This window comes from Phytomonospora sp. NPDC050363, from assembly GCF_040655735.1.
In the GTDB taxonomy this organism is placed as follows: Bacteria; Actinomycetota; Actinomycetes; order Mycobacteriales; family Micromonosporaceae; genus Phytomonospora.
This window is the reverse complement of sequence record NZ_JBFAKK010000009.1, coordinates 1-230,686: the sequence shown is the minus strand read 5'-3', so window position 1 is coordinate 230,686 and position 230,686 is coordinate 1. Positions and strand designations below refer to the sequence as shown.

Sequence of the window (230,686 nt, the reverse complement as noted above, 5' to 3'; positions counted from 1 at the left end):
ACCCAGATCGAGCCGTCGGGCGCGACGGCCGCCGCCCGCAACCGCCCGAACTGCCCCTCCAGCGCCGACTGCGGGTCACCCGACACGCCGCCCTTGCCGTCGAGGCCCACCAGCCACAGGCGCTCGCCGCGCAGGCAGGAGGTGATCAGCAGGCTCTCGCTGATCGCCGCGCCCGAGCAGGAGGCCTCGTCGGTGCTCCAGGTGACCAGCGGGTCGACGTACTTGGAGTCGCCGCCGGTGCCCTCGACCTCGGGCCAACCGTAGTTGCCGCCGGCCTCGATGAGGTTCAGTTCGTCCCAGGTGTCCTGGCCGAACTCGATGGCGAACATGCGCTCGTCGGCGTCCCAGGCGAAGCCCTGTACGTTGCGGTGGCCGTAGGAGTAGACGAGGTTGTCGAAGGGGTTGCCCGGCGCTGCCTTGCCGTCGGGCTTCATCCGCAGGATCTTGCCGCCGAGGCTCTTCTTGTCCTGCGACAGCTCGGTCTGGTAGGTCTCGCCGGTGGAGGCGTAGAGGAATCCGTCCGGCCCGAAGCCCAGGCCGCCGCCGTTGTGGTTGGCGCCCTTGGGGATCCCGGTGACGATCGGCTCGGGCGTCTCGCCGAGCTTCATCCGCGCGATCCGGTTGTCGGAGGCGGCGGTGTAGTAGACGTAGACCAGCTCGTCGGTCTCGTAGTCGGGGGAGACGGCGATGCCGAGCAGCCCGCCCTCGCCGGAGGGGTCGGCCTCCTCGACGGTCTGCACGTCCCCGACCGTCCCGTCGGCGGCGATCGAGCGGATCTTGGCGGTGTCGCGCTCGGTGAACAGCGCCGACCCGTCGGGCAGGAACGCGATCGCCCACGGGACTTCGAGGTTGTCGGCGACGATCTCGGCGACGGCGCTCTCGCCCTCGGAACTCGTCGACGGCTTGGGGAGGTTCGGCGGCTCGCCGGGATCGCTGGGCGGCGGATCACCGAAAGCGCAGGCGGACAGCAGCGACACCGCGGCGAGCGCGGCGGCGGCGCCGAGGATGCGGGAGCGGGCAGGCCGTGAGGTCACGGGCACCAGCGTAGTCACGCGAGCCCCGTCCCGCCCGTCTCGCCCGCCGGGTGCGCGGACGCAGCCCGCGCACCCAGGGTGCTTTCAGTACCCGTCGGTGACGACGTTCTCCAGGGGTTCGCCCGCCGCGAGGCGACGGACCTGGGCGCCGATCAACTCATAGGCGCGGCCGGTGATGCCCGGCACGTTCCCGCCGACGTGCGGGGTGATCAGCACATTGTCGAGCTCCCACAGGCCGTGGTCGGAGGGCAGGGGCTCGGGGTCGGTGACGTCGAGAGCGGCCCCGATGCGGCCCGCGGCCGTCTCGGCCAGCAGCGCGTCGGTGTCGGCGACCTTGCCGCGGGCGACGTTGACCAGCAGCGAGCCCGTCCGCATCGCGGCCAGGAACTTCGCGTCGACCAGGCCCGTCGTCGCCTCGGTGAGGGGGACGACGATCACCACGATGTCGGCCTCGGGAAGCAGTTCGGGCAACTCCTCGACGGAGTGCACGCCCTCGCGGGCGGTCCGCGCGACCCGCACGACCTCGGCGTCGAAGGACTCCACCCGGCGGGCCACCGACTCGCCGATGTCACCGGCGCCGACGATGAGCACCTTCTTGCCCCACAGGAACTCACCCTCCACGCGGTCCCACTCCCGGGCGGCCTGGGCGCGCGCGAAGTGGGGGAAGCGGCGCAGGTGGGACAGGATCGCCGTCAGGACCCATTCGGCGGTGGCGACGGTGTGGACGCCCTTGGCGTCGCAGAGGGCGACGCCCTCGGGCATCACCGGTTCCCACACCTCGGCGCCGGCCGACATCAGCTGTACGACCTTGAGCGAGGTCATCCGCTTGAGCATGTCGGTCGCGCCGTGCTCGGCCATGTAGGGCGGCACCCAGAACGCGACGTCGGCGGGGTCGGAGGGCGGTTCGGCGTCACCGCCGGGGTAGACCTCGATGGTGACGCCGTCGGGAACGGCCCCCATGCGGCCGAGGCCCTCTTCGTGAGCGATCCAGATCTTCATGCCGCCCATACTGCCTCGCGCCGGGCGGGAGGGCGGAGAGGGTCTAGTCCTCGGTGTCGTCTTCCTCGACGTCCTCGGCGACCAGCTCGCTGCCCGAGGCGGCGATCAGGCGGGGGAGGTCCTCGCGGCGGACGGCCGGCAGCGGAACCCGCACGCCCTGGTGCAGGATCGCGAAGGCCTGGCGGCGGGCGACGCCGAAGGCCTCGATCTCCGACCAGGCGAACCTGCGGCTGCCGACGAGGCCGCGCACGCGCAGGCCGTCGCCGGTGGCGTCGACTCCCGAGCGCCACGCCCACACGGCGATGCCGACGGGGATCAGCAGGATCGGCGTGAGCCACCACTCCGACAGCGCCAGGGGCGTGCCGCCCACGAAGGTGAGCATCGCGGCGACCCAGAGCGCGCCGGTGTGGCGGAAGCGGACCCGCGTCCCAGGGGAGGCGGCGGAGATGTTCACGGTGGTCACGTTCCCGATGGTCCCACAGTGCCGTACCGGCCCGTACGGCCACGTCGGGCGCTTGTTTTGTCATACCGTCGTGCTTGCGTCATGGCGGACTTCTGCCGAAAGGAGTGATCATGACCTATTTGCTGGCCATCGGAACGGGCAAGGGCCTGTTCCTGGCCACCTCGCAGGACCGTCGCAACTGGGAGGTGTCGACACCGTACTTCGCCGTCAGCGGCGTGTACGCCGTCGGCATCGACACCCGGCGGTCGACACCTCGCCTTCTGGTGAGCGCCGACAGCGCCCACTACGGCCCGAGCGTCTACCTCAGCGACGACCTGGGCAAGAACTGGGACGAGTCGCACGACACCGCACCGATCGCCTTCCCTCCGGACACCGACGCGACCTTCAAGAGGGCCTGGCAGTTCGCCTTCGGCCCGGAGGAGGACGTCGTCTACGCCGGTTCGGAGCCGTGGGCGCTGTGGCGGTCGGAGGACCGAGGCCGCACATACGAACTCAACCGCCCGCTGTGGGACCACCCGCACAGGGCCGAATGGAACGAGGGCGCCGGCGGGCCGGCGATCCACACGATCGTCCCGCACCCGACCGACCCGGCGAACATGCTCATCGCCATGTCCACCGGCGGCGTCTACACCACCACCGACGGCGGCCGGAACTGGACGGCGTCGAACACCGGCGTCAAGGCCGAGTTCTTCCCCGGCGACCGCCAGTACCCCGAGTTCGGGCAGTGCGTGCACAAGGTCTCGCGCGACTCGCAGGTAGCCGAGCGCCTCTTCCTGCAAAACCACGGCGGCGTCTACCGCAGCGACGACAACGGCGCGACCTGGAACGACATCGCCCCGGGACTGCCGACCGACTTCGGCTTCTCGATCCTTGCCCACCCCAAGCGCGGCAACGTCGCCTACAACGCGCCGGTCGCCTTCTCCGACAACCGCTTCCCGGTCGACGGGACCCTGCGGGTGCACCGCACGGAGGACGGCGGGGCGAACTGGACGGCCCACGACGTGCTCGACGAGCCCTACTACGGGATCGTCCTGCGCGACGCGCTCTCCACCGACTCCGCCGAACAGCCGGGCATCTACGTCGGCACCCGTGTCGGCGACGTGTTCGTCTCGACCGACGACGGCGACAGCTACGAGAAGGTCGTCGGCCACCTGCCGGACGTGCTGTGCGTCCGCGCCGCGGAGGTCTGAGGATGGCCGTCTCGGTGCTGATCCCGGGCGCGCTGCGCGTCGACGCGGCGGGGGAGTCGAAGGTCAGCCTCGACCTGCCCGACGGGGGAGTCCTGCGCGACGTCCTCGACGGCCTCGCCGCGAACCATCCCCGCATCGATCGCCGTCTGCGCGATGAGAAGGGCGGGCTGCGCCGCTACGTCAACATCTACGTCGACGGTGAGGAGTGCCGCCGCGCAGGCGGGCTCGACACTCCGGTCATGGAGGGTTCCGAGGTGCAGATCCTGCCCTCGGTGGCCGGCGGCTGAGCCGGAGGCGTTCACGGCGGCCGGGGTGACAGCGGCCGCCGTGGACGTTGCGCATCACCGACCGCATGCCAATGCGCATATCGGCACAAGATCACCATTGACGCCATGTCGGACGCTCGCGACGCTCATTCCTGGTAGCCGCCTCACGTCCCACCGTGAGCGAGGCGGCGGCCACGGCAACCGCGGCTTCGAGGTCGCGGACCCCCAGGGAGAGAGAAGAGCCATGAAGACTTTCGGAAAGCTCGGCGACAAGCTGTTATCCGCTCTGGTTCCGGCGAGTACGGCCGCGGCGGTCTGCCCGCCCGACTGCATCCAGGAACGCCAGAAGTCCGACGGCAGGTGTCGCTACCGCACCTGCTGCTATCGCGGTGTGCCCTGCACGTGGACCTGCGGTACCTGGAGCGGCTGGGGAGCCTGCACCTCCTAGGTCCAGCTCGGCCGCACGAACGGCAACGGACCCCATCGCCTCGGCGGTGGGGTCTTTCGTGCGTCGCCGTTCACTGTCCGCGCCTTCCCGTGGCCGTGCATGAATCCGGACGATCCGGGTAACCCGCCTCGACACCCCGCAGCGTTCACTCACCTTTTGAGTGATATGTGGTGGAATCACCCCAGCATCCCCACGGACGGGCAGGTGACCATGACGAACCAGCTCTGGCGCACGAAGAACATCGAGCAGTCCATCGCCGACTCCGAGGAGCCGAGCCACCGCCTCAAGCGCGAGTTGACCGTGTGGGACGTGATCGTCTTCGGCATCGCCGTGGTGATCGGTGCCGGCATCTTCACCATCACCGCCAGTACCGCCGGTGACATCACCGGCCCGGCGGTCTCGCTGTCCTTCGTCATCGCCGCGGTGGCCTGCGGCCTGGCCGCGCTCTGCTACGCCGAGTTCGCCTCGACCGTCCCGGTGGCCGGCAGCGCCTACACCTATTCCTATGCGACCTTCGGTGAGTTCGTCGCGTGGATCCTCGGCTGGGACCTGATCCTGGAGTTCGCGCTGGCGGCGGCGGTGGTCGCCAAGGGCTGGTCGTCCTATCTCGCCGAGACCTTCGAGCTGCTCGGCTTCGGCGTCTCCACGACCTCCATCGCGGGCTTCGAGTTCGACTGGGGCGCCGCGCTGGTCGTGGCGGTGCTGACGACCCTGCTGGCGCTCGGCACGCGCCTGTCGTCGCGGGTCAGCCAGGTCATCACGGCGATCAAGGTCGCCGTGGTGCTCTTCGTGATCGTCCTGGGCATCGGCTACGTCAGCACCACGAACTACTCGCCGTTCATCCCGCCGGCGCAGCAGCCGGGAGACGGGCACGGCGGCGTCAACCAGTCGCTGCTGTCGTCGGTCTTCGGCGACGTCGGCAGCACCTACGGCATCTTCGGCATGCTCGCCGGCGCCTCGATCGTGTTCTTCGCCTTCATCGGCTTCGACGTCGTGGCGACCACCGCCGAGGAGACCAAGAACCCGCAGCGCAACCTGCCGCGCGGGATCATCGGCTCCCTGGTGATCGTGACCGTCCTCTACGTCGCCACCGCCCTGGTCGTCACGGGCATGGTCCCCTACACCGATCTCCAGACCGGCGCCGACGGCAGCAAGGCGACGCTGGCGACGGCCTTCGCCATCAACGGCGCCGACTGGGCCGCCACGATCATCTCCGTCGGCGCGCTGGCCGGCCTGACGACCGTGGTGATGGTGATGATGCTCGGGCAGAGCCGGGTCGCCTTCGCCATGGCCCGCGACGGTCTGCTGCCGCGCAAGTGGTCGGTGACCGGAAAGCACGGAACCCCGATGCGCATCACGATCGGCGTCGGCGTGGTCGTCGCGGTCGCCGCGGGCTTCTTCCCGGCCGGCCGGCTTGAGGAGATGGTCAACGTCGGGACGCTGTTCGCCTTCGTGCTCGTCTCGGCCGGTGTGCTGATCCTGCGCCGGACCCGGCCCGATCTCCCGCGCGGCTTCCGTACTCCGTGGGTGCCGGTGGTCCCGGTCCTGGCGGTGCTGGCCTGCGTGTGGCTGATGGTGAACCTGACCGTGCTGACCTGGATCCGCTTCCTGATCTGGATGGCCGCCGGGGTGGTCATCTACTTCATCTACGGCAAGCGTCACTCAGTCCTTGGGCGTCGAATCCCATGATGTGAGAAGTGGGAGACTGGATCGCATGCCGCAACTCCGCTCCCGCACCTCAACGCACGGCCGCAACCAGGCCGGGGCGCGCGCCCTGTGGCGCGCGACCGGGCTGACCGACGGCGACTTCGGCAAGCCCATCGTGGCGATCGCCAACAGCTATACGCAGTTCGTACCCGGCCACGTCCACCTCAAGGACCTCGGCGACATCGTCGCCGAGGCCATCCGGGAGGCCGGGGGAGTATCGCGTGAGTTCCACACGATCGCCGTCGACGACGGCATCGCCATGGGCCACGGCGGCATGCTCTACTCCCTGCCCAGCCGCGAGCTCATCGCCGACAGCGTCGAGTACATGGTCAACGCGCACTGCGCCGACGCCCTGGTGTGCATCTCGAACTGCGACAAGATCACCCCGGGCATGCTGCTGGCCGCGATGCGCCTCAACATCCCCACGGTCTTCGTCTCCGGCGGGCCCATGGAGGCCGGGCGCACCTTCGCCGTCAGCGGCGTCGTCAAGCCCCGCCTCGACCTCGTCGACGCGATGGTCGCCTCGGCCGATCCGGCCGTCGACGACGACCAGCTCGCCGAGATCGAGCGCTCCGCCTGCCCGACCTGCGGATCATGTTCGGGCATGTTCACCGCCAACTCGATGAACTGCCTGACCGAGGCCCTCGGCCTTTCGCTGCCCGGCAACGGCTCGACGCTGGCCACCCACGCGGCCCGCCGCGACCTGTTCTCCCGCGCCGGGACGACCGTCATGGACATGTGCCGCGACTACTACGACAACGACGACGCGTCGGTCCTGCCGCTCAACATCGTCACCCGCGACGCCTACGAGAACGCCATGTCGCTCGACGTGGCCATGGGCGGCTCCACCAACACCGTCCTCCACCTCCTCGCCGCCGCCCGCGAGGCCGGCGTCGACTTCGGCGTCGCCGACATCGACGCGATCTCCCGCCGGGTCCCGTGCCTGTCGAAGGTCGCGCCCAACTCGCCGAAGTACTTCATGGAGGATGTCCACCGCGCCGGCGGCGTCCCCGCGATCCTCGGTGAACTCAACCGGGCCGGGCTGCTCAAGACCGGTGTGCGCAGTGTCCACTCGCCCGACCTCGGCAGCTGGCTCGACGACTGGGACGTGCGCGGCGGCAAGGCCACCGACACCGCCGTCGAGCTCTTCCACGCCGCGCCCGGCGGCATCCGCACCATCGAGCCCTTCTCCACGAAGAACCGCTGGGAGAGCCTCGACGTGTCGGCCGAGCACGGCTGCATCCGCTCGGCCGAGCACGCCTACACCGCCGACGGAGGGCTGGCCGTGCTCTTCGGCGACATCGCCCCCGAGGGCTGCGTCGTCAAGACCGCCGGCGTCCCCGAGGAGTGCCTGACCTTCAGCGGACCGGCCAAGGTCTACGAGTCCCAGGACGACGCCGTCGCGGCGATCATGAACGACGAGGTCGTCGCCGGCGACGTCGTGGTCATCCGCTACGAGGGACCGCGCGGCGGGCCGGGCATGCAGGAGATGCTGTACCCGACCTCCTTCCTCAAGGGCAAGGGCCTGGGCCGCGCGTGCGCGCTCATCACCGACGGCCGCTTCTCCGGCGGCACGTCCGGCCTGTCCATCGGGCACATCTCCCCGGAGGCGGCCTCGGGCGGGCCCATCGCCCTGGTCCACCCCGGTGACATCGTGACCATCGACATCGCCGCCCGCTCCATCGCACTGGAGGTCGGCGCCGAGGAGCTCGCCGACCGCCGGGCGAAGGAGGAGGCGCGCGAGCAGCCCTACACGCCGGTGAACCGGGAGCGTCCGGTGACCGCGGCGCTGCGGGCCTACGCGGCGCTGGCGACCTCCGCCTCCGACGGGGCGTTCCGGCTGGTCCCCTAGGCCGTGTCCGGGTGATCACTGCGGGGCTGCGGCGGACTCGTTCTCCCCCTGGCGGCACCGTTATTTCGCCCAGGTACAACACCGGTACCAGGGCGAAAGAACGGCTTGCCAGAAGAAAAACGAGCCTCGCCTCGCACCCACAAGATCACCAGGACACACCCTAGGCCGTGTCCTGGGCGATCCACGCATAAGGGACCGCATAGCCGAGCGCATCGCAAAAGGTCTTCACCGTCCACAAAGGCCCCGAGAGCATTGCCTTCGGGGCCTTCGTGCTGCCACGATCATGGCTGCCGGAGGAAAGCGACGGTCTTGCCTTACAAGATCGTCGCCCGGCGACTTCGCGCGAAGTGAGGGGAACCGTCATGAAACTCGTGAAGCTGGCGACCGAGAAGGTCCTCGACAAGCTCGTCGGCAAGGTCGACGCTTATGCGGCCTGTCCGCCCGACACCTACTACCGCTGTGTCGTCAACGGCATCTGCGGTTCGCCGGGGCATGAGCGGCAGCGCTGCTGGACCAAGCCGGACTGCAGCGGCATCACCTGCGCCTCGTCCGGCTGCTGCTAGGCGCCGCGGTCACCGCCCGGCTCCGGCTCTCCGGCACACGGAGGACCGGAGCCGTTTCAGCGTCCCGGTGGTTGCGACCGCACACCCGACCGCATACGACGTCCCCGCTCGACGGCGAGCGTTCGCGGTGCCCGTTGACCTCGGTCGCGCGGGGTGCCACGATCGACGACGAGCGCAGGAAAGCGACGATCTCGCCCTACAAGATCGTCGACCGGCTACATCGTGCGAATGGGAGGAAACAACCATGAAGCTCATCGATAAAGTCCTCGACCGGCTCGTCGGCAAGGCCAAGGCGAGCGCCGGCGTCGGCGTCAACGCCTGCCGTTGCGTGTACAACCCCGCGATCTGCGAAGGCGGGCACGAGCGCCTGTGCATGGTCAACGGCGTCGAGGAGTACGCCGGCTGCTGCTGAGCGAACACCCCGGCACGTGGGCCCCCGGCGCCGACTCCGTGACGTCCGGGGGCCACCCCTTACCACTTCCTGCTAATTTCTAAGGTGGCCGTACACACCGGCGGCTGGTTTCGTCCACAAGCGACGGTCTGCGGACCGGCCAACCCATCGTCGAGATCAGATCGGGCACAGTAGAAGCCGTGTGGCGCACCTGGGGAGAGTGGCGGGCCGAGACCTTAATGGGTCCCGTGCGGCACGTCATCCTTGCCGTGACCTTGCTCAGCGCCGTCGCCCTCGCCTTCTTCGACGACACCGACCGCATGCCCAGCCTGGGCGCGGCCTCCGTGGCGGTCGTGGTCGCCGTCGCCGGAGTGCTCACCGGCATGGCCGGTGCGGACACAGCCGGCCGCGCCGCCTACCGCCGCATCGCCATCGGCCTGGAGGTCGTCGCCTTCTCCGTGGGCCTGGCCGTTCTGGCCCAAGGGCACGGGACCTGGCTGATCGCGCTCGGCTCGGTCGGCGGCGCCGTTCTCTTCGTCTCCGGTCTGCTGCGCCTCCCCGGCGGCGTGACCGGCATGGCCCCGCGACTCGGTCTCGCCCTCGACGGCCTGATCGTCGCGGCCTGCCTGGCGTTCACCGTGTGGATGCTCTACTTCGCCGACTACGGCCCCGATCCGCTCAACCCGCGCCCCACCTGGGAGTACGCGGCGATCCTCGCCTCGGCGCTGTCGGCGGCGATCGTGGTCGGCATCGGATTCGTCGCCGCCGTGCGCGCCACCGGGCACCGCCGCGCCCACGGGCTGCTCATGCTCGGCCTGTCCGCCTTCGTGGTCACCGGGACCGCGATGAGCGTCGCCGTGCAGCTCGACAACTGGGGGATGTGCCGCACCTACGCCCTGACATGGGGGTTCTCCTCCCTCCTCGTCACCGTCTCGGTCTGGCTGGCCGTGCGCAATCCCGGCAAGCCCAAGGCCCAGCCGATCCCCCACATAGGACTCGTCGTCACCCTCCTGCCGACCGCGATGGCCGGGGGAGCGGCGATCTACCACGCCAGCGACATGAGCCCGCTCAAGCTCGACACGGTCATCGCCGCCGTCTTCGTCGTGGCAGCCCTGACCTGCCGCCAGGTGCTCACCAGGTTCGACGTGCGGCGCGCCGCCGAGCAGCTGGCCGACCGCGAGGCCTACTTCCGGTCCATAGTGGCCGGTTCCTCGGAGGTCATCACCGTCCTCGACAGCGACTTCGTCGTGCGCTGGCAGTCGCCGTCGTCGAACTGGCAGCTCGACTGGTCGGGCAACCAGGTCATCGGCCGCCCCTTCGAGGACCTCGTGCACGCCGACGACGCCGCGCCCGTCCGCAAGCAGCTCACCCGCGCCTTCAACGGCGAGCGGGTCCTGCTCGACGGGCGCATCAAGGACCGCGAGGGCGAATGGCGCGACACCGAGTCGACGGTCGCCGACCACCGCGACGTCCCGCAGGTGCGCGGCCTGGTCGTGCACACCCGCGACGTGGGCGACCGCAAGCAGCTCGAGCGCGAACTGGCCCGCATGGCCTACGCCGATCCGCTGACGGGACTGGCCAACCGGCGCCAGCTGCTGCGCAAACTCGACAGCGACGTCGCCGGGTCGGGGATCCCGTGCACGATGCTGGCCATCGACCTCGACGAGTTCAAGAACGTCAACGACCTGCACGGCCACGATGTCGGCGACGAGGTCCTGGTCGAGGTCGCCGAGCGGCTGCGCGCCAACCTGCGCCCCACCGACCTCGGCGCCCGCCTCGGCGGCGACGAGTTCGCCGTCCTGTTGTGGTGCAACGCCAAGGACGCCGGCGACATCGCCGAACGCCTCCTGGCCGCCCTCTCGGAACCCTACGAGTGCGGGCGCTCGCGGGTCTTCCTGTCGATCAGCATCGGTGTGGCCGGCTGCGGCACCGCCGACGACGTCGAGACGCTGCTTCGCAACGCCGACCTCGCCCTGCGCTTCGCCAAGGAGAAGGGCAAGAACCGCATCGAGCGCTACGACGCCGACTTCGAGCAGATGGTGCGCCGCCGGACCCTCCTCGAACAGGAGCTGCGCGGCGCGATGCAGCGCGACGAGCTGCACCTGGTCTACCAGCCGGTGGTCTCGCTGCCCGAGCGTGAGATCGTCGGCGCCGAGGCCCTCCTGCGCTGGACGCACCCCGTGCTCGGCGTGGTCCCGCCGACCGAGTTCATCCCCGCCGCCGAGACCGCCGGCATCGTCGACGAGCTCACCGCCTGGTCGCTGCGGCAGACCGCCGGGCGGCTCAGCGACTGGCGCACGGCGGGGCACCGCCTGTGGGTGTCCCTCAACGTGTCGGTGCGCCAGCTCCACTCGCCGAACTTCGCCGTCGAGGTCGCCCAGGCCCTCGTCGAGCGCGGTGTGCCGCCCCGCCAGCTCGTCGTCGAGATCACCGAGCACGACGTCGCCTACGACATCAACCGCCTCGTCGCCCAGCTCACCGGACTGCGGGCCACCGGCGTGCGCATCGCCCTCGACGACTTCGGCGCCGGCTACTCGTCACTGGGCCAGTTGCACCGCCTCCCCGTCGACATCCTCAAGATCGACCGCGCGCTCGTCGTCGGCGCCGAGGACGGTTCGGCCCCGCTGTCCGACGTGGTCGTCAAACTGGGCCAGCGCCTCGGCCTCGACGTCATCGCCGAAGGCGTGGAGACCGAGAGCCAGCTCGCCTTCGTCGAGGAGGCCGGCTGCCCCCTCGGGCAGGGCTACCTCTTCGACCGCCCGCTGCTCGCCGAGGACCTGGAGTCCCGGCTCGCCGGCCAGGCCGCGGCGGCCAAGGCACGGGCCGCCCGCATCGCCGCGAGCGGCGAGGACGCCCCCGCCGCCGAGGCGGCAGCGGTCGAAGCCGCGCCGGAAGGCTAGGGCGAGATCGCAGAACCCTTGCGCGGCAAGGGAAATCTGCGTTAGATCACGCCATGCCGTCCGCACCACCCGCTCCACTGTTCAGGCTCCTCGGTCCCCCCGACCTGTGCACACCCGAAGGGATCATCGCGCTCGGCCCCAAGCAGGGCCTCGTCTTGGCCGGACTCCTGCTCCACGCCGGACAGGTCGTCGCGGCCGGAACCCTCACCAGCTACGTCTGGGGCAGCGACCTCCCGGCGAATCCCGCCTCACGGCTGCGCACGCTCGTCGCCGAACTGCGCCGCACCCTCGCCCCCATCGCGCCCGGCGTGATCGTCACCCGCGCCCCGGGCTACCTCCTCGACGTCCACCCGGGACAGTCCGATGTGGGCACCTTCCACGCCGAACTGTCGGCCGCCCGAGCGGCGAGCCCGCAGACGGCGCTGGCCCACTACGACACCGCGCTGGCACTGTGGCGCGGACCGGCCCTCGACGGCCTCCACGGCTCACCCGCCCGCGCCGAGGCCGCCCGGCTCGACGAACTGCGCGTGTGCGCCCAGGAGGAACGCGCCGAGGTCATGCTGTCCCTCGGGCGCCACCACGCCCTCCTGCCGGAACTGAGCGCGCTCACCGCCACCCACCCCGACCGCGAGCGCCCCCACGCGCAGCTCATGCTCGCCTTCTTCCGCTGCGGCCGCACCGAGGACGCGCTGCGCGTCTACCGCGAACTGCGCGGCCGCCTCGCCGCCGACTCCGGCCTCGAACCCTCACCCGAGGTCCAGCGCCTGCACAAGAACATCCTCACCGCCGACCCGGCGCTGACCCTGTGCTCCCCTTCGGCCCCGCCGAGCCTGTCGCAACTGCCGCCCAGCACCGGCGTCTTCGCCGGCCGCGACACCGAGATGCGCGCCCTCGGCCAGATCACCTCCGGCCTGGTCGCCGTCACCGGCCCCGCGGGCACCGGCAAGACCGCGCTCGCCGTGCGGTGGGCGCACTCCATGGCCGAGCACTTCCCCGACGGCCGCCTCTTCGTCAACCTCCGCGGCTTCGACCCCGAGCCCTCCTCGGCCGACGACCACGTCCCCGCGCTCCTGGCCGACCTCGGGGTGCCGCCGGCGGAGGTGCCCAGCGACCCGGCGGCACGGCGGACGCTGCTGCGCTCGACCATGCACGACCGCCGGCTGCTCATCGTCCTCGACAACGCCGCCGACGCCGAGCAGGTGCGCCCGCTGCTGCCCGGCGACCCCGGCTGCCTGGTCGTGGTCACCAGCCGCGACCGGCTCAGCGGCCTGGTCGCCATCGACGGCGCCCGGAGGATCGCGCTCGACGTCCTCGACGGCGAGGCCGCCCACGCGGTCCTCGAACACGTCCTCGGCGCCGACCGGATCGGCGCCGAGCCGCAGGCCGCCGCCGAACTCACCGAACTCTGCGGCCGGCTGCCACTGGCCCTGCGCATCGCGGCGGCACAACTCGCCGACCGCCCCCGCCACACCATCGCCGAGTACGTCGCCGAACTGGCCCGCGACCGCATCGGCCGCCTGCGCATCCGCGGCGACCGCCGCGCCGACCTGCGCGACGCGCTCGACCTGTCCTACGCGACCGTGTCCGAGCCCGCGCAACGCCTGTTCCGGCTGTCCACGGTGGTCAAGGCACCGGCCGGCGTGTCGGTGACGGCCGCCGCCGCGCTCACCGGAGTCGGACACGAGGAGGCCGAGGGTTTACTCGAAGCCCTGGCCGCGCGCCACCTCGTGGAGACCGCCGCCGGAGGCCGCTTCGGCTTCCACGACCTGCTGCGCGAGTACGGCAACCGCCTCGCCGAGGCCGACCCCGCACGCGACGCGGCCGTCGCCGCACTGCTCGGCCACTACCTCGACCGCACCCTCGCCGCCGTCGGCGGATCCTCCCGCGTCCCGCCCGTCGAACGGCCCCCGGTCGAGTTCACATCCCCCGCCGACGCGGAGGACTGGCTCACCGCCGAACTGCCCAACCTCGTCGCCGCCGTCCGCCACGCCGAGGCAGGCGGCTACGACGAGGCCGCCTGGCGCCTGGCCGACGCCCTCCTCATCCCGCTCATCGGACGCGTGTCGGGCGCGACCTGGCTCACCGTGGCCGGCGCCGGCTTCAGCGCCGCCCGCCGCCAGGGCCACGCCCTCGGCGAGGCCGCCATGCGCCACTCCCTGGGCACCCTCAAATGCCGCACCGCCGACCTCGCCGGCGCCCGCACCGAACACGAGCTTGCCCTGGCCGCCTACCGCGCCGCCGGACTCCGCGGAGGCGAGTCGCTGTCGCTGCGCGGACTCGGCAGCATCCACCACATCGAAGGCGACTGGCCGGGAGCGATCCGCCTCGCGAAGGAGGCGCTGGTCATCGACCGCGAACTCGGCGACACCGAGGCTGAGGTCGAGGGCCTGAGCAACCTCGCGATGACCAGGGCCCAGATCGGCGAACTCGACGAGGCCCTCGACGACCTCGCCGACGCGCTCGCGCTGGCCAGAGAGCGCGGCGACCGGCACGCCGAGGCGCAGGTGCTCACCAACCTCGCCTACGCCCACAGCATGCGCGCCGACCTGACCGAGGCCGCCCGGATCCTCACCCAGGCCGCCGAACTCCACCACGCGCTCGGCCGCCTCGACGAGGAGATCAACGTGTGGTGCGGACTCGGCTCGGTGCACTCCGAAGCCGGGGCCTACGACAAGGCCGAGGCCTACTTCACCGCTGTCCTCGACGAGGCCGCCCGGCTCGACGACCTGCGCCTGACCGTCCTGGCCGGCTGCGGCCTCGCCAAGATCGCCTGCGCCACCGGCGATCCCGAACGCGCCGGGAAACTCCTCGACACCGCCGTCACCCGCCTCGGCGACACCCGCTTCGGATACGGCCGCTACCTCATCGCCTCCGTCAGCACCCGCATCGCCTTGAGTCTCGGCGACCTCGAAGGCGCGCGCAAGGGAGCCGAGGTCGCCGTGCGGCTCAGCGAGGGCGGGCCCCACGAGGCGGTCACCCGAGGCCTGGTGGCGCTCGTACGCCTCCGAGAGGGCGACGTCGAGGGCTGCGTCGAGGAGGCGCGAGCCGCGCTCGCGGGGCACCGCAGATCCGGGCGGCGCCTCGAACAGGCCCGCACGCTGATCACGCTCGGTCGCGCGCACCGGGCCGGTGCCGATCTCGCCGCCGCGCGGGAGTGCTGGGCGGAGGCGGCGAACCTCCTGTCGGGCGTCACCGTGCCGGAACTGGCCGAGGCGCGTGGCCTGCTCGAAACGGCCGACGGGCGCTTAACGGGCGAAGAACGGGCGGCACCGGCCTCATGATCTAGAACGGCCGTCCCGCGCACGACGGGACCACCGACTTGGAGACAACATGAAGGTCCTCAGCAAGCTCAGCGACAAGATGCTCTCCGCCTTCCTCCCGCGCACCGAGGCCGGCGCCTGCGTGCCCGAGCACGGCAGCAAGTCGTACCCGAGCTGCTACTGCAGCAGCGACAACCGCCTGTACCGCCGGACCTGCACCATCGGCTGCACCGGCCACCCCACGTGTGGCTCCTGCTACCGCACCCAGAACATCTGCTAGCCGGCGGAAAGTCGCCGCATCGGCGCGCCCCGGACGGGGGGCGCGCCGTTCCCATGTCCGGTGACCCCTGTCACTACGGACGGTCACCCTCGGTGGCCCCCGGGGCCCTGAACGCCCCTTCAGTCTCCCAGGTCCCGCCCCAAGAACGCCCCGCGCGCGGCCGTCGTCGCAGGTGGCCGACCCTCTTCCCGCCCACCGCGACGACATCCCAGCATCCGGAACAAGTTGACTCGGGCGTTGAGATGCGGCAGTCTTACCGCGTGCATTCGAGCAAACCGCGCAGCGCCAACGCGCAGCGCCTCGTACTTATCTAGCGCGCCGCCGCAGTATCCACTGCGACGGTGCGCCCGCCCCCGTGCGTCTTGCACGCGGGCGTTTTTTGTTGCCAAAAGAGCCCAAAACCGCACCAGACTGACAGACCAGACCAACCACCAAGGTAAGACCGAGCGAACCGGATGAAGGTCATGACAGATCCCGTCAAGCATCCAGTCCCCCAACCGCCGCCGGCCTCCCCGCTCGCCCTCGCGGGCCGGGCCGTCCCCGCGCAGCGGCAGGCGGGCGTCCAGGTAACCGGCGCGCAGTCGCTCATCAAGTCCCTTGAGGCCCTCGACGTCGAGGTGGTCTTCGGCATTCCCGGCGGTACGATCCTCCCCGCCTACGACCCGCTGCTCGACTCCACCCAGGTCCGGCACATCCTCGTCCGCCACGAGCAGGGCGGCGGGCACGCCGCGACGGGCTACGCGCAGGCCACCGGCAAGGTCGGCGTCTGCATGGCGACCTCCGGTCCCGGCGCCACGAACCTGGTCACGCCCATCGCCGACGCCTACATGGACTCCGTGCCGATCGTGGCCATCACCGGTCAGGTCGTCCGCAACCTCATCGGCACCGACGGCTTCCAGGAGGCCGACATCGTCGGCATCACCATGCCGATCACCAAGCACAGCTACCTGGTCACCGACCCCGAGGACATCCCTCGCGTGCTCGCCGAGGCCTTCCACCTGGCGTCGACCGGCCGGCCCGGTCCGGTGCTGGTCGACATCCCCAAGGACGTCCTCCAGGCCGACACGCTGTTCAACTGGCCGCCGCGCAAGGAGCTGCCCGGCTACAAGCCGACCCTCCACCCGCACGGCAAGCAGGTCCGTCAGGCCGCCGAACTGCTGGCCGCCGCGGCCCGGCCCGTCCTCTACGTCGGCGGCGGCGTCCTCAAGGCCGGCGCCACCGACGAGCTCTACGAGCTGGCCGAGAAGTCCGGCGCGCCGGTCGTGACGACCCTCATGGCGCGCGGGGCCTTCCCCGACTCCCACCCGCAGCACGTCGGCATGCCCGGCATGCACGGGACGGTCTCGGCGGTCTACGCGCTACAGCGCTCCGACCTGATCGTCGCCCTGGGCGCCCGCTTCGACGACCGCGTCACCGGCAAGCTCGACTCCTTCGCGCCCGACGCCAAGATCGTGCACGTCGACATCGACCCCGCCGAGATCGGCAAGAACCGCCACGCCGACGTCCCCATCGTCGGCGACGCCAAGGCGGCCATCGCGCAGCTCGTCGGCTACCTCGGCGAAGACCCCGCCGTCGAAGGTCGCGGCACCCCGCGTCTGGCGCAGTGGTGGGCGCAGCTGGACGACCTGCGGCGCCGCTACCCGCTCGGCTACGACAAGCCCGCCGACGGCGCGCTGGCCCCCCAGTACGTCATCCAGCGCATCGGCGAGATCGCCGGACCCGACGCCCTCTACACCACCGGGGTCGGACAGCACCAGATGTGGGCCGCCCAGTTCATCTCCTACGAGAACCCCGGCACCTTCCTCAACTCCGGGGGCGCCGGCACCATGGGCTACGCCGTCCCGGCGGCGATGGGGGCGAAGTTCGGGCAGCCCGACAAGACCGTGTGGGCCATCGACGGCGACGGCTGCTTCCAGATGACCAACCAGGAACTGGCCACCTGCGCCATCGAGGGCATCCCGGTCAAGATCGCCGTCATCAACAACGGCAACCTTGGCATGGTCCGCCAGTGGCAGACCCTTTTCTACGACAAGCGCTACTCCAACACCAACCTGGGCACCCACGGCACCGGAACCGGGCGCATCCCGGACTTCGTGAAACTCGCCGAGGCGCTGGGCTGCGTCGGACTGCGCTGCGAGACCTACGAGGACGTCGACGACGTCATCAACAAGGCCATGGAGATCAACGACCGCCCCGTGGTCATCGACTTCATCGTCGGCGCCGACGCGCAGGTCTGGCCCATGGTGGCCGCCGGCACCGGCAACGACGAGATCATGTTCGCCCGGGACGTGCGCCCGATCTTCGACGAGGACGCGTGCTGAAATGACTACACACACCCTGTCGGTTCTGGTGGAGAACAAGCCCGGCGTGCTGGCGCGCGTTGCGGCCCTGTTCTCCCGGCGCGGCTTCAACATCGACTCCCTCGCCGTCGGTGAGACCGAGCAGCCGGGCGTCTCCCGCATCACCATCGTGGTCAACGTGGACGAGCGCCCGCTCGAACAGGTCACCAAGCAGCTCAACAAGCTCGTGAACGTCTTGAAGATCGTGGAGCTGGAGCAGTCCTCGTCGGTGCAGCGCGAACTGCTGCTCGTCAAAGTCCGCACCGACGCCACGACGAGGTCGCAGGTGGTCGAGGCCGCCGATCTCTTCCGCGCCCGGATCGTCGACGTCGCGCCGGACAGCGTGATCGTCGAGGCCACCGGCACCGCCGACAAACTCGGCGCGCTGCTGCGACTACTCGAACCCCACGGGATCAAGGAAATGGTCCAATCAGGGCTCGTCGCCGTCGGGCGCGGCAGCAAGGCCATCACCACCCCGGCTCTGCGCAGTGCGGCGTAGCCGAGCCGAACGCACCACACGTCAATGGAAAGTCCTTAAGGAAGGCAACACACATGTCCGCTGAAGTGTTCTACGACGACGACGCCGACCTCGGCCTGATCTCGGGCAAGAAGGTCGCCGTGCTCGGGTACGGGAGCCAGGGGCACGCCCACGCGCTGTCCCTGCGCGACTCCGGGGTGGACGTGCGGATCGGCCTCCAGCCCGGCTCGAAGTCGGCGGCCAAGGCCGAGGACGAGGGCCTGAAGGTCACCACGCCCGCCGAGGCCGCCGCCGAGGCCGACGTGATCATGATCCTGGTGCCCGACACCGCGCAGGCCAAGCTCTACGCCGAGGAGATCGCCCCGCACCTCACCGAGGGCAAGGCGCTGCTGTTCGGGCACGGCTTCAACATCCGCTACGGCCTCATCACGCCGCCCGCCGGCGTCGACGTGGCCATGGTCGCCCCCAAGGGCCCCGGTCACCTCGTGCGCCGCCAGTACGTCGACGGCAAGGGCGTGCCCTGTCTCGTCGCCGTCGAGCAGGACGCCTCCGGGCAGGCCCAGGCGCTGGCGCTGTCCTACGCCAAGGCCATCGGCGGCACCCGCGCCGGCGTGCTGAAGACGACCTTCAAGGAGGAGACCGAGACCGACCTGTTCGGTGAGCAGGTCGTGCTCTGCGGCGGTGTCGCCGAGCTCGTCCGCGCCGGGTTCGACACCCTCGTCGACGCCGGGTACGCGCCCGAGGCGGCCTACTTCGAGTGCCTGCACGAGCTGAAGCTGATCGTGGACATGATCTACGAGGGCGGGTTGTCGAACATGTGGTACTCGGTGTCCGACACGGCCGAGTACGGCGGCGTGTCGCGCGGGCCGCGCATCATCAACGACAGCGTGCGCGAGGAGATGCGCCGCGCCCTCGGCGAGATCCAGGACGGCTCCTTCGCCAAGGAGTGGGTCGCCGAGGACCAGTCGGGCCGGGAGAACTTCGCCAAGCTCCGCGAGGAGCAGAAGAACCACCGGATCGAAGAGGTCGGCGCGCAGCTGCGGGACATGATGCCGTGGGTGAAGCGCCGGATCACCGAGACGGCCTGACGTAACAGGTCGTCCGCCGGTTTTTCAAGGGCCGCCGCGTCTTCGGGCGCGGCGGCCCTCGGCACGTCAGTCCGTCGGCGGTGCGGGTGAGTCGAGGGATCCGAGGACCTCCCGGACGCCGTCCTTGATCGCGGCGGTGAGGACCTCGCTGGTGACGCCGCCCTTGACGGCCTCGCCGACTGCCTCGACGAGCTGCGGGGCCAGCGCCTTCGGCAGGCCGTCGACGCGTTTGCGCAGCTCATCGACGGCGGCGCTGAGCTTGGCGACGTCGGCGCGGGCGGCGGCCGCCTCCAGCTTCGCGGCGTGCGCCTCCTCCGGTCCGAGCCACCACGCGAAGCGCGCCTGGACGGTCTTGTTGGTCTTGAAGTCGCCGCGCCAGGACCAGTTGCCGACGCCGGTCTCGTCGCCCGGGTCCCACTGCATGATGATCTTCATGTCGTCTTTGGTGAGGGCCACGATGGAGTCTCCTGTCAGGACGGACAGCACGCCGACGAGCGCGTCCCACTGCTCGACGTAGGCGCGGGTGACGCTGAGATGGATGTGCCACATGTGCGTGTCGTCGCGGTCGTTGTCGGCGCGGCGGGTCTGGAGGTCGTAGGCGTAGGTCTGTCGCCCGTCCTTCGTGCCGATGAACTCGCGCAGCACGGGCGTCCCGCCGTCGCGGTACAGGCGCGGATCCTTCGCGCGGGCGGCGGCGTCGAGACGCGTGGTGTAGCGCTTGATCGTCTCGAAGTCCCCGCCCTGGGCGTCGGGGAAGGTCAGGTCGATGGCGGCGGACTTGTCGCCCGGTCCGCGCCGGTCGGCGGCGAACGCGCGGCTGTAGTCGCCGGACGCGTTGCCGTTGCGGGTGTTGTGGTATCCCGGTTTCGCCGTGAAGATGCCGCCGAGGCGGGTGGCGGGCGCGTGGGCGTCGAACTCGCTCCACAGCCGCCACATCGCGGCGGTGATCCTCGACGGATCGGGATTGGCTTTCGCGGCCATGGCGGTTCCTCGGCTCGGACGCGCGCGGAATGCGGTCTGGCCGGGGGCCGCGGACTCGACGATGACGGTGAGTCGAGGGCGGGCCGCTGTCACCCGGGGCCAGGGGTCGGTCGCTCAAAGTACGGGCGGGCTTTCAATCTACGTCGGGGTCTATTCAGTGTTCTGCCCTTTTGTGCTGCTCAACGGGTTGCGCGGCCGGGAGCCCGCGGGCACGACGACGGCCCGCCGGGGCATACCCGGCGGGCCGTCGTCGTGGAGTTCTCAGCCGGTCACGTGCATCCGCACGTCAGTGCGCAGGACGAGCCGACATAGCAGCAGAGGCGCTGGCCGCCGCCGGCACAGGTGCCCCGCACGTAGCAGGGGGCGCAGGCGCCCGCCGTCGAGCGCGGGACGAGCAGGTCGGTGAGCCGGTCGGCGATGCGGCGAAACGGTCGTGTCATGTCTGCCTCCTTGCCGGGATGTTGGCCGGAGGCTATGCCACCAGGGGAGATCCACTCCGGTGGCGGGGCGAGCACGGGGTGTTCAGATGCGCGGTGCTGTGCGTTGGATGTGCGCTCGGGGTGGTGGAAGCGGTTTCACCTGGCGCGACGGGCGTGCTCGGTGCGCGCCCTGAAGGTCGTCGGCTCGCCCGGTTTCGAGCCCGCCGCCGTCTTCGCCGCCACCACCACCGACGGCCGCACCTATCGTGTGCTCGCCGAGCACCTCACACCGTCGGCCTGACCAGCCCCGACTCGTAGGCCAGTACGACGATCTGCACCCGGTCGCGCAGCCCGAGCTTGGTCAGGATCCGCCGCACGTGGCTCTTGACGGTCGCCTCGGCGACGCCCAGGCTCGCGCCGATCTCCAGGTTCGACAGCCCGCGCGCGATGAGCAGCACGACCTCGTGCTCGCGGATGCTCAGCTCCGCCAGTCGCAGGTCGGGGATGCCCTGCGGGATGAACTGCGGCGCGAAGCGGTCGAGGAGGCGCCGGGTGATGCTCGGGGCGACGATCGCGTCGCCGCTGGCGATGACCCGCACGGCGCTGAGCAGGTCCTCCGGTGTGCCGTTCTTGAGCAGGAACCCCGCCGCCCCGGCACGCAGCGCCGCGAAGGCCTCCTCCTCTTCCTCGTAGGTCGTGAGCACCAGGACCTTGGGCGTGTACCCGTTGAGGGCGCCGCTGGTCAGGTGCGCGGTCGCCTCGATGCCGTCCATGATCGGCATCCGCACGTCCATCACGACGACGTCGGCGTGCACGCCGGCGAGCAGTTGGAGGGCCGCGGCGCCGTCGCCGGCCTCGCCGACGACCGTCATGTCGGTCTGCGCCTCGACGACGAGACGAAGCCCGGTGCGGACCAGTTCCTGGTCGTCGACGAGGACTACCCGGACGGCGGCTGCTGTTTCGGTGATCATCACGGCCCCTTCTGTTCGGTTGTCGGTTGTCTCGGGGTGGGGATCAGCGCGGTGACGCGCCATCCTCCGGCGGGGCGGGGTCCGGCGCTGAACTCGCCGCCGTAGACGGCGACGCGTTCGCGCATGCCGGCCAGGCCGTGTCCGCCCACGGCGGAAACGGCGGCCAGAGGGCTTCCGTCTCCGTCGTCGGCGACTTCCACGCGGGTCAGCCGCGCGTCGGCGTGGACGGACACGGCGACGCGGGTACCCCGGCCGGCGTGCTTCAGCGTGTTGGTGAGCGCCTCCTGGACTATGCGGTGAACGGCGAGGGTGACCCCGATGGGGAGCGCGGTGGTGTCGCCGGTGGTCTGCACGGCGGTGTCGAGGCCGACCGAGTTCGCCCAGGCGGAGAGCTCGTCGAGGCGGTCGGTGGCGAGCGGGCGGCGGCGCGGGCCGGGTTCGGCGGGCTCGCGAAGGACGGCGAGGAGCTGCTGGAGCTCGGCGAGCGCGGCGCGGCCGGAGTCGCCGGCGGCGGTGAGGACCCGCCGGGCCTGGTCGGGGGAGGCCGCCACGGCGTATGCGGCCCCGTCGACCTGGGCGATCATGCCGGCCAGGGCGTGGGCGATCACGTCGTGCATCTCGCGGGCGATGCGCTCGCGCTCGCTCGCGGCGGCCGCCTCGGCGAGGTGCAGCCGCTCGCGCTGGAGGGCGGTGTTGCGCTCTTCGAGGCCGCGGATGTAGAGGCGGTGGGTGCGCGCGGAGTAGCCGACGGTCCAGGCGGTCGTCGCGATCGCGCCGAGCAGGAGGGCCTGGCGCCACCATTCCGGTCCGGAGAAGGTCGAGGCGAGCAGGGCCGCGACGATGCCGCCGGCCCCCGCGAGCAGCGCCTGCCACCGGTGCGGGGCGTACTTGGCCACGGCGTGCACGGCGACCAGAACGGCGACGTCGAAGAGGGCGGGCATGACATAGCGCAGGTCCGACTCGTGCGTGGGAAGGGCGTGCGCGAGGACGACCTGCGTGAGGCCGAGGGCGGCGACGGCGCCTGCGGTCCAGAGCGGATGCCGGCGGCGGACCGCGAGGGCCAGCGCCATGCCGAAACCGATGGCGGCGACGACCGGGGAGCGGCCGAAGGACGACTCGAAGGCGGCCAGAGCCGCGACGACCGCGCACAAGGCGAGGTCGAAAGCACGGCTGCGCAGCGAGATCGACACGGATCGAGGGTATCCGCGCGGAGAGGGGGTTCAGGGCCGGTTGAGCCAGCTCGGCCTCGGGAGGGGCTCGTCGTCGAGGACGCCGCCGATCGTTTCGGCGACCATGAACAGCGCCACGAGCACGGTGATCGCGGCGGCGATCGCGATCCAGGCGCAGCCCTTCATCGGGCGCGGAGGCCGGTCCTCGGCGGGTGGTCCGGCGGGATCTTCGGGGGGCCAGTTCACCGGCCATGTATAGCGCGGCGCCGATCGGCTTACGCCCTAGGGCGCAAGATCGCCCGCAAAGCTCACTCCACGACCCGAGGCGCGCGCCCGGCCCGGCCCATAGCGTCGACCACGTGCCGAAACTCCCCACCGCATTCCGCCTGGCCTGGGCCCACGCCCTGCGCCAGACCCTGTCCGCGCTCGCCGTGATCATCGGTGTCGCCTTCATCGCGGGGACCTTCATCGTCACCGACGGCGCCCGCGACGGGATGAACACCCAGACGGCGGGCCTCTACCGGGGCACCACCGCCGTGGTCTTCCCCGAAGGCTCCGAGGGCTTCGGCCCGGCCGCGCTCGACCGCGTCCGCGCCATGCCCGGCGTCGCCGCCGCCGAGGGTTCGGTCTTCGGCCCCGGCGCGATCCGCTCGACGGCCTCGCAGGAGGTCGCGCTGCCCGAGATCGGGTGGCTCTCGGCGGTCCAGTCGCTGCCCTTCCAGCCTTTCGACCTCGTCGCCGGGCGCCTCCCCGGCCCCGGTGAGGCCGTGATCGACGCGCGGACCGCCGAGCGGTACGGCTACCGTCTCGGCACCGAGCTGGCGGCCTCGGCAGGCGACAACCGGCCCACCGTGTCGTACTCCCTCGTCGGCACCATCGACACCGAGGGCACCCGCTTCGCCGACCGGCCGATGGTCGGCCTGGCCCCCGACGACGCCCGCGAGGCCTTCGGCGACGAGGACTTCGGCCGGATCATGGTCGCCGCGACCCCGGGCACCGACACCGCCGCGCTGGTCACGGCCCTGAGGGCGGGCCTCGGCGCCGAGGTCCTCACCCACGACGAGGTCGTCGCGCTCGAACTCGCCGACGCCTACCGCAACCTCGACCTGATCCGGGCCGGGCTGTTCCTGTTCGTGCTGATCGCGGTGCTGACCGCCGGGTTCGTCATCGCCAACACCTTCACCATCGTGCTCGCGCAGCGCAGCCGCCAGATCGCGCTGCTGCGTCTGGTGGGCTCGTCGCGGGCGCAGATCTTTTGGGGCGTGCTGCTGGAGGCCGGGCTGGTCGGCGGGGCGGCGTCGCTGGCCGGCCTGCTCGCCGGGGTCGCAGTGGCGGCGGGTCTGCGAGCGGTCCTCGACGGCCTGGGCTCGGGCTTCGGCGGTGGCTTCGTCGTCGAGCCGCGCACCCTCGCCGTCGCCTTCGCCACCGGGGTCCTGGTCACCGTGGCGGCCGCCGCCCTCCCCGCCTGGCGTGGCACCCGCGTCCCGCCGGTCACGGCGCTGGCAGAGACGGCCACGGAGGTCGCGCGGCCGATCGGGTGGGTGCGGGTCGCCGTCGGCGCCGTGCTGCTGGGCGGAGCGCTGGCGAGCCTGCTGCTGCCGGCTTCGATCCCGCAGGTGGCGCTGATCGGGATCCTCGGCTTCTTCGGCCTCGTCGCGCTCGGCCCCGCCTACATCCCCTTCCTGGCGAGGGCGGTCGGGTGGCCGCTCGCCCGTCTGGGGGGCTGGGCGAAGCTGGCCGTCGCCTACTCGGCGCGCAACCGGCGGCGGGTCGCGGCGACGACCACCACCCTGGTGCTGTGCGTGAGCCTGGTGTCGGCGGTGATGATCGGCGCCGAGAGCATCGAGGGCGGCGTCGACGCCGAGATGGCCACGAGTTTCCCGGCCGACTTCACCGTCACCGGCGAGGTCCCCGCGGAGCTGATCGCCGTCCTCGACGCCGACCCGCGCCTGGACACCGTGCTGGCACAGCGGACCGGTGAGCTCGACGGGACGGTCGTTCTGGCCGCCGACCCGGCGATCCTCGCCAGGGCCAATCCCGACCCGAAGGAGGGCGACCCCGGCTCGCTGCGCGCCGGCACGGCCGTGGTCACCGGCGACTTCGGCGCATCCGTCGGTGAGCGCCTCACGCTCGGCGGGGAGGACTTCGAGATCGTCGCGGTGATCGGTGAGCCGGGGCCCTTCGCGATGGTGACCGCGGCCGACGCGGAGCGGTTGTTCCCCGAGGTCGCGGTGAGCGGGCTGATGATCACCGCGGCCGGGTCGGTCGAGGACGCCGCCGGGGCGGTGCGCCCGGCGGTGGCGGCCTACCCGTCGCTGAGCCTGACGGACGTCGACGCCTTCCGTGACGCCCGGACGCAGGGGATCGACCGGCTGCTCGCGGCGGTGATCGCGCTGCTCGCCCTGGCGGCGCTGATCGCGCTGGTCGGGATCGCCAACACGCTGAGCCTGTCGGTCGTCGAGCGCACTCGCGAGCACGGCGTCCTGCGGGCGCTGGGGGTCGGGCGGCGCGGGCTGCGGGGGATGCTCGCGCTGGAGGCGGTACTCGTCGCCGTCGTCGGCGGTGCGCTCGGGCTGGGGCTCGGGACGTGGGTGGCGTGGGCGGCGGTGGAGGCACTGAAGGCCGAGGGACCGATCACGCTCACTGTGCCCGTCGGCAGGGTTCTGGCGCTGCTGGGGGTGGTGGCGCTGGCGGCGCTCGCGGCCTCGGTCCTGCCTGCTCGGAGGGCGGTGCGGCAGTCGGTCACGGCGTCGCTGGCGGGGGAGTGATCAGCTGTCGTTGGTCAGGCTGACCACGGCCGACCACTCGTCGGTGAGCAGCAGGACGTCGGCCCAGATCGCGGCGTACCAGGAGACCGGTTCGTGCTCGACCCTCCAGGCGGCGCGGACCGGTCCCAGGGCCTCCTCGACGAGCAGGACGGTCCAGTCCAGCAGGAACTCGGGCTCGGCGCGCAGTGTGCCGGGGAAGAGCCCGTCGAAGTGGCCCATGGATCTGGCCCTCGCGGTGAACGTCCGCGACCACGGCCTGGCCAGGGGTTCCGCCGAGACCACGCGGGTCTGGTCGCCGTAGATCGTCTTGGCGGCGCGCACAGGGTGGGCCACTGCGGGGACAGGGCCGTGCAGGTCGATCCAGAAGACGGCCGCGGACCGGCGCAGCGCGTCGAGGCGGGTCGAGACGAGCTCGATCTCGTCGGCGAGGTCCAGCGGTGTGAGGTCGGGCAAGGCTGCTCCCGGAGGCGGCGGGATCGTCAAGCTCAAAGGTAGCGGCGGCCCACGGTGTATTTGATCACCATCCGCTGGCCCGAGGTGAGACTTTGTCGTATCGTTTGAGACAGTCTTGTTTCAAAACGAACGGAGGGGTCTCATGGTGGCCAATCGTGAGCAGATCGCGCGCGCCGCGATTCGGCGACTCAACGCCGACCCCGTCGCCTCCATGGCCGAGATCGCCGAGTCCGCCGGTGTGAGCCGCGCGACGCTGCACCGGCACTTCGCCAGCCGCGAGGAACTCATGACCGAACTCGGCCGCGAGTCGGTCGGCAGCTGGCGGCGAGTCCTCGACGACGCCGGCATCGACGAGGCGGCCGCACTGGGCACCCCCGAGGCGCTCAACGCCGCCCTCGACTCGCTGTGCCACCACTGGATCCGCGACGTCGAGGAGTACGGCTTCGCGCTCACCGAGACCGCCGCCTACGGCCAAGACGACCTCCTTGTCGCCGTCGAGGAGCAGCACGCCCGCGAGAACGCCTTCTACGCCGCCGCGCAGAAGGCCGGCGTCCTGCGCGCCGACATGCCCGAGGTGTGGATAGGCCACCTCGCCTTCGGCCTCCTGGTCGGCCTGCGCGAAGCGCTGCGGCGCGGGGACATCGCCGTCCGCGACGCCGAGCGGCTCCTGCGCGAATCATTCCTGCGCGGCTGCGCCGCCTAAAAGCCTGCACTCACCCACTCGCACCACAGACCAAGGACGTTTCACCATGACCGCGACCCTCGATTCACCGCGCCGACATAACGGCGGCGTGCCCGGCCTCGACCCCAAGCGGTGGGCCGGACTGGCCGTGCTGTGCGCCAGCCTCCTGATCGTCGCCATGGACATGACGATCCTCAACGTCGCGCTCCCGGCCATCTCCGAGCAGCTCAAGCCCGGCTCGGTGCAGCTCCTGTGGATCGTCGACATCTACCCGCTGGTCGTCGCCGGCCTGCTCGTGACCGCCAGCGGCCTGGCCGACAAGTTCGGCCGCAAGCGGATGCTGATGGTGGGTTTCGCGACCTTCGCCCTGGCCTCCATGCTCGTCCTGGTGATCGACTCGGCCCCCGGCCTGATCGTCGTGCGCTCGCTGCTCGGCGTCGGCGGCGCGCTGATCATGCCCTCGACCCTGTCGATGATCCGCAACCTGTTCTCCGACGCCAAGGAGCGCGCCGTCGCGCTCGGCATCTGGGGCTCCATGGCGGCGGTCGGCACGGGTCTCGGCCCCATCGCCGGTGGCGCCCTGCTGGAGCACTTCAGCTGGCACTCGGCCTTCCTGGTCAACGTCCCGGTCATGGCCGTCGCCCTGGTCGCCGCGTGGTTCGTGCTGCCCGAGTCCTTCAGCCCTCGCTCGGGGCGCTGGGACGTGCTCGGCACGCTCCTGTCGGTCGTCGGCATGGTCTCGCTGATGCTGGCCATCAAGAACTTCGGCAAGCACGGCGTCACCGACCCCGTCGCGCTGATCGCGATCGTCGTGGCCGTCGCGGCCCTCGGGTGGTTCGTCCACCGCAGCCTCCACCGGCGCGACCCGCTGCTCGACATCCGCCTGCTGAAGCGGCGCGCGCTGTCGGCGGGCCTGATCGCCGCGCTGACCACCAGCATCGCCCTGGCGGCCATGCTCCTGCTGCTCGCGCAGTGGATGCAGCTCGTGGCCGGCATGAGCCCGCTGGAGGCCGGTGTGCACCTGCTTCCGGCGGCGATCGCGGCGGGCATCCTGTCGCCGCTGGCGCCGCGCATCGCCGCGGTCATCGGCGCGCGCACGGTCATGGCCGGCGGTCTGGCGATGGGCGGGCTGGGCTTCCTGGCCCTGTTCGTGCTGCCCGCGCCGCTGTCCTACGCGACGGTCGCGCTGTCGTTGACCTTCGTCGGCGTCGGCATGGCCTCCCTGGCCATCGGCTCGGCGGCGGTCATGTCGAGCAGCCCGGCGGAGAAGTCGGGCAGCGCGGCGGCGCTGGAGGAGACCGCCTTCGAACTGGGCGGCGCCCTCGGCGTGGCGATCCTCGGCAGTGTGGCCGCGATCGTCTACCGCGCGGGGCTGTCCCTCGACGACCTTGCCGCGATGGGCGTGACCGGCCCCGAGGCCGAGGCCGCGCGCGAGTCGCTCGGCGGGGCCGTCGCGGTCGCCGACCAGGCCGGCGCCGCCGGGCTCACCGCGCAGGCGCAGGAATCCTTCACCAACGCGCTGGAGATCTTCGGCGTGGCCGGCGGGGCGCTCATGCTGATCGGCGCGCTGGCGGTCTGGCTGCTCACGCCCAAGGGCATGTCGGTGACCGGCGCGCACTGAAGGGCGGCCCGCACGTCAGACCCCTAAGCGTCCAGCACGGCCTCCACGAGGGGGCGGACGAGTCCGGCCGCACCAAGGCCGGGCCGGACCGCCTCCTCGACCAATACCGCGTCGACGAGGAACTGCAGCCGGATCGCGGCGGCCTCGGCCTCGGGGTGGCCCATCGCGTCCAGCTCCGCGCGCAGCATCGCCAGTACCCGGTCCTTGTGCTCGATGATCACGGCGTAGGCGGGATGCTCGGGCGAGGTGAGGCTGGAGTGCGCGGCGATGTAGCGGCAGCCGCGGAAGCCCTCGCGGCCGGTGAACTCGGCGAGCCGGTCGAAGAGTGCGAGCAGCCGGGCGCGCGGCTCGTCACCGCCGGAGTCGAGACCGTCGGCGTAGCGGCGCTCGTCGACGGCGGCGGTGGCGCGCAGGACCTCGGCGACGAGCTCGTCCTTGCCGCCGAAGTGCTGGTACAGCGAGCGGCGCGCGACCTGCGCCTCCTTGAGGATCGCGTCGACTCCCACTGACACGCCGTGTCGGTAGGTCAGGTCGCGGGCGGCGGCCAGCAGGCGGTCGCGGGGGCCGGGGCGGGCGGGGGCGGTCATGGCTTCAGTCTCCCACGAACTTGACAGTAGACCGATCGTTCGGTTTACTTCAGTCCAGTGATAGACCGACCGGTCTATCTACTTCTGGAGAGGCAACACCCGATGAGTCATCACGACGACTTCCTCGCCGACTGGCGCACCTTCTGGGCCGACCCCAGTCCCGAGCGGGCCGGCGCTCTCGCCCACCCCGATCTCGTCATGAGCTTCCCCGGCCAGACCGAGCAGATCGTCGGCGTCGACGGCTGGCGCGAACGTGTCGCCGGACTGCTCGCCCGCTTCCCCGACCTGCGCCTGGAACCCACCCGAGCCGCCTCGAACGATGAGGGCTACATGTTCATCAGCTGGCGCGCCGCGGTGACCCTGGGCGGCGAGCTTCGCACCTTCGAGGGCGTCGACCGGATGCTCCTCGTCGACGGCCTCGTGAAGGAGACCCTGGTCGCCTTCGACACGTCCATCTTCGCCGGCGCCACCGCCTGAGCTCGCGGGGCGGCGGGCGCCCGCCGCCCCGCAAGATCCTGGTTAATCCATAATGGACACCATTCGTTCGCTCACCTAGTGTGGAGGTATCATCACTCGTCGAAAAGGTCTTCACCATGAGCGAAACGGAACGGACCCCACGCGACTACCCCTTCCCGGTGCCCGAGGGCATCGCGCCGCCGGGTGAGTGGGCCGAACTGCGCCAGGGCTGCCCCGTCGCGCACGTCCGCCTCCCCAGCGGCGACCAGGCCACCCTCCTCACCCGCTACGACGACGTACGTCGCGTCCTGTCCGACCCGCGCTTTCCCCGCGACCTCACCGCGCCCGACGCCGCCCGCCTGACCACCAGCAGGGTCGTCGTCTTCGAGGAGGCCAGCCCCATCCCGATGAGCGGTGAGGGCCACCAGCGCTGGCGCCGCCTCATCGGCCGCTGGTTCACCGTCCGCCGCATGCTCCGGCTCAAGCCCCGCATCGAGGCCATGGCCGAGCACCTCGTCGACGAGATGACCGAGCACGGGCCGCCCGCCGACATGGTCGCCGCCCTCAACTTCCCCCTCCCCGTGTGGGTGATCTGCGAGATCCTCGGCGTTCCCGACAGCGACCGCGACAAGTTCTCCCACTGGTCGAGCACCCGCCTGAGCTTCGGCAGGTACAGCGCCGAGGAGATCGAGACCGCCACCGGCGAGTACGCCGAGTACTTCACCGCGCACATCGCCAAGAAGCGCGCCGACCCCGGCGACGACCTGCTCAGCGAGCTCGCCAACGTCGTCGACGCCGAGGACGGCCGCCTCTCCGAGGTCGAACTGCTCGCCACCGGCCAGGGCCTGCTCATGGCCGGCCACGAGACCACCTCCAACCAGCTCGGCAAGATGTTCGCCCAGCTGCTGGCCGACCGCACCCGCTGGGAGGCGCTGCTCGCCGACACCGGCCTGGTGCGCACCGCCGTCGAGGAGACGCTGCGGATGGACGCGATGTCGCCGTTCGGGCTGCCGCGCTACCTCACCGAACCGTTCGAGGTCGGCGGGGAGACACTGCCCGCGGGCACGACGGTGATCACCAGCCTCGCGGCGGCCAACCGCGACGCGGACGCCTTCGCCGACGCCGAGCAGATCCGGCTGGACCGCTCCCCGAACACGCACATCGCCTTCGGCGTCGGCCCGCACTCGTGCATCGGCCAGGCCCTGGCGCGCACCGAGTTGCAGGCCGTCCTCGACGTCGTGCTGCGCAGACTGCCGACCCTCGACCTGGCCGTGCCGGTCGAGAAGCTGCCGAGGCGCGAGGGGATGCTGGTCGGCGGCCTCGAAGCGCTGCCGGTGAAGTGGTGAGCTAAGACCTCCCGGGCGGTGGCGGGGGACCGCCACCGCTCCTTTGTCACGGCGAGCCACAGGCGCGCCGAGGGCAGCCACAACACGATCAGCGCGAACAGCGACAAGGGCGCGAACAGCAGCCAGATCTGGAAGATCCGCGGCGAGAGCACCGAGTCGGGGACCGTGCCCGGCACCGTCCCGAGCGAGCCGATCAGCTGGGCGACGCACACGGCGACGACCCCGCCCGGCTGCCCGGTGCGCAGCATCAGCCACGGCCCGGCGAAGCTCAGCACGACCAGGATCAGCGCGGCCGCGCTGAATGCCAGCGCGATGCGCCCGGCACCGACCCGCGTCAGGGCCAGCCCTACTGCGCCGACCATCGGCACCACCAGGAGGCGGCAGGCCAGGGCCGCGGAAGTGACCGTCCACGGAGCCCCGGCGGCGGCCGGTAGATTCACCACGAACCACCTATACCACTCCCACCCACGTTGAAAGGCCCCCGACGCGTGCCGACACGAGACCCGCACGAGACCGAAGCCCCCGTCGCCGTCGTCACGGGAGGAAACCGCGGCATCGGCCGCGAGATCTGCCGGCAGCTCGCCGCCGAGGGGTACCGGGTCGTGCTGACCGCGCGCGACAAGGCCAAGGCCGAAGCGGCCGCGGCCGAGCTGGGCGTGGCCTCGTTCCCCTTCGACGTCACCGGCGACCCGGCCCCGCTCGCCGAGTACCTCACCGATGCCTATGGGCACGTCGACGCCCTGGTCAACAACGCCGCGATCCTCTACGACACCTGGCAGCGCGCGATCACCGCCGACCTCGACGTCGTCCGCGAGGCCGCCGAGACCAACCTCTACGGGCCCTGGCGCCTCACGCAGGCCCTCCTGCCGCTGCTGCGCCGAAGCGCCCACCCCCGCGTGGTCAATGTCTCCAGCGAGTCGGGATCACTCGCCGGCATGGGCGGCGGGACGCCCGCCTACTCGGCCAGCAAGGCCGGGCTCAACGCCCTGACGCGCATGCTCGCCGCCGAGCTTCGCGGCGAGGGCGTGCTGGTCAACGCGGTCTGCCCCGGCTGGGTCGCCACCGACATGGGCGGCGCGGGCGGACGGCCGGTCGCGCAGGGAGCGGCGAGCGTCACGTGGGCCGTGCGGCTTCCCGACGGCGGGCCGAGCGGCGGCTTCTTCCGCGACGGGAAGCCCGTGCCCTGGTGATCTTCCACCTGCTGGGACCCGCCGCGATGAGCGGTCCTCACGCACGGACAAAACGGCCTATACCACCCGTGACCACCTCCACTGTGGAGATGTCCGGCCGGTTAACCCGTTCAGAGGCCTGTTACCAATGACCGTACGATGGGTTCGCGCAGCGTCGCGCCCCGTCTCTATTGCAGCGTCTATGGCCGCGAGGTACGCCGTGTCTAATGCTTCCCTGACCCCTGATGCCACCCGTGACGGCCGTCGCGTCGTCGTGATCGCCGACCCGCTCGCGCACTCCGCGGTCGCGACCCTCACCGCCGAATTCGACGTCCGCGACGTGGACGGCACCGACGTCCCCGCCCTGCACGCCGCCCTCGCCGACGCCGACGCGGTGATCGTGCGCAGCGCCACCCGCATCGACGCCGCCGCGCTCGCCGCCGCACCGAAGCTCACCGTCGTCGCCCGGGCCGGCGTCGGCCTCGACAACGTCGACGTCCCCGCCTCCACCGAGCGCGGCGTCATGGTCGTCAACGCGCCCACCTCGAACATCGTCTCCGCCGCCGAGCAGGCCGTTACGCTGCTGCTGGCCTCCGCGCGCCACACCGCCAACGCCAACGCCTCGCTGAAGTCGGGCGAGTGGAAGCGCTCGCGCTTCACCGGCGTCGAGCTGGCCGGAAAGACCGTCGGCGTCGTCGGCCTCGGCCGCATCGGGCAGCTGTTCGCCTCGCGCATCGCCGCATTCGACACCAAGGTCGTCGCCTACGACCCCTACGTGCAGCCCGCACGCGCCGCCCAGATGGGCGTCACGCTGCTCAGCCTCGACGAACTGCTGGCCGTCTCCGACTTCATCTCGATCCACCTGCCCAAGACGCCCGAGACCGTCGGACTGATCGGCAAGGAGGCCCTGGCCAAGGTCAAGCCCGGCGTGCGGATCATCAACGCCGCCCGCGGCGGGCTCCTCGACGAGCAGGCCCTCGCCGACGCCATCATCGAAGGCCGCGTGGCCGGCGCCGGCATCGACGTCTTCCAGACCGAGCCGTGCACCGACTCGCCCCTGTTCCCGCTGGAGCAGGTCGTCGTCACCCCGCACCTGGGCGCCTCCACCGTCGAGGCCCAGGACAACGCCGGCCTCGCCGTCGCCAAGAGCGTCCGGCTCGCCCTCAACGGCGAGTTCGTGCCCGACGCGGTCAACGTCCAGACCGGCGGCGTGGTCGCCGAGGAGGTCCGGCCGCTGCTCCCGCTCGCCGAGCGCCTGGGCAAGGTCTTCACCGCCGTGTCCGGCGGCGCCGCCCAGTCGGTGACCGTCGAAGTCCGCGGCGAGGTCGTCGCCGCCGACGTCAGCGTCCTCCAGCTCGCCGCCACCAAGGGCCTGTTCGCGGGTGTCGCCGACCAGGTCACCTACGTCAACGCGCCGCTGCTGGCCAAGGAGCGCGGGGTCGACGTCGGACTGTTCACCAGCCCGGAGAGCGCCGAGTTCCACAACCAGGTCACCGTCCGCGGCGCCCTGACCGACGGCCGCGCCACGAGCGTCTCCGGCACCGTCACCGCAGGCCCGCGCGGAGTGCTCAAGCTCACCGAGATCGACGGCTTCGACCTCGACCTCGAAGCCGACGGCCCACTGCTGATCCTGCGCTACACCGACCGCCCCGGCGTCGTCGGCGTGCTCGGCGGCGCCCTCGGCGACGTCGGCATCAACATCGCCGCGATGCAGGTCGCGCGCCGCGAGGTCGGGGGAGAGGCCCTGATGATCGTGGCCGTCGACGCCGACCTGCCCGCCGACCTCCTCGACCGCGTCGCCGCGGCCGTGGGCACCGCCCGCGCCACCGCCGTGACGCTGTCGGACGACTTAGGACGCAAATGAGGACGGCCCCGGGCGAAAGACTCCGGGGCCGTTTTCGTCGGTGGCGCGACCTAGCCTTGAGGGCATGGGAGTCTTCACCGAGTACTTCATCGCCGAACGGGACGACATCACCGCCGAGATAATCGAAAGCGGCCCCGAACGCAACCTCCCCGCCGAGGACATGCTCCTGGCCAAAGGCGTCGACCCGGTCGTCATGCTCGGGCAGCTCGGCGAGCAGCTCACCGGCGCCGACTTCCTCGACATCGGCGACGACGAGAAGTCCTGGCTCTGGTCGCCCGGCGGCGAAGTCCCCGAAGACCCCGAGCTGCGCAGGGCCTTCCTCGCCGAACACGGCGTCGAGGCCTCCGTCCACGAGTCGAAGGACCGGCTGCGCGACGCGCTCGCCGACATTGCCGACGAGGAGGTCGCCGCGGTGGCGGCGAGATGGGCGACGATCGAGGAGTGGGGCGAGGGCGTCACCGGCCCCGACGTGGAGTGGTTCATCGAGGGCCTGATCGCCCTGACCCGCAGGGCGCGCACCGAGGGCAAGCACCTCTACTGCTGGTGGTCGCTGTAGCGGTGTCATGCTGGACCGAGCCGCATCCGCCGTCACGCAGAGCGAAAATGTCGTAGCCCACTGCTATCAAGGATCACATGACTGACATCGCGCCCCAGATCGATCTCCGCGCCCGCGCCGAAGCCCACCTCCGGGACCTCGCCGGTCCCGAGGCCACGCTGCGGGCCGACCAGTGGACGGCCATCGAGGCCCTGGTCGTGAAGCGAAAACGGGCGCTGGTGGTGCAGCGCACCGGCTGGGGCAAGTCGGCGGTCTACTTCGTGGCCACGGCGCTGCTTCGCGCCGCCGGCGCCGGGCCCACCGTGATCATCTCGCCGCTGCTGGCCCTGATGCGCAACCAGATCGACGCCGCGGCCAAGGCCGGTGTGCACGCCGCCACCATCAACTCGTCGAACATGGACGACTGGGACCGCGTGCGCGATGACGTGGCCGCCGGCTCGGTGGACCTGCTGCTGGTGAGCCCCGAGCGGCTCAACAACCTGGAGTTCCGCGAGGCGATCCTGCCCGGTCTGGCCAAGGACGCCGGGCTCATCGTCGTCGACGAGGCCCACTGCGTCTCGGACTGGGGCCACGACTTCCGCCCGGACTACCGCCGCATCCGCGACCTTCTCGACGGCCTGCCCGAGGGCATCCCCGTGCTGGCCACCACGGCCACGGCGAACGCGCGCGTCTCCCACGACGTCGCCGAGCAGCTGGGGGAGGACACCCTCGTCCTGCGCGGCACCCTGGAACGAGAGAGCCTGAGCCTGTCGGTGGTGCGCACCCCGGACGCGCCGACCCGCCTGGCGTGGCTCGCCGAGCGGCTGCGGCGCCTGCCCGGGTCGGGCATCGTCTACTCCCTCACGGTGGCCGGGGCCGAGCAGACGGCCGAATACCTGCGCGAGCAGGGCCACGAGGTGCGCGCCTACACCGGCAAGACCGACGCCGACGAGCGGCTGCTCGCCGAACGTGACCTCCTCGACAACAAGGTCAAGGCGCTGGTGGCGACCTCCGCCCTCGGCATGGGCTTCGACAAGCCGGACCTCGGCTTCGTCGTCCACCTCGGCGCGCCCTCCTCGCCGGTCGCGTACTACCAGCAGGTCGGCCGCGCCGGCCGTGGCGTGGACCGCGCCGAGGTGATCCTCCTGCCGGGCAAGGAGGACACCGACATCTGGGCGTACTTCGCGTCGATGGCCTTCCCACCGGAGCGGATCGTCACCGCCGCGCTGTCGCTGCTGGCCGAGCCGATGTCGGTGCCGCAGTTGGAGACCCACCTCGACCTGAGCCGCTCCCGCCTGGACATGATGCTCAAGGTGCTCGACGTCGACGGCGCCGTCCGCCGACTCCCCCGCAGCAAGTGGGAGGCCACCGGGCAGCCCTGGACCTACGACTCGGAGCGCTACACCCGCATCGCCGGGGAGCGCCGCGCCGAGCAGGACGCGATGCTGGCCTACCTCGACACGAGCGAGTGCCGCATGGCCTATCTGCGCGGGCAGCTCGACGACCCGCAGGCCGCGCCATGCGGTCGCTGCGACAACTGCACCGGCGAGCGCGTCGACGCCGAAGTCAGCGAGACCGCCGCCGAGAGCGCCCGCGGGCGCCTCTACCGGCCGGGCGCCGAGATCGCGCCCCGCCGCATGTGGCCGTCCGGGCTGGGCGAGCTGGGGCTCAGCGGGAAGATCAAGCCGGAGCTCCAGGCCGAGGAGGGCCGTGCGCTCGCGCCGAACCTCTACGTCGGCTGGGGGCAGCGCGTCCGCTCGCTGCTGGATCCGCAGACGCCCGACGGCGAACTGCCCGACGACGTCCTCGCCGCCCTCCTCGACCTGATCAAGGGATGGGGGATCGGCAGACCGGGCGCGGTGGTGTCGATGGCGTCGAGCGGCAGACCCGTCCTGCTGGGTTCGGCCGGGCGACGCATCGCCGAGGTCGGCCGCATTCCCTACCTCGGTGCCCTTGAGTACCGGGCGGGGTCGCCCGGCAGCCAGTTCAACAGCGCCCGCCGCGTGTCCGCGGTCTGGGGCACTCTCACCGTCCCCGACGAGGTCGCCGCCGGCCTCCCGGAGGTCACCGGGAAGGTGCTCCTCGTCGACGATGTCGTCGACACCCGCTGGACCGTCACCGTCGCCGGCCGCCTCCTGCGCGAGGCCGGCGCCGAAGGCGTCGTGCCACTGGTCATGGCCCTGACGGGATAAGGGGAGGTCGGGGGTTCAGTCCTCCAGGGCGCTGCTCGCCACCAGTTCGGCCTCGAAGCCGTGCCGGTCGGAGAGGTAGGCGGCGTAGTGCTCCGGCCCGCCGGCGTACGGGTGCCGTTCGGGGTAGAGCAGTTCCCAGCCCCGCGCGGGCGCCTCCGCGACCAGCCGGTCGACCGTCGCCACGTCCTCGGCGTGGAAGGCCAGGTGGTTCAGGCCCGGGCGGAGCCGGTTGTGGCCGCAGTCGGTCATCGCCACCGAGCACTCCATCACGAGATAGGCGTCGCCGAGCCGCCAGGAGCAGCCGCCCTTCCAGTCCTGATACGGCGTCCAGCCCAGTTCGCCGAGAAGCCAGCCCCAGCTCTCCCGGGACGCCTCCAGGTCGGGTACCCAGAGTTCGACGTGATGGAAACCGCCCATGTGGACTCCTACTCAAGGCGAGGGATCGGCCGAAACGACCGAACCCTACACCCGGCGATCATGGCCGGCGGGGCTGTGGGGCTGTGGGGCTGCGGGGCTGCGGGGCTGCGGGGCTGCGGGGGCGGCGGGGGCGGCGGGGGCGGCGGGGGATCACTGAGTCGTGGGGCGAGGGCGTATGGGCGTGGGGCCGAGGAGCCGAGGAGCCGAGGAGCCATGACGCTGAGACGCCGTGAAGCCCGACGCCGAGGGGCCGTGGAGCCCGACGCCGTGGAGCGGCGAGGTCGCGAGCTGCGTAGCCGTGGGCCGCGGGCTCTGGCGGCAGGCGGCCGGTCGGTCCATTTCCAGGGGGCCCCGCCGCTGTCTGCTCGCATCGCCGGGGCCCGCTCGGCTCGTGCTTACGGTCTTCGCCACGCTAAAGCCACACTGTCCGTCCCTGCTTCCTCGTGGCCGATGCACATCACGGCGGGGCGATCCCCGAGGCCACGCCTTCCGCGGCCGCCGCCTTATCCAGCCGTGAACGGACCCCGGGCCCTGACATCGCCCGCACCCGACAGGCCGTGATCTCCGCCCATCGTTCCTCCGGCAAGGCGCTGACCCGCGTTCCCTCGGCCGGCCACCGCAGCCACGCCAGGTCGCGCCGCCCGCTTGGAAGCGGGTCGGCGAACCCGCCGTCACGCTGCGCCCGGGACCCGTCTCGCTCGCCACCGAGCCGGCTCCGCCGCCCACGCCGCCCCGCCGCTGCGACGAGCGCCGGATCGCTCCCCGCGCCGCCCCGCAGTCCGGCAACGGCGAACTCCCCGCTCCACCGCTGGCCGCTTCGCAGCCTTCGCCCGCTACACCTGGACTGGATCGCGGACGTGCGCGCAGGGGGGTGAGTGGGTGAACCGCCCCCCGTCGGTGGCCGTTCTGCGGCCTTCGCCGACTCCACCACCCCTCCGCACTGGACCGCGCCCGTGCCCGTGCCGCGCGCAGGTGGGCGAATCGGTGGCCCCGCTGCCGCCGGACCGCTCCGCAGCCTTCGCCAGCTCCCCCCCCGGGCCGGGGCGCGGACATGCCCCCAGGTGCGCGAGACAGCGAACTCCCCACCGGCGGCCGTTCCGCAGCCTTCGCCGAGTTTCGCTCCCACCCCGGGACGGAACCTGGATGCGCCTGGACGCGCCTGTGCCGCCTCCCGGGTATGCCAGTCGCCGCACTCCCTGCCGCACCGGCGGGCTGTCGACTGTCTTCGCCGGCTCCCCCCGGCGCCGGATCGCTCGTGTGCCGCTCAGGAACGCCTGTCGCCGCGCCCACCGGACTGGCCGCTCCGCCAGCGGACGCCGTTGCCGTCGCCGGCTCCACCTGGGCCGGATCGCCGGTCCGCCCGCGCCGCCCGCAAGTGCGCGAGGGGGCGAACTCCCTGCTCCGCCGACGGCCGCGTCGTGGCCTTCGCGGGCTCCACTCCGCGCCGGTTCGGGCCGGTGCTTGGGTGCGCGAGGGGCGAACTCCCTGCTCCGCCGACGGCCGCATCGCCCTTCGCCGGCTCCACCCGCGCCGGATCGCGCTGATGCCTCGCGGGTCGCCACTCGCTACTCGCCGCTCCGCCGGCAGACGCCGCTGCCGTCGCCGGCTCCATCCCGGGCCGGGGTGCGGACGAGCCCGTGGCGCTCGGCGGGTACGCGAGTCGGCGAACTCCCACTGTCGGCCGCTTCGCGGCTTTCGCCAGCTCCACCTTGGGTCGGATCGCGGGTGCGCCTGTACCGACCATCAGGCACGCCGGCCGGCGAAAGCCTTGCGTGTTCCAGCCGAACGCCGGTGGGGTCGCGTCACCTCGCTTTCCAGCGGGTCGGGGAACCAGCCGCCATGCGGCGCTCAGGGCTTCTCTCCCGTCACTGACGACTCCGCCGCCCACGCCACAGGACGAGCGCCGGAGCGCGGGCGCGACCCTGCCGCCTCGCAGGTTCGCAGGTCGGCGATCCTCCTGCTTCACCAACGGCCGTTCGCGGCCTCCGTCGGCCCATCCCGGACTTGATCGTGGACGCGCTCGCGCAAGCCCGCAGGTTCGCGGGTCGGCGAACTCCCCGCCCCGCCGTCGGCCGTTCCGCCGCCCTCGCGGATCCCCTCCCGGCCCCGCCCCGCTCCGGGCCGGTCGCGGACGCGCCGCTCGCCGGTACGCCAGTGTGGCGAACTCCCCGCCCCGCCGTCGGCCGCTTCGCAGTCGTTGCCAGCCCTCTGCGCTCGCCCCGGCAGGAACCAGGCCGCATCCACGGACGCCTCGGTAAGCCAGCCGCTTCCAGGCACAGAGTGAGAAGACGCGGTGGTGGAGGCGCGGCCGTGACCCCACATCCGCCCGCCGCCCCACCCCCTGCCCCCGTCCTCACACTCCGAAGCGACGCCGTTCGACCAGCGGCCGGCCCCGCGTGATCCGAGTGAAGCTCGCCGAGACGGCCACACCATTCGCCTGGCACGCTTGCGGCATGACCGCCACGACCAACACCCCCGGGTTGGGCGGCCAACCCGAGAATCCCGAACTCTGGACCTTCCTCACCCACCTTGCCCCGGGCCAGCGCCTCCCCGGCACGATCGCGGCGATCGAACGCTTCGGCGTCTTCGTCCGCGTCGCCGAGGGCGTCGAGGGCCTGATCCGCCGACGAGACCTGGCCGACGAGGCCGGGCATCCCCGTGACCTTCAAGTCGGCGACCAGCTCACCGTCACCGTCGCCGAACTCGACCTGCCTCGCCGCAGGATCGCGTTCTCCGCCCCGCGAGACTGACCCCGGCCGCCTACCGCGAGAACAGCCACACCACCCGGTCCCACGCCAGCACGTAGTACACCAGCAGCACCGCCGCCGACACCAGCGCGAGCTTCCCCAGCCCGCCGGCCCACAGCGCGGCCGCCCCGCCCCACAGCACCAGGAACTCCACGCCGAAGCGCACCCAGCCCGCCACCGGCACGGTGGCCTTCCCGTTGCGGCTGGGGTCGTCGGGCACCGCGAAGGTCCCCCACGCCGCACCCGCGATCACCGGGAGCAGGACCACCAGCACCCACTTCCACGGCGACGAGAACTCGCGCCACCCGTAGGCGGCGAAGGAGGCGAGGGCGCACAGCTCCAGAACGAAACGCACGCCGAGCATGACGGGGTTCAACGACATGCCGAGAAGCTACCGGCCGAAGATCGCGAGCCGTGCGTCCCATTGGGCGTAGGCGTTCTCGACGGTGAACACCGCCAGGAACCACGCGGGGACCTCGCAGTCGGCGTCGTCGTCCCCGGTCAGTTCGGCGCTGATCACCCGCGGCCCCAGCAGCAACTTCGCGCCGTCCTCGGCGCATCCGTCCAGCACGAACGCCAGACCGCCGTAGTCGGCCGGTGGGTCAGCGAGGGCCTCGCGCAAGGGCTCGTCGGCAGCGCCGGCGGTGAGCAGCGCCTCGCGCAGTTCGCCGCCGGTGTCGCCGCCGAGGCGGATCGGCTCGATGCCGGCGGCGGAGGCGTCGAGGACGCCGAGGGGCACGAAGTGGCTCAGTACGCCGGGTCCTTCGGGGGCGACGGGTTTCGCGCCTTCGACGTACAGGGCCCCGGCGACCTGTTCGGCGGGCACGGCGAACTGCGCGTAGGCGTCGTGGGCGCGGACGCACTCCTGGTGGTCCTCCCCGCCCTCGAACCGCGCCACCAGCTCGTTGCCGCCGCGCAGATACAGCTCGACCGACTCCGTCAGCCGGCACCCGGTGCTCGCCGACAGCGCCACGTACTTCATCCCGGGCTCGGCGGCGGCGTCGAGTGCGGTGGCGGGGTCGCGGGGCTCGGCGTCGCCGCCCTCGGTGCCGGTGTTCCATCCGTGCAGGAGGGCCACGTCGATGGGGGCGTCGGCGATCGAACCGGGGAAGCGGCCGGCCCGGTGGTCGGGGACGAACTCCACGACCTCGGCGTCGAGCCTGTACTGCTCGGGCGGCACCGGTTTGCAGGTCCCGGCCTGCGCGACGGCCCCCGCCCCGCAGGCCATGCCCTCGTTCTCGCACGCGGTGAGGAGGGCGGCGGCGAACAGGAGGGGAACGATGAGGGCCACACGGTTCATGCGGCTGAGACGAGCGGCGGCCGGACACGGTTCCGCCGTCCATAATATGGGACATCGTGGCCGCCATTCGGGACGACTCGATATGGTGCAGTAGATTCAGCCGCCTGAATCCGCGTTAAGCGGCCCACCGGCCGCAAGGCGCCCCCAAGACTCTGCACCACCCGACGAGGAGGTCATTCGGTGACAGCGATCGCGGTCATCCCCGGCGACGGCATCGGTACCGAGGTCACCGCGCAGGCGCGCAAGGTCCTCGACATCGCGCTGCCCGGCTACACCGCCACCGAATACGACCTCGGCGCCCGCAGGTACCACGCCACCGGCGAGATCCTGCCCGAGTCGGTCGTGACCGAACTCGACGGCCACGACGCGATCCTGCTCGGCGCCATCGGCGACCCCAGCGTCCCGCCGGGCGTCCTGGAGCGAGGGCTGCTGCTCAAACTGCGCTTCGACTTCGACCAGTACGTCAACCTGCGCCCGTCGCGACTGTGGCCCGGCACGACCAGCCCGCTCGCCGACATCAAGCCCGGCGAGATCGACCTGGTCGTCGTCCGCGAGGGCACCGAGGGCCTCTACGCAGGCGCCGGCGGGACCCTCCACGAGGGCTCCTCCGCCGAGATCGCCACCGAGGAGAGCCTCAACACCCGCTACGGCACCGAGCGCGTCATCCGCGACGCCTTCGAGCGCGCCCGCCGCCGTGACCGCAAGCACGTGACCTGCGTCCACAAGACCAACGTGCTCACCCATGCCGGCGGCCTGTGGCGCCGCACCTTCGCCGACGTCTCGGCCGACTACCCCGACGTCGCCACCGACTACCAGCACGTCGACGCCGCCGCCATGTTCCTGGTGACCCGCCCCCAGGCCTATGACGTCATCGTCACCGACAACCTCTTCGGCGACATCCTCACCGACATCGCCGCCGCCGTCACCGGGGGCATCGGCCTCGCCGCCTCCGGCAACGTCAACCCCGACCGCACGCACCCCTCGATGTTCGAGCCGGTGCACGGGTCGGCCCCCGACATCGCCGGCAAGGGGGTCGCCGACCCCGTCGCGGCGATCATGTCGGCGGGACTCCTGCTCGAACACCTCGGCCATGGAGACGCCGCGACCGCGGTGACCCGGGCCGTCGCCGCCGAACTCGCCGAGCGAACCTCCGGCGAGCGGATCGGCACCGACGCGGTCGGCGACCGAGTAGCCACGCGGGTAGCCGAGATCCTCGGCTGACCCGCCCGCGTCTCGCACGTGTAACCACACTTGACGGGCGCCCGGCGGATCCCTCCGCCGGGCGCCTCTTGCGTGCGCCTTCGGTGGCGGGGTTCCAGCGCTCCTGAACGAACGGTAAGTTGACATGGAGAGCACCATGACGGTCCCGGCCCGCACCGGGACCCACCCCATCCCGAAGCTTGAGAACATCGCCACCGGAGGTCCACGCATGATCGGCGCCGAGCTGCCCACGTTCGAAATCCGGCCGAACCCCAGCCCGGCCTCCGACGCCGACCGCGCCGCCGTGCTGGCGAACCCGGGTTTCGGGAAGACCTTCACCGACCACATGGTCACCATCAAGTGGACCGAGGGCATCGGCTGGCACAGCGCTCAGGTCGAGCCCTACGGCCCGCTCTCGCTGTCGCCGGCCACGGCCGTCCTGCACTACGCGCAGGAGATCTTCGAGGGCATGAAGGCCTACCACTGCCCCGACGGCGGCGTGACCTTGTTCCGTGCCCGCGAGAACGCCCGGCGCTTCGTCACCTCGGCGGCGCGCATGGCGATGCCGGCGATGCCGGAGGAGTTGTTCCTGGAGTCGCTCCAGCGCCTGATCGACATCGACCGCGCGTGGATCCCGGCCGACGCCGAGTCGAGCCTGTACCTGCGGCCGTTCATGTTCGCCTCGGAGGCCTTCCTGGGTGTGCGCCCGGCGAAGGAGTACCTGTACTGCGTGATCGCCTCCCCGGCCGCGGCCTACTTCAAGGAGGGCCCCAAGCCGATCTCGGTGTGGGTCTCGGAGGACTACACCCGCGCGGCCCCCGGCGGCACGGGCGCGGCCAAGTGCGGCGGCAACTACGCGACCTCGCTGCTGCCGCAGGCCGAGGCGATCGAGCGGGGCTGCGAGCAGGTCGTCTTCCTCGACGCCGTGCACCGCAAGTACGTCGACGAGCTCGGCGGCATGAACGTCTTCTACGTCTACGACGCCGAGCGCACGATCGTCACGCCGGAACTCGGCACGATCCTGCCGGGCATCACCCGTGACGCCATCGCGACCCTCGCCCGCGATCTCGGCTACACCTTCGTCGAGCGCGCGTACTCGATCGACGAGTGGCGCGCCGACGCCGCCGACGGCAGCCTCACCGAGGTCTTCGCCTGCGGCACCGCCGCGGTGATCACGCCGATCGGTGTCGCCAAAGGCCACTCCGGCGACATCGAGGTCGGCGGCGGCAAGGCCGGTGAGCTGACCATGAAGCTGCGCCAGGCGCTGCTCGACATCCAGCACGGGATCGCCCCCGACAAGCACGGCTGGATCACCCGCGTCGCCTGACCGGAAACCGGTCTCAGGAGCCCCCGGCACATGACGTGCCGGGGGCCGCGTTCTTTATGCGGTGCCCGGCGAATCGGCTGCCCAGAGCACATAAGCTGCTAAGTGGACAGGCGGCACCGAACGTCACGGAGGGGCGGACGTGATCGAAGGCGCGGTACGTCTCAACAGGTTCGGGCTGGAGCGGGGGAGGCTCTGGTCGGCGGTTCTGCTAGCGCTGGCCGTCTTCGCCCCCGCCGTGCTGTGGACCCAGTTGGACTCCGCGGTGGACGGCGACGAAGGGGTCGCCGCCGGGACCGTCATCACGCTCCAGGCCAGCTCCAACCCGGGAGCGGCCGGCAAGGGCAGCGCGTGGTTCACCGTCCCCGGCGACGGCTGGATCACCGAGACCGGTTCGAACCGCCCGAGCGCCGTGACCCTCGTGCACAGTCCCGTCGTGGTGCGCACCAGCGCCATCGGCGGTGTCGACGACATCCTCGTCCTCTTCGAGCGGCAGGCCCGCGATCTGCGGATGGGCGACCGCGTCCTGTTCGAGACCGGTTCGCGCGCCTACACCACCCCCACCGGTCTGAGCGGCTACTGGGGCGACCTGACCGGCGAGCGCTACAGCGGCGCGCTGATCGTGGTCGGCAAGGGCCCGGTGGCCGCCGTGATCGTGGCCGTCGCACCGCTCGGGCGGCTGGAGGACCAGCTCAACGACATCACCGCCATCCTGGCGACCCTTGAGGTGAGCGATGTCGCCTGATGTGATGACGCGCGTGGTCATGGAGGGCCAGGGCACTTTCGTGCGGGTCCGCAGGCCGGCGTTCTGGCTGTACGTGGGGCTGCTGGCGTTCGGGCTGCTCTACGTCGGCGACAAGTTCAGCGGCGCCTTCGACCACCTGGCGGGCGCGCTGTTCGTGCCGATCGGGCTCAACGCGGTGCTGGCGGCGGTGTTCATCTGGATCCTGGGCCGGATGGACCTCTTCGAGCGCGAGCCGGCGGCGGTCCGCGCGGCGGCGCTGCTGTGGGGCGCGCTGGTGGCCACGTCGATCGCGATCATCGCCAACAACGCGATGGTCTCGCTGATCACGAAGGCCTACGGGGTCGACTTCGCCACCAAGTGGGGCGCGGCGCTGGCCGGACCGATCAACGAGGAGTGGATCAAGACCCTGGGCGTGGTCTGCCTGGTGCTGATCGTGCGCGAGCACTTCCAGCGCTCGATGGACGGACTGATCTACGGCGCCTTCGTGGGGCTGGGCTTCCAGGTCGTGGAGAACCTGTCCTACGCCATCAACAACGCCGTGAGCAATCCCAACAGCGACCTGTCCGGCTCGGTGTCGGTGACGCTGCTGCGGATCTTCATCGCCGGCCCGTGGAGCCACCCCGTCTACAGCGGGGTTGCCGGGCTCGGCATCGCCTTCGCGGTCACGCAGACCGGCCGCAAGCGGTGGGTGCGCTACGGCGTTGCCGCCCTGTGCTTCTTCGCCGCCTGGGCGCTGCACTTCCTGTGGAACTCGCCGCTGCCGGCGTGGCTGCCCAAGGGGCTGGCCTTCTTCGCCGTCTACGGCAAGGGCGCGCTGATCCTGATCTTCTTCTTCGTCCTGTACCGCATCTCGGCCCGGCGCGAGTGGCACTGGTTCATCGAGATCATGCGCGACGAGCCCGAGGCGGTGGTCAGGCCCGAGGAGCTGGAGTCGATGCGGACGCTGCGCACGCGTCGGCTGGCGCGCAAGAAGGCCGCGAAGGACTACGGCCTCTACGGCAAGCGGATCGTGCGCAGGCTCCAGCGCGCGCAGGTCGTCCTGGGCGAGGCCAAGGCGAGGTGCGAGCGGGCCGACGGGGACCTGGCGACCGCGCCGGACGTGCTCGTCGGGCGGGCGAACATCCTGTCCATCCGCGAGGAGCTGAGTTCACCGGCCAAGCGCCGGATCGGCCGCAAGACCCGCAAGCAGGATGGCGAGGATGTCGGGGCCGAACCCCGTTAGGAGCAGCAGCCTCCACCGCAGCAGCCCCCGCCGCCACCGCCTCCGACGGGCGCGGCCGCCCCTCCGGTCAGGCCGACCGTCGACAGCAGTTTGACCGAGTCCTCGTGTCCCTGCGGGCAGGTCGCGGGGTCGCTCGACTCGCTCATCGGGCGGGTGAGCTCGAAGGTGGCTCCGCAGGCGCGGCAGCGGTAGTCGTAGCGTGGCATGCCGCGATCGTAGCGTCAGAAGGGCCCGGGCGCACCCGCCAGGAGCGCGTCGACCGTCGAGGAGATCAGCGCGAGCCGTTCGGCGTCGGTGGCGGGCAGGACCGAGGGCGCGGTGCTGGCCAGCTGCGTGTTGCCGAGATAGACGCTGACACCGATCAGTGCCCGGCGGTGTGCCTCGGCCGCCTCGAAGCCCACCTCCCCGAAGAGCTGCGCGACATAGGCGACGCGGCGCTCGCCGATGCGTCGCAGGACCGGTCCGACGGCCGGATGGTCCGCCGAGGCGAGCAGGGACAGCTCGATGCGGTGGGTGAGGCCGTGGCCGATGACGGTGGCGAAGAGCCGGCGGAGTTTTGCGACCGGGTCGGGGTCGGTCTCGATGTCGGCGATGACCTGTGTCGTTCCGCGTTCCTCCCAGCGCAGGAGAGCCGCCTCGATGAGGGCGTCGCGGTTGCGGAAGTGCCAGTAGAAGCTGCCCTTGGTGGTGTCGAGCCTCGTGGCGAGCGGTTCGACCGCCACGGCGGCGAGTCCGCCGCGCCCGAGGGCCTCCAAGGCGGCGTCGGCCCAGTCCTCGGCGCTGAGGCGCGTACCACGTTGCGTCATGACCATACGCTAGCGTACGGTCGGACCATACGGTCGCGTATGGAACCTCGGAGGTCACCGTGCGAAACGTCCACACCCGCGTCGTCGACGCCCCCGCCCCGCTCGTCTCGGATCTGCTCGGCACGCTCGCCGCCGTCGGCGACCGCGTCTGGCCCACCCCGACCTGGTGGCCCCTGCGCCTCGACCGGCCCCTGTCGGTCGGCGCCTCGGGAGGGCACGGGCCGGTCCGCTATGAGGTCGCCGAGTGCGAACCCGGCCGAGTCCGCTTCGCCTTCCACCCCGGGATCGGCGTCGAGGGCTTCCACGAGTTCGAGGTGACCGCCGCCGGCCCCGGCCGCAGCGTCGTCACCCATGTCCTCGAAGGCCGGGCCACCGGCGCCGGCCGTCTGACCTGGCCGCTCATGATCCGCTGGTGCCACGACGCCCTGATCGAGGAGTCGCTGGACAACATCGAACGCGCCGCCACCGGGCGCCTCGCCCGCCCCCACCGCATGAGCGCGTGGGTCCGGGTGTGCCGCCGCCTCGTCTTGCGCGACAAGCCCCGCGGCGACGACATTCCCGCCGAGGCGGCCCTCGCCCATGGGGCCTTCGAACATGTCGACTACCGCGACTCCTTCACGATCCGCCTGCGCCCGGGAATGTCGGCCGACCCGGCCGCCTGGGCCTCGGCGATCTTCCTCCACCGGCCCTTCCCCACCCACGCCGCCGCCGGACGCGAGATCCTCATCGGCGACACGTCCCCGGTGGACTTCCGCGTCTCGGTCCTCCTCACCGGCGACCGCCTGCACATGTCGACCCTCGTGCGGCTGCGCAGCCGCCGCGAGCGCCTCTACTTCGGCCTCGTGACGCCCTTCCACCGTGTCTTCGTCAAGGCGATGCTCAAGCGCGCGGTGGCCCGGGCCTGCCACCCGGGGCGCGGGGAAACCGTCGGCGGCATGATGGTGCGGTGATCGACGAACTCCCCGAATACGCCGAGCGGGTCCTGGCCGCCGCCGAGCTGATCCCGCCGGGAAAGGTCATGACCTATGGCGACCTCGCCGAATGGCTTGAGGAGGGCGGACCGCGGCAGGTCGGGCGTGTCATGACCCTCTACGGATCGGCCGTCGCCTGGTGGCGGGTGGTGCGCGCCGACGGGAAGTTCCTGCCCGGCCACGAGCAGCGCGCCCTCGCCCACTACCGCGAGGAGGGCACGCCGCTCAAGGACGCCGGGCGCGCCGCCACCGGGCACATGCCGAGGCTCGACCTCCGCAAGGCCCGGTGGCACACCGAGGACGTCAGCCCAGAGTGATCACCCGCCCCGCGCGGGACAGCGCGTAGGGATTGTGGGTGACCGCCAAGACCGTGTAGCCGCCGTCGCCGAGCAGCCGGTCCCACAGCTCGCGTGCGGTGACCGCGTCGAGGGCGCTGTCGACGTCGTCGAGGACCAGCAGCCTCGGGCGTCGCTGGATCGCCCGGGCCAGCGCGACCCGCTGCGCCTGCCCGCCCGACAGCCTGCGCCCGCCGACGCCGATGAGCGTGTCGGCGCGCTCCGGGAGCGCGTCGAGGTCGGCCGACAGGACCGAGACCCCCACCGCGTGCCCGATGTCGCCGCCGGCTCCGAGCCGGATGTTCTCGGCGACGGTGCCGGTGAACAGGTGCGGGACCTGCGGCACGTAGCCGATCCGTGGCGCGACCAGGAAACTCGCCGGGTCGACCTCGGCGCCGTTCCAGAGCACCGCCCCCGACTGCCGGGGAAGCAGGCCCAGGATCCCGCGCAGGGCCGTCGTCTTGCCCGTGCCGACGGCGCCGGTGAGCACCGTCAGCGCACCCGGCTCAAGCTCCAGGTCCAGGCCGTCGACGCCACCTCCGGAGGCGTACCGGCAGCTGAGTCCCTTGACCCGCAAGGATTCCAGCGGCTCGGCCCGGCCGGGAACCGGCGCCGGCTCCGGTGGGGGAGTGCGCAGCCAGGTGCGCGCCGGGGCGGTCACCGAGTGATCGGGCACCAGCGCCGACAGCCGGTCGAGCGACACCCGCGCCTGCCGCCACTTGCGCATCGAGATGCCCACGAAGAACACCAGGTCGCCCAAGGTCGACGACAAGGCCACCATCAGCGTCATGTCGCCGACGGTGAGCTCGCCCGCCGCCATCGACCGGGCGGCCAGGACCATGATCAGCCCGGCCGACAGGTTCGTCGCCAGGAGGTACACCGAGGACTGGACCGCGCCGAAGACCTGCTCGCGCACGGAGACCCGTTCGCGGTGCCTCCCGAGCGAGCGCAACCGCGATACGGCGTGCTCCTGGTGCCCCAGCGCGCGCAGTGTCCCCGCCGCGCGCATCGACTCACCGATCACGGCGCCGACCTCGGCGGCGGCCGACCTGCTCTCCGCCCGCTGGGCGGCGACGCGACCGGCCATCATCCTGGCGACGCCCAAGACGACCACGAAGGGCAGCACCACGCCGACCGTGACCGGCGCGCTCACCGACAGCATGATGCCGAGCAGCGGGACCATGTTCAGCACGCGTGAGGCGACACTGGCCGTCCACAGTGGAACGATCCGCAGCTCGGCGGCGTCCCGGTCGAAGCGGTCGACCACGTCGCCGACAGGCCGATCCGCCGTCGTCGCCGCCGGCCGCCGAAACAGCCCCGCCAGCACGTTGAGGCGCAACTGCACCATGATCCGCTCGGAGTACCAGACCTCCAGGCGCCCCATGATCACGTCGAACCACAGGAAGGTGCGCGCGAGGTGGGTGCCGGCCAGCACCGCCAGCAGCAGCCACAGTGACAGGCCCGTCCGGCCGCCGGTCAGCTCGTCGAACACCTCCTTGAGCAGCAGCGCCGAGGCCACGAAGCCGAGCCGGAGCAGCACCCAGCACGCGAGGATCAGGGCCAGGCGCGGCCAGTGTTGGACGAAGAGGTCGCGCATTCGCGATCGGGTCATTCAGGCCTCCACGGAAGACAGGGCGCGGGCGAGCCGCGAGCCGCGGTCGGCCGACAGCTCGGTGTAGGTGCCGTACTCGGCGATCCGGCCGTCCTCGACGACCGCCACCGCGTCGGCGGAGGCGACCGTGTCGAGCCGGTGGGCGATCAGCACCGACGTGCGTCCCGACAGAAGCGTCCGGACCGCAGCCGACACCGCCTCCCGGTCGGCCGGCGGGATCCGCGAGGACGCCTCGTCGAGGATCACCAGACCCGGATCCCGCAGCAGGACCCGCGCGATCGCCAGCAGCTGTTCCTGCCCGGCCGACAGGCCGTGCTCGCCGCCCAGCACCGTCCGCAGGCCCTCGGGCAGACCCGCCAGCCAGGTGCCGAGGCCGACGGTCCGCAGTACCTCGGTGATCCGCGCGTCGGTGATCCCGTCGTCGTACACGGCCACGTTGTCGCGCACCGAGGCCGCCAGTACGCGCACCTCCTGCGTCACGTAGGTGATCGAGCCGCGTGCCGAGGCGGCGCTGACCTCCCGGAGGTCGACTCCACCGACCCGGACCGCACCGGCGTATGGGTCGAGCATCCGGGTGAGCAGACGCGCGATCGTCGTCTTACCGCCACCGGAGACGCCGACCAGCGCCAGCTGCTTCCCGGCCGGCACCGTCAGCGATACCCCGCGAAGGACCGCGCGGTCGGCATAGGCGAACTCGACGGCGTCCACCTCGACCGACAGCGCGCCGGCCGGGAGATCGGTGTCGCCGGGCACGATCGTCGGGGCCTCGGCGAGCAGTTCGCGGCTGCGGCGCAGCGCGGCCAGTGCCTCGTCGATCTGCGACATGTGGTTGGAGATCGTCAGCAGCGGCACGCGCAGCAGCGTCAGGTACGCCACCACCGCGTACACGTCGCCGAGGCTGAGCGCTCCGGACTGGTGGAGCACGATCGCGCCGGCCAGTCCGGCCACGACCGCGATCCAGTTGAGGTGCTGCGCCGTCCGGGGCCATCGGACCTGGAGGCGCACCGAGTGTTTCCGGGCCCGGTAGAGGATCCCGCTGCGGACCGTCAGGCCGTGCAGGGTGTGGGCGGTGGCGCCGTTGGGCGCCAGGTCCTCGATCCCGCGGACGTGTTCCTCGACGTAGCCGCAGACGTCGGCCGCGGCTGCGCTGGTGGCGGTCGTGGCCGACACCGCCGTGCCGACCATCCGGCGGACCAGGGACATCCCGAACATGATGAGGAGGGCGCAGCCGAGGCCGATGCGCCAGTCGACGGTGAACAGGACGGCGCTGATGCCCAGCATCAGCAGGACGTTGACGGCCAGCATGATCAGCAGGCGGGAGGCGAAGTCGGCGAGTTTGGCGGTGTCGCCGTCGACGCGTGAGATGAGTTCGCCGGGGGAGTGGCGGGAGTGGAAGTCCAGGTCGGCGTTGAGGCAGTGGCGCAGCAGGTCCTCGCGCAGGGCGTTGGTGCTGCGCCAGGCGAGGCGGCCGCCCACGGCTTCGGCGAGGACGTCGAAGACACCTCCGCAGAGCACGGAGGCGAGGTAGATCAGGCCGAGAGTGAGCAGTGCGCCGGTCGCGGCCCGGGAGGTGGCGCCGTCGACGAACGCGCCGAGGAGCCCGGGGCCGAGCAGCTGGAGCGCGGTCGTGGCGAGCAGGCAGAAGACGAGCGAAACGGCCAATGGCCAATGTGGACGGACGTGGCGGAGCAGCATGGTCCTCCTGGTGATCGCGCGAAAATGGGCGTGCGAGGGCACCCGCCGTTTGCGGCGGTGAGGTCGACGAAGATGGCCGATTCCGACTCTAGGCCGCTGACCTGCGAAAATATAGCCTGTCATTTCGCTTTTTCGGCTGCTAACTTTAAATAGTGGGGGCGATCGAACGCGCCCGGATTTCCGCCCGGAATCGACCCGGCGATCCACCTTGGACGCGACGGATATGGCGGCATCGGTCCGCATTGCTCCCGCATCGCGCATAACCTCATCGGCATGGCGATGTGGCGGCGGCCCCGCTCCCCGATCCGCGAGCACCTGCGCGACACCCTCTGGTTCGCGCCGCTGGTGGCGATGGTCTTGGCCTGGGGACTGGTCTGGCTGGCGACCTCGGCCGACGAGGTCATCGTCGGCGGCGCCAGGTCGGCCGGTGGAGTCGACGCCGTCGCGAGTCTTCAGTCCTTCTCGGACGCCGCGCGCGGAATCATCTCCGGGGTCGCCGCGGCGATGCTGACCTTTGTCGGTGTCGTCTTCTCCATTTCACTGGTGGCGTTGCAAATGGCGTCGAGCCAGTTCTCGCCACGCGTATTGCGCCTGTACGTGCGCAGCCGGATAACGAAGGCGACGCTTTCGGTGACGCTGGCGACCTTCGTGTTCGCGCTGTGCGTCCAGCTCGGCTACGACGACGAGAAGGATCCCGAGCTGCTGGTGTCGGTGCCGATCGTTTCGGCCCTCATCGCGCTGGTCCTCGTGCAGATCTGTCTCGTGCTGTTCGTGCTGTACGTGAACTCGACGCTGCGGCTGATGCGGGTCACCTTCGTGATGGAGCGGATCGTCGCCGAGACCATGCGCGCGCTGCGCTACTGGCACCTCGACACCGACTTCGCCCCGCTGCCGGCCGAGCCCGACGCCGTCGTCCGCCACTCGGGGCGCTCCGGCGTGCTCCGCGACGTGCACTTGTCGAGGCTGATCCGGATCGCGCGCCGCGCCGGAGCGGTCGTCGAGGTGGTGCCCGAGGTCGGGGACTTCCTGACCACGGGGACGCCGGTCTTCCGCGTGCACGGCGGGACGCCGGTCCGGGCCCGCGGTCTCGTGCGGTGCCTGAGCGTGGGGACCGAGCGGAGCATGTACCAGGACGTCGGCTTCGGGCTGCGGCAGCTGACCGACATCTGCATCCGGGCGCTGTCGGCGGCCATCAACGACCCGACGACCGCCGTGGCCGCCATCGACCGCCTGCATCAGGTGCTGGCGCGGGTCATCACCGAGCCCGACAGCGCCACCGCCTGGCGCGACCGGCGCGGCCGGCTGCGCGTCGTGCTGGCCGAACCGAGCTTCGCGGGCATGATCGCCCAGGCGTTCACCGAGGTGCGGCTCTGCGGGGTCGGCACGCCCCAGGTCACGCGCCGGCTCATGGCGGCGCTGGACGACCTGGAGGCGATCGCCCTGCCGGTGCACGCCGACGCGGTACGGCTGGAGCGGCGGCTGCTGGTCGCGGCGGTCGAGGCGTCGGGCGGCGGGGTCGCCGACCGGGGCTTCGCGCTGGTGCCCGACCGGCAGGGGATCAGCTAGCCTCGCGGGTTTCGCGCCGCTTCCCGACCGGCAGGAAGCGGACGGCGAGGTAGAGCAGGAAACCGAGCGGGCCGAGCAGGATCGTCAGGAGCAGGATCGGGGCCATCAGTACCGGGTGGATCCCGCGCTCGCGGGCGTCGAGGTACATCCAGCGGCCGACGAAGAGGTCGAAGGCGATGAAGTGCGCCCAGCCCAGGGCGGTGCCGTCGGGGGTGGCGAGGAGTTCGGTGACGGAGTCGATCGTCGGCCGGGCGACGGCGGGGAGCAGGTCGCCGAGCCGCGGGATGGCCAGGACGGCGTAGATCGCGGCCGCGGGGGCGGCGATGAGCGGCGAGGAGACGATGCGATGCGTCCACGACCAGGCGGGCAGGACGATCATGAGGAACCAGAACGGCGCGGCGGTGACGAAGACGAGGCTGAACAGGGTCTCGGGCATGGGGTGCGCTCCGGGGTGGTGAGGCTATGGATAACGATACTAGCCGCTATCCATAGCCTTACCCGCCCGGAACGGCGACCGGTTCAACCGCCGAGGCCGGCGGAGCGAACGTCCAGCGTCGACATCACCTGGTCGATGATCGCCGGGTCGTACCCGGGACGCGTCCGGGCTGCCAGCAGTGCTGCTCTCGCCGCCGACATCATCTCCCGCTCGGTCTCGCGCAGCTTGTCACGGAAGGCCAGCATGCGCTCCCTTTCGTTGCGCTGGCCGGGTTCGGGCAGATCCTCGGTATCGGTGAACATCAGCTCGTAGCGGGCCCGCATCCGCTCGGCGGCGTCGGTGGGCAGGCCGTCCTCGCCCAGGAGTTCGTCGAGCCGCTGGAAGGCGGCCTCGCGCGCGACCTCGTGAACCTTGCGGGTCGCGGCGGCCTCGCGTTCGGCGTCGACGCGAAGCCCGATGCGCGCGATCAGCCAGGGCAGGGTCAGCCCCTGCAACAACAGCGTCAGGACCACCACGATCATCGCCACGAACAGGATCTGGTCGCGGCCCGGCAGCGGCTCGCCCGAGTCGGTGGTGAAGGGCAGCGCCAGCGCCGTCACGATCGTGACGACACCGCGCATCCCCGACCACGCGATGACCAGCGCCCCCTGCCATCCCAGCGCACGGCCGCTCCAGAGCCGCCCGCTGCGGCTGAAGAAGTAGGCCGCCATCATCCACAGCGCGCGGACGGCGATGACCACGCCGCCGATCAGGACCGCCGTCCAGATCAGGCGCCCGGCCGCCGGCCCGACCGAGTGCCACACGTTCACCAGCTCCAGCCCGATCAGGCCGAAGGTGATCGCGGTGACCATGAGCTCGGTGACGTCCCAGAAGGACCCGGCGACCAGCCGCCCCTCGATGTCGTCGGGGTCGCCGCTGATCCCGCCGAGGAAGAACGCCGCCGTCAGCACGGCCAGCACGCCCGACGCGCCGGCCTCGTCGGCGGGAATGTAGGCGAGATAGGGGACCAGCAGGCTCAGCGCGGTCGTCAGCCGCGAGTCGGAGAGCTGGTCGAACAGGACCTTGGCGAACAGCCCGACCAGCAGTCCGATGAGGACGGCCGCGGCGCCCGAGTAGACGAACTCGCCCATCGCCCGCCACGGCGAGAAGGATCCGGCGACGACTCCGGCGACGGCGACCTGGTAGAGCGTCAGCGCGGTCACGTCGTTGAACAGGCCCTCGCCCTCCAGCACGGTCACCAGCCGGCGGGGGAGTCCCAGGCGACCGGCGATCGTGGTGACGGCGGCGGCGTCGGGCGGCGAGACGATCGCGCCGAGGATGATCGCCCCGCCGATCGGCAGGGCCGGGTGCACGCTGGCGGCCACCAGCGACACCACGGCCGCCGTCACGAACACCAGCGCGACCGCCATCACCAGGATCGGCTTGACGTTGGCGGCGAACTCCCGCCACGACGAGCGCCGCGCCGCCGCGTACAGCAACGGCGGCAGCAGCAGCGGCAGCATCGCCTCGGGCGGGATGCTGAGGTCCGGCAGGCTCGGGACCAGCCCGAGCATCAACCCGAAGATCGTGGTCAGCACCGGCGCGGGTACCCGCATCCGCTCGGCGAGCGGCGTGAGCAGGATCCCGCCGAGGACGAGGATGAAACCGACGGCCAGTTCGCTCATCGGGTCGCGCCGGACTCGCCGTTGGCGTGCATGCCTGCTCCCCAGATCTCGGTTGCCGTTCCGCGTTGAGGGGCGCGAGGGGTGTGGCTAGTGGAAGACCTTCAGGCCGACGACGCCGGCCACGATCAGGACCAGGCAGACGATGCGGGCGATGTTGGTCGGCTCGCCGAGCCAGATCATGCCGACCAGGGCCGTGCCGACCGCGCCGATCCCGACCCACACGGCGTAACCCGTGCCGACCGGGATCTCGCGCAGGGCCAATCCCAGCCCGACCATGCTCGCCACCAGGGCGACGCCGAAGATGACGCTGGGCACGGGTCTGGTGAAGCCCTGTGAACGTTCCAGGGCGATCGCCCAGGCCGTCTCCAGGAAACCGGACACGACCAGCAGGATCCACGACATCTGGTCACTTTAGGCCAGCCGATCCGGCCGCGGCCGGTCAGTCGAGCAAGGCGGCGCGCAGCGCGTCGAGCGTGTCGTCGTCGAGGTCGAGTCCCTTGTGGAGGAAACCGTCGAAGGACCCGAAGCGTTCGTCGGCCTCGGCGAAGGCGGCCTCCAGGTAGGCCGGGCGCTGCTCGATGAGCGGACGGAAGAGATCGGCGTCGATATCGAGTCCGGAGCCGGCGAGCTTGGCCAGCAGTTCCTCGCCGCCGGGCAGGAAGTACTCGTTGGACAGCATGTAGTCGGCGGTGACGGTCTCGCGGTCGACGCCCAGAGCGGTCAGCAGGATCGCCGACAGCCATCCGGTGCGGTCCTTGCCGGCCGTGCAGTGGAACAGCATCGGCAGCGACTCCGCATCGGCGATCAGCCGCAGGGCCTCGGCGAACTGCTCGCGCTCGGTGGCGCTGGAGACGAAGCCGCGGTTGATGCCGACCAGCGCCTCGGCGTTGCGTCCGCCTTCGAGCAGGCGCGCCCTCTCCTCGGGATCGAAGGCGGCGTTGTAGTACTGGTCGAGATCGCCGCCGCCGATCGGCAGGAGCGTCGCGGTCAGGCCGTCGGGGAGGCGGTCGGCGCCGGCGCCCTGGATCTCGCCGGGGGTGCGGAAGTCGACGACGGTGGCCAGCTTCAGCGCGGTGACGGCGGCGAGGTCGTCGTCGGTGAGCGCGTTGAGGGAACCGGCCCGGTAGAGCCGCCCCTCGACCAAGGTCCGGCCGTCGGCGGTGGCGTAGCCGCCCAGGTCGCGGACGTTCGGGGAGCCTTCGAGCGGGATGTGGCGGGCCATGGGTCCTCCTCGGAAGTTCGGTCGCCGTAGCCTAACCAGCCACGCCCGGCATGATGGGGCCATGCGGATGATCAGTCGCGACGCAGTCACCGAGATCGAGATCCGGCGCTCGCGCTTCATCTGCGCCGTCGGCCGGGTCTCCACCGAGGACGCCGCCGCGGCCTTCATCGCCGAGCGGCGGCGGGAGCACCGCGCGGCGACGCACAACTGCACCGCCTACGTCCTCGGCGAGCACGCCGAACTCGGTAAGAGCAGCGACGACGGGGAGCCCGCGGGCACGGCGGGCGTGCCGATGATGGAGGTCCTGCACCGGCGCGGGCTGACCGACACCGTCGCGGTCGTCACCCGCTATTTCGGGGGCGTGAAACTCGGTGCGGGCGGGCTCGTTCGCGCCTACGGGCAGGCTGTCGCGGTCGCGCTCGACGCGGTCGGCGCCGTCGAGCGGCTGCCGGTGACGGTGGTGACCGTGGAGGTCGACCACGTCGCGGCCGGGCGCTTCGTCGGGGACCTGCACGGTCGCGGGTACCGGCTGGGCGAGGTCCGCTACGGCGCCGGCGTCGCGCAGGACGTCCTCGTGCCCGACACCGAGCTCGCGGCCTTCGCCGCGTGGGCGGCCGAGGCGACCGCCGGCCGGGCGGTGCTGACCGAGGGCGCCTCCACCTACGTTGAAGTGCCGGTTGACGAGGGCGGCTAGGGTGCGGCCTCATGGCCGACCGTGAGAGCGACCGCCCCGAGCTGGCGCTGCCGCCGGATTCCCCGCTGATCGCGCACGTCGGGCCGGCGTGGGGAATCATCCCGCTGCGGGTTCCGGGCGGCTGGACGGTGCATCACAACGCCCTCGATGCCCGCCTCCTCGACTCCGGTCTGGTCGAGGTGAACGACTCCGAGGACCTGGTCTGGATGCAGCGCGCGCGTCCGCCGTGGCTGGACGCCGCCAAGACCTGGCGCGACGTGGCCCTCGACGTCGGCTGGTACCGGAGGCTGTTTCGGGTCGTGCTGCTCGATCCCGACTGGGACAACGTGGCCGCCGCGCACGAGACCACCGACCTCGACGAGCTCGTCGAGGTCATCGAGCGCTGGCTGCTGAAGCCGCCGATCGTGGAGTGAACTACCGGCGCGTCCGGCGACGGGTGCGGGTGAGGCTCTCGGCGTCCATCTCGCTCCAGTTCGCCGCGGCGGCCAGCGAGTGCTCCCGGCCGCTGGTCACGTGGCGCGCGGCGTGCTCGGCGGCCGATACGGCGTCGTGGGCGGCGATGGCGTCATAGAGCTGTTCGTGCTCGGCGCACTGGACGGACTGGTCGCGGTCGGCGGTCAGGTGGAACAGGCGGCGCGTGCGGCCCGACAGCGGGCGGGCCATCGAGGCGAGCAGCGCGTTGCCGGCGAGGGTGACCAGTTCGTCGTGGAAGTCGGCGTTGGCGTCGATGACGGCGGCGTGGTCGCCTTCGGCCATGGCGGCGCGGGCCCGGTCGAGATGGCCGCGGAGGCGGGCGAGGCCGTCGGCGTCGGCGCGCTCGGCGGCCAGGCGGGCGGTGAGGACTTCGAGGCTCTCGCGGACGTCGAAGAGGTCGCGGACGTCGTCGGGGGTGAAAGGGCTGACGATGGTGCCCCGGCCGGGGACCGTCACGACGAGGCCGTCGGCGGCCAGGAGGCGAAGGGCCTCGCGCAGCGGGATGCGGGAGACCTCCAGTTCGGCGGCGAGGTCGCGCTCGACGAGCCGCTGGCCGGGAGGCGCGGTCGCCTCGACGATCCGGCGGCGCAGCGTCTCGTACACGCGGTCGCGCAGCGCACCTGGGCGTCCGGTCTCTGTCACGTCGGTCCTCGCTGCCGGGCGGTCGGGTGCTCGACGGTACTAGTCCGCGACCCCCGGATAGTGGTATACCGTTAACTCTAGCCCTGCGAGAGGACCCCCATGACCGAGCTGCTCCTGCGCGACGCCACCGTGGACGGCGTCCGCACCGACATCCATGTCCGCGACGGCCGCATCGCGCGGATCGCGCCGGGCATCGAAGCTCCCGGCGCCACCGTCGAGGACCTGGGCGGACGACTCGTCCTGCCCGGCTTCGTCGACGGCCACGCCCACCTCGACAAGACGCTGTGGGGCGGCCCGTGGGTGCCGCACTCGGCGCCGCCGGGGTTGATGAACAAGATCCGCAACGGCGTGGTCCGCCGGCCCGAGCTGGGCATCCCCAGTGCCGACTATGTCACCGCCCTGCTCGAACACATGGTCACCCTCGGCACCACACACGTGCGAACCCATGTCGATGTCGACCCCGAGGTCGGCCTCGCCTCGGTCACCGCCGTCCGTGCCGCGCTCGAACGCCTCGACGGCCGCATCACCGCCGAACTGGTCGCCTTTCCGCAGACCGGCATGCTCATCAGTCCAGGCACCGTCGAGCTTCTGGAGAAGGCGCTCGAAGCCGGCGTCGAGCACATCGGCGGCATCGACCCTGCCGGCGTCGACCGCGATCCCGTCAAGCACCTCGACGTCGTCTTCGCCCTCGCCGACAAGCACGGCGTCGGCGTCGACATCCACCTCCACGACCGGGGCACCCTCGGCGTCTTCCAGTTCGAGCTGATCGCCGAGCGCACTCGCGCCCTCGGTCTGGCGGGCAAGGTCACCATCAGCCACGGCTTCGCCCTCACCGGCGCCGACCCGCAGACCCGCGACAAGCTCATCGCCCTCGTCGCCGAGGCCGGGATCAGCCTCGCCTCCACCGCGCCCTCGCCCGCCCTCCCGCTGCGCGAGCTCAACGAGGCCGGCGTCGCGGTGACCCTGGGCAACGACGGCGTGCGCGACCTCTGGAGCCCCTACGGCACCGGCGACATGCTCGAACGCGCCTTCTTCCAGGCCAAGCACGCGGGCTTCTCCACCGACGAGGACATCGCCCTCGCCGTCGACGCCGCCTCCCTCGGCGGCGCCCGCGTCACCGGACTCGGCGCCTACGGCGTGACCGTGGGGGCGCCGGGCGACCTCGTTGTCGTCGACGTGCGCAACTCGGCGGAGGCCGTCGTGCTGCGCCCGGTGCGGTCGCTGGTCGTCAAGGACGGACGGATCGTCGCGCGCGACGGCGAGCTGGTCTAGGGGAGTAGACGCGCGAGCTGCGCGTCGATGATCCGGACGGCCGTCGCCGGCTCGCGGTGGCCGACCAGGATGTGCGAGGAGAGGCCCTCGGCGAGGGCGAAGAGCGCGTCGGCCTCGTCGGCGGCGTCCACGCCGGGGGCCGGCTTCGACTGTCCGAGGAGCAGCGCGATGAGGTCACGCAGGGCGCCGTAGCCCTCTCGCAGATGCTCGGCCAGTCGCGGGCTGGTGGCCGCCTTCGCCCAGAACGCCAGGCCGACGGCGACGGCCTCGCGGCTCTCCTCGTCGACGGGCAGCATCTGGAGCAGGACGCCTCGCAGGGTGTCGCGAGGGCCGGCGTCGGGGATGGCGGCCAGGTATTCGCCGACCCGCGCCGCGCCGCGCTCGTTGACGTCTTCGAGCGCGAAGACCAGCATGTCCTCCTTGGTCTTGAAGTAGTGCTGGACCGCGCCCATCGACACGCCCGCCTCGGCGGCGACGTCGCGCAGACTCACCGCGTCGAGGCCCCGGGTCGCGATGATCCGGCAGACGGCACGGGCGAGGTGGCGCCGCCGCTCGGCGTGGTCTACCTGCTTGGGCATCCGCCCCTCCGTTTTTCCCGTGCGAGCGCATGGCGATTCTAGGTCGCCTGGTTTTACAATGCAGTCGCATGGTAAAAAATCGGGAGGATCACTTGAAACCTGTGCGACGCATGACCTCGCTGCTCGCGGCGGTGCTGGTACTGGCCGCGACGCTCGTGGCGGGCGCGGCCGCCGAGGCCGCCGGCCCGTCCCTCGTGCGGACTTCGGCCGGGATCCTGCGCGGTGAGGCCGGCCGGGACCACCGCTGGTTCCGTCAGATCCCCTTCGCCGCACCACCCGTCGGCGAGCTGCGATGGGAGGCCCCGCAGCCTCCCGGGCACTGGCGGGGGGTGCGCGACGCGACCGGCGAGACCAGGCGCTGCGTGCAGGAACCGGCTCTCGACGGCCAGGCCAGCCGAGACGAGGACTGCCTCTACCTGGAGGTGGCCACACCGCGCTCGGTCCGCACACCGAAGGCGGTGCTCGTGTGGTTCCACGGCGGCGGCTTCGTCGAGGAGGCCGGCGGCGACTACGACCCGCGCCGCCTGGCCGTCGGCGGCGACGTCGTGGTCGTGACGGTGAACTACCGGCTCGGGATGCTCGGCTTCTTCGCCCATCCCGGCCTGCCCGAGGCCGGCGCGCTCGGGCTCGCCGACCAGCAGGCCGCGCTGCGCTGGGTTCAGCGTGAGATCGGCGCCTTCGGCGGGAACCCGCGCGAGGTCACCATCATGGGCGAGTCCGCCGGCGGGCAGAGCGTCTGCGGACATCTCGCCTCGCCCGCCGCGTCGGGCCTGTACCGGCGCGCCATCGTCCAGAGCGGTCTGTGCACCCGCGACCTGCCCGGCGGCGGGCTGATTCCCGGGCTGCCGACGGTTCCGCCGTGGTCGCCGCGCGAGGTCGTCGCCGAACGCGGGATCGCGACGGGGGAGCGGCTGTGCCCCGGCCGCGAGGACGTCCTGGCCTGCCTGCGGGAGAGGACGCCCGACGAGCTGGTCGACAGCGGCGAGTTCTTCGCCTACAGCAGCCCCGCCTACGGAACCCCGGCCATCCCGGAGGATCCGCGGGTGGTCTTCGCCGAGGGCCGGCGCGAGCCTGTCCCGGTCCTGTCGGGCACCACCCGCGACGAGAGCCGCTATGTCGCCGCCGCCTTCTACGAGCACGCGGGACAGCCGGTCACGGAGGGCAACTACGCCGAGCTGATCGCCTTCGCCTTCGGCGAGGACGCCACGCAGGTCTTGGCGCGTTACCCCCTCGCCGACTACGAGAGCCCCCCGCTGGCCTGGTCGGCGGCGATGACCGCGGCCATGTGGGCCTGCCCGGCCGTCGAGCGCAACGAGCTTTTCGCGACGACCGCGCCGGTCTTCGCCTTCGAGTTCGCCGACCGCGGCGCTCCCTCCACGCTGCCCTTCGCGCCGAGTTTCCCGCTCGGCGCCGCCCACGCCTCCGACGTGGCCTACCTGTGGGCGCCACCGGGGCCGATACCAGGCACGACGCCCGCGCAGGAGGAGCTGTCGGCGCGCATGGTCGCCTACTGGACCAACTTCGCGCGGACCGGCGACCCCAACGGCGCGGGCCTCCCATCGTGGCCCGCCTTCGCCGACGCCGGAACGCTCGCGCTCGCGCCCGGCCGGATCGAGCCGGTCGACCAGGACACCCGGCACGGCTGCGGCTTCTGGCGGGGCCTGTGGGATGAGGTGAGCGGTTAGATTGTCCGGATGCCCGCCGAACCCACTGTCCGCCTCGCCCGTGCCACCGCCGGCTACACGGTCCCGAACGGGCGCGACGCCGAGCTCGTCGACGTGCCGCTCAGCGAGGCCCTGCACGCCGACATCCGGCCGCTCGGGGCAGCCGAAAGGCTACTGCGCGAAGCCCTCGGCGGTCCCTTCACCGACGGGATCCCTGACGAGCCCGACCTGCTCCAGCCCACGCGGGTCCGCGTCGGCGCGGTCATCATCCGCGACGGCATGATGCTGCTGATCGCCCTCGCCGGCGCCCGGACGGTCTACGAGATCCCCGGCGGCGGTGTCGAGGCGGGCGAGACGCTCACCGAGACGCTGTGCCGCGAGATCGTCGAGGAGACCGGCCTGACGGCCACCGCGGGTCGGCGGATCGCTCGGATCTGGCGCACCAGCCGGCGCCTGCCCGGGCTCTTCCTGGACCATTACTTCCTCGCCGAGGCGAGCGGCGAGATCGGCGAACTCGCCGACCTCGACCTCGACGGCGGACGGCCGGTGTGGGTGCCGGTCGGTGACGTGCCGGGGCTGGCGGTGTGGCCGAGGCGCTTGCGCTGGCGCATCGCGCACTGGTGGGAGCGCGGCTGGCCGGAGAACGTGGTCGAGCTGGCCGACCGCAACACCGACCTGTCGGCGGACTGCCGATGGTGACGGTCTGGCTGATCCCGGTCGCCGGCGGCTACGCGGTTCCCGACGGCCGGGCCGCGGGGCTCGTCGAGGTCTCGCTGAGCGAGGCCCTGCACGCCGACATCCGGCCGCTCGGTGCGGCCGAGAGGCTGCTGCGGGCGGCGGTGACCGGCGTGGAACCCGAGGCCGAGGGCCTGCCCGACGATCCCGTCGGTGAGCGCGTGCATCGGACCCGGGCCGGTGCGATCGTCGTCCGCGACGGCCGGATCCTGCTCGTCCAGGCGCGACCGGACGGCTCCGGCCGGGGCTGCTTCGAGATCCCCGGCGGCGGTCTGGAGAACGGTGAACGGCCCGAGGAGGCAGCGGTCCGCGAACTGGCCGAGGAGAGCGGCCTCGCGGGCGTGGTCGTGCGCGAGATCGCCACCGTCTACCACCAGTGGCGGGGGGAGCCGAGGCTCTGGCTCGGGCACTACTTCCTGATGGAGGCCGCCGGGGAGATCAGCGACCGCTTCGACCTGCCCTCCGGCGAACGGCCGGTGTGGGTCGAGGTCGGCGCGCTGGCGAGCCTGCCCGTGTGGCCGCGGCGTCTCGCCTGGCGGCTCGGGCACTGGATCGAGCACGGCTGGCCGAAGGCGCCCCTGGCGCTCTTCGACCGCAACCACGACCTCGTCGAACGCTGCGACTGGTGACACGCCGACGGCCCGCGCCTCCAGGGCACGGGCCGTCAGGTGATCGGCGCGGTTAAGCTCGCGAGCGCCGCTTCGGCGTCGAGCGTGACCGCTGCGGCGTGCACGACAGCCGCGACGCGCAGCGCGTCGTGCACGTGGTCGCGGGAGGCGCCGGACTTGATCAGCGTCTTCTCATGCGACTCCAGGCAGACTCCGCAGCCGGTGACGGCCGAGACGGCCAGGCACCACAGCTCGAAGTCGACCTTGTCGACGCCCGGGTTCCCGATCACCTGCATGCGCAGGCGCGCGGGCAGGGACTGGTAGGCCTCATCGCCGATGAGGTGCTTGCCCCGGTAGTAGACGTTGTTCATGGCCATGATCGAGGCCGCGGCCTTGGCCGCTTCGAGAGCCTCGGGGGAGATGTTCTTGGCGGCCTCCTCGGCGACCTCGCGCAGGACCGTGCCGTTGCGGGAGGCGACGGCCGTCGCGACGAGCGCGCCCCACAGCTGCTGAGCCGTCAGCGACGACGTGGTCGTCACCGAGCCCAGGTTCAGCCGGGTGTCCTTGGCGTACGCCGGGAGGGCTTCCTTGATCGCGTCGATGCCCATGGACTACCCGGCCATCAGCTTCTGGGCGTCGAGCGTGTCGGAGCCCTTGTTCCAGTTGCACGGGCACAGCTCGTCGGTCTGCAGGGCGTCGAGGACGCGCAGGACCTCGGCCACGTTGCGGCCGACCGAGCCGGCGGTCACCATGGCGAACTGGATCTCGTTGTTCGGGTCGACGATGAAGGTGGCGCGCTGGGCGACGCCGTCCTCGCCGAGGACGCCCGCGGCCTCGGTCAGCTCGCGCTTGACGTCCGAGAGCATCGGGAAGGGCAGCTCGCGCAGGTCGGGGTGGTCCTTGCGCCACGCGAAGTGCACGAACTCGTTGTCGACCGACCAGCCGAGGACCTGCGCGTCGCGGTCGGCGAACTCGCCGTTGAGGCGGCCGAACTCGGCGATCTCGGTCGGACAGATGAAGGTGAAGTCCTTCGGCCACGCGAACAGCACGCGCCACTTGCCCTCGTGGGTCTTGTTGTCGATGGTCGCGAAGGCGTTGTCCGGGTCGAGGGAGACACAGGCGGTCAGCTCGTAGGCCGGGAAGTGGTCGCCGACGGTAAGCACGTTGAGGCTCTCCTTGATGTGTGACGTTGGGTAATGACTCGCTGAGCGGATCGTCGCTTTCTGGAGTCGTTCAAAAGTATGCCCGACGTGGGCTCGCCCGTCCCCACCGAGGTGGGCCTTAGTGAACATGATCACCGGCCGGCGACGCGTCACACGCGCCCGCGGGCCCGCACGCTGGGCTGCGGTCGAGGCGGGGCGCTGCTCTCGCGTTGCCGAGGCGGGATCCCAGGCTCGCCCGATGCCCAGCCCGCCGACGATCCTGCGTGGCGACGCCTCGACGCCCGCCCGATCGCCGTCAGTGCCGGACGGGACGGCGCCGTCCGCGTCGGGGCCCTCGCCGGCCTGTTGCCCTGGCCGGCAACCGGCATACGAAAGGCGCGGCCCGTGCCGGCGCCGCGCCCCTTTATCTCGGCCTCTACTGGTCGAACAGCACGCTCAGGCTCTCCTTGCGGTGGATCCGCGAGATCGCCTCGGCGAACAGCGGCGCCACCGACGCGACCCGCACCTTCGGTGAGAAGTCCACCGGCTGGTTCTCCACCGTGTCGGTGATCCACAGCGTCTCGATGGGGCTCATGTCCAACCGATGCATCGCCTTGCCGGTGAACACGCCGTGCGAGACGGCCGCGCGCACCGACTTGGCGCCCTTGCCGATGAGGCACTCGGCGACCTCGGCGAGCGTCCCGGCGGTGATGGTGAAGTCGTCGACGATCAGCGCGTGCCGGTCCTTCACGTCGCCGATGAGGTCGATCACGCGCGCGGCCTCGCTGTGGTCGACTCGCTCCTTGTCGGCGATCGCGAGGGGCGCGTCGAGCCGGCGGGCGAACATCCGCGCCTTCTTGGCGAACCCGGCGTCGGGGGAGACCACCACCATGTCGGTGAGGCCCTCGGCGGCGACGGCCTCGGTCAGGGTCGGCAGTGCGTACAGGTCATCGACCGGAATGCCGAAAAAACCCTGGATCTGCGGTGCGTGCAGGTCCAGGGTCACCACTCGGTCGGCTCCGGCCGCCTCGATCGATTGGGCGCAGACTCTGGCCCGGATCGAGACTCTCGGCTCGTCCTTCTTGTCGCCCTTGGCATAGCTGAAGTACGGCATCACCACCGTCACCGAGGCGGCTGAGGCGCGCTTGAGCGCGTCCACCCAGAACAGCAGCTCCATGAAGTGGTCGTTGGCGGGGAAGACCGTCGACTGCACCAGGTAGGCGTGCCGTCCGCGGACGTTCTCGCCGACCTTGACGAAGAGGTTGCCGTCGGAGAACTGCAGGACCTCCCCGAGACCGGCCTCGATGCCCATGTGTCGGCAGATCGACTCGGTGAGAACCGGGCTCGCCGAGCCGCCGAAAACCAGAAGATCGTCATCGCGTGTCATCGCGCACCGCCTTCCTGCGACTTCGAGTCGCACGGCGTAATTCTTCGTGGGGGTCTGGCTTCGTCTTTCATCCTCGCGGCCACGGAGAGGATCATCGCATGCCGGGAAAGATCTGAGCGTTGGGTTCCCGACACGCCTCGTATACCGCGATGTGGGATTACTGGTCAAGATCTGGACGGTACTGGCATACTCGGCGCCGTGAGACTCCACCTCATTATCGGCCCTTAGCGCGCTGTCGAACAGACCCACAGCGCGCAGACCTCCCGTGACCACGGGGGGTCTTCTTGTTTTCCAGGTTCTCCCCAGTTCCGACTCATCGCAGCAAGGCCGGCAGCACACCGGAAGGACGGCCACAAGATGAACCAGCCCGCCGCCGAGTTCCATCTCTACGACACGACCCTGCGCGACGGCGCCCAGCGCGAGGGCATCGGCTACTCCGTCGCCGACAAACTCGCCGTCGCCAGACTGCTCGACGACCTCGGGGTGGACTACATCGAAGGCGGCTGGCCGGGAGCACTGCCCAGCGACACCGAGTTCTTCCGCCGGGCCCGCCACGAACTCGACCTCAAGAACGCCACCCTCGTCGCCTTCGGCGCCACCCGGAAGGCCGGCCGCGCCGTCGAGGACGACCCCCAGGTCAAGGCCCTCCTCGACGCCGAGACCCCCGCGCTGTGCCTGGTCGCCAAGTCCGACCTGCGGCACGTCCGCCGGGCGCTGCGCACCACGGCCGAGGAGAACCTGGCCATGATCGCCGACACCGTCTCCTACGCCGTCGCCAAGGGCCGCAAGGTCTTCCTCGACTGCGAGCACTTCTTCGACGGCTACCGCCACGACGCCGACTACGGCACCGAAGTGGTCCGCACCGCCCTTGTCGCCGGCGCCGACGTCGTCGTCCTGTGCGACACCAACGGCGGCATGCTCCCGCACGACATGACCGAGGTCGTCACCGAACTGCGCTCCCGCCTCGAAGCGGCCCTGCCCGCGGGCAGGAGCGTGCGGCTGGGCATCCACTGCCAGAACGACACCGCATGCGCCGTCGCCAACACGATCACCGCCGTCCAGGCCGGCGTGATGCACGCGCAGTGCACCGCCAACGGCTATGGCGAACGACCCGGCAACGCCGACCTGTTCGCCGTCGCCGCCAACCTCTCGCTGAAACTCGGGCTGCCCGTCCTACCGGGCGGCGGCCTGGCCAAGATGACGCGCGTCGCGCACGCCGTCGCCGAGATCGCCAACCTCGCCCCCGACACCCACCAGGCGTACGTGGGACACGCCGCCTTCGCCCACAAGGCGGGGCTGCACGCGAGTGCGATCAAAGTGGACCCCGAGCTCTACAACCATGTCGATCCGGCGGTCGTCGGCAACGACATGAGGGTCCTGGTCACCGAGATGGCCGGTCGGGCCAGTATCGAGCTCAAGAGCGCCGAGCTCGGCATCGACCTGACCGGCCGTCCCGAGGTCACCGCGCGCGTGACCGACAAGGTCAAGCAGCTGGAGGCCGCCGGCTGGTCCTTCGAGGCCGCCGACGCCTCCTTCGAACTCCTCGTCCGCGACGAACTCGACGACAGCGTCCCCGCGCCCTTCGGCCTGGAGTCCTACCGCGTCATCGTCGAACACCGCGAGGACGGCGCCGTCGTCAGCGAGGCCACCGTCAAAGTCCGCGTCCGAGGCGAGCGCGTCATCGCCACCGCCGAGGGCAACGGTCCCGTCAACGCCCTCGACTCGGCACTGCGCCAGGCGCTCCAGCGCCACCACCCGGCGCTGGCCGAGGTCGAGCTCGCCGACTACAAGGTCCGCATCCTGGCCGGTTCGCACGGGACGGCCGCGGTCACCCGCGTCCTGATCGACTCCTCGGCCGAGGACCGCGACTGGACCACCGTCGGGGTGCACGAGAACGTCGTCGAGGCCAGCTGGCACGCCCTCGTCGACGCGCTCACCTACGCCCTGGCGCCGGAGCGGGCCGCCCGTTGAGCCGAGGGCGGGGTTGGCGGCGCTGAGTACCTTAGGCGTGTGAGCCTCAACGACAGCCGGTACGGCTACGCCCGCCCCGACCCGACTCTCGCGCGTCGACGGATCGTCGCGGGGGCCATCCTGGGCCTGATCGTCCAGGTGATCCTCGCGACGGTCCTCGGGCTCATCGCCGTCCAGGGCGGCACGATCGGCGACATGTTCGCGATGGGCTCCTTCTCCAGCCTGGTGGCCACGCCGGCCTGCTTCGTCGCGGCCTTCGCGCTCATGTTCAGCCCCAGGACCCGCCAGCTGGGCGTCGGGGTCCTCGTCGGCGCCATCTGCGGAACACTGCTGCTCATGGGCGGTTGCGCGGCTTTCGGCTGAACCGCGCCTTTCGGGGCGCTCGCGACATATAACGTCACCCTAGGGCTTGTCCTGTGATCCACCGGACACGCCCGAAGCCGACCGACGGCGATCCGGGGGGACAGCGATGCCAGCCGATCCGAGACGTGTGCTCACCATGTCCGAACTCGTTCGGGGTGAGGCCGAACGCATGCGCAGGCAGGGCCAGGCCCTCACCGAGATGCCCGCCGCCGCGCCCGACGAGGTCCTCAGCGGCGAACTCGACGCGCACAGCGCGCGCTGCCAGTCCGTCGCCCGCCAGCTCGACGAGCTCGCCTCGACGCTGGAGGTCCACTCCCGCGCTGTCGAGGCCCCGGCCGTCCGGCGGCACCTGCCCGAACTGGCCGCCATCGCCGGGGCCGGGGCCCTCGTCGTCGCCGGCGTCTTCGTCTTTCGCCGCGTTCGCAGCCGGAGGAGCCGATGAGCAAGGGCAAGCACGCTCGCGTGCACGCGCGCCACCAGCTCGACCACGAGCAGACCGACTCCGCGCCCAAGGACAGCGAGGAGCTGATGCTCCTGGCCCGCGACCTCGGCGTGTGCGCCGAGCAGATCGCCACGACCGCCGGCCGGCTCACCGCCCTGTTCAGCGACCCGGTCCTGCTGCGCTCGCTGGCCGCCAGCCCGCGCACCGGCACCAAGGTCACCGCCCAGCTCACGCGCGTCATCGCCGGCGACGCCGGTCTCGGCTGCGGCACGGAGACGACGCGGCTGGGCAAGGTCGTGGCGAAACTGACCGGCACCGACGGCACCGGGAGCCTGCCCTCCCTGGTCGCCGCGACCGCGCTGAAGGCCCGCATCCGGGGCCTCGCGCGTCTGCACCCCGAGCTGTTCGAGGACGCCGACATGGCCGCGCTCATCGCCGCCGTCGAGGAGGACCGGCAGGCCGAGGCGCTCCTGCGCTTCCGCCGGATGATCGCCGACCGGGGCACCGGCGAGGCCCTCGGCGCCATCGCGCCGGTGTTCATCGAGCTGTCCGGGCTCATCGCCCTGCTCGACGACAACCCCTTCAACGACGCCGTGGGCTGGAACCTCGCCACCGGCAGGCCCGTCACCTCCGAGCCGATCCTGGGCGTCTCGATGTCCTGGACCTCGGCCTTCGAGCACGGCGAGGGCCGCGCGGAGGAGGTCGAGCTGCCCGAGGCGGTCGCCTCGCTCGTCGAGGACGAGGGGACGGTCGTCGCGCACGTCCGCAACATCCGCCTCATGCGGCCCTTCGGCTACGTGCTCCTCCAGCGGATCCGCTCCCGCGACGGCGCCGAGCGCCACGTGCTCCTGCTGCCCGGGATGACCGCCGACACCGTCCACGGCGACGCCGGCGAGGACCACGCCCAGCTCACCGAGGCCGCCTATACGCGCGCTCTGCGCGGTGTCCTTGCCGCGGCGGGCGTTCCCGACGGTGCCGAGATCGCGCTCGTCGGGCACAGCCAGGGCGGTGTCGTGGCGATGAACTTCGTGTCGGACCCCGAACTGGTCCGCCGCTACCGCTTCACGCACCTCGTCGCCGTCGGCGCGCCCGTCGACTACCGCGAACCGCTCGCCGAGGGGCTGTGGATCGCCAGCGTCACCAACCAGCACGACATCGTCCCCGCCCTCGACGGACGTGGATTCGGTGCCGTCTTCGACCCGCACCCCGACTGGTACGAAGTCGACTTCGCCGACGGCCGCCACGGCTTCCCCGCCTGCCACGGCGCGGGCCGCTACGCCGACAACCTCGCCGAGGACATCCCCGAGGCCGCCGCGCACATCGACCGGCAGATGTCGCGCTACCGCGGCGAAGTGCTCGCCACCCGGGCATTCCGGCTCAGCTGACGGGCGTGGGCGCCGCCATCGCGCCCGGTTACCGTTCTGCGGGTGGCCACAGTCGCAGAACTCTTCACCTACCCCGTCAAAGGGTGCGCCGGCGTCCGACTCACCGAGTCGACCCTTCACGAGACCGGCCTGCCCTTCGACCGCGCCTACCTCGTCGTCGGGCCCGGCGGGGTTTTCCGCAGCCAGCGCTCCGACCGCTCCCTCGCGGTGATCCGGCCCGCCGCCGACGCCGAGGGCGTCACGCTCTCGGCGCCCGGCATCGGCGACCTGCGCGCCGAGATCCCCGAAGGAGTCCCCGCGAGCGACGTCACCATGTTCGGCAGCCCTTACCGGGGCGTCGACCAGGGCGACGACGCCGCCGCCTGGCTCACCGAGGTCCTCGGAGTGCCCAGCCGCCTCGTGCGGGTCCCGCCCGACCACGGCCGCGTCACCGACGGCCGCGTCGCCGGCACCTCCGCCTACGCCGACAGCTGCGCCGTCCACGCCTTCTCCACCGCCTCGATGGCCGAACTCAACCGCCGGGTCGGCGAACGGGGTCTCGGGCCGCTGCCGCCCGCGCGCTTTCGGCCCAACATCCTCCTCGAAGGCATCGACGAACCCCACCGCGAGGACCTCGCGCACACCGTCCGGATCGGTGGCGCCGAACTCGCCTACGCCAAACTCGCCGTGCGCTGCGCGGTCACCATGGTCGACCAGGTCAGCGGCGGCAAGGCGGGACCCGAGCCGCTGCGGACACTGGCCGGCTACCGCCGGCACCCCGAGGGCGGTGTCGTGTTCGGCGCGAAGTTCGCCGTCACCAAGCCGGGGAAGGTCGCCGTCGGCGACGCCTTCGACGTGACCGCCTGGGGTGAGGCCGAGCTGTGAGCGTTGCTCGGACAACCCGGTCCCCGGCGGGCCACAACGATCGGTTGTCCACGTAACTTGCGGTGATGGACACCGAGGCACTGCGGTCTTTCGTTCGCGCGGCCGAGCTCGGACAGCTCCGGCGCGCGGCCGAGGAGCTCGGCGTCACGCAGCAGGCGGTGTCGAAACGGATCGCCGTGCTGGAGCGCGAACTGGGCGTCCGCTTGTTCACCCGCACTCCTCGTGGCGTCGAGCCGACCCTCGACGGCCAGGCGTTCCTGCCGCACGCGCGAGGCATCGTCGCACGGGCCGAGCGCGCCGTCACCGCCGTCCGGCCGGGCTCGCGCGCCCTGCGGATCGACGTCCTCGGCCTGCGAAGCGCGCAGGCCGTGGCGCTGCACGACTACTGGCGGGCGCAGCCGGAGACCGACCTCGACGTCGTGACCCTCCGGGTCGCCGACCCTCGCGAGGCGGTCGCCGCCGTGGAGGCCGGCGACATCGACGCCACCTTCCGCACTCTGACCGAGCCCGCCGCACTGCCGCCCGACCTGGAGATGATCCGCGCCTTCGACTCGCCGCTGGAACTCCTCACCGGCCCGGGGCACCCGCTCGCCGCCGCGCGGAGCCTGAGCCCGTCGCGGCTGGCCGGCCACCGGATCTGGGTGCCGGGCATCGCGCCCCGAAGCGAGTGGGCGGTGTTCTACGCCCAGCTCGCCGCCGACTTCGGCCTGCGCGTCGACGCGGCGGGCCCGCACTTCGGCGACGAGGTCCTCATGGACGTCCTCGCCGAATCCACCGACGTCGCCACCCTCGTGGGGGCCCGCGACCGCTACGCCTGGCCGGCGGGACACGACCTGCGCCGCATCCCCCTGGTCGATCCGGTGGTGGCCTACCCGCTCTCGCTGATCCTTCCCGCCGCGGACCCGCATCCGGGACTCCGCGGCGTCCTGACCCATCTCGGCAGCCTGCCGAAACTCCCCGGATCGGCCTGGCTGCCGTCCTGGGCGAGGACACGAAGGAGTACCGATGACCGCTGACCGTTTCATGCGCATCCGCAGCGCCGAGTTCCAGACCATGGCCGCGCGGGTCCTGCGGGTCACCGAACTCACCTCCCGCCTGAACCTCCTGCCCTTCGCCGACGAGGCGGGCAAGGCGGACCTGTTCGAACAGATCCTCGGCAGGCCGCTGCCGGCGGGCGTGACGATCCATCCGCCGTTCTTCACCGACCACGGCCTCAACCTCGACCTCGGGGAGCGCGTGTTCGTCAACCAGAACTGCACCTTCCTCGACCACGCCGGCATTCGCCTCGGCGAGCGCGTGATGGTGGGACCGAAGGCCACGTTCATCACCGTCGGCCACCCGGTCGACCCCGAGGAGCGGCGTGGGTGGCTGACCGGCGCGCCCATCGACGTCGCGGAGAACGTGTGGATCGGTGCGGGCGCCACGATCCTGCCGGGCGTCAGCATCGGCCGCGACGCGGTGGTCGCGGCCGGTGCCGTGGTCGCCGAGGACGTTCCGGCGGCGAGTCTGGTCGCCGGCGCCAAGGCCGCCGTGATCCGGCGGTGGTGACGGATCCGCCGGGCAGCCGCCCGGGTCAGTCCTCCACGTCGTCGAAGCCGAAGTCGCCCGGCCCCATCGGGACCATCACCGTCGGCGGGCTGTCGGGCCGGTCGGCGACGGCGAACTTCACCCGGAAGGGATCGAAGCTGTAGGGGAGCGGCTGGTCGGGGCGCAGCTCCTGGGTGAGCAGCCGGAACCGGGACTGGCGCAGGCAGGCCGCCAGAGCCGTGGTGGCGATGAAGACACCGAGGTCCCCGCCCGGGCAGGCGGTCGGGCCGCGGCCGGTGGGCGACAGGCCCCAGTCGCCGTCCGAGCCGCCGTCGAGCCACTGCTGCGGGGTGAAGCGGTTGGCGGAGCGGCCCCGGTAGCCGGCCCGGCCGTGGTAGACCAGCGAGATCGAGACCTCGGCCTCGGCGGGGACGCGCACGCCGTCCCACTCGACGTCGCGGGTGACCACGCGGTTGAGGTCGCGCACGATCGGCCACAGCCGCGCGGCCTCCATGACGGTCGCCTTGAGGTGCGGCATGGCCAGCACCGAGGCGGCCGTCCCGGCGTCGTGGAAGCGGTCGGCGTCGGCGAGTTCCTCCTCGATGGCGGTGAGGAACCACGGGTGGGTCGACAGCAGCGCGAGGGTCCGCGCGATCAGCTGGGAGATGGTGTCGAAGGCCGCCATCCACTGCGCGACCTGCCCGGACGGGTGCACGCGGGCCTCGATGGGCAGGTCGGCGAAGCGCCCGACGAGGCTGCCGCCCTGGCCGACGTCGATGTAGCGGTGGACGCGGTCGTCGAAGCGGGCGCGCAGCGCGTGCATCCGGGAGCGCCGCCACACGCGCAGCCCGAGCCAGTTGCCTTCGCGGCGGAGCGTCTCCAGTAGTTCGGTGACCTCGACGTCCTCGGCGGCGACGTCGCCGAGGACGCAGCGGCGTCCGACGCGCTGGACACAGCGGCGCAGCGCACGCCAGCTCAGCGGCCGGCCGGTGGCGATCGGACCGGTGAGCAGCGCCTCGATCTCCTCGTTGACGACCATGGCGAAGCGCGCGGCCTCGCGATGGGCGTCGCGGCCCCAGTCGAGGACGACCTCGTTGAACTGGCGGCGGCTCTCGCGCAGCTCGCCGCCGGTGATGATGACCCCGTCGGGCTGGAAGTGGCCCATCATCCGCCGCTTGAGCGGGGTGGCCGGGGCGTAGAGCCGGTCGGAGCCCGACAGCACCCGCCGCATGTCCGAGCGGGACAGGACGAGCAGGGTCTCCCCGGTCGGGCCGGTCGTCCACACGGGCCGCCCGCCGTACTCGTCGTGGAGGCGGTCGAGCATGCGCACCAGGCGCCGGTCGGCCTGCAACTTCGTGAACAGGGCGTTCACGCGGGGCCGGGCGATCACCAGGCCTCGGCCGAGCGAGTTGGCGTTGTGCAGGAGCAGCAGCCGCACCTGGTCGAGTGTGGACACCTGCGGGAAGGTCGGGCCGGTCATCGCTTGCCTCCTGCGGGTCGGTTGCCTGAGTGGACGGACTGGACGGGGATGTCGATGAGCGTTGGCCCGTCCCTGCGCGCGGTGCACTCGCCGACCGTGGTCATCTTCCACACGCGCAACTGGTCGAGGACCAGATCGCGGATCGTGGACATGGCCTTCCTCCCTGGAATTTGCGCAGACCCTCCCATAATGGTCAACACCGGCCCCTGCCGCAGCCGTTTGGCGCGTCAGGGCCGGGGCATCGCGTGCCCCGGCCGAAAGTGGCGTCCGGCCCCTACTTGAGGTCGCCGGCGATCGCCGCGAGACCCGCGTTGGCGATGGCCTCGTCGATGTCACCGCTGGGCGCCCCGCCGACACCGATCCCCGCGATCGCCAGGTCGTCGACGGCCACCGGCACGCCGCCGGCGAGGAACAGGGTCCCGGGGATGTCGGAGATGTTGGGGGCGTCACCGGTCGCGCCCTCCGCGAGCCCGCTGGTCGCGCGCCCGAAGGAGACGGCGGTGAACGCCTTGCGCACGGCCGAGTCCTCCGTCTGCGGACCGGCCTCGTCGCCCGCGACGATCAGCCGCGTCGCACCGGAGCGGTCCACGATCGCGATCGTCACCCGCTGGCCCTGCTTCTCGGCCTCCTTCAAGGCGGCCTGCGCGGCCTTCATCGCCGTCTCGGCCGACAGCACGTCGGTCTCGGTGACCGCGTCGGCCTTCGGCTTCTTCGAGCTCGCCTCGACAGCGGTGGCGGTGGTGGCCGCCGGGCCGTCGACATTGGCGGTGGCCGTCGCGGCAAGGCCGCCGATGACGCTCAGGCCGAGAGCGGTCGCGGCGACGGTCTTGATGAGCAGGGGCTTCTTCACGAGGTTCTCCATCCGATCGGTTCCGGGTGTCTTGCCTCCCCAACACTGCGGACGCGGGCCGCCCGCGACGTCGGGCGCGGGCGTGAACCAGGCGCGTCGACAAGACGCACCCGCCTGTCATCCGATTGACCGACACGGACCCCGTGACGTGCGGATATGGTGCGGACATGCCCCGGGAGAAGCCGAAACTGCTCGACGTGGCCATGCACGCCGGGTTCTTCCTGCTGATGGCCGCCGGGGCCTCGCGCCTGCTCATCCGCCACTCCTTCGACCGCGCGATGGTCGTCGACCTGACGCTGGCCGCGATCACCGCCGTCGTCTACGCCACCGGGGTGTGGGGCTGGTCGCGCCTCGGCCGCGCCTGGTCGCTCGGGTGGCTCGCCGCCGTGCTGGTCTGCTGGCTCGCGCTGACCTGGCGCGCGCCCTCCTTCGCCGTCGTCGCCGTCCCGCTGCTGTTCCTCTGCCTGCGCCTGCTCTCCCCGCGCGCGACCGTCATCGTCGGCGCACTGCTGACCGTCGCGGTGATCGTCGCCCTGCTCGCCCTCAACGAGGTCGTCGACCCCAGCCTCGTGCTCGTGCCGATCGCGATCGCGGGCATGACTGTGGCGACCGTCCTCGACCTCAAGCGCACCCGCGGCGAACTGGCCGCCTCCCAGCACCGCACCGGCGTACTAGAAGAGCGCACCCGCCTGTCCCGCGAGATCCACGACACCCTCGCGCAGGGCCTGTCGGGGATCGTCCTGCTGCTCCAGAACGCCGAGCGGTCCTGGGGCACCGAGAAGGCGCGCGAGCACGTGCGCCTCGCCGAGGAGATGGCCGCCCGCAACCTCACCGAGGCGCGCGCCTTCGTCCGCGACCTCGGCGTGCCGGTTCCGCTGCTCGACGCGTTGCACTCGCTTGCCGCCGAGACCGGCGCGGTCGGCGGCCTTGAGGTGCGGGTGCACGCCGAAGGCGAGCTCGGCGACCTGCCCCCGGCGACCTCGGCGGTGCTGCTGCGGGTCGCGCAGGGGGCGCTGGCCAACGTCCGCGAGCACGCCGGGGCCCGCAACGCCGTGGTCACCGTCTCCCGCATCGGCGACCACGTCAACCTCGACGTCCGCGACGACGGCGCCGGCTTCGACCCCGACGCACCGGTCGGTGAACCCGGCCGCGGCTACGGCATCGCCGCGATGCGCGAACGCGCCGCGGCCCTCGACGGCTACCTCGCCGTGGAGACCGCGCCGGGCGACGGCACGGCCGTGTCGGTGTCGCTCCCGGTCCGTGGCAGGCAAGGAGCGGACGCGTGAAGGTCTACCTGGTCGACGACCACGCCGTCGTGCGGGCGGGGGTGAAGGCGCTGCTCGCCGGTGAGGACGGCATCGAGGTCGTCGGCGAGGCCGGTGACGCCGAGACCGCCTTGCGCGAGGCCGCCGTCGCCGCGCCCGACGTGGTGCTGATGGACTTGCAGCTCGGCGACGGCGTCGACGGCGTCGAGGCGACCCGGCGGCTGCGGGCGCTCGACCCGGCGCCGCAGGTACTGGTCTTGACCACCTACGACAGCGACGCCGACATCGCCCGCGCCATCGACGCCGGAGCGACCGGCTACCTGCTCAAGGCGGGGCCGCCCGAGGAGCTGTTCCGGGGTGTGCGCGCCGCCGCGCGAGGCGAGAGCGTGCTGTCACCGCAGGTCGCCTCCCGGATGATGCGGCGGATGCGCGACCCGCTGCCCTCACTGTCGCCGCGCGAGGTCGAGATCCTCGGCCTGCTGGCCGAGGGCGCCGGCAACCGCGAGATCGGCCGGCGGCTGTTCATCACCGAGGCGACGGTCAAGACGCACCTCCAGCGGATCTACACCAAGCTCGGCGTGGAGACCCGCACGGCGGCGGTGACCACGGCCGTCGAGCGCAAGTTCATCCGGATCCGGTGAGCGCCACCGGCCGGCGGTGAGGGACCCTACTGGGTCGCCAGGTGTGGCGGACCGGCCGCGAGTCCACGACTAGGCTCTCGGTGCGAAAAGAAGTTGGCAGGCCGCCGGCCGGTGCGTGACCGTGAACGCCACGGGAACCGCCGGAGTCCGGCGGCCCGGAAGGTCAGAAGGGGAGCACTCTTGCGTATCGCGCGTGTCGCCCATCCCAGGGGCATGTCGTTCGGGGTCGTCGAGGGCGAGAAGGCCGCCGACGGTGAGAAGAGCGGCCTGACCGTCGCCGAGATCGAAGGCCACCCCTTCGGGGACATCACCTTCACCGGCCAGCGCTGGGCACTGGCCGACGTGCGCCTGATGTCGCCGATCCTGCCGAGCAAGATCGTCTGCGTCGGACGCAACTACGCCGCCCACGCCGCCGAGCACGGCGCCGAGGTCCCGACCGAGCCGCTGCTGTTCCTCAAGCCGTCGACCTCGATCATCGGTCCCGACGACGCCATCCGCATCCCGCCGGTGTCCCAGCAGGTCGAGCACGAGGCGGAGCTGGCCATCGTCATCGGCGCGACCGGCGCCCGCCGGGTCAGCCGCGCCGGCGCGGCCCGCACGATCTTCGGCTACACCATCGCCAACGACGTCACCGCCCGCGACCTCCAGTCGAAGGACGGCCAGTGGACGCGCGCGAAGGGCTTCGACTCCTTCTGCCCGCTCGGCCCGTGGATCGACACCTCGGTCGACGTCGCCGACGTCGAGGTCCGCTGCGAGGTCAACGACGAGGTGCGCCAGCTCGGCCGCACCAAGGACATGGTCTTCGACCCGGCGACGCTCGTGTCGTACGTGTCGCACGTGATGACGCTGCTTCCCGGCGACGTCATCCTCACCGGCACCCCCGAAGGCGTCGAGCCGATGGTGGCCGGTGACAAGGTATCCGTGTCGATCGAGGGGATCGGCACGCTCACGAACCAGGTGATCGATCTTGACTGAAGTCCGCACCCGCTTCTGCCCGTCGCCGACGGGCGTCCCGCACGTCGGGCTGGCGCGTACCTGCCTGTACAACTGGGCGTACGCGCGCCACCACGGCGGCACCTTCGTGTTCCGCATCGAGGACACCGACGCCGCGCGCGACAGTCAGGAGTCCTACGAGCAACTCCTCGACGCGCTGCGCTGGCTCGGCTTCGACTGGGACGAGGGCCCCGAGGTCGGCGGCCCGCACGGCCCGTACCGGCAGAGCGAGCGCCGTGACATGCACCTCGACGTCGCCAAGCGCCTCCTTGAAGCCGGGCACGCCTACGAGGCCTTCTCGACGCCCGACGAGGTCGAGGCGCGCCACAAGGCCGCCGGCCGCGACCCGAAACTGGGTTACGACAACTTCGACCGCGACCTCACCGAGGAGCAGAAGGCCGCCTACCTCGCCGAGGGCCGCCGTCCGATCCTGCGCGTGCGGATGCCCGACGAGGACATCACCTTCACCGACCTCATCCGCGGCGACGTCACCTACCGCGCCGGCATGGTCCCCGACTTCGCGATCACCCGCGCCGACGGCACCCCGCTGTACACGCTGGTCAACCCGGTCGACGACGCCACGATGCGCATCACGCACATCATCCGCGGCGAGGACCTGCTGTCGTCGACCCCGCGCCAGATCGCGCTGTACCGCGCGCTGATCGACATCGGCGTCGCCGAGTTCGTGCCGACCTTCGCGCACGCGCCGCTCGTCGTCGACGAGTCCCGCAAGAAGATGTCGAAGCGCGACCCGCGCTCGGACCTGCTCGCCTACCGCGACAAGGGCTACCTGCCCGAGGGCATCGTGAACTACATCGCGCTGCTGGGCTGGTCGATCGGCCACGACCGCGACGTGTTCACCAAGGACGAGCTGGTCGCCGCCTTCGACATCGGCGACGTCAACAGCAACCCGTCGCGTTTCGACGAGAAGAAGATGGACGCCATCAACGGCACCCACATCCGGATGCTCGCGCCCGAGGACCTCGCCGCCCGCATCCTGCCGTTCCTCCAGCGGTTCGGCCTGCTCGGCGACGAGCCGACCGAGGAGCAGCTGCGGGTCCTGGCGGTGGCCACGCCGCTGGTGCAGGAGCGCACCGGCACGCTCGTGCAGGGCGCGGAGATGATGCGCTTCCTGTTCGCCGGCGAGAACTTCGCCATCGACCCCGACAGCGCGGCGAAGAACTTCAAGGACGACGCGCCGCAGATCCTCGACGCCTCCATCACCGCCCTCGAAGCGCTGCCGGAGTTCACCACCGACGCGATCGAGGCGACCCTCAAGGCCACCCTCATCGACGACATGGGCATCAAGCCCCGCAAGGCCTTCGGGCCGCTGCGCGTCGCCGCCACGGGCAAGGCGGTCTCACCGCCGCTGTACGAGTCGATGGAACTCCTGGGCCGCGAGGTGACCCTGGAGCGGCTGCGGGCGGCTCGCGCCACACTCTAGGGCCTGCGTCGAGCGTAGGCAGAACGGCAAGAGAGCAAACGGCACGACAGTGGGGCCCGTCCGGGTAGCCGGACGGGCCTTTCGGTGTCCATGAACCTTGGCCCGGACACCGTACTGTCGGACGGGTGACGACACCGACACAGCCGCCACCGCCGTCGTCCGGGGTGCGGTTCTGGACGATCCTGGCCGCTTTAGCCCCACCTGCCCTCGTTGGTGCGGGGTTTTCCACGACCGTGCAGTCGCACCCGTTCCCCAGCGTGCTGATCCTCACCGCCTACTTCGCGATCCTCTTCGTGACGAAGGTGCTCAAGCGGGTGGTCGAGCCGGCGATCGAGGAGTGGATCAACCGGTCGGCCCACGCCTTCTACGGTGTCGCCTGGCGGTACAAGGCGCGTTACCTGGAAAGGCTCAAGGTGAGCCTGCGCTACGTCCAGTTGCTCGGCGTGAAGACGTCGACCCAGTACGCGGTCCAACTGCCCGACGTCTACGTCGATCTGAGCCTGCGGCGCCGGGCCGCGGCCGGCTCGACTGTCGGGCGCATCGACAAGAGCGAACGCCTTTCGCCCGACGCGTTCATCGACGCCCACGACAGCGGAGTCTTCGTCATTGTCGGGGGACCGGGCTCGGGCAAGACCACGCTGCTGCGCGTTAAGGCGCTGCGCCTGGCGTCGAACCCGAGGCGCAGGTCGCGCCTGCCGATCATCCTCGAACTCAGGCAGCACGCTAAATCCATCATCGAGCAGGGTGACAAGACCATCGCCACACTCGCCGCCGCACTGGACTGGCTGCACGGTTCGCACTCCGCGGCATGGTTCGACCGCAAGCTCCAGCGCGGTGAATGCCTGGTGATGCTTGACGGTCTCGACGAGGTCGCCGACGAGGCCGACCGGCGCAAAGTCGTCGACTGGGTGCGAGGTCAGACCCACCTGTACCCGCGCAACATGTTCCTGGTGACGTCGCGCCCGCACGGCTATCGGGCCAACCGGCTCGACAACGCCGACGAGCTCGAGGTTCGGCGGTTCACCTCCGAGCAGATTCGCGTTTTCGTGCACAACTGGTACCGCGTCAAATGGACCCAGCGCACCGGACTATCGGACGCCTCGGTTCTCGAGCACGCTGCAGAGGAGGCCGAAGACCTCATCGAGCGGCTGCGAAAGACCCCAGCGCTGTTCAGGCTCGCCGAGAACCCGCTGCTGCTGACGATGATCACCAACGTCCACATCATCATCAAGGTCCTGCCCGGCAGCCGCGCGGCCCTCTACGAGGAGATCTGCGAGATGCTCCTGCACCGGCGCCAGGAGGCCAAGTCGATCAGAGGCGGCGACGAGGGCCTGACACCGGAGCAGAAGTTCCAGGTGTGCCAGACCCTGGCGAGCTACATGATGCTCCACCGGGTCCGCGACCTCCCGATCGGCGAGGCCCAGCAGGTCGTCCGCGACGTACTGGCCTCCGCTTCGACCCGGGTGACCCCCGAGGACTTCCTCGCGGAGGCGGAGAACAACGGCCTGCTCGTCCAGCCGGCCGAAGGGCAGTACGCCTTCGCGCACCTGACCTTTCAGGAGTACCTGGCGGCCATGGCCTTCCGCGAGACCGACGGAACCGAGGCGCTCGCCGCCCTGATCGACGAGAGCTGGTGGTACGAGACGACCCTGCTGTGGGCGGCGGGCGCCGACGCGACCAGGGTCGTGGAGGCGTGCATCGCCAAGGGCACCGCGCAGGCCCTTCGGCTGGCCCTGGCCTGTGCCTCCGAGGCGCGCGGCATCGAACGCCAGACCCGGGTGAAGCTGGAGCGGATGCAGCGCGACGCCGCCGGTGAGGACGACCTGTCGCGACGCCAGACCCTCATCGGCGCCCAGGTCGGGCACACCCTCAGCGACCTCGTCTGGCTGAGCAGCGAGACCGTCTTCAGCGCCAAGCCGGTCAGCAACGAGGTCTTCGGCTTCTTCCTGCGTGATCTGAACTTGCACCGCAGGGGCCCCGACTCACCGGCCGCAGACGAGGCAGGGCCCGCGCTGGGCATGTGGGACAACGACGCCGTCCGCTTCATCGCCTGGGTCAACCGGCTGCCGGGCGTCGATGGTCCCTACCGGCTTCCCACCGAAGGCGAACTCTGCGAGAGTCCCCTGGAGGAGATCGCGGGAATCGCCGGTCGCGCCATCTGGATGCAAGGGGAGACCTCGCCACTGCTCTATTACACGCCGGACGCACCCGTCGAGGAAGCGCACCTCGGCGTCCTGGAGCGTGTTCGCGTCCAGGTGGACGGCTTCATCGAGTCCCTGCGCAAACAGGTCAGGCCAATCCAGGTGCGCACCCTGCTGGATGTCTGCGAACTGGCCGCTAAGAGAGCCGCAGCCCCACCCGGGTACGACCACCTGACCGTGGTCACGAAGCTCTTGGGACACCTCCGGCTAGCCCAGGTCATCGCCCCCAGCTCACGCATGGCCAAGGCGATCGGAGCGCTCCAGTCCGTCCGGGCGAAGCTGCGCCAGGCCGAGATCGAGCAGGCCGCCACCTCCCGGCGCGGAGCTTCGGCGCTCGCCCCCGACGTCCAGGAGGACTATCGCCGGCAGATGACCGACGAGCGCAGGCGCGCTCTCGTCCGGGAACTGCAGCGGCGGCCCCGGCGTCTGCTGTTCGTCAACAACAGGACCGACCGGGTGGAGGCCGCGGTCGCGGGCAACCTCGTGTCGGCCATGGATCTGGCCGAGGCGGAGATCGCAGGGCTCATCCCGAGGCTGGAGCGTTCCATCGCCCGCCTGCGGCTCTTCGCCGGCAAGACCTCCGGGGAGGATCCCCATGCGTTCCTGAGCAGTCCCGCCGATCAGCTCGACGCTCTGGTGGACGGATCCCTGCAGGCGCTGTACGTCCAAGCGCAGTCGGCGCCCGGGGGAATCGGCTCGATGGTCCGGGCGGTGCTCTACGGCCTCTGGCGGACGGCCCGGGCGACCGACAAGCGGTCACCGAAGTGGGGAGACGTCGAGGCGATCGGCAAGGACTTGCTGGCCGCCGCCGCCGGCGTCCCCCGGCAGGCACCGGGTTCGCCCGGCTCCTTTCGCCCGGGCGCGATACCCGACGCCTTGGAGCTGCTCCTCAAAGGCCTGACCGCGAGACTCGCCGAGCGCTCCACGGACGGCGAGGACTGGCGCACGGGCGTGCTGCGGATTGTCCAGGACGTGCGCACGACGCTGACACCGATGCTGCTGGGGGAGGTCGCGATCGACGTGGAGAGGATCGCTTTCGCTCGCCTGGAACTCGGGCTGATCTCGCTGACCAGGATCGCCGAGGACTACGTACCCGTGCTTCACGACATCAACTACACCCTTGCCCGCATCGAGCAGCGGGAGCTGTCGGAGGCCTGGCCCCCGTCCGAGGTCCTCCTCCTCGTCCGCGCCTAACCCGCCGCCGCGCTCAATCCCAGCCCCGCCAGCGTCTCCACCAGCCGTGCCGTCTCCGCGCCGATGAACTCCCCGAAGGCCTCGCCCTCCAGGTAGGCGTCGGCCCACCCGTAGCGCTCCAGCGCCGCCCGCCACTGCGGCGAACCGTGCAGCCGCGACACCAGCCCCGTCAGCTCCGCGACCTCCTCGGCCGACAGTCCCGGTGGCGCCACGATCCCGCGCCAGTTGGTGAAGACCACGTCGATGCCCGACTCGCGCAGCGTCGGCGCGTCGAGGCCGGGCGCGCGTTCCTCACCGGTCACCGCCAGCACCCTCAGCTGCCCCGAACGGACCTGCTGGGGATACTCGCTCACACCCGAGACGCCGAAGGCGACCTGCCCACTGAGGATCGCCGCCAGCAGGTCCCCGCCGCCGTCGTAGCGCTGGTAGTCGACGTCGGCGGGCTCCAGCCCGAGTTCATCGGCGACGAGCATGGGCGCGAGGTGGTCCGGCCCGCCGAGGGAGGACCCACCGCCGACGGCGACGGCCGCCGGATCGGCCCGCCACGCGGCGATCAGGCCGGCGAGGTCGCGAAAGGGCGAGTCGGCGCGGACGACGATGATCCCCGGCTCGGCGATCAACCGCGCGATCGGCGTGGCGTCGGCCAGCGACACCGGCGCCTGCGAGGTGTGCTCACTGCCGACCACGCCCAGGCCCATGAGCATCAGCAGGTCGGCGTTGCCCCGCTCGTACATCAGCCGCCGCAACCCGACCGTCCCACCACCGCCGGGCAGATTGAAGACCTCGACGTCGCGGTCGATCCCGGCGTCGCCCATGGCCCGCGCGGCCGTCCGCGCGGTCACGTCGTAACCACTGCCGGGCGGGTTCGGCACCATGATCCGCAACTCCGCCGACTCGGGCTCACCGGCCGCGCAACCGCTCAGGACCAGCACCGCCGCCAAGGCCGCGCACAGCATTCGCCGCACCGCGCACCTCCGCGTAGTCTCCAAACCCATCGCCTGTGCGCCAGGTCACCAGCGTCCCACCGGAGGAGGAAGACTACCGTGCGCCGCAGCCTCACCCTCGCCGGTCAGCTCCTCCTGCTTCAGCTCGGCATCGTCCTGCTGGTCGTCTCCGCCGTCGCCGCGGTGTCCCTCGCCGAGTCCGACGCCGACTTCCGCACCCAGGAGGGCGCGCGCCTGCGCTCGGTCGGCGAGAACCTCGCCGTCAACAGCACCGTCCGCCTCAGCCTGGGCACCGGCAGCGAATCCGAGGCGCTCGCCGCCGCCGCCGAGAGCGCCCGCGCGGTGTCCGGCGCGGCCTACGTCGTCGTCACCGACGCGAGCGGGAAACTCCTCACGGGACCCGACGCCGGCCGCCCCGCCGGCCTCGGCGGCAGCGACGCCCTCGCCGGCCGCTCCTGGATCGGCGTCATCGACGACGGCTCGGCCTTCCTCGTCGCCCACGTCCCCGTCCTGGACGCCGAACGCGGCGACCTCCTCGGCCTCGTCATCGTCGGCCACAATTACCCCACCCTGCCCGAGCGTTTCCTGTCGGCCGGCTCGGACCTGCTCACCTACCTCGCCATCGGCGCCGCCCTCGGCGTCCTCGGCTCGCTCCTGCTCGCCCGGCGCGTCAAACGCCAGACCCTCGGCCTCGAACCCGTCGAGATCACCGGGCTCGTCGAACACCGAGAGGCCATGCTGCACGGCATCCGCGAAGGCGTCGTCGGCACCGACACCGCCGACCGCGTCACCCTCATCAACGACGAGGCCGCCCGCCTCCTCGGCCTCCCCGAAGGCAAGACCGGCGGCAGCCTCCACCAGCAACCCATGGACCCCCACCTCCGCGACGTCCTCACCGGCAAGGTCACCGGTGCCGACCGCGTCGTCCTGTCCGGCGACCGGGTCGTCGTCCTCAACCGGCAGCCCGTCCTCGTCCGCGGGCGCCGCGTCGGCTCGGTCACCACCCTGCGCGACCGCACCGAGCTCACCGCCCTGCGCCGTGAACTCGACCGCAGCCGCCACACCACCGACACCCTGCGCGCACAGGCCCACGAGTTCGCCAACCGCCTCCACACCATCGCCGGACTCGTCGAACTCGGCGAGCACGACGAGGTCATCGGCTACATCACCCGCCTGAGCCAGGTCCAGGAGGAACTCAACCGGGACGTCACCCGGCTCATCCGCGACCCCTCCTTGGCCGCCCTGTTCATCGCCAAGGCCAGCGTCGCCGCCGAACAGGGCGCCGAGCTCGCCCTCGCCCCCGACAGCGACCTGCCGCCCCTGGAGGACCGCCACGCCGTCGACGTCGGCACCGTCCTGGGAAACCTCGTCGACAACGCCCTCGCCGCCATCGGCCCCAACGGGCGCGTCGAGGTCTCGGTGCGCACCGACGGCCAGGGCGCCGTCCACGCCACCGTCACCGACTCCGGCCCCGGCGTCCCCACGGAACTCGCCGAGGAGGTCTTCCGCCAGGGCTACACGACCAAACCGGCCACCGACGGCCGCCACGGCCTCGGTCTCGCCCTCACCAGACTGATCTGCACCCAGCGCGGAGGCGACGTGAGCGTGTCCGGATCGGTGTTCACCGCCCGCATCCCGCACTCGGAGACGGGAGAACGGCGATGATCCGCGTCCTGATCGTCGACGACGACTTCATGGTCGCCAAGGTCCACCGCGGCTTCGTGTCCCGCGTCCCCGGATTCGAGGTCGTCGGCCTCGCCCACAACGGGGCCGACGCGCTCGCCGAGATCGAGCGGCTGACGCCCGACCTGGTCCTGCTCGACATCTACCTGCCCGACTTCACCGGTCTGGAAGTGCTGCGGCGCCTGCGCGATGGGAAGGTCGCCGTCGACGTGCTCATCGTGACCGCCGCCCGCGACGTGGAGACCGTGCGCGAGGCGATGCGCGGCGGGGTCGTCCACTACCTGATCAAGCCGTTCACCTTCGACAGCATGCGCGAGCGGCTGGAGCGCTACGCCGTGGCGCACCAGGGGCTCGCCGCCGACGGCGACATCGGCCAGGACGACGTCGACCGGCTCTTCGTCGCGATGCGCCCGGCCCGCGTCGAGCTGCCCAAGGGCCTCAACGCCGATACCGCCGACCTGGTGGGGACCGCGCTGCGCAAAGCCGACGATGACCTCTCAGCGGCCGAATGCGCGGGTCTGGCGGGGCTTTCGCGGGTGGCGACGCGGCGGTACCTGGAGCACTTCGTCGCCGAGGGGAAGGCCGCGGTGCGGTTGCGCTACGGCTCGGCGGGACGGCCGGAGCGAAGGTACCGGTGGACGGCGAGGCATTGAGGGGGCCGGGTCGGGCACCGTTGCCGGTGAGCCCGTACGGGATCGGCCCGCGACCCTCGTGCTGCCGCCCCGGTTGACGCCTTCGGCCGAGTCGATCCGCGACGCCGCGACTCGGCGCGGTCTGGCGTGCACCGACGGGTCGAGACTCCCCGGGGGCGACGCGCTCGACCCGGCGACGCCGGTGCTGGTCAGCGGGATCGTCGACTTCACCGCCGAGTACCGGCTGCACGTTCTCGACGGGGAGGTGCGCGGCGCGTGCAGGCACGCCGAGAACGGCCGTCTCGCCCTGGCCGAGGCCGACGCCTCCGCGCGGGCCGCGCTGTCGCCGCACGACCGCGCTTTCGCGCGGCCCGACGGCGGGTCCTGAGGGCCGGTGCGTAAACGACGCGATGCCCGGCTTCAGGTGAGTCCACGGCACGTCCACGGCTGGACCATCCGGTGGGCGGCGACGGTCTCCGTGCCCCAAGGCGGCAGCGCATGACGCCGCCCCGGGACCGAACCCGGGGCGGCGCCCTCTCGTGAAGCCGCCTAGTCGTCCTCGCCGAAGGCGAACCGCTCGGCACTGCGCCCGCGCATCCCGGCGATCAGGCGCGGCAGGTACGGCAGCACGACGGCGATCGCCGCCAGCGCGAGCAGCGCGACGGTCAGCGGCCGCGTGTAGAACACCGACATGTCCCCGTTGGAGACCGTCAGGGCCCGCCGGAACTGGAGCTCCATCATGGGTCCGAGGATCACGCCGAGGATGACCGGCGCGATCGGGAACTCGTAGCGGCGCATGAAGAACCCGAGGACGCCGACGCCGTAGGCGATCAGCACCTGGTCGACGCTGCCCGACACCGCGTAGACGCCGAGCGTGGCGAAGACCAGGATCCCGGCGTAGAGCGAGGGCCGGGGGATCTTCAGGACCATGATCCAGACGCGGATCAGGGGCAGGTTCAGCACCAGCAGCATGAGGTTGCCGATGTAGAGCGAGGCGATCAGCGCCCACACCAGCGTCGAGGAGTTCTCGAACAGCTGCGGGCCGGGCTGGATGTCGAAGCCCTGGAAGGACGCGAGCATCACCGCCGCGGTCGCCGAGGTCGGGATGCCCAGGGTCAGCAGCGGGATGAGCACACCCGAGAAGGCGGCGTTGTTGGCCGCCTCGGGACCGGCGACGCCCTCGATGGCGCCCTTGCCGAACTCCGCCTTGTTCTTGCTGCGGTGCTTTTCGTAGGTGTAGGACAGGAAGGTCGGGATGTCGGCGCCGCCGGCCGGCAGTGCCCCGAAGGGGAAGCCGACGGCGGTCCCGCGCAGCCACGGCCGCCACGAGCGAGACCAGTCCCGGCGCGACATCCAGCCCTTGCCGGTCGGGCCGAGCGGCGCGACGGTCTCGGGCAGCCGGCCCAGCCGGGCGGCGATGTGCAGGGTCTCCCCGACGGCGAAGAGCCCGACGATGACGATCACGATGTCGATGCCCTCGAACAGCTGCATCGAGTCCCACGTGAAGCGCGCCTGCCCGGTGAGCTGGTCGAGTCCGATGAGCCCGATGAACAGGCCCAGCGACAGCGAGATCAGGCCCCGCACGAGCGAGCGGCCGACCAGAGCGGTCACCGACACCATGGCGAGCACGGCGAGCGCGAAGTAGTCCGAGGCGCGGAAGGTGACCGCCAGGGACGCCACGGGTTCGGCGAACAGCGTCAGCCCGATCGTGGAGATCGTGCCGGCCACGAAGGAGCCGATCGCGGCGGTCGCCAGGGCGGCCTTCGCGCGACCCCGCCGGGCCATCTGGTGCCCCTCGATGGCCGAGGCGACCGAGGCCGACTCCCCGGGGGTGTTGAGCAGGATCGAGGTCGTCGATCCGCCGTACATGGCGCCGTAGTAGATCCCGGCGAACATGATGAACGCGCCGGTGGGGCTGTCCAGGCTGAAGGTGATCGGCAGGAGCAGCGCGATGGTGAGCGCCGGGCCGATGCCGGGCAGGACCCCGACGAAGGTGCCGACGGTGACGCCGATGGCGGCGTAGAGCAGGTTCTCCGGCGAAAGGACGGTGGCGAAGCCGCCGAGGAGGTCGGACACGAGGTTCACAGCGGGAGCACCCCCTCGGGCAGGAAGATGTCGAGCAGGCGGGTGAAGGCCAGGTACACGCCCAGGGCGAGGACCACGGCGACGATGATGTCGCGGATCCACTTGCGGCTGCCCAGGACACGGCTGGCGCCGAGGTAGAACGCGGCCGTCGACAGCACGAACCCGGCGTGCTCCAGAAGGAGCACGTAGGCGACGAGGAGGACCGCGACGAGGGTCGGGGTGCGCCAGTCGATGGGGTCGTGGACGGTGTCGGACGCGGTGTGCTCATCCTCGGTGTCCACATGGCCGTCCGGCGGGCCCGGGACGGGGTAGTCGGCGGTGGGGGAGACCAGCTGCCGCACGAAGTAGATGGCGGAGAACAGCACCCACATGCCCGTCACGATGAGCGGTGCCAGGCGAGGGCTGATGATCGTCAGCTCGTCGTCGCCGATCGCCCGGTAGGCCTCCCAGAGCAGGTACAGGCCGGTCAGGAGCAGGACGCCGCCGACGATGCGCGGGCCGACCGGCGTCCGCGCGGGTTTCGGCCCGGGGCCGGGCGCGTCCACCTCGGACGCGCCCGGCCCCGGTTCGGGGGTCGTTTCGGACATCAGCCGGCCAGGCCGATGTCGTTCAGGACGCCGGTGATCCGCTCGGTCTCGGAGGCGAAGTAGGCGGTGGCGTCGTCGCCGCTCTTGTAGAAGTCGCTCCAGCCCTGGTCGGCGAGGGTCGCCTGCCACTGCGTCGAGGCGTGCAGCTTGTCGATGAGGGCGATGACGGCCTCACGCTCGTCGTCGTCGATCCCGGGGGGAGCCACGATGCCGCGCCAGTTCATGAGCTCGACGTCGTAGCCGGCCTCCTTGATGGTGGGCGCGGTCTTGCCGTCGCCGGCGTCGACGCCGGTCGCGCCGGACACCGCGAGAGCCCGGACCTTGCCCGCGGCGACGAGGTCGGCGTACTCGCTGACGCTGGAGACCGCGGCGGTCAGGTCGCCCGACAGCAGGGCGGCCTTCGACTCGCCGCCGCCGGAGTAGGGCAGGTACTTCATGGCGCGCGGGTCGGCGCCGGCGGCTTTGGCGAGCAGCCCGACGAGGATCTGGTCGGTGCCGCCGGCCGAGCCGCCGCCCCAGTTGATGGCGTCGGGGGTGGCCTTGGCGGCGTCCATGAGCTGCTGGAGGTTCTCGTACGGCGAGTCGGCCGGGACGACGACGACCTCCTGCTCGGCGGTCAAAGTCGCGATGGGCGTGACCTGCGTGAGGTTCACCGGCGACTTGTTGGTGACCACGCCGCCGATCATGACCAGACCGGTGACCATGAGCTGGTGCGGGTCGCCCTCGTTCTTGGTGACCAGCTGCGCGAGCCCGAGCGTTCCGGCGGCGCCCTCGACGTTGTAGACCTCGACGGCGCTCTTGACGAGGCCGGAGTCGGTGAGACCCTGCTGGAGCGTGCGCGCGGTGAGGTCCCAGCCGCCGCCCGCGGCGGCCGGCGCCATGATCTGCAGCGTGTCGCTGGGGTACGACGAATCTCCGCCGTCGCCGCCCTTGCCGCAGGCGGAGGCGGTGGCGGCGAGCAGCGACGCGCAGGCCAGGGCCAGCCCGCGAGTGAGCACCCGCCGCCTGCCAAAGGTGTGTGACACGACTTCTCCCTCGGTCGTTTCCCGGCCGTTGCGGCGGGGCTACGAAACGATGCTCGCGGGAGCGGTGACGGTGGTCACCGTTGTGGTCGTGGAAATAGTTGTGGTCGTTGTGGTCCGCCGGCCTTCGGGGTGAACGGCGGTGAATACGAGAGAGGCCCACCTGATGCGTCAGGTGGGCCTCTCCGTAACCCCGTCCGTCTCAACCTCGGGCGGGGTGGGTGAAGGTGGCGCCGGACTTAATGTGAGTCGTCGCCGAACCCTTCACATGATGCAGCTGTTGATTTGTACCCCCGAGCGGATTCGAACCGCCGTTACCGCCTTGAGAGGGCGGCGTCCTAGGCCACTAGACGACGGGGGCTTGTGGAACAACCTGCGCAAGCTTACAGGTGCCCACCGGGTCCCGCGCAAGGGGATATCGGTGTGACGTTATCGCAGGTGGGGAGGCGTGCGGACGGCCCGCCTCCCGGGTCGGCTACTTCCCGTGCCGGCGGCGCTCGCCGGACTTTTCGAGGCCCGCGGCGGTGAGTTTGAAGGCCGCGACCGCGAAGAGCTTCGTCACCTTGTCGCCGAGGCCGGTGTGGTGCGGGCGGCTTCGGATGAGGACGTCGGCCGGCCGGTCGACGCGGACGGTGCTGTGTTTCCTGATACCCACTGTCGGAGTCCTCTGCATGTCGTCCGGGGAGGCTGTGGTGGGGATGGGTGTTCCCATCGGTCGGTTCCTCACGTTCGCGTGAACGTGACATCCGCCTGCGTGTTCTTCCTGCTCACCGCGTCGCGGTATCTTGTGAGCTGTGTCACAGAATCGAAAGATATCACGCGGTTCTCGGGTGGGCAAGGTCACTGATCCGGTACGGGTAGTGACGGGTGGGTGTCGGGTCTTCCCGGCACCGACGCGAGACGGCCGTGCCGTTCGCGCGGTGTTCATGTCACCGAAGGTAAGTTGCCGACCTGTCAACGACCATCGAATGATCGTGCACAGTGGACGGCTGATCATGCCGCCGGACTCGGCGATTTCGCTTATTCGTGTGCCGTGTCGGCCGCGGAAAGCGCGTCGGATCCGGCCGAACGGCTTTGCCGGGGTAATGGGGCCGGCGACGCGTCAATGGGCGGGCCGAAAATGGGCGGCGTCAACGAGAAAAGCCCGGACCGAAGTCCGGGCTTTCTGCGTGGTACCCCCGAGCGGATTCGAACCGCCGTTACCGCCTTGAGAGGGCGGCGTCCTAGGCCACTAGACGACGGGGGCCTCTGGAACAACCTGCGTAAGTCTACAGGCGGCCTTCGCGCCGGTTCGGCGGGGTGGCCGCCGGGTCGAGGGGCGCAGAGTCCGTGCACGTGGCGGGCCTGTCGAGGGCCGGATCACCGCGACGGCAAGGGGATCAGCGGCGCGAAAGCCGATGGCGCGGAAGCGATGCCGGGCAAAACAAAATCCCCCGGCGAGTGGCCGGAGGATCGCTTTACGCTGGGGTACCAGGACTCGAACCTAGAACAACTGAACCAGAATCAGCCGTGTTGCCAATTACACCATACCCCAATAGCGCGTCGTCAGTTCTCGTTCGGCGCACCGGAGAACACTGTACCGGAGGGCGCCGGGAAGCTCCAAAGCGGTATTGCCCCTACAGTCCGGACAGGCGCTGACCTGCGCGGATGACGGCCATGGCGTGACGTTCACCGGGGCGGCGGCCGAAACGCTCTATCGGGCCGGACACCGAGATGGCGGCGATGACCCGGCCGGTGCGGTCGCGGACCGGAGCCGAGACGGAGGCGACCCCGGCCTCGCGCTCGGCGACACTCTGCGCCCACCCGCGACGGCGGACCTCGGCGAGAGTGCGGCCGGTGAACTTGCAGCGCGGCAGCAGCGGCAGCACGGCCTCGGCGGGCTCCCACGCGAGCAGGATCTGCGCGGCAGAGCCGGCCGACATGGGAAGCACCGACCCGATCGGGACGGTGTCGCGCAGGCCGCTGGACCGCTCGGACGCCGCGACGCACACGCGCTCGTCGGCGCGGCGGCGGTAGAGCTGGGCGCTCTCGCCGGTCTGGTCGCGAAGAACGGTCAGCACGGGCTCGGCCGCGGTGAGGAGCACGTCGGGTGTGGCGTTCGACAGTTCGCCGAGTCGTGGGCCTGGGTGCCAGCGGCCGCGCGGGTCGCGGACCAGCATCCGGTGCGCCTCGAGCGCCTGGGCGAGCCGGTGCGCCGTGGCGCGGGGCAACCCGGTGTGCTCGACGAGGTCGGCGAGGCTCGCACCGTCCACGCACGCGGTCAGGATGAGAACGGCCTTGTCGAGGACCCCGACGCCGCTGATATTGTTTCCCACGACCCGAAACATACATCCCAAATCCCGGGATGTCCAGATGATGGGAGCAGTGATGTCGGACAAGCCGCGCACGCTCGCGGAAAAACTGTGGGACGCGCACCTGGTGCGCGCCGGAGTCGATGAGCCCGACCTGCTCTACATCGACCTCCACCTCGTCCACGAGGTCACCAGCCCTCAGGCCTTCGACGGCCTGCGCGCGGCGGGGCGGCCGGTGCGGCGCACCGACCTCACCATCGCCACCGAGGACCACAACACCCCAACGGACAACCTGTTCACCATCGTCGACCCGGTCTCGCAGACCCAGCTGGAGACGCTGCGCAAGAACTGCGCGGACTTCGGCGTGCGCCTGCATCCCCTCGGCGACGACGAGCAGGGCGTCGTCCACGTCGTCGGACCCCAGCTGGGGCTCACGCAGCCCGGCATGACCGTCGTGTGCGGCGACTCGCACACCTCGACGCACGGCGCCTTCGGCGCGCTCGCCTTCGGCATCGGCACCAGCGAGGTCGAGCACGTCCTGGCGACCCAGACGCTTCCGCAGGTCCGCCCGAAGACGATGGCGGTCACCGTCAACGGGGTGCTGCCCGAGGGCGTGAGCGCCAAGGACCTGATCCTGGCCGTCATCGCCCGCGCGGGCACCGGCGGCGGCATCGGTCACGTCGTCGAATACCGCGGTGAGGCGATCCGCGCGCTGTCGATGGAAGGCCGGATGACGGTCTGCAACATGTCCATCGAGTGGGGCGCCAAGGCCGGCCTCATCGCCCCCGACGAGACCACCTTCGCCTACCTCAAGGGCCGCGCGCACGCCCCCGAGGGCGAGGCCTGGGACGAGGCCGTCGAGTACTGGCGGACCCTCCCGACCGACGAGGACGCCGTCTTCGACGCCGAGATCGTCGTCGACGCCGCCGAACTGGCGCCCTTCGTCACCTGGGGCACCAACCCCGGGCAGGGCGTGCCGCTGAGCGCGGCCGTCCCCGATCCGTCCTCCTACGCCGATCCGGTGCAGCGAGGCGCCGCCGAGCGCGCCCTGGAGTACATGGACCTCAAGCCGGGCACCGCGATGCGCGACGTGGACGTCGACGTCGTGTTCGTCGGTTCGTGCACCAACGGCCGGATCGAGGACCTGCGCAACGCCGCCGAGGTCATGCGCGGCCGCAAGGTCGCCGACGGCGTCACGATGATGATCGTGCCGGGCTCGGCGAAAGTGCGCGCTCAGGCCGAAAGCGAGGGCCTCGACGAGGTCTTCCGCGCCGCCGGCGCCGACTGGCGCTTCGCCGGCTGCTCGATGTGTCTGGGCATGAACCCCGACAAGCTCGCGCCCGGCGCGCGTTCGGCCTCGACGTCGAACCGCAACTTCGAAGGGCGGCAGGGACCGGGCGGGCGCACGCATCTGGTGTCACCTCAGGTCGCCGCCGCGACCGCCGTCGCCGGACGCTTCGCCGCGCCCGCCGACCTGGCCTAGGAAGGAGCTCGGACATGGACAAGTTCACCGTGCACACGGGTACGGCGGCGCCGCTGCGTCGTTCCAACGTGGACACCGACCAGATCATCCCCGCCGAGTACCTCAAGCGGGTCAGCCGCACGGGATTCGCCGACGGCCTGTTCAAGGCCTGGCGCGACGATCCGGCCTTCGTGCTCAACCAGGCCGCCTACGCCGGGGCGACGATCCTGGTGACCGGCACCGAGTTCGGCGTCGGATCGTCCCGTGAACATGCCGTGTGGGCGCTTCAGGACCAGGGATTTCGGGCGATCGTGGCGCCTCGCTTCGGCGACATCTTCCGCGGTAACTCCCTCAAGGGCGGCCTGCTGCCCGTCGAACTGCCCACCGAGGCCGTCGAATGGCTGTGGGACGCGCTCGAAGCGGACCCGGAACTGGCCGTCACCGTGGATCTGGAGGCGCGCGAAGTGCGCGCCGGGGAGCGTTCCTGGTCCTTCCCGCTCGACGATTTCAGTCGCTGGCGGCTGCTCGAAGGACTCGACGACATCGGCCTGACCCTGCGCTACGAAGCCGACATCACCGCCTTCGAAGGAACGCGGCCGCAGCGCTTGCCGCGGACTCAAACGGTTTGACCGTGGGCACTCGCGGGCCGCCGATCGGTGGCCGAGAGTGCGCTCCGCGATCACTTTCCGGCCCTCTCGGATCGTCCTTGTGACCCTCCGAGAGGGCCGAGTTCACGCCTGGTGAACGATTTTTCCTTGCGACACAACGACTTTCCTGCCGAAATAGTTGAATTTGGACGCAATGCGGCATACCGTTCGCCCATACGGTCCGTAAGGACCACCGAACATTCCGGGAGGGAAAGTCGTGAACAAGGCCGAGCTTGTCGAGGTGCTCACAGGCCGCTTGGGGGACCGCAAAAGTGCCCAGGCAGCGCTCGACGCGGTGCTGGACGAGATCCAGCGCGCGGTGTCCAAGGGGGACAAAGTCTCTGTCGCCGGCTTCGGCGTCTTCGAGAAGCGGGCCCGCGCGGCCCGCATGGCCCGCAACCCGCGTACGGGTGAAGCGGTGAAGGTCAAGAAGACGTCGGTTCCGGCGTTCCGTCCCGGTCAGGGCTTCAAGGATCTCGTGTCCGGTGTGACGAAGCCGGCTCCGGCGGCCAAGGCCTCGGCCAGGTCCGCGACGAAGTCGGCCGCCAAGTCGACCGCGAAGTCCGCGACCAAGGCCGCCACCAAGAAGACGGCCGCCGCCAAGTCGGCCAAGGCGACGAAGGCGACGGCGAAGAAGACGGCGGCCAAGAAGAGCACCGCCAAGAAGACCGCGGCGAAGAAGACCACCGCGCCGGCCACCAGGGCCGCCACCCGCAAGACGGCGACCAAGGCCTCCGGTGCGGCGAAGAAGACCGTGAAGGCCGCCAGCAAGTCGGCGACGAAGAAGGCCACCACGACCAAGGCCGTGGCGGCGAAGAAGAGCACGAAGAAGGCCGCGAAGAAGAAGTAGCGATGCGAGGCAATGCGCCGCCGGAGCCATCCACCACTTGGCTCCGGCGGTTTTTTGTGCGCGCGGTGTCGTGCGGGCGGGGGCGGCCCTGTCCGACAGCACCCCGCAACGCCAGCCCGCAACGCCACCCCGCGCTTCGAGGGAAACGGTGCCTCTGGGCGGGGAACGGGGGGATGGGATGGGAATGGGACGCGAGGCTGAGGGCCGAAGCGGCCTGAAGGTGGCCGCTCGCGATGGCGTTGCGGCGCCGAGTCGTATGACGAGTCGGGTGCTGCGCGGCCGCTGGCTGCGACGATCCCAGGCCCGGGCGGGGATCGGCGCTGTTGGGCGGGGACGGCCCCTGAGCAGCCCTGAGCGTCGCCGCTTGCGGCGATGGTGGTGGCGGGAGCCGAAAACCGCGTTCGCGCGGGTGAACGGGCATCTGAGCGGCGGAGATCGCCGCTTCTCACCGCAGGACGGCTTCCGAACCGGGGAACGGTGCTGTGCCGCGGCAACGAACGCCCACGGCTGGAGGTCTTCTCCCCGCACGACTTCCACTCGGTCCACCTCCGGCAGGCCGGTGCGTCCCGGATAGCGGGCCACCCGAACGGTGTTGCGTTGCAGGCGTCTTTCGAGCCGCCGAGCCGCCCCTTACAGGCGGGAAACCCTGCGCCGCTTCGGCATCGCCCGGTGCGTCGCCCGCATCCTGGGCGCGGCACGGATTTCGGGTTCCGCCGCTCGTACGCAGAACTTCCGCGCGGAACCTCCACTCGCAAGCCAGGCGAGTGCGACGTCCGGGTTCAGGACTTCCCAGGCGGGAAACCCACCTTCGGCGATCCGTCCCAGGGCCCTAGGTACGACACGGCCCGGTGACCAGCGCGGGGCGACACGGTCGGTGCCCGGGTACGGATCGCAAGAGGGCCCGGCGCCGCGTGGTCCGCCGGAATTGCAGCTATTCGAAAGGCAAAGTAAGGAGTAAATAGCCGACGTGCATTTCCCAGCCCCATCCGCCCCCCATGGCGGCATTCCGCGTCTTCGTCGGGCGGATGGCTCGGCCGCACGGCTGTCCGGCTCGCACCTGCGACCTGGCGGCATCCACCTCACCCGAGGGCTCTGCCGCCGCTTCCCGCCAACGACATTCCGCGTCCGAGCGAGGCGGAAAGCCCTCCGACTCTCGGCCACCCCGACTAACCCGACCGCCCCGACAACTCCTCCGCCTTTCCGCGAAACCCCTCCCGCAACCGCGAGCGCAGGGCATGATGCTGCTTGCGCCGGTCGAGCGATAGACCGGCTCACACTCGCTGAATGGGGGAGTCGCTTCGAGCGCGCCCGGCCCATTGCCGACGCGATATCCGCATCGGGCGCCATCGTCGCGCCGTCCGGCGATCGCCATTCGCCCGGATCCGGTCGCTCGGCGAGGTTCACCGGCCAATGTGGCTCCCGGCCGTTCTTCCCGGGAAGAATTCGCGCTCGGAACCGGTGCTTTCGCCGCAATTCCATCGCGAATGGCACTAACGGCCCGATCGCCGCGTTCGTCGTGATCGTCAACGATCACCCCAAAGGCACCCAGCGGCACACCGGGGCGAGCCCAGCGGCATACCGTCAGGCCCGATCGCGTGCGGCCAAAGCGAAGGAGCCCGCCGCCGGCCGCCCTACCAGCCGCCTACCAGCCCGACGTCCGCAGGAAGTCGGCGAAGAACAACCCCATCCCCAGTGCCGCGCTGACCCCGGCCAGCAGCCAGAAGCGGATGACGATCGTCGCCTCGCTCCATCCGGCCATCTCGAAGTGGTGATGCAGTGGCGCCATGCGGAACACGCGCTTGCCCGTCGTCTTCCACGACACGTACTGGATGATCCGCGACATCGTGATCAGCACGAACAGCGCGCCGATCACGGGCAGGAGCGCGATGGTGTGCGTCGCGACCGACATGCCCGCCATGAGGCAGCCGAGGCCGAGCGAGCCGACGTCGCCCATGATGATCTTCGCCGGTGACGTGTTCCACCACAGGAACCCGACCAGCGCTCCCACGACGGCTCCGGCGACCAGCGCGACCTCCAGCGGGTCGCGGACGGGGTAGCAGGAGTCGAGCTTGGGGGCTTCGGCGCACCAGTGGCGGTACTGCCAGTACGCGATCGCCAGGTAGGCGAGGAAGGCGATGGCGACCGAGCCGCCGGCGAGCCCGTCGAGCCCGTCGGTGAGGTTCACCGCGTTGGAGGCGCCCAGGATCAGGGCGGCGAAGACCAGCACGGAGGCGATCTTCCCGATGTGCAGCCAGTCGATCTGGCGCACCACGGACAGGAACTCGCTGCCGACGGTGAAGCCCTCGGGGCTGGGGAAGTACAGGGCGATGGTCCCGAAGCCGATGCCGATGATCAGCTGCCCGAGCAGCTTCCACCGTCCGGCCAGGCCGCCGGTGTTCTTCTTCGAGACCTTCAGGTAGTCGTCGAGCCAGCCGACGAAGCCGCCGCTGACCAGCAGGCCGAGCAGGACGAGGCCGGTGATGGTCGGCAGGTGGGGGCGGCCTTCCAGCGGCAGGAGGGCGACGTGCCCGATCCCGTAGGCGAGGACCGTCGCGGCGATGAAGCCGATACCGCCCATCGTGGGCGTGCCCTGCTTCACCTGGTGGGCCGCGATGCCCAGCTCGCGCATCGGCTGGCTGGCCTTGCGGCGCAGGAAGCGGATGAGCAGCGGTGTCAGGAACAGGGAGATCACGAAGGCGGTGAGAGCGCCTACGATGACGGACCTCATCGGGGTGCGACCTCCTTGGTTGGGGCTGTCTCGCCCGCAGACCATACAGAGGCGGGGAACACTCCCTAGAGGCGGTGGGCGCTAACGAGAGCCGGTCCGTGGAAACCCAGCACCCATCCCTCACCGGTGCCCGTGTGCACGCTGGGGACGGCCAACCCGGCGGTGTCGGCGAGCAACGCAAGGGAGTCGGCGATCACCGGGAGTTGGCTGCACACGACCGTCGCGGAACCCGACGCGCCGAGCTCGGCGAGGCGCGCGGCGGCCCGTTCGGGATTGCGGAAGTGGCCCTCGGCGTCGAAGACCGAGTCGCCTTCCAGCTTCAGGCCCAGCGCCTCCGCCAGCGGCTCCACCGTCTTGACACAGCGCAGCGGTGAGGCCGCGACGACCCGGGTCGGCTGGAACAGCGCCAGCAGCGGCAGCAGGTGCCCGACCTGCGCCGTCCCCTTCGTCTCCAGCGGCCTGGCGACGTCGGGCCCGTCGAAGGCGACCGGGGAGGCCGCCTTGGCGTGGCGCAGCAGCACCACGGTGCCGGTGACGACGGGCATCGCCGCGAAGGCGTCGAGCGCGGTGAAGTCTCGCGGGCGGCTGCACAGCTCGCGCGCCTCCTCGACCGACACCCAGCGGCACTCGGCGATCTCGCTGTTGGGCACGAACTCGGCGCCGGGGTTCAGCGCGCGCATGGCCCAGTAGTCGACGGTCTTGTGCAGGTCGCGGCCCGGATTGGGCAGCGTGTAGGACGCCGTGGTCAGGAACGGCCCGGGAACCCCGGCGACCCCGGTCTCCTCCTCGACCTCCCGGCAGGCCGCCGCGAGGGGATGCTCTCCGGGGGAGAGCTTCCCCTTCGGCAGCGACCAGTTCTCGCAACCGGGCCGGTACACCAGCGCCAGGCGCACACCGTCCTCAGTGGAGTCCCACAGGACTCCGCCGGCCGCTCGCACCCGGTCCACGTCGTTCGTCAACGCCATGGCGCCTACCGTAATCGCATCAGGCGGCGCTGTGCGTCGGATAGTGGCGTGTCGGCGGTCCTGCGGCGCCATGCGCCATCACCCGACAGTTCGAAGGAATCGGTGCCGTCGTCGAGCATCAGCGCGAACATCGACACCAGTTGTGCCTTGGCGTCCGGATCGTCCACGCGCACCAGCGCCTCGACCCGCCGGTCGAGGTTGCGGTGCAGCAGATCGGCCGAGCCGATGAACATCTCCGTCGTCTCGGGCTCCCTGCCGAAGCGGAACACCCGCGAGTGCTCCAGGAAGCGCCCGAGAACGGACCGGACCTGGATGTTCTCGCTCAGCCCGGGCACCCCCGGCCGCAGCGCGCAGATGCCCCGGATCAGCAGGTCGACGGTGACCCCGGCCTGGCCGGCCCGGTAGAGGGCGTCGATGACGGCCTCGTCGACGATGGAGTTGACCTTGATCTGGATCAGGCCCTCCTCACCGCGTGCGGTCTCGCGCTCGATGTGTTCGAGGATGCCGGAACGGATGCCGTGCGGCGCGACCAGCAGCCGTCGGTAGGTGGTCTGGCGGCTGTAGCCGGTCAGCACGTTGAAGAGGTCGGTGAGGTCGGCGCCGACCTCGGGATCGGCCGTGAACAGCCCGAAGTCCTCATAGAGGCGGGCGGTCCGCGGGTGGTAGTTACCGGTCCCGATGTGGCAGTAACGGCGCAGGCGTCCGCTTTCCTGCCGTACCACCAGAGCCGTCTTGCAGTGTGTCTTCATGCCGACAACGCCGTAGACGACGTGGCAGCCGGCCTTCTCCAATTCGCGCGCCCAGGCGATGTTGGCCTGCTCGTCGAAGCGCGCCTTCACCTCGACCAGCACGACCACCTGCTTGCCGGCCTTGGCCGCGGAGGCCAGCGCGTCCACAATGGGCGAATCACCCGAGGTGCGGTACAGCGTCTGCTTGATGGCGAGCACGTGCGGGTCGTCGGCGGCCTGCTCGATGAAGCGCTGCACGCTCGTGGCGAAGGAGTCGTAGGGGTGGTGGACCAGGATGTCGCCCTCGCGCAGGGTCGCGAAGACGCTCTTGGGACTGGTGCCCTCGGCGAACTTCGGGTGCGTGGAGGGTACGAAGACCGGGTCCTTGAGGTCGTCGCGGTCGACGTCGCCGTAGAGCTGGAGGAGGCCGGACAGGTCGACCAGCCCGGGGACCTGCTGCACGTCGTGCTCGTCGATGCCGAGCTCGCGGACGAGGAGTTCGAGGACGTGCGGTGAGACCGAGTCGTTGATCTCCAGCCGCACCGGGGGACCGAAGCGGCGCATCGCCAGCTCGCGTTCCATCGCCTGGAGCAGGTCCTCGTCGCGGTCCTCCTCGACCTCGACGTCGGCGTTGCGGGTCACGCGGAACGTCAGGTGCTCGACCACCCTCATGCCGGGGAAGAGGGCGGGCAGGTGCGCGGCGATGAGCTCCTCGACGGGCAGGAAGGTCGAGTCGTTGTTGACGCGCACGAAGCGCGAGACGTTGTTGGGGACCTTCACGCGCGCGAAGCGCTCGTGGGTGCTCGCCGAGTCGAGCTCGCGGACGATGACGGCCAGGTTGAGCGACAGGCCCGAGATGTAGGGGAAGGGGTGCGCCGGGTCGACCGCCAGGGGTGTGAGGACCGGGAAGATCTGGTCGGTGAACAGCCGGTGCAGGCGCTCGCGTTCGTCGGCGCCGAGCGCGTCCCAGCTCACGATCCGGATGCCCTCGTCGGCGAGGGACTTGGCGACGTCGTCGGAGAAGCAGTGCGCGTGCCGCGACACCAGCTCGTTGCCGCGCAGCGCGATCAGGCGCAGCTGCTCGCGGGCGTTGCGGCCGTCGTTGCCGCGGACGGTCAGGCCCGCCTGCATGCGCCGTTTGAGGCCGGCGACGCGGACCATGTAGAACTCGTCGAGGTTCGAGGCGAAGATCGCCAGGAACTTCGCCCGCTCCAGCAAGGGGACCTGCTGGTCCTCGGCGAGTGCGAGCACGCGGGCGTTGAAGTCGAGCCAGGACAGTTCGCGGTTGAGGTACGGACTGCCGTCGGACACGGCGTGTTGTTCGCCTGGAGCCGGTCCGGCGGCGGATGCGCCTCGTTCAGGGGTGCTCACCGAACCATTCTGGCCGGGTTCGGGTTACCAGTAAATGACCTTCCGGTGAACTGGGCCGGATAACCCGGTCACTACATGGTCGGGATTGCCAGCGACCGGACGCGGCCCTGGGCGTCGGTGACGAGGCGGACGCGCTGGCCCAGACGGAGCAGGCGCAGGCCCGAGGCGGTGAAGGCCTCGGCGTCGTAGCCCAGCTGGGTTCCGTCATCGAGGTAGACGGTCCCGGTACGGGTTTGGGGGTCGAACGTGGCCACGGTGCCCTGCATGGTGGCCGACATTACACCTCCGCGCCCGTAACAACAGGACGAGAGTGTGGCGGCCGACACCGAGGGACCCGGCGGCGGCGAGATCGGCTCTGGTGTCGACATCGCGGCGCAGGCTGGGCCACAGGCCGTCGAGCGGCGTGGCGCCGGAGGCGCGGTGCGCACGCGCCGAGCCCGGTCCGAAGCTCGGGTCGAGTTCGCTGCCGGTGTTGGCGGCGAGCAGGACGGTCCCGGTGCCGGCGGCGTCGGGCACGAAGGAGCGCGGGAGCCGGGCGGCCCGGGCGAGCGCCTCGGCGAGCTCACCGGGCTTCAGCGCGGGCAGGTCGCCGGTCATCGCGGCCAGGGGAGCGGCGGGGTCGGCGGCGCGCAGCCGCGCCGCCGCGTGGCGGATCGCCTCGTTCAGTCCGGGCCGCGGGCCCTCGTCGACGGCGTCCAGTCCGGCACCGGCGACGGCCTCGCGCACCGCCGGGTCGGCCGTGACCGCCACGACGCGCCCGACCGCGGGGCAGTTCGCGGCGGCGTGCAGAGTGTCGAGGGCGAAGGCCAGTGCCAGCGATTCGCGAGGGACGGTCATGGTCGGCGGGTGCAGCCTCGACTTGGCCGCCGACAGGCGCTTGAGCGGGACGAGAACGGTCCAGTCGGGCATGGCTACCGGGGCAGCGAACGCCGCGTCGGTCCCTTGCCCAGTGCCTGGCGGACCTTGCCCCACGCGTAGATCGCGCCGACGACCACGGCCGCGCCGATGGCGACGTAGACGATCCACCCGAGTACCAGGGCGAGGACCTTGATCGCGAGCCACCCGACGAGGATGAGTCCGACGACCGGCAGGACGATCCAGGCCAGCAGGCGGAGGTTCATGTGAGTCTCCTTCTTGCTCTGACGACGGAGGGTCCGCTGTCACTCTGACTCCAGGATGACATCAGATCGGCTTCGGCGCCATAGGGGAAATCCCTGAGCCCAGGATGCCAGTAAGGTCGTTCCACAAACGTTCGCTTAAGGAGAACCGTGGGCTTGTTCGGGCGCCGTAAAGGCGGTGATCAGAGGGTCGGTTTCTGGCTTCGGGTGGCGGTCCTGCTGGTCAAACCCGTGATGACGATCATGACGAAGGCCACGTGGCTCGGCTTCGAGCACATCCCGCTGCGCGGCGGCGCGATCTTCGCGGTGAACCACCTGTCGCACGCCGACCCGCTGCTGATGGCCTTCTACATCTACGACTCCGGCCGTAACCCGCGCTTCCTCGGCAAGGCCAGCGTCTTCAAGATCCCGGTCCTCGGCCGGATCATCGAGGCGACCGGCCAGATCCCCGTCCACCGGGGGACCTCCGACGCGGTGAAGTCGCTGCACAGCGCCATCGCGGCGGTCAACGCCGGCCGCGCGGTGATCATCTATCCGGAGGGCACCACGACCCGCTCACCCGAGTTGTGGCCGATGCGCGGCAAGAACGGCGTCGCCCGCCTCGCACTGGAGACCGGCGCGCCGGTGATCCCCATCGCCCAGTGGGGCCCGCAGGACCTGTACAACCCGATCACCAAGAAGGTCAGCCTGCGCCCCCGCAGGCGCTGTGTCGTCAAGGCCGGCCCGCCCGTCGACCTCTCCGCCTTCGACGGCGTCGAGACGACCGCGGCCAGCCTCAACCAGATGACCGACACGATCATGCGCGCCGTCGCCGACCTCGTCGGCGAACTGCGCGGCGAGGAGCCCCCGCCGCTGTACGACCCGGTGGCGCGCAGAAACAACGACAAGAAGCCGTGAGGGAGAAGGCATGCGGACAGCCGTACTGAGCGCCGGGTCCTGGGGCACCACCTTCGCGAAGGTCCTCGCCGACAACGGGCACCGCACCACCCTCCACGCCCGCCGGGAGCAGATCGCCCGGGAGATCAACGAGGAGCACACCAACAGCGAGTACGTGCCCGGCACGACGCTCCCTGCACTGATCACGGCGACCACCGACCACGCCGAGGCCCTCGACGGCGCCGAACTGGTCGTCTTGTCGGTGCCCAGCCAGTCCCTGCGGGAGAACCTGACCCGGTGGCGCGCGGCGCTGCCGCCCGGCGTGACGCTGGTGAGCCTGATGAAGGGCATCGAACTGGGCACCACGCTGCGCATGAGCGAGGTGATCGCCGAGGTCGCCGGCGTCGACCCCGGCCAGATCGTGGTCGTCTCCGGGCCCAACCTCGCCCCCGAGATCGCCAACCGGCAGCCCACCGCGACCGTCGTGGCCGGCATCGACACCGCCCGCACCGCCGCCGTGCAGGACGCCATCAGCACCGACTACTTCCGGCCCTACACCAACACCGACGTCGTCGGCTGCGAACTCGGCGGGGCCGTCAAGAACGTCATCGCGCTCGCCTACGGGATGCTCACCGGCATGGGCCTCGGAGACAACACCAAGGCCACGCTGATCACCAGGGGCCTCGCCGAGACGACGCGCCTGGGCGCCAAACTCGGCGCCGACCCGCTCACCTTCTCCGGCCTCGCCGGGCTGGGCGACCTCGTGGCGACCTGCGTGTCGCCGCTGTCGCGCAACCACACCTTCGGCGTGCGGCTCGGCCGCGGTGAGACCGTCGCCGAGGCGCAGGCCGCCACCAAGCAGACCGCCGAGGGCGTCAAGAGCTGCCGCTCGGTGCGCGACCTCGCGCACGCCCTCGGTGTCGAGATGCCCATCACCGAGCAGGTCGAGCGCGTCTGCCACGAAGGCCTCGACCCCCGCAAGGGAGTCGCGGCGCTCATGGCGCGGGAGACGAAGCCGGAGATGCCGAAGTAGCCGTTTCGGGGACCGGCCAGCCGTGGACGGCCAGCGCTTCGGCGAAGTCGTCGAGGCCGCCGGGACCCTCGGCGGTGAGGACCAGGTCGTCCCAGCCGTCGCGGAACTCCACGGCGGTGGCCGTGCGCTCGGCGCGGGTGACCTGGGCACGGTGGACATGGCGGACGGGCGCGCCCGGTGTGGTGTACGCCAGCCAGTCGCGTGAGACGCGGGCCTCGGCGGCGGGGTGTTCGGTCCGGGCCCTGCGGAGCAGGTAGCCCAGGGGTGTGACGAGAGCCGTGGCGAACAGCCAGAACGGCGCCAGCCCGTAACTGTCCCAGCCGTCGAACACCGAAACGCCCACCGCTATCGGGCACAGCAGGGCCAGCGCCCCCAGCCACTGGTAGCCGACCAGCCTGCGGTACTCGGCGACCCACGGCCGCTTCGTGGAGGGCCGCGCCGGATCGAACAGCCGCACCACGCTGGGTTCGTCGCTTACGTGCCCCTCCGAAGCAGCGTCCAGCCGTGCTTCTGCAGGGTCTCGGCGAGTTCGCCGTGGCCGCCGGGGACCGCGACCTGCGCGAGGTCGCCGTCGGATCCGATGAACCGCAGTGAGGCGCCTGAGTCCACGACCGTGCGGACCTGGTCGCGCGTCAGGAGGGCGGCGGAGTCGGCTGCCCGCCAGGTGATCTCCTCTGCCGACACGCGCACCTGGTCGTCCTGCCCGGCCCTGCGATAGGCGCCTGCCGTGCGCACCGCCGACAGGCCTCCCACGAACAGCACGAGCCCCGACATCTCGTCGAGGCCCCAGGGCCCGGCACCCCAGCCCACACGCGAAGCCGCCCAGGTGGCCGCCCACACTCCCGCGGCGATCAGTGCCATCGAGAGCGCGTCGACCGCGAGCCGGCGCCGCACGTGCGGCCACAGGGGCCTCGCCGCACGGCTCCAGTGCCGGGTCACCACCGAGGACGGCGGGCGCACGGCGCGCTCGATCGCGCGCGATCGCCACTCGACCCGGCCCGAGCCCTTCCAATGCCAGCCGGCGGCAAGGCACGCGGCGCGGATCCCGGCGGTGTCGAAGCCTTCGACGGGCAGCCGGCCGGGGCGCGCGGAGGCGGTCCCCGACTGCGTCAGCCACTTCCCGTGACGCGAGAGGGCGAGCACGTGGCCGTCGGCGCGCGTTAAGAGCAGCCCGGCGGCGCCCGGTCGGAGCAGGGCGAGGCGGTCGTCGCCGACGTCGAGGCGGCGTCGGCCGGAGGGTTCGGTGAGCACGGGCATTCGGGCGGCTCCCCACGGGCGTGCGCGCCCGGGCCGGCGCGCGCCCTAAAAGGTACCTAGCCGCAGCCGCTCGGGACGCCTTCCTTGAGCGGGCGGAGCTGCTGCTTGACGATCTTGCCGAAGGCCTGCGCCCATTCGCCCGATCCGGCGCCGTCACCGGGAACGGTCACCGCGACGGGGACCTGGCGGTCGACGGTCGTCCACACCGCCGCGCCGTCGCCGGGAGCCTGCACCCAGCACACGCCGTCCATCGGGTACACCGTCTCGGTCGGCGCGACCTCGGGCGCATCGACTCCGCACACCAGCGTCACCGCCGGGTCGCCGAAGGCCGCGGCCTGTTCGGCGCCCTCGGTGACAGGGCGGCGCTGCTCGGAGCGGGCGGTGTCGGGGAGCTTGGCCAGCAGGGCGCGGCAGGCGACCGTCTGGTCCTCGTCGAGGGAGGGAAGCTCGACCGCGACGGGCTCGCTCGACACCGCCGACGGCTCTCCCTGCGGATCCTGCGCCGAGCGGGCGTTGCTGACGAGCGCGAAGACACCGACGGCCACGATCACCGCGATCGGAACGGCGATGAAAGTGGCGAGTCGTGCGGCACTCCGCGTGACCGTGTCGGCCACGGGTCACTCCTTCACAGATGGACGACAGAGCAAGTCAACGTCCGGGTGATCCCCGGTACCTGCTGCACTTTACTGACGACCATGTGCCCGAGCTCGTCGACGGTGCGCGCCTCTGTGAGCACCACGACGTCATAGGGACCCGTCACCGCGTCCACCCTGACCACGCCGCTGATTTCCTTGATCGTGGTGGCGACTTCGCGTGCCTTGCCCACCTCGGTCTGAATAAGGATGTACGCCTGGACCACAACACGTCTCCTTAACACGTAGCACGCCTGACACGCGCTCGGGCTTTGAGCGAAACTACCGCAACGGGAGCCGGTGTCCAGGGGGACACGGTCGGCGCGGCCGGCCGCGCCGGCGGGGGCGACTCGCGCGACAAGGCGAACCTCGCGCGTTCCCCTCTTCACATTAAGCTACGTGCGGGCGATGTGAGGAGACACGATGACGGTGGCGCAGAGCGGCGAGTTCGGCCTGATCGAACGCTTGACCCGGCGTCTGGCGGTCCCGGCCGGCGACGGCGCGGACGCCGACTGCCTGCTCGGGCCCGGCGATGACGCCGCGGTGGTCCGCGCCCCCGACGGCAGGGTCGTGGCCTGCACCGACGTCCTCGTCGAAGGCCGCCACTTCCGCCGCGACTGGTCCTCGGCGACCGACGTCGGTCACCGCGCCGCAGCCGCCAACCTCGCCGACATCGCCGCCATGGGCGCGCGTCCCACCGCGTTGCTCGTCGGTTTCTGCACCCCCCGCGACCTGCCCGTCGAGTGGGCCGAGGAGTTCGCCGACGGCCTGGCCGCCGAGGCCGCGCTGGTGGGCGCGTCCGTCGTCGGCGGCGACACCGTGGCCAGTCCGACGCTGACGATCTCGGTCACCGCCCTCGGCGATCTGGAGCACCGCACGCCCGTCACACGCTCCGGCGCCCGCCCCGGCGACATCGTCGCCATGGCCGGCCGCATCGGCTGGGCCGCCGCCGGTTACACGATCCTCTCGCGCGGTTTCCGCTCGCCGGGCGCGCTCGTCGGCGCCTTCCGCCGGCCCGAGGTCCCCTACGCCGCCGGGATCCTCGCCGCGCAGCTGGGCGCCACGTCGATGATCGACGTCTCCGACGGGCTGCTCGCCGACGTCGGCCACATCGCGGTCGCCTCGGGCGTGCACGTCGACCTGCGCCGCTCGTGCTTCAAGCTTTCGCAGCAGATGGCCGACTCCGCCAACGCGCTGGGCGTCGACCCCTACGAGTGGGTCTTCACCGGTGGGGAGGATCACGCGCTGGTGGCGACCTTCCCGCCCGACGTGATGCTCGGTGCCGAGTGGGCCGAGATCGGCGTCGTGCGGGCGGGGGAGGGCGTCACCGTCGACGGGACGCGCTGGACGAGCTCGGCCGCCGGGTGGGATCACTTCCGGCAGGAATTAAACGGGTCGTTCGTCCGGAACTAGGCGTGGCCGGGGAGCGGGCGGCGCAGCGGGCACGGAGTCGGATCGGCGGGCTCGGTGCCGCACCGCCCGGCGCTCGGCGAGCGTCGCGACACGCCCGGGCCGTTTCGGGGCGTGAAAAAGCCGGGCCACGTGGGCCCGGCTTTTCGAAGTTCTCTCGCGGTCCTCGCGCTTAGGCGCGGGCGACCTTTCCGGCCTTCAGGCAGGAGGAGCACAGTTTGACCTTGCGCTTGTTGTCCCCGCCGGGCACGTTGGTCCGCACGACCTGGATGTTCGGGTTCCACCGACGACGCGTCCGACGGTGCGAGTGGGACACGTTGTTGCCGAAGCCGGGGCCCTTGCCGCAGACATCGCACCTGCTGGACATGATGAACGCACTCCTGAGTGTTGACGTATATCTTGATCGCCCACACAGGGGCAGCCTGGGAAGCCTACCTGAGAGTGACCGTGCACCGCCAAACAGGGGTGGTGTAGAAGGTGTCACGCTCACGTACGCTGGCAGCGACGTTACCGCAGGCGTCCCAAGGCGACGGTACCCCCTCCGGAAAGTTTGCCCCTGATGACCTACCCGCAGCAGCCCGACGAGGAGTCGTCGGAGGACACCCAGGCGATCCGTCGACGGCAGCAGGCTCAGCAGGACCCGGTCTCGCCCTTCGGGCCGGCACCCGACCCGCAGCAGGCCGCGCCCCAGCCCGTGGACCCCTTCGCGCCGCCTTCGTACGGTCCGCCGCCCCAGTACCAGCAGCCCGCCCAGCCGCAGTACCAGCAAGAGCAGTACCGGCAACAGCAGCAGTCGTCCCAGTACCCGCAGCAGCCACCGGCGAACCCGGCCGAGCCGCCGACGGTCCCGAATCAGTGGGGCCCGCAGCAGCCCGCGGTGTACGTGCCGCAGAATCCGCCGGTCTACACGCCCCCGGAGCACCAGGGGTACACGCCGCCGGTGTCGGGTCCTCCCGCCTACCAGCAACCCGTGTCGGCTCCGCCGAGCCAGCCGGTGTACCAGCCCCCGGGTCAGCCGACCTATCCGCCGCAGGGCGAGCAGGTCTCCGCCCCGCCGGCGTACACCCCGCCCGTGTCGGGTCCTCCCGCGTATCAGCAGCCGGTATCCGCTCCGCCGAGTCAGCCGGTCTATCCGCCGCACAGCCAGCAGGTGTCGAGTCCCCCGGCCTACCAGCAACCCGTGTCGGCTCCGCCGAGCCAGCCGGTGTATCCGCCGCAGAGCGGCCAGGTCTCCGGCCCCCCGGCCCACACCCGGCAGCCGTACCCCGGCCAGGTCTCCGGGCGGTTCCCCGTCTCGGCGCCGCCGGTCTCCGGTGCCCCGGTGTCGGGCATGCCGGTGTCGGCTCAGCCCGTCTCCGGTCACCCCGTCTCCGGTCAGCCCCTCTACGCCCCCCAGCAGGTCTCCGGTCCGCCGTCGCACTACCAGTCGGGACCCGACCCGCAGCTCTTCGCGGCCAAGCACCCTCCCGTCGAGGGCCCGACCTACACCGGCACCCAGCCGTCCCCGCCGCCCCCACCGAACAGGTTCGGCGGAGCGCCGGTCGGGCGGTCCAAGCGCGGCATCCCCAAGGCTGTCCTGATCGTCTCGGTGGTCATCGTGGTGGTCGCGCTCGGCGTCGGCGCGGTCCTGTTCTTCAACACCGGCGGCACGCCCTCCGCCGACCCGAGCGCCGATCCGGGCGCCTCGCAGGACTCCCAGCCCGGCGAGGGCACCGGCCCGGCGCCGCTGACGGCGGTCCTCAACGAGAACACCCGCCTCGAATACCTCACCGCCGGCGCGCCGTGGGTCGCCATGGCCAGCCCACCCGCCTCGTACAACGAGATCACCACCGCGTCGGGCGAGTTCAAGGAGGGCATCCCCGGCCTGCCCGCGCTGTTCATGACCGGCGGTCTCGACACCGCGCTGATCCCTTACGCCGGTCCCGCCAAGATCGGCGAAGCGGCGCAGGCTCTCGCGACGGCCCTCGACGGCGGCCGCTACGTCGGCGCCGACGCCAAACCGCTCAAGGGCCTCAAGCGCGAGGCGGCCCCGACGGTCCAGAACGCGCGCATCGACGGCCGGGTCGCGGTCATCCTGCGCTACCACGTGGTCTGGTCGGATCCGGCCATGGCCGCCACCGGCGACACCGTCTACCTGGCGCTCATCGACGTCGACGGCTCCCGCACCGCGGTGGCCTACGCGGCCGTCCCCGACAGCGAACCCGACCTGAAGCAGAGCGTCGAGGACCGGCTTCTCACGCTCCACTTCAACATGTAGTCGCCGCCAGCCTCCGCGATGTCGGGGGCTGGCATTAGGCTCGTTCTTCGTGCGGGACGTAAAGGACGCGGTCGCCGAGGGACCGCTCACCACGATCGACGCGGCCGGTTTCCACCGCTGGTGCGCGGCGAGCCTCGATGTCCTGCGCCGCCATCAGCGCGACATCGACGAACTCAACGTCTTCCCCGTCCCCGACGGCGACACCGGCACCAACATGGTCGCCACCGTCACCGCCGGACTGCACGCCCTGGAGGCCGGCGAAGTCGTCGATCTGTCGGAGGCCCTGCGACGCTTCGCGCGCGGCGCCCTGCTCGGCGCCCGCGGCAACTCCGGCGTGATCATCGCGCAGTTCTTCCGCGGCCTCGCCGACTCCTGGCTGCACCGCAGCGAAGGCGCCGCCGCGGCCGACGCGTCCGCCGTGGTCATCGGCCTGCGCGTGGCCGCCGACGCCTGCCGCGCGGCCGTCGCCGTGCCCACCGAGGGCACCATGCTCTCCATCGCCGACGCGGCCGCCGACGCCGTGGCCAGACTCGGTGGAGAATCGCTCGACGTCGTCGTCACCGCCGCCTGCCAGGGCGCCAGTCAGGCCGTCGAACTCAGCCCGCAGCAGCTTCCCGCGCTCGCCCGCGCCGGCGTCGTCGACTCCGGTGGTTTCGGGCTGGCGCTGGTCCTCGACGCCCTCGTCGCCGTCGTCTGCGGAGAGCCCACCGGCAGACCGCAGGCCGCCGCCGACCTCGAAGGCCGGCCACGCGGGGGCACCGGCGCGGCCGAGCGCGAGACCGGCTCCGACGAGTTCTCCTACGAGGTCCAGTACCTCCTCGACGCGCCCTCCGAGGAGGTCGAGCGCCTCCGGCTGAGGCTCACCGGTCTCGGCGACTCCCTCGTCGTGGTCGGCACCGGCCTGCGCGACGAGACCCGCGCCGGCGAGCACCAGACCTGGAACGTCCATGTGCACGTCAACGACGTCGGCGCGGCCATCGAGGCCGGCATCGAGGCGGGCCGCCCGCACCGCATCTCCGTGACCCGCTTCGCCGACGGCCACGACCACGGCCACGGGCACTCCGGGACCGAGGAGCACGCGCCCTACGACACCGAGCCCGCCGCCGGCGAGGTCTCCCGCGCCGTCGTCGCCGTCGCCGGCGGCACCGGTCTCGCCGAACTCTTCGCCGCCGAAGGGGCCCACCCCGTCGCCAGCAGCCCTCCGTCGACGCACGAACTGCTCACCGCGATGCGTTCCACCGGCGCGGCCGAGGTGATCCTCCTGCCCAACGAGGGCAGCAGCCAGTCGGTCGCCGACAGCGCCGCCGAACTCGCCCGCGCCGAGGGCCTGCACGTCTCGGTCGTCCCCACACGCTCCCCGGTGCAAGCGCTCGCCGCGCTCGCCGTGCGCGAACCCAGCCGCCGCTTCGACGACGACGTCATCGCCATGGCCGAGGCCGCCGGCGCCTGCCGGTTCGGGGCACTGGCCGTCGCCGCCCGCGTCGCGCTGACCACCGCCGGGCGCTGCGAACCCGGCGACGTCCTCGGCCTCGCCGAAGGCGACGTCGTCATCATCGGCTCCGATCCGGCCGCGGTCGCCTGCGAGCTCCTCGACCGGATGTGCGCCGCCGGCGGGGAACTCGTCACCCTCGTCACCGGCGCCGGCCTGTCCGAGGCCGCCGTCGGGCGCGTCACCGCACACCTCGCGTCGCGCTGGCCAATGGTGGAGGTCTGCTGCTACCAGGGCGGACAGCGCCGCAATCCGCTCCTGGTGGGGGTCGAATGAGGATCACCGTCGAAACGCCCCTCAAGACGGCGCTCGGCGGCAAGACCGCCGAAGCGCTCGACGAGGCCTTCGGCCTGCACACCGTCGGCGACCTGTTGCGCCACTACCCGCGCCGCTACGCCGAACGCGGCGAGCGGACCGACCTGGGCACCCTCGAAGTCGGCGAGCAGGTCACCGTCATGGGCGAGATCCGCGCGGTCAACCGCCGCCCGATGCGCAACCGGCGCGGCAGCATCCTGGAAGTGATCATCGGCGACGGCGGTTACACGCTCTCGCTGACCTTCTTCAACCAGCCGTGGCGCGAGCGGGAACTGCTCGTCGGCCGCTGGGGACTGTTCGCCGGGAAGGTCAGCGACTTCCGGGGCAAGCGCCAGCTCAACGGCCCCGACTACCGGCTCCTGCCCGAGACCACCGAGGAGACCGGCGAGGACCTCGCCGCCGCGCTCACGCCGGGCGCCGTCGCGGCGGAAGGGCCACGGGCCGCCGAGGTCATGGAGGAGTTCGCCGGCGCCCTGATCCCGGTCTACCCGGCCGCGGCGAAGGTCCCGAGCTGGACCCTGGCCAAATGCGTCCGCACGGTCCTCGACACCGTCACCCTCGACGGCCCCGACTTCCTGCCGGCCGCCCTGCGCGCCGAGCACAAGCTCGTCGGCTTCGCCAAGGCGATCCACGACATCCACCGCCCCGGCAGCAAAGGCGAGCTGTACGCGGCCATCAAGCGGCTCAAGTGGGAGGAGGCCTTCGGCCTCCAGACCGTCCTGGTGCAGCGCAAGGCCTCGGCCCTGGCGATCAAGGGCAAGGCGAGGCCGGTGCGAAGCGACGGGATCCTCGCCGCCTTCGACGCCTCACTGCCGTTCACCCTCACCGAGGGCCAGCGCGAGGTCGGAGGGGACATCGCCGCCGACCTGGCGACCCCGCACCCGATGCACCGGCTGCTGCAGGGCGAGGTCGGCTCGGGCAAGACCCTCGTCTCGGTCCGCGCGATGCTCCAGGTCGTCGACGCCGGGGGACAGGCCGCGCTGCTCGCCCCCACCGAGGTCCTGGCCACCCAGCACCACCGCACCATCGTCGAACTCCTCGGCGCGCACGGACGTGCCGGTGAACTCGACGCCGCCGGCGAGGCCACCCGCGTTACCCTCGTCACCGGATCCCAGGGCGCCAAGGCCCGCCGCGCCGCCCTCGCCGAAGCGGCCGACGGCAGCGCCGGCATCGTCGTGGGCACCCACGCACTCCTCTACGACGGCGTCGACTTCGCCGACCTCGGCCTCGTCGTCGTCGACGAGCAGCACCGCTTCGGCGTCGAGCAGCGCGACGCCCTGCGCGCCAAGGCCGAGGTCCCACCGCACGTGCTCGTCATGACCGCCACGCCGATCCCGCGCACCGTCGCCATGACCGTCTACGGCGACCTGGAGATCTCCGCGCTCGCGCAGCTCCCGAAAGGCCGCTCGCCGATCACCACGCACGTCGTCCCCGGCGGCGACGAGCGCTGGATGCGCCGCAGCTGGCAGCGCATCCGCGAAGAGGTCCAGGCCGGACACCAGGCCTACATCGTCGCGCCCCGCATCGGCGGCGACGACGACGAGAAGCCCCCCAAGGACGACGACGGCCGCAGACCTCCGGTGGCCGTCATGGACGTCGGCCCCGCGCTCGCCGAGGGCGCCCTCCACGGCCTGCGCGTCGGCATCCTCCACGGCAAGATGCCCGCCGAGGAGAAGGACGCCGTCATGCGCGCCTTCAAGGGCCGCGAACTCGACGTCATCGTCTCGACCACCGTCATCGAGGTCGGCGTCGACGTCCCCAACGCCACCATGATGGTCATCCTCGACGCCGACCGCTTCGGCGTCTCCCAGCTCCACCAGCTGCGCGGCCGCGTCGGCCGGGGCAGCGCGCCCGGCCTGTGCCTCCTGGTCAGCGAGACCATGTCCGGCAGCCCCGCCGCCGAACGCCTCGCCGCCGTCGCCGAGACCACCGACGGGTTCCGCCTCGCCGAACTCGACCTCGAACAGCGCCGCGAGGGCGACGTCCTCGGCGCCGCCCAGTCCGGGCACCGCTCGCAGGTGAAACTCCTGTCACTGCTCAAGGACGCCGACCTGATCCGCACCGCACGCGAGGAGGCGACGGCGATCATCGACGACGACCCCGAGCTCCTCCGCCACCCCGAACTGGCCGCAGCAGTAGCCGCCCTCGTTGACGCCGAGAGCGCCGAGTACCTGGAGAAGGGTTGACCCGCATCATCGCCGGCGACATGCGCGGCCGCAGACTCCAGACACCGCCGGGCGACCGCACCAGGCCCACCTCCGACCGCGTCCGCGAGGCCCTCTTCGGGTCCCTGACGAGCCTCCTCGACCTCGACGGCGCCCGCGTCGCCGACCTCTACGCCGGCTCCGGCGCCGTCGGCCTCGAAGCCCGCTCCCGCGGCGCCGAGCACGTCCTCCTCGTCGAGTCCGACGCCCGCGCCGCCCGCGTCATCCGCGCCAACATCGGCGCCCTCGGCGCCGGCGACGGTGTGGTCCTCGCCACGTCCAGCGTGCGCACCGCGCTCGCCTCGACCCCGGCCGAACCCTACGACCTGGTCTTCGCCGACCCGCCCTACACACTGGACAACGCCGAGGTCACGGCCGACCTCGCGGCCCTCGTCGCGGGCGGCTGGCTGCACGAGGACTCCCTGGTTCTGGTCGAGCGCTCCACGCGCTCGGGCGCCTTCGACTGGCCCGAAGGCCTCACAGAAATGCGCGGGCGCCGGTACGGCGAGTCCATTATTTGGTACGGTGCCCGATCGTGACGACCACGGTGCGACGCGCGGTATGCCCGGGATCCTTCGACCCGGTGACCCTCGGTCATCTCGACATCATCGAGAGGGCCGCCCGCCTATATGACGAGGTCTACGTGGCGGTGTTCATGAACGCCTCGAAAGGCGGCCTCTTCGAAGTCGAGGAGCGCCTCGAAATGCTCGAAGAGGTGACCGCCGACCATCCCAACGTCATCATCGACTCCTTCCAGGGGCTGGTCGTCGACTACTGCAAGTCCCGCGAGATCGAGGTGGTCATCAAGGGCATCCGCGCCGTCTCGGACTTCGACTACGAGCTGTCGATGGCGCAGATGAACCACGGCCTCTCCGGCGTGGACACCCTGTTCATGCCCACCAACCGGCTTTACTCGTTCCTGTCGTCGAGCCTGGTGAAGGACGTGGCCAAGTGGGGCGGTGACGTCTCGGCTCATGTTCCGCAGACCGTGGCGCGTCGTCTCGTCGCCCGACTGCGAGAGCAGTGACACAATCACCGTGTGTCCCTTGTCTACAGGGCGCCGTGACGTTGAGGGGAGTACCGGGTGGGGCCACTGGAGCGGATTGAGGAGCTCATCGCGTACGTCGAGCAGGCCAAGGCCGTGCCGATGTCGCGAGCGGCCAAGATCGACCGCGGCGAGATCATCGCGATGCTCGAGGAGCTCGGCGCCGAACTGCCGGCCGAGTTGCGCCGCGCCGACGCGATGCTCGCCGAGCGCGACAAGATCATCGACGCCGGGCAGCGCCAGGCCAATCAGATCATCGGCGAGGCCGAGACCGAGCACGCCCGCCTGGTCGCCGGACACGAGATCACCGTCTCGGCCGAACACGAGGCGCAGCGCCTGATCAACCAGGCCCGCGACGAGGCCAACCGCCTGCGCAACGAGGTCGACGAGTACGTGGACACGACCCTGGCGAACTTCGAGCAGTTCCTCCACCGGGCCTTGAGCGGGGTGGAGCGCGGCCGCGACAAGATGCACGCGCTGCGGGAGATCGGCAGCTTCCAGCCGTCCGACGAGGAGGAGAAGCCGCTGCCGATGTAGCGGCGGCTCGGGGGGAGTGGGCGGGAGTGGCGGAGGCTGAGCGGTTCGAGGGGCCCGAGGAGTTCGAGGGGCCGCAGAGCTCGGACAGTGCGAGCTCTGCGGGGACGCCCGACGGGGTCCGCTTAGCGAATCCGGGGCGGTCCCGGGCGGTGCTGATCGACGGCGCCGAAACGGACGAGGCGGTCCAAGGGCTCGCCGACGCGCTGGGCGATGCCGTCGTCTGGGGTCTGCCGGAAGCGAACCGCACCGTTCTCGTGCGCCCGAACACGCGCGACGCCTGGGCGGAGATCCGGGAAGCGGCCGACGCCGCCACCGACGCTCTCGTGATCTGCTTTCGAGGTGCCGCGGTGGTGCGAGCCGGGAGCCTTCTCGTGCTCGACGCCGACGACACCGCGGCCGTGCTGCCGTTGACCGATCTGCTCCAGGTGATGGCGCGGAGTCCGGCCGTTCTGCGGCTGCTGATTCTGGAGTGCCCTGACGAGTTTCCCGGCGAGATCATCGACCTGCCGGACAACACCAGCCTCCTCGCCACTCGGACTCCCGGACTCATCGTGAGCCTCGCCGACACACTTCGGGACGGGGCTCCCGAGGCATCCGACCTGCTCGCACTCACAGATCTTGGCTACGGGTACACCGCGCCCGGTTCGAGTCGCTGGTACACGACCCTGGAAACCGGCCTCGCCATCGCCCGCAACCGCGCCCATCCCAAGTGGGCCGATCCCCCTCCCACCCACCACGTCACCTGGCTCCACGACACCCCCGCCACCCGCGACCTCCTCAAGCGCGAAGCCCTCGCCGCCGTCCTCGGCAAGCGCCTGCGGCAGTCCCGGGCCGAGGCCCCCGGCACCTCCTTCCTCATCCATGTCGACGGCCAGTGGGGCGCGGGCAAGTCCACCCTCCTCAACCTCCTCGCCGCCGACCTGGGCGACGACTTCGTCGTCGTGTCCTTCAACGCCTGGCGCCACGCCCGCGTCCAGCCCACCTGGTACCCCCTGCTCACCGCCGTCCGCGACAAGGTCGTCCGCTCCCGCCGCTGGTACCACTGCCGCTTCCTGCGGCTGCGCGAGACCTGGATGCGCATCCGCTACGCCGGCGCGAGCTGGGTCCTCCCCATGGCCGTGACCTGCGCGGTGATCGTCGGCGGCGTGCTCGCCCTGCGGGCGTCCTGGAATCCGGCGAACTCCGGAGCCGTGGTCTCGGTGGTCACGCCCGCGCTGGCCGTCGCGGGGCTCGTCTGGGCGGCCTCACGGGTCGCCTCCCGCCTGCTGCTGTGGGACTCCGCCCGCGGCGCCCGCATCTTCGAGCAGTCGCACACCGACCCGATGGGCGAGGTCGCCCACCATTTCTCCTGGCTTCTGCGACACGCGGTGAAGCCGGTGGTGATCTTCGTCGACGACCTCGACCGCTGCGACCAGTCCACTGTCGTGGAGACCCTCGACGTCGTCCAGAACCTCATCCGCGAGGCCCCCGGTGAAGGGGGCGACTCCGCCGCGTCCTTCGTCGTCACCGCCGACGGCGCCTGGCTGCGCTGCGCCTTCGAGGGCCACTTCGCCTCCTTCAAGGCCGCCATCGACGAGCCCGGCCGCCCTCTCGGCTACCTCTTCCAGGACAAGTTGTTCCAGCTCAGCGTCCCATTGCGCTTCCTCAGCGCCGAGAGCCAGGCCGCCTACGTCGAGAGCCTGCTCAGCGCCCAGTACGACGGCGTGCCGGCCGCCGGGACGGACGACGTCGACACCCTCGCCTCCTGGGCGGTCGTCCGCTCCCGCTGGCCCGGCCTCGCCGACGAGCTGGAGTCGTGCCCCGAACTGCTCGACGACCTGCGCGGGGGCACCGCCGAGACCGCTGACCGGGTGTCGGCGGAGTTGTGCGCCTTCCTCGCCGCCGTCGATCTGACCGCCGCCGAGGTCCGCGAGTGCTCGGGCGACCACCCGCCGCCCGCCCCGTTGAACACCGCTTCGCCCACCACCCCCGCCCCACCTCCCTGACGCGCCGTGGCGCGCGCCACCCACCCCGCTCCACCGCCCCGGTACCCTCGATCGGGCCCCCTTGGGGCCACCCCATGCCAGTTCGACGAGGAGTACACGTGTCAGGTAAGGTTCTACGTCGGCCTGTCTTGAGCCGAAACCAACGATGACGATGCATGAGAAGACGCCAACACCAGATCCCGCGGCCCCGCTTGTGGTCGACACGCGGAAGCTTCCGCGCACTCCCGGGACCTACCGTGAAATGCGTCTCGACGTGCCGTCCTTCGAGGGTCTCGGTCTCGACTTGATCGGCGTGCCGAAGGAAGCCGAACTCCACCTGGAGTTCACGCTGACCTCGGTCACCGAAGGCGTGCTCGTGTCGGGCACGCTCACCGCGCCCGTCGTCGGCGAGTGCGGTCGGTGTCTGCGCCCGATCGAAGAGACGTCGGTGTTCGACATCCAGGAGCTGTACGCCTATCCGGACAGCGCCACGGAGGAGACCACCGACGAAGACGAGGTCATGCGGCTACAGGACGATCTGATCGACCTGGAACCGCCTGTGCGGGACGCGGTGATGCTCGGGCTTCCGGTCAATCCGCTGTGCCGTGCGGACTGCCCGGGGCTGTGTCCGGATTGCGGACAGCCACGCGACGAGCTTCCCGCCGACCACCGGCACGAGAAACTCGACCCGCGCTGGGCGGCGTTGGGCAACCTGTTGGGCAAAGACCGTTCGGAGTGAATTGTGGCCGTTCCCAAGCGCAAGATGTCGCGCAGCAACACCCGTAGCCGGCGTGCCAACTGGAAGGCGCAGGCCGTTAACACGGTGGCGTGCGACCAGTGCCGCTCGCCGAAGCTCCCGCACACCGCGTGCGGCACCTGCGGCACGTACAAGGGTCGTACGGTCGTCGAAGTCTGATCGGCAGATCAGCTGTGGCGCAGGGCCGGTCCGCTTCGTCCTCGACGAGGCGGCCTTCTCCGACCCATCTCGAGGCGGCATGTGGCGTCTCCTTCGACACCGACCTTCTCACCCTCGCGTTGACCCACCGCTCGTACGCGTACGAGCACGGGGGTCTTCCGACCAACGAGCGTCTTGAGTTCCTCGGGGACGCCGTGTTGAGCCTGGTGGTCACCACCGCCCTTTACCAGCGTTACCCGGATCTGCCCGAAGGGCAGCTGGCGAAGCTGCGGGCCAGTGTGGTGAACATGCGTGCCCTGGCGACGGTCGCGCGCGGTCTCGGCCCCTACGGGGTCGGTCCGTACCTGTACCTCGGCAAGGGCGAGGAGTCGACGGGCGGGCGGGACAAGACGAGCATCCTCGCCGACGTGGTGGAGGCGCTGCTCGGCGCGATCTACCTCCAGCACGGCGTCGACGTGGCCACCACCGTCGTGCACAAGCTCTTCGACCCGCTGATCGCCGACGCGAGCCGTCGCGGCGCGGGACTGGACTGGAAGACCAGTCTTCAGGAGCTGACCGCCGACAACGACCTCGGCGTGCCCGAATACCGGATCACCGAGGACGGCCCCGACCACGCCAAGACCTTCACCGCGCGCGCCGTCGTGGCGGGGGAGTCCTTCGGCGAGGGGCAGGGGCGCAGCAAGAAGGAAGCCGAGCAGATCGCGGCCGAGTCGGCCTGGCGTGAGTTGACCAGCCGGTTCGAGAAGGCCGGTGGCGGCGGCTGAGTCCGCTCCCTTGACGGGGCGGCCGGGGGACGTGGGCGACACGGACCCCGTTGAGTCTGAATTGTCGCGTATCCGGCTCGCCGACCGGCTGCGCGAATGGTCCTTCCCCGTCGGGGTCTTCCTGCTGACCCGCTCGGTCCAGCTCATCGTCTTGTCGTGGACGGGCGAGAATCCGGACAACCCGGTGTGGAACCGGTTGATGTCGTGGGACAGCGGCTGGTTCCTGCGGGTGGCCTCCGAGGGCTATCCCGACGGCTACACCTACTCCGACAGCGGTGAGCTGCTCGGCAACGGCCTCGCCTTCCTTCCCGGCTACCCGCTCCTGGTGCGCGCGTTCCTGTGGACGGGCCTGCCGCCCGAGGCCGCCCCGCTCGTGGCGAGCCTGCTGGCGTCTCTGGTCGCCGCTGTCCTGGTCTACCTGCTGGGCAAGGACCTCTACGGGCCGCGCTTCGGCCTGGCCCTGGTGTTCTGCCTCGGCGCGCTGCCCATGTCGATCGTGCTGTCCATGGGCTACAGCGAATCCCTCTTCCTCGCCTTCGCGGCCGGCTCGCTGCTGGCCATGCGCCGCCACGCCTGGGTGACGGCCGGCCTGTGCGCGGCGGGCGCCTGCCTCACCCGCGTCGTCGGGGTCGCCGCGTGCGTCGCGCTGGTCGTGGCCATCGCGGCCTACGGGATCGGGGAGTGGCGGCGCAAGGACGCCGCCTCCATCGACTTCCGCGTCTGGGCGAGGGCGGGCACCGGCCTGGCCGCCGCCGCGATCGCGCTGCCCCTCTACTGGTGGTGGGTCGACGCGCGGGTCGGCGAGACCGGTGCGTGGTTCGCCATCCAGGCCGCCGGCTGGAACTCCCGCTGGGACTTCGGGCACGGGACCTACCTGTTCCTGGAGCAGACGCTGCGCCTCGGCGACGGCTTCGTGCCGGTGAGCACCGCGGTGCTGATCCTGGTGTCACTGGCGCTGCTGGCGTCGAGCGCCTTCGACCGGCCGTGGCTGCCCCTGCTCGCCTACGGCGTGGTGATCGTCGCGATGGCCCTGGGCACCGACGGCTACTACCACTCGAAGCTGCGGCTGCTCGTCCCCGCGCTGGTGCTGCTGGTGCCGGTCGCGCGGGCGCTGTCGCTGGCGAGGCTCCGCGTCGCGGTTCCGGTGGCGCTGGCGGCGCTGCTTTTCGGGACCTGGTACGGCGCGCACATGGTCTCGGTCTGGCACTACGCCATCTGAGCCGTCTCCCGGCGGCGCGCACCACCGGGAGACGGCCGGGTCACGCCGCCTGATCAGGTGCAGACGGCGCCGTTGAGCCGCACCGCGGACGGTGGCGGCGTCGAGGATCCTGTCGAGGTGAAGCCGACGCTCGCCGAGGCCCCCGGTGCCAGGGAGGGGCCGTGCGCGGGCGCCGTGACGGTGACCGTCGTGCCGCTCTGGCCGAACGCGCCGTTCCATCCACTCTGGACGTTCGCGCCGGACGGCAGCGTGAAGACCAGCGACCACGGGTTCACCGCCGCCGTACCGGTGTTGGTCACCGTGACGGCGGCCTGGAACCCGCCCTGCCAGCTGTTGTCGATGCGCACCGTGGCAGTGCACGACCCCGGCCCGCCGGGCGTCGGGCTGCTGGTCGGCGAACCCGTGGGACCGCCGCCGCCCGCCGGCGGGATCAGGTACGGCTGGAGGATGCTCTGCTTGGCCTGGTTGACCGTTACCCAGTCGTCGCCGACGATCCCGCCGGTGTCACCGGAGTTGGGGTTCCACGACCAGTAGGTGAAACTCTGCCCGGAGGTGCCGGTCCCCAGGTAGCGCATCAGCTCCCGCAGCCACACCGCGTCGCGCGGGTCCTGCAGGGTGCTGCCGAACTCGCCGAGCAGGACGGGAGCGGTGTTGTTCTTGAACAGGTAGCCCCAGAAGCCGTCCCAGATGCCGGGGAGGTTCGCGGGGAAGGCCGGGTCGTCGAACCACTTCTGGTGGAAGACCGAGATGGCGTAGTCGTGGGCGGAGTAGACCAGTTTGTTGGGCACGTTGAGCCGCACCGGGAACTGGCCGGCCTTGGAGAGGTTGCCGCCCCACCAACCGCAGGGCTCGTCGGGGATGTCGTCCCAGGCGTTGGGGTTGCCCCCGCTGGGGCAGCTGACGCCCTCGACGACGATCAGCCAGTTGGGGTTGGCGGCCAGCACGGCGTTCCCGCCGCGTTCGGCGGCCAGCCGCCAGTCGCGGGCGGGATCGCCGCAGCCCCAGCAGGATCCGGTCGAGTTCGGCTCGGTGCCCTCGGCGTGGGGTTCGTTGTGCAGGTCGATGCCGACGACGGTGGAGTCGGACGCGTAGCGCCGCGCCAGCATGGTCATGTTGGCGATCCAGGTCGACTCCGGGGTGGCGGCGGTGTACCACAGCGCGCTCTGCCCGGCGCTGGTCGGCCGGTGCCGGTCGAGGATGACGCGCATCCCTTTGTCGCCCGCGTAGTCGATGACCTTGTCGAGGATCTGCAGCGGGGACAGGCCCACGAGGTCGGGGTTGGTGTAGTCGTTGATGCCGGAGGCGACGGCCCCGGGCTTGAGGGCGTCGTCGGAGTAGGGGATCCGGATGGTGTTGTAGCCCAGCTGGGCCATGTGGTCGACCTGACTGCGCCAGGTGACCTGCGCCCACAGGCCGTGGAACGTCTTGTTGTCGGTCTCCATGCCGAACCAGTTGAGGCCCGTCATGCGGACCGGGTTGCCGGTGGCGTCGATGATCTGCGCGCCCCGCGTGCTCAGGTGGCCGGTGCCGGTTCCGGCGGCCTGTGCGGGCGCGCTCGACAGCGCGGGGATGATGACGGCGACCAGGGCCGCGGTGAGGGCCGTGGCCAGTAAAACGGCGAGACTGCGTTTGCTCCGCATCGCGATACTCCAGGGAGTTCGGTGAAATGGGAGCGCTCCCACAGCGAGGGTAGCGCCTGCCGGGCCGCTTGGGAATCCCCGTCGGGCGACGCCGCCTCGTCACGCCCCGTACCATCGGCCCAGCCGCGAACCCGGCTGATGACCGAACGGAAGGCGCAGTAGATGTCCACAGTGGCCCTCGTGACCGGCGGCAACCAAGGGCTCGGCTACGCCCTCGTCCGCGGTCTTTGCGAAAGACTCGGACCCGACGCGGTGGTCTATCTGGCCTCCCGAGACGCCAAACGCGGCCGCGCGGCCGTCTCCCGCCTGCGCGCGGAGGGACTGACCGCCCGGGCCGCCCTCCTCGACGTCACCGACGAGGCCGGCGTCAGCGCGCTAGCCGAGGCGGTGGCCGCCGAACACGGCGGCATCGACATCGTGCTGTCCAACGCGGCGGCGCGCATCTCGCCCGACGTCTCCGACGCCGACCAGGTCGCCGGATTCGTCGACACCAACAACCACGGCACCAACCGCATGCTCAAGGCCTTCGTTCCCCTGCTGCGCGACGGCGGCCGCTACGTCGTGGTCGCCAGCGCCTTCGGTGTCCTCAGCCGGCTCGATCCCCGGCTGCACGAGCGTTTCGACACCACTCGGATGTCCCTTGAGGACGTCGGTGAGGTCATGGACGGCTACGTCGCCGAGGTGCGCGGCGGCACGGCCGCCGCGTCGGGCTGGCCGGACTGGATCAACGTGGCGTCCAAAGTGGGCCAGGTCGCCAGCATGCGCGTGGCCGCCCGGGACCTGGCCGAGGGCGACCGCGGCATCGTGGTCAACGCCGCCTGCCCCGGCCTGGTCGACACCGCCGCCTCCCGGCCCTGGTTCACCGACATGGCCGCCGCCAAGAGTCCCGACGACGCCGCCGAGGACGTGCTGTGGCTCGCCCTGCTCCCGAAGGCCGCGCGCGAGCCCTACGGCGAACTCGTGCAGTACCGCGCGGTCCTGCCCTGGGGACGCTGACGCCCCTCGATCCGGGCCGGACTTGATCGTCTGGGTACCGTACGTGCGGCAACGGGAGGGAGCCGCGCGATGGAGATTCTCGGATTCTTCGGCACGCTGGCGGTCGTCGGACTGTTCATGATGGCCGCCGGCCGCCTCATGGGTCTGCGCGTCGGACCGGTACGGGCGGCGGCCTCGGGGTTCCTCGGGCTCATCGTCGCCGGGATCACCATCGGGCCGGTGATGGAGGCCGACGCGAACCGGCCGGCGCTGTTCTGGACCTTCGCGGGCGTGGCGCTGCTGGCCACCATGGTCGCCATGGCCGTCAGCGAGGTCATCCGGCTGCGGCCCGCCGGCCTCGTCAGCTGGTGGGGGCCGCTGCGGCGCCGGATCCGCCGTGCCCGCAGGTACTCGGCGATCACCGCCATCGGCGTCCGGCACGGCCTCGGCGGCTTCCTGACCGGCCGCCGCAGCCCCGAGGGCTCCTCGATGGCGCTGGCCAGATCCCTGCGCGCCGCGCTCGAAGAGGGCGGGGTCACCTTCGTCAAGCTGGGGCAGGTCCTGTCGACCCGCCGCGACCTCTTCGGCCCGGCCGTCATCAACGAGCTCGCCCGGCTGCAGGACGACGTCGAGGCCGTGCCGTGGGAGCGGATCGAGCGGCAGATCACCGAGGAGCTGGGCGCGCCCGTCGAGGAGGTCTTCGCCTCCTTCGACACCAGCCCGATCGCGGCCGCCTCGATCGCCCAGGTGTACGGCGCGACCCTCCACAGTGGGGAGTCGGTGGTGGTGAAGGTGCAGCGGCCCGGGATCGGGCCGGTCGTCGAGCGCGACCTCGACATCGTCGACCGCCTCTCGCGCACTCTTCACCAGCGCGCCGAATGGGCCCGCAACGTCGGCATCCGCGACCTCGCCGAGGGCTTCAGCGAGGCGCTGCGCGAGGAACTGGACTTTCGCATCGAGGCCCGCAATCTCGCCTCCGTCCGCGCGGTGAGCGAAGGCAACGCCGACGTCGTGCTGCCCGAGGTGCACGAGGACTTCAGCGGTCGGCGCGTCCTGGTGATGCAGCGGCTGTGCGGCGTGCCGATCGGCTCGGCGAAGGCCGCCGACGCCACCCGCGAGGTCGACCGCGCCCGCCTCGCCCAGTCGCTGCTGCGCTGCCTGTTGCGGCAGGTGCTCATCGACGGCGTGTTCCACGCCGACCCGCATCCGGGCAACATCCTGCTGCTCGACGACAACCGGCTCGGCCTCATCGACTTCGGCTCGGTCGGGCGCATCGACTCCGGGCTCCAGAACGCGCTGCACACGCTTCTGCTGGCCATCGACCAGCGCGATCCGGCCGGGCTGCGCGACGGGCTCATCGAGATCATGGAGCGGTCCGAGGGCATCGACGGCGAGCGGCTCGAACGCGCCCTCGGGCGCTTCATGGCGCGCCACCTGTCGGCGGGACAGGTGCCCGACGCCGGGATGTTCACCGACCTGTTCAAGCTCGTCTCGGCCCACGGGATAGCCATTCCCCGCGAGGTCGCCGCCGCCTTCCGCGCGCTGGCGACCGTCGAGGGGACCCTCTCGGACCTGGCGCCCGGGTTCCACATCGTCGACGAGGCACGCGCCTTCGCGTCCTCGCAGCTCGCCGCGGACCTGGCGCCCGACACCTTGCAGGCCGCCGTGATCAAGGAACTCGTGCCGATGCTGCCGGTCCTGCGCCGACTGCCCCGGCGCGCCGAGCGGATCAGCGCCGCCCTCGAACGCGGCCAGTTGTCGGTCAACGTGCGGCTGTTCGCCGACGCGCGCGACCGCCGGACCGTCGCCGGGTACCTCGGCCAGGCGCTGCTGACGGTGCTCGGCGCGACCACGGGGATCATGTCGGTCCTGTTGCTGGCCAACGAGAAGGGACCGCAGCTGGCCGAGGAGGTCAGCGTCTATCAGGTCTTCGGGTACCTGATGCTGCTGGTGAGCGTGACGATCATCGTGCGGGTGCTGGTGGGGATCTTCCGCGGGACCCGGTGACGGTGGGGTGCGGGCGTCAGGCCCGCCGCACCCCCACCCTCAGCGACCGGTCACCGCTTCTCCAGTGCCCACCCCAGCGTGTCCGTGAGGCTCGCGTGCTCCCAGACGAAGCCCGCGTCCTCCAGCGCCCTGGGCCGCACCTTCACGCCGCGCAGCAGCTCAACGGCGGCCTCGCCGGCGCCGGCCCGCAGCGCGAAGCCGGGGACGGCGAACGGCGCCTTGCGGCCCAGCGCGGCGGCCAGGGCGGTGGCGAAGTCGCGGTTGGTGATGGGCGTGGGTCCGGCCAGGTTCACCGGACCGGAGACGTCGTGGGTCAGCAGGAACTCCACGGCCCGCGTCCAGTCGAGCAGCGAGATCCACGGCAGGTACTGCTCACCCGACCCGAAGCGGCCGCCGAGGCCCAACTTGAACAGCGGCACCAGTTTCTTCAGCATCAGCGCGCCGGGACCGAACACGTGCGTGGTGCGCAGGAACACCACGCGCGCACCGGCCTCGACGGCGGGGGAGGCGGCGGCCTCCCAGCTGCGGGCGAGCCTGCCGAGATAGTCGTCGGCGGCGGGCGCGGACTCGTCCACTTCGGACAGCGCACCGCCGTCGCCGTAGTAGCCGACCGCCGAACCGTTGAGCAGCACCGGAACCTTCGCCGCGGCGACCGCCTCGGCGAGGATCCGGGTGGGTTCGAGACGCGACGCCTGGATCAGTCCCTTGTAGGCGGGCGTCCAGCGCTTGTCGCCGACCCCGGCCCCGCACAGGTTGACCACCGCGTCTGCCCCGTCGAGGACGGCCGGGTCGAAGGGTTTCCGGTAGGGATCCCACTCGACCTGGTCGTCGGTCAGGGCCTCGCGACGAACGAGGCGGACGACGTCGTGGCCGTGCTCGTGCAGGCGGCTGACGAGGGCGCCGCCCAGGTAACCCGATGAACCCGCGATGACGATGCGCATGGCACTCATCATGCCGTAGTCACAGCCACCCGGTCTTCTTCAGCTTCCGGTAGACCACCCAGCAGGCCACCGCCATGACCGTGACCACCAGCGGATAGCCGACGCGCCATTTGGTCTCCGGCATGAAGTCGAAGTTCATTCCGTACAGCCCGGCGATCATCGTCGGCACGGCGATGATCGCCGCCCACGACGAGATCCGCCGCATGTCGGAGTTCTGCTGCACGGCGACCTGCGCCAGGTGGGCCTGCATGATGCCGGTGATCAGCTCGTTGAGGCCGTCGATGGTGTTGTCGACCCGGTCGAGCCGGTCGAGGGTGTGCTGGAAGCGGTCGAGCGTCCCGCGGTGCACGTCGACGTCGCCGCGCGCCAGGTCGGCGAGGACCGAGTGCAGCGGATCCTCCACACGGCGGAAGAACAGCACCTCGTGCTTGATCTTGGCGATCTCCTTGCCGGGATGCGGCGTGCCGTCGTCGAAGACGTCGCGCTCCAACTCGATGATGTCGGCCTCGATCTCGTGCGCGAGCCGGTCGTAGCCGGCCACGACCTCGTCGCAGATGGTCTGGAGCACGGCGAAGGGCCCGCAGGAGAGGTACTTCGTTCGGGCTTCGAGGCGCCGGCGCACACCCGCCAGCAGCGCGTCGGCGGCCGAGTGCACGGTCAGGATGACGCGCTCGGTGAGGCACATGTGCATCGACACCGTGGCGAGGTTCGTGGTCTCCTCGCCGGTGCGGCTGAAGGCCTTCAGCGAGATCAGCAGCAGCCCGTCGACCTCCTCGATGGCGTGCCGGGGCCGGTGGCGGGTCAGCTCCTCGTAGGAGAGGGCGGAAATGCCGAGCTCCCCGGTGACCTGCGCGAACTCCTCGGCCGTCGGCGCGACCATGTCCACCCACACGAACCCACCGCGCGCCTCGGTGATCTTCGCCAGCGCCGCCCCCGGTTCCCCGGAGTGCTCGACGCGGCGGCCGGCCTTGTACGCGGTGGAGAGGTGAGTCATGAGAAGGATTCTGCGCCACCACCGCCACGTACGCGAAGGCCCCCGCACTCAGCTGAGCACGGGGGCCTTCGGAGGTGTCGCTACAGGCCGAGTTCGGCCTCGAAGTTGCCCTCTTCCAGTCGCGCCTTGACGGCGGTCAGGTAGCGGGCCGCGTCGGCGCCGTCCACGATCCGGTGGTCGTAGGACAGGGCCAGGAACATCATCGAGCGCGGCACGATGACCTCGCCGAGCTGCGGGTCGTTGACCACGACCGCGCGCTTGACGACCGCGCCGGTGCCCAGGATCGCCGACTGCGGCGCGTTGACGATCGGGGTGTCGAACAGCGCGCCGCGCGAACCGGTGTTGGTCAGCGTGAACGTGCCGCCCGCGATGTCGTCCGGGGTCAGCTTGTTGGTGCGGGTCCGCTCGGCCAGGTCGGCGATGCGCTTGGCGATGCCGGCCAGGTTCAGGTCACCGGCGTTCTTGATGACCGGGACGATCAGGCCCTTCTCGGTGTCCACCGCGACGCCGAGGTTCTCGGCGTCGGGGTAGGTGACCGTCTTGGCCTCCATGTCGATCGTCGCGTTGACCTGCGGGAAGGTCTGCAGGGCCTCGACGGCCGCCATCGCGAAGAACGGCAGGAACGACAGCTTCACACCGTGGCGGGACAGGAAGGCGTCCTTGGCCTTGGCGCGCAGCTGCGCGACCCTGGTGACGTCGATCTCGACGACCGAGGTGAGCTGCGCCTGCGTGTGCAGCGCCTCGACCATGCGGGTGGCGATGGTCTGCCGCAGCCGCGACATCTTCTCGGTGCGTCCGCGCAGCGGGCTCGGCTCCGACGTGGTCGCCGGCGAAGACGAGGCCGGGGCGTCCGACTTCGGCGCCTCGGCGGCCGGAGCCGGCGCCTTGGCGGCCTCGGCGGCGGCCAGCACGTCCTGCTTGCGGATGCGCCCACCGACACCGGTGCCCGACAGCGAGGACAGGTCCACACCGTGCTCGGTGGCGAGCTTGCGCACCAGCGGCGTCACGTAGGCGCCGCCGTTCTGCGAACTCGCCGGAGCGGGCGATGCGGCGGGAGCGGAGGCCTGGGCGGCGGGCTCGGGCTTCTTCTCCTCGGCCTTCGGCGCCGGCTTCGGCTCGGGCTTCGGCTCGGGCTTCTTCTCCTCGGCCTTGGGGGCCTCGGCCTCGGGTGCCTTGTCCTCCTTGGGGGCCGGTGCGGAAGGGGCACCGTCGGAGGAACCGATGACCGCCAAGGTCGCGCCGACGTCGGCGGTCTCGTCCTCGGGGACCTTGATCTCAAGAAGCGTTCCGGCGACCGGCGACGGGATCTCGGTGTCGACCTTGTCGGTCGAAACCTCCAGCAGCGGCTCGTCGACCTCGACGGTGTCGCCGACGGACTTCAGCCAACGCGTCACCGTGCCCTCGGTGACCGACTCGCCCAGAGCGGGCATCGGCACGTCGGTGCCCGACCCGCCCGCCGAGGCGGCCGGAGCGGCCTTCTCGGGCTCATCGGCAGGGGCGGACTCGGCCTCGGGGGCCGCCTCCGCCTCAGGCTCACTGGCGGCCTCGGGCTCAGCGTCGGGCTCGGCCTCGCCCTCGTCGGCGGAATCGGCCGGCGCGGAGGAACCCGAGTCGGACGACTCGCCCTCCTCGGCGATCACCGCGAGCTCACCGCCGACCTCGACGGTGTCGTCCTCGGCCGCCACGATGCGCGACACGATGCCGGCCGCGGGCGAGGGGATCTCAGTGTCGACTTTGTCGGTGGAGACCTCCAGCAGCGGTTCGTCGACTTCGACGCGCTCGCCTTCCTTCTTCAGCCAACGGGTGATGGTGCCCTCGGTGACGCTCTCTCCGAGCGCGGGCATGGTGACCGATACCGGCATGGTCGTCAAACTCCTGTGGTCGTCTACGCGTGCGCGTGCAGCGGCTTGCCCGCGAGGGCCAAGTGCGCCTCGCCGAGTGCCTCGTTCTGGGTCGGGTGCATGTGGATGAGCTGGGCGACGTCACTCGGGAACGCCTCCCAGTTGTAGATCAACTGGGCCTCGCCGATCAACTCGCCGACGCGGCTGCCGACCATGTGTACACCCACCACAGGGCCGTCGACGACACCGACGAGCTTCACGAACCCCTGCGTCTTGAGGATCTGGCTCTTGCCGTTGCCGCCGAGGTTGTAGTTGTAGGTCTTGACCTTGTCGGCGCCGTACTTCTCCTTGGCCTTCTCCTCGGTGAGTCCGACGGAGGCGACCTCGGGTTCGCAGTACGTCACGCGCGGGATGCCGTTCTCGTCGATCGGCTGCGGCTCCAGGCCGGCGATGTCCTCGGCGACGAAGATGCCCTGCTGGAAGCCGCGGTGCGCCAGCTGCATGCCGGGGACGATGTCGCCGACGGCGTAGACGCCGGGGACGTTGGTGCGCAGGCGCTCGTCGGTGAGGACGAAGCCGCGGTCCATGCCGACGCCCTGCTCCTCGTAGCCGATGCCCTGGGTCACCGGGCCGCGCCCGACGGCCACCAGCAGCAGTTCGGCCTCGATGACCTCACCGCCCTCGATCGTCACCGACACACCGTTGTCGGTGTGCTTGACCGATTCGAAGGGCTTGCCGGTCTTGAACTTGATGCCGCGCTTGCGGAAGGTGCGCTCGACCTGCTTGGAGCAGTCGGCGTCCTCGGCGGCCACGAGGCGGGGGAGGGCCTCGATGATCGTCACCTCGGTGCCGAAGGAGTGCCACGCGCTGGCGAACTCGACGCCGATGACGCCGCCGCCGAGGACGACCGCGGAGGCGGGGACCTTGTCGAGGCTCAGGGCGTGCTCGGAGGTGATGACCCGCTCGCCGTCGACGTCGAGACCGGGGATGGACTTGGAGTACGAACCGGTGGCCAGCACGAGGTTCTTGCCGGTGATCCGGCGGCCGTCGACCTCGATGGTGTTCTTCCCGACGAGTTTGCCGGTGCCCTCGATGTAGTCGATCTTGGCGGCCTTGATCATGCCCTGCAGGCCCTTGTAAAGCTTGGCGACCACGCCGTCCTTGTAGGCGTTGACACCGTTCATGTCGATGCCGGTGAGCTCGGCGAGCACACCGAACTGCTCGCTCTCACGGGTCGAGTCGGCGACCTCGGCGGCGTGCAGGAGTGCCTTGGTCGGGATGCAGCCGCGGTGCAGGCAGGTGCCGCCCACCTTGTCCTTCTCGATCAGTGCGACGCGGAGTCCGAGCTGGACGGCACGGAGGGCGCAGGCGTAACCGCCGCTTCCGCCGCCCAGGATTACCACGTCGTAACCAAGGTTCGGGTCGCTCACGAGTTCTCCCAAAGTCATCCTCGAGGTTCGCTGACCATCCTCGCACCTGGCGCGAGACGCATGTGGCGGGACCCGTGCGCCGGTGTGTGCGGGCACACGTGTCCGTCCCATAGTCTTGACGCACATTTGAAACTCGTCCATATATAGACCTGTCGTCTGCAAGGAGGAATGCCGTGCGTCTGTTCCGCCGCAAGCGTCGCCCGGATGACGGCGATCGGGCCCGGACCCAGCTCGACACCTCCCACCTGGAGGAGTTCGTGCGCACGCGCATCGGGGTCGAGGCATACGTCGAGCCGCAGACGACCGTCACCGAGCACACGGTGATCCTGATCGCCACCGACGGGGAGTGGACGCGCCGCCGCGTCGACGGCCCCGCGGGCGCCTACCGACTCGGGCAGCGTCTCGGCATCCCCGTCTACGACGTGGCCCGGGTGGGCTATCCGCAGCGCAAACGCGACTACGACGCCCGCCAGCGCATCAAGCGCAACCGGGACTAGCGATCGCGCGGGCCAGGTCGGCGGCCGGATAGGGCGCCGACTTGTCGCCCTCGATGAGTTCGCGGAAGAAGCCGGCCATCACGATCGTGGTCCGCGCGTGCCTGTCGAGGATGTCGGCGACCGTCCCGGGCACCTCCGGCGGCCGGGTGCCCGCGGCCCACGCGGTGACGAAGGCCATGCGGTCGAGCTCGCCTCGGTATCGCTCGGCGATGTGGTGTTCGACCAGATGCGCGGCCCCGTAGGCGAGGTCGTAGTCACGGTGGGCGTCGAAGAAGGCGCGTTCGGCGGGGGACAGGTCGAAGCCGGCGCCGACGGCCAGGCCGAAGTCGGTGAGGTGGCACCGGTGCCCGTCGGTCACCACGTTGCCGTAGTGCGCGTCGAAGTGGATCCAGCCGCGTTCCCGCAGGAAGGCCGCCGTGTCCGCCAGCTCGCGCTCGATCCGCGCGAACGCCTCCGGCGGCTGTTCGGGAAGCCACGCCGACAGAGACCGGGGAACGTATTCGAGGAACACCACGAGGCTCAGCTGCGAAGCGGCGATCGCCGTGAGCCGTTCGCGGATCGCCGCCGAGCCGCCCCAGTGCGCCACCGACTCCTCCAGATCGTGGTCGCCGACGGCGCCGGCCGCGCCGGGCAGCACCCGCCAGTGGTGCAGGAGCGGAAAGCCCGCGTGCTCGCCGGTCAGGACCCACTCGGTGGCCGCCTCGTGTGCGGCGAGTTCGCGCCAGGCGCCGAAGCCGGCCGAGCCGATCCCGTACTGGTAGAACACGGGCAGGCCGAACAGGTCGGCGGTGGAACGAGGGTGTCGCGCCTCGATCGCGGTCAGCGGGATCCGCTTGACGAAGACCTTCCCGTCCGGCAGGTCCAGCAGCGCCGAGCTGCCGCCGATGCCGCTGCCCAGGGGCCGTGCCGAGGCGAGCAGGGCGGCGAGTTCGATGTCGTCGACGGCCGACAGTCGCGCGGCGACGGCGTGGTGGTGGGTTCGGCGCGCGGTCGCGCGCGGCTCGTCGAAGGGCAACGGGGCTCCAGGTGGTTCGGGTCGAGACGTGGGCGGACCCGACCGTATCCCGGTCGGGGCCGCCCGCGCCTCTCTCGCTAGGGCTCCTCGGTCGACGAGGTGAGCCCCGGCTCCTCGCCGCGCTCCAGCCGCAGCCAGCGGGTGATCCCGATGGACCGCAGGAACGGCAGGTCGTGGCTGACCACGATCAGCGCCCCTTCGTAGGACTGCAGCGCCTGCTCCAGCTGGCGGACGCTGGTCATGTCGAGGTTGTTGGTCGGTTCGTCGAGCATGAGCAGCTGCGGAGCCGGTTCGGCCGACAGGACGGCGGCCAGCGCGACCCGCAGGCGCTCCCCGCCGGACAGGGTCGAGACGTCCTGTTCGGCGCGGGTGTTGCGCACGCCGCTGCGGCGTTGTGCGCGGTTGTTGCGGAACCCGAGCGCGGCCAGCCGCGAGCGGGCGTCGTGGTCGGACATGTCGGGGGCGAAACGGCGCACGTTCTCCAGCGCGCTGGCGTCGTCGTCGAGCAGTTCGAGACGCTGCGGCAGGTAGTGCACGCCCGGCACGTTGTGCCGGACGGTTCCGCCCTGGGGCGTCAGAGCCCCGGTGAGCAGTTTCATCAGGGTCGTCTTCCCGGCGCCGTTGCCGCCGGTCAGCGCGATCCGCTCGGGTCCCCGGACGTCGAAGGTCACCGGCGCCGGAAGGTGGGCGTGGGCGAGTTCGGCGACTTCGAGGACGGTGCGGCCGTTGGGTACTCGGGTGTGCGGGAGGTCGAGCCGGATCACCGTCTCGTCACGAAGCGCGAGCTCGGCGTCGGCACGGGCGGTCTCCGCCTCGGCGCGTTCCGCCTCGTGTGCGCCGCGGAGTTTCCCGGCGCTGACCTCGGCCTTCCGTTTGAGGCCGCCCGCGACAATCTTGGGGATCCCCCCGGCGAGCTGGGCCTTGCGGCCGTTGCTAGTACGGCGATCGATCTTGATCTGCGCCTCAATGAGTTCTCTCTTCTGCTTGCGAAGGTCGGACTGCGCGGTACGCAGGGCGCGTTCGGCGACCTCGGTCTCGCCGGCCACGACCTGTTCGTAGTGGGAGAAGCCGCCGCCGTACATGCGCACCTGGCCCTCGCGCAGTTCGGCGACCTGGTCGACCTGTTCCAGCAGCTCCCGGTCGTGGCTGACCAGGAGCAGGGCGCCGCCGAAGTCGGCGACGGCCCTGTAGAGGTTTCGCCGGGCGGTCAGGTCGAGGTTGTTGGTGGGCTCGTCGAGGAGCAGGACCTCGGGCTCGCCGAGGAGTCTCCCGGCGAGGCCGACCAGCATCGACTCGCCGCCCGAGAGGGAGGCGACCGGCCGGTCCAGTTCGACGTGCGTCAGCCCGAGCCGGTCGAGGGTCGCGCGGGCGTGCCCCTCGACGTCCCAGGCGTCGCCCACGGCGGCGAAGTGGGCCTCGTCGGCGTCGCCGCCCTCGATCGCGCGCAGTGCCGCGAGGGTCTCGGCGATGCCGAGCAGGTCGTCGACGGTCCGGTGCAGCTGGAGCGGGAGCTCCTGCGGCAGGTAGGCGAGTTCACCGGCGCGGGTGATGGTCCCGCCGGTCGGTGTGAGCAGCCCCGCGATGAGCTTCAGGAGCGTCGACTTGCCGGAGCCGTTGTCGCCGATGAGGGCGGTGCGGCCGGTCCCGGCGGTGAAGTCGAGCCCGTCGAAGACGGGGCTGCCGTCCGGCCAGGCGAAGGTGAGGCCGGCGCAGACGACGGAGTGCGGTGGAACGGTCATGAGATGGGCTCCTGAAACGGCTCGCGGTGTGCGGTGGGCTGCGAGGCGAGACACGGCGGGGCCGTCTTTGAACCGGGGGAGGGCGCGGGCATGAAAAAGCCCGACGGGACTCCGCACCAAGATCGCGCGCAAACGGACGCGTACGCCTAAGGCGCACGGCTAGGGCCGCTGCGGTGTCTCGCGATCTCAGATGTCCAACGGAGGTCCTGACGTCGGGAACAAGGCCGAGGACATTTTAGGCGAGGTCGAGGGCCGCGCGCAAGGGTGATCAACGGCACGCGTGTCTCACCGGAGGTCGGGGACCTCGCCGCCGGCCCGGACCTCGGCCGATACCCCGGCCTGGCCGCGTGTCCACGACGCCAGGATCCCCGCGATGTCACCGGGGGTGTCGCGGCCGAGGCCGACGGCGTAGCGGGCGCGTCCGGGCCGCTCCTCGAATGCCCGGGGCCAGGCGTGCGCGTCGGCGGGAAGCCGCGCGAGCAGGGCGTTCATCCTGCCGCGCATGCGGCCCCGGGCGGCCTCGAAGCCGTCTCGCGCGGTCACGGTGACCACCGCCCAGGCGCGGTGGCGGCGGTGCATCGGCGGTGGAGCGGCGAGTTCGGGTGAGCCGGCCAGTTCCCAGCCGCGGTAGAGCTCCTCGGCGATCAGTGCGGCCATGCCGGGCAGCACCTGCGCGGTGCAGGAGCGGACCGGCGCGCTCGGGGTCAGCACGGTCATCGGCTCTCCGGTGGGTTCGGGCGAGCCGGTCAGGGCGACCGGCCGGCGCCAGTCCCAGGCGGCCCAGTGCGCGAAGAAGTCCCGCAGGTCGCCCTCGACGAGCGCGGCGAGGACGGTCCAGGCGAGGCCGGGCGGTGTGCCGAAGGGCGCGCTGTCGAGTCCGCGCGCCCGGGCCCAGGCCTTGACCTGGCGGACGAGTCCGGGGTGGACGCGCCCGCGCAGCGCCTCGGCGTCGCCGACCGCGCTGAGGGTGACGGCGGTGTCGGGGTCGCGTTCGGTGCGGCGGGCGACGTCGCGGGGCTCACCGGGAGCCACGGCGAGGTCGACGGCCAGGTCGCCGAGCCGGAAACGCATCCCCGGGACGCGGGCGCCGGTGAGCTCGCGGAATCCGGTGACGCCGGGCAGGGCGGCGATCGCGGCGGCGGGCACGGTCCCGGCGGCGACGAGGTCGACGTCGGCGCCGGGGAGTTCGCAGTCGAGCGCGCGTGACCCGACGAGGTGCACGTCGGCGCAGGGAAGCGCTGCCGTCACGCGGGCGACGACCGACGAGGCCTTGGTGCGGGCGGGTTCGGGAGCGGTCGGCGGTGGCGTGATCCAGCGGACCTCGCCGGTGCCGAGCGCGACTGTCGCGCGGGGCTCCATCGGGCCGTCGCCGCGCCGGGACAGCAGCGTCAGTTCGGTGACGCGCGCGGTCGCGACGGGCAGGCGGGCGTCGAGGGAGCCGCGCCCGACGGTGAGGTGCGGCGTGTAGGAGCGTCCCGCGCAGCGGGGGAAACGCCCTTCGAGGGCGCCGCGCAGGCCGATCCAGCCGTCGTCACCGGGGTGCTGCCAGACCGTGCCCTGCTCGAATCGGCCGACCGCGCCGAGCCGCGCGGTGAACGGCGCGACGCCGGTCAGCGCGCGTGCGGCGAGGGGGGCCGCGCACTCGAAGTCGGCCTCCGGCACGAAGCCGAAGAGGACGTTCACGTGCGGCGGCCAGCGGTCGAAGGACGGGTCGTGCTCGCGCCGGACGCGCTGGATCGGCTCCCACAGCCCTTCCGGCGGGATCCAGGCGAGGGCCGTGCGCGCTCCGGGGGCGACGTCGAGGACGTCCTCGACGGGGCCCGAGCCGAGCACCGCCGACAGCCCGTAGTGATCCGACGGGTGCAGCCCGCCGACCGGCGTGTCGCCGTGCAGTGAGGCGGCCGTGGCGCGCGGGCCGCGCAGGAAGATCCGGTCGATCCGGCCGGGCCTGCCCGACAGCGAGGCGATCGCCGCGAGCGGGTTGGCGACGGGGTCGAACGTCGGAGTGCCGTCGCCGCGCGCCTCCGTCCAGGCGTCGCGCATCGCCAGCAACGTCCCCGGCCGCGCGGTGTCCTCGTTGAAGTCGCCGACGACCACCACGTCGCCGTCGACGCCCGACAGTCCCTCGGCGATCCGGGCCAACTCGCGCCCGCGACGCCCGGCGCCGCCGGGGGTGTGATCGCTGGTCAGATGCGTGTTCAGAACGGTCAGCGGGCCGGTGGCGGTCTCCACGACGATCGCCGCGACCGCCTTGTGCGGGCTCAGCGCGTGCCAGCCGCCTTCGCGGACCGGCAGTCGGGAGAGCAGCACGAGCCCGGCCTTGTCGACGTCGCGGGGCTCGCCGAGCAGTGCCCACCCCTCGGCGGTCCACGGCTCCAGCATCGCCAGCAGCGGCGCCTCGACCTCCTGGAGGGCGATGACGTCGGCGCCGGCGGCCTCCAGCGCGGCCAGCAGGAGCGGACGCCGCTCGGCGGTGCGCACCCGATGCGACTCGAAGCGGTCCCACAGGGTGTTCCAGGTCAAGACGCGTACGGCTGCGGCCGTCGCGGTCCCCTGGCCCCGTACCGCGCGCGCCGCGAAGAACGGGGGGCGCAGGACGCTCTCGTGCCGCACGAGGCCCAGCCCGGCGCTGTCGAGGACGTCGAGGCCGCTCGCGCGGTCCCACACCGGGCTCCCGTCTGCCTCGACGAACACCACCCGGTGCCACGGCACGTCCCCGCCGGGCGTGAACGCGGTCAAGGGGACGCGCTGGGGCTCCCGGCCGCGCTGCGCGACGCCGACGACGAAGCGCGCCGGGTCGAAGCGGGCGTCCCAGCGGACCCGGTGGTAGATCTCGTCACTGGTGCGCATCGGGTGCTCCGGCGATGTCGTCGACCGACCCGTCCGGCGCGACGTACCAGGTACGGTGCGTCTCGCCGGGATAGGGCGGGCGGAAGCGGGCGAGCTGTGCGTCGAGAACATGCCCGGGCACCCCGTGCTCGCGGGCGCCGTTGCGGCGGGCGAGTTCGGCGGAGTCCACGAGGAACACCGCGTGCGTGACGAGGGCGTCCCGGCGGGCGGCGACGGCGTGCACCGAACCGCGCTGGTGGGCGTTGAGCGCGGTGGCGTCCCACACGACGGTGCGTTTCCCGCGCAGGGCCGCGCCGAGCCGAGCGAGCCCTTCGCGGTGCACGGCGGCGTTGTCGCCCTGCACCGAGCGGCCGCCGCGCGCCGCGCGCAGCCCGTCGAGGGAGACGACCTCGTCGGCGGCCGAGGACCCGGCGAAGCGCGACTTGCCGCTGCCCGACGGCCCGACCGTCAGCACCAGGCGCGGGAAGTCGCCCGCTCGCCAGCGCCAGGTGAGCGCGTCGGCCTCGGCGGCGGAGCGGATCCGGCCCTCGGCGAAGGCCTCGCGGGCCTCTCCCCACCGGCGCGCGATGACGTCGGCGTCCCCTTCGAGCCCCTCGTGGACCGGACGCGCCTTCGGCAGCTCGGTGGCGTGCAGGGCCGACCACTCGACCTGCTCGCCGGGCGCCACGGCCATCGCCAGAGCGTGCAGGACGCCCAGGTCGGCCGACACCGACATGCGCAGCAGCCCCGCCCGCCGGTCCTCGTCGGGAAACGGCTCCGACAGCCTCGGCCGCAGTCCCACCAGGTCGGCGACCCGCCGCGCGAGCCCCACCCCGACCCGCCCGGCCAAGTCGGCGGCCAAGGTCGAGCGGGGACGGTCGTGGGCGAGCGCGGCCAAGACCCCCGACAGCCGCGCGTCGCCGGTCCGGTCGCCCAGACGCGCGGCGGCCTCGGCCGCGACGGAGGCGTGCGCGTCGCCGAGCCCGGTCAGGGCGGCGATCGCCGCTACGTCGGCGGCGCCGCCCGAGCGCACCTCCCACAACGCCGCCGACGGTCCCAGCCCGTTGGGGACCACCTCGGCGTGCATCCAGTGCGTGTCGGTCCGAACGTGGCGGGCACGGACCCACTTCGCGACGCGCTCGCCGAAGCCGTCGAGGGTGAAGGCGCACGCATCGCGGACGACGTACCCCTCGACGCGGTCGGTGTCGAGCTTGAGGCGGCGCAGCAAACGCTCGTCGTAAGGCCCCCGGTAGAGCACACGGGGGAGGGGGAGACCCAGCTCGCGGGTGAAGGAGACGGTGGCGTCCCAGTCGAGGCAGGTGTCGCCGTCCCACACCGAGAAGGCGTAGAAGTGGCCGTCGAGGTCGTCGTAGGCGATGGAGTGGCGGGCGAACATGTTCTCCCCGCACACCCGGCGGCCTTCGGGGATCAGACGCCCCACGCGGCCGTGCAGAGCCTTGATCCGGGCGCGCGAGGGGTGATGGCCGGAGTCGAGCGAGCGGGCGTGCAGGCCGTCCCGGTAGAGGGTGGTGTTCTCGCCGTCGAGCTTCTCGGTGACGACGACCTCGCGGCCCTCCAGCGCGACCGACCCGGCGCGCAGGTCGTCGGCGGTGAACCCCGGCGACCACGGCAGGTGCGGGGTGCGCGGATACGGCACACGCATGGCTCCCCCTCGCTCAGGCTGTCCGCACAGGCTAGGCGCGGGCGCCCGCGCCGGACAACCGGATTGCGAGCGGCGCCGGCCCCCGCGAGGGAGACCGGCGCCGCCGGAACGCTGTGACGGCCTAACCCGCCGCGTGCTCCTCGATCAGCGCGAGCAGCGTGCGCACCGGGATGCCCGTGGCGCCCTTCGGGATGTAGCCGTAGGGCTCACCCGCGTGACCCGAGGGACCCGCGATGTCGATGTGCGCCCACGGCAGGCCCTCCTTCACGAAGCGCGAGAGGAAGATGCCCGCCTGGAGCATGTGACCGGCGCGGTCCATGCCCTGCGCGACCTGCGAGGTGTCGGCGATGGGGGAGTCCATGATCTTGTGGATCTCCTCCGGGAACGGCATCGGCCACATCAGCTCGCCGACGCGTTCACCGGCGGCCTTGACGCGGGCGCACTCGGTCTCGTCGCCCATGACGCCGCTGGTCCGCTTGCCCAGTGCCACGACCTGCCCGCCGGTCAGCGTCGAGGTCTCGTAGAGGAAGTCCGGGTCGTCCTCGCCGGCGCGCACGATCGCGTCGCACAGGACCATGCGGCCCTCGGCGTCGGTGTTGAGGACCTCGATCGTCTTGCCGCCGTAGGCGGTGACGACGTCGCCGGGACGGTAGGACGAGCCCGACAGCATGTTCTCGGCCATCGCCGCGTAGGCGGTGACGTTGACGTTCGGCTTGAGCGCGGCGACGGCCAGGACCGTCGTGATGACCGCGGCGGCGCCGCCCATGTCGGTCTTCATGTCCCACATGCCCTGCGGGGGCTTGATGGAGATGCCGCCGGTGTCGAAGGTGATGCCCTTGCCGACCAGCGCGACGTGCTTCGTGGCGTTCTCGGCGCGGTAGGCGATGCGGACCAGGCGCGGCTTGGCGTCCGATCCCGAACCGACCGCCAGGATCCCGCCGTAACCGCCGTCGGCCAGGGCCTGCTCGTCGAGGACCTCGACCTCCAGGCCCGCCTCGGTCGCCAGCGCCGCCGCCTGCTCGGCGAACCCGGGCGGACGCAGCATGTTCGCCGGCGTGTTCACCCAGTCGCGGCACTTGGCGACCGCGCCCGCGATCGCCGTGGCCCGCGCGATGTCGGCGTCCGACCCGACCAGGCTGACCGTGCCGACCGACTTGCTCTTCGGGTCGGTCTCGGTCTTGTACCCGGCGAAGCGGTAGGCGCCCAGCAGCGCGCCCTCGGCGAGGGCCGCGCCCTCGTCGCCGTCGGTGGACAGCACCAGCGCGACCGACTCGCGGCCCGTGGCGGCGCGCGCGACCGAACCCGCCGCACGGCGCAGGCTCTCGGCCTTGACCGGCTCGCCGTTCTCGGGAACCGGGCCGAGACCGACGGCGGCCACGACCGGAGCGGTCACCTTCCCCAGCGAGGCGAAGCGGGTGACCTCGCCGACCGCACCCGAGGCGCCCAGCAGGTCGAGGGTCGAAAGGAGGGCGCCGTCGAAAGCGGCGTCGACGGGCTCGGCACCCGGGGCGAGGGTCAGCTCGTCGCCGCTGTGCAGGCCGATGACGAGAACGTCGACGTCGAGCGTCGTCGCATCGGCGGTGGTCAGGGTCAGGTCGGTCACAGCGGTGTCCTTAATCAGTGTCTGGAGGCCTTTTGCTGGTCTGCGGTGTGGCACGTGGATCTTTGCCGATCCCGTCGATCGTACGGCCCGCGCCCTCGCGGTAAGTTGCCCTCATGACCACGACGTCTCGCCGATCACCCCTGCACGACCGCCACGTGGCCGCGGGTGCCAAGTTCGCCGAGTTCGGCGGCTGGGACATGCCCCTCGAATACGCCGGCGGGGGCGTGATCGCCGAGCACACCGCCGTGCGCACCGGCGTCGGCGTCTTCGACGTCTCGCACCTCGGCAAGGTCGACGTGCGGGGCGCCGGCGCCGCCGAGTTCGTCAACCGCTGCCTCACCAACGACCTCGGCCGCATCGCCCCCGGCCGCGCCCAGTACACGCTGTGCTGCGACGCCGGCGGAGGCGTCGTCGACGACCTCATCGCCTACCTCTACGGCGACGACCGCGTCTTCCTCATCCCCAACGCCGCCAACACCGCCGAAGTCGCCCGCCGCCTCGCCGCCGCCGCCCCCGAAGGCGTCACCGTCGAAGAGCAGCACGCCGACCACGCCGTCCTGGCCGTGCAGGGCCCCCGCTCCACTGAGGTGCTCGCCGCCCTCGGCCTGCCCACCGACCACGAGTACATGTCCTTCGCCGACGCCAAGCTCGGCGACGTGTCCCTCGTCGTCTGCCGCACCGGCTACACCGGCGAGCACGGCTACGAACTCGTCGTCCCCGCCGAAGGCGCCGTCGCCGTCTGGGACGCCCTCATCGAGGCCGGCGCGCCCGAGGGCATCCGCCCTGCCGGGCTCGGCGCCCGCGACACGCTCCGCACCGAGATGGGCTACCCCCTCCACGGCCACGAGCTGTCCCTCGACATCACCCCCAACGAGGCCCGCACCGGCTGGGCCGTCGGCTGGAAGAAGCCCGAGTTCTGGGGCCGCGACGCGCTCCTCGCCGAGAAGGCCGCCGGGCCCGGCCGCCGCCTGTGGGGCCTCGAAGCCGCCGGCCGCGGCATCCCCCGCGCCGACATGACCGTCTACAACGGCGACGACGCCGTCGGGACCGTCACCTCGGGGACCTTCTCCCCGACGAAGAAGACCGGCATCGCGCTCGCCCTCCTCGACACCGCCGCCGGCCTCGACGAGGGCGCGAATGTGGAGGTCGACGTGCGCGGCCGCCGCGTCGCCATGACCGTCGTCAAGCCGCCCTTCGTGCGGCCTTCGGTCAGGTAGCGCCGCGAACGTCGGGGGCCGGGCTGAGGGCGTGTCCGGTGGATCACTGCGGGGCTGCGACGGGCTCAGCGTTCTTTGGAGCACAGGTCCCCTGGCGGCGCCGTTTCACGGCCCGAGTACAACACCGGTACTAGGGCGTGTCCGGGTGATCACTGTGGGGCTGCGGCGGACTCGTTCTCCCCCTGGCGGCACCGTTCTTTCGCCCAGGTACAACACCGGTACCAGGGCGCAAGAACGGCTTGCCAGAAGAAAAACGAGCCTCGCCTCGCACCCACAAGATCACCAGGACACGCCCTAGGGCCGCAAAACGTCTGGCCAGAAGAAAAATGCTTCCCGCCTCGCACCCACAAGACCCACAGGACAAGCCCTAACCTGGCCCCATGACGGTCACCTACGAACAGGTCCGCGAATGGGTCCTGGAGCTCCCCGGCGGCCGCGAGGTCCACGTGGCCGAGTGGGGGCACCCGACCCTGCGCGTCGGCGACAAGATCCTCGCCATGGGGCAGGAGGGCGGCACCGAGCTGTCGGTGAAGGCCGGCCGCCAGGAGCAGGCCGAACTGCTCGCCGCGTCACCCGAGGTGTACGAGAAGGCCGCCTACGTCGGCCGCTTCGGCTGGGTGCGGGTCGACCTGGAGAAGGTCGACCCGGGCGAACTGCGCGACCTCGTCGAAGAGGCGTGGCGCCGGACGGCCCCGAAGAAGGCCGTCCGGGAGTTCGACGCGCGCCAGGAGGACTGAGGCGCCGCCGGTCAGGTCAGGTCGCGTCGCCGTCGTCGCGCGTCGGCGCGTGCACCCGGCCTGTCGAGGCGATCGACAGCAGAGTGTTCACCACCGGCAGCAGCGACAGCGCCGTGGCGCCCTCGCCGAGGTCGGTCTTGAGGTCGAAGACCGGCAGGTAGCCGATCAGGTCGTTGACCTTCTCGACCGGCTTGTGCGGGCCGTGGTCGGGCGCGTAGCACCACTTCGGCGCGCCGAGCGTGATGTCGCGGCCCATGATCGCCCCCGCCGCGCCGACCGGCCCGTCGTAGAGGATCGGCGTGCGCCGCAAGGCCGCGCCGACGACCAGGCCCGTGGCGATCGCCAGGGCCGGACCGCCCAGGGCGCGCAGCATCACCGGGGCGCGGCGGGCCTGCGGGCGCGCGTTCGTCGAGGCGTCGCGGACGGCCGCCGCGCGGCGCATCCACGCCGCGTCGTCGTAGCGGCCCGGCTCGGCCAGCACCCGGGGAAGCCACCCGATGGCCTCGGAGTTCGTGGCGTGCGCGGTCAGCGCGATCGCGGCGGTGCGCAGCCCTTGCCCGAGCGCGCCGAGCACGATCAGGTCGGCACCGGAGTCGACGGCCGCGTCGGCGAGGTCGCGTCCCCGCTGCATCGCCGCGACGGTCTCCTCCTCCGACATGGTGTCGCCGGCCTCCGGCGCGGCCGAGGCGGCGGCCTCGACCACTTCGAGACCGATTCCGGCGGCGTCGGCAAGGACGCTCAGCGGGCTCGAACCGTCGGCGATCTCGGCGAGCCGGCGCGGCAGGTCCTCGTCGCCGGCGGAGAACTCGCCCTCCACCGCGCCGGCCAGGACGATCGCGCGCGCCGCGGTGAACGGACGAGGGTTGTCGGAGCCCTGCACACGCCCGACCCACGCGAGCAGGTTCGCGGCGTTGCCGAAGCCCGCGCCGGGCAGGTCGAGGGTCGTCAGGCGGTTGCGCGTGGCACCGGAGTACGCCTCGTCGGGGAAGGGCGCGGTGACCTGCGTGATGTCGGGGGCCGCGGCTTCGGCGGCGATGTCGGCCGAACTGCTCTCAGTGCTCACGAGGAGCAAGGCTATAGCCTGCCAGTGCAGACAAAGAGAGGGGACATGATGGTGTGGACGTGGCAGCTCGAGGACGGCGAGGGTGAGCGCAAGCCCGGTCCGGAGGAGTCGCACCAGAGCCAGGGCGACGCCGAGTCGTGGCTGGGGATGCACTGGCGGGAGCTCACCGAGCAGGGCGCGGCGACGGTGATCCTCCTCGAGGACGACCGGGTCGAGTACCGCATGAGCCTCAACGTCGAGCAGGAGTAGACGCGAGCGGGCGCCGTTTCCGGTACGAAACGGCGCCCGAAGTCCGCCCCTAGCCGGGCCGCTTGGCCGGGCTGACGGTCTTGGCCGGGTCACGCTCGATGACCGGGTCGAGGATCTCGTCGATGGCCTTGAGCGCGTCGGCGTCGAGCTTCACGCCGGCGGCCTTCACGTTCTCCGCGACCTGCTCGGGACGGCTGGCGCCGATGATCGCCGCCGACACGTTCGGGTTCTGCAGGACCCACGCCACCGCCAGCTGCGCGAGGCTCAGGCCCGCCTCCTCCGCGATCGGCTTGAGGCGCTGCACGCGCGTCAGGACGTCGTCGTTGAGGTAGCGGCTCACGCCGCCGTCGTCGTTGGCCCCACGCGACCCCGCCGGTGCCTGCTGACCCGGCAGGTACTTGCCGGTCAGGACGCCCTGCGCGATCGGCGACCAGACGATCTGGCCGATGCCCAACTCCTCGGAGGTCGGGACGACCTCGGACTCGATGACCCGCCACAGCATCGAGTACTGCGGCTGGGAGGAGACCAGCTGGATCTTCAGCTCGCGGGCCAGCGCGTGCGCCGCCCGGATCTCCTCGGCCCGCCATTCGGAGACGCCGATGTAGTGCGCCTTGCCCGCGTGGACGATGTCGGCGAAGGCCTCCATCGTCTCTTCCAGCGGCGTCTCGTAGTCATAGCGGTGGGCCTGGTACAAGTCGACGTAGTCGGTCTGGAGCCGTGTCAGCGACCCGTTGATGGACTCCATGATGTGCTTGCGCGACAGGCCGCGGTCGTTGTGGCCAGGGCCCGTCGGCCAGTAGACCTTGGTGAAGATTTCGATACTTGGCCTACGGATGTTCTTGAGGGCCCGGCCCATGACCTCTTCGGCCTTGGTGCTTGCGTAGACGTCGGCGGTGTCGAAGGTGGTGATGCCGGCGTCGAGGGCGGCCTTGATGCAGGCGTGCGCGGTGTCTTCTTCGACCTGGGAGCCGTGGGTGATCCAGTTGCCGTAGGCGATCTCGCTGATGACGAGGCCGGAGCGGCCGAGGTGGCGATATTCCATGGGTTCGAACCTACAACAGGCCGGGAGCCTGCGTATTGGTGCTGCTCTGGACGGCCCGGCGAGTCGGTCGCCGCTGCGACGGCTCCGCTGGCCGGATTGCCGTGCTCGCGGTGCGGCGACGCCGCGCAAGGCGGCAGCGTGGCTCGTGACTCGAACTCCATCGGTGCTGACCTCGGCGCGGGTCGACGAGTGTCGCGGAAGCACCGGAGGCTTCGCGGTGTTCTCGCCTTCCACTGGTTGTCAACCCTTTGGCAACGTTCGTGGCAACCGGGCCCTCCTAACCTGTCGCGGTGAGGGCTGAGAGCGAGTGCCATAAAGCGTTCGTAAAGCGGGTCAGTCTATGTTCCGTTCATCTGGTTGATGGTGTGGCGCGTGACTCGCCGATCTAGCCGCCCGACTGGGTCCTCATTTGTATCCGGGGGTGACGGGGGCGCTTTGCAGTGTTCATGTGGCGCTGTGGACAGACTGTGGCGTGGTTGTGGCGCCGGACGGCACCGTTCGATGGGCGAGAAGGGAGCGACCTTTGCCGCAGGATCAGATGGGCCGAGGGCTTGAGCTGCGGATGGTGCCCGCCATCCGTCCCGAGAACCAAGAGTGGCGGCGCCACATTTCGGTACGGCAGCGGGTGATCCTGCGGAGGTTGGCGCAGGACTGGACGGACCATCGCACCGCCCGGAGCCTGGAGATCAGTGACCGGCAGGTGCGGCGGGAGATCGAGACGCTCTGTCGGCTGTTCGGTGCCACAGGACGCATCCAGCTCGTCGGCAAAGCACTGATGACCGGTGCGATTCCCTGGACGATGTTCGTCAGCTGAGGCTCGGCTCAGCTGCAGGAATGTCCACATGTGGCCACCTCGGACCGCCCGAAGCGTTCCCGGATGATCGTAGGCTGAAAACATGCCAGTCCACTTGACGCGGATCTACACCAGAACCGGTGATGACGGGTTCACCGGTCTTTCGGACTTCAGCCGGGTGCCCAAGGGCCACCCTCGCATTGGTGCGTACGCCGATGTCGACGAGACCAACGCGGCGATCGGGCTGGCAGTGGCTCTCGGCGATCTGGAAGGCGACATCTGCGATGTTCTGAGGAGGGTTCAAAACGACCTCTTCGACGTCGGGGCCGATCTGTCGACCCCGGTGCGTGAGGATCCAGAACACCCGCCACTTCGTATCAGTTCGGCCTATGTTGAGCGGCTCGAACGGTACTGCGACGCTTACAACGACGCCTTGCCGAAACTGAACTCGTTCATCCTCAGGGGTGGAACGCCGGGAGCATCGTTGCTGCACCACGCCTGCACCGTCGCCAGGAGGGCGGAGCGTTCGAGCTGGCTTCTTCTCGATGTCGAGCCTGAATCGACCCACCGGCTGCCGACCACGTATCTGAACCGACTGTCAGATCTTCTCTTCGTGCTGGCCAGGGTCGCCAATCGAGGCGCCGACGTCCTGTGGGAGCCGGCTGCGAACGCCTGAACGCCGCAGGGGCGGACTTCAGCGGTCTTTCATCGAGCCAGCCGCGTCAGTTCGTTCAATGACGGCGACGGCCTCTGTCCTGCCCATGAGGCTTCGCTCGAAGGTGGGCACGTCGGAGGCGAGAACCCTTGCCGTGAGGGGAAACGGGGATGGCCCATCGGGCGGAAGCAGTCCGTTCATCTCACCGATGAGCAGACCGGCCACGCCGTCCCACAGTTTCTGGCGGAGACGGTGGAACACATCGAACCGGATCGGATCACCGGCGGCTTCGGTGAGGTCGATCGCGGTCCTCACCATGTCGAGGACCTGCGAAGTCGCTCGGGTCTTCAAGCTGTAGCCGGCCGCGCGGAGGGTCGCGTCGAATGCCAGTGGGCCCGTCGTCCGCATGCTTCTGGTCACTGACGCTTGTTTCGAAGCGGCCAGGGAGGAGTTGAACCCCGCGGGAGCGCCGTTGACGGTGACGCCTCCCGCCTCGGCGGCGATGACGAGCGGTGTGCGGTCCCGGCCGAGTTCCGGTGCGACGATGAGCGCCCATGTCGGGGTGCCGTGCTCCAGCAGCGCCAACGCCGAGCAGTACTCTCGGCTTTCTCCACGAAGGAACTCGGCCGTCCCGTCGATGGGGTCGACGACCCACATCCGTTCGGGAACTTCGTCCCCTTCTGGACGCCAGGCCCCGGTGCCCGACTCCTCTGCCAGGATTCGGGCGGTGGGATCGAGGAATTGAAGCCGGCGTACGATCCGCGTCTCCATCTCAAGGTCCGCCTGGGAGAGCAGGGAGCGATCGGGCTTGGTCGTGACCGGTAGTGTGGGGAGCCTGGCCCGGAAGGCGCTCAGGGTCTCGACGATGTCGATGCTCATCTCATTCTGAAGCGAGTGAAAGTCCACCGGAATCCCTCCCGGGCCGGCATTTCGGCCGCGTCCTGTGGTGATGGTCGAGTTCGGTCCATGCGGCCAGCGCGCGTTTGCACCAGCGTTCGGGAAGGGTCGCGAAATCCAAGCGGTCGGCCGGTCCGACGGCTCGGCGAATCATGATGTGGGTCAGCGCTTGACTCAGTGACCCGGCGACCTGTGCCATCAGCATGTCGTCGAGGAGCTTGTCGACCGGACCGCAGTCCTTCCATTGCTCCAGGTAGATCAGGCGCAGATGGTCGCGTTCAGCAGGAGAGCGACGGTTGATCAACGTCCACACGTCCATGAACGGGTGACCGACCGCGCCGTAGGCCCAGTCGAGAATGGACACCGACCTGTCCGGCAGGATCCGTACGTTGCCGGCATGGAAATCTCCGTGGACGACCGATGAGGGCACCGGACCGTCCTGAAGGGATTGAAGGACGTCTCGAAACGACGGCATCAACCTGAGGAGTTCCCGGCGCTCGACATCGCTCAGATGTGGTGTGTCGCGCACCTGGTCTTCGATCTCCTGCAATCGGCGACTCAGTTCTCGAGGTCTCCGATCAGCGCATCCTTCGAGCCCCTGGCCTACCGTCCTGTGCTGAAGGGCCGCCAGGGCGCGGACCCCGGATTCCCAGGAGCTGCCGTCGCACTGGCGCAGGGGGGTGCCTCCCGCGTCTTCCATGAGCATCCAGCCTGTCTCCGGACGAACGGCGGTGATCAGCGGGAGAAAGGCCGGCGCGCGGAGGGCGAGGTTCTGGCACAGCCGAACCTCGCTGCTTCCTGTGGCCGCATCGGGTTCGAGCGGCATGGTTGCTTTGGCGAAGTAGTCGCCACGCGAGCTTCGCTGATGGAAGACGACCGAAAGTCCCCATTGCTGGACGGGTATCGCCACGCCCTGTGGGTCGACTCCGGAGAGCCGAAGACTGTCATCGATCCAGGTTTGGAAGTCCGCGTGCCACCCGGCGTGAGTCCATGGTGCGTCTTTCGGGTCCGGTGGTCCTTTGACCGAGTTCGTCCATGTGATCACGGAACGGATCCACGTTCGGCGGAGGCCTTCTCGCAGTCGGCCGAGCGTTCCCGCCGGAAGATCGACGTCTTTGAGCCGTGAGCCGTCAATCCATTCGAAGGGTGCAGGCGGTGACCATTGGGCGGGTGGCGCATGCAGTTCGAGGAGGTTGGCGGCAGTACCCGCACTCCAGCGCCGAAGATGCGGATCGAGGTTCAAGGCCGCTGACAACGCGGCGAAGCCTTTGGACAGCTCCGGTGCCGACGTGACCGTCGGCAACTGCAGGGATCCTTGAGTCCGGCAGTGTACGAGGACCAGTCCCGAATGCGCGCTGGGCACGAGGGCCGACCACACGGTCGAGGCCTTCATGCCCCAGAGCCCTTCACCTGCGGAGTCAGCAGCGAGTCGATCGCGGTCAGCTCGTCATCGTCGAATGCCAGCTGTTCGACCGCCCTGGCGTTGGGTTCGAGCTGGGCCACCGACGAGACTCCGATCAGGGCGCTCGTCACCCTGGGACTGCGGAAGGTCCAGGACAGGGTCGGCTGGGCAGTCGACTGGCCCCTCGCTCCGGCGAGTTCCTGCAGACCGGCCACCTGTCGAAGTCGTTCGGGTGTCACGTCCTCGGGAGTGAGGAAACGGCTCGTGGCTGCAGGATAGTCGGACGGTACGCCGTGCATGTACCGGTCGGTGAGTAGCCAACGTGCCAACGGAGAGGATGCGATGAAGTCTCCTTCGGCGGTGCTCAGCGCGTCGAGCAGCCGGTCCTGTTCTGTCCAGCGGTCGATCATGGACAGTGAGGACTGATTGACAAGCAGCGGGACCCCCAGGTCGCGAAGAATATCCGCCGCACGGATCGTCTCGCCCGACGTGTACGACGAGTTGCCGACGTACTGAGCCTTGTCGGCGCGGACGGCCGTCGTCAGGGCTTCCATCGTCTCCTCCAGGGGATTGGGGCCGCTGCGACCGCACCGGCGGCAGAGGATGGAAGGTTCGCTCATGCGGATGGTCCGCCGGTGAGTGTTGCCTTCCAGCGGAGGTCGGAACCGTCGAAAGGCGGCTGCCTCGACCGCATGGCTTCGAGGACCTCCTCGCACGCCTTTCGTGCCTCGGCGACGTCCGCTTCGGTGATCCCACCGACCTCGACCACCTGATCGAGTTCGTCCTCGTCGAGGACGTCGATGTTCCCGCTCTCGGTCCGCACCAGATCCAGGACCAGGTCCACGAATGAGATGCCGCCGTCCGAGCGGACTGCGGGGGCGCTGATGTCGACGTACACAGGCTCGGAGCGTACGGACCGCCGCACCGAGCCGTCGGGCTCACGGACGAGGATGGACAGTTCGGGGCCCCAGAAGTGTGCGACCCACCAACCGTCGCGCGGGTAGCAGTAGAACTGATCCGAACCGAACTCGATGGTCTTTCCACCGCCGACGTCGACCGGGTCGCCGGCTCTCAGCACGGACCACTCTCCGGAAGCGTCTTCCCCGATGACCTCCTCGTTCCATGTCGCGAGGACCTCACGCGAGAATTTGAGTTTCCTGCCGATCCGCCAATGTGTGTCACTCATTTCCACCCATCTCTCCACGGCACCGTTTCCTGGAATTGCCGAACTCTGCCGGACAGCACATCATCGACGAGAACCGTTGAGCCAGCCAGCGCGGATTCATATACGGCCAGTGAGGTCGCGAGCGTACGCAGAGCCTGTTCCCCGTCGATCTCGATAGTTCCGTGTCCTGCCATCGCGCGGAGGAACTCCGCGCACTCGATGGCGAAGTCGTCCCTGAGCCCGTACGGGAACCAGACGTCCCGATCGACCGGGTCGAGGTGTTCCAGGTACTCCGCCGTCCACGCCGACACCGGTGCCGGCTCGCTGCCTGGCCGATGGAGCATCGCCGTCGGCAATGGAGCGTGGAACAGCTGGCCGCCGTCATCCACGAGTGCCCCACTCGTTCCCTGCACCGCGAAGTGGAATCGCTCGGCACCCGGGAGCGACGAGCTGTTGTTGAAGACGCCCGTTACCCCGGATCGGAACCTCAGCATCGCGACCAGGACATCTTCGCGTTCGTCGACGCAGGAGCCCCCGTCGGGCAACCGTAGGGGGCGATCCACGACGCGACGGGCGTGCGCCGTCACGGCCTCCACCGGTCCGAAGAAGTACTGCAGAGTGTCGAACAGGTGGGCGGCGTTGTCGACGGCCCACCCACCGCCACCGGTCGCCTTCCGGGCTCGCCAGTGCCAGTCCGCTGTCGTGGGCTCCTGGAATCTGGAGCGTTCCATCGTCACGAGAACCGGTGCCCCGATCATCTGACGTTCGGTGAGCAACCAGCGTGCCACCCGGATCGCCGGGCTGCGTCGGTGGTTCTCTGCGAGGGCGAGGACGCGGCCGGAGTCGGTCGCCGCGGCGAGAACGCGACGTGCGGCCTCGATCGTGTCGGTGATCGGCTTTTCGACCAGGACGTGCTTGCCGGCCTTCAAGGCGTCGACGGCCGTTCGCTCATGCAGAAAGACGGGCAGACAGATGTCGACGCCGTCGACCGGACCGGCGAAGACGTCCGTCGGATCGTCGGACACGGCCGGCGCACTGCCCTGCCACTCGGTTACCCGATCCGCTGCCGCTCGCGCTCGTGCGGGGTCGGTGTCGCAGACGGAGGTGATCTTCAGCGGGATCGTGGAAGCCTCGTGGACTTGGCGCCAGGCATCCAAATGGCGCAATCCGATGAGCCCACAACCGATGAGACCCACGCGAATGGGCGATAGGCGAGGAGGAACGTTGTTCATCCCCGTCATACCTGCGCCTCGGCTTCGACGAACGCGCCCAGCGTGCGGCTCACCACCGTATGCACGTGACGCGCGGCTTTCGTCGGCTCCATCGCGTGCAGTTCCGGAGTCTTCAGTTCGATCGAGAGCGGTCCCTCATGGCCACGATCCGCCAGGGCTGTGAGGAATTCGTTCAAGGCGATGACTCCTTCTCCGGGCAGGCGCCTTTGGGCATCGTCGAGCTGGTCGAGTGGGAGTGGCGGGGCATCGTTGACGTGAACGAAGATCGGCAGACCGGAGGGGATCGCCGCGAGGTCCTGCGCGGTGCCTGCCGAAGCATGCCAATGGAACGTGTCGAGAAGGACTCCGAGGGACGGAACGTCAGCCTCCTCGACCAGCTCGACTGCTGCACGAAGGGTGCGGTATCCGGTGTCTGTCGAGGCATCGCGGTTCCACAGCCCGTTGAATTCGAGCATCACCCGCAGACCGTTTCGGACGGCGAGGCGCCCGATCGCCCGCAGCCTCTCGATCATGTCGTCCCGCCAGCGGTGCGGATCGTCTCCGAGCGGCGGGCGCGGCAGGTCCAAGGTGCCGCTTCGGCTGCCGAGAGACACCGCGAATGCCATTGCCCCGTCGACGTCTCCCACCGCCGCGAAGAAGCGCTCGCGTGGCCAGTGCATGCGCACGTTCCACCCACCGTGCACCGGAACGACCTCGCCCTCGGTGAAGATCCGGCACAGCTCGGGGGAGCGCGCCACCGCCTCACGGAGGCGAGCAGAGGACAACTCGACCGCTCGGAACCCGGCGGAACGCGCGGCGTGCACGAAAACGTCAGGCGGGGTTGCGGAGTCCAGGGTCGAGCGGTTCAGGCAGAGTTCCATCATGGCTTCCTCCAAGGACTTCTGTGTCGTTTGAACGATGCGGGTCGGTGAGCACCCGGGAGGCGGCGGCGAAAACTCGCGCCAGGCCTCCACGGACCTCCCGAGATCCGAAGAACTGCTCCCAGCGACGGCCGTTGACCAGATCCGAAACAGCGAACGCCGCGGCGGCGTCGATACCGCGACAAGACGCGACGCTGAACACCGCCGACGCCTCCATCTCCACTGAAAGCACACCTTTGCGGCGGTAGTGCGCCACTTCGGCGAGGGTTTCGCGTTGCGGTGCGTCGGTGGTCCAGGTGAGTCCTTCAGAGAGCGAGGGGACGTCCTGACGCAGGTGGGCGGTCAAGGAAGCGGTGAGTTCGGGGGAGGGCAAGGCAGGGGAGTCCGGCGGGGTGTAGTGGTACGAGGTCCCCTCGTCGCGGAGGGCTCCGGTGCACACGATGACCTGGCCGGGAGCGCACTCTGGGTGCAGCGAGCCAGCCGTGCCGACTGTGATGACCCTCTGGACGCCGCAGGCCGCGAGATACTCTACGACCAGGGCCGCCGTCGGCGCGCCGAATCCGAAGTCGCCGCAGACCGCGAAGGTCCTTCCACGGAGAGACAGGACGTGCAGGCTGCCGACAGGCCAGGCTTCCGCAGGGAGGGAGCGGCTCGCGGCGACGATGGACCGAAAAAGGGATCGCTGGTAGACGACAACGGCGCCGGACACCGAGCCGAGGGTGTCCAGACTGCCGGAAGGGTCGACTCGCGCCAGGCGATCCGACGCCTTCATGACCGGTGGAAGGGTGTGCTTGCCCGGGTAGCCGGGGAAGTTCACCGCTGAATCGTCGGCATTCATCGTGGTGCGTCCTGGGGCGCTTCTCCTCTTGTAGCCCGTGCGTCGAGGGTCTGCTGGACCAAGACCGCGAGTTCCACGGACACCGCACGTGGGGTCATGTCGGACCCGTTGCGTACCGAGGGCCATCCTTCTGCCCGGCCCACGTCGCGAACACCGCGTGCGATCTCCTCGGTGAAGTCTCCGAATGCTTCGGCCTCACTCGTACTGCGCCCGGTCCGGTCGAAGACGCGCTGTTCGGAGCTGCTCGCCTCGTGCCACTTCACGCGGTCGCGCTGATCCGCCTCGACGACGATGGTGAGCATCCGGTCGGGTGGGACGACCGGTCCTGAGATCAGGCCGGACTGCCAGCGTCTGAAGTCCGCGAGCTTGTCGGCGGCCGGAGTCAAACGGCGGGCGACCTCAAGAGACAGGCGGACCCACGTCTTGGTCCACCAACTCTCGGCGATGGCGATCCCGCCGGTATCGATGATCGGGAGAACCTGTCCGTAGACCAGGGCGACGTACTGGGCCGCGCCGGCGAGGCTGAGCAGGTCATAGCCCGATCCGACGCTCGCCGGGCTCCTGAAGAGACGGTCGCCGTCGCGGAAGATCCCGTCGACCGCCTCGACGAACCGCGCATAGGGCGCATCGCCGTAGGGATGCGATCGGTCGACCTTCCGGGCGACGTGTCCCCGTCGACCGAGTTCGTCGGTGAGTTCGTCTACGACCGTGGACTTTCCCGATCCGTCGGCACCCTCGATCACCACGAACAGACCGGTTCCCGGTTCGCGCCGCAGCTCATACGGATGCATCGTCGCCCGCCTCGGTGCCCGATCGGCCGGGGACACGCTCGTCGATGTCCGCGATCAGCTTACGTTCGGCGGCGACGTCGACGGTGTTGACGACCTCCCACGGCAGGACTTCGTCGAGCGGGATCCGACGCAGGTACCGGGTGTGCACGAGTCCGTGCGAGGCCAGAGCCTGCTGGAACTCGGCGTCGCTGATGCGGCCGAAGTCGACACCGTCGTCGTGCAGTCGTTCGAGCACCCTCCCGATACGGCGGTCTCCGCGCATGCAGACGCTCTCCAGCAGCAGGCGGCTGGATTCACCCCAGATCAGCCGGTAGTGCCTGTCGAACGCGTCCACGCCGACGAGTTCGACGAACCTCTCCTGGATTTTTTCGATGTAACCGTCGATGAGGAGCGGATCCACCATGTCGAGTCGCTGACTGACAGTGTTCGGGGTGGGCATGAACTGCTGGAGTTTGACGATGACGGCCCCGTCCTCGCTGCGTAGGTTCTCGAAGACCTCAACGGCGTAGTCGGCGATCGCCAAACGGTCGGCCTCAGTCTCCCCGGGGGCGCCGACGATGAAGTACAGCATGATGTTGGCGATCCCGGCACTGTCCCTGCAGAGGTTGATCGCCTTAGCCACACGTTGCGGCGTCATTGTCTTGTTGTAGATGCGAACGAGGTCGGGGGCGGCGAACTCGGGGGCGATGGTGATGATCCCCCGGGTGTTCTCCAGCTTCAGTTCGGTGTAGAGGTGCCCGAAGTCCCCGAGTTCGGTGACCGCGTCGAGGTACCTGGCGGACAGCTCGTCGGCCCGTACCGACCCTATGATCGTGGTGACCTTGCTTCCGGAGGCGGTCCGATAGTTCTTCAGCCGGTCCAGCAGCGCATGGCGCTTCCCATACTGGGTGAAGGTGGGGGAGCTGACGATTACCTGGCTGACTCCGGTGGCCTCCAGCCGGTCAAGGTACGAGTCGAGCAGATCGAACGGGGCTTGGCGGAACGGTGGCACACCGAGGTTGCAGAAGTGGCACTCCCAGCGGCAGCCGAGGGTGGGGACGACCATCGCGCGGTTGCCGTCGGTGATCGGCGAGACGAAGTGGGCGCTGTGGAGGTCGCCGACTTCGAGGAACTGGGGCGTGACCTTGGCAGGTACGGTCATGCTCGTCGGTCGGATGCCGGAGATACCGCCGCCGGGAGCGTGTTCGGCGTGGTAGAGAGACGGCACGTAGAGCCCTGGCACTCTCGCGATCTGGACCATGAGGTCGTCGCGGGTCGTGCCATCGGTGCGGTGCCTGTCCGCGGCCCGGATCAGCTCAAGGAAGGAGTCCTCGCCTTCGCCCATCGCGATCACGTCGACGTAGTCGCCGAGGATCTCGGGGTTCGCGAACCCTCCGTTGCCGCCGACCACCAACGGCCCGCCGGTCGCCGCCCTCTCCTCTCGTCGCCGGGCGATGCCGGCCAGGTCGAGCATGCGGAAGAAGGCCGGGAGGTCGCCGCCGTTGGTGATGCTGACACCGATGATGTCGGCCTCGGCGAGCGGAGCCTCCGACTCGATAGACCGGTAGACCGCACCCTCAGGCAGTCCGAAGGAACCGTCGGTGCCGGTGAGGCATTCGTACATCAGCGCACGCTCGGCCACCGCGGGCAAGTCCGTGGTCCGGTTGATCAGGTCGTACAACGCGAGCGGCCCCATACAGAGCAGTGAGAACTCGTGAGCGTACGGAAGCATGAAGGCGATGCGCAGCGGGTTCGCCGGCTTCCCTCCGAAGTCGTACGGAGCGCCCAAGACGGTTTCGGTCGCTTGGATTCGGGCGATCTCTCGTTCAAGGTTGGACATCGTTGCTCCCCCTAGGGTTGTGGAGTGATCGGGTTCAGTGCCGTGGCCGCGTGGGGCGCCGAGTTCATGAGCCCGTCAAGTGCGTCGAGGTCGCTTCGAGCAGGCGTCCAGGTGCTCGCGGCAACGAGCTCTTCGAGTTGTCGGACCGATGTGGCGCCGACGAGAGCGGACCCAACGGCTGGCATCGCCAGGGCCGATCCGATGGCGAGGGCGGCGATCGGGACTCCCCGCTCTGACGCGAACGCGGTGAGGGCTTCGACCACGTCGAAGTTCGCATCGGTGAGCAGCACCTGTCCGCGGCGTCCAGAGAGACGCCACGTCGCGGGGACCGCCGCGCCTCGGACGTACTTGCCCGTCAGAAGCCCGCGTGCCAGTACGAAGTAGGCGACGACCGTGATGTCGAGAGACGCACAGATCGGCAGTAGGTCGCGCTCGGCCGAGCGGCTCAGCAGACTCAGCTCGGTTTGGACGCTGCGGAAGTGAGGGGTGCCGAGCGCCGTCGCGCGCTCGTTCGCCTCACGGAGCTCGGCGGGTGCGAAGTTCGCGCAGCCGAAGTGCCTGATCTTTCCCTGCCGCTGCAAGGCCGTGAGCGTCTCCAGTGTCTCGTCGATCGGCGTTCCGGGGTCCGGGTAATGCATCTGGTAGAGGTCGATGTGATCGGTTCGCAGACGCCGCAGTGAAGCCTCGATCGACAGGTTGATCAACGACCTCGCACCCCGACCGGACTGAATTTCGTCGCCGGTCCGGTTGAAGCCGAACTTGGTGGCCAAGACGACACGGTCTCTTCGGCCGACGAGAAACGGCGCGATGACTTCCTCGGCGAGCGCCGCTGATCCGTACATGTCGGCGGTGTCGATCAGGTTGACGCCGTGGTCGACCGCAGCCGCCATGATCGCCCGGCTCGCCGCCGGACCGGTGCGTTTGCCGAAGTTGCTGGTGCCGAGTCCGATCCGGGAGATGCTGAGCTCGGTTCCCTTCAGGCGGTGGCGCATCATGAAGAGCCGCCCGTGCCCGGGTCCGCTGCGCAATCTCGCAGGAACGAGAGTTTCGAATGGTAGGTGCGCTCTCCGGTGACCCCCAGTTCTTTCAGATGCTGTTCAAGAAGATTGGTGAGCCTGAACAATTCCGGCTCGATGGAATCCGATGACAGTCCTTCGTGGACTCTCGAATAGTCGTACTCGACTTCGAGCTGACGTAGGACACGTCCACGGTCGAGTTCCACCACTTCGTCGAGTTCGACGGAGTAGAGATGTCCGGTGATCGCTGATTCGACGTTTATGCAGTAGAGCGTCCGGTCGATGGAGGACAGTTCGCGTACGGTCAGGTGTGGGAACTCCATGCCGATCACGTCGGCCAGCGACGCAGTCGGCACGCCGGATAGCGGATGAAACACCTCCCGGCGTCGCAGACCGTCCTGCGAAAAGGTCTTGACTTTGAGCATCCTGCCCGTCGGTCGGCGCAGCGCGATGTAACCGACCTCATCGGGAGGAGCGACGATTTCACAGATCTCGCGCCTCGTGCTGCGGCGAAGCAGCTCATTGCCGAGATCAGGGATGAAGCCCTCGAAGGAACCGGCTTCAAGTGCCGTGCCGATCGCCGAGGTCAGTGCCCAGATCGAGACCTCGCCGGGCAGGTCGATCTTCGTCTCGATCTCGGTCTGCGGATGGAAGTTCTCGAATTCCCGGCGGTCGTTGGCGACCTGCGGATGCAGGGATCGGCACAGCTCCAGGCAGTGCGGAAGGACGTCGGACAGCGCGGCCTCCTTCGCCTCCCACCGCGACACCCGGACGAAGACCACTCCACCGGCCCGGAAGCGGGCAGCCACGAGGACTTCGATGCGAGAACCCCGTTCCGTCGGATGGCATCGCAGCATCAGGAGTGGGCTCAGTCGGCGGGCGGCGCTACGGCCTCCCTGGAGATGCTCCGCGAGCCGGTCTTCGAGATCGGCGGACATGCCGAGGCCGTTCCAGGTGGCCGCGATCCCAAGGCTTTCGGCCTCCTGCCCGTCCATCGCGCCGGTCGGCATGATGAGGAGACGACCGGCCTCCGAGTCGCCAGCACGCAACAGCTCGACGGCCTTCTCGCCTGCCCAGGTGTCGGTTGCCAACTCGGCTGCCACGAGTGTTCCAGTCGTGCGGGCGATCGGGTACTGGTGCGCAGGATCGCCGAGCAGCAAGAACCGGTGGACAACGGTCGCATTCGTTGGAATCAATCGCATGAACAGCCCCTTTGGGCGCTTTTTCTCCGCGCCTTCTGGCGATGTGGCATCGCCGTCAGAACGCGCGGGAATACTGGCGGACGGGTGGGATGTCGACGAGTATGCAGCCAAGGTGAACCGGTCGTCGAAGATCGTGTCCGGCTCCGGTCATCGGTGTCCGGATCAGGACGCGAGACCGGTAACGACGGGCCATCCACTGGTATGAAGGAACGGCATTCGTCAAAGCCGCATCCCGCGCTCGGAGCACGAGGTGTCCCGATTGGCAACGTTCACCGCACGACCCGGAACAGTCGGCGTCCGAGCCCCGGGCAGGCTCGTGGTTCTCGGTGCGTCTCGATCCATCGCCGCTGCGGCGAGAACGCTCGACCGTGACCTCGTGCTCGTACAGCAACCGGGTTCGCCGTTGAACAAGATCGTCGAAACCGGGCGGTACTCCCATTGCTACTCTGTGGACTTCACAGAAGAGACGTTCCCCTCATTCGTGACCGGAGTACTCGCCCCCTTGCGTGTGGGCGCAGTCGTCTCTCTCACGGAGTCGGGACTGCTGCCCGCAGCACTGGCGAATGAGCTTCTCGGCACTCCTGGAACGCCCTTCGAGGTGGTGCACACTCTGCGCGACAAGTCCCGGATGCGTGCGTTGCTGCGGCAGCGAGCCCCCGAACTGACTGTGCGCTATGCGGTTCCCCCGGATGCAATGGCCGCCGCCGCCGTGATGAAGGGTTGGGGTCCGGGCGTCCGTGCGATCCTCAAGCCTCGTGATGGATCGGGTAGTCGAGGCGTGTGTCTGGTCGAGGAACCCGGAAGTCTTGAAGGGCTGGACGTCAAGGGTTGCATCCTTGAGGAGTACGTGGGCGGGCAGGAGTACAGCGCCGAGTCCTTCAGCGTCGACGGTGAGCACCATGTCGTTGCACTGGTCGAGAAGCACGTGGATGCTTCGTTCGTGGAACTTGCCCACGTGACGCCTCCGTCAACGCTTTCATCCCGTGAACGAGAGGCGGTTTGTGAGGCGATCGACGACTTCCTTCGCGCGGTCGGACTCCGGGACGGGCCTGCGCATACGGAATTCAAGATCCATAACGGAAGCGTCAAGATCATCGAGTCGCACAACCGCGTCGGAGGCGATGGCATCCCGGCACTCGTCACCAGGGTGACCGGCATTGATCTGAAGGCATCCGCGTTGGGCTGGCCGCTGGGGCTCGTCACCATCTCCGACGAGGCGCCTGCGCCTGCGCCTGCGCCTGCGTCGGCGACAGCGACGGCGGCGGCGGCGGTCGCCTACGCCACGGCGACTCCCGGCCTCGTCACGTCTGTGGAACTGCCGGATGAGAGGGCTGTGCCGCCCGGAGTCGAGCTGAACCGAGTTTGGACAGGGGTCAAACCGGGGCAGCGGGTCGAATCGCTGTCCAGCTCCGATGACCGGGTCGGTTCGGTGGCCGTTTCGGCTGGAGACTCGACGACCGCCCTTGCCGCGGCGCGAGAATTGGCGACCCGCATCGAGGTCACCACGACTCCTGGCACGGCATGAAGACGCCGATACTGGTGATCAACCGGCACTCGCACGGTTTCCTGTTCGAGTTCGGCAGATGCCTGCTGCCTCTGGAGGACATCGAGCCGCACCTGGTCACGCACGCGTACTCAGGTGTGGACGGCCTCGACTCCTCGGCGTTCCGCCACACCCATACCTGCAGCTTTCTTGATCCATCGCAGGTCGAAGCACTGTGCGCCTGGATCATCGACAGATACTCGGTTCGGCATGTCGTCGCCCTGCACGAGCGTGCGATGACGTCCGCGGCGCGGCTGCGGACGAGGTTCGGACTGCCGGGGCTGAGCGAGGACGGCGTGGTCTTGTTCCGGGACAAGATCGCGATGAAGAGGGCGGCGGCGGAGGCGGGCATCCTGGTACCGGACCATCACCGGCTGGACAGCATCGAGGACTTGCGTGCTGTTCCACTGGACGGCAGAGCATGGGTGATGAAGCCTCGCTACGGCGTCGGCAGCAAACACGTCTCTGTAGTGACCTCGCTCGCTGAGGCCTCCGAGCGTTGGTCCACCGTCGATCCCGGCCCCGGTCAGTTCGAGATCGAGGAGTTCGTCGAGGGCGACTTGTTCCACTGCGACGCCGTGGTGGAGGGCGGCTCGCTTGGTTTCGCCGAGGTCAGCCGCTACCTCGCCAACCCTGGGGAGTTCGGTCCGGACGGCATGGCGGGCAGCGTCAATCTTCCACCTGGACCTTTCACTCGGCGCGTCATTGCGTTGACGGCCGCCGTGGTGGCGGCGTTCGGGTTCGCCTCGGGTGTCTTGCATCTGGAGGTGTTTCGGACGGACGGGGACGAGCTCGTCCTCCTTGAGGTGGCGGCCCGACCGGGGGGCGGAGGTATCGACCGGTACCTGAGCCTCGCCCACGGGGTGAACATCATCGAGGCAGCGGTCAGAGTGGAGCTCGGCCTTGATGTGACGCGACGGCCCGGAGCGTCGGACGGTCGTTCGGTCTGGGGCGTCGTGGGCTTCTATCCAGGCGAGCACGCGTTCGGTGTACCGAGCGCCCTGTTCGGTGAACTCGGCATCGTCGAGCATCTGCACGACGCGGATGCGGGCCGAGGGAGCGGGGCTCCGCGGCACTGCACCGACTACCGCGACCGCTACATCGTCCGCGCTGCCGATCTGGTCGACTTCGAGCACAAGGCCCTCACGATCGGCGAGTGTTACCGATCCGCCCCTTGACCACCGGTCTCGCCTGACCAGTCCACGAAGGACTCGACCGGCTCATCGCCGGGGCGTCCCAGCATCCGGTCGGCGATTCGTTTGCTACGCCAGGCGAGCAGGCTGAGGTTGGGGTCGGCGAGGCCGCGCTGCTGTCTGGTCGCGTTCTGGAGGAACAGCGAACGGTCGGTGGGACCGTCCCATGCGACGGCGAAGTCCCGATCGACGCGGAACTCATCGCCGACCCGTTCCAGGCGGTCGGCGATTGGTGCCAGGAAGGTCAGCTCCGGCCGACGGAAGCCCGTCGCCCAGATGACCACATCACCTTCGACCTGCTCGGGCGCGCCGAGGTACCGGTTCATCATGCTCAGACGCCAGCCCGAGTCCGTCCGGGCCACTTCGGAGACCTCCCGTCCGGGGAGCAGCGCAACGTCGACCTGGTCTCGGTCGATGAAGCGCCCGCGGTAGAGGCGCTGGTAGATCTGGCGGAGGGTCGACTCCGAGGCTCCGTCGCTGGCGAGCACGTGCCGACCGTTGAAATCCTTCCGCGTCACCTCATCAAGACGTGCGAAAAAGTCGGAGAACGGCGGCGTGAAGTAGTCGTTGGTGAACGGGGAGTCGTCGATCGGGAAGTAGTTGGGCCTGCGCGAGAGCCAGGACACCTGCCGAGGGAGGTCCGCGTCTCGTCGGTTGATCAGGTCGAGGACGATCTCCGCGCCGGACTGTCCGCCGCCGACGACGACGACTCGCGCGCCCGGTAGGCGGTCGAGGTGACGGAGGTACTCGGCGGCGTGGAACTGGGACGGTCCCAGGCTGCCGGCAACGTGAAGCGGGACCCACGGTCGCATCCCGACTCCGACGACGACGTTGGCGGCGATGACCAGCCGTCGGGTTGTTTCGACGATGAAGTCTCCGTCGAATCCGATCGAGAGCACGCTTTCACCGAAGGCGAGGTTCTCGTTCCTTCCGCACGCCCACTCCAGGTAGTTGCGGTACTCCTTGCGAGGTACGGCCTCGAACTGGGCGTTGATGAAGTGATACATGCGCCCGCGTGAGTGAAGGTACGACAGGAAGGAGAAGGGGTTCGTGGGATCGGCCAGCGTGACCAGGTCCTTGAGCATCGAAACCTGAAGGCTGGCATCGTGGAGGAGTTGCCCGTCGTGCCATCCGAACTTCTCCCGTTGCTCCAGGAAGAGGTTGGGGAAGTCCTGCCGTCCGTGCAGCAGGGATGCGAGGCTCAGGTTCGCTGGCCCGACTCCCACGCCGACACAGGCGAAACGAGCGGCGTCCGGACGGCGCGTCGGTGACATCTCAGGCCCCCAGGTCGAGCGAAGCGGTCACGCGCGCCCGCTGCGCGAACACATGAACCAGGATCATGGCGACCAGTGCGTACACGGTCGCCAGGCCCAGCTCTGTGGCCAGAGCGGACAGCGGTGCCTGGTGTCCCATCATCACTTCGCGGATCGCGTGCAGTCCGTTGGTCAGAGGAATCAAGCGCGCGAAGCTCTCACCGGCCGGGTTCTCGGCGGAGGTCAGGTTGACGCCGCAAAAGAGCATCATCCCGTAGATGGAGACGTTCGGAAGAAAGAAGACGTCGCGGAGATAGAGGCTGGCGGCACCGAGGCAGAGGCCGAGTGCGCTACAGGAAAGGGCCACGAGGAAGATCGTCAGGAGGATCATCGGTACGCCCGCCAGGGGTACGGTCGCCCCAGTGAATGTGGTGGCGAGAGCCAGCATGATGATGCTGGACAGATATCCCGTCACAAGCGCGGGTATCAGGCGCCCGCCGAAGATTACGATCGGCCGTGAAGGCGTCGCGAGGAGTGTGCTCAACGTGCCGTTGGACCGCTCGGCACCGATGACCACGGTGGCCGAGAAGATGGACGCCCGCGCCATCGAGTGCACCGCGTTCCCGACGGCGTAGTAGCTGGCGGGCTGGCTGCCGATGTAGCTGCCGATCATCGTGAACGCCGCCAGTTGAAGGGCGGGGTTCAGCACCAACGTGGGAACGAGGAGTCTGCCGGAGAGCCAATGGAACAGCCCTCGATATGCAAGATAGCCACCGACAACGGTGGTCCGAAAGATGCTCATGAGAGTGGCAGGGCCGCCCTTTCCCGTGCGAGCCGCTCCATTGACCGCAGGAGAAGCATGCTGACCGTCCAATAGGCGGCTGTCACCGCGAAGCCGGCGAGCAGCGCGACACCGACGGCCGAAGCGTCACCTACGGCCGCCGATCGGATGGCCTTCATCCCCCAGGCCGGACCGATGAACCAGCTCACCGAGTCGAACCATGCTGGGAGCAGGGTGATCGGAACCATCGCGCCGGTGAAGATCCAGAACGGATACTCGAATAGATTGCTGACGGACTGTGCTCGCCGGAACATGACAAGTGACACCGACAGAGTCACGCCGAGAGCCGCAGTCGCGACCACCGTGAGGACGAACGCGGGTACGAGCAATGCCGGTGAGGCGATCTCGATCGGTGCCTTGAGGCCGAATTTCGCCCACAGGACTGTGGCGACCAGCGAGTAGAGCCCGAGGCTGGCGCTCGCGAGGGCGTTTGCCGCCAAGGCGGCGGCGAGTGGTGTCGGTGCCGCGACGATCGGTTCGAGCAGTGCCATCGATCGCATGCGGCTGATCGCGCCTCCCGTGCCGCTCAGAGCCGCCGCCCACATGCCCATGACGGCCGCACCGAACGTGAGGGAGGTGAGCGTGGCTGGATCGGCGCTTGGCCCGGCCATCCGCAGCGCGATGGTGGCCAGGACGAGTGGCAGTACGACCGAGTCGAAGATGTAGATCCGTACGGTCGCCATCTGCCTCAAATGGAACAGCCAGGCGATGATCAGGAATCGAGACCTGGCCCTCATGTGAATCCGCCGTGCGTGGACACGAGTGCGACGTAGGCGTCTTCGAGTGTCGGTTCTCGGATGGTCATGCCCTCGATCTCGACCGAATCCAGGCAGCGAACGATCGCAGGTGCGCAGTCAATGCCGACAGCCGAGTGGACCTGGACGATCTGCTGGACACCTGCTGTCTCGATCCGCACGCTCAAGACGCCCTCAATTCCGTTGAGTTTCGCCAGGCGGTTCGGATCGGCTCCCGTGGTGACCAGTTCGGTCACTCGGGAGCTGCTCGCCAGCCGTTTGACATCGCGGGGTGCTCCTTCGGCGATGAGGCGCCCGGAAGAGATGACGACGAGCCGATCGCACATGGCATCGGCTTCCTGCATGTGGTGCGTGGTCAGCAAGACCGTCTTCCCGCTGTCACTGAACGTGGTGACGAGTTCTCGGACCTCTCTGGCGCCGACCGGATCGATGCCGTTCGTCGGTTCGTCGAGGATCAGCACTTGAGGGTCGTGGACGAGGCTTCGCGCAATGTGGAGCCGCTGACGCATGCCGCGAGAGAACGTCTCGACCTTGTCCTTGCCTCGGTCGTCTAGTCCGGTCATCTCCAGAAGCTCAGGGATTCTCTTGCGCTGAACGCGATAGGGGACCTCGTACAGATCGCAGAAGTAGGTCATGTTCTGGCGGGCCGTCAGGCGGTCGTAGAATCCCTTGTCGCCGCCGAGGACGTATCCGATGGCACGGCGCACGTGCTTGACATCTTTGACGACGTCGAGGCCCATGATGCTTGCGCTTCCGGACGTCGGCAGCAGGGTGGTGAGCAGGATCTTGATCGTCGTCGTCTTCCCAGCACCATTGGGTCCGAGGATTCCGAAGAGCTTACCCTTCTCCACGCCGAAGCTGATCTTGTCGACGGCCCTGCGTTGGGTGGCACCTCGTCCATAGACGCGTACGAGATTCTTCACCTCGATGTCCATGCGTGCCACAACGTCCTCCCTGATTGTGCTGCTGCGGCGAGGTCGTCTCCCGGAACCGCGCAGTGCCGCTGTGCTAGTGCGGTGACGACGCAAAACTACAAGCGGAGCCGACGAATCCGACCGCTTCGCGTCCGGATGTGGACGGTGGAGAGTCTCTGTGCCGAGCGTCGTTTATGTGTCGTCTAGAGAGGTTGAACTGTCGGAGTGGTGTCTCTACTGTGGACTTTGGCATGGGTTCGCCGTAGTTGTTGGGATATGAGGTATGCCGAGGGTGGTGGGCTGTCGGCGGCGCAGCGGGCGACACGTGAGCGGGTCCGCCTTCAGGCGGCCGAGTGGTTCGCTGAGGTGTCGGCAACGGTGAGGTGGCGCGCCGGTTGCGGGTGACGGCGATGTCGGTGTGGCGGTGGCGTACGGCTTGGAAGGCCGGTGGGGTGGAGGCGTGTTGCGGTCGAAGGGCGCCTCGGGTGCAAGGTGCCGCTTGGACGCCGCCCGGCTCGAGCGGTTGACGGTGGCGTTGGACGCCGGTCCGCAAGTGTGGGGGTTCGATGATCAGCGGTGGACTCTGGTCGGGGTCGCCTGGTTGATCCGGCGGTTGTTCCACATCGGGTACTCCCGGGTGGGGGTTTCGAAGCTGCTGCATCGCCTCGGTTGGAGCGTGCAGGTCCCCTGTCGGCGGGCCGTCGAGCGCGACGAGGACGCGATCGCAGGGTGGAAGCAGCTGACGTGGCCGGTCATAAAAGGACCGCGGCGGACCTGGGTGCGTGGATCTGCTTCGAGGACGAGGCGGGCCAAGGTCTGAGACCGCCGAAGGGACGCACCTGGGGGCACAGGGGCTGTACTCCGGTGGTGAAAGCGACCGCGGCCGGCACCAAGCGGGTGTCCAGCGCCGGCCTGGTGTGTCACCGCGAGGGCCACCGTCCCCGGCTGATCTACCGGATCCGCCCATATCGCGGCAGGAAGGGCGAGGCGAAGAGCTTCACCGAGCATGATTACACCCGCCTGCTCGACCAGGCCCACCAGCAACTCGGTGCACCGATCGTCCTCGCCTGGGACAACCTGAACACCACCGCAACACCGCGATGCGCGAGCTGATCGCCAACCGGTCATGGCTGACGGTCTTCCAGCTTCCGGCATACGCGCCCGAACTCAACCCCGTCGAGCCGGTCTGGTCCCACCTGAAGCGATCCCCCGCCAACCTCGTCGAGACCACCCTCGACCAGCTGATCGCCCTGGTCAATACCCGCGTGAAACGCATCCAGCACCACCCGGGCCTCGTCATCGGATTCCTCGCACGAACCGGACTCGACCTCATACCCCCATAACATCAACCATTCAACCTCTCTAGCGGGTCATCGCGCGAGTACCAGGAGCCGGATGACGGAGTCGAGATCTTCGGAGTGCAGGGTTGGGCGCCGCCGCTCCAAATTGTCATCCACCATCCGGCGTTCGAGTGCCGCGGCGATGCTCCTTGAGACCCTTGCAACCGGCGGGTGGTGAGTGATGGCGCCAGGATCTGAACTCTAGGATCCAATTCGTCCCAGTCTCGAACACGGGGCACGGCGGCATCCGCTCGTTTTGAGCATCCCGCAATCGGAATTGACGGTGGCGATCAACGAGACTGAGATCCCCATGGCTGCAGTTCGAACCGCTTGGGATCCCGAGCGTGACCGGGACTGTGGCCGGGGGTTCTGGCGTGTCCTGGCCGCCTAGCTTGCCTGGCTCGGACTGGACGTACACCAAGCGCCATAGAAGGGCCTGGTCACGGCGACCAACGATCGGGTGCTGGTTACAAGGACACGTCGATTTCGTGTCGTGCGGCACCTGGCACAGCGGCTGCGGGCATGTTGCAACTCGGTTCGTTGGTGAAACTGTTGTCGCCCAAGGCACCGGTGAGATGAAGGCCGGATCAGTAGCCAATCCCGCGGCCATCGCGGTACCGAACAGAGGGGCTCCACTCTGGCGAGCGCCGATCTCGGTCGTTCGGGATCTAAACCAATACCGTCGGCGGTTCCACTCCACGGAAGTGTGGGGAGCCCGGAGCGGCGGAGCGAGTGCACTGAAGTTCAGGCGGAGTTCGATGTCTCGTCGTTCGAGGGGGGTAGCTGTGGCTGGTGTGACTCGTGTCCTGCCATGTGGAGGATCTGGTGATTTAGGTGAAGATTTCGAGCGACTCGCGGCGCTGGCCCTTGAGGGCGCGGCCGAGGACCGACTCGGCCTTCGTGGCGGCGTAGACGTCGGCGGTGTCGAAGGTGGTGATGCCGGCGTCGAGGGCGGCCTTGACGCAGGCGTGCGCGGCGTCCTCTTCGACCTGGGAGCCGTGGGTGATCCAGTTGCCGTAGGCGATCTCGCTGATGACTAGGCCGGAGCGGCCGAGGTGGCGGAATTCCATGGGGTCGAACCTACAACAGGCTGGGAACCTGCGTATTGGGGTCGCGGGGGCCGGGCGATGTGATTCGGGTCGGGGCCAGGGGTTCCCACGGCCAGGTGTTGGTTGATGCAGCTCTCGGCGGTTCCCCGGGGGTAGGGGTCTTCCTGCGGCTGCGGCAGGATTCCTCCTCAACGGCGGCAGGGAAGGGCGAACCCCGTCCTCACCTGGCCAGCCGGAACTGCCAGACATCGAGATATCCGGAGCGGAAGCCCGCCTCGCAGTAGGCGAGGTAGAACTCCCACATTCGCAGGAAGGTCGCGTCGAAACCCAGCGCGGACACCGCTTCGGTGTTCGCGAGGAACCGGTCCCGCCACTGGTGCAGGGTGCGGGCGTAGTGCCCGCCGAGCCGCCTGCGTCCGGTGATCCGCAAGCCGCAGGCCTTGACCTCCTCCTCGATCGCCGTCAGCGACATGGTTTGCCCGCCCGGGAAGATGTACTTCTGGATCCACGTGCTGACGTCCTTGGTCGCCAGCAGGCGATCGTGGGGCATCGTGATCACCTGGAGTGCGATACGCCCGCCCGGTGCCAGGACCCGTTCGAGGGTGGCGAAGTAGGCCGGCCAGTACTCCTTGCCGACGGCCTCCACCATCTCCACGGCGACCACGGCGTCGTACTCGCCGTCGGCGTCGCGGTAGTCCCGCGGCTGGAGCCGCACGCGGTCGCCGACACCCGCTGCCTCGATCCGCCGCTGCGCCAGGGAGAGCTGTTCTCGCGAGATGGTCAAGGCGGTGACCTCCGCTCCGCGCTGGGCGGCGCGGATGGCCAGCGCGCCCCAGCCCGAACCGATATCCAGAACCCGGGTTCCGGCGCCGACCTTCGCGTCATCGAGGACGGTGTCGATCTTGCGCAGCTGGGCCGCGTACAGATCGTCGCCAGGGGCGAACAGGGCCGAGGAATAGGTCATCGACTCGTCGAGGAACAGGGCGAACAGTTCGTTCGACAGGTCGTAGTGACGGTGGATGTTCTCCCGCGAGCCGTCGATGGTGTTCCGCTCGCCTACGGGCCGATGGTGGTCCGCCCACCGGCGCAAGGCCGCCATCGGCCTGCGGATGGGCCTGGTGATCCTGGCCGCGAAGGGGGTCAGGAGGGCGGCCGGATCGGTGCTGGTCCAGTCTCCGGCCATGTAGCCCTCGCCGAAACCCACCGGGCCGCAGGTCCCCATTCGCCGGTACAGAACCGAGGGACGCGGTACGCGCATCAGCGGCGACATCGCATCGCCCTTGCCGATTCTCTCTCCGCCGGGGAATACGACACGGATGGGCAGCGAGCCGACGGCGCCACGGAACATGCGTTCCATCAGCCACTCGCGTACCGGGGCGTGGGCAGGGACGACCAAGGACGGCCGGTCAAGGACGGGATGGGGGGCGGTGGGGGGCGATTTCATGGGGATTCCTTCGAAGTCGATCCCGCGGCTCGCGGTGTCACGGGCAGCCCCGAGAGCCACAGACGGATGCCGTGCAGCCGGATCGCGATCGAAACGCGGTGAGGCATGAGCGGCCTGGTCAGTGCCATACCAAGAACACTGGACGGGCCGGCCGATTTGCGTCGCCCGGTGAGAACGGCGGAGAAGAGTGTGCGGCCGTGATCCACCAGCGAGATCGAGAGCGAAAGCCGCTCGCCGGGGACCGGCAGGCGCATCCGGTAGCGCCCGCCGACCTTCAAGAACGGCGAGACGTAGAAGCGCTTGTCCACCATCGTGACCGCTTCGGCGGCGGACACCAGATAGCAGTGCCGTTCGCCGTAGGTGTTGCAGACCTCGGCGATGACGCAGGCGAGTTCGCCATCGGCGCGATGGCACCAGAAGACGGTGAGGGGATTGAAAACGTACCCGAGCACCCTTGCCGAGGCCAGCATGAGTATCCGACCGCCGGTGAGGTCGACATCGTGCCCGGCGAGCCAGTCATCCACATTGGACCGGATCGACCGATCGGCGCGGCCGAGATGATCCTCGGCGCGGAAGCGGGCGAGGGGACGTGCCCACCAGGGCAGGGACGGCAGGTCGTCCAGGTCGACCAGCCACAGGTAGATCCGGGATCGAAACATCCTCGTCACCGGCTCACGGCGCACGTGCAGGAGCTGTCCGTCGTAGAGGGCGGGCACTCTCATGGCCAGGTCACCCCGCACGCTTCAGCGGCCTCGACACCCGAAACGCAGCCGTCCTCGTGGAAACCCCATCCGTGGTGAGCACCGGCGTAGACGGTGCGAGGTCCGGTCAGTTCGGGCAGCCGGCGTTGGGCGGCGATGGCCTCGGCGGTGTAGATCGGGTGCTGGTAGGTCCGTGAAGTGATGAGCGAGGCCGCGTCAACGCGTGCCGCTCCGTTGAGCGTGACGACGTAGTCGACGGGTTCGTTGAGCCGCATCAGCCGATTCATGTGGTAGCTGACCAAGGCCCGCTCACCGCCGTGACAGCGGGGCTTGAGGAAGTTCCACGACGCGCGCGTTCTCCGGGCGCTGGGCAGCAGCGAGGAGTCGGTGTGCAGCCAGGCCTCATTGCGGGAGTATTCAAAAGCGCCGAGGATCTGCTTTTCCGCCGGTGTCGGGTCGGCCAGCAACTCAAGGGCCTGGTCGGCGTGGGTGGCGATCACGACGCGGTCGAATCGCGTTGTGGCGTCGGTGGCGTCGACGACGTCCACACCATCGGAGTGCCTTCGCACGGTGCGGACGGTGACGCCTTCGCGCACCTCGCCCAGCTGCGCGCGGATCCGGTCGACGTAGACGCGGGAGCCGCCGGTGACCGTGCGCCATGGTATCGACATGTTCGTGGTGAGCATGCCGTGCCTGCGAAGGAAGGCGAAGAGCCGGCGAGCGGGGTAAAGCATGCTGGGTCGTTCACCAGCCGACCACACCGCCGCGACGAGCGGCAGAGCGAAGTGGTCGACGAAGTACCGCGAATACCCGCCGTCGGCGAGGAACCTGCCGAAGGTCAGGTCGTCGTTTCCGGTCTCCGACCAGAATCTGCGCGCGTCACGATGGAAGCCCGGTATCTCGGTCAGCATCCGCAGGTACGCCGGCCAGGCGGACCCTCTGGCCCGTGCCAGCATGCCCACGCCGCGTTTACCGCCGGCGTACTCCAGGCCGCATCCGAGGCAGCGCACGCTCATCGACATCTCGGACTCCTGGCTGGGGACACCGAGTTCGGTGAACAGTCTCGTCAGGTGCGGATAGGTCCGGTCGTTGTACACGATGAAGCCCATGTCGATCGGGACCCGGACGTGGTCGGGAGTGGACACGACGTGGGTGTCGGCGCCCGCCCAGTCGCGGTTCAGCCTCGAAGAGGGTCACCTCATGGGTGTGGCGCATGGCGTAGGCCGCCGTCAGGCCGGAGATGCCGGCGCCGATCACGGCGATGCGCTCGCGGTTCATTCGGTCACTCCCTCACTCGGATCGACTTTGCCCGGCGCGGGGACCGGTTCAAAGGAACCGGTGAGGTCGCGACGCAGCGCACCGACGGCGTTGAACGCGCTGCGAACGGCAGCCTCGGCCGAATCGATCGGATAGCTGCTGCGAATGTGGGAGCCGGCGAAGTACACGTGCGGGAGCGGGCGTCGCAGGATCCGTTCGGGTCTCAGGCTGTCTCCCGCGAAGAGGGCCTCACCGGGTTGCTGGTTGCTCCGCGAGCGGACCCGGACGACGGGATACTCCAAACCGAGCATGTCGCGTACCTCGGGGAGGATGTAGCTCTCCTCCGTACTGAGGGCTCTGGTGCACAGCACGACGCATCGGTGGTGCTCGGGCTGGACGAGGACATTGACACCGCTACGGCAGTAGAAGGCCGGGTCGCCGGCGGCGAAGATCTTCTCCGCCGGATCGAGATCGAGGGTGAAGGCCGCGCAGTTGATCTGCTGTCCGTCCACCACGGTGTGGTCGATCCGTGAAGTGTTCAGCAGATGCACCAGATCCGGGATGAACGCCGTGACCACGACGGCGTCGAACCGGCTCGTGTCGTCACCGGTCGTGACCGACATGCGGTCTCCGTCCAGGCCGATCTCCGTCACCCGGCAGTCGGTCCGCATGACGACGCCATCGGCCGTGAGGTGGTTCACCCATGGCGCGATGAGGTACTCGTCGGTCGGGCCGGGCAGTGTGTAGCCGGTCTTGGAGCCGAACAGGTTCATGCCGATGCGCAGGAGCGGGCGCAGAGAGTAATTGCGCAGTGAGCCGTATTTGTTGACACTGCGAAGGCGCCGCTCGGCGACCAAGGGAGACGGGCGCCACGACCATAGGAGACGGATCTTCTCCCGCAGCGGGACCTCCTTGGCCAGCATCACGTACAGGTGCGATATCTCCAACCAGCCGACTCCGGCGGTGTGCGCATACCTGCGTGTCCGGGCCAGCACGTTGAAACTGTCGCGGCAGCCGTTGCCCGGGATCTTTCTGAGGATCGCGAACAGTTCGGTGTAGTCCTCCAGAAAGAAGCGTGGGCAGTGCTCCCCATCGTCGGTGACCGCGGCGCGGCCTCCGAACCGATGCTCCTGCTCGTAGACGACCACGTCGGTGTCGGGATAGGCGCTCAGGTAAAACGCCGCCGAGAGGCCGGCAATCCCGGAGCCGATCACGCAAATCCTCATGGGGCCTTCCCCGCGCCGATGTCCGGAGGGTTCTCGATTGCGCCCGCATCGCCGCGGGTGGCGAGGATCTGGTGAACACTCATGCGGTTCTCGCCGAAGGCGAGACCGCCTCCGATGAGGTAGAGGCGCCAGATACGGGCGCGACGGGCGCCGAAGCGGTGGACCATCTCGTCCCAGACGTCGTCGAGCCGGTGGCTCCAGGCGTCAATGGTGAGGCGGTAGTGCTCGCGCATCGCCCTCACCCGCTGTACCTCCAGCCCGGCGGTTTCGAGATACCCGAGGGTGGAGGCGAGCGGTCGCATCGTCATGTCCGCGGCGATGTAGGACTCGATGAAGGCTCCCCCGCCGGGAGAGACGGCGCCGCGCGACATCTGTTGCAGCAGAAGGCGTCCCCCCGGCCTCAGCAGGCCCCGCAGCGTCGCGCAGTAGACCGGGTAGTTCCGCTCGCCCACATGTTCGCCCATTTCGATCGAGGCCACGGCGTCGAAGTTGGTTCCGGTGACCTCGCGGTAGTCCTGGAGTCGGACGTCGACCAGGTCGTGCAGACCGCGGTCGGCAACACGGGCGCGGATGAACTCCTCCTGCCGCGCCGAGATGGTGACCCCGGTGGCGTGCACGCCATAGTTCTCGGCGGCATGCAGGATGAGAGATCCCCAACCACAGCCGAGGTCGAGCAGCCTCATCCCTTTTCGCAGCCGGAGCTCCCGGCATACGAGGTCGAGTTTGTCGCGCTGGGCGTCGGCGAGCCGGTAGTCGGCGGCCTCGGAGGTCCAGTATCCGCTCGAATAGACCATCGCCGGGTCGAGAAGCATGGCGTAGAAGTCGTTACCGAGGTCGTAGTGGTGTGCGATGGCGGCGCGATCGCGGCCCGGGCTGTTCGGCCGTCCCCGAAGCCTTGCCTCCTCGCCGGGGACGACCGGCGGGGGCCCGACCGCGCCAAGACGAAGGAACAGTGCGAGCACGGCGGGCCAGCTGGTCGGGCGTGGCAGCCCGCGGTCGCGCACCCGTCGCGTGAACTCCCTGCACAGCTGAAACCCCCGCCGGAAGTCTCCGTCGATGTCGATCTCGCCCATCACGTAGGCGCGGGCCAGGCCGAGCTCGCCGGGACGCCAGAGCAGGTAGCGGATGGCCCGCGGCGAACGGATCACCACCGTGGGCTCGCCGCTCGGCCCGCTCACGCTGCCGTCCCAGGCGCGGACGGCGACGGGAAGCCCGATGCCGAACGCGGCCTCGATTGTCGCCGTGACGTGTCCGGCGATGCCCCTTGTGGCCGACTCGCGCCGGGCGGTCTCCGTTGAATTCGCTGTCTCTTGCACGGTTGCGCTCCTCCCGCTTCGGCGAGCGCGGGCGTGTTGCCCGTATTCGACGAAGGCGTTGCAGCAGAACGGAACCACTCGCGTCCGCGCGGCTGCTCCGGACCGATCCCGTCGATGCTATTGCACCGCTTGGGTCGCGCCGTGTAAATCCATTGTGCATCGGCTTTGTGGCGACAGTTGCTCGTCCGGGGTAGCCCGTCCAGCCTGCAAATGCTGCCGCACAGTTAGCCGGCCTGGCTATTAAATGCCGCCGGTCACAATTGAGCTCATCGCGGCTGGTTGATCGGGCGTAAATTGCTCGCGATCATCCAGCGGTGAGAGCAGCAATGTTGTTGCGCGGTAATCGGCGGTCGACGTCTGAGAATGAGTGTCGCTGCAGTCCGCAAGGCTCTCATGGGGGATATGGGACGTTTCTGTCGGACGGTCGTGCGACTGATTCGCTGGTAATTCCAAATGAGGTGACATGGTGTGCAAGGAAGCGGGCTGTGAAGTTTCGTCATCCACAACGGGGGAATAGTGCGGGCGCGACGGCCTTCGGCGGTGTCTGCATCGACGGGGGGCATCAACGCCGGTGTCGCCCCCATGACCGCCGCCTGCGCCTTATCCGGCCGCGGCAACTTGCGGTACCGGCACCCACAATGCCAGGGCAACCTTCAGCACAAAGGCTTTACGGCAAGCAGCCGGCCGCCGGCCACTGGTTGCCGGTGGGGGAAGGGCCGGCGGATCTGCCGCCCCTCCCCCCACCGCCGTCAGCCCGCCGTGCGCTCCTCGACGTGGCGGCGGCGCAGCCTGGGGTCGGTGAGCGCCGGTCGCGGCCAGTCGGTGTCCCACAGGTTCTTTCCGGGTGCCACGATGGCGTCGATGCGGTCGAGCACCGCGTCGTCCAGCACGAGGCCGGCGCCGGCGAGCAGGCCGTCGAGCTGCTCCATCGTGCGGGGCCCGAGGATCGTCGAGGTGACGCCCGGGTGCGCCTGGGTGAAGGCGATCGCCAGTTGCGGCAGCGTGCACCCGAGTTCCTCGGCGAGGACCACCAGCTCCTCCACCGCGTCGTACTTGGCGGCGTTCTCCGGCAGGGACGGGTCGAAGCGGCTCGGGCGGATGGCCGCGCGACCGTCGGCGAGGTCAACCGCCTGGCCCTTGCGGTACTTCCCGGTCAGGAAGCCGAAGGCCAGCGGGCTCCACACCAAGGTGCCCATGCCGTACTTCTGCGCCGTCGGCAGCACCGCGCTCTCGATGCCGCGGTTGAGGATCGAGTAGGGCGGCTGCTCGCTGCGGAACCGGCCGAGGGCCCGCCGGTCGCTGACCGCCTGCGCCTCGACCATCAGGTCGGCCGGGAAGGTGGAGGACCCGAAGGCCCGGATCTTCCCCTGCCGCTGAAGGTCGGTGAGCGCGGAGAGCGTCTCCTCGATGTCGGTGGTCGGGTCGGGCCGGTGGATCTGGTAGAGGTCGATCCAGTCGGTGCCCAGCCGGCGCAGGCTGTTCTCCACCTCGGCGACGATCCAGCGCCGCGAGTTGCCCCGGCGGTTAGGGGCTTCGCTCAGAGGGCCCTCGCCGACGCCGAAGTGGACCTTGGTGGCCAGCACCACGTCCTCGCGGCGGCCCTTGAGGGCCTTGCCGACGATCTCCTCCGACTCGCCGCCGGAGTACATGTCGGCGGTGTCGACGAAGTTGACTCCCCGGTCCAACGCGGAGTGGATGATCCGCGCGCAGTCCTCGTGGTCGGGGTTTCCGATGTACCCGAACATCATCGTCCCGAGGCAGTACGCGCTGACCTCGATGCCCGTTCCACCCAATACGCGGTATCGCAATGACTTCTCCTCGCCGTCCGCCGGTGTCACGACCACCGGTCGGTCGAAACCTACGAGCTAGAGCGCTGTCTAGGTCAAACCGGTGTGGCCGGGGTCACCGCTGGAGCGCTCGGAGATATCCGCGACTCTCGGGAAGTCCGCGTCGACGGTGCAGAAGCGGTGGTGCCGGCGCCGAGGGCGGCCTCGACGCCGGCGCGGGTCACCGGTGATCGCCGCCTCGGCGGACGGAGGGCCGCGGTCACCGCGATCGCGCGGAGCTCACGCCGTCGGCCCGGCATGAAAGACTCCCGTGATGACACGCGCGGGGAAAGCGGAGGAACTCGGACGCGGCGCACTCGACTGGATGTTGCGCCAGGCAAGGGAAACCGACGCCGGTCTCGCCTGGCCCGTCGTCCCGAGCGCGGAGACGCACCTCGACGCGTTCTACCTCGGCACCGAGGGTGTCGTCCGCGCGCTCCTGGAGGGCCACCGGCACTTCGGCGACGACCGGTACGCCGACGCGGCCCTGCGCGGGGCGCGCCACATCGCCGTGGAGGTCGGGGAGGAGAGCTACGGAGGGCTCTACATCGGTGCGATGGGGAAGGCCCTCGTCCTCCGCGCCGTCGGCGAACGACTCGACGACTCCGCCAGCCGCGCCGCCGTCGCTCCCGCGCTGGCCAAGGTCGGCGAACTCGCCGAGAACGGCCGCTGGGCGGGCATGGTCGAGATCCTCTACGGCAACGCCGGCGTCATCCTCGGCGCGCTGGTGTGCGGGGACCTCGCACTGGCGGTCACGGCCGCCGAGTCCATGGCGGCCGAGGCCGAGCGGACCGAACACGGTGTGAACTGGAGAATCCGCGCCGATTCGCCGAGACATGTCCGGCACATGGCGCACGGCGCCGTCGGCAACGCCTTCGCCCTCGCCTCCGCGGGAGCCGCCGCCGACCGGCCCGACCTCACCGAACTGGCCCTGGCCGCCGTCGCCGAAGTGCTCTCCCACGACGAGGCCGACGGCCCCGAGGGCCTCCTCATCGCCCGCAACAGCGACGCCGGCAAGTCCCTCGACGAGCGCTGCGCCTACGGGTGGTGCGCGGGAGCCGCCGGCGACGCCCAGCTCTTCCGCCACCTGGCGCGGATCACCGGCGACCCAGCGTGGTCGGTGCTCGTCGACCGCTGCTGGCACACCATCACCCACTCCGGCCTCCCTGCGCGCAAGTGGCCGGGCTTCTGGGACAACGTCGCCCGGTGCTGCGGCACCGCCGGTGTGCTCGCCCTCGGCTGCGACCTCGTCGCCGAAGGCCGCCACGGCGCCGCCGAGTTCACCGACGTTCTCGCCGACGACCTCATCGAGCGCGCGATCGTCGACGCCGAGGGCGTCCGCTGGTCCAACTACGACCACGAGAAACCCGGCGACCTCGAACCCGGTCTCGGCTGGGGCCACGGAGCCTCCGGCATCGTTCCCGAGCTGTTGCGCTACGCCCGCATCGGCACCGGACGCGGCACCGACTACGCCGTCGCGTGGCCCGATCAGCCTCCGGCGGACCGAACGCCCCGGTGAACCCCGCCCGCTTCCCGTCGCCCTGACCTGGCGGCAATCGCACCCGCGGCGACTGTGACCCACCTCATGGAACTCCGCGGGTGCGCCGGACAGCAGCCACCGTGAAACCGACCATGCGTGCCCGAATACGGGCCGGCGACCGCGACGCTTTCCGCGACCTCTTCGGCGAGTACGCCCGCGCCATCCACCACCACGCCTACCGCCTCACCGGCGACTGGTCCACCGCCGAGGACGTCGTGTCCCTGACCTTCCTCGAAGCGTGGCGACTTCGCGAACGCGTCGACCCCGACGAGGACGCCGGCCCGCTGCGCGCCTGGCTCTACGGCGTCGCCACGAACGTCGCCCGCAACGTCCGCCGCGCCGCACGCCGCCATTCCGCCGCGATGGCGCGCCTCCCGAGGCCCGGCCCGGAACCCGACCACGCCGACGGTGTGGCCACCACCATGTACGAACGCGAGCGCCTCGCCCTGGTCCGCCGGGCCATGGCCCGCCTGCGCAAGAACGAACGCGAAGTCCTCACCTTGTGCGTGTGGTCCGGGCTCGGCTACGCCGAAGCCGCGCAGGCCCTCGACGTGCCCGTCGGCACCGTCCGCTCGCGCCTCTCGCGGGCCCGCCGGAAGCTCGCCGGACTCGTCGACGCCGGTGGGCTCTCGCCGGTCGCGAAGAAGGCCGAAGAAATCCGGGAACCGGCCGCCCGTCCCGGACAGACAAGAAGAGACCGCACGAATGCGGTCCGGTTCGCACAGGAGAACACCCGATGACCAGAGAACACGACGACCGCGACGAGTTGGCCCGGCTGCTGCCGGACCCGGCGGACCGGGGCCTGTCCACGCACCGCCACCGCCAGATCCAGGAGTTCCTCATGACCGAGATGCAACCTCCACAGCGGCCGGTTCGCCGCCCGCGCCGCGGTTTCGCCCTCGTCACCGCATCCGTCCTCGCCGCGGCGGCCGTCGCGGCGGGCGCCGCGACCGGCGGCTTCGGCCTGCTGTCCGGCGAGCCCGGCGCGGGAGCCGACGTCGTCGCGACCCAGCAGCCCTCGGCGGAGACGCCGGTGGCCGCGACGTTCCGCCTCGCGGCAGCGCACGCCGCCACGCAGGAGTGGACCGATCCCCGACCCGACCAGTGGACCTACACCAAGTACTGGTCGCAGGAGCCCGGTCCGCTCGCCGAGCACTACCGATGGTCGGGGCCGCCGGTCACCCGTGAATGGTGGGAGAAGATCGACGGCACGAAGGTGGCCGGCCCCCAGGAGACCGAGCGCGTCGAGGAACTGGTCCTGGACAACCGGCTCCCGTTCCTGATGGCGCTGCCCACCGACCCGCAGGAGCTCCTGGCCGCGCTGCGCGAAGAGCTGGCCGACCCGAACCGGATGCGCCTGGACCACGCCATGCCCTTCTCCTTCGAGCCGAAGACCGAGGAGGAGTGGAACCTCGCCCTGTACAGCAACATCAGTTCGATCCTGCAGATCGGCGTCCTGCCCCCCGACGTGACCTCGGCGCTGTGGCAGGCCGCCGCGCTGATCCCGGGCGTCGTCCAGCGAGACGAGATCATCGAGATCGAGGGCCGCAAGGCCGTCGCGGTCAGCGTGGTCCTCGACGGCTGGTTCGAGGTGCAGCTCCTCCTCGACCCCGACACCCACGAGTACGTCGGCCGCCGCACCCTCTACGCCGCCGACCACACCTACGGGCCGGACCAGGGGAACGTGCGGGCTAAGAAGGGCGAGGTCGAGTACGTCACGATCCGCCTCGACTCCGGCATCGTCGACAAGGCCGGCGACACCACCTGACCTGGACCGACGACGCGCGAGGCCATCGCGCCGCGCGTCGTCTGTCCACATTGGACTATCCCCTTAGCGCTAGGAGCGACATGCGAATCCGTTCGACCCTCGCCGCCCTCGGGCTGCTGGCCGCCACCGTCGCGGCCACCCCGGCCCAGGCGGCCCCAGACTCCGGCGGGTCACCGCTCGCCGCGCCGGCCGACGGCCAGGCCCACGTCGTCACCCTGATCACCGGCGACAGAGTCCTCGTCAACGCCGGCGGCGACTATGTCTACCTCCCCGCCGACGGCCGCGAACACATCGGCTACATCCGTTCGGGTACGGGCCTTCTGCCCCTCGACGCGGCGCCGCTGGTCAACCGCGGCCTGCTCGACCGCGCCCTCTTCGACGTCAGCGGCCTGATCGCCGACGGGTACGCGGACGGCGCCGCTCTCCCCGTCATCATTCAGGGAGCCGACGGCGACCCGGCCGACAGCGGAGCGTTCCGTTCCGCCGCGACCGGTTCCGGCCTGTCAGTCGATGGCCGTGAATTGGACAGCATCGACGCCCGGGCGCTCACCGTCACCGCCGAGGGCGCCGACGAGCTGTGGGAGCGCATCGCCCCCACCGGCGAGAATCGCGCCCTGTCCGCTGACGTGAAGCACATCTGGCTCGACGCCAAGGCCGAGATCCTTCTCGAACAGAGCGTCCCGCAGATCGGCGCGCCGATCGCCTGGCAGGCCGGTTACGACGGCACCGGCGTCACCGTCGCCGTCCTCGACACCGGGTACGACCCCACGCACCCCGATCTGAAGGACCAGGTCGCGCAGGCGAAGGACTTCACCGGATCCTCGCCCGAAGCCGTCGACGGGCACGGCCACGGCACCCACGTGGCGTCCACCGTCGCAGGTACCGGAGCGGCCTCCCAAGGCCGCTACAAGGGCGTCGCGCCGGGCGCGAAGCTCCTCGTCGGCAAGGTCCTGGGCGACGACGGTTCCGGCTATTACAGCGGCATCGTCGACGGCATGGAATGGGCGGCGGGCCAAGGCGCGTCGACGATCAGCATGAGCCTCGGTGGTGAGTTCAGCGACGGCACCGACCCGATGGCTCTGGCCGTGAACGAGCTGTCCGCGCGCTACGGCACCCTGTTCACCATCGCCGCGGGAAACGCGGGCGGTGACCGGACCATCGAGTCGCCCGGCTCGGCCGACGCGGCGCTGACGGTCGGCGCGGTCGACAAGCAGGACGAGCCCGCCTACTTCTCCAGCAGGGGACCGCGCCTGGGTGACTACGCGGTGAAGCCCGACATCTCCGCGCCCGGCGTCGCCATCTCGGCCGCCGAGGCCGGCACCGGCGGATACGTCGCGCACGACGGCACCTCGATGGCCACCCCGCATGTCGCCGGGGCCGCCGCGATCCTCAAGCAGCACCATCCCGATTGGAGCGGGGCGCAGCTCAAGGCCGCGCTCATGGGCAGCGCCAAGGGGCTCGACGACGTCGGTGTCTACACCACGGGCGCGGGCCGCGTGGACGTCGCCGCCGCGATCGGGGCGACCGTGTACGCCGAGGACGCGACGATCAGTTTCCCGACGGTGACGTACCCGGACGACGGTTCCCGCAAGGAGAAGACCGTCACCTACCGCAACACGTCCACTGTGGACGTGACGGTGCAGTTGGCGATCACCTCGGCGACCACCGCCGACCTGTTCGGTGTCAGCCCGGGCAGCCTGACCATTCCGGCGGGCGGAACCGCGCGGGCCACGGTCGCGTTGAGCGCGGCAGTGGGCGGCGCGATCGGCACCCACGGCGCGGTTCTGGTGGCCGACGCCGGCGACCACGTCGTGCGTACCCCGGTCGGCGTCACCGTCGAACCGGAGCTGTACAAGGCGCACGTCACCGGGACGGCCCCGGCCGGGCGCGGCGTCACCGACCTGAACGTGTCCTATGTCGACAAGGCCACCGGCACGACCTACTACCCCGAGACGTACGGCCCCGACGGCTCCGTCGACTTCCGTGTGCCGCCGGGGGACTACTTCGCGGCGGGCATGCTCACCGACGACCATGGCGCCGTCACGCACTTCACGCTTCCCGTGCACGTCACTGCGGACACCGTGCAGGTGGTCGACGGGAGCGACGCGGCCCCGGTTTCCGTGCGCCTCACGGATCGCGGCGAACCGGACTACCGGGACATCGGCGTCTTCGAGGTCCTGCAACCTGTCGAGAACGGCGGCATCTACATCTACGGGGCGTTGGCGCCCGAGGCGTACACGATTCCCGGCGACGACTTGGGCGTGTACCTGTTCGACGTCGTGATGACCGCCAGTGTGCTGCCGCAGGACCCGGCCCACACCTGGCAGTACAACCTCGGTTACCGCTACCACCGCACGCCCGCGATCACCGTCGAAGTGGCCGACGCCGAACTCGGCCGCCAGGACGCCCGGTACGACAGCCAGGGCGTGTCCGGCACCGCGCTCGTCTACTACTCCGACCTCAGCGAGGACGGCGGATCCGGCACCGTGGCGGTCGCCCAGCCCGTCCCGGGCGGCCGGACCGTGTACTTCACGCCGGGAACGTGGTCCAGCGGGATGATGTTCCAAAGCGAGATCGAAGGCGAGGAGGCCTTCGAGCACTCCGACCATATCGCCGATTACCAGGCGGGGCAGGCGATCGCGCTGCGCTGGAACCGCGCCCCGCTGACCGTCGGCCTGCCCCCGGGCACCGGGGCGACCCGCGTGAACGACCCGCACATCGGCAGCAGGATCCTGCTGTCCATCCCCATGTTCACCGGACCCGACGGCCGGATCGTGACGAGCACGAATGTCTTCTTCACCGGAACCACCACCATGACGCTCAACGGCACGACGCTGATGGACGACACCGGCCGGGCCTGCGTGCACGGCGGTGACATCCCCGCCGACGCGGCCGGGACGATCACGCTGACGTGTTCGGTGGAACGCGAGGTGCCGTGGGCGTCGATCGCGTCGAAGTCGACGGGAGAGTGGACCTTCCAGACGGCGCCGGTCACCACCATGGTCGACCAGACCCTCAACGCCGTGCGCCTCAACGCCTCCGGCGTCGAGAACGGGTACGCCAAGCGCGGTGTCCCGCAGGTCGTCGCCCTGACGGTCGACCACACCGGAGCGGTGCGCACGAAGACGAAGGCGCTGACCTTCGAGGTGTCCTACGACGGCGGAGCGACCTGGAAGTCCGTCAAGGTCGTCCGATACGCCGACACGGGAGCGGCGACGCTGAACCACCCGGCGGGGGCGACCTCGGTCTCGGTCCGCATGACCACTGTGGACGACCAGGGCAACACGTCGAAGCAGACGACGATCGACTCCTGGGGGCTGAAGTAGGGCACGGGGACGAGGTGAAGTGAGGTGAGGGCCTCGGCCGGCCGGCCTGGGAGGACCGGCCGGCCGGGGCAACCTGCCTGCGTGACACGCGACGTTTAGGGAAGTGACCTTCGAAGAGCGAACCGGCCGCCCCGGGACTGTGGACCCCGGGACGGCCGTGGTGACGCGTCGGCTCTAGTAGTAGCAGCCGCTCGTCGGCAGGCTGCTCGGAGCCGGCGGGGTGCCGCCGTCGTAGATGGCGAGCAGGAAGGGCTGCGGGCAGCGGTTGCCGCCCGCGACGATCTCGATGTGCAGGTGCGGCCCGGTCGAATTGCCGGTACTCCCGGACCATCCCAGCAGCGTGCCGGGGCCTACGCGCGAACCTGAACCGACTCCGTGACCGGAGAGGTGGCAGTAGTAGTAGGTGGCACCGTCATCACCCGACAGGGCGTACCCGAGACCGCAGCGGGAGTTGTTGATCTGGTTGGCCGTCCCGGACCGGATCGCGTAGACCTGCGTCCCCGTGCCGACGGGGAGGTCGACGGCGGGGTAGTCGTGGTGCGGGTCGTCGTAGTAGCCGCGGCTGAGCGAACCGCGCGGGATGGGCAGCGAGTAGCCGCCCCCGCCGGACCCTCCGCCGACGACGCTCTGCCACGTCGCGGGCCCGACGATCCCGTCGGCGACGAGGCCGTGCCCGGACTGGTACGCCCGCGCGGCGGCCGCCGTCCCGGGCCCGAACACACCGTCGACGGCCAGCCCGTGTCCGTGGGCGTTGAGCGCGACCTGCGCGGCGGCCACGGCGTCACCGGTGCTGCCCTGCGAGACCGAGACGATCAGGCCGCCCCAGGTCTGCTGACCGACGATCCCGTCGGCGGCATAACCACGGGCCTGCTGGAACGAGACCACGGCACCCTCGGTCGCCGGACCGAAGGCTCCGTCGGCGTCCACTCCGTGCCCGTGGGCGCGAAGCAGGAACTGGACCACCGTCACCGTGGAACCCGTGGCGCCGCGCGCGACGACCGGCCACCCTGCGGCGGAGGCCGACTGCGGGTTGCCGACCACGAGCACCGACACGGCTACGGCCATCGCGGCCAGCACGACGAGGTACCGGCGTAACTGTCCTTTCACGACACACCTCCTTGAACGATCGGGCGCGTCCATACGAGACGCGCGGGGATCCGATCCGCCCGAACCTAAGCAAGCGGCGGCGGGCCGTCATCGTGCGTTCGACCCACGTTCTCGCCGACGCGAGCGGGCGCAGGCTACGCTGTCGCCGACACGGGGGGCCGTGCCCGGTTTCCGTTGCGGCCACCGGGATTCATCAGCGGGACGAACCAGGTGAGCGACATGGCCCCGAACGCGCGTCACGGCGCCGTCGAGGCGCGTTTCCTGTTCTCCGCCCGCCAGCTGGCCTGCCTCCTGCGCGGTGTCGCGCTCATGCTCATCAGCGTCTTCGGGCTCCTCGCGGTCCCCGCCGACGCCATGGCGCTGGGCTGGGCGCTGGTGGGCCTCATGGTCGCCGGCGCGGCCGTCGACGTCGGCGTAGGCGTCACCGGCCGCTGGGCGGCCCTCGCGCTCGTGTTCGCCGTGGCTCGCGTCGCGGCGGTCTGCGCCACCCAGAACCAGACCGGCGACTCCCCGAACATGTGGGCCCTCAACGTCCTCACGACCACCGCCATCACCCTGCAATGGGAGTGGCCGCCGACGGTGACGGCACCCGTCGTCGCCGCGCTGTTCACCGTCGTCGTGGCCGCCATCGGCTTCGAGGAGGGCGGCGTCCTCGGGCCGCGACTGCTCGTCGAATGCGTCCTCGCGCGCCTCGCCTTCGTCCTCCTGCAACGGTCCGGCCGGCGCATGGACGCGCTGCGGGCACGCCGGACGGCCCTCGCCCGCGCCGAGGCCATCTCGATCGCCCGCCAGCGCCAGGACCGCGAATACCTCGCCCTGCTCCACGACACCGCCTCGGCCACCTTCCTGCTGACCGCGACCCAGGGCGCCTACACCGATCCCGGGCAGATCGCCGACGCGGCCAGGCGCGATCTCGCCGTCCTCACCGGCGCCGAGGGCGCGGCGACCACACAGGACAGTCCCGTCGACCTGACGGCGGCGCTCCGCGCGGTCGTCGACCGTGCCCCCTTGACCGTCGACGCCCACTGGGAGGACGGACCGCCGCTGCCGGCGTCCGTCGCGCTCGCCCTGGTCCGGGCCGTCCGTGAAGCGCTGGTGAACACCGCTCGGCACGCCGGGGTCACCGCCGCCACGGTCAGCGTCGACCATGCGGGAGAACAAGTCATCGTCACCGTCGCCGACGGTGGAAAGGGCTTCGACCCCGACGAAGTCCCGTTGTCGAGCCGCGGGATCCGCGGATCCATCGTGGAGCGCATGACCGGCGTCGGCGGCACCGCCGCGGTCACCTCCCGCCCCGGCGGCGGCACCGCCGTACGGCTGGAGTGGTCGAGTGAATGAGCACCGGCCCACTGAGGACAAGGTCATCGCCACCGTCAGGGTCGCGCTGGTCTTCGTCGTCGCCTTGACCCAGCCGGTACTCGGCCTCAACACGCTCCTGCGGCACGAGTACCGGCCGCGCGCGCTCGCCGTCGCCGCCTTCGTCGCCGTCGCGTGCGTCACCGCGGTCTCCGCCATGTGGGTGCTGCGCCGCCGGCGCCTGCCCGGCCCCGTCGCCATCACCGGGACCGCCGTCGTCCTGGCCGCCTCGGTCGCCGCGATCATCGCGACACCGGCGGCCGAGCAGTTCGGTTCCGGCGACTGGGCCTTCGGTCTGCTCGGCTGGCATCTGCTCCTGCTGCTCCTCGACCGCGCCCCGATCCTCTACGCAGCCATGACCGTCCACTTCGGCGTCAACATCGGATACTTCCTCATCGGCGGTCCCGACCGCATCGACATCGGCGTCGCCGGGACCGTCGTCGTCGGCATCGGCGTCGTGCAACTCGCCGCCGTGGTCATCTCCCGGCTCCTCAGCCGCCGCGCCCGCGACGCGATGGCGCTGGCCGCCGAACGCGACCGCCTCGCCAGCCGGGTCCTGTCGGCAGAACAGGTCGAGCGCGGACAGCGCACCGCCTTCGCCGGCCACCTCGGCGCGACCCTCTCCCTGCTCGCCGACCTCGCCGACGGCTTACTCGACCCCCGCGAGCCCGAGACCCGGCGCTGGGCCGCCCTCGGCGCCACCCAGCTCCGCCGGCTCTTCGCCGAGAACGACGACGTCCCCGACCCGCTCGTCCACGAGGTCTCCGCCTGCGTCGACGTCGCCGAACGGCGAGGCCTCGACGTGTCCCTCGCCGTCAGCGGCACCGCCGTCGACCTGCCCGCGGAGGTGCGCCGCGACCTCACCGGACCCGTCGCCGCCGCGCTCGCCGCGGCCGGGAAACGCGCCCGCGTCAGCGTTCTGCGCACCGAGGAGGAGGTGCGCGTCGCCGTGGTGAGCGACGCCGGCGAGAAGGCGATCGCCGTCAACTCACCGGGAGTCAACGTCGAGTCCGGTAGATATGGCGACTACACGCGAATGGAGGCCAGGTGGCGCCGACAAATCTGAGCGCGGTGGTCGTCGACGACCACCCCGCCGTACGAGCGGGGGTGGCCCACTGGCTGGGCTCGGGGAGCCCGCCGATCCGGGTCGCCGCGTCCGGCGACGACGTCCGGGTCGCCTGGCTCGGCGAGGGGGCCACCGCCGACGTGGTCATCCTCGACCTGCATCTCGGCGGGCCGGTGCCCGCCATCGGCGACCTGCGGCGACTCGTGCGGGCCGGACGCCGCGTCGTCGTCTACTCGATGCGCTCCGACGACATCACCGCCCTGCAATGCCTCGAACTGGGCGCCCTGAGCTTCCTCACGAAGGCCGAGGGCGCCGACCACCTCCTCCAGGCCACCCGGGCAGCCGCCGACGGCCGCGCCTACACGCCGCCCTCCCTGGCGGGCGCGCTCGCCGGCGACCGCTCCGACCAGCGGCCCTCCCTCACGGCGAGGGAGATCGAGGTGCTGATCGAGTGGTTCCAGTCGGAGTCGAAGCAACTGGTCGCCGAGCGGCTGGGGATCTCGCAGAGCACCGTCAACTCCCACCTGGAGCACATCCGGGTCAAGTACGCGATGCGGGGTCGGGAGGCGCCCACCAAGGCGATGCTGGTCGCGCGGGCGATCCAGGACGGGCTGGTCCGGCTCGACGACCTGTGACCGGCCATCGGTCGATCACACGATGCCCGCCGGGCCCGCTTTGCCTAGGTTCGAGCGCGACGGCGGCCCATGGGCCGCGGCCGAGTAGGTGACCTCGGGTCACCGCTGACGAGAGGCGCACATGGTGAAACTCTCCCGACGACATTTCTCACTGACCCTCGCCGTGCTCTGCGCGGGCGTGGTCGCGGCGATCGCCTCGCCCGGGCCCGCGTCCGCGGCGAGCTGGCCCGTCATCGACGAAGGGGCCACCGGCTCCAGCGTCTCGGTGGTACAGCTGCTCCTGCGCGCCCACGGGCACACCGTCGAGGCCGACGGCGACTTCGGTCCGGCGACCGAGAGCGCCGTGGTGGCCTTCCAGTCCGCCAAGGGCCTGACCGCCGACGGCATCGTCGGTCCGCAGACCTGGGGCGTCCTGATCATCACCGTCCGGCAGGGCGACCGCGGCGACGCGGTCAAGGCGGCGCAGACGGCGCTCAACGTGCACGGTTCGGGCCTGGCCGTCGACGGCGTGTTCGGTCCGGGCACGGCGGCGGCCGCGCGGTCGTTCCAGTCCGCGAAGGGCCTGACCGCCGACGGCGTCGTCGGTCCGCAGACCTGGCAGAACCTGGTGTCGGGGACCGGCGGCTGCTCCGTTCCCCCAGGCGCCGACCCGAACGTCCTGGTGGGCGTCTACCGCGTGGCCACCGGCCTCGGGGTCGACGACCGGGTCCTGCTCGCCGGTTTCGAGGCCGGATGGGTGGAGTCGCGCATGAACAACCTGCCTTGCGGTGACCGGGACTCCCTCGGGGTGTTCCAGCAGCGCCCCTCCCAGGGCTGGGGCACGCCCGAGCAGATCATGAACGTGTCCTTCGCGTCGAACTCCTTCTTCACCCGGGCGATCAACGTGGCCGCCGCGCACCCGTCGTGGACGGCCGGCCAGGTCGCCCAGGCGGTGCAGGTCTCGGCGTTCCCCGACCGCTACGACGCCGCCGAGGCGACCGCGCGAGCGCTCATCGAGCAGGCGCGCGGCCTCGCCGGAGGCGCCGCGGCGGCATAGCGTCGACCGAGATCCGCCCCGGCACCGGCGCTCGGTCGGCTCCCCGGTCGCGGGGCGGTTCGATGGACGTATCCCCTCCGTCCATCGGGCCGCCCCGCGACGCCGTTCAGCTCCCGGACTCGGCGGCCGACAGCAGCCGTCCGAACAGGACGGCGAAACGCTGGAACAGTTGCGCGGCGGCCATTCTGTCGACGCCGCGCCCGGTCACCGACGAGCGTGCGGTGACGCGGTCGGCGGCCGAGGCGAGTTCGACGGTCACGTCCACGTCGCGCAGGACGGGGTTGGCCACCCGTGCGGCACCCGGGAGTTTCAGCAGGACCAGCGCGCCGGTGCCGCTGACCCGGACCCGCCGGTCCTCGGTCAGCGGGACCGACTCGGGCACGGCCCGCCTCAGTCGCGCGAGCCGATCGGTGTGCTCACCGTCCGCCGGGACGTCGAGGACGGTGAGGCCGCCCTGGTGCCAGACGAGCAGTTCGGCCGGGGGTTGCTCGCACGATGCGGCCAGCGCGAGAGTGAGCGCGTAGGCGGCCTCGGCGGCCAGCTGGTTCCGCCACACCTGGGGGTAGGCGACCGCGCCCGACTGGGGCTTGGCGGTCGCGGGGCGGCGCAGGGCCGCGCGGGTGAGCGTGACCCGCGCCGAGCGCCGGGCGCGGATCCCGGCCGCCAGCGAGCGGACCGTCGGCATCGCGAAGAGGTCGCCGACGCTGAGCATCCCCGGGTGGTCCTTCCCGAGCCGGCCGTGCACCTGCACGATCGTCAGGGAGTTGCCGCCGAGTTCGAAGAAGTTCTCGGTCGTGCCGAAGTGCGCGTGGCCGAGGACCTCCGCCCAGATCGCGGCGATCGCGGCCTCCAGCTCGTCGGCGGCTTCCACTCGGTCGGCGGACGCGGCGGTCACGGGCTCGGGGAGGGCGGCCCGGTCGAGCTTGCCGTGCCGGGTCAGCGGGATCGCAGGGATCTCGGCGATCCGCGCCGGGATCATGTACGCGGGAAGCCTTTCGGCCAGGAATGAGCGCAGCCCGCCGACGTCGACGCCGTCGGACCCGGCGGGGGTGACGTACGCGGCGAGTGCCGTCGAGCCGTCCCGCTCCTCGTGTGCGACCACCGCGGCGTCGCGGACGGCGGGGTGCGCGCGGACGGCCGACTCGACGTCGCCGATCTCGATCCGGAAGCCGCGCACCTTGACCTGCTGGTCGTCGACGCGCCCGAGGTACTGGACGGTGCCGTCCGACAGGAGGCGCGCGCGGTCGCCGGTGCGGTAGAGGCGGCCCTCGCCGTACGGGTTGGGGACGAACCGCTCGGCGGTCAGCTCGCTCAGCCCGACGTAGCCGGTGGACAGGCCGTCGCCGGCGGCGCAGAGCTCGCCGGGCTCACCGATGCCGCAAAGCCTCGCGGCGTCGAGGATGTGGACCTGGGTGTTGGCGACGGGCCGGCCGATCGGGATCCGCGCGGGGTCGGTGATCGGCGATCCGTCGTCGGGCCAGCCGGTGGTCAGCACGGTGGTCTCGGTGGGGCCGTAGGCGTTGACGTAGCCGACGGCCTCGCGGCGTGCCTTCTCCACGACGGCGAGGCTTGAGGCGCCGCCGCCGGTGGTGACGATCCGCAACGGCAGGCCCTCGCACAGCAGGTAGTACTGCGGCGGCAGCAGGCCGAGCGTCACGCCCCTGCGGCGGGACTCCGCCACCAGCCGACCGGCGTCGTAGACGGTCTCCTGGTCGACGATCACCAGCGCCGCGCCGTTGAGCAGCGACAGGGCGATCTCCCAGACGGAGGCGTCGAAGGTCAGGTTGGAGAACTGGAGCACGCGGTCGGCGGAGGTGACCGCGTAGGCGTCACGCAGGTGCGCGCGGAGGTTGACCAGTCCCTTGTGGACGAGCAGCACGCCCTTGGGGACACCGGTGGTGCCGGAGGTGTAGATGCAGTACGCCGGATCCGCCGGGGAGGGAAGCCGGTCGGCGAACTCCAGCTCGTCCCATGTGGACTCACCGACGGCCGCCAGGTCGTGCACCGCCGTCGAGGCGAGCGTTCCACCGAGCGCCGCGACGGTCTCGGCCGCGCGGGGCCCGTAGGTCGCCAGTGCGGCCATCCCGCTGTCGGCGACGATCTGCGCGATGCGCGCCGGGGGAGAGGTCACGTCCAGCGGGATGAAGTGGCAGCCGGCCAGCATGACGCCCAGGATGCCGACGATCACATGCGTGCTGCGCTCACCGAGGACGCCGACGGCGGCCCCACGCGCCGCACCGCCCGCGACCAACGCGCGCGCGACCCCGGCCGCCGCGTCGGCGACGTCCCGGTAGGTCATGGAGCGCTCGCCCCAGACCAGGGCCACCCGCTCGGGGTGCTCGCGCACCCCGTCGAGGAACGCGCTGACGGCGGTCATCTCCGCCGGATACGGCAGCAGGGTCCGGTTGAACTCCTCGACCACCGTTCGCTTCTCCGCAGGGGAGACGGTCGCGACCTCGCGCAGCGGCGCGCGGGTGTCCTCGGCGATCCGGCCGAGGACGAGCAGGACCCGGGCGAGCAGACGGTCCACATCGGACTCGGTGAGCTCGGCGCGGTCGTAGAGCGCGGTGAACTCCAGCTCGCCGCCGTCGCGCTGGACGACGAGGTTGAAGGGGTAGTTCGTCTCCTCCTCGCGGCCGCGCTCGTAGGCGAGCCCGCCGCCGTGGATCGTGCCGGCCTCGACGTGGTAGTTCTCGAAGGCGAAGAGCGTGCCGACGAGCCTTTCCACGGGCACCGAGGCCTGGATGCGCGCGAGGGAGCCGTGATCGTGGCCGGCCGAGGCGATGGCCTGGTCGCGGACGGCTTCGACCAGTTCGGCGACGGTGCCGTCGGCGGGGATCTGGACGCGGACGGGGATGGTGTTGATGAACAGGCCGACGGTCTTGTCGATGCCCGGCAGCGGCGCGTCGCGGCCGGAGACGACCTTGCCGAACACCACGTCGGGTTCGCCGACAGCCCGGGACAGGACCAGACCCCACGCGGCCTCGGTCACGTGGCTCAAGGTCGCCCCGCGCGGCGCGAACAGGTCGCTCAGGCGGCTCGCCAGGTCGCCGGTGCTCGTCACGGTGACGCGCCCGACCCCGGAGGCGCCGGCGGTCCCCTCGGCCGAGGCGGTCGCCAGGACCGCCTCGGTGTCGTACCCGTCGAGGAGTTGCGACCAGTGCCGGTCGAAGGCGGCGGTGCCGCGTTCGGCGACATGGCGGACGTACGCGGTGAAGGCCGCCGACTCGCCGCGCTCGGCGCCGGCTCCGGCGAGCACGGCCGAGGTGTCCGCGCCCTCGGCGACGGCCCGGTGGTAGCGGAGGAAGTCGCCGAACAGTGTGGACAGTGACCAGCCGTCGAGGATGATGTGGTGGTAGGTCCACACCAGACGCAGGACGTCTCGTTCGTCCTCGGTGGTGCGGATCGCGGTGACGCGCAGGAGCGGGTCGCGGGCCAGGTCGAAACCCCGCTCGACATCCTCGGCCAGCAGCCGGTCGAGCGCCTCCGGCCCCTGATCGCGCAGGTCCGCCACCGCATAGCCGATCCCGCGATCGCGCAGCACCACCTGGCGCGGCCGTTCGAGGCCCGCCGACGCGAAGGCCGTGCGCAGGACGCCGTGCCGTGCCGCCAGCGCCCGCAACGCGGTCTCGACGGCGTCGACCCCGAACGCGGCCCCGTCCTCGTCGGCGGCGCGGAAGACCTGCTGCACGACGTAGGCGCCGCTCGCGGGGTCTTCGAGCCCGTGGAAGAGCATGCCCTCCTGGAGGGGCGTCAGATCGGCGATGTCGGTGTGGTGCGGGTACAGCGACTCGATGCGGCGCTGGTCGTCGCGGGAGAGGGGCAGGACCACGGCGTAGTCCGACGGCGTCTTCCGGCGCGGCCTGCCGGCCTCGGCGGCGATGGCCGTGAGGCCGCGCCGGAAGCCTTCGGCGAGGCGCGCGAGTTCGGTGCCGTCGAGGGTGCGGGCGTCGGAGGTGATGGTCGCGACCAGGCGCCCCTCGCGGATCAGGACGTTGACGCCGACGCCGGCGAGATGGCGGTTGGCGGGGTGCGACGGTGTCCCGGTACGGCCGAATACGACGTCGCCGAAACCGTCGGCGGCGGTGGCGTCCTGCTCGCCGAGGTAGTTGAGGGTGACCGACGCGTCGATCCGCCCGAAACCGCCCGGCCGCAGCCCGTACCCGATGCCGCCGTAGGGTACGGCGCGCAGGGTCTCCTTGGCTGCGACGATCGCCTCGCCGGGGTCGGTGAGGCAGTCGAGGACCACGGGGAACATGCCGGTGAACCACCCGACGGTCCGGTCCACGGCGGGAAGGGACGGGTGACCGCCGCGTCCGTGCCGTTCGAGGCGGACCGCGACCCGCTTCTGACCGCTCAGGTCGGCGACGCCCATGGCCAGCGCCGCCAGCACGACGTCCTCCATGGAGGCGCGGTAGCCGGCCGCCCGGCCCAGGTCGGCGGTGGCCGCGGCGTCGAGGACGACCTCGCGTGAATCCACACCGTCGCCGTCCTCGCCCGCCACCCGCAGCAGCGCGGCGGAAGCCTCGCGGTCGACGCGATCCCAGTACTCGCGCTCCTCGGGGACGAGCGTCGCGGCCAGGTCGGCCATGGCGCCCGACCACTGGCGCAGGGAGGCGGTCTTGTCCGGCAGCACGATCGCGCGCTCGTTTCGCGCGCGGCGGATGCCGGTGAGCAGGTCCTCGACCACGACCTGCCAGGACACGGCGTCGACGACGAGGTGATGGGCGACGAGGAACAGGCGTGAGCCGGCCGGACCGGTGACCAGCGCCGCCCGCAGCAGCGGCCCCGCGCCGAGGTCCATCGAGGCGTGCAGGCGCTCGGCGGCCTCAACGGTCGCCGCCTCGACCTCGCCGGCGTCGGAGACCGTGTGGTGCTCGAACCCGTAGCGGACGTCGTCGACGCCGAGGATCGTCAGCCGGCCCTCGGCGACCACGGCGCGGAAGGCGTCGTGGTGCGCCCAGATCGCGTCGAGCGCGGCGCGCACCTGCCCCGCGGCGGCGAAACCGACGTCGACGAGGACTTCCTGGTTGAAGTGGGCGGGCACGGCGAGGTCCCAGGCGAAGAACTCCTCGACGATCGGCCAGACCCCGCCGACCGGCCCGCTCACCGAACCCTGCTCGAAGGCGCTCGCGGTCTCGCGGGTCACCCGGGCGGCCACACCGCGCGCGGTCAGGCCCGCCATGACGTCGCCGACCTTCACCTCGAACCCGGCGGCCCGGATCCGCGACACGACGCGGATCGCCTTGATGGAGTCGCCGCCCAGCTCGAAGAAGGAGTCGAGGACGCCGACCGCGTCGAGTCCGAGCACCGTCGCGAAGGCCTCGCACACCGCGGCCTCGACCTCGTCGGCCGGTTCGACGGCGGAGGCGGTCTTGGGAAGCGCGGGGGCGGGAAGGGCCGCGCGATCGATCTTTCCGTTACGCGTCAAGGGGATAGCCGCGACACCGAGGAGATGCGCCGGGACCATGTAGGCCGGCAGCCGCGTGCCCAGGAAGGCCCGCAGCTCGGCCGGGTCGAGACCCCCTTCCTCGGCGACGGCGTAGCCGGCGAGGGCCGTGGTGCCGTCGGGATCGCGGTGGGCGAGCACGACCGCGTCGCGGACCGCCGGGTGATCGCGCAGGGCGGCCTCGATGTCGGGGAGTTCCACCCGGTAGCCGCGGACCTTGACCTGCTCGTCGTCGAGGCGGCCGAGGTACTCGATGGTCCCGTCGGCCAGCAGCCGCACCCGGTCCCCGGTGCGGTAGAGGCGGCCGTCGCCGAACGGGTCGGGCACGAACCGCGCGGCGGTCAGCTCCGGCAGCCCCAGATAGCCGGTGGACAGCCCGTCCCCGCCCGCGCACAACTCGCCGACCTCCCCGACGCCGCACAGCCGCGTGCCGTCGAGCACGAGCGCCGAGGTCCCGGCGATCGGCCGTCCGATGGGGACGGTGCGGGTCCTGGTCCGCGAGATGGGATGGGTGGCGGTGAAGGTGGTGTTCTCGGTGGGACCGTAACCGTTGACGAGGGTGATCCCCGGGACGTTGTCGTAGACGAGGTGCACGTGGTCGGCGCTGACGGCCTCACCGCCGACGAGAAGCCGGTCGAGGCCGGCGAAGGCGGAGGTGTCGGTGACGGCGATCTGGTTGAACAGCGAGACGGTCAGCCACATGACGGTGGCACCGGAGCGCCGGATGAGACCGCCGAGGCGGTGGGGGTCGAGGAGGTCCTCGCGGTCGGGGACGACGAGGGTTCCGCCGTTGAGCCACATGCCCCAGATCTCGAAGGTGGACGCGTCGAAGGCGAGGGATCCCGTCTGTACCAGCACATCGGCCGCCGACAGCGGCAGTGAGGAGTTGCCGCACACCAGCCGCAGGACGGCCCGCTGGGGAATGACGCTCCCTTTGGGACGGCCGGTCGTGCCGGAGGTGAACATCACGTAGGCCGCGTCCCCACCGGCGGGACGGCCCGCCACTTCCGCGGCCGGGTGGCCCGCGGCGTTCTCGACCTCGACGATCCGCGCCGAAGGCGCGATCTCGCGCGCGAACGAAGCCCCACGCGCACCCGCCGACACCACCACCGACACGCCCGCGTCCTCGGCCACGACGCTCCCGCGCGCGACCGGCGCGGCGATGTCGAGCGGCACGTATCCCGCCCCCGACAGCACGATCCCGAGCAGCCCGGCGAACAGGTCCGCGCTCGGTTCACCGGCCACCCCCACCAGATGCCCGACGCCGATTCCCGCACCGGCCAGGGCCCCGGCGACCCGTTCGGCCCGCGCGTTCAGCTCCCGGTAGGTGACGCGCTCTTCCCCGCACACCAAGGCGATCCGGTCGCCGTGACGGGCCGCTACCGACGCGAAGACCTCACCGATCGAACCGTCGCGCGGATAGCCCGAACCGACGCCGCCGGCCCCGCCCAGGACGGCCTCGCGCTCGCCGGGCAGCAGGCTCGACACCTTGCCGACGGCGGCTTCGGGGTCGTCGGCGAACTCTTCCAGGACGGCCGACAGGCGCCCGGTGATCCGCTCGGCGTCCTCCGGCGTCAGCACGCCCCGGTCGTACAGGACGACGAAGGTCAGGTCGTCCCCGGTGCGCTGCACGGTCATCGTCAGCGGATAGTCGGTCTCCTCGCGGGAACGCTCGAAGGCGAGCCCGGCCCCGTCGAGGACGCTCTCGTCGACCTGGAAGTTCTCGAACGCGAACAGGGTCGACACCAGCCCGTCCACGCCGGCGAGGGCCTGCATCCGTGCCAGGGAGCCGTGATCGTGCTCGGCGGAGGCGATCGCCTGGTCACGTACCTCCCCGACGAGGTCGCGCACGCCGGCCTCGCCGGTGACGCGGACGCGCACCGGGATGGTGTTGATGAACAGGCCGACGGTCTTGTCGATGCCCGGCAGCGGCACGTCCCGGCCGGAGACGACCTTGCCGAACACCACGTCCGGGGATCCGGTCGCCCGCGACAGCACCACGCCCCACGCGGCCTCGGCGACGTGCGAGAGGGTGACACCCCGGGAGGCGAACACCTCGGTCAGCCGACGCGCCACACCGGTACCGGTCGAGGACACGATCCGCCCCGCGCCGGCGGTGCCGGGGATCTCCGCCGACGCGCCGGTCACCGCCGCCGAGCCGTCGCAGCCCTCCAGCAGCCCCGACCAGTACTTCTCGAAGGCCTCGACGGGCCGGGCGGCGAGATGCCGCACGAAAGAGGCGTATTCGGGTGCCTGCCCGCGTTCACCGGCGGCCATGGCGAGCACGGCCGACGGGTCCGCGCCGCCGGCGACGGCTCGGTGGTAGCGGAGGAAGTCACTGAACAGCGTCGAGAGCGACCAGCCGTCGAGGATGATGTGATGGTAGGTCCACACCAGACGGAGGACCTCCGCATCGCTTTCGATGGTGCGGATCGCGGTGACGCGCAGGAGCGGGTCGCGGGCCAGATCGAAGCCGCGCTCGACGTCCTCGGCGAGGAATCGGTCGATCGCCTCGGCGGTTTCCCGCCCGGCCCGCCGCAGATCCACGACACCGAAACCGGTCTCGCGCTCGCGCAGCACGACCTGGCGCGGGCGCTCCAGGCCCTCCGACACGAACGCCGTGCGCAGGATCGCGTGCTTCACCGCGAGCCCGCGCAGAGCCGCGCCGACCGCCTCGACGCCGAACGGGCCGTCGCCGTCCCCGGCGAGGAAGACCTGCTGCACCACGTAGGCGCCGCCGCCCGGGCTCTCCAGCCCGTGGAAGAGCATGCCCTCCTGCAGCGGCGAGAGGTCGCAGACGTTCTCGATGCGGGAGGTCACCAATTGCTGCGACATCGTGTGCTCCGGGGGTGTCGGGTGGCCGATCGGCCGTGGAGGCGGGGCGGATCCACACCGGCTGCGGGGCGGCTCGCGTGGCCATGATGACCGTGATCCGTTTCGAGGTCAATTCCTCGCGGCGGTTGGTGAATTGTTCACCGGATCGACCGTTGGAACCGGTTGCGGCCCACCGGAAATAGCTCGCCGCGGACCACTTTATGGCATGCTCGCACATTCGACGAATGCGATGTCTACAGTAGAGTCGCGAATCAGGCGATCGGGTCGTCTAATTCAGACTTGGGCCGGTGCGCGCGGGACGTCCGGATTTGCGTCCGAGGGCATCGGTTGAACGACCGATGCCCATGCGATCGGCGTCGTACATCATGAGCGCACCAGCTAGGTCGGTCGCGCTCGATTGGTGGGGCGCGCCGCGGCGATCTTTGCCCGAAGATCGAAACCGTTGCTCACCCGCTGGTCTTTCGACCCCGAAAAGGATGGCGCGAGCCCGCATGTCAATGATCAAGAAAGCCTTGCTGTGCTCGGGGCAGGGCGCGCAGTACGTCGGCATGGGACGCGATCTGTGTGCCACGGAGAAAGTCGCCGAAGAGACATTCCAAGAGGCGAGTGACGCGCTCGGCGTGGATATGTCGAAACTGTGTTTCGAGTCGACGAATGCGGAGCTCGCGCGCACCGAGAACACCCAGCCGGCCATCCTCACCTACACCCTGGCGCTGTACCGCGTGATGACGCGGCGCGAGGGCCTTGAGGCCGACCTCGTCGCCGGTCACAGCCTCGGCGAGATCAGCGCGCTGACCGTCGCCGGCGCGCTGGAGTTCCCCGACGCGGTGCGCATCGCCCGCCGCCGGGGCCAGCTCATGCAGCAGGCGGTCCCGGAGGGGCGCGGCCTGATGCTGGCCGTGCAGACCCGCGACCACGCCGAGGTCGCGCGGTTGTGCGCCGACATCGCCGAGGAGCTGCACGAGGTCATCAGCGTCTCCAACTACAACTCGCACACCCAGGTCGTCGTCGCCGGTCAGCGATCGGCGGTGATGCGGCTGCACGAGACCATGGAGTCGCGCGGGATCCGCTCGGTGATCCTCAACGTCAGTGTTCCGTTCCACTGCGCCCTGATGGAGCCCGTCGCCGAGGCCCTTCGCGAGGAGCTGGGCCGGGTTCGCGTCTCCGAACCCCGCATTCCCGTGCTGTCCAACGTGACCGGCCGGCCGTACGAGTCGGCGGCCGACGTCGCCGACTTGCTGACGCGGCAGGTCGTCGAGCCGGTCCGCTGGGTCGACGACCTGAAGTACCTGCGGATGAACGGCTTCATGTACGCCGTCGAACTGGGCCCGGGCGACACCCTGACCAAGTTCATGCGCCACACCTACGCCGAGATCTGGGCCTTCCCCTACGACCGGGAGAAGGGCCGCACGGACCTCGGCCGGATGATCGAGCGCACGACCTACCCCTTCGTCTCCCGCGCGCTGGGCGTCGCGGCGGCGACCCGCAACACCAACTTCGACGCCGCCGAGTACGAGTCGGGCGTCGTCAAGCCCTACCACCAGCTGCGCAAGCTGAGCGTCGCCATCGACCGCGAGTCCCGCGGGGCCACTCCCGACGAGGCCCGGCAGGCGCTCGACCTTCTGCTGACCATCCTGCGGACCAAGGGCGTGCACCCCGACGAGCGCCGCCTGCGGGTCGAGGAACTGCTCCGCGACACCCGGATGGCCGACTCCTTCGCACCACTCGACCTCGACGGCCTCTGATGACGGCGGCGAACCGCGACCTCGACGCGCTGCTGTCCGATGTGGACACCGGCGACTTCGATCTGCTCGAAGCCGACTCCGGGGCCGACGACGCCGCTGTGGCGGTGATCGGCATGGCCGCCCGCGTCGGCGAGACCACCTCGCCCGCCGAGTTCTGGGCGGCGGTCAGCGGCGGCGCCGACCTCATCGGCGACTTCCCGGAGGCCCGGCGCGCCGACGCCGACGCGCTCAAGGTCGCCGCCGTGGGGGAGCCGCTGGGTGCGGCGCTCCCGTACGGCTACCTCGGCCGGGTCGACCTCTTCGACCCCGAGCGCTTCGCGATCTCACCGGGCGAGGCGGCGCTGATGGACCCGCACCAGCGCCTGTTCCTCACCGTGGCGATGCAGGCCGTCGAGGACTCCGGGTACGGCGGGGACGCCCTTCGCGGTTCCCGCACCGGCGTCTACGTCGCCTCGGGCGCTTCGCAGGGCCTCTACCTCACCGGGTACCGGCCCTCGGATCCCGCGTCGGCGGGCATGGCCGTCTCCGGTGACGTCAACTCGGTGATCGCCAGCCGGATCAGCCACTTCCTCGACCTGCGCGGCCCCGCGCTCGTGGTCGACACCGCCTGCTCCTCCTCGCTGGCCGCCGTCATCACCGCCTGCCGCGACATCCGCGACGGTGTCGTCGACACGGCGGTCGCCGGCGGCGTGCGGCTCACCCTGATCCCGCCGGAGGAGACCGCGCACCGCTTCGGCATCGAGGCGCCCTCGGGCCGCACCCGCGCGTTCTCCGACGGCGCCGAGGGAACCGGCGGCGGCGAGGGCGTGGTGTCGCTCGTCCTCAAGTCCCTCCGGGCCGCCCTCGACGACGGGGACCACGTCTACGGCGTGATCCGCGGGTCGGCGATGAACCAGGACGGCGCCTCCGCCGGGATCACCGCCCCCAACGCCGGCGCCCAGGCCGACGTCATCCGCGACGCCTGGCGGGACGCCGGCGTCGAACCGACCTCCGTCAGCTATGTCGAGGCGCACGGCACCGCGACCGTGCTCGGCGACCCGGTCGAGATCACCGGACTCACCGAGGCCTTCGCCACCTACACCGACCGGCGCCAGTTCTGCGCGGTCGGCTCGGTCAAGACCAACGTCGGGCACCTCGACCCGGCGGCCGGGATCACCGGGCTGCTGAAGGTGCTGCTGATGCTGGAGCACCGTGAACTCCCGCCCTCGCTGCACTTCGGCACGCCCAACCCGCAGATCGACTTCGCCGAGAGCCCGGTGTACCTCGGCGACCGCCGCCAGGACTGGACCGGGCCGTCGCCGCTGCGCGCCGGCGTCAGCTCCTTCGGGATCAGCGGCACCAACTGCCACGTGATCGTCGACGAGGCCCCGGCCCGCGCCGGGGCGGACACCGGCGAGCCGCGCGACGAGATCCTCGCCCTGTCGGCGCGCACGCCGGCCGAGCTGGACGCGGTCGCGCGCGACCTGCGCGACCACCTCGCCGGCCACCCCGAGATCGGCCTCGCCGACGTGTGCCTGACCATCGACACCGGCCGCTCGGCCTTCGAGCACCGCGCCTGCCTCATCGCCGCCGACCGCGCCGAACTCCTCGAACTCCTCGACGCCCACCTGTCCGGCGATCCGCGCGGCGAGGTCGTGCGGGGCTCCGCGCGGGTCGTCGCCGACGCCACCGGACTCGGCGAGGGCTACATCGACGCCGGCACCTTCGACCGGCTCTCCAAGCAGGCCGCCGAGCTCTGCGAGGAGGCGGCCCGCGCGGGCACCGCGAAACGAGACGACCTGCTCTCGCTCGCCGAGCTCTTCACCGCCGGGGCGCGCGTCCCCTGGCACCGGCTCTTCGAGGGCCGCGACGTCCGCCGTGTTCCGCTGCCGGCCTACCAGGGCAGCCCGCGCCGGATCTGGCGCCCGGCGGCCACCGTCGCCCCGGCGGCGCCCGCGCGGTGGCTCCACCCGCTCGTCCACCGACACGCCGTCGAGGGACGCGATCTCGACGTGTTCGAGTCGGACCTGTCGGCCGGCAACTGCTTCGAACTCGGCGAGCACGTCATCAACGGCCGCCACGTCCTGGTCGGCACCGCCATCATCGAGATGGCGCACACCGTGTCCAGCCGCCTGCTGGGCCGACGGCCGCTGCTGCGCAACCTGCACTACCGGGACCCGCTGGTCACCGAGGGCGGGGAGACGCGTCGCCTCCAGTGCGTGGTCACCCGCGACGGCGACGCGCTCACCCTGGAGTTCCGCAGCCGCGCCGAGGGTTCGCCGGTCTGGACCGAGCACTGCCGCGTCGACGCCTCCCCGCTCGCCGGCGAGCCCGACGCCGGCGAGACCGTCGACGTCGCCGACCTGCTCGCGCGCTACGAACTCGTCGGCGAGTCGGTCTCCTACCACCGCGAGCTGGTGCAGACCGAGGGCCGCCGCTGGCGTTCCTCGCGGGCCCTCCACCTCGGCGACGACGGCGAGGTGCTGCTGCGCTACGACGCCGATCCCGAGACCGCCGCGGCGAAGTCCGCCTACGCGCTCTTCCCGCCGATCCTCGACTCGGGCGTGAACCTCGGGCTGATCCGGGAGGAGGAGCCCTACCTGCCGCTGGCCTTCGAGCGCGCCGAGTTCCACCGCGACCTGCCCGACGCCGGGTACTGCTGGGCCGTCCCCGCCGACCGTTCGGCCTGGGACCGCGGCGACATCCGGACCTACCACGTCACCTTCACCGACCTCGACGGCCGCGTCGCGGGCACCTTCACCCGCTACTCGGCCGGCCGCGTCCGTGATCCCGGGACCTTCCTCACCGACGGCCCGCCGCCCCGGCTGCACGAGATCACCTGGCTCCCGGCGCCCGAGTCGGCCGAGCCCACGCCGCTGGTCGCCGACACCGTCGTGCTCGCCGGCACGCTCGACGAGCACCCCCTCGTCGTCCGCCTGTCCTCGCAGGGCGCCACCGTCCAGAGCCTGGCCGAGGTCAGCCGCGACGAGAACTACTGCCGGGAGTGGGCCGACGGCATCGCCCGCAACGGCGTGCGCCGGATCGTCCACTTCGTGTGCGCCGACGACCCCGACCTCGCCGACGGCCCGTCGGCGGCACCCGGGGACGCCCTTCGGCCGGTGTTCGCGCTCGTGCGCGCCCTCGCGCTGCGGTCGCTGCCGGAGGTCGTCGAGTACGCGCTGGTCACCCGCAACGGCCAGCGTGTCCGCGCCGACGACGTCCCCGACCCCGCCGCCCGCGCGGTCGCGGCCGCCGCGCTGTGCCTGGACGCCGAGTACGCCAACATCCGTATCAGGGTCGTCGACGTCGACGAGGAGTCGGCGTCGGACGACGTGGCCGCCGTCGTGCTCGGCGAGCGCCGCCGCCCGATCGTCGCGATCCGGCACGGTGCCGTGCACGAGCCCGCCGTGACACGGCTCGGCGCGGTGACGCCCGGCGCGCCTTCGGTGTTCGCCGACCTCGACGGAGTCGTGGTCGTCACCGGCGGGACCGGCGGCATGGGCCTCGCCTTGGCGGCCCACCTCACCGAGGTCGCTCCCGGTGCCCGCGTGGCGCTGGTCAACCGCCGCCACGACGACCGCGACCAGTTCTCCGACCTGTCCTCGGAACTGTCGGCGGCGCTCGTCGGCCTCGCCGACCGCCGCGGGCGCGTCAGCCTGTGGCGGGCGGACGTGACCGACGGTCCCGTCCTGGAACGCGCCCTCGACGAGATCCGGCGGACGCTCGGCCCGATCGTCGGCGTCGTCCACGCCGCCGGGATCCCCGGCGACGGCTTCGCGATCAACAAGACCTGGGAGGAGTTCGAGCGGGTCCTCGCCCCGAAGGCGATCGGAGCGCGGCTCCTCGACCGGGCCACCCGGACCGATCCGCTGCGCTTCTTCGCGCTGTGCTCCTCGATGACCTCGGTGTTCGGAGCCCCCGGGCAGAGCGATTACGCGGCCGCCAACGGATATCTCGACGCCTACGCCGCCCGCATGCGGGCCCAGGGCCGCCCTGCGCTGGCCGTCAACTGGACCGGCTGGCGCGACTCGGGAATGGCCAGGCGGCACGGGATCACCGGCACCGGGCACTTCGCCGAGTTCGTCGGCGACACCGACGGCTGCGAACTGCTCGGCGAGGCCCTCGCCGCGCCCTCGGCGCAGCTCCTCGCCGGCGCCTTCTTCCACGCCGAGGTCCGCCGTCAGTGGGAGGCGCTCGACAGGGTGATCGACATGCGCTCGGTCCTCGACGAGAGCCCCGAGGCCGCCGAGCCTCCCGCCCCGGCCGCACCGGCCGCGAGCTCTCCACTGAAGACCGACGCGGTCGCCTTCTCCTCCCTCAACCTGCGCGGTCGCGGGGGAGCGCAGCTCAACGACACCGTGCGGTCGGTGGCCGTCGCGTGGTGCACGACCCTCGGCACCGACGAACTCGACATGCACGACCCCTTCTTCGAATCGGGCGGCAACTCGCTGCTGGCCTCCCGTCTTCAGCTCGAACTCGACCGGCGCTTCCCCGGCGTCGTGAACATCGCCGACATCTTCATCTACCCGACGGTCGCCCAGTTGAGCGAGTACGTCGACGTCAAGTCCGGCCCGCCCCGCGCCCCGGCGCCCGTCTCGCGGCAGCGCCCGGCCGCCGCCGAACCGTCCCTGTCGGAACTCCTCGACGGTTTCCTCGCCGGCACGGTCAGCATCGACGAGGTCGTCGACTCATGAGGCCGCCCGCCAAGACCCAGATCCCCGCTCTCCGCAACGCCGTGAATAAGGAGCCGTCAGCGTGAAGACCGTCAAGCACGTGATCCTCGAGAAGCTCGCCGAGGGTGTGCTGTCCAAACAGGATGCGATGGAGGCCCTTGAGGCGCTGACGGACTCCAACGGCGCCGTCGCCCCGGAGATCGCCGTCATCGGCATGTCCTGCCGCCTGCCGATGTCGCCCGACGTCGGCAGCTACTGGGACAACCTCGTCGGCAACCGCAACTGCTACACCGCCAAGCCGGCCGACAAGCTCCTTGAGGAGCAGATCTTCGCCAACCCGCACTACGCGGAGTTCTACGACCACGAGGTCTACACCGAGGCCTCCGAGGACCTCGAACGCTTCGTCGGCGCCTACCTGTCCGACATCGACAAGTTCGACGCCCAGTTCTTCGGGATCACCCCCGACGAGGCGGCGTTCATGGACCCCCAGCACCGCGTCTTCCTGGAGCAGGCCTACCGCGCGCTTGAGGACGCCGGCTACCCCGAGGACAAGATCCGCGGCTCGAAGACCGGCTGCTTCGTCGGACGCGACGGCACCAACTCGAACTACTACCGGTACAAGATCCGGATCGACCGCGACAAGCTCAGCGGCGTCTGGGAAGGCATCGTCGCCAGCCGCATCAACTACCACTTCGACCTGCGCGGACCGTCCTATGTGGTCGACACCGCCTGCTCGGCGAGCCTGGTCGCGATGCACATGGCGATCCAGGCCCTCTCCAACGGCGAGTGCGAGATGGCCATCGCCGGCGGCATCACCCTGAGCTACAAGGGCGCCGACACCGACCGGATCGACATCGACGACCTCATGGTCCGCACGGCCACGCCGGGCGCGGTCGTCGCGCACGACAACCGGGTCCGGTCTTTCGACGCCAAGGCCTCCGGATCGGTGTTCGGCGAGGGCATCGGCGCGCTCATCCTCAAGCCGCTGAAGGCCGCCGAGCGCGACGGCGACCACATCTACGGCGTCATCGCCTCGACCGCGACGAACAACGACGGCGCCTCCAACGGCCTGACCGCGCCCAACCCCCGCGCCCAGGAGGAGCTGCTGCTCGACGCGTGGCGCCGCGCCGGCATCGAGGGCGAGCAGGTCGACTACGTCGAGACGCACGGCACCGGAACCCCGCTCGGCGACCCCATCGAGGTCCTCGGGCTCACCAACGCCTTCGGCCAGGTCACGCCCCGCAAGCAGTTCTGCGGCATCGGATCGGTCAAGAGCAACATCGGCCACACGGTCGGCTCGGCGGGCGTCGCCAGCGTCATCAAGGTGCTGCTGTCGATGCGCAACGAGGTCATCCCGGCCAGCCTCAACTTCGAGGAGCCCAACCCGCACATCGACTTCGCGAACTCGCCCATCTACGTCGTCGACCGCAACACCCCCTGGCCCCAGCGGGAGACTCCGCGCTACGCCGGCGTCAGCGGCTTCGGCTTCAGCGGCACCAACGCCCACGTGATCCTCAAGGACTACCGGGCCGCCGACCGCCCCGAGGCGCAGGCGCGTCCGCAGATCTTCACCGTCTCGGCGAAGACGGAGACCGCGTTCGCCAACTACCTCGCCGACTACGACCGCCACCTCAACGGCGGTCCCGGCGCCCGCTTCGACGACGTCTGCTTCACCTCCACCACCGGCCGCGACCACTTCGCGCACCGTCTGGCGATCGTCGCGTCCTCCATGAGCGAACTCGTGGCGAAGTTCAACGCCTGCCGCGACGCCGCGTGGACCGGGAACCCCTCGCGGGGCATCTTCGTCGGCAGCCACCGTGTGGTCTCCGACCGCAAGTCCGACCTCGCCCGCGGTGACATCAAGGAGGGCCTGCTCGGCGAGCTCAACCTCGACAGCGCCGAGCGCGTCAAGGCCGCCCTCGACGCCGAGGGTTCCTCGCGGACCATGGCGATGACCGAACTCGCCCGCGACTACGTGCGCGGCGCGCGGATCCGCTTCGATGAGCTCTACGACCGCGACGCTCGCCGTGTCCCGCTGCCGACCTACCCCTTCGACCGGACGCGGCACTGGGGCGAGCCCCGCACGACCAGGCTGGAGCCCGAGCGCGCGGTGGCCGCCGGTTCGCCCGTCGCCCGGCCGCTGATCACGCGCCGGGTCGTCGACACCCCGGCGGTGAGCGTCTACGAGGCCTCGCTGTCGACCCGGGAGCACTGGGCCGTCTCCGACCACGTCGTGATGAACAAGAACCTGATCGCCGGCGCGGTGTTCGTCGAGCTGATCACCGAGGCGTTCTGCACGCACTTCGACACCGACCGGATCGCCGTCGACGAGCTGATGTTCCGCGCGCCGCTGCTCCTCGACGACGCCACCGACGCCACCGTGCAGATCATCCTGCGCGAGGACGGCGACCGGGTGGCCGTCGAGGTCGTCAGCCGGACCGAGCCGGGCGAGGACGAGTGGGTCGTCAACGCCCACGGTTTCGTCCGCACGTGCGACGCCGAGGCGCCGACGGGCAACCCCACGCTCGCCGAGCTGCTGGAGGACCCCGACCTGGAGCGGCTGGGCGTGCCCTCCCTCAAGCAGTTCGGCCCGACCTGGCGGACCCTGGGACTGGCGCTGCGCTCGAAGAGCGACCCCGAGGTCGCCTACGGCCTGCTCGAACTGCCCGAGGAGTTCCACGACCAGATCGGGACCTTCCCGCTGCACCCGTCGCTGCTGGACAACGCGACCTCGTTCATCCCGTTCCTGGTGCACATGTCCCCGACGGTGTACCTGCCGATGCTCTACGCGGGCCTGCGGATGTACCGTCCGCTGCCGGCGAAGTTCTACTGCAAGAGCGAGCGGACCTCCGGTCGCCGCAGTGAGCTGATGAGCTTCAAGACGACGCTGGTCGCCGAGGACGGTTCCACGATCGCGGTCATCGACCAGTTCTCGATGAAGCGCGTCTCCCAGATGGACGACTTCGTCTCGGGGGCCTACCACGCCATCGGCTGGCGCGAGGGCGGTCCGCTGCCCGTGTCGGCCGAGCCGCGCCGGGGACCGGTGCTCGTGGTCGGGGACCGCGGACCGCAGATCGAGGCCATCGTCGCCGCCCTGCCGGGTGTCGACACCTTCGCGCTGACCTTCGCGCCGGAGCGCTCGACGCCTTCGGCACGCCACGTCATGGCCGAGCCGACCGCCGAGGGCGTCACCTGGGCGCTGGCCGAGCTGGGCGTCGGCGACATCGCCCGCGTCGTCGACCTGACCGGCTGCCGTCCCTCGCGCACCGGGGTGACCGAGGCCGAGATCAGCCAGGGCCTGGAGTACGGCGTCCGTGGTCTCGCCGCCCTGCACAAGGCGCTCACGACCCACTGCAAGGGCCACGTCGACATCACCGTGGTCGGCGACCACGCCGACCGGGTCACCGGCGACGAGCCCTTCGTCGACGCGGCCCACGCCGCCCGCCTGGCCATGATCAGGTCGCTGCGCCACGAGGCCCCGAACGTCACCTTCACCGCCGTCGACGTCGACGCCGAGACCCCGGTCGCGGCTCTCGTCGACGAGTGCCTCACCGACGTCCCCGGCCGGGTGTTCGTCGCGCTGCGCAAGGGCGTCCGGCACGTCCCGCAGCTGGAGGAGCGGACGATCGACCGCGGCAGCTACCACGCCATCGACGTGGCCGCCGACGGCTTCTACCTCGTCACCGGCGGTGCCGGGTCGCTCGGTTCGGCCGCCGCCGCGCTGCTGTCGCACATGAACAGCCGGGGCAACTATGTCCTGGTGAGCCGCCGGCCGCTGCCGGACCGCTCCGAGTGGGACCAGATCATCGCCGCCGGCCGCAACGACAAGGTCGCCCAGGTTCTGGAGAACATCCTCGACATCGAGGACTACGACGGTGTGGTCGAACTGGCCTGCGCCGACGTCACCGACCACGGCCAGTTGCGCGACCTGGTCGAGCGGATGCGTGCGAAGTTCGGCCCGATCCGGGGCATCGTGCACACCGCGGGCGTCGCCGGCGACGGTTTCCTCTACACGAAGTCCATGGACGACTTCGACGGCGTGCTCGCGCCGAAGGTGACCGGTCTGCGCAACCTGATCAGCGTCCTGGGCGAGGACCGCCCCGACTTCGTCATCGCGTACTCGTCGATGACCGCGCTCATCGGCGGCCCGGGACAGTCCGACTACACCGCCGCGAACGCGTTCATGGACGCCTACGTCCTCGAACTGCGGCGGCAGGGCCACAACGCCAAGTCGATCAACTGGCCGGGCTGGCGCGAGACCGGGATGGCCTACGACCACGGGCTCGGCGAGGCCGACTCCTTCTTCGAGAGCCTCACCACGCAGTCGGGCATCTCGGCCTTCACCGAGGTGCTGTTCCACGACGTGACCGGTGTCGTTCCCGGACCGCTGAACGCGGGGATGTTCCAGGCCGTCGGCGAGGAGTGGTTCCCCTTCGGCTTCTCCGGGCCCATCGACCGCATCGTCCGCCGCCACGCCTCGGCCGCCTCCGACGCCTCGGCGGGAGAGGGCGGCGCGCGCCCGGCCGTCGACGTCGAGAACATCGCCCTGCTCGGCAAGCCGGCCGAGGAGTTCACCGAGATCGAGCGGACCGTCGCCTACATCTACGCCTCGGTGCTGGGTCTTGAGGAGATCGACATCTTCGACAGCTTCACCGCCCTCGGCGGGAACTCGATCACCGCGACCGAGGTGATGAAGGCGCTCAACGCGCGCTTCGACGACGTGCTGAACATCTCCGACATGTTCACCTACGCCACGCCCGACGAGATGGCCGTGCGGCTCAGCGAGCTGGCCGGCCCGGTCGAGCAGGCGGCACCCGCCGCCGCCGAGCCGGAGCGCTCCTACGAGGACATGCTGACCAAGCTGGAGAGCGGTGACATCGACGCCGACTCGATGATCTCGTTCCTGGCCAACGAGAAGCACTAGCCGGTCGACGGCTGAGAGAGGGCGACGTGCGACTGGCAGTGTTGTTCCCCGACGCGGACTCGTTCCGCGTGGGCATGGGGATGGAGCTCTTCGAGCACCGGACCGGGATGTGGGAGGCCGTGCGCGAGCACGACCGCGTCATGAAGACGTCGCTGGCCGACGTCCTCTGGTACGGCGTCACCGACGCCGGCCGGCTCGACGCGGCCGCGCGCGCAGCGGCGGTCCTCACGCTCACCGTCGGCTTCTACGACGTGTACCGCACGAGGTACCGGATCCCCGGGCACGTGTTCGCGGGCAAGGGCGTGGGATACCTCGCGGCCCTCGTCGCGGCGGGCGGTCTCGAACTGGAGAACGCCCTGCGCGTCGTGCGCGGCGAACGGACCCGGCGGAAGTGGTTTCGGCGCATCGCCCGCGACGTCCTCGACGTCGCGGGCGCCGAGCCCACGAGGGAACCGGCCGCCATGCGGCGGACCGTCGGCGGGCTGGCACCGGGCGCGCCCCTCGACGCCGGCGCGCTGGTGCGCCGCCTCGCCGAGGTCCGCGCCGACACCGTGCTGGAGATGGGCCCCGGTGCCGCACTGACCGCCGCGATCCGCCCGATGCTGCCCGACGACGTCGTCGCGGGAGCCCTGGACTCGGCCGACAACGCCCACGAGGTCCTCGACAACCTCAACGTCGGGAAGTTCTTCAACCCCATGTACGTCGCCGAACGCGCCCTCGGCCAGATCGCCGGCACGAAGAACCGGCGGGGGACACCGGAGAGCACCGAGGCCGTCAACGCCCTCAGCCGCCGCGTCCGGCGGCTGGTCAAGGAGGGCGGCGCCACCCCCGAACCGGTGGCGACCGTGTCGCGCGGCGACGCCGGCGTGATCCGCGGCGCCGTCCGCTGCTGGATCGAGAACGGCCTCGCCAAGGGGCACCGCCCCGAAGAGGTCGAGGCCTCGCTGCGGCGGCTGGAGAGCGAGTGCCTGCTCCCGGTCCGGCGCCTCGGCGGAGTCGACGAGCACACCTACAAGACCCTCTGGCACGCCGAGAGAGAAGACGGCCGAATGGAAGACAGCGCGATGGAGGAGCTTCGCCGTGCAGCCTGAGATCGCCGATCTGGTCCTCGAAGGGCTGCGCGACGGGTCGGTGACCCGCGAGGCGGCCGTCAAGATCCTGCGCAAGCTCAACGAGCGCGTGCCCGTCGCCGTCATCGGGATGAGCGCCCGCACCACCGACATCGACGACTACCGCGAGGTGTGGGCGACCGTCCGGGACAAGCGCAGCACCATCCGGCGCGCGCCGGCGATCCGCGCCACGCAGATCGCGCCCGTCGCGCCGCCCGGGAGCTGCACCACTCCCATGCAGTTCAACAAGGGCGCCTACATCGACGACGTCCAGCACTTCGACCACGAGCTCTTCGGGTTCGGCGCCGAGGAGGCCGCCCACCTCTTCCCGCAGGGCCGGCTCGCGCACGAGATGGCCTTCCGGGCGCTGGAGGACGCCGGCCTCATGGGCGAGTACGCCCAGCGGCACCGCACCGGCGCCTACGTCGGCTTCAACTACACCAAGGACCAGATCCAGTCCTTCGTCGGCCTGACGATGAAGAACACCCAGTACGTCGACCCCATCCGGGAACTGCTCGGCAGCTGGAGCAGCGGCATGGCCACCCGTCTCGCGCAGGCCTTCGACCTGCGCGGCCCGGCCTACACGATCGACGCGAGCTGCCCGTCGTCGACGATCGCGATCATCACCGCCTGCGAGGCCGTGCGCAAGGGCAGCTGCGACACCGCCCTCGCCGGCGGCCTCTACATCGACCTCACCCCGGTGAAGGCGTTCAACAGCCCCGGACTGTTCGTCGCCCCCACCGAGGACAGCGTCACCAAGCTCTACGACAAGCGCAACACCGGCTCCTTCCACGGTGAGTACGCCGGCTTCGTCGTCGTGAAACGGCTCGACCGGGCCATCGAGGACGGCGACCTGATCCACGGCGTCATCCACGGCTGGTCGCACAACAACAACGGCAGCGAGGGCAAGTTCGACCAGGCCGCGCCCAGCGGCGTGGCACGGGCGACGACCGACCTGATCAAGTCCAGCGGCATCGACAGCGAGGACGTCGGCCTGCTCATCGCCGAGGGCTACTCCCACCAGACCGAGGAGGCGCTGGAGACCATCGGCCTGTCCGACGGCATCCGCTCGTTCACCAAGAAGAACCAGTTCTGCGCGATCATGGCGCTGACGCCCAACCTCGGCTACCTGCACTCGGCCATCGGCGTGGCCAACCTCGCCGTCATGCTCCAGGCCCTCCAGGAACGCAAGATCCCCGGGCTGCTCCACTTCGACACGCCCAGCGAACTGATGAACCTCATCGACACGCCCTTCTACGTGCCCACCGACACCCAGGACTGGGAGGAGTCGGCCAACGGGCGCCGCATCGGCCTCGTCTACACCTACGGATTCGGCGGGAGCAACACCCTCCTCGCCGTCGGGCCGGCCCCGGCCCCCGCCGAGCGGGAGCCGCAACCCGCGACCGGGACCGAGGCGCCCGAACTGCTCTACTGCGCCTCGGCCACCGACGCCGATTCGTTCCGGGCGAAGATCGCCGCCGACCTCGACTTCGTCGAGCGCGCCGCCGACGAGGACTTCGCGGCCATCTGCTTCACCAGCAGCTGCCGCCAGTACCTGCACTCCCGGTACCGGCTCGCCGCCACCGTCCGCAGCCGCACCGAACTCATCGAGACCCTGCGCGCGCACCTCTCCGGCACCAACCCGCCGAACCTGTCGGAGGGCCGCGACCTGCGCACCAGGCCGCGCCGCGCCGCGCAGAGCGTCGGCGAGCGCACACCCCGCCAATGCGCGAGCGCCTTCACCGAAGGCGCCACGCTCGCCCTGTCCGAGCTGTTCGGCGAGCGCGACCGGCGCATGGTGCGCCTGCCGCGCTACCGGATGAACCCCGTGCGCTGCTGGGTCGACCCGATCCCCTTCAAGCTCCGCGACCGGGTGCGCCTGGTCCGCGGCGTGATGGCCTCCCGGCGAAGCACACGAAAGGCGTCATGAGCGACATGCAACTCTTCTGCGTTCCCCACGCCGGCGGATCGGCGACGGCCTTCCTCCGGTGGCGCAGGCAGCTTCCCGCGGGGATCGAGGTGCTGCCGGTCGAGCTGGCCGGCCGCGGACCCCGGATCGCCGACTCCCTCGTGGTCGACGCCCGCCCCGCCGGCGCCGACGTCGCCGAGCGGATCCTCGCCGAGCGCCGCCCCGGCGTGCCCTACGCGATCTGGGGCCACAGCATGGGCTCGCTCATCGCCTACGAGGCCTACTACGAGCTGCGCGAACGGACCACCGACCTGCCCGGTCACATGATCTTCAGCGGCCGGTGCGCACCCCACTCGAAGCAGAAGATCAGCGAACTGCACAAGATCGCCGACGACGACGCCTTCATCGCCGCGCTCGACGTCTACGGCGGCGGCACCAAGGAGGCGCTGGCCGACCCCGGCCTGCGCGAACTGTTCCTTCCCGTCCTGCGAGCCGACTTCGAGCTCTCCGAGACCTACCGGTGGACGGCCCGCGCCGACGACATCCACTGCGACGTCACCGTCGTCAACGGACGAGACGACCAGAGCGTCGAGGCCGCGCGGCTGCCCGAATGGCACGAACTGGTCGCCGGCCGCGTCGACTTCCGCACCGCCGAGGGCGACCACTTCTTCCTGCACACCAACCAGCAGATCGTGCACTCCGTCGTGTCCGACGTGCACTCGGCGCTCGCCGGCTCCCCGGCGGTCGACCAACGGATCGGAAAGGACAGTTCGTGATCATTGAGGCCGAGGACCTGCACAAGTCCTTCAAGGCGAACAAGGCCGTCGGCGGGGTCAGCATCGCCATCGACGAGGGCGAGACCGTCGGTCTGCTCGGCCCGAACGGGGCGGGCAAGTCCACGACGCTGAACCTGCTCCTCGGTCTGGTGAGCCCCGACTCGGGGTCGGTCCGGGTCTTCGGTGAGAGCATCCGGCGCCTGTCGGCCGACACCAAGCGCGCGATCGGCTTCGTGCCGCAGGACTTCGCGTTCTTCCCCGAACTGTCGGGCCTGGCGAACGTGACCTACTGGGGCCGGCTCTACGGCCTGCGCAAGCGCGCCCTGGACACGGCCGTGCGGGACGCGCTGGAGTTCACCGGACTGTGGGAGCGCCGCAAGGACGCCGCCAAGACGTACTCCGGCGGCATGCAGCGGCGGCTGAACATCTCCTGCGGGATCGTGCACAACCCGAAGATCCTGATCATGGACGAGCCGACCGTCGGCGTCGACCCGCAGTCGCGCAACCACATCCTCGACTCGGTGCGGACCCTCAGCGCCGGCGGCGCCACCGTCGTCTACACCTCCCACTACATGGAGGAGATCCAGGCGCTGTGCGACCGGGTCGTCATCATGGACGGCGGCAAGGTCGTCGCCGACGGCGCGCTGGAGAAGGTGATCCGCGACAACACCAACGAGCGCGTGGTCATGCTGGAGACCCCCAGCCCCGGAGCGGCCCGCGACACCGTCGACCAGCTCGTGCGCAACGAGATCGTCGCCACGCCCCAGGCCGACGTCGAGGACTCGACGGTGGTCCTGCGCGTCGCGGCCGACCTCGACTTCAACGACTTCGCCTCCCGCGTGCTCGCGCTGGGTCTCACCTTGGAGAGCATCAGCGAGAAACGGCCGTCGCTGGAGACGGTGTTCTTGAACCTCACCGGCAAGACGCTGCGGGACTGAGGCGGGCATGCGCAATCTCGTGACGCACTTTCGCATGGCGCTGCTCAAAGCATGGGCGGACAAGCGCAGCCTGCTGGTCCGGCTCGCCATGTTCCTCGGCATCACCTTCATCCTGGGCACGGCGTTCAGCTCGCAGTTCCAGCAGGAGGACTTCGACAAGGTCGAGATCGGCTACCTCTCCGAGGACGCCGGTGCCGCCGGTGCCCAGTACTTCCAGCAGCTGAGCTCGACACCGGCCTTCGCCGAGGTGGCGACCTTCGAGGCGGTCGACAGCTTCGACGACGGCCGCCAGAAGGTCGCCGACGGTGAACTCGGCGCCCTGCTGCACGTCACCGGCGACTACAGCCAGGGCCTTGAGTCGGCCGGCGGCCACGCCACGGTGCACGTGTACAGCGAGAAGTACTCCGGCATCAACTACATCGTCGTGCGCGCGGTCGTCGACGGCTTCAACTACGGCGCCAACGCCGCCTGGGCGGTCGACGCGCTCGGCGAGTCGATGCGGGCCGAGGCGCTGACGGCCTCGTCCATCGAGGTCGAGACGGTCAGCGAGACGCGGGAGATGACCGCGCTGTCCTACTACGCCGTCGGGATGCTGCTGTTCCTGCTGCTCTACGGCGCGGAGTTCGGTTCCTTCGGCGTCAGCGAGGAGTACATGGGCGCGATGGCCTCGCGCACCAGGCTCGCGCCGCAGCGCACGTGGCAGCTGTTCGTCGGCAAGCTCGCCGCGTTCAGCCTCGTGACACTCGCCCAGGGCGGCCTGTACATGCTCATAACCGGGCTGCTGATGGGGGTGAACTGGGGCGGTGCGATCCCGCTGCTCCTGCTCGTGGCCTTCAGCTTCGGCGTGTTCGCCATCGCGCTCGGCATGATGTTCATGCTTGTCACCAAGGACATGAAGAAGACCACCGGCCTGATCCAGATGTGCCTCATCGGGTTCACGCTCCTCGGCGGCGGCTTCGTCGCCACCGGCTTCGGCGGCGCCGAACTGATCTCGCCGAACCTATACGCGCGAGACGCGCTGTTCGGCGCGATGTTCGGCGACCGGCTCGGGGTGACCTGGAACAACATCGGCATCCTGTGGGCGCTCACGCTGGTCGTGGGCGTCGTCGGAGTGCTTTCGAGCCGGAGGAAGACGGCATGACCATCCTCAGGAACAACCTGCGCCGCATGTTCGCCAAGAAGTCGAGCTGGGTGTACCTGCTGCTGATCCCGATCGCCCTCAACATCGGCATCGTGGTTTTGAGCTCCCAGCAGGCCAAGTGGGTCATCGGCGTGCACGACGCCGACGGGACCGCCCTGACCCGCTCCTTTGTGGACACCTTCGCCGCCGACAGCGAGATCGTCGACGTGCCCGACCCGGCGGGCTGGCAGAACGCGCTGCTGGACGCCGAGTACGACCTGCTCATCGTGTTCCCCGAGGGGCACACCGAGTCGGTGGTCGACGGCCTCGCCCCGGCGGCCGAGGTGCACGTGCGGGGCGACAACAACCAGACCGACTCGCTGCGCGCCCGGATCGGCACCTTCCTCAGCGGCGTCAACGCCGTCGGGCAGGCCGCCGCCGGGGACCACGCGCTGTTCGACGCCGGACTGCAGGACTACCTGGAGCGCAAGTACGACGCGGAGTACACCAACTTCGCCCAGGGCAGCGCCGAGGAGGCCAGCCGGGCGATCGCCACGCTCGGATATCTCGCCTTCGGTCTCATGATGATGATGGGGTCGGCGGCCGGCTTGCTGCTGGAGGACCGCCAGCGCGGCATCTACGAACGCGTCCGGCTCACCCCGCTGAAGCAGCGCAGCTACTTCTTCCAGTACTTCGCGAGCATGGGCGTCATCGCCGCGACGCAGCTGGTGGCCGTGATGTCGGTCCTGCCGGTCATGACCGGCGTGACCTACGGGTCGACGGTCGCGCAATGGGCCGGCGTTGCCGCGGCGACCTTGTGCTTCGCGCTGTTCTGCGTCGCCAAGAGCGTCATGGTCTACCGCTTCGCGCCGACGGCGGTCGCCGCGATGACGATCAACTCGCTGATCGACGTGCCGATGCTGATGATCGGCGGGGCCCTGTGGCCGCGCGAGATCATGCCCGAGCCGCTCCAGCGCATCGGCGAGTACCTGCCGACGCACTGGTACCTCGACGCCGGTGAGCTCGCGGTCAACGGCGCCGGTGTCCGGGCGCTGGCCACGCCGCTGGCGCTGCTCGTGGGCGTGTCGGTCGTGCTGGTCCTCGGTTTCTCGATCCGAACCCGGAGGGTCCGTTGAAGCTCGGTGCACGCCGTGACGTCTCGGCGATCGTCGTCTCCCTCCTCGCGGCCGCGGGGTACCTGGCGGCCGTGGTCGTCGTCCGGACCGTGCTCGCCGTCGCCGCCGATCGGCAGGGGAGCGACGTCTCCGGGTCGGCGCTCTCGCAGGCCCTCGACGGCGCGACGCCCGCCCATGCCCTGTGGGCGTGGGTCCTCGTCGACGCCGTGGTGATCCTCGTCTTCTGGCCGGCGTGGCGGGGGCGGCAGGGCGCGTCGGAGGCCGTCGCCGACCGCGGTGTCCTGGTGCCGGTCGTCGCGGCGATGTTCGGGCTGCAACTGGCCTTCCTCTCCTTCGGCCCGCTGCTCGGCGTCGACGCCGGATGGCTCGTCGTGGCCGCTCCCGTCGCCGACGGCGGCCTGTCCAGCGTCTCCGTCCCGGTCACGGCCCTCGTGGCCGCCGCCATCGTGCATCCCTTGGCGGCCGAACTGCTGTTCCGCGGCTTCATCGCCGGGCGGATGGCCTCGTCCGGCGTCTCGGCGGCCGTGGCGGTCGCCGTCCCGGCCGTGCTGTTCGCGATGGTGCAGCCCTCGGTGCCATTCGCCGTCCTCGGCGCGGCCTTCGGCGTCGTCTCGGGGATCCTGCGGTGGCGCACCGGATCGGTCGCGGCCTCGGTCCTGGCGCACTACGCGCTCGCGGTGGCCGGCGTCCTCGTCTGGGCGGCGATGGAGCCGGTCGAGACGACCGCGGCGGCGACCATCACCGCCGTGCTCGGCCTGGTCTCGGCGGTAGTCGCGGTGTGGTTCGCCGACCGTCGCGTGCGCGGCTCGTCCGGGGGTGCGGCGTGAGCGCGCCGGGCGAGGCCCCGTCCTCGTCCCGGCCCCTGCCCGCGCACCTCATCGCCGGCCTCGGCCGGCACCGGCTGCTCGAGCTCGTGCTGAGCGCGACCGCGCTCGTCGCCGGAAGCGTCGCGTCCGCACAGACCCTGACCGTCCACATCGGAGCCGACGGCCGGACGCACGCCCTCGACCTGCCCATCGCCGAGGCCACCACGCTCGGCGACCTGCGCGCCCTGGTCGCCGAGGGCCTGCGCGCCCTCGGCCCGGCGCCGACCGAGCGCACCGAGTGGTCGACCGTGTGGGACGTCGACGCCGAACCGGTCACCCCGGGCGGAATCCGCGTCGACCTCCACCTCGGCGACGGCGAGGCCCGCCTCACCGTCGCCGCCGGGCGCGCCGGCGACCGGATCGACTTCGCCGCAGCCGTCCTCGACCGGATCCTGCGGGCCGCCGAACTCACCGCCACGCGGCCCGACCTCGCCCGCTCGGACGCCGACCCCGTTCCGGCGTCCGAGCGGGACACCCTCCTGACCCGCTTCTCCCCCGGCCGGCCCGCGCACGAGCGCACGACCGTCGTCGAACTCTGGCGACGCGCCCTGCGCCGCGACCCGGCCGCCACGTTCCTGATCGACGGCGACACCCGCCTCACCTACGCCGAGGCCGACGCCCGCGTCGATGTCATGAGCCGGCGGCTGAGCGCCGCCGGAGTCGGACACGGAGACCGCGTCGCCGTCTGCGCCCACCCGAGCGCGGCGACCGTGCTCGCCCTGTTCGCCGCGATGCGGATCGGCGCCGCCTACGTGCCCGTCGATCCCGGCGAGCCCCGGGACCGGCGCGCCTACATCCTCGGCGACGTGGCCCCGGTGGCCGTCGTGACCGACCTCGACGACCTCGAAAGCCCTTTCCCGGTGCTTCCGCTGCGCGACCTCGCCGCCGACGGCCCCGCCCCGGGCGGGCCCGCCGCCGCCGAACCGGCGCCCGAGGACCCGATCTACGTCATGTACACCTCCGGCACGACCGGTAAGCCCAAAGGCGCGGTCCTCACCCACGCCGGCGTCGCCAACCTGCTCCTCGGCCTCGTCGACCGGATCGGGCTGTCCCCGGCCGACACCGTCTTGTTCCACACCCGCTTCTCCTTCGACGCCTCGGTCTCCGAGCTCCTGCTCCCGGTGGCCGCCGGTATGACCGTCGTCGTCGCCCCCAGCGGCCGCGACGTCGAGAACCTCGCCGAACTCGTCGAACGCCACCGCGTCACCCTGGTGAGCATGGTGCCCAGCGTGATCGGCGCCTTCCTCGAACTCACCGCCGGGCGGCCGACCCTCGACTCCGTCGCCACCGTGTTCTCCGTCGGCGAGGCCCTGCCCCTAGCCGTCGCGCACCGCTTCCACCAGGCGACCGCCGCGCGCGGATCCCGGGCGCGCCTGGAGAACCTGTACGGCCCCACCGAGGCGAGCGTCTTCGCCACCGGCACGAGCGTCGGGTCCGACGCCGTCCGCATCAGCATCGGCCGCCCCCTCGACGGCATGCGCGTCCACGTGCTCACCCCCGAGGGCCACACCGTCACCGGAGTGGGCGTCCCCGGCGAGATCTGCATCGCCGGCACCGGCGTCGGACTGGGCTACCTCAACCGCCCCGAACTGAACGCCGGCAAGTTCGTGCCCGACCCCTTCGGTGAGGGCACCATGTACCGCACCGGCGACATCGGCCGCTGGCTGCCCTCGGGCGAACTGGACTACCTGGGCCGTGTCGACGACCAGGTCAAGGTCCGCGGCCACCGCATCGAACTCGGCGACGTGGAGACGGCGCTGGCCGCCCTCCCCGGCGTCGAGCAGGCCGCCTGCTGCGCCATCACCGCCGACGGGACCGCCTCCCTGCACGCCCTGCTGGTGACCGGCGACCCGGCCCTCGTCTACTTCGCCCGCGCCCTGATGACCGAGCACGTGCCCTCGCACATGGTGCCCTCCACCTTCACCCGCGTCGACGCGCTTCCCCGCAACGCCAACGGGAAACTCGACCGCAAGGCCCTGGCCGCCCTGGTGGAGCGCCGCCCCCGCGAGACCGGCGAGGCTCCCTCGGGCGCCGACGCCGAACTCCTCGCCGCCGCCGTCGGCCGCGTCCTCGGCGTCGGCCCCGTACTCGCCGACGACACCTTCCTCGAAGTCGGCGGGGACTCCCTCACGGCCGTCCTGGTCGTCGCCGAACTGCGCCGCAACGGACGCGAACTCGCCCTGGCGAGCCTGCTCGGCGGCCGCACGATCGGTGAGTGCGCCCGGGAACTGGCCGCCGAGGACGCCGACGGCGACGACGAGTGGCGCGCCGACGGCTGGGAGCCGCTGGCCTGGCGCCCGGACCTGCGCAGGCCCGCGCCCGCCCTGTCGGCCGAGGAACGCCGGCACGTGCTGGAGGCGACGGCGCCGCACACCGTCGAAGCCGTTCTGCCGGTCACGCCGATGCAGGAGGGGATCGCCTTCGGCTGCGCCCAGGACGCCGATGGAACCGCGTTCATCGTGCAGCAGTGCTACGACACGGGTGGCGACCGCTTCACGCCGGAGACGCTGCGAGCCGCTCTCGACGCGGTCACCGCCGCCCATCCGGCGCTGCGGGTCCGGATGGTCGAGGTCTCCGGCGGGCGGCTCCTGCAGGCCGTCCTGGCCGGCGCGACCGTCCCTTTGACCGTGCTCGACGCCGACGGTCCCGATGATCTGGCGGCCGTCCTGCGCGCCGACCGGGTGCGCCCGTTCGAGATCGAGGGCGGCCCCCTCGCGCGGGTCACCTGGGTGTCGTGGGGGAGCGCGGGCGCCCTCGTGGTGACCTACCACCACCTCCTGCTGGACGGCTGGTCGCAGGACCTGATCGTCCGCGACCTCGTCCGCGCCCATGACGGGATCTCGCCCGAGGCGGGGGACGCCGAGCGGCTCGTGCGCGGCTACGGCGACGCCGTGCGCGCGCAGACGTGGTCCGCCCGCGAGGTCGACGCCGTGCACTGGTCGACGCTGCTGTCCGAGCTCGATGACGCCGGTTCCCAGTCCCCGCGACGATCCCGCCGCCCCGACGGCACCGCGATCGGCTCGGTCAGCGTGCCGGTGGCACCCGCGCTGGGCTCGGCGGTGTCGCGGCTCGCCGAGCGGCTGGCCGTGACCGTCAGCGCCGTGGTCGAGGCCGCGTGGGCGGTGGCGCTACAGCAGTACGCCGGAACGCGGGACGTGGTGTACGGCAAGGTCGTCACCGGCCGCGACCTGCCGGTGCCCGGCCTGGCCGATACCGCCGCGCTCGTCATCAACACCGTGCCGGTGCGCGCGCGCTGCGAGGCTGGCACGACGGTCGCCGAGCTGGTGGATCTGCTGTACCGGCAGTCGCTGGGGTCGTACACGCGCTCGCGCGGGCGGCTGACCGAGGTGCTGCGCGCCGGGGGCCTGGCGCCGGGTGCCCTCCAGTCCCTCTACCTCTACGAGAGCGCGTCGGAGGCCCGCTCCCACGCCCACGCGGCGGGACTGGTGCTGCGGCCCGGTTCGAGCGAGCAGACGGGGTTCGAGCTGACCCTGCTGGCCGGCGACGCGACCGGGGAACTCACGCTGACGGCCCTCTACGACGGCCGCGCCTTCGCCGGCGCGGACATGACGCTCATGCTGCGCCGCGTCGTGCGGGCGCTGGAGACGATGACCGCCGACCCGTCGGCCGAACTGCGGGCGGTCCCGGCGGTCCTGCCCGGCGAGTTCGCCGCCGACGAGCGGCCCGGCACGGCGAGCCGGTCGCGGGTGGAGGAGTCGTTCCGTGCCGTCGCTGCCGCCCATCCCGGGCGCCCGGCCCTGGTCCGGGACGACGTGACGCTGACCTACGCGCGGCTCGACGCCGAGTCCGACCGCGTCGCCGGTGCACTGCTGGCCGCCGGCATGGAACCCGGCTGGACGGTCGGGATCCCCGCGGTGAAGAGCGTCGAGGCCTTCGTGGCGCTGCTCGGCGTGGTGAAGGCCGGCGGCGCCTACGTTCCGCTCGATCCGAAACTGCCCGGTGAGCGCCTGTCGTACCTGCTGTCGAGCAGCGGTGCCCGGGCCGTCGTGGCCGACGACCGCCTGCGCGAGCTGTGCGCCGGCGAGGGCGGGCCGGTCGTCATCGACCCGGGTGCCACCGTCGAGTCCACAGTGGATCCTGTCGCGGGATCGCCGGAGGATCCGCTCTACGTCATGTACACCTCCGGGACCACCGGGCGGCCGAAGGGCGTGGTCGTGCCGCACCGCGCGGTCACCCGGCTCGTCGAGGACGTCGACTACGTGACGCTCACTCCCGGCAGCGTGGTCATGCAGACCGGTGCCCTCGACTTCGACGCCTCCACCTTCGAGGTGTGGGGCGCTTGGCTCAACGGCGCGACGCTGGTGCTCGGCGAGGTCGAGACGCAGTTGGACACCGCGCTGCTCGGGGCGGCCATCGCCCGCCACGGGGTCACCCACATGTGGCTGACCAGTTCGCTGTTCAACATGCACGTCGAGCGCGACGCCACCGTCTTCGCGCCGCTGGCGGAACTGCTCATCGGCGGCGAGCGCCTGTCGCCCGAGCACGTCGGCCGCTTCTACGCGGCCAATCCGCGCACGACGCTCATCAACGGTTACGGGCCGACGGAGACGACGACCTTCGCCACCACCCATCGCATCGAGCGCGACTTCACCTCCATCCCCATTGGACGGCCGCTGCCGAGGACTCGCGTGTACGTGGTCGGCGACGACGGCCGTCGCGGTGTGGGCCTGCCGGGGGAGTTGTGGATCGCCGGGGACGGTGTCGCGCTGGGCTATGTCAACGATCCCGAGCTGACCGCCGAGCGATTCGTGCCGGACCCGTACGGACCGGGGCTCGCCTATCGCTCGGGCGACCTGGTCCGCTGGAACGACGACGGAACGGTCGACTACCTGGGCCGCGGTGACGACCAGGTGAAGATCCGCGGGTTCCGGGTCGAGCCCGACGAGGTCGTCGCGGCGCTCGGCGAGCTTCCCGAGGTGGCCTCGGCCGCGGTGATCGCGCGCGAGTCGACGACCGGCGCCAAGGAACTCGTCGCCTTCGTCGTCGCACCCTCCACTGTGGATGTACAGGGCCTGCGGGGTGCGCTGGCCGCGCGCCTGCCGTCCTACGCGGTGCCCGCCGAGGTCCGCCGCCTCGACGCGCTTCCGCTCACTTCGGCGGGGAAGGTCGACCGCCGGGCGCTGGAGCGGATCTCCCGGGAGCGGGCGGCGGCGCACTCGCCCGAGCCCGCCGGGGAGCCCGACGCCGTGCGCTCGGCCTTCGCCGAGGTCTGCGGGCGCGCGGTGATGGGCCCGCACGACAACTTCTACGAACACGGCGGCGACTCGCTCAAGGCGATGCGGCTGGTCGGCCTGCTGCGGGACGCGGGCTTCGACATCGGGCTCCGCGACGTGCTGACCGCACCCACACCCGCGGCGCTCGGTGCCGTGCTCGCTTCCCGGACGCCGGCGGCCGTGCCGCAGGAGGCCCCGCCGGAGTCGTCGCCGTCCTCGCCGGCGCCCATGCCGCCGGCCGCCGTGCGCGTCTACAGCGCCTACCGGCAACGACCGGAGAGCCTGGTCAACAACGTCCCGTTCGCGGTGTCCTTCGACGGGCGGATCGACCGCGGTCGCCTCGAAGCCTTCCTGTCCGGCTTCGTGGCCCGCCACGAGTCCGTCCACAGTGGATACGACGTGCGCGACGGCTCCTTCGCGCAGACCCCGGTTCCCGACGCGCCCTTCCACCTCGAAACGGCGCCCACGGCCGGGGACACGGTCGAGCGGCTTCGTGCCTTCGCCCGGCCCTTCCGGCTGGAGCGGCCACCGCTGCTGCGCGCGGCGCTGGTCACCGACGCCGACCGCGACACGCTGCTCGTCGACGCCCACCACATCGCCTTCGACGGCGCGAGCCTCGACGTTTTCCTGACCGAACTCTCCGCATCCCTGAGCGGAGCGGCCCTTCCACCGCCGTCGTCCTACCCGGACTTCGCCCGCTCCCTGGCCGCGCTCGACCACACCGACGACCTCGCCCACTGGCTCAAGGAGTTCGCCGAGCCGCCCGAGCCGGTGAACCTGGCACTGGGAACCGGGGACGAGCGGACCGCGCTCGGCGTCGTCGGCCGGAAACTGCCCACCGAGACCCGCGACGCGCTCGTCAGGCTCGCCGCCGCCGAACAGGCGACGCCGTTCATGATCTACACCGCCGCCCTCGCCGTCCTCCTCCAGAAGTACACGATGGAGGAGGACCTGGTGATCGGCACACCGGTCGACAACCGCACGCTCGGCGAGCACGCGGGAGTAGTCGGAATGGGCGTGAACACCGTGGCCTTGCGGGTCCGCCCCGCCGACGACACCACCGTCGGCGAGCTCCTGCGGCAGGTGCGGGAGACGACCCTGGCGGCCTTCGCCCACCAGGGACTGCCCTTCGACGAGCTGCTGACGGCGTTGTCGGCGCAAGGACACCCCTCCGCCCGCGACCTGGTGCGCGTGATGCTGGCCTACCGCCGCTCGCCGCACGAGGAGTTCAGCGCCGGTGAGCGCACGGCGAGGCTCATCGGTCCGCTGAGCCTCGAAGCGAAGTTCGACGTCGAGTTCACCGTCACCAGCACGCCCGCCGGCGACGCGCTCGGGCTTGAGTACGCGCTTCGCGCACTCGACCGGGACGCCGCCGAACTGATGATGACGCACTTCGCCGACATCCTCACCGCACTTCCCGGCGCCCTCGACACGCCGATCGCCGACGTTGTCCTGGACTAGGGCGTGCCCTGGGGCTCGTCTGGTCGATCAGTGCCCACAAGACAAGCCCTAAGACCGCCGACCAATCCCGCAGCATGACCCCGGAGACGTGATGAGCACCATCGCCATGTTCGGCCAGCGCGCCACCGATCACGCCGACCGGCCCGCCCTCTCCTGTGCGGACCGGACGCTGACCTACCGCGAGCTCCGGGACGTCGTCGCCGAGACCGCCGCCTCCCTGTCGGCGCTCGGCGTCGAGCCGGGCGACCGGGTCGCCGTGGTCGCCCGCCGCAGCGAACGCATGATCGTCGCCGAACTGGCGGTCCTGGCGCTGGGCGCGGCGTTCGTGCCGCTCAGCCGGGACAACCCCGAGGAGCGCCTCGGCCTTCTCCTGGGCGACTGCGCGCCACGCTGCGTCGTCGTCTGCGACGGGCGCCTGCCGACGGACCTGCCGGTCCTCGACCTGACGACCCTCCCGGTCCCGGGCGCCCACGCCGGCGAGCTGCCCGACCCGCCGCCGGACTCCGCCGTCTACTGCATCTACACCTCGGGCACCTCGGGAACACCGAAGGGCGTCGTCGTCGAGGACGCCGGGCTGGCCAACCTCTGCGCCAACTTCATGGACCCCCTGCTGACCATCGAGGACGTCCGCACCGTCGCGCTGGTCGCCTCCTTCGCCTTCGACGCCTCCATCAAGATGATCTTCGGCGCCCTCACCACCGGCCGCCACCTGCGCGTCATCACGGAGGACCAGCGCGACGACGTCGCCGCGCTCGCCGCCGACCTGCGCGCCTGGAACGTCGACGCCATCGACTGCACCCCCACCTATCTCGGCGTGCTCTGCGGAGCGTGGGAGGCGAACGCCCCGGCGCTGAAGTGCGTCCTGGTCGGCGGGGAGCCGCTGGACGTCGCGACGGCCGACCGGGCGGCGGCGCTGACCGGCGCGACCGTCTACAACGTCTACGGCCCCACCGAGGCGACGGTGGACGCCACCTGCCACCGGCACGAGCCGGGTTCGGCGCGGATGTCCATCGGCGCGCCGATCCCCGGCGCGGACGTGCGCATCGTCCGCAACGGACGGCAGGTCGGCAGGGGGCTGCCCGGAGAGATCTGGATCGGCGGCGCCGGTGTCGCCCGCGGCTACCTCGGCGCGCCCGAGCTGACCGCCGACAAGTTCATCGTCGACCCTTTCGGGGAGGGCTCGGGACGCTTCTACCGGACCGGTGACCGCGGGCGGACGCTGCCCGACGGGTCCTTCGAGCACCTCGGCCGCCTCGACGAGCAGGTCAAGATCCGGGGCTTTCGCGTCGAGCCCGACGAGATCGCGCGGACCATGGAGGCCGTGCCCGGCGTGACGTCGGCGGCCGTGGTCGTCCGGGGCGACTCCCTCGCCGCGTTCTACACCTGCGCCGGCGAGGTCGGCGAGGACGAGGTCGCCACCCGGCTGCGGGCCGCCCTGCCCGACTACATGGTGCCCGCCGTCGTCGTCCGGCTGGACAGCCTGCCCTTGACCTCCAACGGGAAGCTCGACCGTGCCGCGCTTCGCGAGCGGCCGTTGCCCGCCCGTGCCGAAACGCGCGTCGTCGAGCCCGCGACACCGGCCGAGACCGCCGTCCACGACGCGATCCGTGAAGTGCTCAAGCTGGACACGCTGAGCATGGACGCGAACTTCTTCCTGCTCGGCGGCGACTCGATCAAGGCGATCCTGCTCGTCTCCGCGCTCGCCGGCCGGGGCCACCGCCTCGGCGTCCGCGACGTGATGGGCTCGCTCACGCCCGCCGAGATGGCCAAGCACGTCGAAGCCCTCGCGACGCCGGCGCAGCAGGGGATCCAGGAGGGCGAGGTCACCGCGACGCCCGTCCTCGCCGACTTCTTCGGCCGGGACTACCGCGCCCCGAACCACCACCACCAGACCGCCGAGCTGCCTCTCGGCTCCTGCTCCCGGGCCGAACTCCCGGCGGTGCTGCGCGAGCTGACCGCACGCCACCGGATCCTCACCGCCACTGTCCGCGACGGCCGTCTCGTCGTGCCCCCGTTCGCCGACGCCGCCCCGCCCGTGCTGGAGGACTGGGACCTCACCGGCCACAGCGAGGACGACGCCGTCGCCGAACGAGCACGCCGGGCCACCGCCCTGAGCGCCGCCTGCGACCTCGCGAACGGCCCGCTCGTCCGCGCCGCCGTCGTGCGCATGCCGCAGCGCACCACGCTCTTCCTGGCGATCCACCACCTCGTCGTCGACGGCGTGTCCTGGCACATCATCGCCCGCGACATCGCCGCGATCACCGACGCGCTCGCCGCCGGCACGCCCCCGCCCGCTCCCTCCACGTCCGCCTCCTTCCTCGACTGGGCCACCGCTCTCGACGCCTTCGGCCAGACCCCCCAGGCCCGGCGCGATCACGCGTACTGGACGCAGGTCGCCGACGCCGTGCCCGCGCTGCCGTCCGTCCCGGGCGCCGGCACCGGCCGCCGGAGGCAGCGCCTGGCCCTCGACCGCGCGACCGGCGCCGCGCTCGCCGGGGACCGCGCGTCCGAACGCGACGCCGACGTCCAGGAACTGCTCGTCGCCGCCGTCGTCGCGGCCGCGCACGACGTGTGGGACCTCGGCCGGGTGCCGCTGACGATGGAGTCGCACGGCCGCTCCGAGCTGCCCGGCTTGGGCGAGCTCGACGTGTCGGCGACGGTCGGCTGGTTCACCAGCACCTATCCGGTGGTGCTGCCGTTCCACGAGGACGCCACCGAGCTGCTCAGGTCCGTGCGCAACACCTTGCGGCTGGTACCGGCGAGCGGGACGACGGCCGGTCTCCTGCTGGAGAGCCCGCCGGAGACGCTCGGCACGGTCAACTACCTCGGGGACCTGTCCGGACTCGGAGCCGGCCTCAACCCTTACGGTGAGCCGTCCTCGGCGCTCAACCTGGACCGGAACAGGATGAGCGTCGACGCGGCGCTCGTCGACGGCGAGTTCGTCGTCGACGTCGAACTGCGCGCCGACCTCGCCACCGAGGCCGAGGCCGCGGCCTTCGGCGCGAAGCTGCGCGAGTCCCTGCTGAGCTGGGCGGCCGACCCGGCCCGGCGTACGAACCTGAGGGCCGTGCCCGCCGACTTCGGCCTGCGGGGGACGACCGTCGCCCAGCTCGACGCGCTGCTTGACGGCGAGGACGCCGGGGTGGAGTCGGTCTGTCCGCTGTCGCCGCTACAGGAGGGCCTGCTCTACGAGTACCTGCGCGAGGCGGACTCCGACCACGTCGTTCAGGTGGAGTACTCCTTCCCCGTGGCCGCCGAACCCGGCCGCCTGGCGCGGGCGATGGCCGAGCTGGCGCGTCTGACCCCCACCCTGCGCACGGTCTTCGCCTGGGAGGAGCTGACCGCGCCCCACCAGCTGGTCCTGGCCGGTCAGGGCATCGAGTTCCACCACTTCGACCAGAGCGGACTGTCCACCGCGGAGCGACAGGAGGCCGTGCGCCTGCGGTCGGCCCGGCAGCACGAGCGCCCCTTCGACCTGCGCCGTGGGCCGCTGTTCCGCTGCGACGCCTTCACCGCCGGTGAGACCACCCGGTTGGTCTTCACCCACCACCACATCCTTCTCGACGGCTGGAGCCTCGCCGAGCTGTGCCGCCGGTTCAGCCAGATCTACACCGCGCTGGGCGACCCGGGCCGGCCCCTGCCCCCCGGTGAGCGCGACGGCGGCCCGATCCCCACCTACGCGTCCTTCGTGCGCTGGGCCACCGATCGCGGGACCGAGGAGTTCGACCGCTACTGGTCGCGGCTCCTCGACGGCTACGAGACCGCCGCCGCCGTTCCCACCGCCGCCAACGGCGAGACCCCCGGCGACAGCGGAGTCGGCAGGCTCGCGCGGTCGAGCGACAGCGGGCTGGCACGCCGGCTGACCGACGCCTTCGCCTCCCGGGGCGTCACCCTGGCCCACGCCGCCGAGGCCGCCTGGGGACTGGTGCTGTCACGGGCGTGCGGCTCACCGGACGTGGTGTTCGGGAAGGTCGTCTCCGGCCGCGACGTGCCCCTGCCCGGGGTGGACAAGACGGTCGGCCTGTTCATCAACACCATCCCCGTCCGCATCCGGGTGACCGCCGGCACGTCCGTCGCGGGACTCCTCGACGCGGTCCGCGACCAGGCCGTCGCCTCGGCCGAGCACGACCACGGCTCCCTCGCCCGCATCCAGTCCCTCTCCGGCGTCGAAGGGCTCGTCGGGTCCCTGTTCGCCTTCGAGAACTACCACGTCGACGAGGGCGCCCTCGACGGTGCGGGCCTGGAGTTCGAGCGGGCCGAGGAGGCGACGAACTACCCGCTGACCGTCACGGTCCAGCGGATCGGCGACGAACTGGAGTTCGTCGCCCTCCACGACAAGGCCCAGCTGTGCGCGGCGGACGCCGAGCGCGCCATGGCCCGCCTCGCGGTCGTCCTCGAACAGTTCGCCACCGGCGGCGGAACTGTCGGCGAGGTCTCCACGCTCCTGCCCGGTGAGGCCGGCCTGGTCCTGGAGACCTTCGGCGGCACCCGCGCCGACTACCCCCGCGACGGCTGGATCGGCGAGCAGTTCGCGCGCACGGCCGCCACCCACCCCGACCGGGTCGCGCTCGTCAGCGGCGGCGAACGGATCCGCTACCGCGAACTCGCCGACCGCGCCGGCCGGATCGCCGGGGCCCTCCACCGCGCCGGCGTGGGCGTCGGAGACGTGGTCGGCGTGACCGGCGACCCGAGCGCGGGACTGCTCACCGGCCTGCTCGGCGTCGTCTTGTCCGGGGCCGCCTACGTCCCGCTCGACATCGGCGCGCCCGCCTCGCGCGGTGCCCTGATCGCCGAGGACGCCGCCGTCTCGGTGATCGTCACCGCGGGGGAGCGGGCGACCAGTTACGCACGCCAGGTCGCGCCGGCCGCCCGGATCATCGACGTCGCGGAGGCCGCCGCGGGCGAACACCCGCCTGCTCTCCCGCGCGTGCCCGGCGGCGACGACGTCGCCTACGTCATGTTCACCTCCGGCACGACCGGCCGTCCCAAAGGGAGCCTCATCCCGCACCGCGCCGTCCTGCGGCTGGTGTGCGGCAACGAGGCCCTTCCCCTGAACGAGCGGGATGTGCTGGTACAGACGGGATCCCTCGCCTTCGACGCGTCCACCTTCGAGATCTGGGGCATGTGGCTCAACGGCGGAACCCTCGTCGTCCCCGACCGCGACGATCTGCTCGGCCCCGGCCGCCTGGGCACACTGGTCGCCGAGCACGGCGCCACCGTCATGTGGCTGACCGTCTCGCTGTTCAACCACATCGCCGTCACCGCGCCCGACGCCTTCACCGGCCTCGACCGGCTGCTCATCGGAGGGGAGGCCGTCAGCGCCGGGCACGTGCGCCTCGTCCACGACGCCGTCCCCGACATCACCGTCGTCAACGGCTACGGCCCCACGGAGAACACCACCTTCACCACCACCCACCCCCTCCCGCGCGTACCCACCCGGACCGTCCCCCTCGGACGGCCCATCACCAACACCACGGTCCTCGTCCTCGACGGCGACCGCCTGTGCGGCGTCGGCGAGACCGGCGAGCTCTGCACGGGCGGGGACGGGCTCTCCCTGGGATACCTCGGGCTCCCCGAGCTGACCGCCCGGCGCTTCGTCGCCGCCCCGCACGGGACCGGCACGATCTACCGGACCGGGGACCGCGCCCGCTGGCTCGCCGACGGCACCGTCGAGTTCCTCGGCCGCCTCGACGACGAGCAGATCAAGATCCGGGGCTACCGCGTCGAACTCGCCGACGTCGAGACCGCCGTCCGCGCCTTCGACGGCATCGGCGACACCGTCGTCCTCGCCCACCGGGAGGACGACCGCACGGCCGCGCTGATCGCCTACGTCGTCGCCGGCACCGGCCTCGACCTCGCGCGCCTGCGCACCTTCCTCACCGAGCGGCTGCCGGGCTACATGGTCCCGGCGTACCTCGTCGAGATCCCCGCGATCCCCGTGACACGCAACGGAAAGCTCGACCGCCGCGCGCTGCCCGCACCCGTTGCGGCCGGCTCCGGCACGGAGTTCACCGCCGCCGCCGACGAGACCGAGGAGGCGGTGTGCGCCGTCTTCGCGCGGGTCCTCGGCGTCGAGGCGGTCGGCGCGCTCGACTCCTTCTTCGAGCTGGGCGGCGACTCCATCAAGGCGATCCGCGTCGTCTCGGGGATCCGGGCCGCAGGGTTCGAGGCGAAGGTCGGCGACGTCATGGCCGGCATGACCGCCCGGGAGGTCGCGCGCCGCGTCGTGCCCAAGAGCACCAGCGCCTTCGAGCAGGGCGAGGTCACCGGACCCGTCGGCGGAGCCTCCCCGATCGTCGAGGAGTTCTTCGCCTGGAACCTCACCGCGCCCGCCCACTTCAACCAGGACGTCCTCGTCGACGTCGGCACCGCCACGGCCGCCCACGTCCGCACCGCCCTCGACGCCGTCTGGAGCCACCACGACGCGCTGCGCGCCGTCGTCACCGACCGGGCTTTGCACATCCGCTCCGCCGAGGACCTCCGCTACCGCTTCGAACACCGCGACGCCACCGGTCTCGACGCCGGCGAACTCGACCACGCCGTCACGGCGCTCGCCGACGAGCTCCACGCCTCGATGGACCTCGAAAACGGCCCGCTCTTGCGGGCCGGGCTGGTGACCGCGCCGCACGGCTCCCGCCTGTTCCTCGCCGCGCACCACCTCGTCGTCGACGCCGTGTCCTGGCAGATCATCGTCGAGGACACCCTCTCCGGCATCCGCGCGGCACAGGCCGGCCGGAAGTTCGCACCGCCCGAGAAGACCGCCGCCCTCACCGACTGGACGAAGGCCGCCGCGGCGCTCGCGCCGACTCTCGTTCCCCGCGAAGGGGAGTACTGGGACCGGGTCGACCGTGCCTGCGCCGGCGCTGCCCTGCGCACCGGTGGGGCTGACGCGGGCGGAGGTGAGCGCGAGGTCGTCCTCGACCGCGAGGTCACCGCCGGCCTGCTGAGCGGGGCCGGCGCGGCCTACCACGCCGACGTCGAGGACCTCCTGCTCGCGGGCCTGGCGATGACCGTCGCGGACCTGACCGGGCAGGACCGGATCGCCGTGCGCCTGGAACGCCACGGCAGGTCGGGGCACGCGTCGCTGCCGGCGGCCGACCGCACGGTCGGCTGGTTCACCACCATGTTCCCGGTCGTCCTCGCGGCCGGCACCGACCCGGGCGAGGCGGTCGTGGCCACCAAGGAGACGCTGCGCGCGGTTCCGCACGAGGGCTTCGGCTACGGCCTGCGCCCTGGCGGCTACGCGGCCGTGGACGCCTCGATCACCTTCAACTACCTCGCCCGCCAGGACACCGCACCGGGTGGTTTCGGCGCGACCGTGTTCTCCCGGACGGGCACTCCGACCCACCCGGACAACCGGCTCCCGAAGGGCGTGCGGATCAACGCGCTGGTCCGCGACGAGCGGCTGGCCGTCACCTTCTCCGCGGATCCGGGCGTGCTCACCGGGGCCGAACTGACCCGCCTCGCCGACCGCTACCTTGACGACCTCACCACCGTGGTCGGCCACTGCCTCGGCCAGACCACGCGGCGCAGGACGCCCTCCGACTACTCGGTCGCCGTGCCCCTGAGCCGCGAGGACCTCGCCCGCATCGAGTCGCTGCACCCCGGGCACGCCGACATCGCCGATCTGACGCCCTTGCAGGAGGGGATGCTCTTCCACGGCCTTGAGGACCCGGAGAGCGGCGCGTACATCGTCCAACAGGTCTTCTTCGCCGGCGACGAGTCCGGACCCTTCGACCTCGGGGCCGTCGCGACGGCACTGCGGACCTCGACGGCCGACCACGCCGTGCTCAGGACGGCGTTCCCGTCCCAGGATCTCGCCCGGCCGCGCCAGGTCGTGCTGCCGAACCGGGAACCCGGATTCGCCGTCGTCGACCTGTCCGGCGTCGGTGAGGCCGAGGCCCGCGCGGCGATCGAGCGGCTGCTGGCCGAGGACGTCGCACGCGGCTTCGACCTGGCCCGCGACCCGCTTCTTCGTGTCACCGCGATCCGCACCACCGAGGACGAGCGGCAGGTGCTCCGTCTGGTGTGGACCTACCATCACATCGTGCTCGACGGCTGGTCACTGTCCACATTGTTCGGTGACTTCCTCGGTCACTACCGCGCCGCCGTCGGCGGCACCTCGCCGGCTGAGCGCACCGAGACGCCCTCGTACGCCGCCTACGTCCGGCACCTCGCCGACCGCGACTCCGATGAGACCGACCGCTACTGGTCGCGGCTCCTCGACGAGTACGACTCGACCGCCGCCGTCTCCGGCTCCGGCGGTGGGACCGGCGTCGGCCGGGTCCTCGCCTCCAGCGACGGCGCGCTCGCACGGCGGCTGACCGACGTGTTCGCCGCTCGCGGGGTGACCTTGGCCCACGCCGCCGAGGCCGCCTGGGGCATCGTGCTCTCACGCGCTGTCGGCGAACCCGATGTGGTGTTCGGGAAGGTCGTCTCCGGCCGCGACGCGCCGCTGCCGGGCATCGACAAGACCGTCGGCCTGTTCATCAACACCATCCCCGTCCGCGTCCAGATTCCCGCCGACGGCACCGTCGCCGACCTGGTCGAAGCCGTCCGCGACCAGGCCGCCGCCTCGGCCGAGCACGATCACGGCTCCCTCGCGCGCATCCAGTCCCTCGCCGGCGTCGAGAACCTCGTCCAGTGCCTGTTCGCCTTCGAGAACTTCCACGTCGAGGAGGGCGTGCTCGACGGCGGTGGCCTCACCTTCGAGCGGGCTCGCGAGGAGGAGACCGGCTACGCGTTGAACCTCGTCGCCCAGCAGGAGGGCGAGGAGCTGTCGTTCAGCGTGCTCCACGACCGCGCCGTGCTGGCACCGGCCGACGCCGAGCGCGTCCTCGCGCGGGTCCTGCACGTCCTCGAACAGTTCGCCGGCAACACCGCCGCGCCGCTCGGTGAGGTGTCGACGCTGCTGCCGGGCGAGACCGCGACGGTCGTCGAGGAGTTCAACCGGACCACCCTGCCTTACCCGGCGGACATGACGGCCGTCAGCGCGTTCCTCGACGGGGTGCGGGAGCACCCCGACCGCACGGCCCTCGTGTGGCGCGAGGAGACGATGACCTACCGGGAGCTGGCCGAAGCGGCGGCGAAGGTCGCCGGGGCCCTCGCCGAGGACGGAGTCCCCCGGGGCGCCGGCGTCGGGATCCTCGGCGAGCGCAGCTTCGATCTCATCGTCGGCATCCTCGGCACCATGCTCGCCGGCTGCTTCTACGTCCCCCTCGACGTGGGCTCACCGGCCGAGCGGATCCGCCGGATCGTGTCGGACGGCTCGATGCGCGCGGTCTTGACCTACGGTCCGCGCGCCGACGAGATCGTCGCCTCCCTCGGGGGGATGCTCGACGGGTACGCCGTCCGCGACCTCGCGTCGCTGCGCGGTGCGGCCGAGATCCGCACCGACCGCCTGCCGTCGCCGCAGGACCCCGCCTACTGCATCTACACCTCCGGCACGACCGGTGCGCCCAAGGGCGTGATGCTGTCCCACCGGGGCGTCGCCAACCTGCGCGCCTACCTCCGCGAGACCTACGGCGTCGTCCCCGCCGACCGGGTCCTCCAGTTCTCCAACCTCACCTTCGACGCCGCCGTCTGGGAGATCGGCCTCTCCCTGCTCAACGGCGCGAGCCTGCTCATCGTCGACCAGGACGTCGTCCACGACGCCGACCTGCTGGTGCGCGAGGCCCGCCGGCAGGGCGTCACCCTCGGGCTCCTCCCGCCGCAGTACTACCTCCAGTGCGAGGGGCTGCCGATGCGGATCGTCACCACCGGTGGCGGCGCCTCAAGCCTCGCCGTCGTGGAGAAGGCACGCCGCGCGGGTGTCGGCTACGTCAACGCCTTCGGGCCCACCGAGACGACCGTCCTGGCCACCGGCTGGCTCGACACGGGCGCGGACTCGCCCGCGCGGATCCCGATCGGCAGGCCGGTGTCGAACACCCGGGCCTATGTCATGGACGGCGAGCGCCTGTGCGGCATCGGGGAGATCGGGGAGCTGTGCGCCGCCGGCGACGGCCTGTCCAGCGGGTATGTCGGGCTGCCCGAACTCACCGCGGAACGCTTCGTCGCCAACCCCTTCGGGGAGGGCCGGCTCTACCGGACGGGCGACCGCGCCCGCTGGCTGCCCGACGGGAACCTGGAGTTCCTGGGGCGCGTGGACGACGCGCAGGTGAAGGTGCGCGGGTACCGCATCGAGGTCGGCGAGATCGAGACCGCGATCCGCAGCCACCCCGAGGTCCGCGACACCGTCGTGGTCGCCGATCTCGGGCCCGACCACGCCGCCACCCTCACCGCCTACGTGGTCGCCACCGGCGGTGAGCCCGACGTGCGCGCGTTCCTCACCGAGCGGCTGCCGGCCTACATGGTGCCGGCGTACTTCGTGGCCATCGACGAGATCCCGTTGACGCGCAACGGAAAGCTCGACCGGGCGGCCCTCCCCGCGCCGACGCTGAACACCGAGCGCACCCTGCCCGCCGACGAGGTCGAGAGCGCGGTGTGCGAGGCCTTCGCCGACGTGCTGGGCCTCGCGGCGGTGGGCGCGACCGACGGGTTCTTCGAGCTCGGCGGCGACTCCATCAAGGCGATCCGCGTCGTGTCGCGGCTGCGCGCGGCCGGGTACGAGGTGTCGGTGGGCGCGGTGATGGCCGCGATGACCGCGCGCGAGCTGGCGCCCCGCGTCGGGCGCAAGACCGTGAGCGTGTTCGAGCAGGGCGAGGTCACCGGCCGCGTCGAGGGCGCCTCACCGATCCTTGCGGAGTTCTTCGGCTGGGGGCTCGCCGCGCCCGCGCACTTCAACCAGGACATGGTCGTCGACGTCGGCTTCGCCTCGGCCGCGCAGGTCCGGGCCGTGCTCGACGCGGTCTGGGCGCACCATGACGCGCTGCGCGCCACCGTCGCCGACGAGACGCTGGTCATCCGCTCCACCGGGGAGCTCGCCTACGGCTTCGAGCACCACGACACCGACGCCGGCGGGCTCGACGACACCGTCGCGCGGGCCGCCGACCGGCTGCACGCGTCGATGGACCTCGACCGCGGCCCGCTGTTGCGGGCCGCGCTGGTGAGCTCGCCGACCGGGTCGCGGCTGTTCCTGGCCGCCCACCACCTCGTCGTCGACGCCGTCTCCTGGCTCGTGCTCGTCGAGGACGTGCTGGCGGGAATCCGTGCGGCGCAGTCGAACCGGCCCATCGCGCTGCCGGAGAAGACGGCCTCGCTGAGCGACTGGGGCCGGGCGCTCGACGCGCTCGCCGTCACCCCCGAGGAGAACGCCTACTGGGACGCCGTCGATCGCGCCGCCGCCGTCGCGGGCCTTGTCGGCAGCGGCGGTGTCCCCGGCGAGGTCGCGGTGTGCGAGACGACGCTGGATCCGGCGTCGACCGCCGACCTCCTCGGCCCCGCCGGCGCGGCCTACAGCGCCGACGTGGAGGACCTTCTGCTGGCGGCGCTGGCCATGAGCGTCGGCGGGATGACGGGGCAGGACCGGGTCGCCGTGCGGCTGGAACGCCACGGCCGCACCGGTCACGAGTCGCTGCCCGCGGTCGACCGGACCGTCGGCTGGTTTACGAGCATGTACCCGGTGGTCCTGGGCTGCGGGACCGATCCGGCCGCGGCCATCGTCGGGGTTAAGGAGACGCTGCGGGCGGTGCCGCATGACGGCATCGGCTACGGGCTGCGGGAAGGGGGGTACGCCGCCATCGAGGCGCCGATCACCTTCAACTACCTCGGCCGGCAGGACGGGGAGGGGACGGGTGGCTTCGGCAGTACCCGTTTTGCGACCGGTGGGGTGCCGTCGCATCCTGACAACCGGTTCCACGCGGGGGTGCGGATCAACGTGCTGCACCGCGGTGAGGGTTTGGTGGTGACGGTGACGTGTGACTCTCATGTGTTGTCCCCGGTCGAGGGGGAGACGCTGGCGGGGAGCTACGGGCGGAATCTGGTCGCTGTCGTGCGGCATTGCCTGTCGCTGGGGGAGAGCCACAAGACCATCTCCGACACGGATGCCACGGATCTGAGTGGGGAGGACTTGGACGCGCTGAACGCGTTGTTCGGGTGAGGGGTCGGCGAGTTGCGCGGAGGCGGGTGACGGCGTGTTCGGCCTCGGGGGTCAGCGCCGGGTCGGTGATCTCGGTGTTCGCCGGCCATGCGCATGGCTGCCGTCCTGCCTGCCCGATCACGGGTAGTTCGTCGGCTGTGCGGGCCTGGACGCAGGTCGTCACGACCTCCCAGGCGGCGTCGTGGTCGGCCTTGGCCGACTGGGGGCGCAGGAGGTTGTCTGGGTCGCGAGCGCCGAGGAGTTCGGGCTGGTCTCCACTGGCCTGGAATGTCCACCGCCGGCGTCGGCGCGGAACCACCACTTCCAGCCGTACCAGTGGACGCCACGGCCGAGGATCGGGTCGCGTCCGGTGAGTTGTGCGTCCTGGATGCCGGCGCGGAGGCCGCTTCGCTGTGTCACGGGGGCGGAGCCTACGAAGTCTTCGGCGGGCGCCGGGCCCGGTTCGGCGCCGATGCAGGCGTCACCAAAGGGCGGGGGTGGCGGCTTCGCGCCGGGGACCCGGCAGACCACGCGGGGTACCCGCCGGGCAGGCGTCATCCCGGGCGGGGGCCGGCGGCTTCGCGCCGGGTACCGGGTACCGCCAGTGCAGGCGTCATCCCGGGCCGGGGCCGGTGGCTTCGCGCGGGGTACCCGCCAGTTCAGGCGTGACCCCGGGCGGGGGCCGGTGGCTTCGCGCCGGGTACCCGGCAGACCACGCGGGGGACCCGTCAGTTCAGGCGTCACCTTAGTTCGGGGACCCGGCACCGGAGGAGGTGCCGCAGCCCGATCCCATGCCTGTCAGGAGGTTTCGTTAGCCTCCGACCAAGCAAGCACAGAAGTCAGGCGTCATCCCAGCCCGGGGACCCTGCCGCAACCGGCCCCGCCCTCCGTCACTGCCTCCGGGTGATCAGGCGTCACCCCACCCGGGCCACCATGCGCAGCCCCAGCCCCAGCCCCAGCCCTGGGGTTATGCCGCAGCGTCCCGCCCCGCCGCCACTGCCTCCGGGTGAGCAGGGCGTCACCCCACCCGGGCCACCACCAGCAGGCGTACGCCACCCCGGGCCACCACCAGCAGGCGTCACCCCAGCCCGGGGACCCTGCCGCAGCCGGCTTACTCACCGCAGCCACCCCGGCGTTAAGCCCAGCCCCGGCGTTAAGCCCAGCCCCGGCCTCAAGCCCACGCCCCACCCCAACCCTCAACCCCCAGCCCCAAGGTCAACCCCCGGCCGGGGGCTTCGCCCCCCGCACCCCCACCGGAGCTCCGCCCCGGACCCCGCTGGGACTCCGTCCCA

The 230,686-nt window shown here is 70.9% G+C and carries 184 protein-coding genes, 3 tRNA genes and 2 pseudogenes (1 of these 189 cut by a window edge); 103 read left to right on the top strand and 86 right to left on the bottom strand.

Annotated elements, in window-relative coordinates:
* The 3 genes from AB0I28_RS24780 to AB0I28_RS24770 all read right to left on the bottom strand — a co-directional run.
* Positions 1-1,034: the 5' portion of a PQQ-dependent sugar dehydrogenase gene (locus AB0I28_RS24780; RefSeq protein WP_357497044.1), read on the bottom strand. The gene continues 97 nt to the left of window position 1, outside the view; only the first 1,034 of its 1,131 coding nucleotides appear in the window; its start codon is at positions 1,032-1,034; its stop codon lies off the left edge, out of view.
* Positions 1,035-1,118: 84 nt separating this feature from the next.
* Entirely contained in the window at positions 1,119-2,033 is a 915-nt protein-coding gene (locus AB0I28_RS24775; protein ID WP_357497042.1) for a 2-hydroxyacid dehydrogenase, read from the bottom strand.
* Positions 2,034-2,076: 43 nt separating this feature from the next.
* On the bottom strand, positions 2,077-2,415 hold the full coding sequence (locus AB0I28_RS24770; protein WP_357497261.1) for a PH domain-containing protein: 339 nt from the start codon (positions 2,413-2,415) through the stop codon (positions 2,077-2,079).
* 191 nt (positions 2,416-2,606) lie between these two features.
* Between AB0I28_RS24770 and AB0I28_RS24765 the strand changes: the two genes are divergently transcribed.
* The 13 genes from AB0I28_RS24765 to ilvC all read left to right on the top strand — a co-directional run bounded on the left by AB0I28_RS24765 (position 2,607) and on the right by ilvC (position 19,258).
* On the top strand, positions 2,607-3,686 hold the full coding sequence (locus AB0I28_RS24765) for an exo-alpha-sialidase (RefSeq protein ID WP_357497040.1): 1,080 nt from the start codon (positions 2,607-2,609) through the stop codon (positions 3,684-3,686).
* A 2-nt stretch (positions 3,687-3,688) separates the two neighbouring features.
* A complete protein-coding gene (locus AB0I28_RS24760) occupies positions 3,689-3,973 on the top strand; it encodes a ubiquitin-like small modifier protein 1 (RefSeq protein ID WP_357497038.1) in 285 nt (94 codons plus the stop codon).
* 223 nt (positions 3,974-4,196) lie between these two features.
* Positions 4,197-4,400, top strand: a complete 204-nt coding sequence (locus tag AB0I28_RS24755; protein WP_357497036.1) for a hypothetical protein — start codon at positions 4,197-4,199, stop codon at positions 4,398-4,400.
* Between the two features lie 210 nt (positions 4,401-4,610).
* Positions 4,611-6,089 (top strand): amino acid permease, encoded by a 1,479-nt coding sequence (locus AB0I28_RS24750; RefSeq protein ID WP_357497034.1) that lies wholly within the window; start codon positions 4,611-4,613, stop codon positions 6,087-6,089.
* 25 nt (positions 6,090-6,114) lie between these two features.
* Positions 6,115-7,959: a dihydroxy-acid dehydratase gene (gene ilvD / locus AB0I28_RS24745; RefSeq protein WP_357497032.1), complete on the top strand. Its 1,845-nt coding sequence runs from the start codon at positions 6,115-6,117 to the stop codon at positions 7,957-7,959.
* 362 nt (positions 7,960-8,321) lie between these two features.
* Positions 8,322-8,522, top strand: a complete 201-nt coding sequence (locus tag AB0I28_RS24740; RefSeq protein ID WP_357497030.1) for a hypothetical protein — start codon at positions 8,322-8,324, stop codon at positions 8,520-8,522.
* Between the two features lie 244 nt (positions 8,523-8,766).
* Positions 8,767-8,934: a hypothetical protein gene (locus tag AB0I28_RS24735; protein WP_357497028.1), complete on the top strand. Its 168-nt coding sequence runs from the start codon at positions 8,767-8,769 to the stop codon at positions 8,932-8,934.
* A gap of 248 nt (positions 8,935-9,182) precedes the next feature.
* Positions 9,183-11,813, top strand: a complete 2,631-nt coding sequence (locus tag AB0I28_RS24730; RefSeq protein WP_357497026.1) for an EAL domain-containing protein — start codon at positions 9,183-9,185, stop codon at positions 11,811-11,813.
* Between the two features lie 53 nt (positions 11,814-11,866).
* The gene (locus tag AB0I28_RS24725) at positions 11,867-15,094 is read left to right on the top strand and encodes a BTAD domain-containing putative transcriptional regulator (protein WP_357497024.1); all 3,228 of its coding nucleotides are present in this window, start codon (positions 11,867-11,869) and stop codon (positions 15,092-15,094) included.
* 49 nt (positions 15,095-15,143) lie between these two features.
* On the top strand, positions 15,144-15,353 hold the full coding sequence (locus tag AB0I28_RS24720) for a hypothetical protein (RefSeq protein WP_357497022.1): 210 nt from the start codon (positions 15,144-15,146) through the stop codon (positions 15,351-15,353).
* Between the two features lie 464 nt (positions 15,354-15,817).
* The gene (locus AB0I28_RS24715; RefSeq protein WP_357497020.1) at positions 15,818-17,674 is read left to right on the top strand and encodes an acetolactate synthase large subunit; all 1,857 of its coding nucleotides are present in this window, start codon (positions 15,818-15,820) and stop codon (positions 17,672-17,674) included.
* A 1-nt stretch (position 17,675) separates the two neighbouring features.
* A complete protein-coding gene (gene ilvN, locus AB0I28_RS24710; RefSeq protein ID WP_357497018.1) occupies positions 17,676-18,191 on the top strand; it encodes an acetolactate synthase small subunit in 516 nt (171 codons plus the stop codon).
* Between the two features lie 53 nt (positions 18,192-18,244).
* A complete protein-coding gene (gene ilvC, locus AB0I28_RS24705) occupies positions 18,245-19,258 on the top strand; it encodes a ketol-acid reductoisomerase (protein ID WP_357497017.1) in 1,014 nt (337 codons plus the stop codon).
* Positions 19,259-19,324: 66 nt separating this feature from the next.
* Here ilvC and AB0I28_RS24700 read toward each other — a convergent pair whose 3' ends face one another.
* The 5 genes from AB0I28_RS24700 to AB0I28_RS24680 form a co-directional block, all read right to left on the bottom strand.
* The gene (locus AB0I28_RS24700; RefSeq protein WP_357497015.1) at positions 19,325-20,239 is read right to left on the bottom strand and encodes a hypothetical protein; all 915 of its coding nucleotides are present in this window, start codon (positions 20,237-20,239) and stop codon (positions 19,325-19,327) included.
* A gap of 269 nt (positions 20,240-20,508) precedes the next feature.
* Positions 20,509-20,679, bottom strand: a complete 171-nt coding sequence (locus AB0I28_RS24695; protein WP_357497013.1) for a hypothetical protein — start codon at positions 20,677-20,679, stop codon at positions 20,509-20,511.
* Positions 20,680-20,942: 263 nt separating this feature from the next.
* Positions 20,943-21,629, bottom strand: a complete 687-nt coding sequence (locus tag AB0I28_RS24690; protein ID WP_357497011.1) for a response regulator transcription factor — start codon at positions 21,627-21,629, stop codon at positions 20,943-20,945.
* Complete coding sequence (locus AB0I28_RS24685) at positions 21,629-22,819, bottom strand: histidine kinase (RefSeq protein WP_357497009.1); 1,191 nt, start codon at positions 22,817-22,819, stop codon at positions 21,629-21,631. The genes AB0I28_RS24690 and AB0I28_RS24685 overlap by 1 nt, the downstream gene beginning before the upstream one ends.
* A gap of 30 nt (positions 22,820-22,849) precedes the next feature.
* The gene (locus AB0I28_RS24680) at positions 22,850-23,044 is read right to left on the bottom strand and encodes a hypothetical protein (protein WP_357497007.1); all 195 of its coding nucleotides are present in this window, start codon (positions 23,042-23,044) and stop codon (positions 22,850-22,852) included.
* Between the two features lie 113 nt (positions 23,045-23,157).
* Here AB0I28_RS24680 and AB0I28_RS24675 point away from each other — a divergent pair, with 113 nt between their 5' ends.
* Positions 23,158-25,566: an ABC transporter permease gene (locus AB0I28_RS24675; RefSeq protein WP_357497005.1), complete on the top strand. Its 2,409-nt coding sequence runs from the start codon at positions 23,158-23,160 to the stop codon at positions 25,564-25,566.
* Here the strand turns inward: AB0I28_RS24675 and AB0I28_RS24670 are convergent, their stop codons facing one another.
* Positions 25,567-26,019 carry a hypothetical protein gene (locus AB0I28_RS24670; RefSeq protein ID WP_357497003.1) on the bottom strand — a complete coding sequence of 151 codons (453 nt, stop codon included), beginning with the start codon at positions 26,017-26,019 and terminating at the stop codon, positions 25,567-25,569. It abuts the gene before it with no gap.
* Between the two features lie 142 nt (positions 26,020-26,161).
* Here AB0I28_RS24670 and AB0I28_RS24665 point away from each other — a divergent pair, with 142 nt between their 5' ends.
* Both AB0I28_RS24665 and AB0I28_RS24660 read left to right on the top strand, forming a co-directional pair.
* On the top strand, positions 26,162-26,722 hold the full coding sequence (locus tag AB0I28_RS24665) for a TetR/AcrR family transcriptional regulator (protein WP_357497001.1): 561 nt from the start codon (positions 26,162-26,164) through the stop codon (positions 26,720-26,722).
* A gap of 46 nt (positions 26,723-26,768) precedes the next feature.
* Positions 26,769-28,322 (top strand): MFS transporter, encoded by a 1,554-nt coding sequence (locus tag AB0I28_RS24660; RefSeq protein WP_357497000.1) that lies wholly within the window; start codon positions 26,769-26,771, stop codon positions 28,320-28,322.
* Positions 28,323-28,345: 23 nt separating this feature from the next.
* Here the strand turns inward: AB0I28_RS24660 and AB0I28_RS24655 are convergent, their stop codons facing one another.
* Complete coding sequence (locus AB0I28_RS24655) at positions 28,346-28,909, bottom strand: TetR/AcrR family transcriptional regulator (RefSeq protein WP_357496998.1); 564 nt, start codon at positions 28,907-28,909, stop codon at positions 28,346-28,348.
* Positions 28,910-29,011: 102 nt separating this feature from the next.
* Here AB0I28_RS24655 and AB0I28_RS24650 point away from each other — a divergent pair, with 102 nt between their 5' ends.
* The 7 genes from AB0I28_RS24650 to AB0I28_RS24620 all read left to right on the top strand — a co-directional run bounded on the left by AB0I28_RS24650 (position 29,012) and on the right by AB0I28_RS24620 (position 36,471).
* The gene (locus AB0I28_RS24650; RefSeq protein ID WP_357496996.1) at positions 29,012-29,386 is read left to right on the top strand and encodes a nuclear transport factor 2 family protein; all 375 of its coding nucleotides are present in this window, start codon (positions 29,012-29,014) and stop codon (positions 29,384-29,386) included.
* A 116-nt stretch (positions 29,387-29,502) separates the two neighbouring features.
* Complete coding sequence (locus AB0I28_RS24645) at positions 29,503-30,711, top strand: cytochrome P450 (protein WP_357496994.1); 1,209 nt, start codon at positions 29,503-29,505, stop codon at positions 30,709-30,711.
* Positions 30,712-30,729: 18 nt separating this feature from the next.
* A complete protein-coding gene (locus AB0I28_RS24640) occupies positions 30,730-31,185 on the top strand; it encodes a hypothetical protein (RefSeq protein ID WP_357496992.1) in 456 nt (151 codons plus the stop codon).
* A gap of 14 nt (positions 31,186-31,199) precedes the next feature.
* Entirely contained in the window at positions 31,200-31,901 is a 702-nt protein-coding gene (locus tag AB0I28_RS24635; RefSeq protein ID WP_357496990.1) for an SDR family NAD(P)-dependent oxidoreductase, read from the top strand.
* Positions 31,902-32,100: 199 nt separating this feature from the next.
* Entirely contained in the window at positions 32,101-33,744 is a 1,644-nt protein-coding gene (gene serA, locus AB0I28_RS24630; protein WP_357496988.1) for a phosphoglycerate dehydrogenase, read from the top strand.
* Between the two features lie 64 nt (positions 33,745-33,808).
* Positions 33,809-34,300: a hypothetical protein gene (locus AB0I28_RS24625; RefSeq protein WP_357496986.1), complete on the top strand. Its 492-nt coding sequence runs from the start codon at positions 33,809-33,811 to the stop codon at positions 34,298-34,300.
* A gap of 77 nt (positions 34,301-34,377) precedes the next feature.
* Positions 34,378-36,471, top strand: a complete 2,094-nt coding sequence (locus tag AB0I28_RS24620; RefSeq protein ID WP_357496985.1) for a DEAD/DEAH box helicase — start codon at positions 34,378-34,380, stop codon at positions 36,469-36,471.
* 15 nt (positions 36,472-36,486) lie between these two features.
* Here AB0I28_RS24620 and AB0I28_RS24615 read toward each other — a convergent pair whose 3' ends face one another.
* Positions 36,487-36,888 carry a VOC family protein gene (locus AB0I28_RS24615; protein ID WP_357496983.1) on the bottom strand — a complete coding sequence of 134 codons (402 nt, stop codon included), beginning with the start codon at positions 36,886-36,888 and terminating at the stop codon, positions 36,487-36,489.
* 2,453 nt (positions 36,889-39,341) lie between these two features.
* Between AB0I28_RS24615 and AB0I28_RS24610 the strand changes: the two genes are divergently transcribed.
* A complete protein-coding gene (locus AB0I28_RS24610; protein ID WP_357496981.1) occupies positions 39,342-39,638 on the top strand; it encodes a S1 RNA-binding domain-containing protein in 297 nt (98 codons plus the stop codon).
* A 10-nt stretch (positions 39,639-39,648) separates the two neighbouring features.
* Here AB0I28_RS24610 and AB0I28_RS24605 read toward each other — a convergent pair whose 3' ends face one another.
* Both AB0I28_RS24605 and AB0I28_RS24600 read right to left on the bottom strand, forming a co-directional pair.
* Complete coding sequence (locus AB0I28_RS24605; protein ID WP_357496979.1) at positions 39,649-40,017, bottom strand: YrdB family protein; 369 nt, start codon at positions 40,015-40,017, stop codon at positions 39,649-39,651.
* 9 nt (positions 40,018-40,026) lie between these two features.
* Complete coding sequence (locus tag AB0I28_RS24600; RefSeq protein ID WP_357496977.1) at positions 40,027-40,935, bottom strand: hypothetical protein; 909 nt, start codon at positions 40,933-40,935, stop codon at positions 40,027-40,029.
* 180 nt (positions 40,936-41,115) lie between these two features.
* On the opposite strand from AB0I28_RS24600, the gene AB0I28_RS24595 reads away from it, so the two are divergent.
* The 4 genes from AB0I28_RS24595 (at position 41,116) to AB0I28_RS24580 (ending at position 45,426) form a co-directional block, all read left to right on the top strand.
* The gene (locus AB0I28_RS24595) at positions 41,116-42,156 is read left to right on the top strand and encodes a 3-isopropylmalate dehydrogenase (RefSeq protein ID WP_357496975.1); all 1,041 of its coding nucleotides are present in this window, start codon (positions 41,116-41,118) and stop codon (positions 42,154-42,156) included.
* Positions 42,157-42,364: 208 nt separating this feature from the next.
* A complete protein-coding gene (locus tag AB0I28_RS24590) occupies positions 42,365-43,462 on the top strand; it encodes a branched-chain amino acid aminotransferase (protein WP_357497259.1) in 1,098 nt (365 codons plus the stop codon).
* A 139-nt stretch (positions 43,463-43,601) separates the two neighbouring features.
* Positions 43,602-44,204: a hypothetical protein gene (locus AB0I28_RS24585; protein ID WP_357496973.1), complete on the top strand. Its 603-nt coding sequence runs from the start codon at positions 43,602-43,604 to the stop codon at positions 44,202-44,204.
* 4 nt (positions 44,205-44,208) lie between these two features.
* A complete protein-coding gene (locus AB0I28_RS24580; protein WP_357496971.1) occupies positions 44,209-45,426 on the top strand; it encodes a PrsW family intramembrane metalloprotease in 1,218 nt (405 codons plus the stop codon).
* On the opposite strand, the gene AB0I28_RS24575 is transcribed toward AB0I28_RS24580, so the two are convergent.
* Entirely contained in the window at positions 45,423-45,632 is a 210-nt protein-coding gene (locus tag AB0I28_RS24575) for a zinc ribbon domain-containing protein (RefSeq protein ID WP_357496969.1), read from the bottom strand. The two genes, AB0I28_RS24580 and AB0I28_RS24575, sit on opposite strands and share 4 nt — an antisense overlap.
* Before the next feature lie 15 nt (positions 45,633-45,647).
* Positions 45,648-46,232 carry a TetR/AcrR family transcriptional regulator gene (locus tag AB0I28_RS24570; protein WP_357496967.1) on the bottom strand — a complete coding sequence of 195 codons (585 nt, stop codon included), beginning with the start codon at positions 46,230-46,232 and terminating at the stop codon, positions 45,648-45,650.
* Between the two features lie 59 nt (positions 46,233-46,291).
* On the opposite strand from AB0I28_RS24570, the gene AB0I28_RS24565 reads away from it, so the two are divergent.
* Positions 46,292-47,182: a DUF2867 domain-containing protein gene (locus AB0I28_RS24565; RefSeq protein ID WP_357496965.1), complete on the top strand. Its 891-nt coding sequence runs from the start codon at positions 46,292-46,294 to the stop codon at positions 47,180-47,182.
* Positions 47,179-47,520, top strand: coding sequence for an MGMT family protein (locus tag AB0I28_RS24560; protein WP_357496963.1), 342 nt, complete (start codon positions 47,179-47,181; stop codon positions 47,518-47,520). The genes AB0I28_RS24565 and AB0I28_RS24560 overlap by 4 nt, the downstream gene beginning before the upstream one ends.
* Here AB0I28_RS24560 and AB0I28_RS24555 read toward each other — a convergent pair.
* Together AB0I28_RS24555 and AB0I28_RS24550 are read right to left on the bottom strand one after the other, a co-directional pair.
* Positions 47,507-49,150, bottom strand: coding sequence for an ABC transporter ATP-binding protein (locus AB0I28_RS24555; protein WP_357496961.1), 1,644 nt, complete (start codon positions 49,148-49,150; stop codon positions 47,507-47,509). The two genes, AB0I28_RS24560 and AB0I28_RS24555, sit on opposite strands and share 14 nt — an antisense overlap.
* On the bottom strand, positions 49,151-50,845 hold the full coding sequence (locus AB0I28_RS24550; protein WP_357496959.1) for an ABC transporter ATP-binding protein: 1,695 nt from the start codon (positions 50,843-50,845) through the stop codon (positions 49,151-49,153). It lies immediately after the preceding gene.
* Between the two features lie 273 nt (positions 50,846-51,118).
* On the opposite strand from AB0I28_RS24550, the gene AB0I28_RS24545 reads away from it, so the two are divergent.
* The gene (locus AB0I28_RS24545; RefSeq protein WP_357496957.1) at positions 51,119-52,411 is read left to right on the top strand and encodes a DUF2254 domain-containing protein; all 1,293 of its coding nucleotides are present in this window, start codon (positions 51,119-51,121) and stop codon (positions 52,409-52,411) included.
* Here AB0I28_RS24545 and AB0I28_RS24540 read toward each other — a convergent pair.
* From AB0I28_RS24540 to AB0I28_RS24525, 4 genes are all read right to left on the bottom strand, one after another.
* A complete protein-coding gene (locus AB0I28_RS24540) occupies positions 52,404-52,847 on the bottom strand; it encodes an ABA4-like family protein (RefSeq protein WP_357496955.1) in 444 nt (147 codons plus the stop codon). The genes AB0I28_RS24545 and AB0I28_RS24540 overlap by 8 nt on opposite strands.
* 83 nt (positions 52,848-52,930) lie before the next feature.
* A complete protein-coding gene (locus AB0I28_RS24535) occupies positions 52,931-54,511 on the bottom strand; it encodes a cation:proton antiporter (protein ID WP_357496953.1) in 1,581 nt (526 codons plus the stop codon).
* Between the two features lie 87 nt (positions 54,512-54,598).
* Entirely contained in the window at positions 54,599-54,913 is a 315-nt protein-coding gene (locus AB0I28_RS24530; RefSeq protein WP_357496951.1) for a multidrug efflux SMR transporter, read from the bottom strand.
* 37 nt (positions 54,914-54,950) lie between these two features.
* Positions 54,951-55,733 carry a tyrosine-protein phosphatase gene (locus tag AB0I28_RS24525; RefSeq protein ID WP_357496949.1) on the bottom strand — a complete coding sequence of 261 codons (783 nt, stop codon included), beginning with the start codon at positions 55,731-55,733 and terminating at the stop codon, positions 54,951-54,953.
* 61 nt (positions 55,734-55,794) lie between these two features.
* Here AB0I28_RS24525 and AB0I28_RS24520 point away from each other — a divergent pair, with 61 nt between their 5' ends.
* Together AB0I28_RS24520 and AB0I28_RS24515 are read left to right on the top strand one after the other, a co-directional pair.
* On the top strand, positions 55,795-56,427 hold the full coding sequence (locus tag AB0I28_RS24520) for a YigZ family protein (RefSeq protein WP_357496947.1): 633 nt from the start codon (positions 55,795-55,797) through the stop codon (positions 56,425-56,427).
* Positions 56,428-56,438: 11 nt separating this feature from the next.
* A complete protein-coding gene (locus AB0I28_RS24515) occupies positions 56,439-56,840 on the top strand; it encodes a hypothetical protein (RefSeq protein WP_357496945.1) in 402 nt (133 codons plus the stop codon).
* Position 56,841: 1 nt separating this feature from the next.
* Here the strand turns inward: AB0I28_RS24515 and AB0I28_RS24510 are convergent, their stop codons facing one another.
* Positions 56,842-57,543, bottom strand: coding sequence for a GntR family transcriptional regulator (locus tag AB0I28_RS24510; RefSeq protein WP_357496943.1), 702 nt, complete (start codon positions 57,541-57,543; stop codon positions 56,842-56,844).
* Positions 57,544-57,642: 99 nt separating this feature from the next.
* Here AB0I28_RS24510 and AB0I28_RS24505 point away from each other — a divergent pair, with 99 nt between their 5' ends.
* On the top strand, positions 57,643-58,815 hold the full coding sequence (locus tag AB0I28_RS24505; protein WP_357496941.1) for an amidohydrolase: 1,173 nt from the start codon (positions 57,643-57,645) through the stop codon (positions 58,813-58,815).
* Here the strand turns inward: AB0I28_RS24505 and AB0I28_RS24500 are convergent.
* Positions 58,812-59,393, bottom strand: a complete 582-nt coding sequence (locus AB0I28_RS24500) for a TetR/AcrR family transcriptional regulator (protein ID WP_357496939.1) — start codon at positions 59,391-59,393, stop codon at positions 58,812-58,814. The genes AB0I28_RS24505 and AB0I28_RS24500 overlap by 4 nt on opposite strands.
* Positions 59,394-59,494: 101 nt before the next feature.
* On the opposite strand from AB0I28_RS24500, the gene AB0I28_RS24495 reads away from it, so the two are divergent.
* Genes AB0I28_RS24495 through AB0I28_RS24485 form a run of 3 tightly spaced genes read left to right on the top strand, consistent with a single transcriptional unit; the run spans position 59,495 to position 62,421 of the window.
* On the top strand, positions 59,495-61,078 hold the full coding sequence (locus tag AB0I28_RS24495; RefSeq protein WP_357497257.1) for a carboxylesterase family protein: 1,584 nt from the start codon (positions 59,495-59,497) through the stop codon (positions 61,076-61,078).
* 9 nt (positions 61,079-61,087) lie between these two features.
* Entirely contained in the window at positions 61,088-61,756 is a 669-nt protein-coding gene (locus AB0I28_RS24490; protein ID WP_357496937.1) for an NUDIX domain-containing protein, read from the top strand.
* Positions 61,750-62,421 carry an NUDIX hydrolase gene (locus tag AB0I28_RS24485; RefSeq protein WP_357496935.1) on the top strand — a complete coding sequence of 224 codons (672 nt, stop codon included), beginning with the start codon at positions 61,750-61,752 and terminating at the stop codon, positions 62,419-62,421. The genes AB0I28_RS24490 and AB0I28_RS24485 overlap by 7 nt, the downstream gene beginning before the upstream one ends.
* A 35-nt stretch (positions 62,422-62,456) precedes the next feature.
* On the opposite strand, the gene AB0I28_RS24480 is transcribed toward AB0I28_RS24485, so the two are convergent.
* The 3 genes from AB0I28_RS24480 to AB0I28_RS24470 form a co-directional block, all read right to left on the bottom strand.
* Positions 62,457-63,008: a carboxymuconolactone decarboxylase family protein gene (locus tag AB0I28_RS24480; RefSeq protein ID WP_357496933.1), complete on the bottom strand. Its 552-nt coding sequence runs from the start codon at positions 63,006-63,008 to the stop codon at positions 62,457-62,459.
* A 3-nt stretch (positions 63,009-63,011) separates the two neighbouring features.
* A complete protein-coding gene (locus AB0I28_RS24475) occupies positions 63,012-63,563 on the bottom strand; it encodes a peroxiredoxin (RefSeq protein ID WP_357496931.1) in 552 nt (183 codons plus the stop codon).
* 415 nt (positions 63,564-63,978) lie between these two features.
* Entirely contained in the window at positions 63,979-64,929 is a 951-nt protein-coding gene (locus AB0I28_RS24470; protein WP_357496929.1) for a ribose-phosphate pyrophosphokinase, read from the bottom strand.
* Positions 64,930-65,286: 357 nt separating this feature from the next.
* Here AB0I28_RS24470 and cimA point away from each other — a divergent pair, with 357 nt between their 5' ends.
* The 7 genes from cimA to AB0I28_RS24435 all read left to right on the top strand — a co-directional run bounded on the left by cimA (position 65,287) and on the right by AB0I28_RS24435 (position 71,502).
* Positions 65,287-66,900, top strand: coding sequence for a citramalate synthase (gene cimA, locus AB0I28_RS24465; protein WP_357496927.1), 1,614 nt, complete (start codon positions 65,287-65,289; stop codon positions 66,898-66,900).
* Positions 66,901-66,939: 39 nt separating this feature from the next.
* Complete coding sequence (locus tag AB0I28_RS24460) at positions 66,940-67,263, top strand: hypothetical protein (RefSeq protein ID WP_357496925.1); 324 nt, start codon at positions 66,940-66,942, stop codon at positions 67,261-67,263.
* A gap of 136 nt (positions 67,264-67,399) precedes the next feature.
* Positions 67,400-67,705 carry a hypothetical protein gene (locus tag AB0I28_RS24455; RefSeq protein WP_357496923.1) on the top strand — a complete coding sequence of 102 codons (306 nt, stop codon included), beginning with the start codon at positions 67,400-67,402 and terminating at the stop codon, positions 67,703-67,705.
* On the top strand, positions 67,702-69,090 hold the full coding sequence (locus AB0I28_RS24450) for a hypothetical protein (RefSeq protein WP_357496921.1): 1,389 nt from the start codon (positions 67,702-67,704) through the stop codon (positions 69,088-69,090). Before AB0I28_RS24455 ends, AB0I28_RS24450 begins: the two co-directional genes overlap by 4 nt.
* A 42-nt stretch (positions 69,091-69,132) precedes the next feature.
* A complete protein-coding gene (locus tag AB0I28_RS24445) occupies positions 69,133-69,954 on the top strand; it encodes an MOSC N-terminal beta barrel domain-containing protein (RefSeq protein ID WP_357496919.1) in 822 nt (273 codons plus the stop codon).
* Positions 69,955-70,019: 65 nt separating this feature from the next.
* Positions 70,020-70,970, top strand: coding sequence for a LysR family transcriptional regulator (locus tag AB0I28_RS24440; protein WP_357496917.1), 951 nt, complete (start codon positions 70,020-70,022; stop codon positions 70,968-70,970).
* Positions 70,960-71,502, top strand: a complete 543-nt coding sequence (locus AB0I28_RS24435; protein ID WP_357496915.1) for a DapH/DapD/GlmU-related protein — start codon at positions 70,960-70,962, stop codon at positions 71,500-71,502. Before AB0I28_RS24440 ends, AB0I28_RS24435 begins: the two co-directional genes overlap by 11 nt.
* Positions 71,503-71,527: 25 nt before the next feature.
* On the opposite strand, the gene AB0I28_RS24430 is transcribed toward AB0I28_RS24435, so the two are convergent.
* From AB0I28_RS24430 to AB0I28_RS24420, 3 genes are all read right to left on the bottom strand, one after another.
* Positions 71,528-72,961: a cytochrome P450 gene (locus AB0I28_RS24430; RefSeq protein ID WP_357496913.1), complete on the bottom strand. Its 1,434-nt coding sequence runs from the start codon at positions 72,959-72,961 to the stop codon at positions 71,528-71,530.
* Positions 72,958-73,113 carry a hypothetical protein gene (locus AB0I28_RS24425; protein WP_357496911.1) on the bottom strand — a complete coding sequence of 52 codons (156 nt, stop codon included), beginning with the start codon at positions 73,111-73,113 and terminating at the stop codon, positions 72,958-72,960. Before AB0I28_RS24425 ends, AB0I28_RS24430 begins: the two co-directional genes overlap by 4 nt.
* 122 nt (positions 73,114-73,235) lie before the next feature.
* Entirely contained in the window at positions 73,236-73,811 is a 576-nt protein-coding gene (locus tag AB0I28_RS24420) for a heme-binding protein (RefSeq protein WP_357496909.1), read from the bottom strand.
* Between the two features lie 167 nt (positions 73,812-73,978).
* On the opposite strand from AB0I28_RS24420, the gene AB0I28_RS24415 reads away from it, so the two are divergent.
* The 5 genes from AB0I28_RS24415 (at position 73,979) to AB0I28_RS24395 (ending at position 81,549) form a co-directional block, all read left to right on the top strand.
* Positions 73,979-75,097 (top strand): sensor histidine kinase, encoded by a 1,119-nt coding sequence (locus tag AB0I28_RS24415; RefSeq protein WP_357496907.1) that lies wholly within the window; start codon positions 73,979-73,981, stop codon positions 75,095-75,097.
* A complete protein-coding gene (locus tag AB0I28_RS24410; protein ID WP_357496905.1) occupies positions 75,094-75,717 on the top strand; it encodes a response regulator transcription factor in 624 nt (207 codons plus the stop codon). Before AB0I28_RS24415 ends, AB0I28_RS24410 begins: the two co-directional genes overlap by 4 nt.
* A 180-nt stretch (positions 75,718-75,897) precedes the next feature.
* On the top strand, positions 75,898-76,692 hold the full coding sequence (locus tag AB0I28_RS24405; RefSeq protein ID WP_357496903.1) for a fumarylacetoacetate hydrolase family protein: 795 nt from the start codon (positions 75,898-75,900) through the stop codon (positions 76,690-76,692).
* Positions 76,685-78,154 carry a glutamate--tRNA ligase gene (gltX, locus tag AB0I28_RS24400; protein WP_357496901.1) on the top strand — a complete coding sequence of 490 codons (1,470 nt, stop codon included), beginning with the start codon at positions 76,685-76,687 and terminating at the stop codon, positions 78,152-78,154. The genes AB0I28_RS24405 and gltX overlap by 8 nt, the downstream gene beginning before the upstream one ends.
* A 233-nt stretch (positions 78,155-78,387) precedes the next feature.
* Entirely contained in the window at positions 78,388-81,549 is a 3,162-nt protein-coding gene (locus tag AB0I28_RS24395) for an NACHT domain-containing protein (protein ID WP_357496899.1), read from the top strand.
* Here the strand turns inward: AB0I28_RS24395 and AB0I28_RS24390 are convergent.
* The gene (locus tag AB0I28_RS24390; protein WP_357497255.1) at positions 81,546-82,505 is read right to left on the bottom strand and encodes a tripartite tricarboxylate transporter substrate-binding protein; all 960 of its coding nucleotides are present in this window, start codon (positions 82,503-82,505) and stop codon (positions 81,546-81,548) included. The two genes, AB0I28_RS24395 and AB0I28_RS24390, sit on opposite strands and share 4 nt — an antisense overlap.
* An 87-nt stretch (positions 82,506-82,592) precedes the next feature.
* On the opposite strand from AB0I28_RS24390, the gene AB0I28_RS24385 reads away from it, so the two are divergent.
* The 3 genes from AB0I28_RS24385 to AB0I28_RS24375 all read left to right on the top strand — a co-directional run bounded on the left by AB0I28_RS24385 (position 82,593) and on the right by AB0I28_RS24375 (position 85,196).
* Complete coding sequence (locus AB0I28_RS24385) at positions 82,593-84,158, top strand: ATP-binding protein (RefSeq protein ID WP_357496897.1); 1,566 nt, start codon at positions 82,593-82,595, stop codon at positions 84,156-84,158.
* Entirely contained in the window at positions 84,155-84,829 is a 675-nt protein-coding gene (locus AB0I28_RS24380) for a response regulator (protein ID WP_357496895.1), read from the top strand. The genes AB0I28_RS24385 and AB0I28_RS24380 overlap by 4 nt, the downstream gene beginning before the upstream one ends.
* Positions 84,830-84,902: 73 nt before the next feature.
* Positions 84,903-85,196 carry an ATP-grasp domain-containing protein gene (locus AB0I28_RS24375; RefSeq protein ID WP_357496893.1) on the top strand — a complete coding sequence of 98 codons (294 nt, stop codon included), beginning with the start codon at positions 84,903-84,905 and terminating at the stop codon, positions 85,194-85,196.
* Between the two features lie 161 nt (positions 85,197-85,357).
* Here the strand turns inward: AB0I28_RS24375 and AB0I28_RS24370 are convergent, their stop codons facing one another.
* From AB0I28_RS24370 to AB0I28_RS24335, 8 genes are all read right to left on the bottom strand, one after another.
* Positions 85,358-86,893, bottom strand: a complete 1,536-nt coding sequence (locus tag AB0I28_RS24370) for a tripartite tricarboxylate transporter permease (RefSeq protein ID WP_357496891.1) — start codon at positions 86,891-86,893, stop codon at positions 85,358-85,360.
* Entirely contained in the window at positions 86,890-87,480 is a 591-nt protein-coding gene (locus tag AB0I28_RS24365) for a tripartite tricarboxylate transporter TctB family protein (RefSeq protein ID WP_357496889.1), read from the bottom strand. Before AB0I28_RS24365 ends, AB0I28_RS24370 begins: the two co-directional genes overlap by 4 nt.
* The gene (locus tag AB0I28_RS24360; protein WP_357496887.1) at positions 87,480-88,505 is read right to left on the bottom strand and encodes a tripartite tricarboxylate transporter substrate binding protein; all 1,026 of its coding nucleotides are present in this window, start codon (positions 88,503-88,505) and stop codon (positions 87,480-87,482) included. The genes AB0I28_RS24365 and AB0I28_RS24360 overlap by 1 nt, the downstream gene beginning before the upstream one ends.
* Positions 88,506-88,790: 285 nt before the next feature.
* Positions 88,791-88,863, bottom strand: a tRNA-Glu gene (locus AB0I28_RS24355).
* 114 nt (positions 88,864-88,977) lie between these two features.
* Positions 88,978-89,157 carry a hypothetical protein gene (locus tag AB0I28_RS24350; RefSeq protein WP_357496885.1) on the bottom strand — a complete coding sequence of 60 codons (180 nt, stop codon included), beginning with the start codon at positions 89,155-89,157 and terminating at the stop codon, positions 88,978-88,980.
* A 515-nt stretch (positions 89,158-89,672) separates the two neighbouring features.
* A tRNA-Glu gene (locus AB0I28_RS24345) sits at positions 89,673-89,748 on the bottom strand.
* Between the two features lie 216 nt (positions 89,749-89,964).
* Positions 89,965-90,036, bottom strand: a tRNA-Gln gene (locus AB0I28_RS24340).
* 82 nt (positions 90,037-90,118) lie between these two features.
* Complete coding sequence (locus tag AB0I28_RS24335) at positions 90,119-90,805, bottom strand: IclR family transcriptional regulator (RefSeq protein WP_184787907.1); 687 nt, start codon at positions 90,803-90,805, stop codon at positions 90,119-90,121.
* 49 nt (positions 90,806-90,854) lie between these two features.
* On the opposite strand from AB0I28_RS24335, the gene leuC reads away from it, so the two are divergent.
* From leuC to AB0I28_RS24320, 3 genes are all read left to right on the top strand, one after another.
* On the top strand, positions 90,855-92,276 hold the full coding sequence (gene leuC, locus AB0I28_RS24330) for a 3-isopropylmalate dehydratase large subunit (protein ID WP_357496883.1): 1,422 nt from the start codon (positions 90,855-90,857) through the stop codon (positions 92,274-92,276).
* 14 nt (positions 92,277-92,290) lie between these two features.
* Positions 92,291-92,884: a 3-isopropylmalate dehydratase small subunit gene (gene leuD, locus AB0I28_RS24325; RefSeq protein ID WP_357496881.1), complete on the top strand. Its 594-nt coding sequence runs from the start codon at positions 92,291-92,293 to the stop codon at positions 92,882-92,884.
* 235 nt (positions 92,885-93,119) lie between these two features.
* Entirely contained in the window at positions 93,120-93,752 is a 633-nt protein-coding gene (locus AB0I28_RS24320) for an HU family DNA-binding protein (protein WP_357496879.1), read from the top strand.
* A gap of 1,642 nt (positions 93,753-95,394) precedes the next feature.
* Here AB0I28_RS24320 and mraY read toward each other — a convergent pair.
* The 6 genes from mraY to AB0I28_RS24290 all read right to left on the bottom strand — a co-directional run bounded on the left by mraY (position 95,395) and on the right by AB0I28_RS24290 (position 100,665).
* Positions 95,395-96,480 carry a phospho-N-acetylmuramoyl-pentapeptide-transferase gene (mraY, locus tag AB0I28_RS24315; RefSeq protein ID WP_357496877.1) on the bottom strand — a complete coding sequence of 362 codons (1,086 nt, stop codon included), beginning with the start codon at positions 96,478-96,480 and terminating at the stop codon, positions 95,395-95,397.
* 65 nt (positions 96,481-96,545) lie between these two features.
* Positions 96,546-97,445: an NUDIX domain-containing protein gene (locus tag AB0I28_RS24310; protein WP_357496875.1), complete on the bottom strand. Its 900-nt coding sequence runs from the start codon at positions 97,443-97,445 to the stop codon at positions 96,546-96,548.
* 5 nt (positions 97,446-97,450) lie between these two features.
* A complete protein-coding gene (locus tag AB0I28_RS24305; RefSeq protein ID WP_357496874.1) occupies positions 97,451-99,544 on the bottom strand; it encodes an RNA degradosome polyphosphate kinase in 2,094 nt (697 codons plus the stop codon).
* Positions 99,545-99,615: 71 nt separating this feature from the next.
* Complete coding sequence (locus AB0I28_RS24300; RefSeq protein ID WP_357496872.1) at positions 99,616-99,810, bottom strand: cold-shock protein; 195 nt, start codon at positions 99,808-99,810, stop codon at positions 99,616-99,618.
* A complete protein-coding gene (gene cofC, locus AB0I28_RS24295; protein ID WP_357496870.1) occupies positions 99,749-100,453 on the bottom strand; it encodes a 2-phospho-L-lactate guanylyltransferase in 705 nt (234 codons plus the stop codon). Before cofC ends, AB0I28_RS24300 begins: the two co-directional genes overlap by 62 nt.
* A 2-nt stretch (positions 100,454-100,455) precedes the next feature.
* Positions 100,456-100,665: a hypothetical protein gene (locus AB0I28_RS24290; RefSeq protein ID WP_357496868.1), complete on the bottom strand. Its 210-nt coding sequence runs from the start codon at positions 100,663-100,665 to the stop codon at positions 100,456-100,458.
* Between the two features lie 231 nt (positions 100,666-100,896).
* On the opposite strand from AB0I28_RS24290, the gene AB0I28_RS24285 reads away from it, so the two are divergent.
* Complete coding sequence (locus AB0I28_RS24285) at positions 100,897-101,559, top strand: lysophospholipid acyltransferase family protein (RefSeq protein WP_357497252.1); 663 nt, start codon at positions 100,897-100,899, stop codon at positions 101,557-101,559.
* 10 nt (positions 101,560-101,569) lie between these two features.
* The gene (locus AB0I28_RS24280; RefSeq protein ID WP_357496866.1) at positions 101,570-102,571 is read left to right on the top strand and encodes an NAD(P)H-dependent glycerol-3-phosphate dehydrogenase; all 1,002 of its coding nucleotides are present in this window, start codon (positions 101,570-101,572) and stop codon (positions 102,569-102,571) included.
* Here AB0I28_RS24280 and AB0I28_RS24275 read toward each other — a convergent pair.
* From AB0I28_RS24275 to AB0I28_RS24260, 4 genes are read right to left on the bottom strand one after another with little or no spacing between them, the layout of a single operon-like run.
* The gene (locus AB0I28_RS24275) at positions 102,534-103,031 is read right to left on the bottom strand and encodes a hypothetical protein (RefSeq protein WP_357496864.1); all 498 of its coding nucleotides are present in this window, start codon (positions 103,029-103,031) and stop codon (positions 102,534-102,536) included. The genes AB0I28_RS24280 and AB0I28_RS24275 overlap by 38 nt on opposite strands.
* A gap of 14 nt (positions 103,032-103,045) precedes the next feature.
* A complete protein-coding gene (locus tag AB0I28_RS24270) occupies positions 103,046-103,828 on the bottom strand; it encodes a hypothetical protein (protein WP_357496862.1) in 783 nt (260 codons plus the stop codon).
* A gap of 56 nt (positions 103,829-103,884) precedes the next feature.
* Complete coding sequence (locus AB0I28_RS24265; protein WP_357496860.1) at positions 103,885-104,442, bottom strand: DUF3515 domain-containing protein; 558 nt, start codon at positions 104,440-104,442, stop codon at positions 103,885-103,887.
* Positions 104,443-104,453: 11 nt separating this feature from the next.
* Positions 104,454-104,687, bottom strand: coding sequence for an Lrp/AsnC ligand binding domain-containing protein (locus AB0I28_RS24260; protein ID WP_357496858.1), 234 nt, complete (start codon positions 104,685-104,687; stop codon positions 104,454-104,456).
* A gap of 196 nt (positions 104,688-104,883) precedes the next feature.
* On the opposite strand from AB0I28_RS24260, the gene AB0I28_RS24255 reads away from it, so the two are divergent.
* Positions 104,884-105,873: a thiamine-phosphate kinase gene (locus AB0I28_RS24255; RefSeq protein ID WP_357496856.1), complete on the top strand. Its 990-nt coding sequence runs from the start codon at positions 104,884-104,886 to the stop codon at positions 105,871-105,873.
* Between the two features lie 169 nt (positions 105,874-106,042).
* On the opposite strand, the gene rpmB is transcribed toward AB0I28_RS24255, so the two are convergent.
* A complete protein-coding gene (rpmB, locus tag AB0I28_RS24250) occupies positions 106,043-106,237 on the bottom strand; it encodes a 50S ribosomal protein L28 (protein ID WP_357496854.1) in 195 nt (64 codons plus the stop codon).
* A gap of 192 nt (positions 106,238-106,429) precedes the next feature.
* Here rpmB and AB0I28_RS24245 point away from each other — a divergent pair, with 192 nt between their 5' ends.
* The 11 genes from AB0I28_RS24245 (at position 106,430) to AB0I28_RS24195 (ending at position 118,580) form a co-directional block, all read left to right on the top strand.
* Positions 106,430-108,127, top strand: coding sequence for a hypothetical protein (locus AB0I28_RS24245; protein WP_357496852.1), 1,698 nt, complete (start codon positions 106,430-106,432; stop codon positions 108,125-108,127).
* Between the two features lie 49 nt (positions 108,128-108,176).
* Complete coding sequence (locus AB0I28_RS24240; RefSeq protein WP_357496850.1) at positions 108,177-109,892, top strand: DAK2 domain-containing protein; 1,716 nt, start codon at positions 108,177-108,179, stop codon at positions 109,890-109,892.
* The gene (gene recG / locus AB0I28_RS24235) at positions 109,889-112,117 is read left to right on the top strand and encodes an ATP-dependent DNA helicase RecG (RefSeq protein ID WP_357496848.1); all 2,229 of its coding nucleotides are present in this window, start codon (positions 109,889-109,891) and stop codon (positions 112,115-112,117) included. The genes AB0I28_RS24240 and recG overlap by 4 nt, the downstream gene beginning before the upstream one ends.
* Positions 112,114-112,674 carry a 16S rRNA (guanine(966)-N(2))-methyltransferase RsmD gene (rsmD, locus tag AB0I28_RS24230; protein ID WP_357496846.1) on the top strand — a complete coding sequence of 187 codons (561 nt, stop codon included), beginning with the start codon at positions 112,114-112,116 and terminating at the stop codon, positions 112,672-112,674. The genes recG and rsmD overlap by 4 nt, the downstream gene beginning before the upstream one ends.
* A gap of 8 nt (positions 112,675-112,682) precedes the next feature.
* A complete protein-coding gene (gene coaD / locus AB0I28_RS24225) occupies positions 112,683-113,162 on the top strand; it encodes a pantetheine-phosphate adenylyltransferase (RefSeq protein ID WP_357497250.1) in 480 nt (159 codons plus the stop codon).
* Positions 113,163-113,219: 57 nt separating this feature from the next.
* Complete coding sequence (locus AB0I28_RS24220) at positions 113,220-113,717, top strand: hypothetical protein (RefSeq protein ID WP_357496844.1); 498 nt, start codon at positions 113,220-113,222, stop codon at positions 113,715-113,717.
* Between the two features lie 149 nt (positions 113,718-113,866).
* On the top strand, positions 113,867-115,702 hold the full coding sequence (locus AB0I28_RS24215; RefSeq protein WP_357496842.1) for a P-loop NTPase fold protein: 1,836 nt from the start codon (positions 113,867-113,869) through the stop codon (positions 115,700-115,702).
* 151 nt (positions 115,703-115,853) lie between these two features.
* Positions 115,854-116,420, top strand: coding sequence for a YceD family protein (locus AB0I28_RS24210; protein ID WP_357496840.1), 567 nt, complete (start codon positions 115,854-115,856; stop codon positions 116,418-116,420).
* A gap of 3 nt (positions 116,421-116,423) precedes the next feature.
* Positions 116,424-116,597, top strand: coding sequence for a 50S ribosomal protein L32 (gene rpmF, locus AB0I28_RS24205; RefSeq protein WP_357496838.1), 174 nt, complete (start codon positions 116,424-116,426; stop codon positions 116,595-116,597).
* Between the two features lie 14 nt (positions 116,598-116,611).
* Positions 116,612-117,361 (top strand): ribonuclease III, encoded by a 750-nt coding sequence (gene rnc / locus AB0I28_RS24200; protein ID WP_357496836.1) that lies wholly within the window; start codon positions 116,612-116,614, stop codon positions 117,359-117,361.
* A gap of 61 nt (positions 117,362-117,422) precedes the next feature.
* Complete coding sequence (locus tag AB0I28_RS24195; RefSeq protein ID WP_357496834.1) at positions 117,423-118,580, top strand: mannosyltransferase family protein; 1,158 nt, start codon at positions 117,423-117,425, stop codon at positions 118,578-118,580.
* Positions 118,581-118,633: 53 nt separating this feature from the next.
* Here the strand turns inward: AB0I28_RS24195 and AB0I28_RS24190 are convergent, their stop codons facing one another.
* Complete coding sequence (locus tag AB0I28_RS24190) at positions 118,634-120,220, bottom strand: cellulase family glycosylhydrolase (protein ID WP_357496833.1); 1,587 nt, start codon at positions 120,218-120,220, stop codon at positions 118,634-118,636.
* Positions 120,221-120,382: 162 nt separating this feature from the next.
* Between AB0I28_RS24190 and AB0I28_RS24185 the strand changes: the two genes are divergently transcribed.
* On the top strand, positions 120,383-121,216 hold the full coding sequence (locus AB0I28_RS24185; RefSeq protein WP_357496831.1) for an SDR family NAD(P)-dependent oxidoreductase: 834 nt from the start codon (positions 120,383-120,385) through the stop codon (positions 121,214-121,216).
* A gap of 69 nt (positions 121,217-121,285) precedes the next feature.
* Positions 121,286-123,202: an AarF/UbiB family protein gene (locus AB0I28_RS24180; protein ID WP_357496829.1), complete on the top strand. Its 1,917-nt coding sequence runs from the start codon at positions 121,286-121,288 to the stop codon at positions 123,200-123,202.
* Between the two features lie 50 nt (positions 123,203-123,252).
* On the opposite strand, the gene AB0I28_RS24175 is transcribed toward AB0I28_RS24180, so the two are convergent.
* The 4 genes from AB0I28_RS24175 to lpdA all read right to left on the bottom strand — a co-directional run bounded on the left by AB0I28_RS24175 (position 123,253) and on the right by lpdA (position 128,426).
* The gene (locus AB0I28_RS24175) at positions 123,253-124,143 is read right to left on the bottom strand and encodes a TIGR01777 family oxidoreductase (RefSeq protein ID WP_357496827.1); all 891 of its coding nucleotides are present in this window, start codon (positions 124,141-124,143) and stop codon (positions 123,253-123,255) included.
* A gap of 19 nt (positions 124,144-124,162) precedes the next feature.
* Entirely contained in the window at positions 124,163-125,137 is a 975-nt protein-coding gene (locus AB0I28_RS24170) for a magnesium and cobalt transport protein CorA (RefSeq protein WP_357496825.1), read from the bottom strand.
* An 80-nt stretch (positions 125,138-125,217) separates the two neighbouring features.
* Positions 125,218-126,999: a 2-oxoglutarate dehydrogenase, E2 component, dihydrolipoamide succinyltransferase gene (gene sucB / locus AB0I28_RS24165; RefSeq protein WP_357496823.1), complete on the bottom strand. Its 1,782-nt coding sequence runs from the start codon at positions 126,997-126,999 to the stop codon at positions 125,218-125,220.
* 23 nt (positions 127,000-127,022) lie between these two features.
* Positions 127,023-128,426, bottom strand: coding sequence for a dihydrolipoyl dehydrogenase (gene lpdA / locus AB0I28_RS24160; protein ID WP_357496822.1), 1,404 nt, complete (start codon positions 128,424-128,426; stop codon positions 127,023-127,025).
* A 155-nt stretch (positions 128,427-128,581) separates the two neighbouring features.
* Between lpdA and AB0I28_RS24155 the strand changes: the two genes are divergently transcribed.
* A complete protein-coding gene (locus AB0I28_RS24155; RefSeq protein WP_357496821.1) occupies positions 128,582-128,905 on the top strand; it encodes a hypothetical protein in 324 nt (107 codons plus the stop codon).
* Here the strand turns inward: AB0I28_RS24155 and AB0I28_RS24150 are convergent.
* From AB0I28_RS24150 to AB0I28_RS24130, 5 genes are all read right to left on the bottom strand, one after another.
* On the bottom strand, positions 128,886-129,920 hold the full coding sequence (locus tag AB0I28_RS24150) for a hypothetical protein (protein ID WP_357496820.1): 1,035 nt from the start codon (positions 129,918-129,920) through the stop codon (positions 128,886-128,888). The genes AB0I28_RS24155 and AB0I28_RS24150 overlap by 20 nt on opposite strands.
* A 77-nt stretch (positions 129,921-129,997) precedes the next feature.
* Positions 129,998-131,659, bottom strand: coding sequence for an ABC-F family ATP-binding cassette domain-containing protein (locus AB0I28_RS24145; RefSeq protein ID WP_357496819.1), 1,662 nt, complete (start codon positions 131,657-131,659; stop codon positions 129,998-130,000).
* 285 nt (positions 131,660-131,944) lie between these two features.
* Complete coding sequence (locus AB0I28_RS24140; RefSeq protein WP_357496818.1) at positions 131,945-134,509, bottom strand: RNA repair domain-containing protein; 2,565 nt, start codon at positions 134,507-134,509, stop codon at positions 131,945-131,947.
* Positions 134,496-136,151 (bottom strand): RNA ligase family protein, encoded by a 1,656-nt coding sequence (locus AB0I28_RS24135; RefSeq protein ID WP_357496817.1) that lies wholly within the window; start codon positions 136,149-136,151, stop codon positions 134,496-134,498. Before AB0I28_RS24135 ends, AB0I28_RS24140 begins: the two co-directional genes overlap by 14 nt.
* A gap of 121 nt (positions 136,152-136,272) precedes the next feature.
* A complete protein-coding gene (locus AB0I28_RS24130; RefSeq protein WP_357496815.1) occupies positions 136,273-137,754 on the bottom strand; it encodes a leucyl aminopeptidase in 1,482 nt (493 codons plus the stop codon).
* Between the two features lie 113 nt (positions 137,755-137,867).
* Between AB0I28_RS24130 and gcvT the strand changes: the two genes are divergently transcribed.
* Positions 137,868-138,971: a glycine cleavage system aminomethyltransferase GcvT gene (gene gcvT / locus AB0I28_RS24125; protein WP_357496813.1), complete on the top strand. Its 1,104-nt coding sequence runs from the start codon at positions 137,868-137,870 to the stop codon at positions 138,969-138,971.
* Between the two features lie 380 nt (positions 138,972-139,351).
* Positions 139,352-139,708 (top strand): MmcQ/YjbR family DNA-binding protein, encoded by a 357-nt coding sequence (locus AB0I28_RS24120; RefSeq protein ID WP_357496811.1) that lies wholly within the window; start codon positions 139,352-139,354, stop codon positions 139,706-139,708.
* A gap of 16 nt (positions 139,709-139,724) precedes the next feature.
* On the opposite strand, the gene AB0I28_RS24115 is transcribed toward AB0I28_RS24120, so the two are convergent.
* Positions 139,725-140,771: a nicotinate-nucleotide--dimethylbenzimidazole phosphoribosyltransferase gene (locus AB0I28_RS24115; protein WP_357496810.1), complete on the bottom strand. Its 1,047-nt coding sequence runs from the start codon at positions 140,769-140,771 to the stop codon at positions 139,725-139,727.
* 48 nt (positions 140,772-140,819) lie between these two features.
* On the opposite strand from AB0I28_RS24115, the gene AB0I28_RS24110 reads away from it, so the two are divergent.
* Positions 140,820-141,020, top strand: a complete 201-nt coding sequence (locus tag AB0I28_RS24110; RefSeq protein WP_357497248.1) for a hypothetical protein — start codon at positions 140,820-140,822, stop codon at positions 141,018-141,020.
* Between the two features lie 49 nt (positions 141,021-141,069).
* On the opposite strand, the gene AB0I28_RS24105 is transcribed toward AB0I28_RS24110, so the two are convergent.
* Positions 141,070-142,062 carry an aldo/keto reductase family protein gene (locus tag AB0I28_RS24105; RefSeq protein WP_357496808.1) on the bottom strand — a complete coding sequence of 331 codons (993 nt, stop codon included), beginning with the start codon at positions 142,060-142,062 and terminating at the stop codon, positions 141,070-141,072.
* Between the two features lie 523 nt (positions 142,063-142,585).
* On the opposite strand from AB0I28_RS24105, the gene AB0I28_RS24100 reads away from it, so the two are divergent.
* A complete protein-coding gene (locus AB0I28_RS24100; RefSeq protein ID WP_357496806.1) occupies positions 142,586-142,876 on the top strand; it encodes a hypothetical protein in 291 nt (96 codons plus the stop codon).
* 82 nt (positions 142,877-142,958) lie between these two features.
* On the top strand, positions 142,959-143,531 hold the full coding sequence (locus AB0I28_RS24095; RefSeq protein ID WP_357496804.1) for a cob(I)yrinic acid a,c-diamide adenosyltransferase: 573 nt from the start codon (positions 142,959-142,961) through the stop codon (positions 143,529-143,531).
* A gap of 18 nt (positions 143,532-143,549) precedes the next feature.
* Here the strand turns inward: AB0I28_RS24095 and AB0I28_RS24090 are convergent, their stop codons facing one another.
* From AB0I28_RS24090 to AB0I28_RS24040, 11 genes are all read right to left on the bottom strand, one after another.
* Positions 143,550-144,389: an inositol monophosphatase family protein gene (locus AB0I28_RS24090; RefSeq protein WP_357496802.1), complete on the bottom strand. Its 840-nt coding sequence runs from the start codon at positions 144,387-144,389 to the stop codon at positions 143,550-143,552.
* A gap of 1 nt (position 144,390) precedes the next feature.
* Positions 144,391-145,710, bottom strand: coding sequence for an aminoglycoside phosphotransferase family protein (locus tag AB0I28_RS24085; protein WP_357496800.1), 1,320 nt, complete (start codon positions 145,708-145,710; stop codon positions 144,391-144,393).
* Positions 145,711-145,796: 86 nt separating this feature from the next.
* A complete protein-coding gene (locus AB0I28_RS24080) occupies positions 145,797-146,429 on the bottom strand; it encodes an aldo/keto reductase (RefSeq protein WP_357496798.1) in 633 nt (210 codons plus the stop codon).
* Entirely contained in the window at positions 146,426-146,995 is a 570-nt protein-coding gene (locus tag AB0I28_RS24075) for a DUF402 domain-containing protein (protein WP_357496796.1), read from the bottom strand. The genes AB0I28_RS24080 and AB0I28_RS24075 overlap by 4 nt, the downstream gene beginning before the upstream one ends.
* Complete coding sequence (locus AB0I28_RS24070; protein WP_357496794.1) at positions 146,992-148,206, bottom strand: Gfo/Idh/MocA family oxidoreductase; 1,215 nt, start codon at positions 148,204-148,206, stop codon at positions 146,992-146,994. The genes AB0I28_RS24075 and AB0I28_RS24070 overlap by 4 nt, the downstream gene beginning before the upstream one ends.
* 5 nt (positions 148,207-148,211) lie before the next feature.
* On the bottom strand, positions 148,212-149,066 hold the full coding sequence (locus tag AB0I28_RS24065; protein ID WP_357496792.1) for a sugar phosphate isomerase/epimerase family protein: 855 nt from the start codon (positions 149,064-149,066) through the stop codon (positions 148,212-148,214).
* Entirely contained in the window at positions 149,017-149,904 is an 888-nt protein-coding gene (locus AB0I28_RS24060) for a nucleoside phosphorylase (RefSeq protein WP_357496790.1), read from the bottom strand. Before AB0I28_RS24060 ends, AB0I28_RS24065 begins: the two co-directional genes overlap by 50 nt.
* The gene (locus AB0I28_RS24055; RefSeq protein WP_357496788.1) at positions 149,901-150,695 is read right to left on the bottom strand and encodes a hypothetical protein; all 795 of its coding nucleotides are present in this window, start codon (positions 150,693-150,695) and stop codon (positions 149,901-149,903) included. The genes AB0I28_RS24060 and AB0I28_RS24055 overlap by 4 nt, the downstream gene beginning before the upstream one ends.
* Positions 150,682-152,370, bottom strand: coding sequence for a radical SAM protein (locus tag AB0I28_RS24050; protein ID WP_357496786.1), 1,689 nt, complete (start codon positions 152,368-152,370; stop codon positions 150,682-150,684). The genes AB0I28_RS24055 and AB0I28_RS24050 overlap by 14 nt, the downstream gene beginning before the upstream one ends.
* Positions 152,371-152,525: 155 nt before the next feature.
* Positions 152,526-153,506, bottom strand: coding sequence for an aldo/keto reductase (locus AB0I28_RS24045; RefSeq protein ID WP_357497246.1), 981 nt, complete (start codon positions 153,504-153,506; stop codon positions 152,526-152,528).
* A complete protein-coding gene (locus tag AB0I28_RS24040; RefSeq protein ID WP_357496784.1) occupies positions 153,506-154,732 on the bottom strand; it encodes a hypothetical protein in 1,227 nt (408 codons plus the stop codon). The genes AB0I28_RS24045 and AB0I28_RS24040 overlap by 1 nt, the downstream gene beginning before the upstream one ends.
* 376 nt (positions 154,733-155,108) lie before the next feature.
* Here AB0I28_RS24040 and AB0I28_RS24035 point away from each other — a divergent pair, with 376 nt between their 5' ends.
* Both AB0I28_RS24035 and AB0I28_RS24030 read left to right on the top strand, forming a co-directional pair.
* Positions 155,109-156,257 carry an ATP-grasp domain-containing protein gene (locus AB0I28_RS24035; protein WP_357496782.1) on the top strand — a complete coding sequence of 383 codons (1,149 nt, stop codon included), beginning with the start codon at positions 155,109-155,111 and terminating at the stop codon, positions 156,255-156,257.
* On the top strand, positions 156,254-157,453 hold the full coding sequence (locus AB0I28_RS24030; protein WP_357496780.1) for an ATP-grasp domain-containing protein: 1,200 nt from the start codon (positions 156,254-156,256) through the stop codon (positions 157,451-157,453). Before AB0I28_RS24035 ends, AB0I28_RS24030 begins: the two co-directional genes overlap by 4 nt.
* Here AB0I28_RS24030 and AB0I28_RS24025 read toward each other — a convergent pair.
* The 4 genes from AB0I28_RS24025 to AB0I28_RS24010 form a co-directional block, all read right to left on the bottom strand.
* Positions 157,435-158,694: a SidA/IucD/PvdA family monooxygenase gene (locus tag AB0I28_RS24025; protein ID WP_357496778.1), complete on the bottom strand. Its 1,260-nt coding sequence runs from the start codon at positions 158,692-158,694 to the stop codon at positions 157,435-157,437. The genes AB0I28_RS24030 and AB0I28_RS24025 overlap by 19 nt on opposite strands.
* 49 nt (positions 158,695-158,743) lie before the next feature.
* Positions 158,744-159,430 carry an ABC transporter permease gene (locus tag AB0I28_RS24020; RefSeq protein ID WP_357497244.1) on the bottom strand — a complete coding sequence of 229 codons (687 nt, stop codon included), beginning with the start codon at positions 159,428-159,430 and terminating at the stop codon, positions 158,744-158,746.
* Positions 159,431-159,519: 89 nt separating this feature from the next.
* Positions 159,520-160,245, bottom strand: a complete 726-nt coding sequence (locus AB0I28_RS24015; protein ID WP_357496776.1) for an ABC transporter permease — start codon at positions 160,243-160,245, stop codon at positions 159,520-159,522.
* Between the two features lie 50 nt (positions 160,246-160,295).
* Complete coding sequence (locus tag AB0I28_RS24010; protein ID WP_357496774.1) at positions 160,296-161,252, bottom strand: ABC transporter ATP-binding protein; 957 nt, start codon at positions 161,250-161,252, stop codon at positions 160,296-160,298.
* A gap of 389 nt (positions 161,253-161,641) precedes the next feature.
* On the opposite strand from AB0I28_RS24010, the gene AB0I28_RS24005 reads away from it, so the two are divergent.
* From AB0I28_RS24005 to AB0I28_RS23990, 4 genes are read left to right on the top strand one after another with little or no spacing between them, the layout of a single operon-like run.
* Positions 161,642-161,758: a hypothetical protein gene (locus AB0I28_RS24005; RefSeq protein WP_357497242.1), complete on the top strand. Its 117-nt coding sequence runs from the start codon at positions 161,642-161,644 to the stop codon at positions 161,756-161,758.
* A gap of 2 nt (positions 161,759-161,760) precedes the next feature.
* Positions 161,761-162,051, top strand: coding sequence for a winged helix-turn-helix domain-containing protein (locus AB0I28_RS24000; protein WP_357497240.1), 291 nt, complete (start codon positions 161,761-161,763; stop codon positions 162,049-162,051).
* A gap of 47 nt (positions 162,052-162,098) precedes the next feature.
* Positions 162,099-162,344: a hypothetical protein gene (locus AB0I28_RS23995; RefSeq protein WP_357496772.1), complete on the top strand. Its 246-nt coding sequence runs from the start codon at positions 162,099-162,101 to the stop codon at positions 162,342-162,344.
* Positions 162,332-162,574, top strand: coding sequence for a transposase (locus AB0I28_RS23990; protein ID WP_357496771.1), 243 nt, complete (start codon positions 162,332-162,334; stop codon positions 162,572-162,574). Before AB0I28_RS23995 ends, AB0I28_RS23990 begins: the two co-directional genes overlap by 13 nt.
* 830 nt (positions 162,575-163,404) lie before the next feature.
* Here AB0I28_RS23990 and AB0I28_RS23985 read toward each other — a convergent pair.
* The 8 genes and pseudogenes from AB0I28_RS23985 to AB0I28_RS23950 all read right to left on the bottom strand — a co-directional run.
* Positions 163,405-163,641 (bottom strand): annotated as a pseudogene (locus tag AB0I28_RS23985) (aldo/keto reductase); the annotation flags it as partial.
* A 199-nt stretch (positions 163,642-163,840) separates the two neighbouring features.
* Positions 163,841-165,064, bottom strand: coding sequence for a cyclopropane-fatty-acyl-phospholipid synthase family protein (locus AB0I28_RS23980; protein WP_357496769.1), 1,224 nt, complete (start codon positions 165,062-165,064; stop codon positions 163,841-163,843).
* Positions 165,061-165,786 carry a DUF1365 domain-containing protein gene (locus AB0I28_RS23975; RefSeq protein ID WP_357496767.1) on the bottom strand — a complete coding sequence of 242 codons (726 nt, stop codon included), beginning with the start codon at positions 165,784-165,786 and terminating at the stop codon, positions 165,061-165,063. Before AB0I28_RS23975 ends, AB0I28_RS23980 begins: the two co-directional genes overlap by 4 nt.
* Positions 165,783-166,910: an FAD-dependent oxidoreductase gene (locus AB0I28_RS23970; RefSeq protein ID WP_357496765.1), complete on the bottom strand. Its 1,128-nt coding sequence runs from the start codon at positions 166,908-166,910 to the stop codon at positions 165,783-165,785. Before AB0I28_RS23970 ends, AB0I28_RS23975 begins: the two co-directional genes overlap by 4 nt.
* A gap of 49 nt (positions 166,911-166,959) precedes the next feature.
* Positions 166,960-167,043: pseudogene (locus tag AB0I28_RS23965) on the bottom strand (NAD(P)-binding protein); the annotation flags it as partial.
* Positions 167,040-168,236, bottom strand: a complete 1,197-nt coding sequence (locus AB0I28_RS23960; RefSeq protein ID WP_357496763.1) for an FAD-dependent oxidoreductase — start codon at positions 168,234-168,236, stop codon at positions 167,040-167,042. The gene AB0I28_RS23960 and the pseudogene AB0I28_RS23965, both read right to left, overlap by 4 nt.
* Before the next feature lie 8 nt (positions 168,237-168,244).
* Positions 168,245-169,564, bottom strand: coding sequence for a cyclopropane-fatty-acyl-phospholipid synthase family protein (locus tag AB0I28_RS23955; RefSeq protein WP_357496761.1), 1,320 nt, complete (start codon positions 169,562-169,564; stop codon positions 168,245-168,247).
* A gap of 749 nt (positions 169,565-170,313) precedes the next feature.
* Complete coding sequence (locus AB0I28_RS23950) at positions 170,314-171,372, bottom strand: aldo/keto reductase (protein WP_357496759.1); 1,059 nt, start codon at positions 171,370-171,372, stop codon at positions 170,314-170,316.
* A 292-nt stretch (positions 171,373-171,664) separates the two neighbouring features.
* Here AB0I28_RS23950 and AB0I28_RS23945 point away from each other — a divergent pair, with 292 nt between their 5' ends.
* The 4 genes from AB0I28_RS23945 to AB0I28_RS23930 all read left to right on the top strand — a co-directional run bounded on the left by AB0I28_RS23945 (position 171,665) and on the right by AB0I28_RS23930 (position 178,024).
* Entirely contained in the window at positions 171,665-172,909 is a 1,245-nt protein-coding gene (locus AB0I28_RS23945) for a lanthionine synthetase LanC family protein (protein WP_357496757.1), read from the top strand.
* Between the two features lie 113 nt (positions 172,910-173,022).
* Positions 173,023-173,670: an RNA polymerase sigma factor gene (locus AB0I28_RS23940; protein WP_357496755.1), complete on the top strand. Its 648-nt coding sequence runs from the start codon at positions 173,023-173,025 to the stop codon at positions 173,668-173,670.
* Positions 173,667-174,698, top strand: coding sequence for a CU044_5270 family protein (locus tag AB0I28_RS23935; protein WP_357496753.1), 1,032 nt, complete (start codon positions 173,667-173,669; stop codon positions 174,696-174,698). The genes AB0I28_RS23940 and AB0I28_RS23935 overlap by 4 nt, the downstream gene beginning before the upstream one ends.
* 80 nt (positions 174,699-174,778) lie before the next feature.
* Entirely contained in the window at positions 174,779-178,024 is a 3,246-nt protein-coding gene (locus AB0I28_RS23930) for a S8 family serine peptidase (RefSeq protein WP_357496751.1), read from the top strand.
* A gap of 174 nt (positions 178,025-178,198) precedes the next feature.
* Here the strand turns inward: AB0I28_RS23930 and AB0I28_RS23925 are convergent, their stop codons facing one another.
* Entirely contained in the window at positions 178,199-179,131 is a 933-nt protein-coding gene (locus AB0I28_RS23925) for a peptidoglycan-binding protein (protein ID WP_357496749.1), read from the bottom strand.
* A 219-nt stretch (positions 179,132-179,350) separates the two neighbouring features.
* Here AB0I28_RS23925 and AB0I28_RS23920 point away from each other — a divergent pair, with 219 nt between their 5' ends.
* From AB0I28_RS23920 to AB0I28_RS23905, 4 genes are all read left to right on the top strand, one after another.
* Positions 179,351-180,469 (top strand): ATP-binding protein, encoded by a 1,119-nt coding sequence (locus AB0I28_RS23920; RefSeq protein ID WP_357496747.1) that lies wholly within the window; start codon positions 179,351-179,353, stop codon positions 180,467-180,469.
* Positions 180,462-181,553 carry a hypothetical protein gene (locus tag AB0I28_RS23915; protein ID WP_357496745.1) on the top strand — a complete coding sequence of 364 codons (1,092 nt, stop codon included), beginning with the start codon at positions 180,462-180,464 and terminating at the stop codon, positions 181,551-181,553. Before AB0I28_RS23920 ends, AB0I28_RS23915 begins: the two co-directional genes overlap by 8 nt.
* The gene (locus AB0I28_RS23910) at positions 181,535-182,188 is read left to right on the top strand and encodes a response regulator transcription factor (RefSeq protein ID WP_357496743.1); all 654 of its coding nucleotides are present in this window, start codon (positions 181,535-181,537) and stop codon (positions 182,186-182,188) included. The genes AB0I28_RS23915 and AB0I28_RS23910 overlap by 19 nt, the downstream gene beginning before the upstream one ends.
* Before the next feature lie 121 nt (positions 182,189-182,309).
* Positions 182,310-183,224 (top strand): peptidoglycan-binding protein, encoded by a 915-nt coding sequence (locus AB0I28_RS23905; RefSeq protein ID WP_357496741.1) that lies wholly within the window; start codon positions 182,310-182,312, stop codon positions 183,222-183,224.
* Positions 183,225-183,330: 106 nt separating this feature from the next.
* Here AB0I28_RS23905 and AB0I28_RS23900 read toward each other — a convergent pair whose 3' ends face one another.
* Complete coding sequence (locus tag AB0I28_RS23900) at positions 183,331-191,508, bottom strand: amino acid adenylation domain-containing protein (RefSeq protein WP_357496739.1); 8,178 nt, start codon at positions 191,506-191,508, stop codon at positions 183,331-183,333.
* Positions 191,509-191,999: 491 nt separating this feature from the next.
* Here AB0I28_RS23900 and fabD point away from each other — a divergent pair, with 491 nt between their 5' ends.
* The 12 genes from fabD to AB0I28_RS23840 all read left to right on the top strand — a co-directional run bounded on the left by fabD (position 192,000) and on the right by AB0I28_RS23840 (position 229,415).
* Positions 192,000-193,253 (top strand): ACP S-malonyltransferase, encoded by a 1,254-nt coding sequence (gene fabD / locus AB0I28_RS23895; RefSeq protein ID WP_357496737.1) that lies wholly within the window; start codon positions 192,000-192,002, stop codon positions 193,251-193,253.
* A complete protein-coding gene (locus AB0I28_RS23890; RefSeq protein ID WP_357496735.1) occupies positions 193,253-197,926 on the top strand; it encodes an SDR family NAD(P)-dependent oxidoreductase in 4,674 nt (1,557 codons plus the stop codon). The genes fabD and AB0I28_RS23890 overlap by 1 nt, the downstream gene beginning before the upstream one ends.
* Before the next feature lie 61 nt (positions 197,927-197,987).
* Positions 197,988-202,829 carry an SDR family NAD(P)-dependent oxidoreductase gene (locus tag AB0I28_RS23885; protein ID WP_357496734.1) on the top strand — a complete coding sequence of 1,614 codons (4,842 nt, stop codon included), beginning with the start codon at positions 197,988-197,990 and terminating at the stop codon, positions 202,827-202,829.
* Positions 202,830-202,855: 26 nt separating this feature from the next.
* Complete coding sequence (locus tag AB0I28_RS23880) at positions 202,856-203,920, top strand: hypothetical protein (RefSeq protein WP_357496733.1); 1,065 nt, start codon at positions 202,856-202,858, stop codon at positions 203,918-203,920.
* Positions 203,910-205,868: a polyketide synthase gene (locus tag AB0I28_RS23875; RefSeq protein ID WP_357496731.1), complete on the top strand. Its 1,959-nt coding sequence runs from the start codon at positions 203,910-203,912 to the stop codon at positions 205,866-205,868. Before AB0I28_RS23880 ends, AB0I28_RS23875 begins: the two co-directional genes overlap by 11 nt.
* Positions 205,865-206,623: an alpha/beta fold hydrolase gene (locus AB0I28_RS23870; RefSeq protein ID WP_357496729.1), complete on the top strand. Its 759-nt coding sequence runs from the start codon at positions 205,865-205,867 to the stop codon at positions 206,621-206,623. Before AB0I28_RS23875 ends, AB0I28_RS23870 begins: the two co-directional genes overlap by 4 nt.
* Positions 206,620-207,561, top strand: a complete 942-nt coding sequence (locus AB0I28_RS23865) for an ABC transporter ATP-binding protein (protein WP_357496727.1) — start codon at positions 206,620-206,622, stop codon at positions 207,559-207,561. The genes AB0I28_RS23870 and AB0I28_RS23865 overlap by 4 nt, the downstream gene beginning before the upstream one ends.
* 7 nt (positions 207,562-207,568) lie before the next feature.
* Positions 207,569-208,702, top strand: coding sequence for an ABC transporter permease (locus AB0I28_RS23860; RefSeq protein ID WP_357496725.1), 1,134 nt, complete (start codon positions 207,569-207,571; stop codon positions 208,700-208,702).
* Positions 208,699-209,817, top strand: coding sequence for an ABC transporter permease (locus AB0I28_RS23855; protein WP_357496723.1), 1,119 nt, complete (start codon positions 208,699-208,701; stop codon positions 209,815-209,817). The genes AB0I28_RS23860 and AB0I28_RS23855 overlap by 4 nt, the downstream gene beginning before the upstream one ends.
* A complete protein-coding gene (locus tag AB0I28_RS23850) occupies positions 209,814-210,644 on the top strand; it encodes a CPBP family intramembrane glutamic endopeptidase (protein WP_357496721.1) in 831 nt (276 codons plus the stop codon). The genes AB0I28_RS23855 and AB0I28_RS23850 overlap by 4 nt, the downstream gene beginning before the upstream one ends.
* The gene (locus AB0I28_RS23845; protein ID WP_357496719.1) at positions 210,641-217,378 is read left to right on the top strand and encodes an amino acid adenylation domain-containing protein; all 6,738 of its coding nucleotides are present in this window, start codon (positions 210,641-210,643) and stop codon (positions 217,376-217,378) included. The genes AB0I28_RS23850 and AB0I28_RS23845 overlap by 4 nt, the downstream gene beginning before the upstream one ends.
* Before the next feature lie 91 nt (positions 217,379-217,469).
* Positions 217,470-229,415 carry an amino acid adenylation domain-containing protein gene (locus AB0I28_RS23840; protein ID WP_357496717.1) on the top strand — a complete coding sequence of 3,982 codons (11,946 nt, stop codon included), beginning with the start codon at positions 217,470-217,472 and terminating at the stop codon, positions 229,413-229,415.
* Positions 229,416-230,686: the final 1,271 nt, after the last annotated feature.

Coding starts and splice junctions, on each gene's coding strand:
- AB0I28_RS24775 (WP_357497042.1), bottom strand. CDS start 2,033: ATGAAGATCTGGATCGCTCACGAAGAGGGCCTCGGCCGCATGGGGGCC.
- AB0I28_RS24770 (WP_357497261.1), bottom strand. CDS start 2,415: ATGCTCACCTTCGTGGGCGGCACGCCCCTGGCGCTGTCGGAGTGGTGG.
- AB0I28_RS24765 (WP_357497040.1), top strand. CDS start 2,607: ATGACCTATTTGCTGGCCATCGGAACGGGCAAGGGCCTGTTCCTGGCC.
- AB0I28_RS24760 (WP_357497038.1), top strand. CDS start 3,689: ATGGCCGTCTCGGTGCTGATCCCGGGCGCGCTGCGCGTCGACGCGGCG.
- AB0I28_RS24755 (WP_357497036.1), top strand. CDS start 4,197: ATGAAGACTTTCGGAAAGCTCGGCGACAAGCTGTTATCCGCTCTGGTT.
- AB0I28_RS24750 (WP_357497034.1), top strand. CDS start 4,611: ATGACGAACCAGCTCTGGCGCACGAAGAACATCGAGCAGTCCATCGCC.
- ilvD (WP_357497032.1), top strand. CDS start 6,115: ATGCCGCAACTCCGCTCCCGCACCTCAACGCACGGCCGCAACCAGGCC.
- AB0I28_RS24740 (WP_357497030.1), top strand. CDS start 8,322: ATGAAACTCGTGAAGCTGGCGACCGAGAAGGTCCTCGACAAGCTCGTC.
- AB0I28_RS24735 (WP_357497028.1), top strand. CDS start 8,767: ATGAAGCTCATCGATAAAGTCCTCGACCGGCTCGTCGGCAAGGCCAAG.
- AB0I28_RS24725 (WP_357497024.1), top strand. CDS start 11,867: ATGCCGTCCGCACCACCCGCTCCACTGTTCAGGCTCCTCGGTCCCCCC.
- AB0I28_RS24720 (WP_357497022.1), top strand. CDS start 15,144: ATGAAGGTCCTCAGCAAGCTCAGCGACAAGATGCTCTCCGCCTTCCTC.
- AB0I28_RS24715 (WP_357497020.1), top strand. CDS start 15,818: ATGACAGATCCCGTCAAGCATCCAGTCCCCCAACCGCCGCCGGCCTCC.
- ilvN (WP_357497018.1), top strand. CDS start 17,676: ATGACTACACACACCCTGTCGGTTCTGGTGGAGAACAAGCCCGGCGTG.
- ilvC (WP_357497017.1), top strand. CDS start 18,245: ATGTCCGCTGAAGTGTTCTACGACGACGACGCCGACCTCGGCCTGATC.
- AB0I28_RS24700 (WP_357497015.1), bottom strand. CDS start 20,239: ATGGCCGCGAAAGCCAATCCCGATCCGTCGAGGATCACCGCCGCGATG.
- AB0I28_RS24695 (WP_357497013.1), bottom strand. CDS start 20,679: ATGACACGACCGTTTCGCCGCATCGCCGACCGGCTCACCGACCTGCTC.
- AB0I28_RS24690 (WP_357497011.1), bottom strand. CDS start 21,629: ATGATCACCGAAACAGCAGCCGCCGTCCGGGTAGTCCTCGTCGACGAC.
- AB0I28_RS24665 (WP_357497001.1), top strand. CDS start 26,162: ATGGTGGCCAATCGTGAGCAGATCGCGCGCGCCGCGATTCGGCGACTC.
- AB0I28_RS24660 (WP_357497000.1), top strand. CDS start 26,769: ATGACCGCGACCCTCGATTCACCGCGCCGACATAACGGCGGCGTGCCC.
- AB0I28_RS24655 (WP_357496998.1), bottom strand. CDS start 28,909: ATGACCGCCCCCGCCCGCCCCGGCCCCCGCGACCGCCTGCTGGCCGCC.
- AB0I28_RS24650 (WP_357496996.1), top strand. CDS start 29,012: ATGAGTCATCACGACGACTTCCTCGCCGACTGGCGCACCTTCTGGGCC.
- AB0I28_RS24645 (WP_357496994.1), top strand. CDS start 29,503: ATGAGCGAAACGGAACGGACCCCACGCGACTACCCCTTCCCGGTGCCC.
- AB0I28_RS24625 (WP_357496986.1), top strand. CDS start 33,809: ATGGGAGTCTTCACCGAGTACTTCATCGCCGAACGGGACGACATCACC.
- AB0I28_RS24620 (WP_357496985.1), top strand. CDS start 34,378: ATGACTGACATCGCGCCCCAGATCGATCTCCGCGCCCGCGCCGAAGCC.
- AB0I28_RS24615 (WP_357496983.1), bottom strand. CDS start 36,888: ATGGGCGGTTTCCATCACGTCGAACTCTGGGTACCCGACCTGGAGGCG.
- AB0I28_RS24610 (WP_357496981.1), top strand. CDS start 39,342: ATGACCGCCACGACCAACACCCCCGGGTTGGGCGGCCAACCCGAGAAT.
- AB0I28_RS24605 (WP_357496979.1), bottom strand. CDS start 40,017: ATGTCGTTGAACCCCGTCATGCTCGGCGTGCGTTTCGTTCTGGAGCTG.
- AB0I28_RS24600 (WP_357496977.1), bottom strand. CDS start 40,935: ATGAACCGTGTGGCCCTCATCGTTCCCCTCCTGTTCGCCGCCGCCCTC.
- AB0I28_RS24590 (WP_357497259.1), top strand. CDS start 42,365: ATGATCGGCGCCGAGCTGCCCACGTTCGAAATCCGGCCGAACCCCAGC.
- AB0I28_RS24580 (WP_357496971.1), top strand. CDS start 44,209: ATGACGCGCGTGGTCATGGAGGGCCAGGGCACTTTCGTGCGGGTCCGC.
- AB0I28_RS24575 (WP_357496969.1), bottom strand. CDS start 45,632: ATGCCACGCTACGACTACCGCTGCCGCGCCTGCGGAGCCACCTTCGAG.
- AB0I28_RS24570 (WP_357496967.1), bottom strand. CDS start 46,232: ATGACGCAACGTGGTACGCGCCTCAGCGCCGAGGACTGGGCCGACGCC.
- AB0I28_RS24555 (WP_357496961.1), bottom strand. CDS start 49,150: ATGACCCGATCGCGAATGCGCGACCTCTTCGTCCAACACTGGCCGCGC.
- AB0I28_RS24550 (WP_357496959.1), bottom strand. CDS start 50,845: ATGCTGCTCCGCCACGTCCGTCCACATTGGCCATTGGCCGTTTCGCTC.
- AB0I28_RS24545 (WP_357496957.1), top strand. CDS start 51,119: ATGGCGATGTGGCGGCGGCCCCGCTCCCCGATCCGCGAGCACCTGCGC.
- AB0I28_RS24540 (WP_357496955.1), bottom strand. CDS start 52,847: ATGCCCGAGACCCTGTTCAGCCTCGTCTTCGTCACCGCCGCGCCGTTC.
- AB0I28_RS24535 (WP_357496953.1), bottom strand. CDS start 54,511: ATGAGCGAACTGGCCGTCGGTTTCATCCTCGTCCTCGGCGGGATCCTG.
- AB0I28_RS24530 (WP_357496951.1), bottom strand. CDS start 54,913: ATGTCGTGGATCCTGCTGGTCGTGTCCGGTTTCCTGGAGACGGCCTGG.
- AB0I28_RS24525 (WP_357496949.1), bottom strand. CDS start 55,733: ATGGCCCGCCACATCCCGCTCGAAGGCTCCCCGAACGTCCGCGACCTG.
- AB0I28_RS24520 (WP_357496947.1), top strand. CDS start 55,795: ATGCGGATGATCAGTCGCGACGCAGTCACCGAGATCGAGATCCGGCGC.
- AB0I28_RS24515 (WP_357496945.1), top strand. CDS start 56,439: ATGGCCGACCGTGAGAGCGACCGCCCCGAGCTGGCGCTGCCGCCGGAT.
- AB0I28_RS24505 (WP_357496941.1), top strand. CDS start 57,643: ATGACCGAGCTGCTCCTGCGCGACGCCACCGTGGACGGCGTCCGCACC.
- AB0I28_RS24500 (WP_357496939.1), bottom strand. CDS start 59,393: ATGCCCAAGCAGGTAGACCACGCCGAGCGGCGGCGCCACCTCGCCCGT.
- AB0I28_RS24490 (WP_357496937.1), top strand. CDS start 61,088: ATGCCCGCCGAACCCACTGTCCGCCTCGCCCGTGCCACCGCCGGCTAC.
- AB0I28_RS24485 (WP_357496935.1), top strand. CDS start 61,750: ATGGTGACGGTCTGGCTGATCCCGGTCGCCGGCGGCTACGCGGTTCCC.
- AB0I28_RS24480 (WP_357496933.1), bottom strand. CDS start 63,008: ATGGGCATCGACGCGATCAAGGAAGCCCTCCCGGCGTACGCCAAGGAC.
- AB0I28_RS24470 (WP_357496929.1), bottom strand. CDS start 64,929: ATGACACGCGATGACGATCTTCTGGTTTTCGGCGGCTCGGCGAGCCCG.
- cimA (WP_357496927.1), top strand. CDS start 65,287: ATGAACCAGCCCGCCGCCGAGTTCCATCTCTACGACACGACCCTGCGC.
- AB0I28_RS24455 (WP_357496923.1), top strand. CDS start 67,400: ATGTCCGAACTCGTTCGGGGTGAGGCCGAACGCATGCGCAGGCAGGGC.
- AB0I28_RS24450 (WP_357496921.1), top strand. CDS start 67,702: ATGAGCAAGGGCAAGCACGCTCGCGTGCACGCGCGCCACCAGCTCGAC.
- AB0I28_RS24440 (WP_357496917.1), top strand. CDS start 70,020: ATGGACACCGAGGCACTGCGGTCTTTCGTTCGCGCGGCCGAGCTCGGA.
- AB0I28_RS24435 (WP_357496915.1), top strand. CDS start 70,960: ATGACCGCTGACCGTTTCATGCGCATCCGCAGCGCCGAGTTCCAGACC.
- AB0I28_RS24430 (WP_357496913.1), bottom strand. CDS start 72,961: ATGACCGGCCCGACCTTCCCGCAGGTGTCCACACTCGACCAGGTGCGG.
- AB0I28_RS24425 (WP_357496911.1), bottom strand. CDS start 73,113: ATGTCCACGATCCGCGATCTGGTCCTCGACCAGTTGCGCGTGTGGAAG.
- AB0I28_RS24415 (WP_357496907.1), top strand. CDS start 73,979: ATGCCCCGGGAGAAGCCGAAACTGCTCGACGTGGCCATGCACGCCGGG.
- AB0I28_RS24390 (WP_357497255.1), bottom strand. CDS start 82,505: ATGCTGTGCGCGGCCTTGGCGGCGGTGCTGGTCCTGAGCGGTTGCGCG.
- AB0I28_RS24380 (WP_357496895.1), top strand. CDS start 84,155: ATGATCCGCGTCCTGATCGTCGACGACGACTTCATGGTCGCCAAGGTC.
- AB0I28_RS24365 (WP_357496889.1), bottom strand. CDS start 87,480: ATGTCCGAAACGACCCCCGAACCGGGGCCGGGCGCGTCCGAGGTGGAC.
- leuC (WP_357496883.1), top strand. CDS start 90,855: ATGATGGGAGCAGTGATGTCGGACAAGCCGCGCACGCTCGCGGAAAAA.
- leuD (WP_357496881.1), top strand. CDS start 92,291: ATGGACAAGTTCACCGTGCACACGGGTACGGCGGCGCCGCTGCGTCGT.
- mraY (WP_357496877.1), bottom strand. CDS start 96,480: ATGAGGTCCGTCATCGTAGGCGCTCTCACCGCCTTCGTGATCTCCCTG.
- AB0I28_RS24310 (WP_357496875.1), bottom strand. CDS start 97,445: ATGGCGTTGACGAACGACGTGGACCGGGTGCGAGCGGCCGGCGGAGTC.
- AB0I28_RS24300 (WP_357496872.1), bottom strand. CDS start 99,810: ATGCAGGGCACCGTGGCCACGTTCGACCCCCAAACCCGTACCGGGACC.
- cofC (WP_357496870.1), bottom strand. CDS start 100,453: ATGCCCGACTGGACCGTTCTCGTCCCGCTCAAGCGCCTGTCGGCGGCC.
- AB0I28_RS24290 (WP_357496868.1), bottom strand. CDS start 100,665: ATGAACCTCCGCCTGCTGGCCTGGATCGTCCTGCCGGTCGTCGGACTC.
- AB0I28_RS24285 (WP_357497252.1), top strand. CDS start 100,897: ATGACGATCATGACGAAGGCCACGTGGCTCGGCTTCGAGCACATCCCG.
- AB0I28_RS24280 (WP_357496866.1), top strand. CDS start 101,570: ATGCGGACAGCCGTACTGAGCGCCGGGTCCTGGGGCACCACCTTCGCG.
- AB0I28_RS24270 (WP_357496862.1), bottom strand. CDS start 103,828: ATGCCCGTGCTCACCGAACCCTCCGGCCGACGCCGCCTCGACGTCGGC.
- AB0I28_RS24255 (WP_357496856.1), top strand. CDS start 104,884: ATGACGGTGGCGCAGAGCGGCGAGTTCGGCCTGATCGAACGCTTGACC.
- rpmB (WP_357496854.1), bottom strand. CDS start 106,237: ATGTCCAGCAGGTGCGATGTCTGCGGCAAGGGCCCCGGCTTCGGCAAC.
- AB0I28_RS24245 (WP_357496852.1), top strand. CDS start 106,430: ATGACCTACCCGCAGCAGCCCGACGAGGAGTCGTCGGAGGACACCCAG.
- recG (WP_357496848.1), top strand. CDS start 109,889: ATGAGGATCACCGTCGAAACGCCCCTCAAGACGGCGCTCGGCGGCAAG.
- AB0I28_RS24210 (WP_357496840.1), top strand. CDS start 115,854: ATGCATGAGAAGACGCCAACACCAGATCCCGCGGCCCCGCTTGTGGTC.
- AB0I28_RS24190 (WP_357496833.1), bottom strand. CDS start 120,220: ATGCGGAGCAAACGCAGTCTCGCCGTTTTACTGGCCACGGCCCTCACC.
- AB0I28_RS24185 (WP_357496831.1), top strand. CDS start 120,383: ATGTCCACAGTGGCCCTCGTGACCGGCGGCAACCAAGGGCTCGGCTAC.
- AB0I28_RS24180 (WP_357496829.1), top strand. CDS start 121,286: ATGGAGATTCTCGGATTCTTCGGCACGCTGGCGGTCGTCGGACTGTTC.
- AB0I28_RS24175 (WP_357496827.1), bottom strand. CDS start 124,143: ATGCGCATCGTCATCGCGGGTTCATCGGGTTACCTGGGCGGCGCCCTC.
- AB0I28_RS24170 (WP_357496825.1), bottom strand. CDS start 125,137: ATGACTCACCTCTCCACCGCGTACAAGGCCGGCCGCCGCGTCGAGCAC.
- sucB (WP_357496823.1), bottom strand. CDS start 126,999: ATGCCGGTATCGGTCACCATGCCCGCGCTCGGAGAGAGCGTCACCGAG.
- lpdA (WP_357496822.1), bottom strand. CDS start 128,426: ATGACTTTGGGAGAACTCGTGAGCGACCCGAACCTTGGTTACGACGTG.
- AB0I28_RS24145 (WP_357496819.1), bottom strand. CDS start 131,659: ATGACCGTTCCACCGCACTCCGTCGTCTGCGCCGGCCTCACCTTCGCC.
- AB0I28_RS24140 (WP_357496818.1), bottom strand. CDS start 134,509: ATGCGCACCAGTGACGAGATCTACCACCGGGTCCGCTGGGACGCCCGC.
- AB0I28_RS24135 (WP_357496817.1), bottom strand. CDS start 136,151: ATGCGTGTGCCGTATCCGCGCACCCCGCACCTGCCGTGGTCGCCGGGG.
- gcvT (WP_357496813.1), top strand. CDS start 137,868: ATGACCACGACGTCTCGCCGATCACCCCTGCACGACCGCCACGTGGCC.
- AB0I28_RS24120 (WP_357496811.1), top strand. CDS start 139,352: ATGACGGTCACCTACGAACAGGTCCGCGAATGGGTCCTGGAGCTCCCC.
- AB0I28_RS24110 (WP_357497248.1), top strand. CDS start 140,820: ATGGTGTGGACGTGGCAGCTCGAGGACGGCGAGGGTGAGCGCAAGCCC.
- AB0I28_RS24105 (WP_357496808.1), bottom strand. CDS start 142,062: ATGGAATATCGCCACCTCGGCCGCTCCGGCCTCGTCATCAGCGAGATC.
- AB0I28_RS24095 (WP_357496804.1), top strand. CDS start 142,959: ATGCCAGTCCACTTGACGCGGATCTACACCAGAACCGGTGATGACGGG.
- AB0I28_RS24090 (WP_357496802.1), bottom strand. CDS start 144,389: ATGAGCATCGACATCGTCGAGACCCTGAGCGCCTTCCGGGCCAGGCTC.
- AB0I28_RS24080 (WP_357496798.1), bottom strand. CDS start 146,429: ATGAGCGAACCTTCCATCCTCTGCCGCCGGTGCGGTCGCAGCGGCCCC.
- AB0I28_RS24075 (WP_357496796.1), bottom strand. CDS start 146,995: ATGAGTGACACACATTGGCGGATCGGCAGGAAACTCAAATTCTCGCGT.
- AB0I28_RS24070 (WP_357496794.1), bottom strand. CDS start 148,206: ATGAACAACGTTCCTCCTCGCCTATCGCCCATTCGCGTGGGTCTCATC.
- AB0I28_RS24065 (WP_357496792.1), bottom strand. CDS start 149,066: ATGGAACTCTGCCTGAACCGCTCGACCCTGGACTCCGCAACCCCGCCT.
- AB0I28_RS24060 (WP_357496790.1), bottom strand. CDS start 149,904: ATGAATGCCGACGATTCAGCGGTGAACTTCCCCGGCTACCCGGGCAAG.
- AB0I28_RS24055 (WP_357496788.1), bottom strand. CDS start 150,695: ATGCATCCGTATGAGCTGCGGCGCGAACCGGGAACCGGTCTGTTCGTG.
- AB0I28_RS24050 (WP_357496786.1), bottom strand. CDS start 152,370: ATGGGGCCGCTCGCGTTGTACGACCTGATCAACCGGACCACGGACTTG.
- AB0I28_RS24045 (WP_357497246.1), bottom strand. CDS start 153,506: ATGCGCCACCGCCTGAAGGGAACCGAGCTCAGCATCTCCCGGATCGGA.
- AB0I28_RS24040 (WP_357496784.1), bottom strand. CDS start 154,732: ATGCGATTGATTCCAACGAATGCGACCGTTGTCCACCGGTTCTTGCTG.
- AB0I28_RS24030 (WP_357496780.1), top strand. CDS start 156,254: ATGAAGACGCCGATACTGGTGATCAACCGGCACTCGCACGGTTTCCTG.
- AB0I28_RS24015 (WP_357496776.1), bottom strand. CDS start 160,245: ATGGCGACCGTACGGATCTACATCTTCGACTCGGTCGTACTGCCACTC.
- AB0I28_RS24010 (WP_357496774.1), bottom strand. CDS start 161,252: ATGGACATCGAGGTGAAGAATCTCGTACGCGTCTATGGACGAGGTGCC.
- AB0I28_RS24005 (WP_357497242.1), top strand. CDS start 161,642: ATGTCGGTGTGGCGGTGGCGTACGGCTTGGAAGGCCGGTGGGGTGGAG.
- AB0I28_RS23990 (WP_357496771.1), top strand. CDS start 162,332: ATGCGCGAGCTGATCGCCAACCGGTCATGGCTGACGGTCTTCCAGCTT.
- AB0I28_RS23980 (WP_357496769.1), bottom strand. CDS start 165,064: ATGAAATCGCCCCCCACCGCCCCCCATCCCGTCCTTGACCGGCCGTCC.
- AB0I28_RS23975 (WP_357496767.1), bottom strand. CDS start 165,786: ATGAGAGTGCCCGCCCTCTACGACGGACAGCTCCTGCACGTGCGCCGT.
- AB0I28_RS23945 (WP_357496757.1), top strand. CDS start 171,665: ATGACACGCGCGGGGAAAGCGGAGGAACTCGGACGCGGCGCACTCGAC.
- AB0I28_RS23940 (WP_357496755.1), top strand. CDS start 173,023: ATGCGTGCCCGAATACGGGCCGGCGACCGCGACGCTTTCCGCGACCTC.
- AB0I28_RS23935 (WP_357496753.1), top strand. CDS start 173,667: ATGACCAGAGAACACGACGACCGCGACGAGTTGGCCCGGCTGCTGCCG.
- AB0I28_RS23930 (WP_357496751.1), top strand. CDS start 174,779: ATGCGAATCCGTTCGACCCTCGCCGCCCTCGGGCTGCTGGCCGCCACC.
- AB0I28_RS23920 (WP_357496747.1), top strand. CDS start 179,351: ATGGCCCCGAACGCGCGTCACGGCGCCGTCGAGGCGCGTTTCCTGTTC.
- AB0I28_RS23905 (WP_357496741.1), top strand. CDS start 182,310: ATGGTGAAACTCTCCCGACGACATTTCTCACTGACCCTCGCCGTGCTC.
- AB0I28_RS23900 (WP_357496739.1), bottom strand. CDS start 191,508: ATGTCGCAGCAATTGGTGACCTCCCGCATCGAGAACGTCTGCGACCTC.
- fabD (WP_357496737.1), top strand. CDS start 192,000: ATGTCAATGATCAAGAAAGCCTTGCTGTGCTCGGGGCAGGGCGCGCAG.
- AB0I28_RS23890 (WP_357496735.1), top strand. CDS start 193,253: ATGACGGCGGCGAACCGCGACCTCGACGCGCTGCTGTCCGATGTGGAC.
- AB0I28_RS23870 (WP_357496729.1), top strand. CDS start 205,865: ATGAGCGACATGCAACTCTTCTGCGTTCCCCACGCCGGCGGATCGGCG.
- AB0I28_RS23860 (WP_357496725.1), top strand. CDS start 207,569: ATGCGCAATCTCGTGACGCACTTTCGCATGGCGCTGCTCAAAGCATGG.
- AB0I28_RS23855 (WP_357496723.1), top strand. CDS start 208,699: ATGACCATCCTCAGGAACAACCTGCGCCGCATGTTCGCCAAGAAGTCG.
- AB0I28_RS23840 (WP_357496717.1), top strand. CDS start 217,470: ATGAGCACCATCGCCATGTTCGGCCAGCGCGCCACCGATCACGCCGAC.